The organism is Paraburkholderia nodosa (assembly GCF_001718195.1).
Classification (GTDB): Bacteria; Pseudomonadota; Gammaproteobacteria; order Burkholderiales; family Burkholderiaceae; genus Paraburkholderia; species Paraburkholderia nodosa_A.
This window is the reverse complement of sequence record NZ_MCNV01000004.1, coordinates 226,425-415,103: the sequence shown is the minus strand read 5'-3', so window position 1 is coordinate 415,103 and position 188,679 is coordinate 226,425. Positions and strand designations below refer to the sequence as shown.

The following is a 188,679-nucleotide window of genomic DNA, read 5'->3' as shown; positions in this document are numbered from 1 at the left end:
ATCAAGCGCGCTCGAGCGCGAGCGCCACGCCCATGCCGCCGCCGATGCACAGCGAGGCCAGGCCGCGCTTCGCGTCGCGGCGCTGCATTTCGTGCAGCAGCGTCACGAGAATCCGGCAGCCCGACGCGCCGATCGGGTGACCGATTGCAATCGCCCCGCCGTTCACGTTGATCTTCGACGTGTCCCAGCCCATCTGCTTGTTCACGGCCAGCGCCTGCGCCGCGAACGCCTCGTTGATCTCCATGAGATCGAGGTCGTTCACCGACCAGCCCGCGCGCTCCAGCGCCCGCTTCGACGCCGGCACCGGGCCCATGCCCATCACCTTCGGATCGACGCCGCCGCTGGCGTACGCCTTGATGCGCGCGAGCGGCGTGAGGCCCAGCGCCTCGGCCTTCTTCGCCGACATCACCACGACCGCGGCTGCGCCGTCGTTGATGCCCGACGCGTTCGCCGCCGTCACCGTGCCTTCCTTGTTGAACGCCGGCTTCAGGCCCGCGAGCGATTCGGCCGTCACGCCGTGGCGCACGAACTCGTCGGTCCTGAACTGCAGCGGCTCACCCTTGCGCTGCGGAATTTCCACCGAGACGATCTCTTCGTCGAAACGGCCCGCCTTCTGCGCGGCTTCCGCCTTGTTCTGCGACAGGGCCGCAAACGCGTCCTGCTCTTCGCGCGTGATGCCGTATTCCTTCGCGACGTTCTCCGCCGTCACGCCCATGTGGTACTGGTTGTACACGTCCCACAGGCCGTCGACGATCATGCTGTCGATGAGCTTCGCGTCGCCCATACGGAAGCCGTCGCGCGAGCCCGGCAGCACGTGCGGCGCGGCGCTCATGTTCTCCTGGCCGCCGGCCACGACGATGTCCGAATCGCCCGCGATGATCGCGTTGGCCGCGAGCATCACCGCCTTCAGGCCCGAGCCGCACACCTTGTTGATCGTCATGGCGGGAACGGCCGCGGGCAGGCCCGCCTTGATCGATGCCTGGCGCGCCACGTTCTGGCCCGAACCGGCCGTCAGCACCTGACCCATGATCACGTCGCTCACCTGCTCGGGCTTCACACCCGCGCGCTCGAGCGCGGCCGTGATGACGATCGCGCCCAGGTCGGGCGCCGCCACCTTCGCGAGCGAGCCGCCGAATTTGCCTACTGCCGTACGTGCGGCCGAAACGATCACAATGTCAGTCATGTTGAGCTCCTGCTCTGCAAATGCGCTGAAAAATCGATGTCTGGAAAGCTGAGCCGGCAAACGCCGCGCCTTCGTCGTTCATTCACGACGAAGACGCGTGTTCGACGCGCAGTGGCGTATTGCCGGGGGGCAGGAACGCGAATCAGGCCTTGGCCGGGCTGGCCTTGGCGGCAGCCGGCTGGACTGCGACCGGCGCGGCTTCCTGGGCGGAAGCCACGACGTTCTGGAAACCGCTCTGGGCCGTTTCGATGGCCTGGCGGGTCACGCCGCGCAGCGTTTCGGCGGCGTTGTTGACGGCGGCGAAGGTCGAGTTCATGGCCGCGACGAACGGCTCCACGCCCACGGGCGCGTTTTGCGTCAGGCCTTCGGAGAAGGCCTTGAAACGCTGCTCGTTTTCGCCCGATTGCGCCTGGGCGGCTTGAATCAACTCGTTTTGGGTCGTCGTCGCGATGTCGACGAGATGGCGGCCGTACGACAGGGCCTTGGCGGCGGCTTGCTGCGACGCACCAATTTGCTGCGTCAGGAACTCGGCGGGATTGCCGCTTTCGAGGGCGCCCTTGAGCGTCGCTTCGCTTTCTGCAATGGCAGCCTTGCTGGCCTGGACGTTGAGGTCGATCACGGCCTGCACGCCCTCGACAACGGGCTTCGTGAGCGCAAAGAACGCTGCGACGCCAGCCTGGTAGTTCGCGCGGAATTGTTCGGGTGCGGAAACGGACATCAGCTCATACTCCTTGGTTAGTCTTACTAATTAAAGCGCCAACCCCCGATGGCCTGACTTGCGGCTGTATTCCTATGGTTTGAAAACTAATGTTGCATCGCCGCAGTCGATCTCGAGTGTCCATTCTAAGACAGAAATTTAACAATTTTGTGGCGATTCATATTAGGTAGAAACCCTTAATGTAAGTCTTTCGGGTTCGGAAATTGCAGTTGTCAAGCAACCCCTCTCGAGACCGGTAAATTCGCCGCTGAGCGCGGAAATTGCATGGTGAATAAATGGTCCGCGACGGATTTTCCCCGCGGCGCCGTTTAAGTCCTTATAGGGGCTGTTGGCCCCTCTGCATCAAGGGAGAGAAATCATGACCCGCAAACCACTGCGTTCGTCACTTGCCGCCGCTCTGCTCGCCTCCACCGCAACGGCCGCGCTCGCACAGCCCGTGGTCGTCGAGCCGAATGAGGCGCCACGGCAGCCCATGGTCGTCGAGCCCAATGAGCCGCCGCAGCAGCCCGTGATGGTCGCGCCGACGTCGCCGCCGCCTCCGCCGCGGGAAGAAGCGGCTCCCCCGCCGCGCCAGGGTTACGTGTGGCAGTCCGGCCACTGGCGCTGGGACCGGGGCGTGTACGTCTGGGAACCGGGCCACTGGGAAGAAGCCCGCTCGGGGTACAACTGGGTGCCGGGGCACTGGGTCGAGGACGGCCCGAACTGGCGATGGATTCCGGGCCACTGGGCATAATGCCGCTCGAGCGGCATCAGGCCTGAGTGCCCGACTTCAAACTGGGAAACGACTATGACGGCGCGGCAGCGGGTTCGCCTGCGGTTCCATCGTTGCAGACCGACAAGGCCGGGAAGGCCTTGAACGAACGCGATCCGGACGCGGAACTCGTCGCGCGTGTCGGCGCGCGTGATCCGCTTGCCGTGCGTGCGCTCGTCGCGAGCAAGCTGCCGCGCCTCATCGCACTCGCCACACGCATGCTCGGCGACCACAGCGAAGCCGAAGACGTCGCTCAGGAAGCGTTCGTGCGGATCTGGAAACAGGCGCCCACCTGGCGCACGGGCGAAGCGAAATTCGATACATGGCTGCATCGCGTGGCGCTCAACCTCTGCTACGACCGCTTGCGCGGACGGCGCGAAGAGACCGTGGAAGACGTGCACGCCGTGAGCGAGCCGGCATCCGATCCCGCGGGCTCGCCCGACCAGCAGATCGAAGCGCGCACGCGCGACGAGCGCGTGCGCACCGCACTCGCGGCGTTGCCCGTGCGCCAGCGCGAAGCGCTCGTACTCACTTACTATCAGGAGCTTTCGAACCTCGAAGCAGCCAGCCTGATGGAGATTTCGGTGGACGCGCTCGAAAGCCTGCTGGCGCGCGCCCGGCGCACCCTGCGCGCACAACTGGCCGGCGAAGCCGCCGGTAAGGACTCCGTATGACACCCGAACGATTCCACATGCTCGTCGCGGCTTATGGCGCCGACCCGCAACGCTGGCCGCAGCACGAGCGAGAAGACGCGCTCGAATGGGCCCGCGCGCATCGCACCGAAGCCAACGCGGCGCTCGACGAGGCCATGGCGCTCGACACCTGGCTCTCCCGCGACATGGTGGCGCCGCCGGGGCGCGCGCTCTTCGAGCAGATCGTTGCGGGCGCACCGCTGAAGCCCGTTGCCGCCGCGAAGCGCCGCAGCTTCTGGTGGTCCGGCGCGGCGTTCGCGGGCGTGGGCCTCGCGGGCGCGCTTGCAGGCGCGCTGACGATATCGTTCGTCGTGCTCGGCGGCACGGCGCCCGCCGCCCCCCACGAGACGTATCTCGGCACGAGCTTCGGGGGGACCAGTTCGGACTGGAGCGAATCGAACCTCAACCCTGGCGCCGAAGGGAGTGACGAATGAACGGCTGCTCATGGAAAACGCTGCTCGTCGGCTCGGTCGTCCTGAACGTTTTTCTGCTCGGCGCAATTGCGGGCGGTGCGTGGCGCTGGTTCGCCGTACGCAGTGAGCCGCAGGCGCAGGCGACGCAGCGCGTGGCGTTGCGCTTCGCCGCCGAAGCGCTTTCGCCGGAACGCCAGCAGCAGTTCGCCCAGGCGCTCAAGTCCTCGCGCCGCGAAGGCAGCCAGTACGCGCGCGACGGACGCGACGGTCGGCGCGAGGTGCTCGACCTGCTCGCCGCGCCGCAACTCGACCGCAACGCCATCGACGCCGCGCTCACGCGCACGCGCACCGCCGACAGCGCGTTGCGCGCGCAAATCGAACGCGGCGTGGTCGATTTCGCGGCGACGCTCACGCCCGAAGAACGCGTGAAGTTCGTCGAAGGGCTCGAAAAGCGCGGCCAGTGGCGGCTACCGGCGCAGCAGCAAAAGCAGCCGCAGAAGGCGGTAAGCGAGGCGAGCGGCGCCCAGTAAAGTATTTGGCGGACCAGCGACGGATACCGCGTGCGATGAGCGTTTAACGGGAATACGCAACGCTCCATCGAGCACAAGGACCGCGCATGGAAAGCCTTTCGAATGCCCGCGCCGGCGCGATCGCCATGAACCGCTTCGGCCTCGGCGCGCGCGCCGACGAGACGCCGCCCGCCAACCCTCGAGGCTGGCTGCTCGGCCAGTTCCAGGCATACGAACCGCTGCCCGCGGCATGGCGCAACGAGCCCGGCGCGCTGGCGCTCGCTGCGCGCTTCGGGGAAGAACGCCAGCAAGGTATGGCGGGCAATGCGGCAGCAAGCGCGGCTTCGGAGACGAACGCACAAGGGAACGCGCAACAAGCTGCACGCCGCGCAGTCAATCAGGCGATCCGCCGCGAGAGCGTGGGCATCTACCGCAGCGCGGTCAACGCGCGCCTCACGAGCGCCTTGCAGAGCGACACGCCGTTCGTCGAACGGCTCGTGTACTTCTGGTCGAACCACTTCGCCGTGTCGGTGGACAAGGCATTGATTGCAGGCATTGCGGGCGCATTCGAAATGGAAGCGATCCGGCCGCACGTGCTCGGCAATTTCGCGGACATGCTGGTCGCCGTCGAGCAGCACCCTGCCATGCAGCTCTTTCTCGATCAGACGCGCTCCGTTGGGCCCGACAGCCGCGCCGCGCTGCGCGCCGATCAACGCGACCCCGCGCACAAGCGCGGCCTCAACGAGAACCTCGCACGCGAGATCATGGAGCTGCACACGCTCGGCGTGCGCACCGGCTACACGCAGGACGACGTGACCGAATTCGCACGTGCGCTGACGGGCTGGAGCGTGGCGGGTTTACGCGGGCCGCAGCCCGGCAATGCCGCGCCCGGCAGCTTCGTGTTTCGCCCCGCGCTGCACGAGCCGGGCACGCGCACCGTGATGGGCAAGCGCTACGATCAACTGGGCGAGCAGCAGGCGCTTGCCATCCTCAACGACCTCGCGCACGCGAGCGCCACGAGCCGCCATATTGCGTTCCAGCTCGCCCGCCACTTCGTCGCCGACAATCCGCCGCCCGCACTTACCGAGCGTCTCGCACTCGCCTTCGAGCAAAGCGGCGGCGATCTGCCCACCGTGTATCGCGCGCTCGTTGAAGCGCCGCAGGCGTGGGCACCCGTCGACGCGAAGTTCAAGACACCGTGGGAGTGGACCGTTTCGTCGATGCGCGGTCTCGGCTGGCGCGAACCCGGCGACGCCGGCGAGATCAACGCCGCGCCGCTGCTCACGCAACTCGGCCAGCCGGTGTGGCGGCCAGGCTCGCCGGCCGGCTACGACGACATCGCGGCAAGCTGGGCCGCGCCCGATGCGCTCGTGCGCCGCGTGGAAGTCGCGCAGCGCTTCTCGGCACGCGTGGGCGACCGGCTCGACCCGCGCACGCTCGGCAACACGCTCATGGGCGCCACGCTCAGCGCGCCCACCGCCACCGCGGTCGCGCATGCCGAAAGCGCGTCGACTGCGATCGCCTTGCTGCTCGTCTCGCCCGATTTCCTGAGGAGATAACCGCCATGGTTTCCCGCCGCCATTTCCTGCGCGTCGCCGCCGCCGGCGCGGGCACGATGCTCGTCGCACCGCAGATCGTGTTCGCCAGCGTCGAGACCGAGCGCCGCTTCGTGTTCGTGATCCAGCGCGGCGCGGCCGACGGGCTGAACATTGTCGTGCCCTACGCGGAGCCGGCCTACGCCACGCTGCGCGGCCCGCTCGCCATCGACATCGACAAGGCAGCGAAACTCGACGGCACGTTCGCGCTGCATCCGTCGCTCGGCCAGATGGCGCAGATGTATGGCGAGAAGCAGGCGCTCTTCGTGCATGCGATCGCTTCGCCGTATCGCGACCGCTCCCACTTCGACGGACAGAACGTGCTGGAAACCGGCGGCCGCGCGCCCTACCAGGTCAAGGACGGCTGGCTCAACCGGCTCGCCGCCATGCTGCCTGCCTCGCGCGAAAATGCCATTGCGTTCGCGCCTACCGTGCCGCTCGCGCTGCGCGGCACGGTGCAGGTGAGTTCGTACGCGCCCTCGGCGCTGCCCAGCGCATCCGACGATCTGCTCACGCGCGTTTCCGCGCTTTACGACGGCGATCCGCAGTTGCGCGCGCTCTGGCTTTCGGCGATGAACGCACGCGGGCTCGCGGGCGACGTAAGCGCCCGCCAGGACCCCGCGAGCGTCGGCAAGCTTGCGGCGAGCTTCCTCGCGCGCCCCGATGGCCCGCGCATCGCCATGATCGAAACCGGCGGATGGGACACGCACAGCGCGCAGAACGCGCGGCTCGCGAATCAGCTAAAAGCGCTCGACACGATGCTCGCCTCGCTGCGCGACGGACTCGGCCCCGCGTGGGACAAGACCACGGTGCTCGTCGCGACCGAGTTCGGCCGCACGGCCGCGGCGAACGGCACGGGCGGCACCGACCACGGTCAGGCTTCGGTGGCGATGCTGGTGGGCGGCGCCGTGGCGGGCGGACGCGTACAGGCCGACTGGCCGGGGCTGCGCAGCGCGGATCTCTATGAGGCGCGCGACCTCAAGCCCACCGCCTCACTCGATGCATTGATCGCGGGCGCGGCCGCGGAGAGCCTCGGGCTCGATCCACAGCGCACGGCGTCGATGTTATTCGGAGATTCGGGCACAAAAAATGCGACTACGGGTTTGATAAGGGCATGAACGGTTGGAACAGACAAACACGACGGCGCACCGCTTTACGTGGACCCGGATGCCGCTACGCGGCGAGCCTGGCCAGCCGTTCGGATAACCAAACAATTTCAGTCAGTGGAGGACTCCCGCCATGAAGATAAGACTACTGCACCCCGTGACCCTGGTCGCCTGCGCCGCCCTGCTTTGCGCATGTATCGTGGAGCCGGCCCACCCACCGGAGCCGGTGCCGCGCGTCGAGACGCCGCCACCCGCACCCGCCGAGGGCTATGCCTGGTCCAAGGGACACTACCGCTGGGAAGGCAATCAGTGGGTGTGGATTCCGGGGCATTGGGTGCAGGGCTACTAACAAGGAGATTTAACAGGGATTACTGAGTATTCGTATTGCGGCGGTCAAATTGCATCCAACGGATAAATCGGCCGCCGCACCTCGTTGAATTCGAGCTTGCCGCAAACAGGATCTGTCAACGACGCGCCCGCATTCGATCACTTCGCGCGCGCTGATCGCAGCGGACGCCAGGGAGGAGGAAGCCATCAAGCAGATCAAGCAGGCGATCCTGCAACCCGACGCCGACTACTACATTTGCGGCCCCATTCCCTTCATGCGCATGCAGCACGATGCGCTCAAGAATCTCGGCGTTCACGAAGCCCGGATTCACTACGAAGATTCGCCGATGGAATGGCCAACGCTTCGCCATCCTTATCGTATAGAGCCCGCGCGCCCTCACCTGCGCAGCGCCTCGCCGGAACATTCGATCATCCCGCGAATCAAGCGGCTGCGTGCGGAAGCGCGCGACCACAGAATGCCGAAGCGTCGCGGCTCGGTTGCCTCGGCCAACGGCAGACGCGCGAGCCGCAAGCCCTTCGTAAGCGGCGTGCCGATATCGGGCACAAGCGAGACGCCAAGACCGCGATCCACCATCAGCGCTATCGCCATCAGCGAGTTCAGTTCGAACAGTTCACGCGGCGCGATCTTCGCACGGCGCAAATATTGGTCGGCCTGCTTGCCGCCGCCCAGCGCGCGATCGTAGCGAATGAACGGCTCGCGGCGCAGCAGGTCGTGCGGATCGGCGCGCGCGAACTTCGCCGGCGCGAGCACGACGATGGGCTCCTCGCGCAGCAGATGCCAGTCGTACGTCTTCGGCAGCGCGAAGGCGGGATGCAGGCAAATCGCCACGTCCACCTCGCCGCGCTGCAAGGCCTCGAAGAGTTCCATCGAGGTGCCCGCGCGTATCAGCAGCTTGACCTGCGGGAAAGCCGCGGCGAAGCGCGCCAGCACGTCGGGCAGCACGCTCAGCAGCGCCGACGTGATGGTCCCCACGCGCAGCTCGCCGCCCATTTCCTGCTCCTGCGCCAGCGCTTTCAACTCGTCGAAACCCCGCACGAGCGAGCGGGCGCGCTCCACCACGCGCTGGCCCGCCTCCGTGGGAATGACCGTGCGGCCCGCGCGCATGACGAGCGCCACGCCCAGTTCGCGCTCCAGCGCCTGGATTTGCTGCGCGATCGCGGCGGGCGTCACGCCCACGCGCCGCGCGGCCTCCGCCATCGACCCGCTCTCCACCACCAGCAGCAGGTTACTCAGGAAACCGGTGTCCATAAACGTAGCTTCTCTATGGTTTAAAGATAGATTCGCATAGTTTATCTAAATCGTTGCCGATCGTAGACTGCCCTTCACTGGTGATCTATACGGAACGCATGGAGATGAGAAGCAAGTTGTTCGTGCCGGCATCGCGCCCGGAGCTGTTCGAAAAGGCGCTCGGCAGCGCCGCGGACGCGTTGTCGTTCGACCTGGAAGACTCGGTTGCCCCTGCGCGTAAACCCGAAGCGCGTGAGGCGCTGCGCACGCTACTCGTGTCGCCCGCCGTACGCGAGCGCGGCAAGGTGCTGATCGTGCGCGTGAACGCGCTCGACACGCCGTGGTTCGCCGACGATATCGTCGCCGTGGTTCAACCGGGCCTCGATTACGTGAATCTGCCGAAACCCGAATCCGCCGACGACGTGTGCGCCGCCGCTGCCGCGATCGAGCGCGCGGAGCGCGCCAATGGCGTGAGCCGCCCCGTGAAGCTGTTGCTCAACGTCGAATCGCCGCGCGCGCTGCGTGAAGCGGCGACGCTCGCCTCCGCGCATGCACGCGTGGCGGGCCTTCAACTGGGTCTTGGCGACCTGTTCGAGCCGCTCGGCATCGCGCGGCGCGACCCGGCGGCCATTCAGCAAGCCATGTTCAGTCTGCGGCTAGCCGCGGGCGAAGCAGGCGTATTCGCCTACGACTCGGTTTTCGCGAATATCAAGGATGCCGAAGGGTTTCGCGCCGAAGCCGAACTGGCCCGCTCGCTAGGCTTTCTCGGCAAGAGCTGCATCCACCCGAGCCAGATCGCGCTCGCCAACGACGTATTCCGCCCTTCCGAAGAAGAAATCGCCCACGCGCTGCGCGTGGTGGAAGCGGCGCGCAACGCCGAACGCGACGGCGTGGGCGCTTATGTCGTGGACGGCAAGATGATCGACGCGCCTTTCGTCGAGCGCGCCCGTGCCCTCGTGCAGAGCGCCGAACGGCTTGGACTCATTGCATCCGCAACGTCGAGCGAGGTGCGCCAATGAGCCAGCCAGCCGAATCGAATGCAGCGCCGCGCGGCCCGCTCGCGGGCGTGCGCGTGCTCGACCTGAGCGCCTATATCGCGGGCCCGTATGGCTGCACCCTGCTCGCCGACCAGGGCGCGGACGTCATCAAGATCGAGCCGCCCACGGGCGACAATCTGCGCAAGTATCCGTCCACGCTCCAGGCCGAAAGCCGCGCCTTTCTCGGCGTCAATCGCGGCAAGCGCGGGCTCGTGCTCGACCTGAAACAATCCCGCGCGCAGGAGGTGCTGTTACGCCTCGTCGAACAGGCCGACGTGCTCGTGCACAACTTTCGACCCGGCGTGCCGGCACGGCTCGGCATTGCCTGGGAACAGCTGCGCGAAGTGAACCCGCGGCTCATTTACTGCGCGGTCACCGGCTACGGCGACCAGGGTCCGAACAAGGACAAGGCCGGTTACGACCAGGTGCTGCAGACCATGACGGGCATGTGCGCGCTACAGGGCAAGAGCGATGGCCCGCCCGAGATTCTCTACGGCTCGGTGGTCGACTACTACGCCGCCGCGCTCGTCGCAGCGGGCGTATCCTCCGCGCTGTTCGAGCGCGAGCGCAGCGGCGCGGGCCAGTACGTTGGCGTTTCGCTGCTGCGCAGCGCGCTCACCATGCAGTCCGCGCGCATGATCTGGGCCGACGACGAGCCGAAGGACGTTGGCCGCGACATGCGTTCGGGCGGCATCACCGGTATTCATCCGACGCGCGAAGGCTGGCTCTACATCTCCGCGAACACGCCGCATTTCTGGCAGGCGCTCTGCGAAAAAACCGGGCTCGCTGCACTCGCGCAGAACGAGCGTTACGATTCAGTGCGCAAACGTGCCGAGCATCGCGACGAGATCGTGCCGCAATTGCACGCCGCGTTGCAGGCGCGCAGCGCGCTCGAATGGGAAGCGCATTTTGGCGAGGCGGTGCCCTGCGCGGCGGCGCGCACCGTCGAAGACATGTTCGACGATCCCCAGGTGCTCGCAGAGCAGATGGTCACGCGCTACGACTATCCCGGCGTGGGCGCGTATCGCGGCTTTCGCGAGCCGATTCGCTTCGGCGCGACGCCTGCGCCGGACCCGATCGCCGCGCCCGCCTTCGGCGAGCACTCCGATGTGGTGCTGCGCGAGGGCGGCTGGAGCGATGCCGATATCGAACGATTGAGAAACGAGCACGCCGTGCTCTGAACACACAAAGCTGCATCCGCGCGCATCCATGCCTTTGGGTGCGCGCGGCAAACAAGGAGACAACGCGATGGAGCGTGAGCAGCATGTCCATACCATCGACGCCCCCAGGGCGCGCATAGCGGCGCCCGCCTTCGCGTGCGATTCGCACATCCACATCTACGATCGCCGCTTTGCGGCCTCACCCGGCAACGGTGCGCATATCGTCGATCGCGCAACGGTCGAGGACTATCGACGCGTACAGGCACGCACCGGCACGCAGCGCACCGTCATCGTCACGCCGCGCCCCTACGGCACCGACAACTGCGTGACGCTCGACGCGATCCGCCAACTGGGCATCGACAATGCCCGCGGCGTAGCGGTCCTGCGCCCCGAGGTGAGCGACGCCGAACTCGACATGCTCGACCGCGGCGGCATACGCGGCATCCGCTTCACGTTGTACACGCCGCATCAGGCGGTCGTGACCTTCGACATGGTCGAGCCGCTTGCGCAGCGCATTGCCGAACTCGGCTGGCATGTGCAGTTGCACTGGACCGCCGACCAGATTGTCGAGCACGAAGCCTTGCTCACTCGCCTGCCCTGCAAGATGGTGTTCGACCACCGCGCGCGCCTGCCCCTGCCCGCGGGCACCGCGCACCGCGCGTATGGTGTGGTGCGCCGTCTGGCCGCTTCGGGGCGCGTATGGGTCAAGCTCTCGGGCGCCTACCTCGATTCGCAAGTGGGCCTCGCAGGCGGCTACGCCGACCTCGCCGACACAGCACGCGCATGGTCCGCGCTGCTGCCGGAGCGCACCGTGTGGGGCAGCGACTGGCCGCACGTGACGGAGGCGCACAAGCCCGACACCGCCGCGATCTTCGATCTGCTCGGCGCGTGGGTCGACGACGAAGCGGCGCGCAAGCGCATTCTCGTCGACAACCCCGCCGAACTCTACGGCTTCGCCCGATGAACTAGCGCCACTGCGCCCCCGATACAAACAGCCGCGCGCCAGGTACGTGCGGCCCCTTTCAGCACCAGGAGACGATACGTGAAGTCCACCGCTACCGCCGCACCCGTACGCAAGACACGCTTTACCGACGCGACGATCAGCCTGTTCGAGCGCACCATACCCGGACCCGTTCGTGCTCGCGATTCTCATCACCGCGGTCGTGGCCGCGCTCTCGGCGATGTTCGCTCCGCATGCGACGCTCAACACGCTCGTGGTCGGGTGGTACAAGGGCTTCTTCAATATCCTCACGTTCGCCTTCCAGATCACGCTCGTCCTCGTCACGGGCCACGCGTTCGCGCACGCTGCGCCCGTGCAGCGCGTGTTCAAGGCGCTCGTGGGCATTGCCCGCACGCCGGTGCAGGCAGCGGCGCTCACCTTCCTGCTAGTAGCCGTGGCCTCGTTCTTCAACTGGGGCCTCGGTCTCGTGGTGAGCGCGCTGCTCGCGCGCGAAGTGGCCAAGCGTATGCACGTGGACTTCGCGTGGATCGTCGCCGCGGGCTTTTCGGGCTGGGTGGTGTGGGCGAGCGGCATTTCCAGCTCCATCGCGCTCGCGCAGTCCACGCCGGGCAGCGCGATGAACGTCGTGCAAAAGCTCACGGGCGAAGTGCTGCCGTTCAACGACACCGTGTTCACGGCGTTCAACCTCGTGCCCGTGCTCGTGATGCTGGTCGCCACGCCCATCGTGCTCGCGCTCCTCAAGCCGCGCGATGAAGACGCCGTCGTGCTCGACATCGAGAATAACCCCGACCCGGAACCGCGCAAGCGCCCCGAAGGCAAGCTGAGCTTCGCAAAGTGGCTCGAATACTCCTGGATCGGCAGCGCGTTCATCGGCCTCGTGGGCATGACGTTCCTCGTGCTCGCGCACATCGAGCACATCGAAGCGTTCTCCGGCGTGAACGCCGTGATCTTCGTGATGTTCATCGCGGGCGTGATCCTGCATGGCTATCCACTCGCTTACGCGGATGCGGTCAAGAACGCCGCCAAACAGACCGGCTCGATGATGCTGCAATACCCGCTATACGGCGGCGTGATGGGCATGATGGACGCCACGGGCCTGCCCAACGTAATCTCGCACTTCTTCATCGCGATCTCGAACACGCACACGCTGCCGTTCTGGAGCTATGTGTGCTCGCTCATCGTCACGTTCTTCATTCCGAGCGGCGGCGGCCACTGGGCCGTGCAGGGCCCGTTCGTCGTGCCCGCGGCGATCGCGCTGCATGCTTCGATGCCCGCAACCACCATGGCCGTCGCCATGGGCGAGCAGGTCTCGAACATGATGCAGCCCTTCTGGGCCGCGCCCGTGGTCGCGATGGCGGGCATCGGCGTGCAGCGCGTGCTGGGCTTCACGGTCATGACGTTCCTGCTCGGCACCGTGGTGTTCGGCGCGGCGCTGCTGCTGCTCGTTTGATGCGCATTCTTCCCTGAAACGAACAAAGAACAAGGAGACACCGCATGCAACGGCGTGCATTCATGGCGTCGCTCACGGCGCTCGCCGCGGGCGCGGGCACATTCGGCGGCATCGGCGCGGCGCGCGCTCAGAAGGTCGCTTCCGCATCGGCTTCGGCCACGATCGCGCAGCGGCTTGCGGCTTACGCCGCCGCGCTTGACTACGACGATCTCGATGCCGGTACGATCGAGGCGGTCAAGACCCACTCCGCCGACGCGCTGGGCTGCGGCATCGCCGCGCTCGGCGAGAAACCCGTGGGCATCGCGCGCCAGGTTGCGCTCAACTACGCGAGCGGCGACGGCCGGGGCGCAACCGTGCTCGGCACGCAGCGGCGCACGTCGCCCGACCTCGCGACCTTCGCGAACGGTGCGGCCATCCGCTATTACGACCTCAACGACGTCTATGCGGGCAAGGAAATCGGCCACCCGAGCGACAACATCGCCGCATGTCTCGCCCAGGCCGAGGCCGAAAGTGCGAATGGCCGCGATCTGATCGTCGCCATCGCCCTCGCCTACGAGATCGATTGCCGCCTCATGGACGCCGCTTCGATCAGTTCGCGCGGCTGGGATCACCCCGTCTTCAGCCTGCCCGCGGCCGCGCTCGCGGCGGGCAAGCTCATGAAGCTCGACGAGCGGCAACTGGCCGAAGCGGTCAACCTCGCGCTCAACGGCCACCTCGCGCTGAACCAGACGCGTGTGCAGACCATGTCGAACTGGAAGGGTCTCGCCGATGCCGACGCCGCACGCAACGCGGTGTTCTCGGCCGCCCTCGCGCGCGACGGACTCACGGGCCCCGCGCCGATCTTCGAGGGCAACGCAGGGCTGTTCAAGCAGGTATCCGGCCCATTCAGCATCGACACGGCGAGCTTCGGCGGCAAAGGCCGGCCGTTTCGCATCAACGACTGTGCCGTGAAGTTCTACCCTGCGCAGGCGCTCACGCAAACGGCGATTGCTGCCGGCATCGACGTGGCGAAACAGGTGGGCGACCTCGATCGTATCGTCAGCATGGAGATTCGCACCTCGCACGAAGGCTACTTCTCGGCAGGCATGGACCCGCAGAAATGGGCCCCCGAAACGAGCGAGACTGCCGATCACAGCCTGCCCTACGTGACCGCGCGCGCCATGTTCGACGGCGATATCAGCCTGGCGAGCTATCGCACCGAAGCGCTCCATGACCCGAAGATCCGCGCCTTCATGCAGAAGATCAAGGTTGTAGAGGATCCCGAACTGACCCGGCTCTATCCGAAATATTACGCGACCATCGTAAGCGCCACGCTCACGGACGGACAAACCGTGTCGAAACGCGTGGACGACATTCCGGGCTTCGCCACGCGGCCGATGCAGCGCGGCGACTTCGAGGTGAAGTTCCGCAAGAACGCGGCGCCAGTGATCGGCAAGGCGCGCGCCGACGATGCGCTAGGTTTTCTCTGGAGTCTCGACGAGCAGCGCGACCTCTCGCACCTGTTTGCGCCACTCGTCGTGCACGCCTGAAGAACGCGAGGGGAAGCATCACCCCCTCCCATGCCGCGCCGAAAGCTCCTCCAGATCGAGATCGCGTTCGAGCACGCGCAGTAGTTCGTCGTGGATCAGGCCGGCACGGTGCAGCTTCAACAGCTCCGCGCGTCCAGCCTCCACGGCGGCCAGCACGACATCGTAGTGCGAGGTGCGCATTTCCTGCGGATAGCTCTCGGCGTTTGCAAAATTGCGCGTGAGGTTCGCACGATACGTGTACTGCTCCAGCAGCCGCGGGTGGATCACGCTGCCGTCCGGACCATGGACGAGCGGCGTGATTGCCGCTAGCTGGGCGGCTTCGAGGCGCGCCCATGCCTGCGGCTCGTTGAGGTAGGGTTCCTCCCCTTCCATATCGTTCGCAGGCCTGATCAGCTTGATGAGCGGCCCGATGGTCGTGCCTTGCAACAGCACCGTGAACAGAATGACGGCGAATGCGGCGAAGAGAATGAGATCGCGGCCCGGCATCGCTTCCGGCAGCGCAAGCGCAATGGCCAGCGTGACCACGCCGCGCATGCCGGCCCAGCTCACCACCGTTGCGCCTCGAAAGTCCGCCGCTTTCACGCGGGTCGGTAACATCCGGTGCAGCGCGGTCCTGACGATCTCGATGCCATACGTCCACACGCAGCGCGAGACGACAACGGCGAGCACGACGGCCATTGCAGCGGGACCGAGCAGCGCGACAGCATTGCCCGTCCCGCCGAGGCGCAGCATGACCCCACGCAGCGAGAGGCCGATCAGCACGAATACCAGCGCCTCGAGCACGAAGACCATGACCTGCCAGAACGCCGTGCCGCGGCTGCGCACCGTGGCCGAAAAGATTTCGTGCTGATGCCAGCCTAGCTGCATGCCGCACGTGACCGTGGCGATCACACTCGAAACGCCCAGCATGTCCCCCGCGATATAGGCGATCCAGCCTGCCAGCACGGAGGCGGTGATGATCAGATACTCGTCCTGGAGCTGACGCAGCAGGCACACGACGACATAGCCCACGACAGCGCCGACCACAATGCCGCCCAGCGCGAGCCCGACGAAACTGAGCGCCGCATTCGGCTCGCTGAATACGCCCGTCAATGCCGCCGCGACGGCGAAGCGAAACAGCACGAGACCGGCGGCGTCGTTGAGCAGGCTCTCGCCTTCGAGCAGCACCATCAGCCGGCGCGGCAGCGCGAGCCGCTCGAGCACGGCTTTCGCGGCGACCGCATCGGGCGGCGAGACCACCGCGCCCAGTGCGAAACATGCGGCCCAAGGCAGTGACGGAACGGCCCAATGCGCGACCACGCCAACGGCCCACGTCGTGAATGCCACCGCGCCGATGGCGAAGAGCAGGATGGGCGCGAGGTGACGCTTGAAGTCGGACCAGACGAAGAAGTAAGCGCCGTCCATGAGCAAGGGCGGCAGAAACACGATGAGGACGAGGTCCGGGTCTATCACCACGGGCGGCAGGCCGGGCGCGAAGGCCATGGCGGCGCCGCCGACCAGCAGCGCGGCAGCGGGCGGCAGGCGCAGGCGTTTGGCGAGCAACTCGAGCGCGATGATGGCGATGAGCGAAAGGAGCACGAGCTTGAACGCCGACACAGCCGACATGACGCTTCCTTGTTTTTACCCAGGTACGGTGAGTGCAGGAGCGCGGCCGCCCCCTTCAATTCCCGCAAGCGTGAATCAAAAACTGCTGCATCGCTCGCGCCGGATCGCTGAGCACGGCACCAGGATGCCACAACATGCCCGCTTCCATCTGCGGAATGGCATCCTCGATGGCGCAAGCGTCGATGCGCTTGCCCTCCAGCGACCACGGCCTGAACACCATGTCCGAGAGTATCGTCACGCCGAAGCCATGCGCCACGAGCCCGCGCAGCGCCTCCATCGAACTCGTGCGAAACGCGATATTCGGCGCAACGCGCCTCTTTTTCCAGTAGCGCAGCGTCGAGGCCTCGCCCTCGTCCACCGTGAGCTGGATATAGGGGTAACGCGCGATGTCGCGCAGCGTGACGGTGCCCATCTGCGCGAGCGGATGCGTCGGCGCGGCCCACAACTGGCGGCGCGAACGCATCAGCAAGTGGTGACCGAAGCGCGCGCGCCGCTCCACATTGGAGAGCAACGCCACGCCAAGGTCGACTTTGCCCGCGAGCACCGCCTCCTCGATGGCCGGCCGGTCCAGATCGTGCAGATCGATCTCGATCTCGGGATAGGTCGCCCGAAACCGCGCGAGCAGTTCTGGCAGGAAGTAGCCGAGCAGCGTATAGGAGGCGGCCATGCGCACCGTGCCGCGCAAGCTGTGCGCGCGAAACGGCGCCTTATGCAGTGCGTCGCGCACCGACTCCAGCACGTGGCGCGCGTGATTGAGGAAGTCCTGCCCGTCTGGCGTCAGTTCCACGCCCTGGGGCAAGCGCACGAAGAGCCGCGTGCCGAGCGCCTCCTCGAGCGCGAGCACCGCGTTGGTGATCGCCGACTGCGAGACATGCTCGGACGCCGCCGCCATCGAAAACTGCCCGTTCTGCGCCGCCGCCACGAAGTAGCGGAACTGCCGCAAGGTCACGTCCTTGGCCATGTGCTTTTCGAATATCGTGAGTCGATGGTTCCGATTCTACGATACGTGGTCTTAAACGTGCCCGCAGCGGCCGGCCCCACACAAACCGGGTATCAGCGCGGCGCCATGCGCAACGCGCCATCGAGCCGGATCACCTCGCCGTTCAGATAGCGGTTGCCGACGATATGCTCGACGAGCGCCGCGAACTCCGCGGGCTGGCCAAGACGCTGCGGAAACGGCACGCCCGCGCCCAGCGCCTGCTGCACTTCGGCGGGCATGGCGAGCAGCATCGGCGTTTCGAAGATGCCGGGGGCGACGGTCACCACGCGAATACCGTTGCGCGCCAGTTCGCGCGCCGCCGGCAACGTGAGTGAAACGACACCACCCTTCGAAGCCGCATAGGCCGACTGCCCGATCTGGCCATCGTACGCGGCTACCGAAGCCGTATTGACGATCACGCCGCGCTCGCCGCCGGCATCCGGCGTATTGTTCGCCATCGCCACGGCGGCGAGGCGCATCACGTTGAAGGTGCCGATGAGGTTGACGCTCACGATCTTCGCGAACAGATCGAGCGAATGCGCGCCTTCTTTTCCGACGATGCGCTGCGCCGGCGCGATTCCCGCGCAGTTGACCACGCCATGCAGCGCACCGAAGCGCTGGGTGGCAAGCGCGATCGCCGCCTCGACGCTTGCCGCCAGCGTCACATCTACCTCGACGGCCAGTGCATGCTCGCCGCCGAGCGCCGCCGCGTCACGCGCACGGGCTACGTCGATATCGCCGAACACAATATTCGCGCCGCGTTCGAGCAGATGTCGGCCCACCGCCGCGCCGAGTCCGGAACCACCGCCCGTGATGAAAAACGTCTTGTCCTGCACAACCATTTGCGTCTTCTCCGTTGGTTATCGATTCGTTATCCGATCTTTCAAACCGTCTCGCCAGCCAGTTCCGCGCGATACTTTTCGCGCACGCCGCGCGAACGCTCGTAATTGCGCTCCTTGACGATACCGAAGCCTCGCACCGCACCCGGCACGCCAAGCAGGCCGACGGCTGCCGCCAGCGTCTGCTGCGTCAGTTTGCCGAGCACGAGGCGCACGTCTTCCTCGAATTCGGCGATCATCGCGCGCTCGATCACGCGGTCGCGCTGCCGTGCGAACGGATCGAGCGCCGTGCCGCGCAGCGCCTTGCCGTGCTTGAGTACGCGCAGCAGCGGCTCGGCCCACACGCCGCGCAGCGCGATCTTGTTGCGGCGCCCGGTTTGCGCATCGCAGCGCGTGAGGAGCGGCGGCGCCATGTGGAACGTCTTCCTGGCCGCCGTGCCATCGAACAACGCGGACAGGTACGCGCCGAAGCCGCCATCGGTGTGCAGGCGCGCAACCTCGTACTCGTCCTTGTAGGCGAGCACCTTGAAGTATTGGCGTGCCGCCGCTTGCGCAAGCGCACCGCTCGCCCCTTCGATCGCGCGCTCTGCCTGCGCGACGGCATCGACCAGCGCGCGATAGCGCTTCGCATAGGCGGCGTTCTGGTACAGCGTGAGATCGTGCTCGCGCTCGGCCACGAAGCGAGCGAGATCGAACGGCGTGTCAGCGACCGCTATGTCCGCTCCCGTCACGCGTTCGAGCGCGCGAGCGTCCTGTGCGATCAAACGACCCCAAAGGAACGCGCGTTCATTCATCTTCACGGCCGCGCCATTGAGCCCGATTGCCTGCAGGATCGATGCTTCGCTAAGCGGCACGAGCCCCGACTGGTACGCGTAGCCCACCATCATCATGTTCGAAGCGATGGCGTCGCCGAAAATCGCTTCTGCCGCCGCCGTGCAGTCCCAGAACACCGTGCCGTCCGCGCCCATCGCGCTCTCGATCGCCGCCTGATGCACGGCTTTGCTCACGGGCAGGTCGCCATCGCGCACGAAGTCGGCGGTCGCGTTGATGCGCTCGTTCACGATCGCGCGCGCGCCGCTGCCCGGCAGGCGCGAGAGCGCGCCCGACGATGCCGCCACCACGGCGTCGCAGCCCAGCAGCACGTTGGCCGCATGCGCGCCGATACGCGAGGTGGTGATGAGCCCGCGGCTCTGCGCGATCTGCACGTGGCTCAACACCGCGCCGTTCTTTTGCGCGAGGCCCGTGAAGTCGAGCGTCGAGGCGCCGCGCCCTTCGAGGTGCGCGGCCATGGCGAGGATCGCACCGATCGTCACGACGCCCGTGCCGCCCACACCCGTCACAACCATGCGCAGGTGTTGCTCCAGCGCCTGCGGCACGTGCGCGGGCGGTGCGAGCGTGGCGCGCAGTTCCGCTTCGATGCGCTGAATGCGCGCGGCGTCCGGGCGCTTCGGCTCCATGCCCTCCACCGTCACGAAGCTCGGGCAAAAGCCCTTCACGCACGAGGTGTCCTTGTTGCAGCTCGATTGATTGATGGCCCGCTTGCGGCCCAGCTCCGTTTCGAGCGGCTCGATCGCGATGCAGTTCGACTGCACGGAACAGTCGCCGCAGCCTTCGCAAACGGCCGGATTGATCACCACACGCGTGGGCGGATCGATCAGCTTGCCGCGCTTGCGGCGGCGGCGCTTTTCGGCGGCGCAGGTCTGGTCGTAGACGATCACCGAAACGCCCTTCTGCTCGCGCAGGCGGCGTTGCAGCGTATCGAGCGCGTCGCGGTGCAAGAGCGTCACGCCCGCAGGCAACGCCTGCGAGCCCGCGTACTGCTCGGGCCGGTCGGTCACCACGGCGACTTCGTTCACGCCTTCGGCCCGGACCTGCGCCACCACGCGATGCACGGTGAGGCCGCCCTCGGCGGGCTGGCCGCCGGTCATCGCCACCGCATCGTTGAAGAGGATCTTGTAAGTGACGTTCGCGCGCGCCGCCACGGCCTGGCGGATCGCCAGGCTGCCCGAGTGCTGATAGGTGCCGTCGCCGAGATTCACGAACAGATGCGGCATGTCCGTGAAGGTCGACATCCCGACCCACTGCACGCCTTCGCCGCCCATCTGGCAAAACGTCGCCGTGTTGCCCGCCTCGCCGAGCGCCATGATGTGGCAGCCGATACCGGCCGCGGCATGCGAGCCGTCGGGTAGACGCGTCGACGTATTGTGCGGGCAGCCCGCGCAGAAGAACGGCTTGCGGGTGAGCGGTTCGCCTTGCGGCGCTTGCGCGAGCGCGATCACGCGCTGCGCGCCCGAACGCGCATGGGTTGCGCCGGTAGCGACGAACGGCACATCGACTTCGACGTGCCGGAAAAACCGCTGCAGTGCGTGCGCGAGCTGCTCGGGTGCGAACTCCATCGCGGCGGGCAGCAGCGGCTCGCGCTCGCCGAGCGTCTTGCCGTGCACGGACGGCCGCTCGTCGGCCCGCACGTTGAAGAGTGCTTCCTTGATCTGCCGCTCCACGAACGAGCGCTTTTCCTCTACGACGAAAAGCGCCTGCATGCCGCGCGCAAATGCCTTGAGCCCTTCCGTTTCGAGCGGCCAGATCATGCCGACCTTATAAAGCCCGATACCGAGTTGTTCGAGGCGCTCGGCCGTGAGCCCCAGCGCCTCGAACGCGGCCAGCACGTCCGCATGCGCCTTGCCCACCGTCACGATGCCCACGCGCGCCTGCGCGGGGCGCAGCAACGCGCGGTCGAGCGGATTCGCCCGCATGAAGGCGAGCGCGGCGGGCAGGCGCTCTTCGAGCACGCGGCGCTCCAGTTCGGCGCGCTCCGCCGGCCAGCGCAATTGCGGGTCGTAGTTGAAGCCGCGCTGCGGCGGCACGGCGATGTCCGCGGGCAAACGCAACGGCACGTCGCGGCCCACGCGCATCGAGCGGCCGCTTTCCACCGTCTCCGTAATCGCCTTGAAACCGACCCACAGTCCGCTGAAACGCGACAGCGCATAGCCGGTGAGCCCGTACTCGATGTATTCCTCTACCGACGCCGGAAAGAGAATCGGCATCATCGCGCCTTCGAAGACGTGGTCCGTCTGGTGCGGAAACATCGACGACTGCGCCGCGTGGTCGTCGCCGGCCACCGCCAGCACGCCGCCGTGCCGCGCGGTGCCGAGCATGTTGGCATTGCGGAACACGTCGCCGGTGCGGTCTACGCCCGGCCCCTTGCCGTACCACATCGAGTACACGCCTTCCACACGTTTGCCGGGAAACGCGTCGAGTTGCTGCGCGCCCCACAGCATGGTCGCGCCGAGGTCTTCGTTCAGGCCCGGCTCGAAGCGCACGTCGAAGTCCGCGAGCAGTGCCTTCTGGCGCCACAGTTCCTGATCGAATCCGCCGAGCGGCGAGCCGCGATAGCCGGAGACGAGACTCGCGGTTTTCAGCCCGGCAAGGCGGTCCGCGCGCGCCTGTTCGATCAGGATGCGCACGAGCGCCTGGGTGCCGGTGAGAAAGACCGCGCCGTCCTCGCGCAGGTAGCGGTCTTCGAGTCGATAGTCCGTATCGATCTGGCGATCGGTCTCGACGGCTCGCATGTTCATGGTGTCTCCGCTGTTCGACTTGTGGGTATTAGCGGATTCTAGGTAGCCAATAGCGGCGATTCGTGCCAAACTGAGCCACATTTTGGTCATCAATTAGCAACACTCGCCCCAAATTCAACTTTTTCAGGGAAAGCTGGCCAATGAAATTCGACCGCGTGGATGTGGCCATCCTGCACGCCCTGCAGCGCGACGCGCACGTGAAGTCCGCCGACCTCGCGGAATCGCTCGGGCTTTCGCTTTCACCGTTCTACCGGCGCATCCGTATGCTCGAAGAGCGCGGCGTCATCACGCAGTACGTCACGCTGCTCGATCAGGAGAAAGCGGGCTTTCCCGTCAACGCCTATGTGTCGGTGGCAATCGAGAAGAAGAACGAGACACGGCTAGCCGCGTTCGAGCGCGCGATCTCGAACTACGACGAGGTGATGGAGTGTTATTTGATGACGGGCGCGTTCGACTACATGCTGCGCGTGGTGGCGAGCGATATTGCGGGCATCGAGCGTTTCGTCATGACGCGCCTCACCAAGATCGAGGGCGTGCGTGACATTCACACTTCCGTGGCGCTGCGCCGCGTGGAGTACAAAACCGAGCTGCCGGTGCGCGTGCGCGACGAGTGACGCGCGGTGCAATGCTGCGGTTCAGGATGTCGAAGGAATCACTGCGTAGCGAGGGCGTTCACGCCTTTTGTCCCGTCTTGCGGCGCGCGCCTGCGCCGTGAGCAGCGCGGCGGTGCGCTGTTCGAGCGCCACGTTGCGGCGCTGCGTTTTCTCGTGCGCCTCGGGGGCAGGCGCACCGGCCGGCACATTGCATGCCGGGCCGGTTTCTCGTCATGAACGTGGCGATATTTCGGGCGGCGAGCCCTCATGAAAGAGCTGGCTGAGTTGCGCGCGCAGTTCGGGCGAATCGGCGTGACGATGCACGCTCACCGCGTGTTGCACGGCAGCTTCCAGAAGCTCCGAATCCGAATCCGCCGAGATAGCAACCGTGCAGTTCATCTCACTGGGAAACTCCCTGCAGTCAATGTACTTTCGCGTCATGGTGGAACCTCTCGCTGGGCGGGTAAAAAACAGGCACGCATGCAGGCCGCGCGCGTGAAAATTATAGAATCCATGCATTGCGCTTGCTAAACTATTAAAGCGAATCCAGACGCGACAATAATCTGAATTAATTGCACGTTTTTTATCAAGCTGCATAATTTAGGTTATCTAATGAATCGACGAGGCTCGGTGGCTGCCTGGGTGCAATCCAGATTGTCACAAAGCGCTCGCCGCCCGGCCCCTCGCGGTCCGGCCAGAGGCGGCCCCCGCCGCCCTTTGCGAAAGCCCATCCTTCCCGCTTTCCCGACCGGACGCACGCCGCGTCACGCGCGTGCGTCAGCCGCATTGATTCGACAATTGAAGCGGTCGCCTGCAGTTCCGTTCAGTCCATGAAAACGCACGTCCGGCTATTGGCGCGCGTTTGTCCGATCCGTTGAATTGAGAGGTGTGCCATGTCGAGCCTGTCGAGCGAATCCATCGCCACATTGAAAAGCGCGCTGCGCGGCGAAGCCCTGCAACCCGGCGACGCGGCCTATGAAGAAGCCCGGCAAATCTGGAACGCGATGATCGAGCGCCGCCCCGCGCTCATCGTGCGCTGCCGGGGTTGCGCCGACGTGCGCCAGACCGTGGCGCTCGCGCGTGAAAGCGGCCTACCGCTCGCCGTGCGCGGCGGCGGCCACAATATCGCAGGCAGTGCGCTATGCGACGGCGGCATCGTGATCGATCTCTCGCTGATGAAGTCGGTCAGAGTCGAGCCCGCCACACGCCGCGCGTATGTGGAGCCCGGCGCCACGCTGCACGATTTCGACCACGAAGCGCAGGCATTCGGCCTCGCTACGCCGCTCGGCATCAATTCGACGACGGGCGTCGCGGGTCTCACGCTGGGCGGCGGCTTCGGCTGGCTAAGCCGGCGCTTCGGCATGTCGGTCGACAACCTCGTCGCCGCCGACGTCGTGACCGCCGACGGCAACCTGCTGCGCGCGAGCGCCGAAGAAAACGCCGACCTCTTCTGGGCGCTGCGCGGCGGCGGCGGCAACTTCGGCGTGGTGACGATGTTCGAGTTCGCGCTACACCCCGTCGGTCCCGAGATCTACGGCGGACTGGTCGTGCTGCCGTTCGACGCCGCGAAAGAAGCGCTGACACACTACCGCGAAGCGGCCGAAGCGATGCCCGAAGACCTGACCGTGTGGAGCGTGTCGCGTCTCGCGCCGCCGCTGCCGTTCCTGCCGCCCGAGGTGCACGGCAAGCCCGTCATCGTGTTCGCGATCTGCTATTCGGGGCCGCCGGAAAACGGGCCGAACGCGGTGGAGGCCGTGCGGCGCTTCGGACCACCGTGTGGCGAACATCTCGGGCCGATGCCCTATGCCGCGTGGCAGCAGGCGTTCGATCCGCTGCTCACGCCGGGCGCCCGCAACTACTGGAAATCGCACAATCTCGACGCGCTGCCCGACGGCCTCATCGACACGCTGATCGACGCCATCGCCGCGCTGCCCTCGCCGGAGTGCGAAATATTCTTCGGGCAAATTGGCGGCGCGACCCTGCGCGTCGCGCCCGATGCGATGGCCTACCCGAATCGCGACGCGCTCTACGTCATGAACGTGCACGGCCGCTGGAGCGATCCCGCCGACGACGCCCGCTGCGTCGCCTGGGCGCGCGGCTTCTTCGAAGCTTCCGCACCTTATGCGCTCGGTAGCGTCTACGTGAACTTCCTCACCGACGACGAACGCTCGCGCGTCGAGGCCGCCTATGGTCCGAACATGAGCCGTCTCGTCGCCGTCAAGACGAAATACGACCCGCACAATCTTTTCCGCCATAACCAGAACATCCGGCCCGAAGGGTCGGCCGAGGGAAGCCAGTAATCCGCGTTTCGATGTCATCGAAGGGGAATCGTCATGTCGACTTATGTGGTGCTTGCGCAGTTCACCGACCAGGGTATCCGCGCCGTCAAGAACAGCGCGCAACGGGCCGGTCAGGCAGCGGAACTCGCCAAAACTTTCGGCTGTGAAATGAAGCAGATCTACTGGACGCTCGGGAAGTACGACATCGTCACGGTCATCGAAGCGCCCGACGAGGAAAGCTTCATGGCGTTCGGCCTCGCACTCGGGTCGCTCGGCAATATCCGCACGCAAACGCTGCGCGCCTTGAGCAAGGATGAGTTCACGGCGGTTCTCGGCAAGCTCAATTAATGAGCGCCGGCGCGCGGCACCCGGGCCGGTGCCGCGCCGCCATTCATCATTCTTCATACCTATTCGCCGCACGCGCGGCGCATTCCTCCCGCCAGATGGGGAGGCAGTTCCCTGCCCGAACACACCATGGCGCGCGAGCAACCTTCCGGGAAGCCGCATTGCGCGAGCGAAGTCTTTCTTTTTGGCAAACGTTTGCCGCTCGGGTATCAAGTCCGCGCGCGCGAGGCCGACAACGCGTACATCGCCACGAATTTTTGGAGACCCGGACGTGACGCGCGTTTTGCTTTTACTTACCGTAATGGTTATGACAGGCTGCGCGCAACTGCAGCCGCCCACTACGGCGCAAACCGGGAAACCCGCCGAGTCGAACGTCATCATGAAGTTCGACATTCCCGCCGATGCACTCGGCGCGCACGACCCGCAACTGAGCGCCGTGCTCGCCAAGGCCGGCGCGCTCGCCGCCGCGCAAAAGCAGCCCACCGTGATCCGCGTGACGGCGCTGGGCGAGGACTTCAAGTACATCAATCAGGCCATCTGGCGGGGCGTGCCCGCACGAGGGCCCAAACCCACGCTCGAAAACCTGACGGCTGGCGCGAACCAGACGTACAGCGTCTCGATCGAACCGATGCATGCTGGGAGCTGACACGATGCGTCCGATCGTTCTCGCCGCTGCACTCGGCCTTGGTAGCGCGGCCTGGGCGGGCCAACCCGCCGCCAGCGCGCCCGCCGCCACCGTCGTTGCCGCTGCCGCCATGCCTGCCGCCGACAAGGTCTATCCGCCGCTGCCCTCGCTCGCCATGCTGCCGCCCGCAACCGGCGACGACGACGAGGCTCCCGCGCCGCATTCGTCGTCGCACAACAAGAAGAAGACGCGTCAGCGCGATTGCCACTGCGCCATGCCCACGCCGCGTCTCGTTGTCTCCGACACCTCGCGCGCCTATCTCAAGGACATCGAGCAGAAACTCGATTCCGCTCTCGCGCAGTGACGTCGCGCATTGACGCCCAACCCGGAGCTTCGACCCATGCAGCAGAAGACCAACGCCCTGCGCCAGCTACGATCGCGAGTCATGCGCGCGTGGGTCGCGATCATGAGCCTGGCGGCGCTCGGCGCGACGCTCGCGCATGCCGCGCCGCCTGCCGACGAATGCTTCGAAAAGGCCGGCGCCTACCAGGGCGTGAATCCGCTCGTGCTGCGCGCCGTAGCGTGGCGTGAATCGAAAGGCGACGCGGCGGCCATCAATCACAATGCGAACGGCTCGATCGACGTCGGCCAAGCGCAGATCAACTCGATCCACTTTTCGGAGCTTTCGCGCGAGGGCATTCCGCACGGCGCCCTCACGGACCCGTGCGTGAATATTTTCGTGGCCGCCTGGCTGCTCAAGCAAAAGATGGTGCGATACGGCAACACATGGCGCGCGATTGGCGCATACCACTCGGAGTCGCCGCACGAGCGCGATGCCTACGCGCGCAGCATTCAGGCCATTCTCGTGAGCTGGGGCCACCTGCAGCCGGGGCGATGAACGAAGCGCCCGGCGTCGCTTCCTATTCGTTGCAGGCGCAACGATCGCTTTAGCCGCGCAGCTTGTTCAATAGCTTGAGCCCGCGGCGCGCCATGGCCGAATAAAGCTCGGCGCCCTTGAGCGCAGGGTCGACATGGCGCTCGTAAGGCTGCAGCGTGATCGGGAAATACGGCGCAAGCTTCTCCACCACGCGCTGTGGCGAGATGTGCGTGTTGCTCTGGACCACGGCGAACATGCCGTCGCTTTCCGGCGCAAGGTGGCGGGCCTCGCTCCAGCCTTCCATCTTGTCGGCAAACCAGACGCTTTCGTCGGCGTGCAGCGCGCGCTGGCCCGGTTTCGGGCCCGTGTGGTACTGCTCAAGCAGCCCTTCGTGTTCCGCGTTGAGCCAGTAAAGCGTGTATTCGGTCCAGTCGAGTGCGTAATTGGCGAGCAGCACGCGCCGCCAGTCGGTGCCGTGCAATGCCGCCAGGCGCTGTTGCAGGCTCAGACACAACGTGCGCGACAGGATGGCCGGCGTCCACCAGATGCCGTCGCGCGCGAGTTGCGGATCGAGATTCAACAGCTTCGCCGAAGCCTCCCAGTAATACGGCTCGACCGTGCGCGGCTGAACATGCGTAAGCGCCCGACCGTCGAGAATCAGCGTATCCGCGCTGAAACGATGCGTGGCGAAGCAGTCGGGGTCGAGCACGAGGAAATACTCGGTCTCGATCCATTCGGGTGCATTCAGCTTGATGATCTGCTGCCGGTGCCAGTTGCGGATCTGATGACGCTGCGAGAACTCCGCAAAAATGCCCATGTACAGCGATTCGTCGACCACTTCGATGGGGAAATCGGACCACGCTTTCGCGTAGCCCTTGACCTCTTCGAGTTCGTCGTGCGGCACGACGATGACGAAACGGTGAAAGGTCCTGGGCGTCGTGAAGTGACGCAGCGACGAGAAGAGGATGTCGCAACGGCCGATATTGTCGGCGTAATGCCGTCCCCGCGTCTTCACCGGCAGGATCGCGCTGATCTGGTGCATGGCAGTCAGGTCCCGAATGTTAGAAGAATCGGTAAATGAAGTTCGGGATATAGCCGCGCCGATGCGTCAGCGCAATGCCGATCAGCCTGCCGCCCGCGTCGAGCAGCTGCGTTTTCAGGCCGAGGACCACGGGCTTGCGCGACACCTCTGCGCGCACCGCCATGACCGTGGCGTCCGCCAGCGCCGCGTTTTCGATGCCGGCGAACGACTGGCTCGCGGGCGGCGCATGCACGACGATATAGTCGTGCGCCTCGCGCAGCGTATTGAACAGTGCCGTGGTCTGCTGCCACGAACTCGGGAACGTGCCGCTCTCCGGCCGCGCGACGACGATGTTGTGCCGCTCGACGCTTTCGAACACGAGGCCGCTCGAAGCCGCAATCTCCGTGGGCGCCGCGCTCGCCGCACGGCTTTGCCCGCCGTGTCCCGACCACGTCAGCAGGCCCTGCGCGTTCGGCGGGCCATAGAGCGGCGAGTCGGCGCCGGAAGCCATGTCGAGAATGAGGACCGGCTTGGTCGTGCGATGCTCGAGTTCGACGGCGAGACCGCGAATCACCGAAAGCAGCCCATCGTTCTTGCCGAACGAGAGCGCCATGACCACCTTGGCGGGCGAGTCCGTGCTCGCGTTGATGGCCGCGATCATGCGGCCATACGCCATGTGCGCGGGCCGGCTGGCCGCTTTGGCCGCGTCGGCCGACGCCCCCGCGGCGCCGGGCCGGCGTGCGCCGCCGCCGAGCATCACCGGCGCGTTCAGCACCGGCAGCAGCAGAGAGCGCTCGGCCTGCTCCGGACTCAGGAAGGTCTCGCGCAGGCTCGCCATGACGAGCACGACGAGCGCCGAAATCAGCAGACCCGCCGCCACGCTCGCCGCAATGATGAGGCTGGCCGACACGCTGCGCTGCGAAGGCGGGAACGGCGCCTGGATCACGCGCACGTTCGTGCTGTTCACCTGGCTCACCTGCCCCTGCTGGATCTTCGCCAGTTCGACCTGGCGCGAACGGTCCTTGAAGCTGTCGGCCAGAATGTCGCGCGTTGCCTGCAGCTGGCGCATCTGGCTGGAGATGTCGCTCAGGCTGCGCAGCTTCGCGCGCGTGTCCTTGATCTGCTCTTCGAACGCCTGCTGGCGCGCGGTTTCGCCCGCGATGCTCGCGTTCAGTGCGGCCAGCCGCCCTTGCACCACGTCGTAGTAATCGTTGTGGCCGTAGCGCGTGGCCGTGGCCATTTGAGCCTTGCGTCGCGCGATGCTCGCGTGCATGTCGGCGATCTGCTGATCGAGCTGCTGCACGAACGGCGAGCTGTCCATGTAGCGCGAGGCGAAATCGGCGCGGCGCGCTTCGAGCTGCATCAGCGAAAGCTGCATCGTGTCGAGCGCATGGGCGGCCTCGGAGTCGTCGGTGAAGATCGGGATCGTGGCCTTGACCCCCTTCGAGGACGCCTGCTCCGACTTCAGTTCGCCGCGATGCTGCGCGAGCGACGTGTCGTTCTCGAGCTTTTGCTGAACCAGTTGGCTTTCGAGCAGCACGGCGCGCGAGGTCTGGTCGTCGATATTGACGATGCCGTGCGTTTTCTGGAACGCGAGCAGGTCGGCATCGGCTTTTTTCAATTGCCTTGCGACTTCGTCGCGCTGACCAGTCAGGAAATCGACGCGGCCGGACGTGAAAATCGTCGCGCGCCGGCGGAAGTACGTGTCGAGCAGACGCGAAAGCGCATCGGCTGCTTCCTTGGGATCGGCGTCGTAATACGTGAGGTTGATGGTGCTCGCGAGATCGTTTTGCTCGATATGCAGCCGATGCTCGAATTCCTGCAAATGGCTGTCGATTTCTTGTTCGCTTGCGTTCGGCCCCAGTTTCGCGATCACCACGTCGCGATGCAGTTCCGGGCTGCTGAGGATCTGCGCTTCGACGCCGTCGAGCTGGCCAATGGCGGGCTGCACCGCGGCGCCGCCATTCGGGTTGTTCGACTGGTCGTAATATCCTGCAAGGAGTACGAGCAAAGTCGACTGCGCCCGGTAAGGCATGGGCACCAGAAGCGCAACCACCACGCCGATCGCCACAACGGAAAGAAATACCGCTGTTGCAACCTTGCGATAATAAAAAAAGGTGTTGAGATAGTCCCGGACCGTCAGTTCGACAACAGCCGCCTTCCTTTCAGGCCTTGTTCTAGTAGTAATAACCATACAGGTGCGGTTCCAGGCCAGCGGTGAAGATTCGACGGCGCATATAATACGTAAGAAAACATCCAGGATGTCGCGTTAAACTGACATCCGCGAAAAAATCGTGCGAGTTCCACCCTTCATTAACGGCAATTCCTGCCGTTACTTGACAAGAGATCAGGAACCGCAAGCCACCGCTTCACCCACGCGCCCGATGAACATACTCCGACCAGCCTGCGTCCTCGGGCTGATAACGCTTACCGCCTGCACCCAGACCTGGGTGGAGCCGCAATTCCAGCAGCGGGCGCAATTCGCCGCGTGGTCGCAAGCCTCGCCGGGCGTCTATCGCATCGAACCCGGCGACGACCTCTCGGTCGTCATGCCTTTCAATGCCGAGCTGAACTTCCGCGGTTCGGTCGCGCCGGACGGCGGCCTGACCATGCCGTTCGCGGGCACGATCCCGGCGGCAGGGCTCACGGTCGCCCAGCTCGGCGACGCCATCGACAAGGCGCTTGCTGCCAACGGCATGGCGAAGAACGCGCACGCTTCGGTTGCCATCGTGCAGTCGGCCGCTAAGATCTATGTGGCCGGCCAGGTCGCGCGCCCCGGCGAAATCGCGCTGCACACGGGCATGAGCGTGCTGCAGGCCATCGCCGCCGCGCAGGGCTTGCTCGACACGGCGCGCACCAACGAAGTCGTGCTGATTCGCCGCAGCCCCGATGGCCGCCCGATGCTGCGCACGATCGACCTCGACGCGCTCACGCATCGCGGCGACCCGGCGCAGGACGTCATCCTGCAGGCCACCGACACGATCTTCGTGCCGAAGTCCTCGATCGCCGAAGTCGACCAGTGGGTCGATCAGTACATCGACAAGGTCATTCCGTTCCAGCGGGGCTTCGACTACACGATCTCGAACAATCCCACGACGTACTAAGCCTGCTCTGCGAGCCTCGACCGCCCGACGGCTCTCCACGGCCGCGCAAACGAATCACACGCGATGGAAACCGCCACCACGACCACCGGGCTTGCCCCCGTCTTTTCGAGCGAGCCCGCTAGGTGGCGGGTCACGTGGTGGCTGCTCGCGCTCCTGCCGCTCTTTGGCCAGACCTTCCATTACCTGAGCACGCTCGTGCCGCTCTGGGCGCTCTCGAAAGCGCTGCCGGTCATTTCGCTGCCCGCCGTGCTGCGTCTGGGCGGCGAACCGCGTTTTCCCATGACGCGGCAAATCCTCATCAGCTTCGCGTGGCTGTTGCTGGTGCCGAGCTTCGCCGCCATGTTCTATTTCCACGAAGGTTTTTTCACGAGCATCACGGCGCAGGTGAAACTGCTGCCCGTGCTGTACTTCTTCTCGTTTCTCGCGCTGCTCCTCACGCTCAAGCCCACGCTCGGCGAGCTGGAGCGCGGCTTCCTCGTGCTCGGCGTCGTCATTCTCGCCGTGCTGATCGTGCTCTGGGCCGTGGTGCCCTCGGACTGGTACCAGGAGTCGTATGTGATCGGCCAGTCGCCTTTTTTCAGCAGCGACAACCGCGGGCATCGCATCCGCATGTCGATGTATTTCCCGCTCATCCTGCTGTTCTTCTGCTACCGGCGCGCCTTTTTTGAAAAGCATGCGGGCTATCTGCTGGGCGTGGTCGTCGCGTTCGCGGTCACGCTGCTGATCGTCAAGACGCGCGCCATGGTCATCGGCATCATGGGCGTGCTCGTCATCAACACCTTCGCCTGGTCGCGCATGCGCACGCGCGTTCTGCTGCTGCTCGCCGCGCCCGTCGCACTCGCCACCCTGTTCTCGGCGGGCTATCTCGCCACGACCTTCAGCACCGACGCGAGCACGGGCTTCGACACGCGCCGCATCACCATCATGCTCGCCACGAAGTTCCTCGGCAGCGAGCCGATGCGCTGGCTCTTCGGGGTGGGCACGATCAGTTCGACCAGCAAGGACAACCTGATCGACTACTTTCACCACTTCTTCTTCCTCGCCGACATCACGTGGCTCGGCATCGTGTTCGAGTACGGCCTGATCGGCGCGCTCATCATCCTGTTCTTCCAGCTGCGCGGCATCGTGTTCTACCGGCGCTTGCGCAAGAAGGTCGACGACGATTTTCTCGGCGCGCTGTTCGACTATCTCGTCTACGTCCTGCTCATTTCATTCTTTTATCCGCCTACCCTCACTCCGGGCGAGACTGCGGTCATTCTCGCGATCTTCGCGTACGTCTGGCGCGTGGGCGAACTGGACGGCGATCACGACGACCATGCCGATCTGCAGGTTCACCATGCCACGCTTTAAGCGCAATAAGCGTATCGAGCGCCCCAACCTGCACGCGCTGGTGGTCGGCGCGCTGCTCATGTCGGGCGCGGCGGCCTGCACCGACGCGACTTCGGGCACGCCCTTGCCGGTGGCCATCTCGGTGGATGCCGCCGCCGGCCGGCACCCCATCAGCCCGCTGATTTACGGCATCAACTTCGGCACGACGGCGGTTTTGCAGGACCTGCGCGCGCCCATCAACCGCTCGGGCGGCAACAGCGCCTCGGCCTATAACTGGCGCCTCGACGCACGCAACGCGGGCAAGGACTGGTATTTCGAGAGCCTCGCCGTCAATCCCGCCGATATCAACGATCAGTTCGGCGAGCGCTTCGTCGCACTCTCCCAGGCGGCGGGCGCCACGCCCATCGTGACCATTCCGATGCTCGGCCGCGTGGCGAAACTCGGGCCCGCGCGCGAGACGCTCGCGAGCTTCTCGATCGCCAAATACGGCCCGCAGCCGAATCACGACGTGAACGGCCACGCCGACGCCGGCAACGGCGTGGCAGCCGGCGGCAAGCCGATTGCCGGCAACGACGCGAACGACGCCTCGATACCCGACGACCCGCAAAACGAACAGGCGCGCGTCGCGGATCTGGTCAAGCAATTCGGCGGCGCGAGCGGCGGCGGCGTGCGCTACTACGCGCTCGACAACGAGCCGAGCCTCTGGCAGCTCATTCACCGCGATGTGCACCCCACGGGCGCCCATGCGAGCGAAATCGCCAGCAAGGTGATCGTCTATTCGCGCGCCGTGAAGGCGGCGGACCCGCACGCGCAGATCGTCGCGCCGGAAGAATGGGGCTGGCAGGGCTATTTCTACAGCGGCTTCGACCAGCAGTACGCCGCGGACCACGGCCTCGATCACACGCCCGACCGCACAGGCGAAACCCAAGGCATGCCGTACGTGCCCTGGCTGCTCGCGCAATGGAAAGCGGCGGGCCATCCGGTCGACGTGTTCAGCCTGCACTTCTACCCGCAGGGCGGCGAATACGCCGAGACGGGCGTGACGAGCTCGCAGGCCGTCGCGCTCATGCGCAACCGCTCCACGCGCGACCTGTGGGACCCGAACTACAAGGACCCCACGTGGATCAACAGCGTCGTCGCGCTGATCCCGCTGATGCGCCATTGGGTCGATACGTACTACTACCCGGGCACGCCCATCGGCATTACGGAATACAACTGGGGCGGCGACACGCTGATGAACGGCGCGACAGCCCAGGCCGACGTGCTCGGCATTTTCGGCCGCGAGGGGCTGGATATGGCAACGCGCTGGGGCACGCTCGATCCTTCGATGCCGGTGTACAAGGCATTCAAGCTCTACCGCAACTACGACGGCAACGGCGCGGCATTCGGCGCAACCAGCATTGCCGCGAACGCGCCCGACCCGGACGCCGTTTCCGCGTTTGCCGCCTTGCGCGAGCGCGACCACGCGTTGACGCTCGTGGTCATCAACAAGCAACTGGACCGCCCCGCCGATGCCGCCGTCACGCTCGATCATTTTGCGGCGAGCGGCGTGGCCGAAACCTGGCGGCTCGCAAACAACCAGCTGTTCCGCATGCCCGACGCGCACTACCAGGACAGCACGCTGCGCGCGAGCCTGCCCGCGCAGAGCGTGACGCTGTTCATACTGCGCGGCGCACAGGCGCAGCATGAGTGAAGCCGGCGAAGCGCAGATGCCCGCGAGCCAAACCGGCGGCTCGATGATCCGGGGCTCGCTCGTGAGCCTCGGCGTGCGTCTGCTCGACCTGCCGAGCCGCTACGGTTTCCATCTGCTGATCGCCGCCATGCTGGGCGTGGTGCAGACAGGCGACTTCTATATCGTGTTCAGCACGATGGTGGCGCTCGCGGGGTTCGGGCGCCTCGGCATCGATCAGGCGCTCACGCGGCAGATCGCGATGGACCTCGCGGCGGGCGAGGCGCGCGCCGTGCGGCCGGCCATCCGTCGCGCGCTGTGGCTGGTGCTGCTCGCCTCCACGGCCATGTCGATCGCGCTTGGCGCGGGCGCATTCGCCTTCGCGTACGACGTACTGAAGAAGCCCGAGCTTGCCTGGCCGCTCGCGCTCGGCGCGCTCTCCTTCATCCCGCAAAATCTCGGCGCGGCCATGGCGGGGGCGCTTGCGGGACTCCAACGCGTGGGCTGCAGCCAGATGATCTATTCCTGGCTCTGGCCGGCGATCTTCTGCGCCGTCGCCATCCCGCTTGGACTGACGCACGGCATGAGCGTCGCGAGCACGCTCATGCTGATCGCCGCCAGCTTCACGCTCACCGCGCTGACCGGCGCGTTTCTGCTCAGGCGTTTTCTTGCCGGCGTGCCCGCCGGCGCGCAAGCGCCAGCCGAACCGCCGCGCTTGCTCAAGGCGGGTTTGCCGCTTTTCACGCTGGAATTCACGAAGCTCCTGATCACCTCGGCGCCTGCCATCGTGCTCGGCATCGTCGCCTCGTCGCGCGAGACCGGGCTCTTCGCGCTGGCGTGGCGTCTCGCGCTCGTCATCAATCTGCTGATCAGCGGCGTGACCGGTATGGCCGCGCCGAAGTTCGCGAGCCTTTTCGCGCGCAACGACCGGCATGGGCTCGACAAAAGCGCGGCCCAGGCGGCCGGCCTCGTGCTGTGCCTCGCGTTGCCTGCCGCGCTGTGCATGCTGCTCTTTCCCGAACACTTGCTGCGCCTGTTCGGGCCTGGCTTCGGCGGCGGCGCGGCGGCGCTGCGCGTGCTCGCGCTCGGCCAGATCGCCGCGGCCTGCTTTACCGCCATGCCCGAACTGCTGGGCATGACCGCCCACACTTCCGTCCTGTACCGAATCAACCTCTACTCGGTCGCCGTGCTGCTCGTGGGCCTCGCCGCATTCGCGCCGCTCGGCGGCAGCGTGGGGGCCGCGGCGGCGGCATCGCTGGCCATCGCCGTGAACGGCGCGCTCGCAGCGTGGGCGGCGCACCGGCTGCTGGGCGTGTTGCCACTTGCGTTGCTCGGGCAATGGGTGCTCGGGCGCGTGCCGGGACGCAGCGCGGCGCGAGACCCAAACCAGGACGCCTAGATCGTGGGGCAGTGCCGGCCTCAACTGCTTGAGCTTTCAACGACAATTCGCTCGCGCCCCCGAGTGTGATTTCCCCGACCGACCAGCAGTAACGGCACACCAGGGCGACAGTCGGTCGCAAAAAAGCGCCGCGGCCCGCGATATGCTGCGCGCCCATGAGGCGCGCAGCTTTGCTGATATCATGAAAAAAACTCGCACCCCGGTGCGAAATAAACCGCTTTACGCCGATGGCGGGACGGCGCGCACCGTGCGCCACGTTGCTCGGCAATACCGTGAAGTACACCCATCCTGACCGTGCGATCCGCGAGTGCGCTTGCTCTCGACGGGATTGACGAGGCGATCGTCGAAGCCGGCCGCTCGCTTCAGCGAGTTGTGGCAGCGCTGCGTCATAATTTGGAAAACTAAGCGTTTCACCCGTCGCGAGGAGAAGAAACGTCATGAAACGACGCTGCCTGCTAAAGGGGGTTGTCGCTTTGCCGTGCCTTAGCGCTACCTCGAGTTTCGCCGGCGTGCAGCCCGCTGCGGCCCGTGCGGGCCGCATCCGGCCCAGCGACCCCGCGTGGCCGAAAGCGCCGGAATGGGAGGCGTTGAGCCAGGCAGTCGGCGGAAATTTGCTGCAACCGACCACGATCTGGCAGACCTGCGCGCAAGCGCCCCACGCACCAGCATGTCTGGCAAGAATCGAGGAAGCGCGCAATCCGTTCGCGCTCGGCGACGATCCCGGCGCCACCCAGGTCTCCGGCTGGCTCGATGCATGGACGGCGCACGCAAGCGCCTACGCGGTGGCAGCCCGCTCGACCGCGGACGTCGTCGCGGGCGTCGATTTCGCGCGCCGACACAACTTGCGCCTGGTGGTGAAAGGCGGCGGTCACAGCTACCTTGGCGGCTCGAACGCGCCCGATTCCCTGTTGGTCTGGACGCGCGGGATGAACCGCATCGCACTCCATGACGCGTTCGTGCCGGCCGGCTGCCAGTCACCGCCACAGCAGGCCGTGACGGTAGAGGCTGGCTGCATGTGGATCGACGTCTACACCGCCGTCACGACGCACGCGGGACGCTACGTTCAGGGCGGCGGATGTACGACCGTGGGCGTTGCCGGCCTCGTTCTCGGCGGCGGTTTCGGGTCCCACTCGAAGCGCTACGGACTCGCGGCCGCGAGTCTGCTCCAGGCGGAGATCGTCACCGCCGACGGCGCTGTCCGCACGGTCAACGCATGCCAGCAGCCCGATCTTTTCTGGGCACTCAAAGGGGGCGGCGGCGGCAGTTTCGGTGTGGTGACGAAGCTCACGCTGCAGACCCATGAGTTGCCCGAGAACTTCGGCTGGGCCAGGTTCAAGGTCAAGACTTCATCGCCTGAGGCTTACCGGCGGCTCGCTGCGCGACTGGTCGATCACTATGCGGAGCATCTGTTCAACCCTGCATGGGGCGAGCGCTTCGTCTTTCACAGCGACGAGATCGAAGTGGCGATGGTGTGCCAGGGTCTCGACGACCATCAGGTCAAGTCAGCCTGGGCGCCTGTCATCGATTGGGTGCGCGCCTCACCGGCAGATTTCACCTTCAACCAGGGACCTCGCGTCGGCGCCGGTCCATCGCGCCGCTGGTGGGACGTCGAAGCCAACCCGGGACTCGTGCCCGACCCACGCGCGGGCGCTGCGCACAACCATGGCTGGTGGCAAGGCGATGGCGAGCAGGCTTCCGCCTTCCTGCACGGCTACGAGTCGCAATGGCTGCCCGCGGCCCTTCTCGAACCGGCGCAACGCGGCCGGCTGGTCGACGCCTTCGTGGCGGCGGCCCAGTTTCAGGCCGTCGAGTTGCATTTCAACAAGGGACTCGCGGGCGCGCCGCCGGAGGTGAACGAGCAGGCGCGCCAGTGTGCGACCAACCCAAAAGTCGCCGACGCCTTCGGCCTGATGATCGTCGCCACAGGCGGCCCGCCACCCTTTCCGGGCCTGCCCATCCCCGCGCCTGACATGGCGCAGGCACATCGCAACGCCGCGAACATAGCCAAGGCCGCGGCCATTCTCAAAGCGCTATCGCCAGAAAGCGGCTCCTATATTTCGGAGACCGATTTTTTTCGCAGCGATTGGCGTGAAGCGTTTTGGGGCGTCAACTACGCGCGGCTGAAAGCGATCAAGGATCGCTACGATCCGGAAGGCTTCTTCTACGTCCATCACGGCGTGGGCAGCGAGGACTGGAGTCCCGACGGCTTTACGCCCGTGCAGTCGTGAACGTTTCGGTGATGGGCGCGCATTTCTTGCCTGGCTTGACTCACTAAGAACTCGCATTCTTGCGACTCATCGTGCAGATGGGGAGGGTCCCTTATTTCTCCGCATCTCCCACATCAGCACCCACCTCATCAGGACTCCTGTCATCTTGCGCAGCCCGGGTCCTGCATCAATCGAAAGATCCGCGAAGGTAAATCGTAGGCACGGTCACGTGACCTGCACAGAACCGACTTACTGCCGCCCTCGGAACGTCATGTGGAAGGTCTAGCTTTCCAGCCTGTAACACGCCGTAATGAAGTGACGCAATCGCCGCCCCACCGTCATGCAAAGAAGTGCAACGCTTCAATGGAGAGACACATGCGCCAGACATCGAGATCCAGACACCAACGGCCTGCTGTTCCTGCCTTGCTTGCGGCAGTTTCGCTAGCGGCGACGGCACTCTATTGTTCTGCTGCCGATAGCCAGTCCACCGCGAATACATCTTCGATCACGGCAACGCCGATCAAGCATGTCATCATCATCGTGGGCGAAAACCGAACGTTCGATCACGTGTTTGGCGCTTATCAGCCGCGCTCGGGCCAAACCATATGGAATCTTCTGTCGAGAGGCATCATCCGGGCTGACGGGGGACCCGGACCCAACTACAAGGTCGCCGAGCAATACATGGCCAAGGCCACGAATCCCTCGCAGTTCGACGCCAGCCCGACGTCGAAACAGCCTTACCCGACGCTGCCGGCGCCGAATACCGGCTCGGCGCCGACCGCCGCGAGCGACGCGAATCCTCCGCCGTTCGCGACACTGGCGGCTGCGCAGGCAGCCGAAGGCTATGCCCTCGAATCGAACGATGTCGTTCATTTGACGACGGGCGCAACGGGCCTCCCCAACGACGAGCCTGACGCGCGCTTTGGATCGAACCTGTACAACCTGCAGAGCGGCCCCTATCAGATTTCGCGGGTGGGTCCGAACTACGACCAGTACATGAACAGTCCGGTGCATCGGTTCTACCAGAACTGGCAGCAGTCGGATTGCAATATCGCGCACGCGACCCTCGATAATCCGAGCGGCTGCAAGATGGATCTGTTTGCGTGGGTCGAAGTGTCGGTAGGCGCCGGATCGAATGGTAAAGCGCAGACGGCCAACTTCACCGATCAGTCGACCCACGAAGGCGCGACCGCGCTCGGGTTCTATAACGTGAATACCGGCGATATGCCCTATTTCACGGATCTCGCGCGTCATTACACGATCAGCGACAACTATCACCAGCCGGTGATGGGCGGCACGGGCGCGAACAGCATCATGATCGGAACGGCCGACGCGCTCTATTACACGGACGGCAAAGGCAATCCGGCGACGCCGCCCCAGAACGAGATCGAAAACCCGCGGCCGCAGCCAGGCACCAACAACTGGTACGCGCAGGACGGCTACTCTGGCGGGACCTATAGCAATTGCTCAGATCCGAAGCAGCCTGGCGTCGGCGCGATACGAAAATATCTCGACAGCTTGCCGTATCACCCCAATGCCAACTGCGCGCCCAGCACGTACTATCTGCTGAACAACTACAACCCTGGCTACAACGGTGACGGCACCGTCAACACGAGTACGTTCACCATTCCACCTTCGCCGGTGCGCACGATCGCCGATACGCTCCTCGAGAACAATGTTTCGTGGAAATACTACGGCGAAGGCTGGAAGACGTTCATCACCCGTCCGTCAACGAGTGTCTACTGCAATATCTGCAATCCGTTTCTCTATGAAACGGCGATCATGACCAATCCGTCGCTGGTGGCCGCGCATCTTCAGGACACGCCGAACCTGTATGCCGACATCGCAAACGGCACGCTACCCGCGGTGTCGTTCGTGAAACCCGGCGGACTGCTCGATGGGCATCCGTCCTCTTCGAAGTTCGGTCTTTACGAAGGGTTCGTGCACAAAATCATCGATTCCGTTCAGGCGAACCCCGCGCTGTGGGCCTCCACTGCGATCTTCATCACGACGGACGAAGGTGGCGGCTATTACGACTCAGGGTACATTCAACCCGTGGACTTCTTCGGGGACGGCCCGCGCATTCCTCTCATCGTCGTTTCACCGTACTCGCGCGGCGGCCGTGTCGTTCACGACTATTCGGATCACGTGTCGCTCGTGAAATTCATCGAACGCAACTGGTCGCTGGGACCGATCACGGCGCGCAGTCGCGACAATCTCCCCAACCCGGTCCAGCTGCCCGCGAGCCCGTACGTGCCGACGAACGCGCCGGCAATCGGCGACCTGTTCGGTGCCTTCCAGTTCCAGCCCGCCAGGCAGGCGGCAGCGGGCAATGGCAACGAGGGCGCGGCTGGCATGTTCCCGTTCTGATCGCAGTCCAGAAGCGCACTGAAGACGCCGAAGGTCCCAACCCCAAAGGGACCGTCGGCGCGCTTGCTCCTACTGCTCCGATTGATCGCCCGAGTCGTCGTCTCCCGTGGTCTGGAGGCCTGGTAGGACATGGGTGCCTTCACGCTGAACGGCTACGAGCTTGTGCGGGTCGAGACCGAGCGCCTTCAGGATGGTCGGCGCCACCTGCATGTTGGTCACCGGCGAATCGACGACGTTCTTCTGCAACTTCGGATTGGAAACCACCAGCAGTGTGTTCGTATCGTCCGTATACATTCCGCCGTGCTCTGCCAGCTTCGCCGCACTCTTGCTGTAGATCGTCCCAGGTATCGGCTGAATGATGAGGTCAGGCACACGGCCCTGGGCAGGGTCGCCCCAGATCGCCTTCAGCGCTGTGTCGTGGTAGAGCGTCTGGATGCGAGTGGAATTGCCGCTCGCCTCGTCAGCGTCGAGGAGTGATACCGCCTTTGCGGTATCGCCGTGGTTCTTGAGCCAGATGAGCGACACGTCGTCGGCCGTCTCCTGGGCGACCGGCACGCCGCCATTGCCGAGCACGGTGGCGACATCGCTCACGTCGGCGGTGGCATAGGCGTTCTTCGAACCGCTCAGCATGTGAAGCTTCTTGAGGTCGATCGGCGACTGGCCGTGTTTGCCGCCGACGATGAACAGCGTCGAATGCAGAAGATGGCCCGCTTTGAGCGCATCGTACATCTGGCCCAGCGAGGCATCGACGAAGTCGAGCGACTGTTCGAGCGGCACGGTCGGCGTGCCGGCTGCGTCGAGATAGCCGCCACGCGTCGTGGTCGTGCCTTCCATCGCGGACGTGACCTTCTGCCCGACGCTCACCGCCTGAAAGTTCATGCCGAAGATCGCCGGTACGCCCACCTGCTTCGCCCCGGTCTGATCGAGCCCATGAATCCAGTTCAAGACGACCTTGACTTTGAAGCCGTCATAAGCCCGGGTATATATCGGGTCGGCGGTCCAGTCGACGGTCGCGGGCGCGCTCGGGAAGCCATTGGCTTGCAGCGAGGTCGAGTTGATCTCGGGCGCGTAGAGTTCGTCGAGCCCCAGCCCCGAAGGCCCATTCACGATCTCGTAGGCCGGGTGCTTGTCCGACCATGCGGTGCGCATGCCGGCCTGATGAATGACCTCGAAGATCGTGTTCGTCCCGTTCTTCATGTACAGATGCGGCCAGACCTGCACGCAGGCGCCGCCGGCCGTCTTGCGCAGTGGAAGCTTTGCGGGATTGATGTGCGGATTGCGCTTGTCGTACGTGGCCCCCGCAGGCGGCGAACCGCCGTCGAGCTGGGAGAGATCCCAGTCGAGCGCTTCGAAATTGGTGACCTCCGTGCCAGGCGTGCCCGTGCAATTGCTGCCCGGCGGATACAGCGTCGCATCGTAGGTGTCGTCATAGAAGACACCATGGCTCAGCGGGCTGCCGCCGGTTGCGAATGCGAGGAGGCCGGGATACGAGTCGGAAGGCCGGGATGTCGAAGCGTGGGTGTACTCGACACCGTGTTTGACGAGCTTCGCGAAGGTGGATTGCGGGTGCGTCTTGATGTAGTTTTCCAGGTCGGCCTCGTGCATCCCGTCCACACTGATCAGCAAAACGTGCGTGTATTGCTGGTTGTGATCGCCATCCTGATCCTGCGCTGCCGCGGCCATGCTCGCAAATGCCAGCACGCTCGCAGTGAAGACTGCCCTGACTCCGAACCGCTTTCCGATCTCGTTCATTCTTCACCTCTTGATATGAATTATGAATTGGGCGCGAATGCGCCCTAGAGGAGATAAGTCGCGGAATGAGTAAATGCCGTGAAAGAATACTTTCGGATGTCTTCCACTGGAGCGCGGGAGGCTTGATGGGCGTGCGTTTGATTCAATGTAACAGGTTGTATCAGGACGGTGCGGCGATTCCACGACGTTGTGAATGCACCGATCCTGCCGGTCGATTCCTCTATTTCCGGTGTAAATCTGGAATCCTGATAACGTTTATCATTTGATATGGCTAATTGTCTAACCAGTCGAATCCGCTCCGTTCACATCGCTGTCATTGTTCTTTTCATGTTCGAGCATATCGAGCGCAAGCACACGTCCGACATCACGCACGAACGCTTCCATGACCGCGAAAGATTCCGGGCTGCCCGGCACACAGTCTTCAGGATTGCGCTTTCCCTGTGCCCGTCTGATCGCGCGGATGCTGCCTTCCAGCGCCCGTGCTTCTGCCCGGATCGGATCCTCTTGAGGTGGTTTGGGTTGTTCGTGCGCCATGCTGGGATTTTCGGCGGCCGGCACACAAACTTTAGCGTCTGGGCGTGACCGCCCTCCTTCCGACCCAAAATCCGCCCCAAATCGGCCCTGGCGAAATAGCGATTGGCCGCCCTCAAGTTGCCCGGATCTTTGTCGATATGTCAATTGCAGAGATTGTGGGCGCAGGGTGACGAGCATGCAGCGTGAGGACAGCAAGATGGGAGATAGCGCAGGAAATCCGGCCGCAAAGCCGGCGCTCATCGGCCTATGGCGTGTGTTGCACGTATGGAGCGCACAAAAAACCCGGCTGGTCGCGCCGCTGGCCCTCATTGCGATCCTGTCGGCCATCGCGCTCAATACCGCCATTGCCCTGCGGCAGTCTCATGAGCAGCGCTATGCGCTTTCGCAGCAGCGTGCGGTCGAATCGGCCAAGCGGGATCTCGACGAACTGCAGAATGCACTTCTCGACGAGCATGAGCAGCTCTACACGGTAATCGGCACGCGGCCGTTCTATCGGCGCGCCGCCTACATCTATCCGCTTCCGGCACTGATCGACAACGCCAACGCGGCGCAGCGGACCTGCGAAGGCCGCGAGCGCTGCATCGCCCTGCTCGACGAGTTGAAGGACATGATTCGCCATCTGGGCGCCCTGAGCAACCGGCTCGCGATGCTTTCCATGCTCAAGCCGGGCAGCGTGACGATGGATACGCCGTCGCTGGGCGAACTCGACGCGCGCTTTTTCCAGACGATGCAAAAGATCGGCGAGATCCGCATGGACGAAGACGCGCATCTCGACCAGTCGGTCACGAGGGCGTCGCGAGATTCGCAAATGGCTTCGGCGCTCCTGCTCGGGTCGGGACTGGCCGCGGCGTGCCTGCTGCTGGCATTCCTTCGCCGCAACGCGCGCATCACGAAATCGTTGCGCAAGGCGCTCCAGGCGGCGGACGTCAACCGCAAGAAGTACAAGCGCCTCTTTCAGCTCAATCCGCTGCCGATCTGGATCGTCGACGACGCGTCCATGCGGCTCGTCGCCGTCAACGACATGGCGGCGAAAGCCCTGGGCTACCGCGCGAGCGAGATGCTCGAGCTGAGGCTTGGCGATCTGCGCATGAACAAGACCGCGCTGCATGGGGCCCCGTTCGCGCACGCGCGCGGGCACGACGACGGCACAGCCATCTGGGAACACCGAACGAAGAGCGGCGAGTTGCGCTCGATGAACGTATTCCAGCTGCAAACGGATTTCGACGGCCGAAGCGCGACCCTTTGCGTGATGGAAGACGTCACGACGCAGCTCGCAGCACAGGCTGAACTGAGACATCGGGCCGAATACGACGCGCTCACCGGCCTCACGAACCGCAAGTATTTCGACGAGCGCGTGAACCGGGAACTGCAGCAGGCTAGCCGTGCGGGCAAGACGCTCGCGATGATCTTCCTCGATCTCGACAATTTCAAGGAGGTCAACGACTCGCTCGGCCACCGCATCGGCGACGCGCTGCTCGCCCAGATCGCGCGGCGCATCGAGCGCGTCGTCGGCGAGCGTGGCACGGTGGCGCGCTATGGCGGCGACGAATTCATGGTCATCGCCGACGGCGCCGCTCCGTTGCTCGAACCGCTGCTCGACTCACTGCTCGCCGCGATGACGGAACCGATACAGGTAGCGGGCCACGAACTCTTCATCGAGGCCAGCATCGGCATCAGCCTCTACCCCGCCGACGGCGACGATGCCGACGCGCTGGTGCGCAATGCCGACGCCGCGATGTATCTGGCCAAGCAGAACGGCCGCAATCAGTACCAGTTCTATCGCCCGGAATTGAGCGAAGCCGCGACCTCGCGCTTGCGCATTTCGACGCGCCTGCGCCAGGCGTTCCGCAACGGCGCATTGACCGTGCTGTATCAGCCGCAATTCGATATGGCAACGGGCACGATGATCGGCGCCGAGGCGCTGCTGCGATGGACCGACGCGGAGCTCGGCAGCGTGTCGCCGGCCGTGTTCATCCCGGTCGCCGAGGAAACCGGCCTGATTCGCGGCATAGGCGAATGGGTGCTGCGCGAGGCATGCCGGGAAGCAGCGCGCTGGAATCGGGACCCGGCGCAGCCGATACGCGTCTCCGTCAACGTCTCGCCCTTGCAGTTCGAGCATGGCGACCTGATGGGCCAGGTGCGGGAGGCACTGCGCGATTCGGGTCTGCCGCCGGCGCTGCTGGAACTCGAGGTGACCGAGGGCGCGCTCATGCGCACGCCCGATCTCGCCGCGCGCACGCTGGCCGGTCTGCGGGAGATGGGCGTGCGCGTCGCCATCGACGATTTCGGCACGGGTTATTCGAGCCTCGGGTATCTCAAGCGCTTTCGCGTCGATCGCCTCAAGATCGACCGCGAATTCGTGCGCGAGATTGGCCAGGACACGGAAACGGAAGCGATCACGCTCGCCGTCATCGCCGTGGCGAAGGCGCTCAATTTCGAACTGATCGCGGAGGGCGTCGAAACCAGCGGTCACCGCGATTTCCTGCTGCAAAACGGCTGCACGCATGCCCAGGGTTTCCTGTACAGCCACGCCGTGAGCGCCGGCGCGATCGCCGACATCGCGGCGAATGCGGCGGCACGTCCGGCGCCGCTGCCCGCGTGAACCGTGCTACGGCGCGCTCGGGCGGCGCGACGAAAGCCGCGTCACAAAAAATTCACTCAACGCGGCATGAAATGTCCATGGCCGCTGCAAAACCCGGATGTTGAACGCTCTGGCTCATCCGTCTTCTCCCTCGCAACGGGCAGTGTCACGCAACGCCCGTTACTTCACGCGTGTGGCGCGCAATCATGAGTTCTTCGTTGGTCGGTATCACCCAGACCGAGACCTTGCTCGACGCCGTGCTGATACAGGGGCCGCCCGCTTCGTTCGCCCTGCTGTCGATTTCCACTCCGCACCAGCGAGCCTGTTCGCAGGCCCGCCGCCGGATCTCCGGCGAGTGCTCGCCGATGCCCGCGGTGAAGACCAGCGCGTCGAGCCCCTGCAGCGCGGCGGCGAGCGATCCCAGTTCGCGTCCGATGCGATACGCGTACAACTCGACGGCGAAGGCGGCGCGCGCGTCGTGGCTCGCCAGCAGCGTACGCATGTCGCCCGAAATACCCGATACCCCAAGCAGACCCGAACGGCGGTACAGCAGGTCCTCGACGCCGCGCGTATCCATTTTCAGTTCGTCTAGCAGGTAAAGAATCGCGCCGGGATCGAGATTGCCGCTGCGCGTGCCCATGGGCAGCCCATCGAGCGCGGTGAAGCCCATCGTGCTCGCCACACTCCTGCCCGCGTCCATCGCACACATGCTCGCGCCATTGCCGAGATGCGCGACGACGGTGCGGCCTTTCGCTGCGTCAGGAGCGACATGGGGCAGCGTGCTGGCGATGTACTCATAGGACAGCCCGTGGAAGCCGTAGCGCCGCACGCCTTGCTCCGTCAACGCTGCCGGCAGCGCAAACGTCGAGGCAAGCGCAGGCTGTGTCGCATGAAACGCCGTGTCGAAACAGGCGACTTGCGGCAGCTCAGGATCGCGTCCGGCGATGACACGAATCGGCTTCAGGTTATGTGGCTGATGGAGCGGCGCGAGGGGCGCGAGCTTGTCGAGTGCGTCCAGCACAGCGGGTGTGACGGCCACGGGCTTCGAAAACTCGCGGCCGCCATGCACCACGCGATGCCCGACGGCGACCACGCGGTTGCCGTCGCGATGGCTGCGCAGGAACTGGGCGATGTGAGCAACGGCCTCATCATGCCCGAGGGGTTGATTGCCCCAATCGTGACTCCCTGTCAGCACGCTTTTCCCATCGAACGCGACGAAACGCGGCGCCGACAGCAGGCCTTCGATCTGGCCGTGCATGACAAGCGGCAGATCGTCCGGCTGCGCATTGAACGCGCTGAACTTGATGCTCGACGAACCGGCATTGAGAACGAGGATGACGTCGGCCATCGTTCTACCCTATCGCCCGCGCGCCGGCGAGCAACGACGGACCGCGGACAAGCCGCTCATACTCTTCGTATTCGCGATTCACGACGCCTCCTTGAGATCGGGCGCCACGCGAGTGGGCGGCGCCTCGGGAACCTCATGCATGGCTCCGACTGTGCTTACCGCCGGTGTGCGTTCCAGCGGCAGCGACGAACGGATCTTGTCGAGCATGCTGAGCTGGGCAGCGGTCGGCCCGGCTTCCTGCACGCGCTTGTCGTCCAGCAGCTTCTCGGCCAGTTCAAGCAGCTTCTCCCGGTCTTGCGGGTCGGCCAGCAGATGCGGCAGCGTGGCGAGCGCCTGTTCCGGCTCGTAACGCACGATGATTTCCTGCTCGCCGCGCACGCGCCGCCATTGGTCGCCCGGCAGCTGAGGCAAATAAGCGGCGTAATCCTTCGCGAGTTCGTGGCGCAGCGCGAGCCGCGCGAGCGGGAGCGGCTCGCCCCGGCGCGCGAGCAGGCAGGCGGCGCGAGCCAGCGCCTCCGTGTAGCCGCCTTCGGTCATCGACGCCAACGCGTCCCTCACGTACGGCAGATCGCGGGGGTCTCCGGCAGCCGCGGCGGGCCTGGCTTGCGCCTCTTCACCGCGTTCGACGGTGTACAGGTTCCCGTAGAAGGAAAAGAACGCGCTCTCCGTCATGGCGTCGCGCATCGCGCGATAGAAGTCGAGCGATGCACTGAACATCTCCGAACCGTAGTGCTCGAACTCCCTCAACCGCGTCTCTTCGTGGACTTCGGCATGCCGCTTTGCCCTGACTGCCTCGGCAGCAGGCCCAAGCCAGGCGAGCCACGGATTCAGATCCGAAAGCGCCCAGCGCTGCGCGCGAAGCGGATGAAACTGCCGCTGCAGATTCGCTGTCGTTTCGTTCGACCACATCCGTACCCACGGTTGCAGGAACAGCTCGTACGCACGCTGGTTCAACTCCGATACGCGCTTGACGGCCTCGAACGGCTGTTCGTCGCTACGCTCGAAGCGGTTCAGGCGCGCGGCAATCTCTTCGAGCCGATACTCGCGGAATGACACGTCGTATGCCGTTTCTCCGTCTTCGCCCCGACGCTCGGCAATCTCCATGCCGTAAAGACCAGGCGGGAACGCTTCGATCGCTTCGAGCACGGAGGCGATCTGCCGATGCTCCTTCTTCGCGACCTTGCCCGAAACGAAAATGCCGAGGTGGCCGATGCTCTGGTGCACGAGTCCTACGATCACCTGACCGCGCGCCTTGATTTCTTCCGTGCTGCCGTAAATGTCGGCGACCCAGTTGAATGCCTGTTGAGGCGGCGTGATGTTGTCGCCCAGCGAAGCGAACAGAATGATCGGCGACTTGATTTCCCGCAGATCGAACGCCGTCCCGTTGAGACCTCGAACTTCGCCCGACCAGAGCGTGTTACCGACGAACAGGTTGCGCGTGATCCACTCGATCTCCTCGCGGTTCATCAGGTAATAGCCGCCCCACCAGCGCTCGAAGTCGAGGAAGCGCGGCGGCTCGGTATCGGCGTTGTCGAACAGGTGGTAGTACTTGTCCCATAGGCTGTTGGCGGGATTGAGATTCTCGAAATTCTGCACGAGATGGGCGCCGTCGAACTTGCCGTTGCCGAGATCGGCCGTCAGCGACGCGAGCCAGGTACCGCCCAGCATGCCGCCGCAATAGCGCATGGGGTTGTCGCCCTCGCCTTCGCTCCACGCGCCGCTCCAGTAGGACATCGGCGCGCCGTTGATGACGAGCGGCCCCGTATGGTCCGGGTCGGAACTCGCGAGCATCATGGCGGCCCAGCCGCCCTGGCAGTTGCCGACGATCGCCGGCTTCGGGCTGTCCGGGTGCAGTTCGCACACCTTCTTGACGAATTGCGCTTCCGCCGCACAGACATCGAGCAGGGTCTGGCCAGGCTCCGGATCGCGAAAGAAGATGACGAAATACACGGAGTGGCCCGCCTTGAGCGCAACACCGGCCTGTGAATCGTCCTTGAAGCCGCCGATGCCCGGACCGTGGCCCGCACGCGGGTCGATGATCACATAAGGACGCTTGCTAACGTCGATGACCACACCGTCGGGCGGCAGCAGGCGCACCAGCGCGTAGTTGACCGGCCGCGCCAGCTTCCGGCCGTCGATCACGAGTTCGTGGCCGAAATGGAGGACTGGCCGAAGACCGTTGCGGGCCTGCTCGACGAAGCCATTGCCGCGCTGGCGCAAGGTGTCCCAGAAGAGCACGGACCGCTCGGCGACATCCACCGCGTAGCGGTAGCCGGCCCAGGGGTCCAGCGCGGTTGCCCATGCTGGGCTCGCCGAAGCGGGTTTATCGCTTTCGACCAGCCGCCCAGTCGCATCCGCTAAACGCTGACTGAATTGGGTTTGCGCTAGTTCCGATCGCCTGGCGAGGAGCCGGGCAACTTTGCCGCCGATCTCCTGGCAACGCGCATATTGATTGGCTAGGTCGGTCATGGCATCACCTTCTGGTCCGCGAAGGGGTGGCAAAAGCCACCTCCGCCGCCTCGATTGAATGAAAGGAATGCTTACGAATATGCTGGGCAGTCGCGCGCGTAGCCGTAAAGGCCGGCATGGCTGCTATCTCTCCAGACACTGGCAGACGCACGTGACAGGTTCGTTACGGCGCCGCGCCGGGCCGGCGACGATTCCGTCTGCACGAACTGAATCGTGCAGCCGCTCGCGTGCTTTCTCTATAGGACCATCGGCCCATACCCCGCCGTAACGATTGCCCTTGCAGCAGTAGGACCAAAGTCCGATTGACGCTTGATCAACAACATGGGATTCGTCAAATTTCCGCTTCAGCATGTTGAATGCAGTAGCCCACGGGGAAGTAACGGTGAGACATTCGACGTAGATGTGCGTCGGTCGTGTTTCTGCCCCTGGAGGCCACAGCATCATGCGCGATCAGCCCGCGTCGCACCGCAAATCCGGCTTTCGTCTTCCCGTTCTCGAATGGGTACGCGACTACCGGACATCGTGGATCAAACCCGACATCGTTGCGGGCGTCACGGCGGCGGCTGTCGTGTTGCCGAAAGCGATGGCTTACGCGAGCGTTGCCGGACTGCCCGTCGAGACCGGGCTCTACACGGCGTTCGTGCCGATGGTGATCTACGCGCTCTTCGGTACGTCAAGGCCACTGAGCGTCAGCACCAGCGCGACGCTGGCCATTCTTAGCGCGGCCGCGCTCGGTCAGGTTGCGCCCGATGGCAACACCGCCCAACTGGTCATCGCGACCGCCACACTCACGCTGCTCGTCGGCCTCTTCCTCGTTCTCGCGGCCTTGCTCAGGCTGGGGTTTGTCGCGAACTTCATTTCCGAGCCCGTGTTGACGGGCTTCAAGGCCGGCATCGCCATCGTCATCGTGCTCGATCAACTGCCGAAACTGATTGGCATTCACGTCGTGAAAGGATCGTTCTTTCATAACGTATATGCGCTCGCTGCCGGGCTTCCCCATGCGTCGATGGCGACAGTTGCCATGGGCGCACTGACGATCGCCGTGCTGGTCGCGCTCGAACACTGGTATCCGAAGTCCCCCGCCCCGCTCATTGCCGTGGCGCTCGGCATAGCGTGTGTCGCTTTCGCCGGCGTGCAGCGGTACGGCGTGGAGATCGTCGGCGAGATCCCGACCGGATTGCCTTCGTTCGTGATGCCCGATCTTTCCCTGATCGACGCGCTCTGGCCGGCGGCGGTGGGCATTGCCCTGATGAGTTTTACCGAAACGATTGCTTCAGGGCGCGCATTCGCGCTCAGCGGGGAACCCGTTCCGCTGCCGAACCGCGAACTGCTGGCGACGGGCCTGGGCAATGCGTTGGGCGCGCTGTTCGGCTCGATGCCCGCGGGCGGCGGGACGACCCAGACGGCCGTCAACCGGCTGGCCGGTGCGCACTCGCAACTGGCCGAACTCGCCACCGCGGCCGTGACGCTCGGCACCATGGTGCTGCTCGCGCCCGTCATCGGACTCATGCCGCATGCCACGCTCGCTGCCGTGGTGATCGTCTATTCGATCGGCCTGCTCAATCCGGAGGACTTCCGCGCGATCCTCGCCATCCGGCGCACCGAGTTTGTCTGGGCGGTCGTGGCGCTGGTGGGCGTCGTGCTGCTCGGCACGCTGCAAGGCATCCTGATCGCCATCGTCGTATCGCTGGTGGCACTCGCCCATCAGGTGTCCGATCCCCCTGTGTACGTGCTGCGGCGCAAACGCGGCACGAACGTATTCCGTCCGGTATCGGACGAGCATCCGGACGACGAGGACTTTCCCGGACTGCTGCTCCTGCGGCCCGAGGGACGAATTTTCTTTCTCAACGCCTCCAACATCGTGCACAAGATCATGCCGCTCCTCGCCCAGACGCGCCCCAGGGTCATGGCGCTCGATATGCGGGCCGTATTCGATGTGGAGTACACAGCATTGAAGATGCTGACCGAGGCCGAGAAGAAGTGTCGCGAGAGTGGAATCGAAGTCTGGGTCGTGGGCCTCAATCCCGATGTCTTTGCCGTGCTCGAGAAGGCGCCGCTCGGCAGCGTGCTTGGACACGAGCGCATGTTTCTCAATCTCGAACAGGCGCTAGCCGCGTGGTGGGAGGCGCAGCATGCCATTGCGCGCGATGACGTATCGTCTGCCAGTAGGCACCCTGGACAGAGAACGCCCTGAGCGCTTATCTACTTTTTGCAAGAGGCCATATGAATACCACTACCCCGACACAGCAAAACGCGGCCGAAAAGCGCGAGCCCGTACTCAACACCGTCGAGCGCGTGACCGAACTGTGCTTTGGCCTGTTCATGGCGTTGACTTTCGTCGGCGCCGTCAAGGCGGTCACAGCGGGCGAGGACGCCGGCCGCAAACTGTTCCTGGCCGCCCTCGGATGCAATCTCGCCTGGGGCCTCGCAGACGCCGTGATGTATCTCGTCCGCACGCTCGCGGATCGCGGACAGCGCCTGACACTCGCCCTGACCGTGAAACGCGAACCAGACCGCGCCGCGGCCGTGCGGGCGTTGCGCGACGCATTGCCGACGGCGCTGGAACCGCTCGTCGACGACGAAGAACTCGAGCTGATTCGCGCGCGCCTCGCCGCGGCGCCTACGCTGCCACCTCGCGCGCATTTCAAGCGCGATGACTTTCTTGGGGCAGTGAGCGTTTTTCTGCTCGTGGTCGTATCGACGTTCCCGGTTGCCCTGCCCTTTATCCTCGTGAGGGATCACGTAGCGGCGCTCGTCATCTCACGCATACTCACGCTCGCGATGCTCTTCGCCGCCGGATTCGCGCTCGGACGCTACACCGGCGCGGGCGCGATGAAAGCGGGCTTCGCGATGATGCTGCTTGGGATCGTGCTGACGATGGCGATCATTGCGCTCGGCGGCTAGCCGTCAGGCGACACGGCTTCGTTATCCGCGGTCATCGGCAGCCCGCACTGCGGCTGGCGATGACCGTCACCGCTGCCTGGAAGTGGATTTCGGCCACGAACATCGGCACGGATGTCTGCGTCGTGCCCGGTTGTTCGGAAGCCGGCGTGCCATACACGTTGTGCCAGTATTCGTAGCCAGGACCCAGGTACGCCGTACGCGGATGGCCGGCGAACGATCCCCGTCCGGATGGATCTCGTAGACGATCGACCCATCAGGACGAACGACCACCCCCGCTGTGCGGCTAGCCCACTGTCCCTCGTCATGCGTGGGCGCTAGCCCTGCGAACCTTGGCCGGCCGGTCGCGCAGCAGCAACGGCATCAAGCGCCGGTTGGCTGTCTGCGCCGCCCATTCGCAATAGGCGGCGCTGCCGAGCACCCAGCCCTCGAGCGTCGCCCGCATCAGGTTATTGACCTCGGCTTCGTCGAGAGGCTGTGCGCCCAGGTCGCGGTAAGACTCGTGCCGTTCGAACGGCGTATCGCCGAGCGCGCGATAGAGCGGATGATCCTTGACGAACCTGTCGACACGCAGCCCGACGTGGTGCGTGTAGCTCGACCACGGATAGTTGCCCGGCTCTGCCACGAGGCGGTTGCGCGCCGGCGCATGATCGATGACCTGGCTCGCGAGCAGGAAATAGCGGTCGGGTTCGATCACGGTTGCCCGGTACTCGCCACGCCACATCGCACCGCGGCGTCCATGGCGGCGGTTGAATGTCTCGACATAGCGACGGCAAACCGCCTGCATCGCCATGGCTACGCTCGACTCGTATGAAGGCGTGACGAGGAACTGCACCGCGTCGGGCATCAGCACCCACGCGTGGACTGCCAGATCGGCGACGCGCGCGGCGTCCGCGAGGCAGGCGAGGAAGTAAAGGTAGTCTCCTTCGTCGAGGAATGCGGGCCCTTTGAGCCCCTGCAAGATAACGTGCTGCGGTTGTTCTGGGACGTAGTGCCGTGCAAGCCGTGTCATGCTGAATTAACCGGAAATCCGATGTGGGGGAGCGATCCGACAGGCATCGATCGCCTGACGCTGCGTGAGTGGATCTACGATCAAATTCTATGGGCCGTGCGCGCACGTCTGCGACGCGAACAGGCCTTTTTTATGGCCTCAATTCGCTGATTTGACGAGCGCAACGCGCGCATTTTTACGCCGCCGCTGAATAGCCGTCGAAGCGCGATCCGGCACCACTAAAGCGTAGCGATGAGGGTACGATGGTAAAAGTGACTGAAGTCGCAAAATTTATCCGCAGGACTCCGAATTATAGTGATGGGTCGAAGCCGAAGCCTTCGACGCGCCGAAACCCCGCCTAACCCGACCGGTTCAGTCGGCGCGCGACGACGCCGCCATGAACGCTTCGGCCTGCAGCGCGACGCGCCACGGCGTCCACGTCATCCCAAATGCCTGTTCCGCGCGGCGCGCGTCGAGCCGGATGTCCTGTTGCCACAGCCGCGCGAGCGAAGGCGGCAGCGGCGGCGGCACCTTCACGCCACCCAGTTTGCGCCCCGCGATCCCGGCAATCTTCAGCGCAGGCGCCCACAGCTTCGTTTCGAGTGCAAGACGCCGCGCACCGATCCGCTCCACGGGCGTCGCCCCCAAAATTCGCGCGTAGGCGACGAAGTATTCATTCCAGCGCGGCGCCTCGGCCATCGCCAGGTTGTAGGCCTGAGCGCCCGAAGCCGGCGTGCGCAGCGCAGCCAGCGCCGCCTGCACGACGTCGTCGATGTGGACGAGATTACTGCAACCGTCGCCGGCGGCGCCGAGGTCACCCAGGCGCCGCGCGCACAGCAGCTGCGCAATGCGCGCCGACCACTGCGGACTGCCGCCTCCGTAGATGCAACCCGGGCGCAGTATCGTGAGCGCGGGCAGCGCAGCGAGCAGTCGTTCCGACTCGACCTTCGCATGGCCATAGGGGCTCACGGCGTCGAGCGCCGCCGCTTCGTCGATACGGCCTTCGGCGGCGCCGTACACCGCCATCGAACTGAAGTGGACCACGGGCAGCGGCGCACCGCGTGCCGCCAGCGCGCGCGCATTCGCGACGATCGTCGCCGGCGCACCCGCCACGCAGTTGACCACGCCGTGCACGTCGGCCAGCGCGGCGGCGAGCGACGCGGGGTTCGCGGCATCGACACGGCGCAAGCCGCTTCCTTCCCTGCGCGAGGCGGCCACCGGCTCGGCCCATTCGGTACGGCTCAACGCTTTCACCAGATGGCGGCCGACGAAGCCGGTCGCGCCAAGAACGAGAATACGGGCTTTCATTACGCGGGTTCGGAAGGGTTTGCGATTGGAACGGGCAGCGCGGCAAGATCGGCGGCGCCCTTGAGGTGTTCGGCGAGCCGCAGTGCGAGCGCGACGATGGTCAAGGTCGGATTCGCCTGGCCCGAAGTCGGGAAGACCGCGGCGCCCGTCACATAGACGTTGTCCGCTTCGTGCAGCCGGCAGTCGGCATCGACCACGCTCGTGCGCGCATCGCGCCCCATGCGCGCCGTGCCGATGTGATGGCCGCCATAGGCTCCGTAGCGCGTCATTTCGGCCTCGACCTGCGCGGGGTCGTAGGTGAAACGGCCCACGCCCGCGCGCTCGACCTCGTGCGCAAGCGCGGCGAGCGCGCGGCTCACGGTCGCGACGTCCTGCTGCGTGTAGCGCCAGTCCACATGGATGCGGCGCAAGCCGAGTGCATCGGTTTCATCGCCGAGCGTGACGCGGCTCGCCGGATTGGGCTCCTGCTCCGCATGGAAGTCGAGCGAGAAACGCAGATTCGCAGGCCGCACGATCACCGAGGGGAACTTGCGCGCGGCCAGCGTGCGCCGCCGCAGCCAGTGCCACAGGAAACGCGCCGTGTTCGGCGCGTCCGCAACGACGTTTTTCGCGTGCGCGAGCGTGGAGCCCGCATAGCCTTCGGGTGTGCCGTCGTAGAGGCGCTTCGCGTATTCGTAGGGCACGATGCCGCGCGCGAGATACAGCGCGGAGAGGATGCCATTGCCGTGCCCGGCGTCCGGAATGCGCGGATGATGCAGGCGCGCAATGAAGTTGCCCGCGCGCAGCGCGTCTTGCTGTTCCGGGCGCAGCGCGAGGCGGCGACGGCAATAGATGCCCTCTTCCGTCACCTCGTAGCCGTGCCACACGGACTGCGCCGCCGCGAGATCGAGCGTGCCGATCGTGCCCGCGAGATGGCTCATGTAATAGCGGCCCACCGCGTCGTGGGCGTTGCCGAGCCCCCCGCCGCTCGGCCCGGGGCTGTTGAGCAACAGGCGTGGCACTTCGAGACCGCCGGCCGCGAGCACGTAGGCGCGTGCGGCCACCGCGAACGTCGCGCCGCCCGTCGCGTCTTTCGTATTGAGCACGCGTACCTGAGCTGCGCCGACAAGCCGCGTCGAACCCGCCAGCATCGGCAGGCGGCACAGGTTCGCATGCTGGAGCACACGCACGCCGCCTTTCGCCAGGCGCGCCCGGTAACGCTGACCGAAATCGGTCGGGCAGCTGAAGCGCTCGAGCGTGTGCGTCGAAAACACGTCGCTGGCAAAGCCGCCGATCATCGGGCGCGGGGGCGCCGCGAACGCGCCTTCGGCCGTATAGGCGAATTCGCCCGCTTCGCACAGTGCGTTGGCTTGCGGGTAGTGGCGCAGCACATCGGCGAACGCGATCGGCCAGCCGCTGTGCGCGACGTAATCGCGCGCCTCGAAGTCGTGCGCGTCGAGCGGCATGCAGCGGCCGCCCCACAGCGTGGTCGAGCCGCCGAAGCGCCGCACGCGGTAGTTGTCCGGCGGCGGATGAAGCGCCGCATTCGCCACCGTGCCCGCGTACAGCTGCTGGGTGGCAGGCTCGGGCGCCTCGCCGCCGCTTTCCAGCACGATTACGTCGAGCCCGCTCTTCTCCAGCGCGAGCGCGAGCGCAATGCCGGCGGCGCCGGCGCCCACGATGCACAGGTCCGCGTGCAGCGTCGTGCCGGCGGGAATCTCACGGGCGTCGGTGATCATCGTCTGTTATGTATGGGAAAGGGAAGACGGGCCGCGGCGATCGTAGCCGATCGCTCGCGTGCAACCAACGGCGCCACCAGAGAAATTTCAGACGCATCCCGATTTTTGTCTCTAAAAAAACACTGTTGTATTACCCGCAGCACCGACACAGCAGTAAGATTCCGTCTGAAGTCCAAAACGCCTTGGCAAAAGCCAGGAGACCAGAAAAAAACATAACGTACGTCGCATGACGGGGTGGCACGACGCCGGTTCAACGGGCGCCGTGCGTGGCTCACGTCGTGTACGCACGTCGGGGTCACAAAAACAAGATGAGTACGCCTTACATAACAGCGGCGCCGCAGGCGGCCGCACGGGGTGTCTTCAAGCCGAGCATTCCCTTGTTCGGTCTCAACATCGCCGCCGTGTCGTTCGACACCGCGCTCGACGTGCTTTGCACCGCCGCCTTGCAGCGCGACGGCCGGGCGCGTGTCGCGGTCACGCCGAACGTCGACCACGTGGTGCGTCTCGACACGCAGCCCGATCTTCATCGTCTCTACCGCACCGCCGACTTCCTGTTCGCGGACGGCATGCCCGTGGTCTGGGCGAGCCGCCTGTTCGGCGCGCCGCTGCCGGAACGCGTGACCGGCGCGGACCTGTTGCCCGCCCTGTGCGAGCGCGCCCACGCAGCCGGCTGGAAAGTGGTGGTAGTCGGCGGCCGCCCGGGTCACGAAGCCACGCTCCTGAATGGCTTCGCGCAGCACTATCCGGGCCTCGACGTCGAGGTGATCGCACCTTCCATGACGTTCGATCCGACCGGCCCCGAGGGTGATGCGGTGGCCGGGCGCGTGCGCGCGGCCGCGCCCGATATCGTGTTCGTGTGCCTCGGCATGCCCAAGCAGGAACGCTGGGCCCTGCATCACGCGAGCAAGCTGCCGGGCGGCCTCATGCTGTGCGCCGGGGCGGCCGTCGAGTTTGCCGTCGGCCTGCAGCAACGCGCCCCCGTGTGGATGCAGCGCTGCGGTCTCGAATGGTGCTGGCGCATCAAACAGGACCCCGCGCGCCTGTGGCGCCGCTACCTCGTGGACGACCGCCGCTTCTTCGCCATCCTGTGGCGTCACTGGCGCATGGCGCGCACGCAGCAGCGCGCGGCGTGAGGCCGCCGATGCGGACGCGGCCGGCTCATGTCCGGCCACGTCTCGCGCGGCGCACGCTTCAAACCGCATTGCGGCCCGAGACGATCGACGGGATCGTCTTCAGCAGGATCTGCAGGTCGAGCCACAGCGACCAGTGCGTGATGTAGTAACGGTCGTACTCCACGCGGCGCTGCATCTTGTCGGGCGTATCGGTCAAGCCGCGCAACCCGTTGATCTGCGCCCAGCCGGTAATGCCCGGCTTCACGCTATGGCGCAGCATGTAGCCGGGAATCAGCTGCCGGTACTCTTCGTTGTGCTCGGCCGCGTGCGGACGCGGACCCACGAGACTCATCGAACCGCCCAGCACGTTGAAGAGCTGCGGCAACTCGTCGAGCGAAGTCCGGCGCAGATAGCGCCCCACGGCCGTGATCCGGTCGTCGCCGCTGCGGGCCTGGCGCACGCCCTGCTCTTGTGCATCGCCCTCGTTCTCCGCCGCGACGCGCATCGAGCGGAATTTGTGCACGACGATCGCCCGGCCGTGCTCGCCGTTGCGGCGCTGCCTGAACATCACCGGGCCCGGCGAATCGAGCCGGATCACCAGCGCGATCGCGAGCATGACGGGCCACAGCAGCGCGAGCAGCAACGCCGCGCCGGCAATGTCCACCGCGCGCTTGAGCATGCGCGAGAGCCCCAGAATCGGCACGTCGTGCAGTGCCAGCAGCGGCACGCCGGCCAGGTCCGCTCCGGTCGTCGCGACGTCCTCCAGGTAATGCAGCTCGGGCACGAGATAGATCGCAGCCGTCGAATCGTAGAGGCGCGTCACGATGTCGGCCGTGATGTCCTTCACTTGCGTTGCGTCGGCTCGCGCCATCGCGGCCTGCCCCATCGCGAGGAACACGATCTCATAGTCGTTCGCGTGGATGCGCGTGGCGGCGTCTTCATAGCGGCCGAGATACGGCGGCAGCGTTTCCCCGTCACGCGGCGTGGCAGGCGCATCGTTGTAATAGCCCACCACGTGAATACCGAGAATCGGCGAACGCTGCAGGCGCAGGTTCAGCTTGCGCGCCTCGCGGCCCATCCCGAAGAACACCGCTCGGCGCAGGTTGCCGGGCGCGTTGTTGACGCTGTGGGCCACGCCGCGCAATACAGCCAGGCCGACGAGTTGCAGCGGCAGCGCAATGGCGGCCCACTGGACGACCAGCGTACGCAGGGCCGTCGTGCCGCTATCGCCATGCGTCGCGAACAGCAGCACCATGAGCGCGACCGGCAGCCGGCACCAGCGCCATGCGCCGCGGCCCAGCATCCACCAGAGATGACGCGCGCTGGCTACCAGGTGAAAGCGCGCAAACACGACGAACGCGGCCACGGCGAACGCCCCGGTCAACGCCCGCGTGTACGGCGTATCGCCGGTCTGTCCGCGCAGCAACAACAGCGCCACGAGCGCGCCCGTATTGAGCGCCGCGCTGATGACACCGACCAGCGCCATAAAGAGGCGGTGATGGTGGGTCGACTGGGTGGACATGACGGGTTCGGCCAGTATGTGCGACTGTTTTATACGCCTGATTGGCATGACGGCGGGATTAGACCGCGAGGGGAATGACCGTCTGCGCAAGGCGCAACAGCAGCAAGCGGCGGACGACGATTCGCTAGAAAGGCGAAACGCGAGTCTCAAACGCTTGCGATTAAACACACGAACCGAACGTACGCGCTTTTTTAAACATGGAGCGCTATTCGTAGTGCAAGACGGCCGCTCCCCGTCGGCCTGACGGCGCAGACTCCTGTTCCGGCAGCGCGAGTGGTCTAGATTCGCGCCAATAGCCCGGAATGGAGAACGGCCATCCCAATTCGCGCGTATCTTACCAGCGCATTATGAATTTGCGTGATCCGGAAAGATAGCGCCGTGAAAACGCGCGGTATCGTGGGGAATTTGCCGATGCGGCTGATTTAACGCCGCCGTAATTAGTAGGGTAGGTTCGGGGCTTCAATAAAAATGAATAGCGATTTCTTGCGCGCGAATGGGGCGAATTACGTTCGCGCAAACGTTTGTTCAAGCGAATCGAAATGCGCGGGAGCGCCCGGCGTTATCGCCGGGGCTGCTGCGCCGCGTTCGAGCAGCCAGTGGCTCGCTCAGTGGCCCGCATAAATCGACCGCTCGCCGACGCTGGCCACGACCGGCGCACCCGCGTCCGAGCTGCCCGTCATCGCCACGCCGCCGACCGCCGTGCTGCCCGGCGCGGCCTGCTGGTTCTTTTGCGCCTGCTCCTGGGCCACGATCGCCTCCGCGTGCTGGATGTCATCCGGGTAGTTGACGTCCTTGGCCACCGGACGATACCCCGCCTGCTCCAACCGCACGAGATCGGCGATCACCTGGGCGCGCGTGACCGGCGCGTTGGCCGGGTCGGCGGGGGTGGCGGTCTGTGCGAAAGCGGCAGCGGGAGCGGCCAGGGCGCAGGCAACGAGCAATGTGGAAACGAGTGCTTTCATGGTGTTCACCTCTCAATGAATGGCCGCTGCATCGGGAAGGGATGCCGCCTCAGCCACCCTCGGCAATGTCGCGAAGGTTGAACGCATTCTGGTCGCGCGGCGCTGACCCAAAGCTGACCTGCTGATTACGAGTTCGTTATCTGGGCGCAGCGCGCCCCCGGCGGCTAGCGTCCTTGCGCGGCAAAGATGACAAATCCGTAATGTCGAGGTCAGGACCGGGTAAGCGCGCCCTCCCGATACTTTCGCCACTCCCGCCTCAACCCGGACCCCGTCATGTGGATCGTCAAACTGGCTCTCAGACGGCCTTACACGTTCATCGTGCTGGCCGTACTGCTCTTTATCCTCGGGCCGCTCGCCATCATGCGCACGCCCACGGACATTTTTCCGAACATCAATATCCCGGTGGTCAGCATCGTCTGGACCTACAACGGCTTCTCCGCCGAGGACATGGCGCACCGCATCACCTCGAACTACGAGCGCGCGCTGACTTCGGACGTGGACGACATCGAGCACATCGAATCCCAGTCGCTCAACGGCGTGTCGGTCGTGAAGGTGTTCTTCCATCCTGGCGCCGACATCAACCGCGCGATTGCCGAGGCGGCGTCCAACTCCGCGTCGATCCTGCGTGTGCTGCCGCCCGGCACGCTGCCGCCGAACATCATCACGTACAACGCCTCCACGGTGCCGGTGCTGCAACTGGGCCTGTCCAGCGCGACGTTGCCCGAGCAGTCGCTTTACGACCTCGGCAACAGCTTCATCCGCACGCAGCTCGCGACCGTCCAGGGCGCGGCCGTGCCGCTGCCCTACGGCGGCAAGATCCGCCAGATCATGGTGCAGCTCGATCCGAAAGCGTTGCAGGCCAAAGGTCTTGCACCCGCGGACGTCGTCAACGCCGTGAACGCGCAGAACCTCATCCTGCCCGGCGGCACGGCGAAGATCGGCTCGCGCGAATACAACGTGGAGATGAACCGCAGCACGCAAACCGTCGCGGCGCTCAACGACCTGCCCATCAAGACCGTGAACGGCAGCGTGGTGTATGTGCGCGACGTCGCGCACGTGATCGACGGCTACGCGCCGCAAACGAACATCGTGCGCGCGGACGGAAAACGCGCTGCACTCCTTACGGTCGAAAAGACCGGCAGCGCCTCGACGCTCACGATCATCCAGCAGGTGAAGGCCATGCTGCCGAAGATCGCCGCGGGCCTGCCGAGCGCGCTCAAGATCACGCCGCTCTCCGATCAGTCCGTGTTCGTGAAGTCGGCGATCTCGGGCGTGGTGCGCGAGGCGCTCATTGCGGCTTGCCTCACCGCCGCGATGATTCTGCTCTTTCTCGGCAGCTGGCGCGCCACGCTCATCATCGCCGTGACGATTCCGCTCGCCGTGCTCACGTCGCTCATCGCGCTCGCGGCGCTCGGCGAGACCATCAACATCATGACGCTCGGCGGCCTCGCGCTTGCGGTCGGCATCCTCGTTGACGACGCCACCGTCGCTATCGAAAACATCACGCATCATCTTGAGCGCGGCGCGCCGCTGCACGACGCCATTCTCAACGGCTCCGGCGAGATCGCCGTGCCGACGTTCGTCTCGACGCTCTCCATCTGCATCGTGTTCGTGCCGATGTTCCTGCTTTCGGGCGTGGCGCGGTATCTGTTCGTGCCGCTCGCCGAGGCCGTGGTGTTCGCGATGTGCGCGTCGTACTTCTTCTCGCGCACGCTGATTCCCACGCTCGCCATGTATCTGCTGCGTGCGCGCAAGCCTGACGCTGCGCCCAGGCGCGGCATCGCCGGTGTGTTGACGCGCTTTCAGGCGGGCTTCGAACGGCGCTTCGAAGCGGTGCGCAACCGCTATCGCGCGCTGCTTCAGGCGGCGATTGCGCAGCGCCGCCGTTTCGTGGTGCTGTCGGTCGCGCTGTGCCTCGGCTCGCTCGTGCTCGTGCCGTTCACCGGCCGCGACTTCTTCCCCGCTGTCGATACCGGCGAAATCCGCCTGCACCTGCGCGCGCCTACCGGCACGCGCATCGAGGAAACGGCCCGCATTACCGACGAAGTCGAAGCGAAAATCCGCAGCGTGATTCCGCCCGCCGAACAAGCCGCGGTGCTCGACAACATCGGTGTGCCGGTGAGCGGCATCAACCTCACATATGACTCGTCGGACCCCATCGGTCCCGAAGACGCGGACATCCTCGTTACGCTCGCGCCGAAGCACAAACCCACCGCGCAATATGTCGCGAAGCTGCGCAACGCGCTCAACGCCTCGTTTCCGGGCGTGACCTTCGCGTTCCTGCCCGCCGACATCGTGAGCCAGATCCTGAACTTCGGCCTGCCTGCGCCCATCGACGTGCAGATCGTCGGCAGCAAGCTCGCGCAAAACCGCGTCGTGGCGAATCATCTGCTCGACCAGATGCGTGGCGTGCGCGGCCTCGTCGACGCCCGCATCCAGCAGCCTGGGGACGAGCCCACCATCAACGTCGACGTAGATCGCACGAAGGCCCTGCAAGCGGGCCTCACGCAGCACGACGTGGCGCAGAACCTGCTCATCGCGCTGTCGGGCAGCTCGCAAACCACGCCCAATTTCTGGCTCGATCCGAAGAACGGCGTGAGCTATCCGCTCGTGACCGAGGTGCCGCAATACGATATCCATTCGCTGCAAACACTCGCCAATATTCCGCTGACGACGTCGCAATCCGTCACGTTCTCGCCGCAAAACCAGCTTGGCACGCTCGGCACGGTCTCGCGCAGCTCGCAGGAAGCCGTGGTGTCGCACTACAACGTGCAGCCCGTGCTCGACATCTTTGCGTCGACACAGGGACGCGACCTGGGCGGCGTCGCCTCCGATGTGAACCGCCTCGTGAACGCCGCACGCGCGCAACTGCCGCCTGGCTCGTCGATCGTGATGCGCGGCCAGGTGCAGTCGATGAACGCCTCGTTCAGTGGCCTTGCGGCGGGCCTCGTGTTCGCCATCGCGCTCGTGTACCTGCTGATGGTCGTGAACTTCCAGTCGTGGCTCGATCCGCTCATCATCGTGAGCGGCCTGCCGGCGTCACTCGCCGGGATCGCGTGGATGCTGTTCGTCACGCAGACCACGCTCAGCGTGCCGGCGCTCACGGGCACGATCCTCTGCATGGGAATCGCCACGGCCAACAGCATTCTCGTCATCAACACGGCGCGCGAGTCGCTCGCCGCGGGCATGGAGCCGCTCGCCGCCGCGCTCGATGCGGGTTTCAACCGCTTTCGCCCAGTGCTCATGACGGCGCTCGCGATGCTGATCGGCATGTTGCCGATGGCGCTGGGTCTCGGTGATGGCGGCGAACAGAACGCGCCGCTCGGGCGCGCCGTGATCGGCGGCCTCGCGATCGGCACGCTTTCCACGCTCGTGTTCGTGCCGGTCGTGTTCGGCATGGTGCATGGCTGGCTCGCGCAACGCCGCGCCGCGCGCGATGCCAGCAACGATGCGCAAGCCGATACAACCACTCACGTTGAATAAGGATTCCATAATGAAATCGCAGACACCGCACGAAGAACGCGATGCCGCGGCGCGAACCGCAACGCGAGGTCGCTCGGCTGTCGTCGTCGGCCTGACTTGCCTCGCCATCGCCGCGGCGCTCCTCACGGCGGGCATCGTACCGCGCCTCCAGGCGCGCACGGCGCAAGCGCAGCAGGTCGCGGCGCAGCGCGAGCTGATCGTCTCCACCCTCACGCCCACGCGCGCACCCGTCACGCAGGACCTGTTGCTGCCCGGCTCCGTGATGTCCTGGGCCGACGCCTCGATCTACGCTCGCACGAGCGGGTACGTGCAGCACTGGTACGCGGATATCGGCGCGCACGTGAAGGCAGGCCAGACGCTCGCGCAGATCGACACGCCCGAGCTCGATGCGCAACTCCAGCAGGCGCGCGCCGACGAAGCCACCGCACAGGCCAACTATCGCTTCGCCAGCAGCACGGCGCAGCGCTGGCAAACGATGCTGCAGACGCAATCGGTCTCCGAGCAGGACGCCCAGGCGAAAACAAGCGACGCCGCCGCGAAACTGGCCACGCTCCAGGCGGCGCAGGCCAACGTGGCGCGGCTGCAGGAGCTGGTTTCCTACCAGAAGGTGACCGCGCCTTTCGATGGCGTCATTACGGCGCGCAACGTGCAAGTGGGCGCGCTCGTCACCGCGGGCGGCACGCCCGGCCTCGCCACGATGCCAGGCGAGCTGTTCCATCTCTCGCAGACCGACCGGCTGCGCGTGTACGTGGACGTGCCTCAGGACGACGCGAGCCTCGTCACGCCAGGCACGGCAGTCTGGTTGACGACGCAGCAATATCCAAGCCGCCGCTTCGAAGCCAGCGTGGCGCGCAGTTCGAACGTGATCGATCCCGTGAGCCGCACGTTGCATGTGGAAGTCGATGTGGACAATCACGACGGCGCGCTGATGCCCGGCGCCTACGCGCAGGTGCACCTCGCGCTCACGGCGGCCGCGCCGGCGCTCGAACTGCCCGTGAGTGCGCTGCTGTTCCGCCCGGACGGCGTGACCGTCGCGGTGGTGGATGCAAAGAGCATGGTGCAATTGCGCAAGGTGACCATCGGCCGCGACTTCGGCACCTATGTGGAAATCGCCACCGGACTCGCGCCGACCGATCGCGTCATCAACAATCCCGGCGACGCCATTGCGAGCGGCCAGAGCGTGCGCGTGGCGGCAGCCTCGACGGCTGCGCAAGCGAAAGCGTAAGCGAGGCTCATCATGTTCGAACGCCCTCTCCCTGCGCTGCGCCGGATCGTCGTCGCCTTCACCGCAGCATCGCTCGCGGCGTGCACCACGTTGCCCCATTACAGCGTACCCTCGACGGACGTGCCTGCGCACTTCGCGACACAAACGACGCAACCCGCAGCGGCACCCGGCTGGACCGTCGCCGCGCCCGCCGACGCCCAAACGCGCGGCCCATGGTGGACGCTCTTCGGCGACAACGACCTCGACCAGCTCGAAGCCCGCGTGGACGTGTCGAACCAGAGCGTGCGCCAGGCCGTCGCCAATCTCGAAGCCGCGCGCGCGATGATCGACTATCAGCGCGCGGGCTATGCGCCGACCGTCACGGCAGGCGTGGCGGCGCAGCGTTACCGGACCTCGCAGAATCTCGTGGACCATTCGCTTGCGGGCAAGACGATTCCCGATTACTCGACGGGCCTCACGGCAAGCTGGGAACCCGACCTGTTCGGGCGCGTGAAGGACGCGACCACCCAGGCCCACGCCAACGCCCAGGCCACGCAAGCCGACCTCGAATCGGTGCGCCTTTCGGTTGCGAGCCAGCTGGCGACGGATTACTTCGATTTGCGTTCGCTCGATCGCCAGAAGAAGCTGCTCGATGACACCGTGAGCGCCTACGCGGCCGCGCTGCGCATCGTGCAGCAGCAACTCGCCGACGGCGCGATCGACGCCTCCGCCGTCGCCCAGGCACAAACCCAGCTCGAGAGCGCGCGCACGGCGGATAGCGACATCGACGTGCAACGCGCGCAGCTTCAGCACGCCATCGCCACGCTGATCGGCGTGCCCGCTTCGACGTTCAGTCTGCCGCCGCGTGTCGATCCCGCCGTCGTGCCGTCGATTCCCGCGGGGGTGCCCTCCGCGCTGCTCGAACGGCGTCCCGACATCGCGGCGGCCGAGCGGCGTGTGGCGGCGGCCAATGCAGGAATCGGCGCAGCGCGCGCGGCCTTTTATCCCGATCTCACGCTCTCCGCGACGGCGGGCCTCGAAAGCACGTTCTTCGCGCCGTGGCTGAGCGCGCCCAGCCTCTTCTGGTCGCTCGGCTCGCAACTGGCGGGCACACTCTTCGACGGTGGCCGGCGCGACGCCACGCTCAAAGGCGCGAACGCACAATACGATGCGGCAGTAGCCGGCTACCGGCAAACCGTGCTGACGGCGTTCCAGCAAGTCGAAGACAACCTGAGCGCGCTCGACACGCTGGCGAGCGAAGCGCAAAGCCAGCAGCGCGCCACCGCCGCCGCGCAACTCTCGCTCAAGCTCACCACCAACCGCTACCAGGCGGGCGCGGTGAACTATCTCGATGTCGTGACGGCGCAGACCATCGCGCTCTCGAACGAACGCAACGAGGAGCAGATCGCAGGAAGAAGGCTCGATGCGAGCGTGCATCTGCTGGAGGCGCTCGGCGGCGGCTGGGACCGCGCGGCGCTGAGCGACCTGAGCGCTAGGAACGGGCGAACGTCAGGATGAACCGCGTGCTTGCCGCGTCGCTTTCGGCGCGCGCCGAGCCGCCGTGCAGCGCCATGATCGTGCGCACGATCGCGAGCCCCAGACCCGCCGAAGCACCCGCACGCGCCTCGCGATGGCGCGACGCATCCGCGCGATAGAAGCGGTCGAAAATGCGTTCCATCAGCGCGGCTTCGATCGGCGTGCCCGGATTGGCCACCGTGACCTCGACGGCCCGTGGCGTCTGCTCGACGCTCAGCGTGATCGCCGCGCCGCGCGGCGTATAGCGCAGCGCATTGGCGAGCAGGTTGCCCACGGCGCGCCGGAACAGCTCCTTGTCCGCGCGCAGGCGGCCCTCGCCCTCCACGCGGATTTGCACGCCCGCTTCGTCGGCGAGACCTTCGAAGTAGTCGGCAATCTGCGTGAGCGCATCGTGCACGTCGAACTCCGCGAGCGTCGTCATGAACTGCGGGTGCTCCGCACGCGCGAGAAAGATCACGCTTTCGATCATGCGCGAAAGCCGTTCGCATTCCTCCAGATTCGATTCGAGCAACGCCTCGTATTCGGCCGTGGTGCGCTCGCGTGCGAGCGCCACTTCGTTCGCGCCGCGCAGGTTGCCGAGCGGCGTACGCATGTCATGCGCGAGATCCGCCGTGTATTGCGACATCCGCTCGAAGCCCCCGTGCAAACGGTCGAGCATGGCGTTGAGCGATTTCGTGAGCGCTTCGAGCTCGCTCGGCGCGCGTTCGACTTCGATGGGCGTATCGAGCCGGTCGACCGTGACCGTGGCCGCGCGCGCCGCCATCTCGCGCAGCGGACGCAGCGACTCGCGCACGAGCAGCCAGCTCATGAGGAACGCGAGCAGCATGCCCGCCAGGCCGAAACCGTAGAGCCGCTCGCGATAGTGATCGAGCAGCTGCCAGCGATCGGTCATGTCGCGTGCGATGACGATGGTGACGGGCGTGCCGTCCGCCAGCGCGGCGTCGGTAGCGAGTCCGCGCACGGGTACGCCGCGCGCGTTGCGCCATGCCACCACGTCGCCTTCGGTAATGCGTTGCGTCGGCGGGAGACGCCGCGCGAGCGCCGCTTCTGGAAACGCCGCGTCTGCAATGCCCGCCGTGTTGTGCTCGACCAGTTGCGCACCGCCGGTACCGAGTATTTCCATGGAAAGCGCGGGATTGCCGAGCACCTGGCTCGTGAGCCGCTCCGCATGTTCGCGCACGTCGTGCTCGTTGTGCAGTTCCTGCGCGAGGCGGCGCGTGTGGCGCGAAATCAGCACAATATCGAGGTCGTCCTGCTGCTTCACCTCGCGGTCCAGCGTGAAATAAAGCGTGCTGCCCACAAGCGCGAATACCGCGAGCGTGGTACCCGCGAAACTCAGCGCGAGGCCTGTGGCGAGCGAGCGCACAGCCATGCGCGGCATCAGGCGTTCCCTTTGATTTCGGCGACGTAGCCCACGCCGCGCACCGTGTGGATCAGCTTGACGTCGAACGCGTCGTCCACCTTCGCGCGCAGGCGGCGGATGGCGACTTCCACGACGTTCGTGTCGCTGTCGAAGTTCATGTCCCACACGTATGAGGCGATCTGCGTGCGTGTGAGCACTTCGCCCTGGCGGCGCACGAGCAGCTGCAGCAGCGAGAACTCCTTCGGCGTGAGGTCGATGCGCGTGGCCCCGCGTTTCACGCGCCGGCGCGTGACGTCCACTTCGAGGTCGCCGAGCAGCAGCACGTCGCTCTCGCGCGGGGGGCCGCGGCGGGCCAGCGTGCGCACGCGCGCGAGCAGTTCGACGAAGGCGAACGGCTTGACGAGGTAGTCGTCCGCGCCCAGCTCGAGGCCCTTCACGCGGTCGCTGATGTCGTCGCGCGCGGTGAGGAACAGCACCGGCGTGGTGTGCGTGGCGCGCAGCGTCTTGAGCACCGTCCAGCCGTCCATTGCGGGCAGCATGACGTCGAGCACGATCACGTCGTACGCCGCCTCTTTCGCGAGAATCAGGCCTTCCGCGCCGTCCGCCGCGACATCCACGGCATAGCCAGATTCCTCGAAGCCCTTCTTCAGATACGCGCCGGTCTTCGGCTCGTCTTCGATTACGAGAATGCGCATCGCCGTTCAATTTTGAGTGTGTCCGGCTCAATTGTATGCGCTCCCTGGCCCGCTGCGCCTATCGCTGTGCATCCTGCATACGGTAACGCTGCGTGGCTTCGTCGAGCGCCGCGCGGGTCACGCGCACGAGCGAGGCGTCGACAGCCGCCAGCAGGTGCTTGCGCGAGCCGCCGCGATCCCATGCGGCGGGGCCCGTGCGGCCGCCGCCCTTCGTCGCGATGACGAAGCGCTCGCGCCGGCCCTTGAGCCAGCGCCCGACGATTGCTTCTGCGAGTCCAACCTGCTCGGACGATGGGTAGATATCGGCCGTATCGATGAAGTCCACGCCTTTGTCGGCCGCGCCATCGAGAATCGCGCGGGAGGTTGCCTCGTCGGTCTGCGCGCCGAACGTCATAGTGCCGAGGCACAGACGCGCCACGGTCAAGCCGGTCGCGCCGAGCTTGCGATATTGCATGAGCGGAAAGCGTGAAAAGACTGGAGGGAACGGGGCGCCCGCAGGCTGCCCCGTCAATGCCACCTAAAGGCGCCTGGACCGCGCCAGTCAGAACTTGTGCATGATCCCCGTCTCGACGAGCGTCTGGTTCCTTCCCGACGAAGGCGAAGCCGTATAGATCTGCGCGTACGTGCCCGGACCGCTTGCTCGCTGGTAGATGCCGATGAGATACAGCTCGGTGCGCTTCGAGAGCAGGTAGTGGCCCGCGAGATCGAGCTGGTTATAGTGCGTGGAGCGCCCGATCGAATAGTTGCCGAGCGTGTAGACATACGAGAGCCCGACTTCCACGAACGGCGTGAAGAGCTTGTACGCCGATGCCTCGAAGTTCTGCAGGCGCAATCCCGTCGAATCGGAATAGTTGAACAGCACGTTCGTATAGTTGCCGAGCACGTGGAACGAACCGAAGTCGTAGCTGCCGCCCACGCCCATGATGCGCTGCTGATTGGTGCCCGCGCCCGTCGGGCTCGTGACGAACGGCGAGCTGAAGCCCCAGCCCGTGCTGTCGACCGCGCCGCTCGTGGTGTTCGAGGGCACCGCGTTGCTGCGCCGGTTGAACTGCGTGAACGCCGCACCGACCTTGAGCGGGCCGCGCGCGTAGGTCATCGCACCGCTGAACCCGTTGTTGTTCGAGAACTGTGTCGAGTTCGAGAACGCATAGCTGCCCGCGAACGAGAAGCCCGAGTAGGTGGGCGAGGCATAACGCACCGCGTTGTTGAAGCGGTTCGTGAAGAACATGTTGTCGTTGTCGCCAATGTGCGCGCCGTACCCTGCGAAGACGTTCGAGGCCGTGGCGAACCACATGGTGTTCGTCATTTCCTCGTACTGGCGACCCATCGTGACCGTGCCCGCCCGGTCGTTGCTCAGGCCCACATACGCCTGGCGACCGAAGATGCCGCCGTTGAGCATCGCGCCGTTCGTGATGTTGAAGCCGTTTTCCAGCGTGAAAATGGCCTTGGTGCCCCCGCCGAGATCTTCCACGCCGCGCAGGCCGAAACGCGGCGGCATCATGCCCGCATTGGAAAGCGCAAAAAGATGATTGCCCTTCGCGTTGCTCACGTATTCCAGCGACGTCGAAATCACGCCATAGAGCGTCACGCTGCTCTGTGCGTGTGCCACGTCCACGCCCACTGCGCCCAGCAGCAATCCCGCAACCGCGCTGGATACCAGGATCGCTACGCGCGTGCGTTTGACTGCCAATTCTCCTTGCTTCATTTCGTCTCCTTAGTCATGCTGATTGTTATGTTTAGTACCTGGATCGCCCGGCCCCCTTGCACCGGGGGCCGCCTTCCCCGACTCAGTTTCCCCCGGCCGCGGAAGCTGGCGCCGAACCGGACGCCTGAGCGCCGCTCTCCTCGCTGCGTGGCGCTGCGCGCCCCCAGATCGGCAACGGTACGAGCTGCAGCAAGGTTGCGATCACAACGAGTCCGATACGCACGGTCCAGCCGCTCTCGTAGAAGCTTGCGAAAATCGCGGGCGGCCCGAGCAGCACGCCGAGATAGGTCGCCTGCGCAACGAGGCCGCTCGTCGCGCCCATCGTCGCGAGGCTCGGCGCGGCCGCCGGCACCATCGTCCAGATGAGGCCGTTCAGCAGGCCGATGCCCACCGAGAACACGCACACCGCCGCGACCGCGCCGCTCAGGCCCGTCACCGGCAAATAGAGGCCCACCCCGCCGGCGAGCGCGACCACGCCGCCGACCGACGCGATCAGGCGCGCACTCGTGCCCCCCTTGAGCAGATGCCCGACCGACAGGCAGCCGACGCACACGAAAACTTCCGCCACCGTGCCCACGCCGGCCGCCGTGCGAATCGCCACGCCAAAGGTTTTCGCGAGATACACGGTGAGCGCGGCCATGATGCCGGTCTGGATGAACGCCGAAGCCCCCGAAGCCAGCGCCACGCGGTAGGGCCGCGGGCTCTTCACCACGGTCCAGATGTCGGCAAGCCGGCGCGCGGCCATCTGCTGCGTCTTGGCCGGCAGCAGGAAGCCGGCGAGCGCGAGCGCCGCCATCAGGATGGCATGCCCGCCGAAGGCCCAGCGCCACATTTCGCCGCGTTGCGCGAGCGGTGCCACAACGCTGAGCGTGAGCCCGATACCGACCGCCGTATGCGAGGTCCAGAGGCCGAGCGCGATGCCGCGGCGCGCACCGCTCGTGGTGCGCATGATGAGCGTGACGGCGCCCACCGTGAGCGAAAGATAGCCCACGCCTTCGAGCAAGCGGCTCGCGAACAGCATGTTCACGTCGTGCGCCGCCACCACGCCGAGGTTGCCCGCGAGTGCGAAGAGCGAACCGCCCACGATCACGCGCTTGTCGCCGATACGGTCGACGAGCCAGCCGCCGAACAGGGCCAGCACGGCCGTGATGAGCGAGGGGATGGAAATCACCCAGCCAGCCGCCGCATGCGAAAGACCGAACTGGTGCGCGATGTCGCCGATCACGGGCACCGACTGCGTGACGAGCGAGGTCGCCACGGTCCCGTAGAGATAGAGCAGGATGATGCAAGGCCAGCCGCCAGGGGTCAGCATGTTGTGTCTCCGATATCGTTATGTGTGTTCTGTGTTGCTAGTGCGCGCCGGCGAACCGCACATTATGGGGCACCGCCGCGCGCATCACTCGTGCCCCGATTGCCTAATTCCAGCCCAGCAACCGGCACAGGTTGCCGCCCATCACGGCCGCACGATCGGCAGCGGACAGCCAGGCGAGCGTCTCGCTGAAGTGCGTCACGCACTGGCGGTACGGGTGATGCAGACGCGAAAGGTCGCTGCCCCAGACGATGCGCTCGGCGCCGAACGCGTCGAAAACCTGCCGCAATGGCGCCTCGATCGAGCGGAACGGCCAGGGATCGAGCGCATAGTCGCCCACGCCCGCCGCTTTCACGTGCAGGTTGGGGTGTTGCGCGAGCGCCAGCAATTCGGGCAGATGGTCGAACGCAGCCGGGCCGCTCGCGCCGCGCGGCACGCCCAGGTGATCGACGATCAGGCGCAGGCGCGGAAAGCGCCGTGCAATGGCGTGGGCCTCGCCTAGCGCGCCCGGTACGTGCAGCGCGACCACGAGCCCGCTTTCCTGCGCCACCGGCCACACGCGCTCGTAACGGCCTTCGAGCAGCGGCGCCAGGCGCTCAGGCGTGTTGAACAGGAAGCGTACGCCGAGCATGCCCGGCTCGTCGCGCCAGCGCTCGATGGCGGCGGCCGGGTCCGTCACATCCGCGCCCAGCAAGCCCATGACCGCGAAACGCTCCGGCTCGGCCTGCGCGAGCGCGAGCGAATAGGCGTTGCCCTGCGGGTCCCACAGCGGCGGCACGAGCAGGACGCGGTTCACGTCCGCGCGCGCCATCTCGTCCACGAGCACGTCGCGCGTGATCGGCGTGCGGCGGTGATGACCCGTCGAATCTCCGCTCACCCATGCGTGCACCTGGGCATCGACAATTTGCATGCTATTTCTCTTTTATTTCGTAGTGGATTACCGGATTGACGACCGTTGCGCGTGCATGGATCAGTCGCCGAACAGGCTGCCCGCGCCCGCAATGCGGCCTTGCCAGCCCGCCAGACGCAGCACCGCCCACAACGTCGCCTGATTACTCGTGACGACCGGCATGCCAAGCGCGGCCTCCAGCTCGTGCGCGGCCTCGAATGCGCGCACGTTCGCGCACGAGAGCAGCACCGCACCGATGTCCGCATCGATCTGCTCGCGCACGATTGCCGCAATGCGCGCCGGCGTCATGAGCGCGGCCTCTTTCGCGTCGGTGAAGCCGAGCGATACCGTGCGCGCCACCGCATGTCCCGAGGCTTCGAGCGACTCGCGCTCGATGCGCGAGAACTCGTCGGCGAACGGGCACACGTGCAGCAGGCGGTCGGCGCGCAGCGCCGTGAGCGCTTGCTTGATCGCGACCATCGTGTTCGTGGCGGGCAGGCCGAGACGCTCGCCCACGCGCGTGGCGAGCAATGCGTCGCCTTGCGCGCCGTGCGCCACGCTCGCGCCCGTGCAGTTGAACACCACGGCGTCGGGCGAAAGGTCCTTCAGGTATTCCGCTTCCTCGGCGGCTTCGAGCCAGGCCCCCTGCAGACTTTCCATCGTCACGCGTCCCCCCTCCTTCCTCAGGCGGATGCGATGCACGTGATACGAAACGTCCTCGGGGCAGAACAGACGGAAATCGTCTTCGGCGATCGTGTTCAGTGAAGGCACCACCATGCCCACGCGTAATCTTTTCATTTCAGTCCTCTGTTGCACGGCGCTAAAGGCGCGCCGCGAGTCTGAACCAGTGTATTTTTTGTGACTTTGCGTCACCAATCGGAAAGCGGCCGCCGCAATCGGTTTTTGCTGAACCCGGAACGTCAAGTCCCGCTGCGATCGTTGGCCGACGGCATGACGTGGGCCGCCTCGCGCTGCTGCGCAAAGCCTTCGTCGAGCGACTCGAGCGTCTTGCCGCGCGCCTCGATGCCGACGAACAGATAGGTCACGCCACAGAGCAGCAGGCACAGCGCGAGAAACTGGAACGCCGGCACGATCACGCCGAGCGTGGCCGATGGCATCACCATGTTGCTCGACCCCGCGACCCATGCGAGTCCCACCGGGCCGATCATCTTGCCCACCGACCCCGCGAGGCCCGCGTAGCCCGAACCGCTGCCGCGCAGCCGGGTGGGCCAGATCTCGGTGGAATAGACCGCGCACACCGAAAAGCTGCCGTCGGCGAACACGAATGCGAGCAGCAGCGGCAGCCAGAACCACGCGGGTGTGAGCAGGTCGCCGTGACCCACGTAGCCCGCCAGCAGCGCGGCAATGGCGGCGGCAATGGCGAAGTAGCCGCCGGTGCGCCGTCTGCCGATACGGTCGGCCAGGCTCGCGGCGGCAAGCCGCGAGACGATGCCGCACACGCTGAAACCGATCATGAAGCGCGAGGCGCCAGCGGGCGTCACTGACTGCACCTGGGCGAGCAGCGTGGGCGCCCACAGCACGATGCCGTAGTAACCCGAGATCAGCCCGATGTTGATGAGCGTGGCCGTCACGACGCTGCGCGGGTATGAAAAGATCTCGGACCAGCGCGCAGCGGGCGCGCGGCGCACCGCACTCTCCGCGTTCGCGCTTTCTTCTTCGCGCCATTCGGCCGCGGTGCCGAGCGCCCACTGCACGGCGCGACGCGCTTCTTCGCGGCGGCCCTGCAGGCTCAGCCAGCGCGGCGACTCCGGCACATAGAACGCGCCGATCAGCGCCACGAGTGCGGGCGCCGCACCGACCGCGAAGGTGAAGCGCCAGCCGATCGCCGGAATCACGAAGGCGCCGCTGAACGCGCCGAGCAACAGACCGCAGGTCGTGATGGCGGAAACCACGCCCGTGAGCGCGGCACGCCGGCGCGGCGGAATGAATTCGTTGACGAGCGCGATCTGGATGAAATAGCCGCCGGTGCAAAAGCCGATCACCGTGCGCAGCACCGCCATGTAGATCCAGCCGCCCGCGGGCGTGAATGCGAGGCCGAGGCTCATGGCTGCGAGCAGCAGCAGCGAGATGACGAACACGGGCTTGCGGCCGAAGCGGTCGGCCATCATGCCCCAGACCACGCCGCCGACGATCGCGCCCACGCCCGAAGCGAGCAGCACGGTGCCCATCATCCCGTAGGTCATGCCCCACGGCTTGACGAGAAACGCCATGATAAAGCCGATCAGATAGGCATCCCAGAACTCCAGCATGCTGCCTACGCCGATCAGCGCGAGCAGCATGCGCTGGTTTTTGCTCAGGACGCGCTGGTCCTGGAATGGGCTTTGCCCGCTCTGTATGAGTTGCATGAAACCTCCGTCTCCTTAGAGGCGCGCCGTCTTGTGCGGCACCGATATCATTGTCAGGAGACCTGATTCTAGTGAGCCGCCGACTTTCAGCGGCATAGAAAAAGAGCGGGCCGTCATCAGTTATTGCTGTGCGGCTCGCGAGAGCCACGCTCAGCTATCGAGCGTCTTGCGCGCGGCGAGCTGCGGAAAGCGCCACGCCCACGTCAGCGCCACGAGGCAGGTCAGCGCGCCGCCCAGCACGACCGCACCCACGGGCCCCATCACGCTGGCGAGCGACCCCGATTCGAATTCGCCGAGCTGATTGCTCGCGCCCACGAAAATCGCGTTCACGGCGCTGACGCGGCCGCGCATCTCATCGGGTGTTTCGAGCTGCACGAGCGTCTGGCGAATCACCACGCTCACCATGTCCGCCGCGCCCGTCACGATCAGCGCGAGCATGGAGAGCCAGAGACTCGTCGATACGCCGAACACGACGGTCGCAACGCCAAACACGCCGATCGAAGCAAGCAGCGTCACGCCCACGCGGCGCCGGGGCGGGTAGCGCACGAGCCACAGCGACATCGCGAACGCGCCGATCGCGGGCGCCGCGCGCAGCCAGCCGAGCATGGCGGGGCCGCCGTGCAGGATCGTGTCGGCGTAGATGGGGAGCAGCGCCACGGCGCCGCCGAACAGCACGGCGAAGAGATCGAGGCTGATCGCCGCGAAAATGATCGGCTTGCGCCAGACGAAGCGCAGGCCGCCCATCAGCGCGTCGAGCGATGCGGCGCGGCGCTCGCGTTGAACTTCACGCACCTTGAGGCCGAGCGTGAGCAGGGCTGCCGCGAGAAATAGCAGCGCCGCGACCGCGGAGACCGCGCCGATGCCGAAGCTCACGAGCGCCCCGCCCAACGCCGGCCCGAGTATCACGCTCGTTTGCGAGCCAGTCGAGACGGCGGCCATCGCGCGGCTCAGGAGCGGCGCCGGCACCGTGGAAGGCACGAGCGCCTGCAACGCCGGCATCTGAAACGCGCGCGCCGTGCCGAGCAACAGCGAGGCCAGCAGCAGCGCGTCGCGCGTGAGGCCGTTGCGGTGCGTGGCGAACGCCATCGCCGCGGCGACGACACCCTGCACTGCAAGGCAGCCGAGCACGATGCGCGGGCGCCGCCACGAGTCGGCTGCGTGTCCCGCCGGCAGCGTGAGCAGCAGCACCGGGAAGAACTGATAGAGCCCGACCAGTGCGAGCGCCCACGCGTCGTGCGTGAGCGCGTACATTTGCCAGCCGATCGCGACGAAGAGCATCTGGATGCTCACCGTCCACGCCACGCGCACGGCCAGCAGGCTGCGAAAGGAAGAAAAGGACAACAACGCGTCATGCGCGCGCGCAGGCGCGAACGCGACGGTAGGTTCGTTCGACATCTCGGTGAAAACCCGGGGAAGCGCAAGCCTGCGCGGCCTGCGAAAAAGAAGGAAAAGCGCTGACGCCTTACGCGCCCTGGCCGCCCGTCATCGCCTGCGCGTTGCGGCGCACGCTGCGCAGAAACGTTTCCTGCACGTCGTTGGGCTTCCAGTCGCGCCGCGCCGTGATGCCGACGAGCGGGCCGTCCCACGGCACGTCGATCGTGAGCGGCGCGAGCAGTCCGAAACGCCGTTCGCTCAACACCTCGGTCCAGCTCAGCACGGTCAGCATGTCGCTGTCGAAGAGCGTGATGCGAATGGTGGAAAGCGAATAGGTCTCGATGCTCGCGAGCGGCGGCGCGCCATCGGAAAACACGTATTCGTAGGCTTCGCGGCGCGGCGAGCTGCGCGGCGGCAAGATCCACTGGAAGTCGCGCAATGCATCCACTGTCACGGCGGGCTCGCGCGTGAGCGGATGATCGCGCCGCGCGACCACGCAGTAGCGCTCGTGATAAAGCGGCTCTTCGACGAAATCGAACGACTGATCGGGATTCTTCAGCACGCCCAGCATGAAATCGATCTCGCCACGCAGCAGCTTGTTGAGCAGTTGATCGTAGGTGCCGTTGATGATCACCACGTGCGCGTCGGGGAAGTGCGCGTTGAGTTCGCGAATCGCGCTCACGATCAGGATGGACGGGTCGAGCAGCAACACGCCCACCGTTACGCTGCGCTCCACCGGAAACTGGTACGCACGCAGTGCGTCGGCCATCGCGGCGATCTGGTTCGAGATCGTCTGCAACTGGCGCGCGAAGGTCTGACCCACCTCCGTTGTCGTCACGCCGGAGGCCGAGTGCCGGTAGAGCGGCGCGCCCAGATTCTGCTCGAGCGTGCGCGCCGCGCGCTGCAGCGAAGCCTCCGTGATGCCCAGCAGCCGCGCGGCCGCGCGAAACGAACCGCACTCCGCAATGGCAATGAGGCAGCGCATCTGCGTGCGCGTGATGCCGCCCGCGAGTACGGCCGGCGACACGTTGCGCGTACTGCCCACCTGCGCCACCGCATCCTGCGCGGCCTGCAGGATCTTGCGCGTGCGCACGAGCGCCGCGACGCCCGCAGGCGCGAGCCAGGTGCCCGTGGTGGAACGCTCGAAGAGGCTCACGCCCATCAGCATTTCGAACGCCGCGAGGCACGACGTGGTGGCCGGTTGCGAGCGCAACAGCTCCTGCGAGGCCTGCGTGACGTTCTCGTGACGCGCCACCGTCTCGAACACGCGCAGCTGCCAGAGGCTGGGCAGCTCCGCGGGGGCTTCCTTCTCTTCGACAGGTGACGCGACGACCGAGGCCATAGTGCAGCTTAATCCCTGCGTGACTAGCGCAATGAACGTGATGAGCGAGACATACGATCGATATACCACAGCGCAGCGCGCGACCAGGTCTGCTACCCGGTCACCTTGTTGCGCAGCGTGCCGATGCGGTCGATGATGATCTCGCACTCGTCGCCGGGCTTCATGAACACCGGCGGCGTGCGCGAAAAACCCACGCCGCTCGGCGTGCCCGTGGCGAGAATGTCGCCGGGGCACAGCGGCGCGATCGCCGAAACATACTCGATGAAGCGCGGAATCTTGTGCACCATGCTGGCCACGGTGTCGTCCTGCATGACCTGACCGTTGAGCCTGGTCTGGATGCGCAGCGTATCCACGTCGCCCACTTCGCCGCGCGGCACGATCCAGGGGCCGATCGCGCCGCTCTGGTAGAAGTTCTTGCCCGGCGTGATCTGGCGCGTGTGGAACTGCCAGTCGCGCACGCTGCCCTCGTTCATAATCGTGTAGCCCGCCACGTGCTCGAAGGCATCTTCCGCTTTCACGCGATAGCCCGGCTTGCCGATCACCACGACCAGTTCGCCTTCGTAGTCGAACTGTTCCGAAACCCCCGGATGGCGCAACGGCTGTCCGTGCGCTGCCAGCGAATCGCTTGCGCGCGCAAACAGCGCCGGCTGCTTCGGCAGTTCCTGCACGCGGCCCGCGCTCTGCACTTCGTTGTGGTGCTCGACGTAATTGAGCGCGAGACACCAGATATGCGTCGGGTCGGCAATGGGCGGCAAGAACGTGATGTCCGCCAGTGCGTAATCGGCCTGACCGGCCACCGCCCGTGCAACTTCGTGCGGCAGGGCGGCGGCGCAAAGCGCCTTGAGCGTGGGGTAGTCGGCGCCGATGCGCTTGCCGAGATCGATCACCTTGTCGCCATCGACGATGCCGTAGGTATCGCGCCCTTCTACCGAAAAGCTCGCGTATTTCATCGAAAATCTCCTCTGAATGGGTGACGTGTGCGTTGCATGCGCGTTAGACGAGCCCGGCATAAGAGCCGCCGTCGAGCTGCAGGTTCTGTCCCGAGATATAGCCCGCCTGTGCGCTGCACAGGAAAGCACAGGCGTCGCCGAACTCCATGGGGTCGCCCAGGCGCTTCGCGGCAATCGTCGCGGCAATGCGCTGTTTGGCTTCCGCCACCGTGATGCCGTCCTTTTTCGACATGCGCTCGGCCATATAGCGCTGACGGTCGGTGTCGAAACGCTCGGGCAGCATGTTGTTGATCGTGACGTTGTCCACCACGGAGTCGCGCTGCACCGATTTGCTGAGGGCAGTCAGGCCGGCGCGCACGGCGGCGGAAAGGCCCATCATTGCGCTCGGCGACTTCACCATCGCGGAGGTGATATTGACGATGCGGCCGAACTTGCGGCTGCGCATTCCGGGCACGTACTGCTTGATGAGGAAGATCGGCGCGAGCATGTTGCCTTCCACGGCGCCCAGCCAGTCCTCGCGGGTCCAGTCGGCGATCTTACCCGGCTCCGGTCCGGCGTTGTTGTTCACCAGAATGTCCGGCGCCGGACACGCGGCGACGAGCGCTTCGCGCCCCGCTTCCGTATTCAGGTCCGCGACGACGATGTGCGCACGGTTGCCCGTTGCCGCCTCGATTTGCTGCGCGGCGGTTTCGAGCCCGTCGGCATGACGGCCGTTGATGTACACACGGCAGCCCTCGCGCGCCAGCGCGGTGGCGCATGCGAGGCCGAGGCCGCGCGACGACGCGCAGACGAGCGCCGTCTTTCCTGCGATTCCAAGATCCATGGGTTATCTCTCGCGTTATTGTTGCTTCAGTCCTGGCAGCGATACTTCAGGCCGGGATAGACATTGAGTGCGTTGTTGCAGAACACGTCGTGACGATGTTCGCTGCACAGATGCGGCGTGGCGCTGACGTAGCGCTTCGTGTCGTCGTAGTGGTGGCCCGTGCGCGGGTCGATGCCTTTCACCGCGCCAATCATCTCCGAGCCGAACAGGATGTTCTTGTGCGGCACGACTTCGGTGAGCAGGTTCACGCCCGCCTGGTGATACACGCAGGTGTCGAAGAAGAGATTGCTCATCAGACCTTCTTCGAGCGCCTGGAAGCCCATGTCCTGCGCCAGCCCGCGATAACGCCCCCAGTGATACGGCACCGCGCCGCCGCCATGCGGAATCACGAAGCGCAGCATGGGGAAGTCCTTGAACAGCTGCGGCGCGAGCAGGAACTGCATGAATGCCGTGGTGTCGCCGTTCAGATAATGTGCGCCCACGTGGTGAAAGCACGGGTTGCACGAACTGCTCACGTGGATCATGGCCGGCACGTCGAGTTCGACCATCTTCTCGTAGAGCGGATAGTAGTGACGGTCCGTGAGCGGCGGATCGGTCCAGTAGCCGCCCGAAGGATCGGGATTCAGATTGCAGCCGACGAACCCCAGCTCCTTCACGCAGCGTTCCAGTTCGGCCACGCAGGCGCTCACGTCCTTGCCCGTCGACTGCGGCAGCTGGCACACGCCGGCGAAGTTCTCCGGATACAGCTGTACCACGCGATGAATGAGGTCGTTGCACACGCGCGCCCATTCGATGCCCTGCTCCAGCGTGCCGAGGTGGTGGCCCATCTGGCCCGCGATCGGCGAAAACAGCGTGAGATCGAGGCCGCGCTCGCGCTGGACCTTGAGCTGGCCGCCTTCCAGCGCCTCGCGCAATTCGTCGTCGCTGATCTGCAGCGGCGCGCCGTACACGGGGCCCGCGTGTTCGAGCTGCCTGCGCCGCCATTCGTGCAGCGTCTTGGGAACGGTCGTGAAGTGACCGTGACAATCGATGATCATGGAACGCTACCTGGTTCGTTGATAAAGGAACGAGCGACTAGTCCTGCCACACCACGAGGGGCGTCGCCTGCTTGACGAAGCGCTCAGGCGGCTTTTCGCCGGTGTCGTAGCTCATGCCGTCGCCGATGCGGATAGAGTTGAAGCGGCTTTTCGCCGTCATGCGCTCCTGCGAGATCCAGTGCTCGTGCATCTGGCCGAAGGGGCTCATCCAGTAGTCGAAAATCTGGCTGCCCAGCGCATGGCGGCCAATGCCGCGCACGTGGTCGTATTCGCGCTGATGAAGGTGGTCGTAGCCGAAGAAGATGTCGTCCACGCCCTCCACCTGGTACGACACGTGATGCAGACCGGCACGCGGCCCCCGCAGCAGGAAGACGATGTGATGGTCGACGGGCGTGTCGCCGAGATCGATGCGATTGAACTGGCCGATCACGTTCTCGGGTTCGCCCACGAACAGTTCGTCGGTGGGCATCACGCCGAGCGTACGTTGATACCACTCGATCGAACCGGGCAGGTTCGGCGTGGCGAACGCCGTATGCGCGATGCGCTCCACGCGTGCCGGGCCCAGCACGCGGCTCTCGCCTTGCGCGTCGCGCACGAGCGCGCGCGGTGCAAGCCGCGCAACCGGTTCGCGCTCCGTGACGAACTCCAGCCACAAGCCGTTGGGGTCCTGTAGCCGCACGCGACGGCCGCCACCGGGTTCGTCGATATGCTCGATGCCGCGCGCGCCGGGCAGCTTCGCGAGATCCGCGAGCAGCGCGGCGTCGCGCAATTCATACGCACAACTTATGACGCCGGGCTCGCCCAGTTCGGTTACGTGCAGAAAAGGCGCTTCGCCCACGCCGCGCATGTAGAGGCGCTGGTCGTCGCGATGGACTTTCACCATGCCGAAGTCATCGAGAAAGGCTTCCATGCGCCCGAGATCGGGGGCGCTCAGCCGGACGTGGGCCATGCCTGAAATGGTCGAAGCCAAGTGTGTCTCCGTATCGTGTGCTGTGGTGCTGTGTGATGCGTGTGCGCCCTTAGCCGAGAATATCGGCCACGGGGCCATACAACTCTTCGAGCGTATAACGGCGCGAAATGAGCCGCTGCTCGAAGGCGTAGCGAATGGCCAGTTCTACGGCCGGGGCCAGCTTGTCGAATCCTGTGGGTTGCAGATCGATCGCGCCCTGCGGTTTGCCCTGCTGCGCGCGTTCCTTCGCCTCGCCCAGCAGGCGATAAACCTCGCGCACGGCTTCCGGGTGGGACTGCGCAAGCGAGCGCTTGACCGTCACCACGTGGTTGATCGGCACCGCGTGGTTGCGCGCCTGCCACGCGGCGGCGGCCTCGGCCGGCGCGGGAATCAGCGGACGAATGCCCGGCTCGCCCGAAAGCCCGCCGCCCGCGATGATGGCGTCCACCTCGCCCGCGCGCAGCATGTCTTCGAGGCTCGCGGTCGATTCGAGCCGCGCAACCCACGCGGGTTCCTCGTAGTCCGCCACGTGCGCGCCCTCCTGGCTCAACCACCGCACGTCGGGAAGACGCACGCCGAAGTCATCGGTGAGGATGCCACGTACCCACGTCGGCGTGGTCTGCGTGTAAGCGCGCATCGCCACCTTGCGCCCGGCCAGCTCGCTTGCGGTGAAGGTCGCGTCGTCACGCACCACGATGCTCTTGTGGTGAAAGCCCCCGTTCATCACGAACGGCAGCATCACATATGGCTTGCCTGCCTCGAACGCCTGCAGGAAGGTGATGATCGCCAGCTCGGCCACATCGTACTTCTCATGGCGCACGACGTCCTTGAAGGCCTTTTGTGCGGTGTCCACCGCGGCGAAATCCAGATGCACGAGCGGCGAAGCGAGCGTGCCGTCCTTCAGAGGCTGCGTCTTGGGGTAGGTCCCCAGCATCGTCGGGATGGAGAGGGTTTGAACGGTTGTCATCGTCTGCCTCCTGATTAATATGGAACCCTATGCATCGGCAGCCGGGTCGAGAAACACCGAAGCGATTGGCGCTAGCTCCGGAATCAGCCGCTGCGTGTGGGCGTAGCGCACCAGCGCGTCGAACGATCTTGCGTTCTGCGCGAGGCCGTAGGGCAGCGGATCGCCAACGAGTTCCGCGAGGCGGCGGTAGCGCTTGTCTTCCGCGCCGTCCGCCGCACCGCTTTGCACGCGGGCGAGGTAGTTTTCCTTCGCCGAGACGAAGGCCGCGAATAGACGACGCGGCAAACCCGGCATTCGCGCCAGCACGTCGTTGCGCACCACGATCACGCCGTGCAGCGGGTAAATGCCCGTGCGGCGATACCAGTCGGCCTCTTGCGCCGCGGCGTTCTCGACGAGGTCCACGAGGCGGTCGTCCAGATCCGCGCCCACCCCGGCGAGACCGCCGAATGCCGCTTCGATTTCGCCCGCTTCCATCATGGCGGCAAGCGACGTATCGTTCGCCACGCGCCGCACATTGGCGGGCGGCACGAAGGACTCGACGTTTTCTTCTTCTTCGGTGAGCCACGTCACCTTGCCAAAATCGACGCCGTATTCCTCGGCGAGGATGCCGCGCGTCCACACGGCCGCCGTAACCGAATACGCGCGTACGCCAACGGCCCGCCCCTCCAGATCCCTGGGATGGCGAATCGACGATTCGCGCAGCCGCTGCAGGCCCGCGTGGCGAAACCGCCGTGTCATCGGAAGCGCGAGCGCCGTGATCGGCGCGCCGGCCGCCACCGCCATGAGATAGGACGTCGGCGCCATTTCGCAGATGTCGTAAGGCTGGCTGCGTGCCATGCTGCGATAGGCGTCGGGCATGCGCTTGATCTCGATGAAGTCGAGTTCGACGCCTTCCGCCTGCACCGCGCCGCTGCGCAAATCCTCGACCTGGCCGTGACGGCCAAGCACGATCGACAGTTTTTCAGTCATGTTGACGTTCCCGTGTTGCTTCGTCAGGTTGCACGGCGTTCACACGCGGCCCACGAGTTGACGGCCCTTGTCCAGCGCGCCGAAATCGCGCTTCGGGAACGTCGTGAGGAAGCGGTAGCCCTCCTCGATCACGCGCGACACGTTGCCCTCGTTCACGTGCGGATGGCCAACCGGAATGTTGTAGGCGCGGCCAATCTCGCGCACGTGCGCCATCAGGCGCAGCAACTCGGGGTTGTCGTAGTCGCGCGGGCAGCCCAGTTCCTGGGTGAGATCGCCCTCGCCGATCAGCAGCACGCCGATGCCCGGCACGCGCTTGACCATCTCCTCGAGGTTCTCGATGGCGGCGACGTCTTCGATCATCAGCGTGACGAGAATCTCGCCTTCGGGCGCGAGCGGCCAGACGTCGGCCTTGCGGTAATACTCCTGCTGCGACAGACCCCAGTAGCGCGCCGCCGGCATGGGCGCGTCGCCGCGCAGGCCGGCCGGTTCGTAAAGCGGCTGGTTCGGCAGGCGCGGATAACGGCACGCCGCCACCGCGTTGTACGCCTGCTCGGGCGTGCTGATGCGCGGCCAGACGATGCCGTATGCGCCGAGGTCCAGGGCCTGCTTCGCGAACCACTGGTTCATCTCGCTGCCGCTGGGCGGAATGCGCACGATGGGTGTCATCTGGCAGGCAACCGTGCCCGCTCGCACGATGCGCTCGCGCAGCAGCAAAAACTGCATGGCGTTGCGCAATGCGGCGATGTCCCAGGGCGTGTGCTCCATTTCGAACACAACGCCGTCGTTCGACGACTGCGCAAAGCTGACCGCGTTTTCGATTTCGGCCTGAATAAAGGAAGTAAAAGCAATGCCGCGTCCGGTTTCGAGAGCGCGGATCACACCGTTGAGTCGTTCAGCCATGTCGTTCACTCCTCCGCGCTCAGAGCATCGCGCCGCAGAATGCGTCACCCGCATTCGCCGGCAACTGTTTTTCGGTCCAGGTCTTGCTGCCGTCGGTCGTGAAGAACACCTGGCCGCCGCGCGTCACGGTAATCACGCCGTCAGCGTCGCTCACGTGGGTGCCGAAGCCCATCATCGTGCTGCGCGGTTCGACCTGGGCATCGGCGCGCGCCCACGTGGCGCCCAGGTCCTCGCTCACATAGAGCGCGCCCGCGGCGCTGCGCGACGAGATGCTGAAGCACGCATACATCTTCTTCGGCTGACCGTGCACGAAGCGGCAGTCGCGGGCGTACTGGAACGGCGCGAACTTGCCGACTTCCAGATCGCGGAAGGTCTTGCCCAGGTCATGGCTTTCGAACACGCCGAGCCGGCAGACGTAGAACAGCGAATCCGGCGAGGCGGTGGTCGTGCAAACCGAATGCGCGTCGAACATGCCTTCGGTATCGTCGTCGGTTTCGATCTTGCTCTTCAGGTGCGGCTTGTCCGCGAGCGCCACGAGGCCATCAGCCACACCGCGCCAGTTTTCGCCGCCGTCTTCGCTCACGAGAAAGCCGTTGATTTCGGCCACCGCGTACATGATCTGCGCATTGGTGGGATGAAACGCAATGCGCATGACGCGCGAATTGCCGAAGCGGATTTCGAAGCGCTCCGGGTGGTGCGCATTGCACTTGCGCCACGTGTCGCCGCCATCGTCGCTCCGGTACACGCCGACCGGCCCCGTCCCCGCGAACAGCACATCGGGTTTTTGCGGATGCACGACGACGGTCCAGAACTGCACGTTCTCGCCGGTCACGTTCAGTTGCTGCCACGTGTCGCCGCCGTCGGTCGAGCGGTACACGCCCTTGCGCGCAGCCACGTAGACCACGTTCTCGCGGCTCGGATGCGGCGTGATGGCCTGCACCGACGCATCGGCGGGAATATCGCTCACCTGCTGCCACTCACCGCCGGGTTCGAGCTTGAACAGCGTTCCAATGGCTTCGGGCCGCGTCGTCGCCGTCCCGACCAACATTACCTTGCGCATAAAGCCTCCATCGTTATCGTGCCGGCGCGCCGCTCACCGTGTTCGGCTGCACTTTGCACCGGCCATGCGTCGATTCATCCGGACTCGTGTCACGTCTGTTCTCAACTGACGGAAGGCAGTGTAGGGCGACGCGGCTACGCGTTGTCATTCGAAATGCGCCGCCGTCATAGATTTTTGCTGAGCCCTTTTCGAACGGTCGTATCGAACCTGCTTTGGGAGACTTGCGAAGAACTTATCGGGTGCGATGCCTGCCAACCCGCGTGCAAGCTCGTTGCGCACACCACCTTTTCCAGTGCGAGCCTTATGCCATGGGCCTTTCAGCCCGCGCGCACCGGCCCACGCACAGGCGCTTCGCTTCGTTTATCCCCCTCCTTCGCCGCGGCGACGATTTTTGGCCTCGAACCGCCCTATTCATGATCGAAAACAACGGCCGATAAGCAGCGGACAGCGGGACAACCCAATCAAAAAACGACGGAGACCACGAGTGCACACCGAAACATCGACCCGACCCAACCAGCAGGGAGAAGCCGCTCTCCCGCCCGGAAAACTGCTCGTTTCCACCACCGACACGCGCGGCGTGATCACCTACTGTAACGACGCATTTATCGAAGCCAGCGGCCTTTCCCGCGAAGCCCTGATCGGGCAGCCTCATAACGTCGTGCGCCACCCCGAGATGCCCGCCGAGGTGTATCGCGACATGTGGGCCACGCTGAAAAAGCGTGAACCGTGGGTCGGCGTGCTGAAGAACCGCTTCAGCCATGGACGGCATTGCTGGGTGCAGACCGGCGTCACGCCCATCGTCGAAGGGCAGCACGTCGTCGCGTACCGGGCCGTCCACACCGCCGCTTCGCGCGATCAGATTCGCGCGGCCGAGGCGCTGTATGCGACTTTGCTCGCGGAGCAAAGAGCTGGCCGGCAGGCGCACCATCTGCAGGCAGGCGCAATCGTGCGCAAGGACATGGCGGGCCGGCTTGCGCGCTTCGTGCATCCCACCATGAAGACGCAGACCTACCTGCTCACGAGCGGTCTCGCGGCGGCCGGCATGGTCGCGGGCGTCCTGATCGACGGCGGCGCTGCGATCACCCCCGTACGCACGGCGATCGGCCTCGCCGCATGCGTGGCGTTCGGCGTGCTGGCCGAATATCGCATGCGCTTCATGTTCATCTATCCGCTGCGCCGGCTGCTGGGCGCGGCCACGCGGCTCGCCATGGGCGATCTCACACAGAAGGTCGAGAACACGTGGAAGCCCACCGGCGTGGTCGGCAAGCTCGAACAGTCGGTCAACCAGGTCAGCCTGAACATGCGCGCCATCGTCGGCGACGCGCGCGACCAGATGGCGAGAATGAGCGCCGCCACGGCGACGGTGTCCGAAGGCAGCCAGACGCTCTCGGCGCGAGCCGAATCGCAGGCGGCGAGCCTCGAGCAGTCGGCGGCCTCGATGCAGCATATTGCGGCCAACGTGCGGCAGACCGCCGATGCGGCGCGTCAGGCCGCCACCAGTGCGGGCCAGGCGCGCGCAATTACCGAAGACAGCGGCCGCGCCGTGGAAGCCATGACGGTGACGATGCAGGGCATTACAGAGGCCTCCCGCAAGATCGGCGAGATCATTCAGGTAATCGAAGGAATTTCCTTCCAGACCAATATTCTCGCGCTCAACGCGGCCGTGGAAGCGGCGCGCGCGGGCGAGCACGGACGCGGTTTCGCCGTGGTGGCGAGCGAGGTGCGCAATCTCGCCGGCCGCGCGGCGATGGCCGCCAAGGAAATCGCGGGTCTGATCGTCGACTCGACGCAGAAGGTTCAGGAAGGCTGCCAGCTCACCGAAACCGCCCGGGGAAAAATGCAGCAGGCGGTTCAGGCCGTGCGCGACGTGAACGTGCTGATCGACGAAATCAATACCGCGAGCGGCGAACAAAGCGCCCGCATCGCCGAGATCAATCAGGCTCTGGATCATATCGAAGCGCTCACGCAACAAGACAGCGCACTCGTGAATCATTTTTCGATTTCGGCGCATACGCTGGGCAGGAATGCGCAGACCGTGATCGAAACGGTGGGTGCGTTCAGGATTTGACTAGCCGAACGGCACTAAAGCGGAGGCGCTGCCTCCGCTCTCACACCAAATAAAAAAACGGCGCGGCAGTGCAATTCGCACCGCCGCGCCGATCAGTCCAGCGCTGTTGCTAAATCCAGCTCAGTGTGCCGCGCTCACCTGCGTAGCCGGTTCCGAATGACGCGCACGCTGCGAAAGCAGGATCGCAAGCGCCGCGAGCACCGCCGGTACGGCGAGCATGGCGAGAATCGCAGCGAATTCCCAGCCGAGACCCAGCAGCGCACCGCCGATGGCCGAGCCGAAGATGCTGCCAAAGCGGCCCATGCCCAACATCCAGCTCACACCCGTTGCACGCGCAACCGTCGGATAACGGCCCGGTGCGTAGGCGTTCAGGCCCGTTTGCGCACCGCTCATGCAGAAGCCCGCGGCAAACACCAGCAGCGCGAGCGACGAGGAAAGCGCCCCCACACCGGCCAGCGCCAGCACGCAGATGCCGCCGCCGACATACGCCGCGCTGATCACGCGCGCCGGGCGCACCTTGTCCATGATCCAGCCCACCAGCACGGCGCCGATCGTGCCGCCGATCTGGAACATGGCCGTGACGTTCGCCGCCACCGTGATGGAGAGGCCCGCGTCCTTGATCAGCGTGGGCAGCCAGCCGGTCAGCAGATAGATGACGAGCAGACCCATGAAATACGTGACCCACAGCGCGATGGTCATCACGCCATAGCCTTCCGAGAACAGCACGCCGATCGGCTTGCGCGTGGGCAGCGGCGGCTCCGTCGAAACGAAGTTCTCGTCGCCTGCGAAGTTCGCGCCGGTCACGCGGTTCAGCGTCGCGGCAATGCGCTTGCTCGTGGCGCCCCGCACGGCGAGCAGACGCGCCGATTCCGGCAGCAGCCAGGCCTGCAGCGGCACGAGTGCGAGCGGAATGGCGCCGCCGAAAATCAGCACCGCGCGCCAGCCGTGGTTCGGCACGAGCCAGCCAGCTGCGAAGCCGATCAACGCCGAGCCGAGGTTGAAGCCCGTGAACATGATCGTGATGAGCAGCGCGCGGCGGCGTTGCGGCGAGTACTCCGAGAGCAGCGTCGTGGAGTTCGGCATGGCCGCGCCAAGACCGATGCCGGTCAGCACGCGCAGCGCCGCCATCGAAACCGGCGACTGCGTGAACGCCGTGAGGATCGTGAACACGCCGAAGAGGAACACGGAGGTGATCAGCACCCACTTGCGGCCAACGCGGTCAGAAGCCGGGCCGGCGGCCAGCGCGCCGATCACGAGGCCGATGGGCGCCGCGCTCATGACGAGACCGAACTCGGGACGCGAAATGCCCCACTCGTGAATGATGGAGGGCGCGACGAAGCCCATGATGGCCACGTCCATGCCATCGGCGGTCACCGCGAGGAAGCACAGCGCCACCAGTAGCCACTGATAGGCCGAAATGTGGCGTTCGTCGATGAACGCCTTGATATCGATTATTTTGCTGCCAGGCATTTCTAGTCTCCTGTCCGTTCTGTGGTCTGCCGCTCGCTCGTGCCCGAGTCGAATATCTACGAACTGCTATCCGTCGGGGGCACGATAGATGGCCAACCCCGCGTCTAAAAGTACGGGTTAACCACATATTGGATACGTCCTTGCCCGTCCGCATGGGCGATTCCCGCACGCTCGCACCCGCGATACCGCCCGGGAAGCCGCGCCGCGTAAAGGCCGTGCGCATTCGGCCCGCGCTTTGCCCGACGCGGGCCGGGGCTGGAATCGAATCCAGCGTGATAAACAAAATCGATGTTCTCCGAAAGGATTCGCAAACGCGCTGGACGATCGTGCGGAATTCAGTTGCCGCTACATCGCCGGGGGCCGCTTCCCTACGCGCCGCTTTTCGAGGCGGCGGCGCCGTTCGAGCCGCTGCCCATGCCCCGCATGTGCCATGCGATTCAGTTATCGCTTCCAAAACAAAACCAGCCCCGAAGGGCTGGCCGGTTCAACGTCGAATCAAACGAGTGTGCCGGAAATTCACCCGTTAAGGCGCGGCAACACCCTGCGTAGTCGGCGTGTACGTCGCATAGAAGCTCGAGCCTGTCCAGGTATGCGTCGGCTGGTTGTACAGCGGTGCGCCCTGCGTCCAGTTCGCACCGAGGTGCCAGTCGCCGGTGCCCGTGAACTGCGCGACGGCCGGGTACGGATAAACCGGGCGGCTGGCCGTCACGTTGTTCGACGAATCGGTCTGGTACGTCATGACCGTATTCGGCGCCGTGCCCTGCTCGGCCCACGCCGTGATCTGCGAGACGAGGTCGATGTTCGGGAAGCCTTCGCCGCCGCCGCAGTGGGCCACGCCGGGCACGAGGTACAGGCGCGCGAAATCGCTCACGTTCGAAGCGCCCATCGTGTTCTGCATCGCTTCGTAGTACTGGATCGTGAAGAGCGGCGAAATGTGTTGATCCGCCCAGCCGTGCCACAGGATCAGCTTGCCGCCCGCCTTCTTGAACGCCGATAGATCGGGGTTCGTCGCGTCCATCAGCGGATGGTTGACCTGCAGGTAGGTCGGGTAGAAGTTCGCATCCGTGTAGCCGAAGGTGTCGATGGTCGGCATGGTGGGCGAGCCCGTGAAGATCAGGTTATAAGCACCCGTCACGATCATGTAGCTGAACAGGCTCTTCACCGATACCGGCGTGGCCGTCGAATTCGTCGTGGGCACTTCCACGCCGACCCAGTTCTCCTCCGAGCCCATCTGCGGGGAGCCGGCCAGCATGCGCTCACCCGTTGTCGCGTCGACCGGTCCGCCATAGATCTTGCTCGCGGTGGCGACTTCGGCTGCGGTCAGACAGTTGCTCGTGTTCGTCGCGCCCTGCGCACACTGGATCGATGCGGGATCGAAATTGCAGGTGCGCGGATCGGCGATCAGACCATCGGGCACACCCGCCTGGCCGCCGCATGCCGCGATGACTGCCTTGTGCAGCACGAGCGCCTTGTCGGCGTACAGAACGGCGTTGCCGGTGCTGTCGCCGGTCGTGCTTTGCGACTCCACGCTCCAGCCGTGATACAGCGAGTTCTGGATCTGGAAGTGCGCAGCCGGCGCGCCCGCAATGATGCCGTTATAGTCGTTCGGATAGCGTTGGGCGGCCATCAGCGCTTCGCGGCCGCCGTCCGAGCAGCCGATGAAGTACGCGTACTTCTGCGTCTGGCCGTAGTACGCCTTGATGAGCTTCTCCGCCGTGAGCGTCGTGATGTGCTGCCCGCGATAGGCGAAATCGGCCTGTTTTTGCGGGTCCGTAGTCCACGTCGTGTCGTTGCCCGAGTGGCCCATGTCGGTCGCCGCCGTCACGAAGCCGCCTTCCTGCACGAGCGGGCACGTGTAGCTGAAGCTGAACGACGACTGCTGGGTCGGGTCGCTCAGGTTGCCGCACAGGCCTCCACAGCCCAGCGCCGCAAAGCGCTGCGTCCACGTGCTCACCGGCAGTGCCACTTCGAACGTATTCGAAGGCGCGAGCGTGCCCTTTACGGTACAGAAGTTGACAGAAGCACCGTTGATGGTCGCCGTGGTCACGCTAGCCGAAGTAATCGCGCTGCCCGCGCCGCCAATATCGGTGATATCGACCGACGCAAGCTTCGAGCAATCCACCACGGGCGCCACGACTGCAAGCGGCGCTTTCGATGCATCGGCGCTACTGCTGCCACTACCGCCACTGCCGCACGCGGCCACGAGCGTGGCCGCCGCGAAGAGCGCGAACAGCGAGAGCAGCGAGGCGGCACGAGCGCGCACGCTCGTGAAAAGCCATCGGGTATGCAGGTTTCTCATGCTTGCCTCCTGGTGTCGTACGTCCTGTTTTTTTTCTGATTCACTTTCACGCCTCCGATTCTGTTTTTTCTGATTAGTAAGCCTAATTACTTTGGATACGTAGACCATGCGACATGAAATGTCCAATCCAATCGCGTTATTGCCCCTTCTATATTGCCCCTTCTATTTCCCTTATTGCCGTCTTGCTCGTGCCCTGCTACGGCCCGTACGCCGCGCTGCCGGCCGGCTCCATGCCGAACGCCCGCTTGGTCGCCTCGGCGCGCGCCGAACCGAGGAACGCGAGGAAATCCGCTGCCGCCTGCCGCTGCTGCGACACCGCACAGATCGCCGCGGAAAAGACCGTGACGAGTTGCGCCCCGGCCGGGAGCGGCCCGATCACTTCCACGCCCGGCACATCCTTTAGCTCGCTCAATTGCTGAAAGCCGATCTCGACCTCACCGGCCGCGATCAGGCTCGCCACCGGCACGCCCGGCCGCGCCATCACGAGGCGCGGCCTGAGCGTTTCGGCCACGCCCCAGCGCTCGACCAGCCGCAACAGATGGTCGCCGCTAGGCCCCGTCGAATAGCCGATGCGCGCCGCGCGCAGCATCGTCTCGCGCAGTGCGTCCTCGGTGCCGATATCCGGGTGCGCCGCGCCGGCGGCGACGGCCGCCGCCATGCCGGAGCGCACGACGTCCATGCGCGCACCGACGAGGTGCCCGCCCGCCGCCAGGCGGTCGATCGCCGCCGAGGCCAGCACGGCGAAATCGAATGCCGCGCCGGCCTGCACGCGGCGCGCGGCTTCCACGCCGCCTATCGCCGCAACGGTCAGCCGCTGCCCCGTTTCACGCTCGTATTGCTCGGCGAGGTCCGCGAGCAGGAGACGCGTCGCCATCGACCCAACCCCCGCCAGTGCGGCGTTGCTTTTCACATCGTCCTTTGTCATTGACTTCCGTTTCAGTCCAGAGTGAGCGAGGCCGCCTTGTCTTGCGCTTCGCTGGTGTCGCATGGACTGCGAGCCGCTACGCGCGCGCTCACAACCCCTTTGCCTTGAGCCGCGCGTCGAGGCGCGGATACACGCGGCGCGCGTTGCCTTCGTAAATCTTGTAGCGATCCGCGGCATCGACATGCGCGGCTTCGATATAGCGCTTCGTGTCGTCGTAGTTGTGGCCCGTTTCCGGGTCGATGCCGCGCACCGCACCGATCATTTCGCTCGCGAACAGAATGTTGTCCACGGGAATCACGCGCGTGAGCAAGTCGATGCCGGGTTGGTGATAGACGCAGGTGTCGAAGAACACGTTATTCAGCAGATGCTCGCTGAACGGCGGTTTCTTCAGCTCCTGCGCGAGACCGCGGAAGCGTCCCCAGTGATAGGGCACCGCGCCGCCGCCGTGCGGAATCACGAAACGCAGCGTGGGGAAATCGCGGAACAGGTCCGACGTCAGGCACTGCACGAACGCAGTCGTGTCCGCGTTCAGGTAGTGCGCGCCCGTGGTGTGGAAGCACGCGTTGCAGCTCGTGCTTACGTGGATCATCGCGGGAATGTCGTATTCGACGAGCTTCTCGTAGATCGGGTACCAGTGGCGATCGGAAAGCGGCGGGCTCGTCCAGTGGCCGCCCGAGGGATCGGGGTTCAGGTTGACCGCTACATTGCCGTACTGCTCCACGCACTTGACGAGTTCCGGCACGCACGTGGCGGGATCGACACCCGGGCTTTGCGGCAGCATCGCGGCCGGCACGAAATGCTCCGGAAAAAGCTCGCTCACGCGGTGGCACAGCTCATTGCAGATCGCGGCCCAGGTGCTCGACACCTCGAAGTCGCCAATGTGATGGGCCATGAAACTCGCGCGCGGGCTGAAAATCGTCAGATCGAGACCGCGCTCGCGCATCAGCTTGAGCTGATTGAGTTCGATCGATTCGCGCAATTCGTCGTCGCTGATCTTCAGCTCCGATACCTTCGGCATCCCGGACGGATGGGCGATGCCCGCTATCTGGCGTTTGCGCCACGCCTCCAGCGCTGCGGGCGCCGTAGTGTAGTGGCCGTGAATGTCGATGATCATTGGGACCTCTGCTGCTGATTCGAAGCGTGGCGCTACGGTACGAATTGGCCCCACCGCGCTAGTAGCCAGGGCTATTACCTAGACTGCGCAAATAATACCGCTGGCGCCAATAAGCGAGTGCGGGAGCCGACGGCGGAAAATACCGGCAACCATGGACGCCGTGGGGTTTGCGCCGCGCCGCCTCGCCCGGATGAGGCGGCGCACCGCCCTGCCGCGCCGGCCAAATGCCGATAAATTAAATTGATGGCTCGATAAACATCTGGTAAGCGATCGATGGAATTCGAAGGGTCCCTGGGGGCGGCCGGTGCGCTGCGGCGAATTCGCTCATAATCGTCAGTTCCTCGGCCTGCCAGCGTACGGATGAACCACCATGCATATCGACCGATTCGAAATTCGCGTTCCCGAAGAGGCACTCGACGACCTGCGCCGGCGTTTGCGCGCCACGCGCTGGGCCAACGCCACGCCCTCGCCGGCGTGGCAACAAGGGGCCGACACTGCGTGGCTGCGCGAGCTCGTCGCGTATTGGGCAGACGAATACGACTGGCGCGGCGCCGAACGCGCGCTGAACCAGTTGCCGCAGTTCATGGCCGAAGTAGGCGGTGCGGGTGGCGCAGGTGGCCAGCGCGTGCACTTCGTGCATCGGCGCGGCGCGGGCCCGAAGCCCTATCCGCTCGTCATCACGCACGGCTGGCCGGGGTCGTTCGTCGAATTCCATGCGCTGCTCGACCGGCTCTGCGACCCCGCCGCATTCGGCGCGGACCCGGCCGAAGCGTTCGACGTCGTCGTCCCGTCGCTGCCGGGCTTTGCCTTTTCACCCGCGCCGGAAGCGCCCGGCACCTCCGCGTTCCAGATCGCAGACGTGTGGGCCGCGCTGATGCGCGGTCTCGGCTACGAGCGTTTCGGTGCGCAGGGCGGCGACCTCGGCGCGGGCGTGTCCATTGCGCTCGCCGCGCGGCACAGCCAGGCCGTCGAGGGCATCCACCTGAACTTCCTGCCCAGCTCCTACGAACCGGCAATCGACGCCGCGCAAGCCCCGCTCACCCCGGCGGAACAGGCCTATCTGCGCGAAAAGACCGACTGGGCGGCGCTGGAGGGCGGCTACGCGCATATGCACAGCACGAAGCCGCAGACGGCGGCAGCGGCGCTCAACGACTCTCCCGCGGGACTGGCCGCGTGGATCGGCGAGAAGTTTCGCGCATGGAGCGACTGCGACGGTGACATCGAGCGCCGGTTCTCGAAGGACAGCTTGCTCACGGATCTTTCACTGTACTGGTTCACCGGCAGCATCGGCACATCCATGCAGATGTACTGGGAGAACCGTCTTCAGCCGTTTCGCTTCGCGGCCGGGCAACGCGTGGCGCCGCCCGTCGCCTTCGCGCGCTTTCCCAAGGAGATCAATCATCCGCCGCGGTCGTGGCTCGGGCGCGTGTTCGATGTCGCGCAATGGACCGACATGCCGCGCGGCGGCCATTTCGCCGCCATGGAAGAGCCCGATCTTCTCGCGGCCGACATTCGCCGCTTCTTTAAACGGTTTCGGGAATGAAGGTCACTGCGCGGCGTTGTCGCCGAACGGATGCGCGGGGGCATCCGTCGCGCGCCACGCGTAACGCCTGAGCAGCGCGGCGTAGCCTTCGATCACGAATCCGCCGCATTTGTGCCGATAGTCGTCGCGCCGCATGCGATAGGCGCGCGCCAGTTGAAACCACGGCAAGCGCGGCAGATCGTGGTGCACGAGATGGTAGTTGTTGTTCAGATACAGAAAGCGCATGACGAGCCCGGCCTCGTTGATGGCGATGCGCGCCTTCGGATGCGACACCGCACGATGCTCGTACAGCGAGCGGACCATCGCGAGCCCGAGCGCGGGCCAGGTGACGGCGGCGAGATACCACCACCACGGCACGCCCGCGTAACGCTGCACCCACGCGAGCAGCACCACGACGGCCGCGCAGTGCGCGAGCCACATCGGCACGTCTCGCCAGTCACCGCTTCGCAGCGCTTTCGCCGCGCCGGCGAGCATGGCGGCCACGCTCATGGGCGGCCCGATCACCACCCGGCCCACGAAACTCTTGCGTGCGTGCCACAGCACGCGATGCCAGCGCGGCAGGCGGGCCCACTGCTCGTGCTGCACGTAGTTCGTTTCGGGGTCGATGCCGGGCACGGTCAACGCTTCGTCGCGATGATGCGCCATATGGCTCTCGCGGTAGACCGCATAGGGAAACCAGACGGCGAGCGGCGGCCAGCCCAGCGCCATGTTCAGCCATGCGAACCGGGTGGGATGACCGTGCAGCAGTTCGTGCTGGAGCGACATGTGCCATGCGCACAGCACGATGAGGCATGGCGTGGCGGCCACGAGCGTGAGCAGACCTGAGCGCACGAAGGCCAGCACCGCAAACCAGCCGCCGTAGATCACGGCAATCAGTAGCCACGTGGGCCATTCCGTGCGGGCCGTGAACCCGGTGGCGAGCGCGGCGACTTCCCGCGCGTGGTCTGCGTCGAAATATTCGGCCATGTTCGCCAGTTCCCGCGATGAAGGATGGTGCCGCTCCATACGGAGAGCAAAGCAACGCAGGTCCTCACCATACCGAACGCGCGGCGCCTCACCAACCAACGAATTGCCATTTGCTTATCTCACCGCGCTGCGCGACGCGCCACCTGCGTGCGGCGTAGAATGCGCCCATGACCCGCTGGATCGCCTCCCTGCCGATGTACAACGTGACGCCGCAACATGCGGCGGCGTGGCGCTCGCTGTTGAGCGACAGTCTGGGCATCGTGGCGCGCTCGTTCGACATAGGCGACGTCACGATCGAGAACACGCCGGAGGGCGAACTCATGCCGCACTGGCGCCGCGAGGACTTGCTGCTCTCGCAGACCTGCGGGTTTCCGTACCGCGTGCTCGGACTCACCAACGAAGTCCGCCTGATCGCGACCCCGATATTCGACGCACCCGGTTGCGAAGGCCCGCGCTATCGAAGCGTGCTTGCCGTTTCATCCCAGGCGTGGGAACGCGGCGCGAAAACGCTCGAAGCGTGCCGCGGCTTGTGCGCCGCATGCAACAGCGCGGATTCGCATAGCGGCATGAACGCGTTGCGCCACGCGGTCGCGCCGCTCGCCCGCGAGGGCCGCTTCTTCGCCTCGGTGCTCTGGACAGGCTCGCACGCGGCCACGTTAGATGCGCTGGCAAGCGGCGCCGCCGACGTGGGCGCGATCGACTGCGTCACGTTCGCATTGCTGCACGATTCGCATCCCGAACGGTTCGACGGCGTGCAAACCATCGGCATGACAGCCTCAGCCCCAGGCCTTCCGCTTATCGCCTCACGTGCGCTCGGCGAGGATCAGACGCAGGCGCTGCGAGACGCGCTAGATGCCGCTCATGCAGCCGACGCCGAGCGCGCACGCACGTTGCGCCTGCGCGGATTCGCGCGACTCAGGGGAGAGACGTACGCCGAGATCGAAGCAATCGCGAATGCCGCCGCGCAGCGGGGCTATCCCGAGCTTCGTTGAATGCCTCACGCGATGCGCGCAACAAATGCCGCGCAGCGGTCCTCCGGTTGAGTCAAACGGTCGTGCCGCAGACATAACCGGCTCTCCCCGACACTCGCCCCATAAGCCGAGCCGAACGAAGCCAACCCGGGGATGCGTGCCTCCAGCAACGCGCGGTCTTCGGCCCAGTGCGCACACTGCCCGCACAGTGGGCGCTTCCCGGATTGCGCCGCGCCATTCAAGTTCATTTTCCGAGCGCAAGCCAGTACGGCGCGAACAGGTGCGCCGAAAGCAGATACCCGAGCACCACATTCACGGCCACACCGACCGTGAACGCGACGAGCGGCCTGATGCCCGTTGACGAAAGCGCGGCGAAGCGTGTCGTGAGGCCGATGCTGAGAAAGCAGAACGTGAACGCCCACGTGCGCAACGCGACAATCGGCGCGACGAAGCCTGGCGTTACGGCGCCGCGGTATTCGGCCAGCGTGTAGTGCGAAGCGACCCACGTGACAAACGCCGAAGCAATCACGAACCCGACCACGAACTTGGGAAACCGCGTCCAGATTTCGCGGGCGCGCGTCGTGGTCTGCACTTCGTCACCGGCCTCGCGGTCCCAGCGCGTGGTCGCCACGATCGCCAGCACGAAGGCCCAGATGCCGATCCAGATGTCGCGGCCCACCACCTTCATCAACACGAATGCTTGCAGCGATGCATCGGGCGCACCCGCCACTGCGCCGCTCGCGTGTCGCGCAAAGTCCCCGTAGGCCTGGGCGGCAGCAATGCCCGCCGCGTCCGCGAACTCCGAAGTGCCGATCCACGCCCCAGCCACACCGGTCGGCAGGCCGAACGCACGCGAAAGCGCCGGTAGCGCGAACACCATCACGATCGCCCACACCACGACCAGCGTGATCGCAACCGAAGCCTGCTCGCGCCGCGCGCGCACCGCGCCCGCAATCGCGATCGCGGCCGAAACGCCGCACACCGCACCGCCCACGCCGAGCACTGCGGCGAAGCGTTGGTCGATCTTTAGCGCCCGCGCCGTGCCATAGATCACGAAAAACGTGACGAGCGAAACGATGGTAGCCTGCCCCACGGCAACCGGCCCCGCCCACACAATCAACGTGAGCGGCAGCGTCGCGCCGAGCAGCACGATCCCGACCTTGATGTAGAACTCCACGCGCAGCGCCGGCGCAAGCCAGGCGGGCACAGTGAAAATATTCGACACGATGAGCCCGAGCGCCAGTGCGATGAGCGGCGGCTCAAGGTTGTAGCGCGCGGCCTGCGCCCAGGCGCCGACGATGAAGATGGCCGCCGACACCACGAAGAGGACGAAGAATCCCCGAATGAATTGCGCGACCGGCAAGCCGAGCGCCGCAATGGCCACCGAGAACACGGCCGCAAACCCCACGAAAAGCGCGACATAGGCTCCCGCATGCGCGGCGAGGTTGCGAGCGAGCTCGTCAAAGTCGTTCCAGCGCCCGGGCGCCACGGCAAGGCTCTTGATACTGCCGCCCGAAGCAAACAGCCCATACGCGATCGCAATCACGAACAGCCCGATTGCAACCGCCCACCAGTCTTCCGTCCCGAACGGCCTGCGTTGCGCGGTGACGGTCTCACCCGCGCGCTTGCCACTCTCATCCGCAAGAGTCGTATGGCTCATAGTTAGTTTTCCCCTGTTCAAACCTCGATTGCGGCAATCGCCATGTCGCCGTTAAACAGGCGCTACACATCCCGAAGCACGCGCCCCGCACTCAGTATGGAATGCGCATGTTCGAAACGAAAATGACTTATTCCTCTTTGCTTATGCTGCAATTGCAGCTTCTTCGCGTTCATCCGCATAATCCTCGCTATCGATGTCGTAGCCCGAGGGCTCCCACCGGATCGCGAGCAGCACGAGCAGCGAAGCGAGCGGCGCGATGGCGATCACCCAGAAGACCTTCGTGCCGAGCGCCGCGGCGAGCACGGGAAACAGGAATAGCGACACCGTGGAAGCGGAGCGCACGAGCGTCTGATTGAAACCCACGCCAATGCCGCGCAGCGAGGTCGGATAACTGAGCGATGCATAGGTCATGCAATGCGAACCGGGGCCGAAGCCCTGCCCGAACAGATAGCCGCCCAGCAGCAGAATGGCGACCACAACGAAAAAGGCGCTGCCCGGATGGCCGATCAGCGCAAGACCGATGAGCGAGACGAACTGCAGCGTGTGACCGAGCACGGTCATTTTCCACGCGCCGACGGTGGGCGCGGTACGCACGCCGATCAACCCGCCAACGAAAGCGAACAACAGGTTCAGCGTGAGCGAAGCAACGATGGTCGTGAGCGGACCCTGCTGGAAAAAGCTCGCGATAATCACGGGCAGGCCGAAAATGATCGCGTTGTAACCGAAAGAAGACGCCGCGCCGATCGTTGCGGCAAGAATCGTGCGGCGACGATACGTGGCGTTGAAAAGCACGCCGTAGTTGCGCCATGAAGCGGCACGCGGCGCTCGCGTGGGCGCTTCGCCGCGCTCGACCACGGCATCCACGCCATACGAGCGCTTGAGAATGCGCGCCGCGCCTTCCAGATCGCCCTGATTCGCGGCCCACACGGGCGACTCGCTGATATAGCGGCTACGCACGGCAATGATGACGAGCGCCGGCACCGCGCCGAACGCGAGCGTGATACGCCAGAGCCAGCCGAGCTGATGCTCGGGCAGGATCGCATAGAGGCCGAGAATGAGCAGATAGCAGGTGCTCGTGGCCGCGTACCACGCGGGGCACCACGCCGCCACGCTGGCCGCCTTGTTGCCCTTGCCCGCCACGCGCGAGAACTCGGCGAGAAACGCCATGGCGACCGGCAGATCGAGCCCCACCCCGAAGCCCATGAGAAAGCGTGCGCCGCCCAGCACCCAGGCGTTGGGCGCGAGCCCGGCCGCGATTGCGGCCACCACGAAGAACAGCATGTCGGCCATGAATACGCGGTAGCGCCCGATGCGGTCCGTGAGATAGCCGCCGAAACGAAGCCGACTTGCACTGGCGATAGCGAGAATTCGCGCGCGATATCCTTGATGCCATAGGCGAGCGAGGTGAGATCGTAGGCATCGAGAAACACACCGCCCAGTGCGATCGCGATCACGATACGCGCGTTGCTGCCCTGCGCTGCGCCGGCGTTGACGATACGGGAGACGTCCTGAGCGGAGCGGATCACGGCATGTTGCGGGGCTTGCGCTTGCCCGGTGGCTTCGACGAGTTCCGAAGCGGGAACGGCGAGAGTGGACATGGAACGAGACTCGCGTGAGGAATGGAATCGCTGCATCCTAGCCACGTCGCTGCGTGCCGCAAAACGACGAATATAGCTAAGCAATCCTCCCAAAATTGGTTGTCCGCTTGCCGCGCGCTCTCTAGCATCGCCCTATCCACAACTCTTCGAATAATGGATTCTATGAAGAAAAGAACCTTGCTGGGCGCGATGCTGGCTTCGCTCGCGCTGGGCGTAAGTATTGGGGGCGCGACGCTCGCGCACGCGGCAGACCAGACGTTGCGCGTTGGCATCATGTCGGGTGAAGACGAGGACGTATGGCGCGTGGTGGCCGCCAACGCCGCGAAGCGCGGCCTCACGATCAAGGTGACCACGTTCTCCGAATACACGCAGCCCAACGAAGCGCTTTCCAGCCACGACCTCGACGCCAATTCGTTCCAGCACAAGCCGTATCTGGACGCGCAGATCAAGGCGCGCGGCTACAAGATCGTGCCGGTCGGCTTTACCTACGTGCAGCCTATCGGGCTGTATTCGCGCAAGGTGAAGTCAGTGGCAGACCTGCCGCAGGGCGCGACCATTGGCGTGCCGAACGATCCGAGCAACGAAGGCCGCTCGCTGCTGCTGCTCCAGGCACAGGGACTCATTACGTTGCGCGAGGACGTCGGCCTGCTGCCGACCGCACGCGACATCGCGAAGAACCCGAAGAATATCCATATCAAGGAACTTGATTCGGGTATCGTCGGGCGCGCGATTGGCGATCTGGATGCGGCCGTTGTCAATACAGACTGGGCCGTCAAATCCGGCATCAAGATTCCGCAGGAGCGGATTGCTCAGGAGAAGGTGACTGGCAATCCTTATCGCAACTTCATTGCCGTGAATGAGAAGGACGCTAACGCGGGTTGGGTGCGTGCGCTTGTGGAGAGCTATCAGCAGCCTAATGTGGCGTCGGAGATTATTGCTGTGTATCACGGGGCTACGTTGCCTGCCTGGCAGGGGGCGCCGCAGCAGTAAGGGAGTGGGTGGGGTTTGCCGCGGGGCGCCGTGATGCTTTTTATTCGCGGCTCCCCGGCGCTTTGGCCTCTCCCATTAAATCCCATTCAAACCACTTCAGTCCCCCACCGATACCCCGCCCCAGCATGCCGCTGCGGCAAGGTAGCCTCCCCCCCAAACAACTTCTCCCGCAACGTCCCCGGCGCATACGCCGTCTTATACCGCCCACGCGCCTGCAACTCCGGCACGACGAGATCCACGAAATCCTCGTAGCTCTCGGGCACGACAGTGCGGCTCAGGTTGAACCCATCCACATCCGCCTCGTCAATCCACGCCTGCAGTTCATCCGCCACCTGCGAAGCGCTGCCGACAATCGCCGGATAGCGCCCACCCAGCTCGAACATCTCCAGCAGCTTGCGCCGCGTCCAGCCGTGTTGCTTCGCCGTCCGCGTGGCGGATTCGATCGCATTGCCCGGCGCATAATCCACGGGCGCGTCCAGATCGTATTGCGAATAATCGACACCCGTGCTCGACGCGAAATGCGCCAACCCCGCTTCACGGCTCGCATATTGCCGGTAGTCGGCATACTTCTCGCGCGCTTCGCGCTCAGTGGAGCCCGGCACCACCGCCACGCCGACGAAGACCTTCACATCGTCGGGCCGGCGCCCCGCTTGCACCAATTGTTCGCGCAACGCGCGCACTGTCTCGCGCGCGGCGGCGCGGCTTGGCGGCGAAATGAACACGCATTCCGCGTGACGCGCCGCAAAGCGCTGCCCGCGCCCCGAACTGCCCGCCTGGAACAGCACCGGCGTGCGCTGCGGCGAAGGTTCCGCCAGGTGATAACCGTCCACGCGGTAGTAACGTCCCGCATGCTCCACGCGATGCAGCTTCGCGGGATCGGCGAAAACACGCGCGGCCTTGTCGCGCCGCACGGCGTCCGCTTCCCAGCTGCCCTCCCAGAGTTTGTAGAGGACTTCCAGGTATTCGTCCGCCCGGTCGTAGCGCTCGTCGTGCGGCAGTTGCTGCTCGAGTCCCATGGCGCGCGCCGCGCTGTCCAGATAGCCCGTCACGATGTTCCAGCCGATGCGGCCCTGCGTGAGGTGATCGAGCGTCGAAAAGCGCCGCGCCAGCAAATAAGGCTGCTCGTATGTGAGGTTCACCGTCACGCCAAAGCCGAGATGCTCGGTCACGGCGGCCATGGCCGGCACGACGAGCGTGGGGTCGTTCACCGGCAACTGGATCGACTCGCGCAGCGTCACGTCCACGTTGCGCTGATAGACGTCGTAGACACCCACGATATCGGCGAGAAAAAGCCCGTCGAAGAGCCCGCGCTCCAGCGTACGCGCGAGATTCGTCCAGTACGCGAGCGTGCGGTAGTCGGTCGAGCGGTCGCGCGGGTGCGTCCACAGCCCGTGATTGATGTGTCCCACGCAATTCATGTTGAACGCGTTGAGCAAAATGGGTTTGTTCGTTTTCGCCATCGTAAGGCTCGCTCCTGCGGCATCGAAGGTCCAAACGCCCATTGGAACAGCCTGCGTCCCGATCCCCTACCAGTTAATTCGCAATTGCATATCAGCTTTGCGGATGTGGGCGCGGCCTACGCTTTCACGGCGTCCTGCGCTTCTATCTGCGCTTCGGCCTGCGGTTCCCGCTTGAGCGCGAAAAGCGAAGCGGCAACGATCAGCATGCCGCCGATCCACGCGGCCAAAGTAAGCCGCTCGCCAAGCCACACGCATGCAAAGAGCGCGCCGAAGACCGGCTCGCTGCCCATGAGCAACGCCACGCGCGTGGGGCTGCTGCGGCTCACGGCGTAGTTCTGCACAAAGAAGGCGAACAGCGTGCAGCCCGCCACGAGATAGATCACGCTGCCCCAGAACACGCCGTGCCCCTGCCAGGGCGGCAACGGCCGCCACTGTTCGGGCGCAACAGTCAACGCGAGCGCGGCGCAGCCGATCGAAACGACGGCGGACTGGACCGCCGTCACCGTGAGCGGCGGCACGGCACCCGACTTCATCACGCGCTTGACCGCGCAGGTCGTCAATGCGCGCAGCAGCGCGGCCAGCACGACCAGCAGATCGCCGGGGCTCGCCGCCACATGGCCGCCCGTCAGGAGCAGCGCGCCAAACAGCGACACGCCAGCCGCCGCCCATTCCACCGGCCGCGGCGCGCGCTTGAGCCACGCCCACTCCACGAGCGGCGTGAGGACCACGCACAGGCTGATGAGAAACGCGGCGTTCGAGGCGTTCGTGAGCGACACGCCAAACGTCTCGGCCAGAAAGATGCCGAGCAGCAGGAGTCCTGCGCCGATCACGCCGATCTGCTCGCGCCACGTCACATGACGCAGACCGCGTAACGCGGGCGACAGCAGCACGAAGGTGATGCCAAAGCGCAGCGCGAGCAGACCCAGCACCGGATAGACAAGCAGCGCATCTTTCACCACGCCATAGCTCGTGCCCCAGATAAGCGCGACAGCAACAAGCAATAGATCGACGGTGCGGGACGAACGGGTCAGGGCATTCATGGGGAACGAGCGTGCAGATTGGCCGGGAACGGGCACATTGTCCGGCAATGACTCCCCGGCGATAATCCACTTCGACGGAACATCATTTATGCTCTGGATGCACAGATGACTTAACCCTGACTGCCATGAATCCCGCTGACCTCCTGCCCCTGCTCCCCGATCTGGCCACCTTCGCCCGCGTGGTCGACGCCGGTAATTTCTCGGTCGCGGCCCGCCAGCTCGGCAGCACGCCTTCCACGGTGAGCCGCCAGATGCAGCGGCTCGAACGCGCGCTCGGCACGCGCCTGCTGGAGCGCTCCACGCGCAGCCTGCGGCTCACGGAATCCGGCGCCGAAGTCTACCGTCACTGTACGGACATGGTCGAAGCCGCCGCCAGCGCGGCGCAAGCCGCCAGCCGCCTCACCGACCGCCCGCATGGCCGCGTCAGCATCAGCGCGCCGATTTCGTTTGCGCAAAGCGTCATTCATCCGCTGATTTCCGGCTTCCTGCGCGCGTATGAGGAGGTCGCGGTGCAGCTCATCTTTACCGACCGCGACGTCGATCCGGTACGAGACAGCGTCGACATCGTGATTCGCCCGACGCCCACACCGCCGCCGGGGCTCGCGGCGCGCCGGCTCGGCACGCTGCAGTGGATGCCGTGCGCTTCCATCGGCTATCTGCGCGCGCACGGCACGCCGAAGCACCCGAAGGACCTCGCCCGCCACGACTGCCTCTATCTCGGCGAAACGCCCGACGACAACCGCTGGACCTTCCGGCGCGGCACACAGACGCATACCGTCGAGGTGAAGGGCCGCTATATCGCCAACGACGTGGGCGCGCGGCGCGATGCGGCACTCGCGGACTGGGGCATTGCGAGCCTGCCCGAATTCGCCGCGGCGGATGCTCTGCGCGACGGTCTGCTCGTTCGTGTGCTACCTGAGTGGTCGCTGGAGCCGCGCGCTTACAGCGGACCGGTGTGGATGCTCTATCCGCCCAACCGGTTTTTACCGCCGAAGGTGCGCGTGTTGATCGACTGGCTCGCGCAGCACATGCCCGGTTGACCGGCGGCCCGCGCGCCGCCGCCCGTGAGACGATCGGGCATGAACTTGAGCAGCGCCGACATTCACCCGCGTGTGTGGACCTCCTAGACTGGGTCATGGAAACGAATGCATGAACCCCTCGAGGAAACACGATGCAAACACTGCGAACGGATGTCGCCATCATCGGCGCCGGCACGGCCGGACTCTCCGCTTACCGCGCCGCGAAGGCGGAAGGTGCAAGCGCGATCATCATTGAAGGCGGCGCTTACGGCACGACGTGCGCGCGCGTGGGCTGTATGCCCTCGAAGCTGCTGATCGCGGCGGCCGAGGCGGCGCACGCGGTAACGATGGCGCCGCGTTTCGGCGTGAATCCGCTCGGTATGGAGATCGACGGCCGGGCTGTGATGGAGCGCGTGCGCACCGAGCGGGACCGGTTCGTTGGGTTCGTCGTTGACAGCACGCTCGCCCTGCCCGAAGCGGACCGCCTGGTCGGGCACGCCCGCTTCATCGACGACAGGCTCCTCCAGGTTGGCGAGCATATACAGGTGCGCGCAAAGAGCGTCGTGATCGCCACGGGCTCGACGCCCACGGTCCCCGAGTCGCTCGCCGGACTAGGCGAGCGGCTGATCGTCAACGACGACGTGTTCGCGTGGGAGGACTTGCCGCGCAGCGTGGCGGTGGTCGGTGCGGGCGTAATCGGTCTGGAACTCGGCCAGGCGCTTGCGCGGCTCGGCGTGCGCGTGACGTTGTACGGCGGCTCGCACGGCAGCGTGGGACCGCTCACGGACCCGCGTCTGATCAGCGAAGCACACCGCGTGTTCGGCGCAGAAATGCAGTTCGAGACGCAGGGACGTGTGGTATCGGCTACGCGCAGCGACGCGGGCGTGACGCTGCGCTATGCCCGTGCGGATGGCACGCAGTCCGAAGCAACGTTTGATTACGTCCTGGCAGCAACGGGCCGGAACCCCAACGTGGCGAAGCTGGGCCTCGCAAACACCTCGCTCGAACTCGACGCGCACGGCGTGCCGCGTTTCGACGCGGCTACGCTGCAGATCGGCACCGCGCCGGTGTTTTTGGCCGGCGACGCGAACGACGTGCTGCCGCTGCTGCACGAAGCCGCCGACGAGGGCCGCGCCGCGGGCCGCAATGCGGCTCGCTTTCCCGAAGTCGAACCCGTTGCGCGCCGCGCACCGCTTGCAGTCGTGTTTTCCGATCCGCAGATCGCCATGGTTGGCAAGTCACATCGGGAACTGGTGGAAGGCCGCTTCGTGACGGGCGCCGTGAGCTTCGAAGATCAGGGGCGCAGCCGCGTGATGCTCAAGAACCACGGCTTGGGCCACGTGTACGTGGAGCGTGCGACGCGGCGCTTCGTGGGTGCGGAATGGCTCGGGCCGGCAGCGGAACATATCGGGCACCTGCTCGCGTGGAGCGTGCAGATGGGATTGAGCGTGGACGACATGCTGGCGATGCCGTTCTATCACCCGGTGGTCGAAGAAGGCTTGCGCACAGCATTGCGAGACGCTGCCTCGCAGCTGAATCACAAGGGCTGAGCGAATCTCGCGTGGCTAACCATTTCAATTCGCAACGGCACACACGCTGACAATGAAAGCACTCGTCCTCAGCCAATACGATGGTCCGCTCGAACTGACCACGCTCGATCGACCGGAACCGCAAACGGGCCAGGTGCTCGTGCGCGTTCATGCTGCGGGCCTCAATCCGCTCGACGTCAAGATTCGTGCGGGGAAGGCCGATCATGCGAAGCATCCGCTGCCGCTCGTGCCCGGCATCGACATGGCAGGCGTGGTGGAAGCGGCCGGCGCGGGCGTCACGCGTTTCGCGCCCGGCGACGAGGTGTACGGCATGACGGGCGGCGTGGGCGGCATCCAAGGTTCGCTGGCCGAGTACGCTGCCGTCGACGCGGACCTCCTCGCGCGCAAGCCCGCGAATCTTTCGATGCGCGAAGCCGCCGCGTTGCCGCTTGCGTTCATCACGTCGTGGTCGGGCATCGTCGATCGCGCACACCTGGCGGTGGGTCAGAGCGTGCTGGTTCAGGGCGGCGCGGGTGGCGTCGGCCACGTGGCCGTGCAGATTGCGCGCGCGCTTGATGCGACTGTCTTCGCGACGGGGAGCACGCGCAATGCCGATGTGATTTCGCAACTGGGTGCGACGCCTATCGATTACGGCGCGCTGAGCGTCGAGCAGTACGTTCAAGCTCATACGGCAGGTGCCGGGTTTGATCTCGTGGTGGACACGGTGGGTGGCAAGACGCTCGATGCTTCGTTTGCCGCGGTCAAGCATTTTGGGCACGTGGTGAGCGCGCTTGGGTGGGGCACGCATGCGCTCGCGCCGCTGTCGTTTCGTGAGGCGACTTATTCGGGGGTGTTTACGCTTTATCCCCTTTTGAGTGGGAAGAACCGTGGGCATCACGGTGAGATGCTTGGTGAGGCTACGCGGCTTGTCGAGGCGGGGCAGCTTAAGCCGCGGGTGGATTCGCGGCGCTTCTCGCTGAACGACACCGAGCGGGCTTATGAGGCTGTCGCCGACGGGAGTGCGGCTAGCAAGGTTGTGGTTGAGATTGGTTGAGGGTAGGTTGTGCTGCGTCGCGGCGCTATACATCCGGCGACCTTGATCGCATATGGATTTTAAAGACTGCTTCGACTCATAGAACTAAGCGGTTGCTGAGTGGCCTTATTTAACGGCTTTTGCTGAAAGGTAACAGCTTTGCTCAAAGCGAGAAACGTGGAGCCGCTCGATAGCTGCCTTGGCGACGCCATGGAAATCGTTCAGAATGTCGACGACCGAATGAGAGATTACATCTACGTGGACCGCTCGGAATACACCCCGCCAGCATTTGCCGAGAGATTAAGCGAACGCATGGTCGCAATATAGCCCACCGATCGAGCAAATCGAAGAACTGCCCGACAATTTCATGGGATTGGACGACGTACTGGCGTTCGCCGGTGCTGCCCGCCCCGTATCTCGAACGGTAAATCGCTACCGCAAGGAAATGACTTCATAACTCGGTAGCGCGTGCCCCGGATAAAGCTTCCAGTCCTTACGTATCTCACGAACGTGGGACTGCACCGGTGGTGTGCGGTCACCCCACATGCTGCATCCCCTCCGCCGGATAATGTCTGGGAAAACAGAAAATGCTCGCTCCTTTGCTTGCTGCATTCTACGAAACGGTTCGACAGGGCAGCGTCACGGCTGCCGCGCGACGGTTGGGGATAAGTCAGCCTACCGTCACAGCGCGCATCCAGCAGCTCGAGCTACGGTACAGCGTGCAACTCTTTCACCGGCGCGGCAGCCGCCTTGACGTGACGAAGACCGGCGCGGCGCTCATGCCGTTCATTGACCGGATGACGCAGGCGGAGAGCGACATCGACTTCGTACTGCGCAACGAGTGCGAGTTGTTCGCGGGCAGCTTCCGGCTCGGGACCACCGGCCCCTACTACGTCCTGCCGACCATCGCCGCATTTCGTCGCCGCTATCCTCACGTCCAGATCGGCATCGAGATCGGCAACTCACAAGCCGTGCTCGACGCGCTCGCGGAGCATCGCGTCGATATCGCGGTCTCATCCCATTACGTGGACGACGCGAGCCTCGAGTTGCATCGCATCGCGAGTGATCGGCTCGTACTCGTCGTCGAACCTCGCCATCCGCTTGCGGGGCAGCGCAACGTCGACTTGAACGTGCTCGCGGCCGAAACGCTGCTGCTGCGCGAACAGGGCTCGTGCACGCGCGCCGCAACGGAGGCCGCGCTTGGGCAGCGCCGCGTGGAGCCTCGCGCGCTCATCGAGATCGGCAGCCGCGAAGCGATCTGTGAAGCGATCCGCCTCGGCCTCGGCTGCGCCCTGATGCCCGCGGGCGAGGTGCCCCTTGGCTCAGCGCTCGTTTCCGTGTCCATCGAGCCGGAATGCCCTGCCGTATACGAATATCTTTACCACCTGCGCAGCCGTTCGGGCGCGCGTCTCATCACCACATTCATGGCGACGTTGGCCGAGACGATCGGCCTCCCCATAAAAAAAACCGATACGTGTATCGGGGATCTTTCGCAGAACGCAATATAGGCGTCTTGCCTGCTGCCTAATATCGCCCTCAATCGCTGGATACACCGGCGAATCTTTGCAGGGGGATAACCATGACAAGACAGGCATTCGTATACGCCGCATGTGGTCTCGCACTCGTCACCGCGCTCGGCGGTTGCGGTGGGGGCACGCAATCGGCGGCAAACCGGACCTTCTCAGGCGACGCGGCGATCGGATCATCGGGCACAGCCAGCAGCACTCTCAACAAGATGCTCGTGATCGAGCTCGACGGCGTAACCTATAGCGCCCTCACTGCAGGCATCGCGGGCGGCACTCTGCCGAACCTCGCGAAGCTGAACATTGCGCCTGCCTATAGTGGCGGCGTGAACAGCACGCTCAGCCAGCAACCGAATCTCGATATGCCCGGCTGGGCCACGATCGTGACCGGCTCCTGGGCCGACCGCCATCAGATCGAATCCGACGCGCCAAAACAGGCGCTGCACGCGCCTACCGTATTCTCGATATTGAAGTCCGCGGGTGCGGGCAAGTTGGGTGTAGCTCTCGATTCGCCCGGTTTCGCCTCGATCCTGACGCCCGACCAGAACGCCGGCTACATCGACACCGTGGTCAACTGCGCCTCAGTCGACAGCTGCGTGACGACTCAAGGCAAGAGCATGATCGACAACGGCTACTCGCTCGTCGTCGCCCAGTATCACTCCGCCGAAGACGCCGCTCTCAACTGGGGCCTCAACTCGTCGAATTATTCAGCCACGCTCGCGCAACTCGACAGTGCCGTCGGCACGCTCGTCGGCGACGTGTCGCAACGCAGCGGGGAGAATTGGCTCGTGCTCGTGACAACCAGCCACGGCCTCAATGCCGCGGGTGGCACCGACGCCCTCCCCCTCGCGCCGGAGTCGACGAGCTTCATCGGCATCAACCAGCAACCCAACGGGCGCCTCACCAATCCGGCCGCCCCCACCTCGCTCGCGGACCTATATACCCGCGCCAGCATTGCAGACATCACGCCCACGCTGCTCGCCTATTGGGGTGCGCTGCCGAGCGCGGTGACGTATGCACTCGATGGCGGCGAACTGGTCGGCCAGCAGCCGGTGTCGCAGCTCATCGGTGTCACCGGCAGCGACAATGCGAGTACGGTGCTCAGTTGGACCCCGCCTTCGAGCGGCGCGATCTCGGTGCTACGCAACGGCCAGCAGATCGCCACGCTCCCTGCAGGCACGACGACGTACACAGACAGCCAGCTCGGCGTCAGCACGACCGGCGCCTATACGTTCAACTACGTGGTGGCCGCGGGCAATGCGCCGCTCGCGTCGCTGATCCAGATCGAGTATGTGGCACCCCCTCCGCCCCCGCCCCCGCCGCCCGCTCTCGCGACGACGCTGACCAACGGCCTCTCGACATACTATGCATTCGGCGCGCTGCCAGCCGCCGACAAGATGGCGGCCAGCACGCTCGGCCCCTGGGCGGCGGATGCGAACGGCGGCTCGCTTACGCCAGATCCGTTTGGCGGCCAGGGTCTCAAGGTGGATACGAACGTTGTCGACACGAATGGGTACGACGGCTACAAGCTCGTGCAGAACAACGACGTGACGAAACAGCCGCAGTTCACAATGGGCTTCTGGGTCATGACGTCTTGCCAGAATCTCACGGGCAACGGCACGCCAATCTTCTCGAACAAAAACTACTACTCGGGGGGCAACCCCGGTATCACGATCGCGCTGTTCCCGGGTTCGGGCACGAGTTGTAACGTGCGCTTCAATATCGGCGACGGGACAACGCGCAACGACATGAACGCTGCGACCATCACCGCGAACAAGTGGGCCTACGTAGCATTCGCAATCGACACGGTCGGCAAGACCATGACGGGCTACGTGTTTGATCCCGTGCTCGGCGAAGAGAAGTACATGGCCTCGGTCACGGTGACCGCGTCGAAGCTGCCGGGCCTCGGCGCTTTCGGCCTCAACGAGGACGGCACAGGCCAGTACTACATGAACGCGTGCAAGGACACCCCGCCCTACACGCCTGGCAAGTGCGCGGCTACGCCCCCGGATGTGCAGTCGTTCAGCGACCTCGCGCTCTGGAACCGCACCGTCACTGAGGCTGAACTGAAGACGGTCTTCGCTTCGGGCAAGCCGCTCTCCACCCTTCTCCCGTAAGAGACTCCTCGATGAATGCGAATAGCTTTCCCGCAATGCACGGCGCACAGCACCTGCACCGCAGCGCAGGTGCGCTGCTCACCGGGCTGCTGTGCACGCTGCTCGCGGCCTGCGGCCCCGGTTCGAACGGCGGGTCTTCCGCGCGAGCGGCTGCGGCTGCGGGTGCGGGTGGCGCAAGCGCGCCGGTCGCGATCGTGGCGGCGCCCGCCTCGGGCAGCTACGCGGCCCTTGGCGTGGCCGCCTCGCAGCCGCTGCTCAACACGCAGTTGAACTGCGCGCCATGAACGTCACGCGAACCGCGCGCAAGGCGTGCCCAGCGCAGGCCCGACGCACGGTTCGCGCTGCACGCAAAGCGCCTGTGCGTGCCCCTCGGTTCGGCCCTCGTAGCGCGCGGCTGCGCGCGAAAACAACGTAGAAGAAAACCCACCACATCATGACTTCATTGGATCGCCGTCAATTCCTGCGCGCCGCGGCGGCCGGCGCGACGTTCAGCGTGTTCCCGCCCGCCATCCGGCGCGCGCTCGCCATTCCCGCGAATAACACGACCGGCACGATCAACGACGTGCAGCACGTCGTGATCTTCATGCAGGAGAACCGCTCTTTCGATCATTATTTCGGCACGCTACCTGGCGTGCGCGGCTTCGCCGACCGCTTCACGATCCCACAGCCGGGCGGCTCCACTGTCTGGCAGCAGAACGACGGCAGCCGCACCGTGCTACCGTTCTATCTGGACAGCACCAAAGGCAATGCGCTGCTTGCGGGTGGCGCGCATTCGTGGACCGACACGCACAGCGCCTGGGATAACGGCCGCATGACGCAATGGCCGAAATCGAAGGGCGACGTATCGATGGGCTATCTGCAGTCCGCCGACCTCCCCTTTCACTTCGCCCTCGCGAACGCCTTCACGATCTGCGACGCGTACCACTGCTCGCTGCACGGCGGCACCAACTCGAACCGCATCTTCATGTGGACCGGCACGAACGGTCCCACCGGCTCTAACTATGCGGTCGTCAACAACAATGGATGGGACGGCCTCGGCCCGTCGGCGACGGGCCTGACCTGGACCACCTACGCTGAGCGTCTGCAAGCCGCGGGGGTGAGCTGGAAGGTCTACGAGAACCAGCCCGATAACTATGGTGACAACCCGCTCGCTGGCTTCGCAGCGTTTCGCAAGGTCAACGAAACCATTTCCGGTTCGCCGAACGCACCCTACACACCGGCAATGGAGGCGCTTTCGCCGCTCTATAAAGGCATCGGCAACACGATGCCCGATGGCGGATTCCTGCAGGGCCTCGCCAACGACATCGCTGCGGGACAAATGCCGCAGGTGAGTTGGATCGTTTCGCCGGGGGCGTATAGCGAGCACCCTGGATCGTCTACCCCAGGCCAGGGCGCTTACTACCTCCAGTTACTGCTCGACACGCTCACGGCAAATCCCGATGTCTGGAGCAAGACCGTGCTCTTCGTGAACTACGACGAGAACGACTGCTTCTTCGACCATATGCCTGCGCCCAACCCGCCTTCCCCGAATGGCAACGGCACTTATGCCGGCAAGTCGACGGTCACGACGCAATACGAATATTTCACCCTTCCCAATCCGCCGGGCGACTCTTCACCGCTCGCACCGGACGGCCAGCCATACGGACCCGGCCCGCGGGTGCCGATGTTCGTCGTGTCGCCGTGGAGCACGGGCGGCTTCGTCAACTCTCAGGTCTTCGACCATACCTCGGTGCTGCGCTTCCTCGAACAGCGATTCGGCGTGCGCGAAACGAACATCAGCCCGTGGCGTCGCGCAGTATTCGGCGACCTGACCTCCTGCTTCAACTTCAGTAATCCAAACGATACGGCCGTCGCGCCGCTCCCCGCACCGACCAAATCCGCCGCCGATGCCCAGAGTGCGCAGCAAAGCGCGCTCGGCGCGGTGCCGGTGCCTTCGGTCGCGAGCCAGACGATGCCAAAGCAGTCGCTAATGGCGCGTCCGTCGCGTGCCCTGCCGTATCAGCTGCACACCAGCGCCAATGTCGACACGAAGAACGGCAACGTGTGGCTCATCTTCAGCAACACTGGCAGCGCGGGCGCTGTCTTTCACGTCTACGACAAGCTGCATCTCGACAAACCACCTCACCGCTACACGGTGGAAGCCGGCAAGGAGCTTTCGGATGTCTGGACGCCAGCCGCTGCGGATGCGGGCGCCTATGATCTTTGGGTGCTCGGCCCGAACGGCCTGCACCGCCAGTTCACCGGCAACGTTACCAAAGCGAAAAGCGGGCCCAATCCTGAGGTTCGCGTATGCTATGACACGGGCAACAACGCCGTTTATCTGACCATCATGAACACAGGCAGCGTCGCCACCAATACGACTGTCACATCGAACGCGTACCGGAGCGATGGTCCGTGGACCTACGCGGTTCCGCCAGGCATGCAGGTCGAGCCGTACTGGTCGGTGACGTCATCGAATGGCTGGTATGACTTCACGCTCGCCGCCGAGAACGGCGTAACCCGCCGATTTGCAGGGCGGGTCGAAACGGGGGCGGACAGTGTCAGCGATCCCGCAATGGGGAGCTAAATGTGCCGCGCGGTTCGTGCAGAGGCGGGCCGCTGCGCATAGCGCGGCCGTTCGAGCGAGCCCGGCACCCACGACATACGATGGATTCGCTATTCTTCTGTGCTGTATCTGGCGCGTCAAAACGGCGTGTCGCCTTCGATAGTGGTGCGATAGAGCTTACGGCGCAGATGATCGGGCGTGCCCGCCGCGAGGTGCATGAGCGAGCGGTTGTCCCAGAACACGAGATCGTGCTCGCGCCATTCGTGCCGGTAGCAATGCTCCGCACGCACGCTGTGTGCGAACAGCGCGTCGAGTAGCGCGCGGCTTTCGTCTTCCGGTAGATCGACGATGCGCGTCGTGAAGTGCTCGCTCACGAACAGCGCCTTGCGGCCCGTTTCCGGGTGCGTACGCACGACGGGATGGACAACGGGCTTGACCTGCGCGATCTGTTCCGCTGTCAGGTTCGGCCGCCACGGGCTGCGCGCCTGGAGTTCCGCATAGCGCGCGAGATAGGTATGCTCGGCGCGCCGCCCCTCGACGGCGCTGCGCAAATGCGCAGGCAGCGTGTCCCATGCGAGATGCATGTTGGCGAACAGCGTGTCGCCGCCCTCTGCCGGCAGCTCCTGTGCATGCAGCAGCGAGCCGAGGCTCGGCTTCTCCTTGTACGAAAGATCGGAATGCCAGAAGTGTCCCGCGTCGCCAAGGCCGATGGGCTTGCCGTTCTCCACGATGTTCGAGACGATCAGCACCTCCGGGTGGCCCGCCAGCGCGAACTGATGCAGCACGTGGATCTGCAACGGCCCGAAGCGGCGGCTGAATTCGACCTGCTGCTCCGGCGTGATGCGTTGGTCGCGAAACACCAACACATGGTGATCGAGGTGCGCGCGATGAATGCGCGCGAAATCTTCGCGCGACAGCGGCTCTGCGAGATCGAGGCCGACCACTTCCGCGCCGAGCGGTGCACTCAAGGGAAGAATGTCGAAGCGGTGGGACGCGTTCGACGCCGCAGAAGCGGTAAATGTCGCGGTGGTAGTCACGCAGCATGCCTTTCAGGTAAGCAACAGCTTCAATCTACGTGATCCGGCCACCGGCTGACAACGAAGCAAATCCGATACGTTAATCCGTTCGAGTCATAAAGGCGCTGTTAAGACATACGGCTGCACAAGTCGCAGACCGGCGCTCAGGGCCCGAATACTTATGTCCAAATCTGGCCAGAATCCGCTACGCGCTCGAAGTCACCTTGCCGATGTCGCTGATGTCGGTCGTGGCGCAGCTTCTGCCGCGCGTCAGGCGTCTGTTCGATCTGGACTCGCGCCCCGATCGGATCGATCCGCAAGAAGACGACTGCCTGACTGGTCTCTTCTTCGTGGGCAAAAAGCACCTTCCGCAGATGTCGCTCACGCGCATTGGAACCGCAGCGCCGGCGCTCGCACTTTACGCACAGCGGCAAATCACGCAGTTCTCTGCCGGCGAAAGACAGGACTTCGGACTTCCGATCGCATTGCCTGGAACGAAACTAAAACGGACCGCAACGTAGCCGCGCCGGAAGCGGTCCGCTCTCATACTTACTGACCGCCCCCGTACATATCGAGCAGCATCAGCGTCACGCCGTTGGTCCAGCCAAAGCCGTCCTGCAACGGGTATTCGCCGCCCCCGCCGCCGCCTTCACCTGCGCCCTCGACGATATATTTCTCGACGAGCTTTTGCTGCGTGTTATAGACGTTCTCGACGTCGGCAAGAAAACGCGTGCCGACTGGCTGCGCGAGATCGCTGCGCCCGTATTGCTTGAGGCCCTGGATGGCGATCCAGTGCAGCGGCGCCCAGCCGTTCGGCGCATCCCATTGCTGGCCGGTGTTGTAGGTCGACGTGGCGAGGCCGCCCTGCTGGAGCAGCACGTTCTGCATCGTCTGCGCCGTCTTCTTCGCGCGCTCGGGCCACGCCACCCCTGCCATCAGCGGATACATCATCGCCGGTGTCTGGTTGTCGCGCGATTTGCCGAGTTGCCAGTCGTAGTCGCCGTAGTAGCCCTTGTTGTTCCAGAGGTACCGGTTGATGCCTTCGGCGCGGCGCGCGGCGTAGCCGGCGAACTGCCCCACACAGCCGAAATCGCGCGCGACTGTGCAGGCGCGCACGATCGTCGTTTCCAGATGGAACAGGAGGCTGTTCAGGTCGACCGGAATGATCGACGTGGTGCGCACCGTCCAGAGGTTCTGGTTGTCGCCGAACCAGCGAGAGCTGAAGTCCCAGCCGCTTTCGGCGGTGGCGCGCAGGTCGCGGTAGACCGCGTTGGCGGGGCGGCCCGTGGCCTGCTGCGCGGTCTGGACGTCTTCGATATACGACTCGTCGCGCGGCGTGTCGAGTTCGTCCCAGTAACGGTTGAGCACCATGCCGTCGCGCAGCACGACCACATTGCGCGTGGCTTGCCCACGCGGCGTGCTGCTCGCACCCTGCATCCAGTACGCGTACTCCTTACGCAGCGCGGGCAGGTACTTCTGGTACACGCTGTTGCCTTCCTTTTGCGCCGCGAGTTCCACCATGTACGAATAGAACGGCGGTTGCGAGCGGCTCAGATAATAGGTGCGATTGCCGTTCGGGATATGGCCGAAGGTGTTGATCATGTACGCGAAGTTGTCGAGCATGTCGTCGACGAGATCTTCATGGCCCGACTCCTGAAGCCCGAGCATCGTGAAGTACGTGTCCCAATAATAGCCCTCCCGGAAGCGCCCGCCCGGCACGACATAGGGCTTCGGCAGCGGCACGAGCGAGCTGTTGTCGGGCGCCGACGTGGTCGTGCGCGTGAGCCCGGTCCAGAGCCAGTCGATATGCTGGCGCAGGGTCTGCCCCGCAGGCGGCGTGATGCTCTGGTCCGGCGGCGGCGTGAAGTATTGATTTACGAAATTCTGCAACGAGAAGCCGGGTTGGTTCTTCTGCGTTTCGTAGAGCTGAACGATGGTTGCGGGGTCCGTGTTCGGCGTCGAATCGACGAAGGTCTTCTGGTCGGGGAAGATCTGAGCGGTCTGCACCGCCACGAACAGATCGCCGTACAGAATATCGGGCGCAGGCGGCAGCGGCGCGCCTACCTGGGTGTCGGCAAAACAGTTTGCACAGGCGAGCAAAAGCGTCGCGATACTGGCCGCGCTGATCGCAGTGCGGGAACGCTGCGGCGACTTTCGGGGCGGGAGTGACTGTAAGCTGGCTTGAATGCGATGCGCATCGTTTGGCGATGCGGCGTGGATGCGAGACTGCAGCTGCGTGCTCATGTTGCCTCCTTGGTGTTGGGGCACTTCGCTGGTCTCTTCGCACCGGCCCGTTCACGCCGTTTGTTTGCGGCGTGCGGGTCCGGCTGGATGCGCAATGGCATCGCTGGGTCCCGGGCAACGAGAGCATCGCATGACTTCGCACACCGAATCAACTGCGGCGTGATAGTGAGTGAAAGTGCGGAAATTTATGCCGCCGATCTGGCGGAAAGGACACGGCGCATCGGTAACAGTGGCCGTGCTGCGGCGACACATGTGGTAGAAGTGCGGGCGCCTGGCACGACAGCAATATCGCGGGCGCCCACCTGTTTAAACATCGCCCAGATCGTCGATGCGATCCGGATGCACGTCGCCGTCGGGCTCCAGCGATTCGTCGCCGTCTGCCGCGGCGCGTTCGCCCGTGCCCGCCCTATCGGTGTCGCTCTGCGCTTCGTCTTCGCCCGCTTCGAGCGCATGATTGTCGAGTTCCGTGTCGCGGTCGAATTCGTGGCGCTTCGCGCCCTGGGTGTCGCTGCCGGAATCGGATGAATCGCCCGGGCCCAGCGAGCCCGTGTCGTGCCCCGGCGGCATGGAGTCGGGAAGATCGTTGTCGGGGTCCAGCGTGCTGTTCATGGCAGGCTCCTTGTATTGTCGATGCGACTACGAAGCGCGCAGAACGCGTGCCTTGCAAAGCGCGCCCTCGCGCCTGCCGCGGCTGCCCGTTCGAAGCGCTCGACCCGCCATCCACGGGAATATTCGCACCGGTGATGAAGCGCGCGTCTTCGCTCGCGAGAAACACGATTACGCCCGCGATATAGCACGTCGAAGCGCCCGAAACGCGCGACCGTAGCGTCGATGAGCACTTGCACCGATGCGCCGTCGCGTACGTCGGTGAGGTGCACCAGCGCGCATGCGCATCCTGCGTGCCGAACGTGAGCGGCAAGCGTGCGCCAGCGAAACGATTACCTGCGTGAGCGCGCCTGCCTGCGCAAACGTGCGAATGCCATCGCCACGCCAAAGACACCCATCGCCACACCGCCCATCAACGCATGCACATGGCGTTCGGTGAAGAGCGGCGCGCCGCCATTGCGCGCTTCGCGATCGAAGCGGCCGTGCGCGCCGATCTCGCCCGGCACGGGTGCATGCAGGTTGTCGGGCACGTCGGGCGCGCGCGGGTGGCCCGTCAATTGTCCGCGATACCCTGCATGCGCGAGATAGCGGTCGAGCAGTCCCGGCGCAATCAGGTCGGCAATGATCGCGCGCACCGTGGACCAGCCCAGCCAGAGCGTGCGCCGCCGATGTTGCGCAGCAAACAGAATGGCGCGCGCGGCGACTTCGGGCTCATACACGGGCGCAACGGGCCGCGCCTCCTGCCCGGTACGGTTGGCTGCCCAGTCGAACTGCGGGGTGTTGATGGCGGGCAGATCGACCAGCGAGATGTGCACGTCGAGGCCATCGTGAATCAGCTCCGATCGCACGGCGTCGGTAAAGCCGCGCACCGCGAACTTCGCGCCGCAATACGCAGATTGCAGCGGGATTGCGCGCGAGGCGAGCGCCGACCCCACGTTGACGATCGCGCCGCGATTGCGCGTGCGCATGCGCGCGAGCGCCGCCATCGTGCCGTACACCTGGCCGAGATACGTCACCTGGGTCGCACGCTCGAAGTCGTGCGGCGAGATCGACGAGAGCGGCGCAAAAATGGTCGCCATGGCGACGTTCACCCAGACGTCGATGTCGCCCAGTTCGCGCTCGACCCGCGCCGCGGCTGCTTCGACGGCTTGTGCGTCGGCGACGTCGGTGGGCACCGCGAGCGCGCGCACACTGTAGGCTGCCTGTAATTGCGCAGCGGCCCGCGCGAGCCGTTCGGGTTCGCGCGACAGCAGCGCGACGTCGTAGCCCGCTCGCGCGAACGCTTGCGCAGCGGCGCGGCCCACGCCCGCGCCCGCACCGGTGATGAGAGCAATTTTGCGTTGTGATGTGGTGCGCATCGGGGCCGGTAATCGGAAAGAGGAGTAGTCTCAATCCGCAAAGGCTATGCCCATCGGTTCCTGACGCGATCCAGAGTACGGTGCAAACCGCCATGCGTTGGCTGGCACCGCGTTTGCGCGTCCATCCCTTCGCGCGCTGCCGCCCGGTTGCAGTGCGCCCCTGCCGAGGAGTCTCCGCTCATGTCATCGAACTCATCGTCGAATGCCAGGCCCACGAAAGCCGACCCATCCGATCTCGACCGCCTCGTCATCGACACGATCCGAACCCTGTCGATGGACGCCGTGCAAAAGGCCAATTCCGGCCACCCCGGCACGCCCATGGCGCTCGCGCCGCTTGCGTACCAGATCTGGCAGCATCATCTGCGTTACGACCCTGCCGCGCCGCTATGGCCCAATCGCGACCGCTTCGTGCTCTCGAACGGCCACGCTTCAATGCTGCTGTACTCGCTGCTGCACCTCGCGGGCGTGCAGGCCATCGATGAAAATGGCAAGCTCACGGACAAGCCCGCGGTTTCGCTCGACGATATCAAACACTTCCGCCAGATCGACAGCGTGACGCCGGGGCACCCGGAATATCGCATGACGACAGGTATCGAGACGACCACCGGGCCGCTCGGCCAGGGGCTCGGCAACAGCGTGGGCATGGCCATGGCCGGGCGCTGGCTCGAGCAGCACTTCAATCGCCCGGACGCCAGGATCTTCGACTACCGCGTCTACACGGTGTGCGGCGACGGCGACATGATGGAAGGCGTCTCGCATGAAGCGGCTTCGCTCGCGGGCCATCTGGGTCTGTCGAATTTGATCTGGTTCTACGATAGCAACCGCATCACGATCGAGGGCCATACCGACCTCGCCTATAGCGACGATGTCGAAGCGCGCTTTCGCGGCTACCACTGGAACACGCTGCACGTGGACGACGCGAACGACACGAATGCCATCGAAGCCGCCATCGAAAAAGCGCAGGCCGTGACCGACAAGCCGACGCTCATCGTGGTGAAGAGCATCATCGGCTGGGGCGCGCCGAACCGGCAGGACACGGCGGCGGCGCACGGCGAGGCGCTGGGCGAGGACGAGGTGCGCCTCGCCAAGCGCGCGTACGGCTGGCCCGAGGACGCGCATTTCCTCGTACCCGATGGCGTGTACGAACGTTTCGCGCAAGGCATGGGCGCGCGTGGCAAGGCAGAGCACGAAGGATGGAAGCAACGCTACGACGACTACGCGAAGCGCTACCCGGAGCTAGCGAAGGAACTGAGCTTGATGCTCGACGGCAAGCTGCCCGACGGCTGGGACGCCGATATTCCCACCTTCGAGGCCGACGAAAAGGGCATGGCCACGCGCGAGTCGTCGGGCAAGGTGCTCAACGCCATTGCGCAACGCGTGCCGTGGATGATCGGCGGCGCCGCCGACCTCGCGCCCTCGACCAAAACCAATCTCAAGTTCGAAGGTGCGGGCAGCTTCGAGCGCGATCACTACGACGGCCGCAACCTGCACTTCGGCATTCGCGAACATGGCATGGGCGCGGTCTCCAATGGCCTCGCGCTTTCGGGCTTACGGCCGTTCGCGTCGACGTTCCTGATTTTCAGCGACTACATGAAGCCACCGATCCGGCTCGCCGCAATCATGGAGCTGCCCGTCGTTTTCGTGTTCACGCACGATTCGATCGGCCTCGGCGAAGACGGACCCACGCACCAGCCGATCGAACAGCTCGCCTCGCTGCGCGCTGTGCCGGGCCTGCTCACGCTGCGCCCCGCCGACGCCAACGAAGTCGCCGAGTCCTGGCGCGTAGCGCTCGCACGTTCGCGCGAACCGGCCTGCCTGGTCTTGTCGCGCCAGCCGCTGCCCACCGTCGACCGCAAAAAATATGCGAGCGCGGAAGGCGTGCGGCGCGGCGCATACGTGCTAGCCGACGCACCCGACGGCAAGCAGCCCGAAGTCCTGCTGCTCGCCACGGGCAGCGAAGTTTCGCTTTGCATTGCCGCCTATGAGACGCTGAAACAGGAGGGCATCGCAGCGCGCGTGGTCTCAATGCCGTCATGGGACGTGTTCGAACTGGAGGACGAGGCGTACCGCGAGTCGGTGCTGCCTCCGCACATCCATGCACGCGTGGCCGTGGAGCAGGCGGCGACGCTCGGCTGGGACCGCTACGTCGGCCGCTTCGGCTCGCAGATCGTGATGCACACGTTCGGCGCCTCCGCGCCGCTCAAGGCGCTGAAGACCAAATTCGGCTTCACGCCGGAGCGCGTGGTCGAAGAGGCGAAGAAGCAGATTGCGCGCTGCAAGGCTGGCGCGAGCGAGTAGTACGAGTAGTCAGTGCCTGCCGGTGCCGTACATGCGCAAATAGCCGCTGTGCAGCATCACGGGCTTGCCGTCCGTCTCTTCGATGAGGCGGGCGGCCGCCGCTTCGATTGCGTCGCGGTTGCGGTGAAATGCCTGGCGCAGATCGGGCTCGCGCAGCGATCTCGCGCCGAAGCGGTCTTCCAGCGCTTCGGCCGTAATGGCACAGTCCACAGGGACGGAATCCGCCACGGCAACAAAGGTTAGCGCGAGCTCCTCCGTGTCGTACTCGACCGGTCCTTCGGGAAAGGTGATTTTCATGATCGATGGACTCCTGAATTGCCTGCCGACCAATCTGCTCGACGCGTCCTAGCCGCTCACGCCGGATGTACGCGCCACCGCGCGTAGCGCTTCAAGCATGATGGCTTCGAGTTCCTGCGCCCTCGCCACGCGCGCGCTTTCGACTACGAGGAAGTCGCTGTCGCCGGAACGCTGAGCCCAGTCCTTGCGTTCGCGGGCGTACACCAGGTGCTCCCTGACGGAGCGCGCCGCGGTCCACAGTGCGCGCTCCACCTGACTGACGATGCCCTCCTCCAGCGACATCTCCGAAAACGCGTGACCCGTATGGCAACGGTAACGGCGTGGACGCGCGTTCTTTATCTGCCAGAGCGTACCGCCGCACTCGGGGCATGTGAGGGCTGTGCGTTCGCCGACGTTGTCGAGTTCTTCGGGCGAAACGAACCCGCGCGCGGCCACACGCGCCTCCTCTTCAGTTTGCGAGCCCGCTTTCATGGCACGCTCCTTAGCCAGGGTAGCCAATGGCGCCGCACGCACGGCGTCGCCGATCGCGGCAGCCATGTCCTGAATGCCGGCCACCGTCGCCGCGCCGTCTACCGCGCGCAGGGCCGCTGCAGGCATGGACGACGCTTCGCATTCCTGCGGATCCTGCACGAGACACGCGCCGCCACACGCGCGAATCGCTGCGAGGCCCGCTGAGCCATCGTCGAGATCGCCGCTCAGCACGACGCCGACCACCTTGCTGCCGTACGCCATGGCGGCGCTGCGAAACAAGGGATCGGCGGCGGGCCGCGAGAAGTTCTCGGCTGCGCCATCGGAGAGCCGAAGGCGCCCTTTCTCGACGATCAGATGCCGGTCGGGCGGCGCCACGTAAATCCGGCCCGCCTGTATCACTTCGCCATCGGCGGCGTGGGCGGCTGGCAGTGGACCGCTGCGCGACATCAGTTCGGGCAGCGTACTTTTGTGGCGGCCAATATGCAAAACCACGCACACGGCGGCCGGCAAATCGCCAGGGAGCCCGGCCGCGAGCGTACGCAGCGCAGAAAAACCGTCGCGCGAAGCGGCTATGACCACGATTTTCAACGGTTCCATGCCGCTTTCTCCCCGGCGCGCGCATCATGCATGCCCAGGCGAAGTGGCGCCTTGACCGCCGCCGGGGAATGTTTATCGCCTCGTGATGCCAAATAGCAAGCTCGCCAGAAAGAGAATCACGAAGATGACGAACAGAATCTTGGCGATGCTCGCGGCGCCCGCCGCAATCCCGCCAAACCCGAACACAGCCGCGATGATGGCTATCACGAAGAAAACGATCGCGTAGTAAAGCATTGCCGGCTCCTTTGAAAAGGTCTCCCCGCCTATGCGCACCGGCTGTGCCCGAACCGGCTTTTGCGAGAGCGATGCGTGCCTCGGGACGCACTGAGTGCTGCGGCACGCCTGTTGCGGCAGGCAAGTTGTGGCTCTCAAAGTGAAGGAGGCTGCCATGTACCCGTTGCAATGCGCCTTGCGCGCGGGCCTCGTCGGCCTCTGTGCCGTGCTCGGCACGCAGTTAGCGCTTTCCCAGAGTAGCCCACAGGCTGACAGCGGCGAGTCTCGGGCCGCCGCGCGGCCCAATCAGTTGCCGCCGCACAATCTCGCGGGGGGCAATCCGGGTTACGGCGGCGAGGCAAGCGATACGTTCATCACCGCCCACGCAAAGGCCGCGCTGATGGCCGCAGACGGCGTGAACTCCAGCGACGTGCACGTCACCACCCAGCGCGGCGCCGTCACGCTCACGGGCACCGTCCCCGACGAGGCGCAGCGCGACAAGGCCGAAAGCGTGGTCCACGGCCTCGACGGCGTGGTCTACGTAACGAACGAGCTGAAAGTGTCCAAACCGCAGTAGCACGCAAGTGTCTCACCTCCAACCGCCATGGCCTCTCCACAGGAGTTATTCATGCCGATGCCGTACGCCTGCATGACGTCGTTTCATTTGCCGCCGCCCGATCCGCTGGACGACCCGCAACGCCCGCCGCTGCCGCCGCAACCGGACGACCGCCCGCCGCCCACGCTGCCCGAAGGCGATCCGCCGCCGCACGTGCCGCCCGAGCGGTTCGAGCGCGCGGCGCAATTTGCATGAGAAAAGACACGACAACCACGAAAGGAGAAGACAATGACCCAGGTTCGCGAAGTGATGTCACGCGAGGTCGTCCATATCGCGCCAGATACGACAATCCGGCACGCCGCAGAGCTCATGCGCGACCATGACATCGGCGCGCTGCCGGTATGCGAAGGCGAGCAGATCGTCGGCATGGTGACCGACCGCGACCTCGCCATGCGCGGGCTTGCCCAGGGTTGCACGGGCGAGGAAACGGTCTCGCACGTGGCCACCTCGGGCGTCCAGTGGTGCTACGAGGACGAAGACGTGAACGTCGTTCAGCGCCGCATGGCGGAGGCGCAGGTGCGCAGGCTGCCGGTGGTGAACCACGAACGCGAACTGGTCGGCACGCTCTCGCTCGGCGACATCGCCACGCGCTGCGACGGCGCGCAGCGCGAGCGCATCGCCAATACGCTCGAAGACATTTCCCAGCGGCGCGTGCCGTAACCATTGGGCTGGATGCGGCACGACCCGGGTCTACATCGATGCGTGCCGCTCCAGCCGCCGGCTAGTCGTACGCTTGCCTCGCGCGCACGCCGCGCTCCGCTGCTGCGAGCGCTTCCTGGCGCCGGTAATAGCGTTCGAGCACGTAGCCCGCCGTCGCGCCGTGCAGCACGACGGACAGCACGATCGCGTCGAGTGCCGCGGGCAGCACGGGCCGCAACACGTCGCCGGCCTCGTCGATACCCCACACCGCGTAGTAGAACGCACCCACGCCGCGTATACCCATCCACGCCATCAGCACGCGCTGCGGCGCGTCCGCGTGCGAACCCGCCATTGCCGCGAACACGGCCAGGGGCCGCGCAACGAACACCAGCACGAGTGCGCACAGCACGGGGCGCAGATCGAGCATCTCGCGCCAATGCGCGGAAATCACACAGCCAATGATCAGCAGTACCGAGAACTCGGCCAGCCGCTCGATTTCCAGTGTGAAGCCCGTCATGCCTTCGGCGAGCCAGGCATGCGCGCGCCGCGGGTCTTTCGCGACCTCGGTGCGCTCGCCGAGTTGCACGCTTTCGAGCGCTTCTGCCGGGCGGCGCTCGCCCGTTGCGCGCAGTTCCTCGTGACGCAGCGCCACGCCCGCGGCGAATACGGCCACGAACGCGTACGCATGCAGCAGCAGCGCCACGCCGTAGGTCACTGACATCAACCCGATCGCGATGAAGCCGTCGAGGCCCACCGCTTCGCCATATCGAGTCCGCAGATGGAACACGATGCGCACGCACAGCGTAGCGAGCACGGCACCCACGAGGAGCGCACCCGCGATGCCCCACGCCACCCACCCGGCGAATGCCGCCGCGTTCTGCGTGCCGACACCATGCACGCCGCACAACGCGAGGCCGAGCAGCGCAAACGGCATCGCCGCGCCGTCGTTGAGGCCGCCCTCGCCCGAGAGCGCGAATCGCACGGGCTCGGCGTCGCCGGCCTCATGAACGCGCAGCTCGTTGGCGAGCACCGGGTCGGTCGGCGCGAGCGCCGCGGCAAGGAACAGGGCCACGCCGGTGGCCGCACCCGACGCCACGCCGAACGCGTATATCAGCGCGACACTGAGCGCCATAGCCAGCACGCCCAGGCGCAGCGGCAAACGCCAGAGGCGGTCGCGTAGCCGCACGCGCAGGTGCATGCCCACCGAAAACAGCGAAATCACGAGCCCTGCTTCTGCCACGACGGTGAGCGTGCGCACGTTCTGCGCAAGGTCGGCATGCACGAGCCCGAGCACACCGGGTCCGACGACCACGCCCACGGCCAGATAGATCATCGCGCCCGTGAGCGGTAGACGCGCGATCGGGCCGCGCGCGAGCGCCACGAACATCAGCAGCACGCCGATCAGCAAAAACCACAGTGCTTCCTCCGGCATCGAAAGACGTCCCTCCTCGTCGATAGTTGCGGCGGTGCGCGGGCCGCAGCCCGCGCCCCAACCCCTCGTTCCCGCAATCTCTGTGCCTCCCGTCGCGGGCGGCGCGGCAGCGTCATTCGTCCGCGCGGAGCGGGGAGCGCCTTCGCGAAGCACCGCACGTCGCTCAAACCGGCACAATCCGCGAACGGCTCAGCCCGCTCGTAACCGTGCCGTTGATAAAACGCGATCGCGCGCCGGTTGGCTTCGCGCGCCTGAAGAATGACGCGCCGATAGCCCGCCCCGGCCGCCACCGTCTCGAGAAAACGAAGAATCGCCGTGCCGGTTCCAGGCCATTCGGGCCGACGGTAGAGGCACTGGAATTCGGCCACCTCGAACGAGAAGCGGCACAGCGCGCCGCAGCCGATCGCGAGGCCATCCATGGTGCGCGCCATGACAAAGGCGCTGCGCGCCGAACCCAGGTCGCCCAGGTAGAACTGCGACTGCACGCTGTCCCCACGGTAGAGCGCCAGCATGGCGCTCATCTCGTCGAGCAGAATGCGTGCATCGAGCGTGCACGCGTTCTCTCTTCGCACCACTGCGAGTGCCGATATGTCTTTCATTGCTCATGCCCTCCCGATCTCGTCGCATCCAGGATGCGCAAGGAGGGTGCCAGGGCGCGGGAGACCGGGCGCGCACGGTTCGCATGCCCATACGGCGCGTTCGAGGCCCCTCATGCCGCTTTCGTCTACCATCGCGTATGCTTCGTCATCCGATCAGGAGACCGTATTGGACGCACAGCAACTGAGCACCCTTTACCGGCGCTACATCGACTGCCTGAACCGGCGCGATTGGGCTTCTCTCGGGGAATTCGTCGCTCAGGACGCGATTCACAACGAACGCCCGCTTGGCCTCGCGGGATATCGCGCCATGCTGGAACGGGACGTTCACGACATTCCCGATTTGCGCTTCGAAATCGAACTGCTTGCCGTCGAGCCGCCGCTCGTTGCCACCCGCTTACGTTTTGATTGCACGCCTCGACAAGTCTTTCTGGGCTTGCCTGTCGACGGGCGGCGCATCGTGTTTTCGGAAAATGTCTTCTACGCCTGGCGCGACGGGAAAATCGCACAGGTCTGGTCGGTCATCGACAAGGCTGCAATCGAGGCGCAACTGTCATGAGAAACCGGCTTGCAGTGACGATTGCCGTGGTTTTCGGCAGCGTGACCAGTTGCGCAGCCGCGCACGCGGCAGGAAATCAGGATGACTCACCTTGCAGTGCGGAAAGTGCTGCACATTCGGACTCCTCGTATCCGCAGTTCTTTCTTCCCCATGACCTGGGCGAAGTGCTCGCCGATGCGGGCTTCGTTGTGGCCGCAATCAACCTTCCCGGCGCTGGCTCTCACGCTGCCCGGTAGCCCGGCCGGCATAACCGCTTTGTCACCCTGGCCATCGCGGCGTCAGTTTCGCGCCAGCGTCGGCAGGTAAGATCGGTGCAAACGAAGCCATGGCGCAGGACGCAACAGAGGTGAGGGCAGAATGCATTCTTTTCCGCTATTCATTGTCGGCGCACCCCGCTCGGGAACGACGTTCCTCTGCTCGGTTCTCAATGCGCACCCGCACATCCAGCTCACCAACGAATGCCGTATTTTCGCGCTGGTCAAGGAAATGCTGGATGTGGACAGCCAGCGCCCCGATCTTCTTGGCGCGGCCTGCCGCGACCGCTTCAACGCTTATAGCCGGCGCACGCTCGGCGCCTGGGTCGAGCGCTTCTATCGTGAAGACCTCGACATGTCGGCACCGATCTGGGGCGACAAGCATCCCCCTTACGCCGATCCGACGATTCTTTCCGGGCGCACCGGCGCAATCGAGCGCTTGCCGCGCTCCGGATCGTGCCTGAGGCTCATCCACGAGTTGCTGCCCAACGCTCGCTTCATCCATCTTCATCGCGATCCTGGCTGGGTTGCCAATTCTCTGGTACGCAAGCACTGGATCGGGTCCGTCAACGACGGCGTGCGCGTCTGGGGCCAGTACGTGAGCGAGATCATCGACTTTTTCGCCGAAATCCCGAAGGAGCAGGCGCTGACGATCGGCTATCGCAATCTCATCGAGGATGCGGATACGACGATCGCCAGCATCAGCCGTTTTCTGGGCCTCGCGGACCCTGCGCCGATGCGCGATTTTCTGCACGCCCAGCGCAGCGCCCCAACGCCGTTCAGCGATCCGGTGACCGATATCGCCGATCTCTACGTCGTGCCGCCCACGCCAACGACGGACAACGCGCTCCTCGCGCTCGCTGAAAAGGCGGCGACGCAGCTCGGCTATTGCGCATCGGCAACTCTTTCGGAATCCCGATAACTTGCGCGCAAGCAGCGCCTGGCATGCGCGGTTTCGCCTGGCATCCCGAGGCGAGTGCAAGCGGCGGTTCTGGCCGCCGCTTGCACCAAACGTGACGCAATTGTTTTGGACTACGCGCGATTCGTGATGGCAGGCCTGGAAGCGATTTCCCAAGCCCACCGTTCAGAAGAGTCGGGGCCCCATGCGCAAAATCCCGAATTTTGTGCTGCGGCGCGCCTTTGAAGCCGCGGCACGGCTCCAGAGCTTCGCGCTCGCGGCACGCGAACTCCATCTCACGCCGTCGGCGATCAGCCATCAGGTCAAGGAGCTCGAGGCGTATTTCGGGCCGCCGCTCTTCATCCGGCGTAATCGCCGCATCGATCCGACCCCGGAGGCGCTGCGCCTGCTCGACAGCCTGAGCCGCGTGCCGATGTGCTCGCCCGCGTTGCTGGCGAGCGCAGGCTCGGTGGAAGCGTTGATGCAGGAGGCCACGCTGATCGACAGCCCACGGAGCCGCGCGACCTGGCGCGACCGCTTCGCCGCGAACGGTCTGCCGTTGACCGACCGGCCGCGCCCCTCGTTCGATCGCGCGGCGCTGGCGATTTCGGCGGCGGCCGACGGCATGGGCATCGTGCTCGAAAGCACGCGCCTCGCCGAGCGCGAGCTTGCGCGCGGCGATCTGGTGGAGTTCGGCGCCGACCGCTTCACGCGCTTTTGACGCGAAACGCATTTCCTTTCGTGCCGCACGACCGACATCAAGCAGAGCCGCCTGGCCGCATTCCGGCAGTGATTGCTGGCGCAAGCGTCGGCGGGGCGAGCGCTTGCGTTCGTCTGCATACCCAGGGGGTTTTCCGCCGCTTGAATGTCATCAGCCGCGTAGTACGATGAGATCATCAAAGAACAGAATTAGAGGTCCCTCCATGGACACGACCGCACGGCACGCGACGGCCATCGCATTGCTTGCAACGGGCTGCGCAATATCGGCAGCGTCTCACGCCTATAACAAGGAGGAAGACGCCGCGGCGCAGGACCGCGAAGTCCAGGCAGCCTATGACAGGGGTTACAAGGCAGCCAGGGAGGAGATGGCGCAGGCGGCGGCTCCCGCTGCGGCGCCCGCGAAGAAGGCCGCCGGCGCGGCGGCGCAGAAACCTATCCTCGACATCAAGCATACGTATAGCGACGCGGGCGAGGTCTCGACGGTCATGACCGTACCGGTCGTGGTCAAGCCGCTCGCGGATGGGCAAGGCGCGCAAAGCGAACACAGCGCGGGAGAGACTCAAGAGGCGCAAGACGTCCAGGACTCCACCGCCGCGGCTCCGGCCGCAGCGGCGGCGCCGGCGCCCGAGCAGACGAACGCACGCGCCACCGTCGCGCACGCAGCCAACGCAGCGCCGGCTGCGGCCGCCCGGCAACCGCAGCCGCAAGCGCACGCCTACGCGCAGGCGAGTGCGAACCATCGCCCCGTTGCGGCCACGCCGCCCGCGCAGGACGACGTCGCGCCGCCGGAGTCGCTGGCGAGCGACGAAACCGTCGACGAACCGGAGCCGCCGCGCTCTGCGCAGATCTACTCGACGCAAGGCCAGGGTTACGCCCAGCCCTACTACCAACCGGCGCAGCCACGGGTCCAGCAACAAGTCCCGCCGCAGGCCCAGCAATACGCGCCGCCGCCCCAGCCGTATGGCTATGCCCAGCAGCCGGCGTATGCGCAGCAGCGGCCGGCCTACGCGCAGCCGCCCGCCTACGCGCAGCAGCAACCGGTATATGCGCAGCAATACGCCCAGCAGCAATACCCGCAGCAGCAGCCCGTGTACGCTCAACCCCGGCCCGCTTATTACCCGCCACCCGCACCGTGGGGCGCGCAGTACCAGCAACCGCCGGCACGCTGGGTGTACTGGTCGCCGCAGTATGGGCGCTGGATGTATTACTGAGCGCCGGCTACCAGCGCGCGTCGTTCATCTGGCAGGCGAGCAGGCAACCCAGGGCGGAGATCGTACCGACCGAGCCGAGACCAAAACCCAGGGCAATATTTTCCGCGGTCGTCGCGCAGCCCTGCAGCATCAGCGTCGAGCTGAGCAGCACGGGGAGCAGGAACTGACCCAGAATGCGCGAACAGGTTGGGCGTCGTTGTGACATGGGGCGAGGGTCCGGGAGGATTTTTTTGCGGAAGTTGAGGTTGTCAGCTTACTGACTCGCCTCATTCGCATTCCCGGGAGCAACGTGTCACAACGGCTATGCCTTACCAATTACCTCGCGGCGGTAAGGAAGCGGGTGGCGGGGGATGTTCGGCCCGCGCGTTAGAACCCATGCCTGGCGCTGATCGCCGCCCCCGTGTCATGCGAGCGCGACAGCGGAAGATGCGCATCGGCGGAGAGATCCCAGTCGCCGACCGTGACGAGCGGCGGCGTTTGCGGATGGAGCGCCTGGTTGGGGATCCCGTTGCCGTCAACCTGGGCTCCGGGCGTGCGCGCCCCGTTGCCTGCCGCATCGACCGCGCCGCCGGTCTCATCCGGAGTGCCAGGCGTTGCAGCGGTGGTCTTCGCCAGATGCGCGTCGTACTGCCGTTCAAACGGCGACTGGTACTCGAAGCGCTTCGCAATGGCGGGCAAAGAGACGGATGGCGCCGCCGGCGCCGGTGCGGCCGCAACGGCGTGTTTCGGGGCGTGGCCGCTCGCGTCCTTCTGGACGTGCTTTTGGACGTGCTTCTGGACAGGCTTCTGGGTGTGCGCCGACTTGGCGGGTTCGGCCGCCGAGACGCTGGCAAGCGCCAGCAGAGAGACACCCAAAAGCCATCCCTGGATCGGATGCTTCATGGAACGAAATCTGCGTCTGGAAACTGGTGCCGCATCGAATAGCTGCGCAGCACTTGCCCCTGGAGTCTAGATCAATCGCAAGTACGACCAATCGGGGTCTTCCCTCGTCTTTCGTCCATATTTTCGGGCAGACCACGCAACGCCTCGTCATCCTGCATGCTCCTGCCGCCGCCAAGCCAGCGGCAGGAGCGGCGTTTTCCAATCAGAACGCGACTGTCGTACGCACGCCGAACACCGCCTCGTCGCCAATACGTCGCGACGCGTTCTGCGGGTCCGGAATACCGCCGGCCGGGCGGAAGAAGTACTGAAAATCCGCCTGCAATTGCCACCATGGCGCGATCTGATACTGGTAAGTCGCTTCCAGAACTGTCTCCGCGCTGCGCGACGGGTAGCCGGGCGTCGAGACCGCCTGGGCGCTCGCGTAGTCCTGCGCATGCGAGCCGATGTGCGCGTAGCCAACGGCCAGGCCGGCCACGTCGTTGTCGCGTCCCTTGAACGGCGCCTTGAGCGTCACGCCCGCGTTGATCCCGAGGTCCACCAGGTTGCGGTCGCCGGGCGCGCCCATCACGCGCGCGAACACGCCCACCGACTGCGGACTATCGGCGCTCGGACGCCACACCATCTGGTCCGCCACGGCATAAATGCTGTAGTTGCCACGATGGCTGACCGGGCCGCCCACGCCCGTCGCGCCCGTTGCCGGATCGGCGAAGCGGTTGCTGTTGTACCAGAAGCCAAGCTTGTAGGTACCGGGCATGCCACCTGGTTTGGGATCCGAATTATTGGCGGGTGGCTGATTGATTGCGTATTGAATTTCGCCGATCACCAGCGCGCCATTGCCCAGGTTGAAATTCGTGCCGCTCGCGTTGAGCTTTTGCGGGTCGCCATCGCCCGGCGCCGGGTTGCCGTCGAATACGCCGCCGAGCACGGTGATCGCGTCCGTAGGCGTAGCACGCACGCGCACGCCGAGCGACGAAAGCGGATACGCAGGGCCGCCCGCTGGCAGATCGACGGACGGCACCACCGACCAGCCGAACGTCGCGTTCATGAACGTATTCGCATACTGGCTGACCATGAACTCCTGGTCGAGGCTTTGCTGACCGACCTTCACGTCGACCTTGCCGCCGGGCAACGTCTGCTGGTACCACAATTCCCACAGGCGGGTCGAGGCATCGGCCTCGATGCCGCTCGCGTTCTGCAGCGTTTGCAGATTGCGCGAAGTCAGGCTCGTGCCGTGAATCTGGAAGCCGGACACATTGAAGATGCCGCCAGGCAAACCGAACGCCTTCTGCGTGTCCATGCCGAGGCTGAACTCAGTCACACCTTGATAGGCGCCGCCGCGACTCGTTCCGCCGCTCACGTTACCCATGTACTCGCTGGTTTCCTGCAGGCCGAACGACAAGCCGTACTGGGCGAACCAAGGCCGCAAGCCGCCCATGTCGCCGAAGAGATTCGAGCGTTCCCAAAGGCCCGTGGGCGCGGCAGCGTTCTGATCGGCAGCGGGCGCTTGTTGCTGATCCGCTGCACCCGATGACGAAGCAGCTGCAGGCGGAGCCGGTTGAGCGGACGCATTATCGCTGCTGGTCTGCGCAAAGGCGGCGGGCACGACGCCCAGCGAGAGAACCGCGCTCAGTGTAATAGGTGCGCCAGAACCGAGCAGCCTGCTCTTGAGGACGTTTTTCATAGTATTTGTGGGGCTGTAGTAAGTTGCGGACGAGGCCGCTATTCAACGCAGAGCGTGCCTGCGAAGCTTGATGAAACTGTGTCCGGCGCGCAGGTTTTCTACGCGAAGCCCGAATGCCGCCATAAAGGACGCTCCGGCTCGGAGGTGCAGGCGCAAGCGGACGCGCACAGCAGCGAAACCAGTGCGGCTGCGGCTACGGTCGCGCCGAGAAGCACGTAACCCGTGGGCGTGAGCGGATGCCCCGCGTGAACGGTGCGCAGCGCGCCGCGCGCCGCCACATGCGCGACGCGGCGTGCGAGGTGCAGCGAACGGCGGCGCACGCCGGCGGGCGTGGCGCGAACCGCAGCCGCGAAAGCGAAGCCGTGCAGGCAGGCGAGCGCCGCTGCGGCCATCAGCGCCCGTGCGCGACGGCAGACAGCCCGCAACGCGCGCAGCTGAAAAACAGGAAAGAGAAAGACGAACATCATCCCCCCGCGTTGACCGCTTCAAAAGCGGACAAAATGCGAAAGCGCAGCCATTCCTGCAAGCAAGCTTGCAAATGGCAATCGACAAGAGGGAGCGTGCTGCTGGCAGACTGGTCGCGAAGGCGACTGAGACCAGTCAGTAACGAAGCGCGCTAACCCGGCGTAAGCGAGTTAGCGGCGAAGGAGTGAACCTGCGGCGACTATCTCGCGGTGGTGCTGCCGGCGCTGGCCGGCATCGGACTTCCACTACTAGAACATGCGTCCACGGAGGACTCCTTTGCTATGACGGGGCGGATTGTATTGGGCACGCAGGCCAAAAAGCAAGTAAAAAAAGCATAAACACGAGGCCGGCCAGCAACAGCCCCGCAGACTCCCATTTCTTTCAATCGCGTTGCTTCAACCTTCAGAATCGAATCTCTGCTCTGCTTGGCATTGGCGCGACCTCGCGAGCGCTTGCGCCCGCGTCTGCGGGCTTCGCACTCGCCCATACACGCCAGACGTCCGGAGAAACATCATGATTTTCGGTCTGCTTTTGTCGCATCTGCCTCACGTCAACGAGGCGCGCGCGCACTACGAAGCGCTGCTGTCGCTCGAACCCGTCCGCCGTCACCCCTGGAAGAATCTGTGGCGCCGCATCAAGTCCCGGCTTTCCTAAGTTCTGCCAAACTCCGGTCACGAAGTTTCGCCATCGTTAAAAGAGCGAAGCGCTCCCTGATCGTGGCCGTGAGTTGAATATTCCCTTTCGCGCGCTTTTCGTTTCGCCATGAATCGGCTGTTGTACGCGTATGCCGAGTCCTGTCTTCGCCTTGATTGAGTATCAATCTCATGCAAAACCTCAAAACGATCGCTCCCGACATGCCGCAGACGCGGCCCCGCATCGGCCAGGACGTGATGTGCGTCCAGCATGTGTGCCGCGGCTTCGGCAAGAACCCGAGCGAGCAATTGGTGCTCGACGACGTGGACGTCACGCTGCGTGAAGGCGAGATCGTCGGCTTGCTGGGCCGCTCGGGCTCCGGCAAGTCCACGCTGCTGCGCATCATCGCGGGCCTGATTCCGCCTACCAGCGGCGACGTGAACTACCTCGGCAAACCGCTGCGCGGTCCGGCCGAAGGCGTCGCGATGGTGTTCCAGACCTTCGCGCTGTTCCCGTGGCTCACGGTGCTGGAAAACGTCGAGGCCGGACTGGAGGCGATCGGCGTCGGCCCGCACGAGCGGCGCAAGCGCGCGCTCGCGGCGATCGACCTGATCGGTCTGGACGGCTTCGAAAACGCTTATCCGCGCGAGCTGTCGGGCGGCATGCGCCAGCGTGTGGGCTTTGCACGCGCGCTCGTGGTCGATCCCACACTGATGCTGATGGACGAGCCCTTCTCCGCGCTCGACGTGCTCACTGCCGAAACGCTGCGCACCGACCTGCTCGACCTGTGGACGCAAGGCCGCCTGCCGATCAAGTCGGTGCTGATCGTCACACACAACATCGAGGAAGCGGTATTCATGTGCGACCGCATTCTCGTGTTGTCGTCGAACCCCGGCCGCGTGGTGGCCGAAATTCCGGTGGCGTTCAAGCACCCGCGCAATCGCCTCGACCCGGCGTTCCGCGCGCTCGTCGACGAGATCTACGCGAAAATGACCGCGCGCCAGCCGGGCGGCCCGGCGAAACCCGAACTCGAACCGGGCAGCTGGCTGCCGGGCATGTCGGTGAACCTGATGGCGGGCCTGATCGAAACATTGGCCGCCGCGCCTTACAACGGCCGCGCAGACATGCCGGAAATCGCGCGAGCGCTGCAACTGGAGGTCGACGAGCTCTTCCCGGTCGCGGAAATGCTGCAGTATCTCGGCTTTGCGGAGGTCAGCGAAGGCGACGTGGTTCTCACGCACGCGGGCAAGACCTTCAACGAATTCAGTACGCAGGAGCGCAAGCTGATGTTCGCCGAACATTTGCTGCGCAACGTGCCGCTGGCCGCGCGGATCAACACGGTGCTCAACGAGCGCCCTGGACATCGCGCCCCGCGCGTGCGCTTCGAGCAGGAACTGGAGGATCTGCTTGCCGACGACGCCGCAGAGGAAACGCTCGACACCGTGATTGCCTGGGGCCGCTACGCCGAAATCTTTTCGTATAACGACAAGACCGGAATCTTCAGCCTGGCCGACGTGGAAGCCTGACATCTAAAGCTCCCACGGTTTCCCGGCGGCCTCGCACGGCTGATCCGATGATTGTAAACAGTGGTAATATCCGGGACACGCAAAAATCGTCAGAGGGCTGACGGTGACAGGCCGGTCACCGCTGCTCCGTTTTGCCGTTCCTGTCGAATTCCTTGCACTGCTCACAACTAAGGCGTCAGCGATTGCCCATGCGCAATACGCGCGCGACGGCCCGTCACGCGGCGGGCGACCCGGGAAACCATGAAAGTCCGTAACGCCCGCCTCTGGGCGCCAAGAGGCCCGCGCCGGTGGTGCATTGCCGCTGGCGCGCTCGTGCTCGCGAGCGCCATCCGCTTCGCACTCCATCCCCTGCTCGGCCCGATGATGCCGGGCACGACGTTCTGTATTGCCGCTTCGCTGGTCGAATACTTCCTCGGCCTCGCGCCTGCGCTGACCGTGATGGTGCTGGGTCTCGCCATTGCGGACTATATGTTCGTGCCTCCCTACAATTACATTACATTCCTCGACACCCGCGATGTGATCCTGATGGTGTCCTATCCGCTCGTCACGATCATCGTGATTACGCTGATCGAGCGTCTGCGGCGCGAGCAGTTTCGCGCGCAGTTGATCACCTCCGTCGCGCAGTCCCGCTACGAAATGCTGCTGCGCCACGACAACGAGCGCGCGCTGGCGCGCCGCGCCGTCGACGAAACGCATCGCCTGCTGCGGCATCTCGCGCAGCATCATGAAGGCTTCATCCTCATCAAGGGGCTCGAGCGCAATGCCGCCCAGCGCGCGAGCGTGGGACAGAGCATGTCGCAAGCGCTACCGGCCGCCGCCGAAGTCGCGCCCGGTCCGCTCTTCGACGCGCTGCATCCCGACGACGTGCAGCGCCTCACGCACGCACTGTCGCCGGGCCATCATCGCGTGCGTCTGCGCAACGAGCAGCCCAGGCGCGAGTACCGGCACGTCAATTGCAACTGCGAACGCTTCACCACTCACGCAGGCGATTTTCTCGTGCTGCGCACGGAGAGCTGACATGGCGACGCTCGACTTGGAGCTGGCCGCTGCCGAAGCGCCAGCCGTGCAATCCACGCGCTTTTTCTGCGAAGGCGACGGCCACGCCGTGCTCATGCTTCATGGACTCTCCAGCTCGCCGATCGAGCTGCGCTACCTTGCGCGCTATCTGCAGGGCGAAGGGTTCACGGTATGCGCCCCCGTCATCGACGGTTATAGCGCCGGCACCGACCAGCTGCCGATGGAACAATGGGTCGAAAACGCCGCGCGCGAGTTCGACGCCCTGGCGGCGCGCTACGAGCGCGTCTCGATCTGCGGGCTGTCGATCGGCGGCGCGCTTGCGCTGCGTCTGATTCGCAAGCGCCCCGCAGCCCAGTCGCTGGTCCTGCTCTCGCTCACGCTCGCCTACGACGGCTGGGCAATCCCGTGGTATCGCTTCCTGCTCGACTGGGCATACTTCACGCCGCTGCGCCACCGCTACCGCTATCGCGAGGCCGAACCGTTCGGCGTGCGTAACGAAGCGCTGCGCAAGAAAATCGCGCGCGCCATGCAGCGCAGCGACTTCAGCGAGGTCGGCCCCTCGACGATCGCGCTGCCCGCACTGCATCAGGCGCTGCGCCTCGCGCGCGCGGCGCGCAAGGATGTCCCCGCGATCGAGAACGACACGCTCGTGATCCACGCGATCGACGACGAAACGTCGAGCCCGCGCAATCCGCGCCACGTGATCGATCGCATCGGCTCGAACTTCCTGCGCACGCTGTGGCTCGACGATTCGTATCACATGATCACCTCGGACAACGAACGCGAGATCGTTGCGCGCGAAACGGCCCTGTTCCTGCGCGAGAGCGAAGTCGCGCGCGGCGCGAAAGACGCGCCGGTCGTCTCCAAGGCGCTCGCCCGGCGTCTGCGCCAACTGGCGGCAGTGGGAAGGAAAAACACGTGAAGCAATCCGTAGCAACGAAAGGGCTGGCGTGCGTCGCCGCGCTGACCCTGGCCTCGCACGCGTGGGCCGATACCGATACGTCCAGTACCGCAACAACCGACTCGCCGTGGAAAATCTCGATCGGTCCGGGCGCCTATTTCGCGCCCGAGTATCCGGGCGCGCGCCACATGAAGTTCTATCCGTTCCCATCGCTCGATATCTCGTACCGCGACCGCTTCTTCTCGCAGGGGCCGGACGTGCTGGGCGTGAACGTGATTTCCGCGGAGAACTACCATGTGGGCGCTTCGCTGAGCTTCGACTTCCAGTCGCGCACCGTGTCGGACGACCCGCATCTGCACGGCTTGAGCAATGTCGATGACGGCCCCAAGCTGCGCCTCTTCGCCGATTACACGGCGTGGGCGTTCACGGGCGCGGTTGCGATGTACCAGGACATCAGCGGCCACGGGCAAGGTACGACGGCAACGGCGGACCTCTATGTGTCGCTGCCGCTAACGGGTTGGCTGTTCTCCGTGGGACCGGGGCTCACGTGGGCCAACGGCGTCTACACGCGCACGCTGTTCGGTGTGACGCCGGATGAGAGTGCGGCATCCGGCTTGCCGGCCTATTCGCCGGGCGCGGGCATTCGCGATCTGCACATGACGTTCTACATGACGCACGACTTCTCGAAGCACTGGGTCGGTTCGGTGAACGCGACGTTCGGACGCCTTCAACATTACGCCGCCGACAGCCCGATCACCGAGAGCCGCCGCGAGATCACGGCGTTCGCGGGGCTCAACTACCGGTTCTAAACACGTGCGCCGGTGCGCGCCGCGTCAGAACCGCTCGGCGCGGAAGGGCCGTGGGTCCACCACCGTCGGCGCGCCCGTCATCATTTCCGCGATCAGGCGCCCCGTGACCGGGCCGAGCGTGAGGCCGTGGTGCGCGTGGCCGAACGCGAACCAGAGGTCGTCGTGCTTCGGCGCGGGCCCGATGATCGGCATCATGTCGGGCGTGCAGGGGCGGCGGCCCAGCCACGGCTCGGCATCGAGCCGCGCGCCGAGCGGGAAGATATCGCGCGCGAGCGGCTCCACGGCTTCGAGTTGAACCGGCGTCCTGGGCGAATCGCGAAAGCCGAGTTCGACGCCGGTCGTGAGGCGCGTGCCGCGCACCATGGGCGTGATCAGGAAACCCGCTTCGGCGTCGAGCACCGGCTGGTTCAGCTTCGCGCCGTTCGTGAGCGCGTAATGCATGTGATAGCCGCGTTTCACGGCGAGCGGCAACGCGTAGCCCAGCCGCGCCGTGAGATCGCCCGACCACGGCCCCATGGCGATGACCGCCGACTTCGCCAGCACGGGGCCATCATGTGTCATCACACGCCACGACGGTTCGAGCGTCGCGGCGTCGCCAATCATCACGCGGCCGCCTAGCTGTTCGAATAGCTTCGCGTAGGCCGTCACCACTCCATTCGGATCGCTAACCGAATCGGAATCGGTGTAGCGCACGCCGCCCACCAGCGTGTGGCTGAGCGCGGGCTCGGCGGCGCGCAGCGCAGCGTTATCCAGCGCCTCGTGGCCCACGCCGTACTCGCGCTGCCAGCGCTGTGCTTCGGCCACCGTGGCGTCCATGGCCGCCGCGCTGCGAAACACCTTCATCCAGCCGTTGGTGCGCAACAGCGCCTGTGCGCCCGCCGCTTCGATCAGCGCGCGATGCTCGATCACGCAATGCTCGATGAGCGTGGCATACGCGCGCGCGATCTCGGCGTGCCGGTCGGCGCGCGAATGGTGCCAGTAGCGATAGAGAAACGGCAGCAACTTCGGCATCGCCCCCGGGTGATAGCGCACGTCCGTCGAGCGGTTGCGCGCGTAGCGCAGCAGCGTGGAAAGCTCGCGCGGAAATGCATAGGGGTAGACGCCCTCGCGCTGGATCAATCCCGCGTTGCCGTGCGATGTTTCATTGCCCGGCGCCCTGCGGTCCACGAGCGCGACCGAGAGGCCGCGCCGCTGCAATTGCAATGCCACCGAGACGCCGACGATACCGCCGCCAAGCACGACCGAATCGAAATTCATCACGTAAAGTTCCTGGCTCGAAGGCACTCAGGCGAGTGCGGTGACGGCCACTTCGACATCGAGGCCCGGTCGCATCAGCAAGGCCTGCACGCAGGCGCGCGTGGGCGCGTGCCCTTGCGCAACCCAGGCGTCCCATACGGCATTGAATGCGTCGAAATGCTTCGGGTCGCTCAGCCACACGTTCGCGGTCAGCACGCGCGTTTTGTCCACGCCCGCCGATGCGAGCAGCTTGTCGATACGCGTGAGGATTTCGGTTGCCTGAACGTCGATCGGCGCGCCTGCGGTATCGGGCACCTGGCCCGAGAGATACACCACGCCATTGGCGATCACCACCTGGCTCATGCGTGCGTTGGTTTGCAGTCTTTGGATGTCGTTGCTCATGTTCATACCGCCGAAAGACCGGCAGCGTCGCTACCGGCCGGGTTGTAAACGGGAGGCGCCGTGACAATGGACGTCAGTGCCGGATTGGCTCGCGTCAGGCGCGCGAGATCGGGACGCGGGCGACGCAGATGAGGATACGCTGAAAACGCCGTCTCCAGCGCCTGCGAGACCGCGAGCGCCTTCATGTCGCCGCGGAACGGGCCCACGATCTGGAGTCCGAACGGCATGCCCGCATGATCGACGCCGCACGGCAGGATCGCGAAAAAGTTGTAGACCGTGAAGTCGTAGTACTCGAGCGCCGTGCCCAGCGTTGTCGCAGCAATGACCTGGCCCTTCGAAAGACCCGTTTTTCCCAGTGCGATTGAGGCCACGACGCTGCTCCTTCAAAGGGGAGTCGAGTTGCGAGTTATCATATACGAGAAAAAATTATTTCTCGTATACGACAAAACCCGTAACCGGGAACCGTCCCTTCCATGGCAAAGAGCGCAGCACGAAATCACGCAACTGAGCACGCAACCGGGAAAGCAACCGGACAGGCGGCAACAGAAATCGACCACGCGGCCGTCGGCACGCGTCTGCGCGAGGCGCGCAAGGCGCGCGACTTGACGTTGATGCAGCTATCGGAGTTGTCGGGTATCGCCGTCTCGACGATTTCGAAGGCCGAGCGCGGCGACATTGCGCTCACCTATGACAAGTTCGCGGCGCTCGCGCACGCGCTGAACGTGGACTTCGACACGATTTTCGGGCGCAGGAAGCGCAAGGCGGCCGGCCCGATGAAGCCGTCGCTCACGCGCGCGGGCAAGCAGATGATCTACGACACGCCGAACTACGAGTACGGCATGATCGCCAACGACCTCACCGGCAAGCGCATGGTGCCGATGCGCGGACGCATCCACGCCCGCACGATGGACGCGTTTCCCGATTACATCCGTCACAGCGGCGAGGAGTTTCTGTTCCTGCTGCGCGGTGAGCTGGAACTGCATTTTGAAAACGGCACCGTCTTCAGGCTGTCGCCCGGCGACAGCCTCTACTTCGACAGCGCCGTGGGGCACGTGTATCTCAGCACGGGTGCCGGGGATGCCGAAGTGCTAGTCTGTTGCGTCGACAACGACTCACACCGGCTGCCCGAAACGCTCTGAGCGAGCACTCGCAAGTGTGACGCCGCCGCGTTTGAACGGCGGCGTCACATTGCTCAGCGGCCGAGCATCGGCAGCTTGAGACCCGCCTCGCGCGCGGTCTGCTGCGCGAGTTCGTAGCCGGCATCTGCGTGACGCATCACGCCCGTGGCCGGATCGTTGAGCAGCACGCGGCCCAGACGCTCGTGCGCCGCCTGCGTGCCGTCCGCCACGATCACCACCCCCGAGTGCTGCGAAAAGCCCATGCCGACGCCGCCGCCGTGGTGCAGCGAGACCCACGACGCACCGCCCGCCGTGTTCAGCAGCGCATTGAGCAGCGGCCAGTCGCTCACCGCGTCCGAGCCGTCCTTCATCGATTCCGTTTCGCGGTTCGGGCTCGCCACCGAGCCGGTGTCGAGGTGGTCGCGGCCGATGACGACCGGCGCCTTCAGCTCGCCGTTCTTGACCATTTCGTTGAACGCCTGGCCGAGACGATAGCGATCCTTCACGCCCACCCAGCAGATACGCGCCGGCAGGCCCTGGAACGCGATGCGCTCGCGCGCCATGTCGAGCCAGTTGTGCAGGTGCGGATCGTCGGGGATCAGCTCCTTGACCTTGGCGTCCGTCTTGTAGATGTCCTCAGGATCGCCCGAAAGCGCCACCCAGCGGAAGGGGCCCTTGCCCTCGCAGAACAGCGGACGGATATATGCCGGCACGAAGCCCGGGAAATCGAACGCGTTGTCCACGCCCATTTCGAGTGCCATCTGGCGGATGTTGTTGCCGTAGTCGAGCGTGGCCGCGCCGCGCTCCTGCAGCGTAAGCATCGCGCGCACCTGGTGGGCCATCGATTCCTTCGCGACCTTCACGATGCTTTCCGGCGCGACCTTCTGCGCTTCACGCCACTGCTCCACGGTCCAGCCCTGCGGCAGGTAACCGTTGATCGGGTCGTGCGCGCTCGTCTGGTCGGTCACGCAGTCGGGCGTGATGCCGCGCTTCACGAACTCGGCGAAGACATCGGCGGCATTGCCGAGCAGGCCCACCGAAACCGGCTTGCCCGTGCGCTTCGCTTCCTCGATGATGGCCAGCGCCTCGTCGATGGTCTTGGCCTTGCGGTCCACGTAGCGCGTCTTCAGGCGGAAGTCGATGCGCGTCTCGTCGCATTCCACCGCGATCATCGAGAAGCCCGCCATCGTCGCCGCGAGCGGCTGCGCGCCGCCCATGCCGCCGAGGCCGCCCGTGAGAATCCAGCGGCCCTTCGGGTCGCCGTTGAAGTGCTGGTTCGCGACCGAATAGAACGTCTCGTAGGTGCCCTGCACGATGCCCTGCGAGCCGATATAGATCCAGCTGCCCGCGGTCATCTGGCCGTACATCATCAGGCCCTTGCGGTCCAGTTCATGGAAATGCTCCCACGTGGCCCAGTGCGGCACGAGGTTCGAGTTCGCGAGCAGCACGCGCGGGGCGTCGGCATGGGTGCGGAACACGCCCACGGGCTTGCCTGACTGGATCAGCAGCGTCTCGTCCTCGTTCAGGTCCTTGAGCGACGCGAGGATCTGGTCGAAACACTCCCAGTTGCGCGCAGCGCGGCCGATGCCGCCGTACACCACGAGCGCATGCGGATGCTCGGCGACTTCGGGGTCCAGATTATTCTGGAGCATCCGGTAGGCGGCTTCCGCCAGCCAGGTCTTGCAGACCTTCTCGCTGCCGCGCGGCGCGCGGATCGTGCGGGTCGGGTCGAGGCGCGGGTCGGTGAAGTTCGGTTGGTTCATAACGTCTTCGTCTCGGATGTTATTCAGGATGACTGCTTTTTATTTGGCTTCTAGCGCTTATTGCTCGGACTCGAATGCCAGCGGGCTGTGCCTGGCGATCGCACCGTTCTGCACGAGCTTCGTCATCGCTTCGATATCCGGCGCGAAATAGCGGTCGAGGTCGTAATGCGGCACCTCGGCGCGCACCGACTGCATCACGTGCGCGAGCGCCGGGCTCGTGTGATGCGGCGCGCGCAGGTCCACGCCCTGGGCCGCGGCGAGCAGTTCGATCGCGAGGATGTTGGCCGTGTTGTCGGCGATGTCGGCGAGCTTGCGCGCGGCGAACGTCGCCATCGACACGTGGTCTTCCTGGTTTGCCGAGGTCGGCAGCGAATCGACCGAAGCGGGATGCGCGAGCGTCTTGTTTTCCGACGCCAGTGCGGCCGCCGTGACGTGCGCGATCATGAAGCCCGAATTCACCCCGCCGTCCTTCACGAGGAAAGGCGGCAGGCCCGAGAGCGTGGCGTCGATGAGCAGCGCGATGCGGCGCTCGGCCAGCGCGCCGATTTCGGCGGCGGCCAGCGCGAGATTGTCGGCGGCGAAGGCCACCGGTTCCGCGTGGAAGTTGCCGCCCGAGAGCACTTCGTTCGTTTCCGGGAAGATCAGCGGATTGTCCGACACCGCGTTCGCTTCGATGAGCAGCACTTGCGCCGCGTGACGCATCTGGTCGAGACATGCGCCCATCACCTGCGGCTGGCAGCGCAGCGAGTACGGGTCCTGGACCTTGCCGCAGTCGCGGTGCGAGAGGTTGATCGCCGAGCCTTCGAGCAGCGTGCGATAAGCCGCGGCCGCCTCGATCTGGCCGCGATGGCCGCGCAGTTCGTGAATGCGCGCGTCGAACGGCTTCACCGAACCTGCCGCCGCGTCCACGCAGAGCGCGCCCGAGACGAGCGCCGTGCGGTACAGGTCCTCGATCGCGAACATGTTGTAGATCGCGAGCGCGGCCGAAGCCTGCGTGCCGTTGAGCAGCGCGAGACCTTCCTTGGCCTGCAGCGCGAGCGGCTTGAGGCCGACGAGACGCAGGCCCTCGACCGCGCTCATGCGCTCGCCCTTCGCGAACACGTCGCCGACACCCAGCAGCACGCAGGACATATGTGCGAGCGGCGCGAGGTCGCCTGAAGCGCCCACGGAACCCTTCACCGGGATCACGGGCAGCACGTCGGCATTGAACAGCGTGATGAGCGTGTCCATCACTTCGCGGCGAATGCCCGAATGGCCGCGGCCCAGGCTCGACAGCTTCAGCGCCATCAAGAGGCGCACGACCGGACGCGACATCGGCTCGCCCACGCCCACGGCGTGCGAGAGCACCAGGTTGCGCTGCAGGAGTTCGAGCTGCTCACGCGGAATATGCGTACTCGCCAGACGCCCGAAGCCCGTATTGATGCCGTAGGCGGGCTCGCCCTTCGCCGTGATCTCGGCAACGGCACGCGCGCCTGCGTCGATGGCCGCGAAGCTGGCCGGATCGAGTTCGAGCTTCACGCCGCCGTTTTCATCGGCACGCGCGATCTGGCGCAGTTGGGACAGGGTCAGATTGCCGGGAGTGAGTTTGAGGTTCATTGCGGTGTCAAAGTTGTCTGGACAAGGTGGAATCAGATTACCGAAACGAGCTTGTCTATACAAGTTCAATCCGCTCCACGTATACCCGAATTCCGGCTTTCTGACGCCTGAATTACGCCGTCTTTCGATTGCAGCACAGTGAAATCCCCAGGTGATAACACCGATTGCCGGTCTCTTCGCCACATCGATAATTGTATAGACAACTTGCCGGGCCGGACCTCCAGTCCATGACCGGGCACACGCCAACCATTCCTATCGGAGACTTCATGAAGAAACTTGCCTTCTGTGTCGCCCTCGCCCTTGCCGCCGGTGGCGCGTATGCGAAAGACTGGTCCACGATCCGCTTCGGCACCGACGCGAGCTACGCGCCGTTCGAGTCGAAGGCGACCGATGGCAAGCTGGTCGGTTTCGACATCGACCTCGGCAACGAAATCTGCCGGCGCCTGAACGCCAGGTGCGTGTGGGTCGAGGAGGATTTCGACGGCATGATCCCAGGCCTCAAGGCCAGGAAGTTCGACGGCGCGCTCTCCGCGCTCACGATCACCCCCCAGCGCGAGCAGCAGATCGCCTTCTCGGCCAAGCTCTTCAACACGCCGACGCGCCTCGTCGCGAAGCAGGGCTCGCCGCTGCAGCCGACCATCGCTTCGCTGCAAGGCAAGACGGTGGGTGTCGAGCAGGGCTCGATTCAGGAGACCTACGCGAAGCAGAACTGGGCGCCCAAGGGCGTCAACGTGATTCCCTACCAGAACCAGGACCAGGTCTATCTGGATCTGCAGTCGGGGCGCCTCGACGCCGCGCTGCAAGACGAAGTGCAGGCCAATCTCGGCTTCCTGAAGACGCCGCGCGGCGCGGGCTTTGCGTTCGCGGGCACGGAAATCCCCACAGGCGCCGCCGCGATTGGCCTGCGCAAGGAAGATGCCGACCTCAAGGCGAAGATCGACAAGACGATCGCCGACATGATCAAGGACGGCACGTACAAGAAGATCGAGTCGAAGTATTTCGACTTCGACGTGTACGGCGGTTAAGCGCCGCCGTCTTCATCTGCAACAACCAGGGGGAGCGCTGCTGCCCTGAACAAGGACATCCTTCCATGGTCTTTCAAGGCTTCGGCCCGCTGCTCCTTGCGGGCACGTGGGAAACCATCAAGCTCGCGGTGCTCTCGCTCGGCGCCGCGTTTCTGCTCGGGCTTGCGGGCGCTGCCGCGAAGCTCTCGCCCAACCGCATGCTTGCGCGCATCGGCACGGCATATACCACGCTGATTCGCGCGGTGCCCGATCTCGTGCTCATGCTGCTGCTGTTCTACAGCATCCAGATCTGGCTCAACGACGTAACCGACATGATGGGCATGGACCAGATCGACATCGACCCGTTCGTGGCTGGCGTCATCACGCTCGGCTTCATTTACGGCGCGTATTTCACGGAGACCTTCCGCGGCGCGTTTCTCGCCGTGCCGCGCGGGCAGATCGAAGCCGGTTTCGCCTACGGCATGAGTTCCACGCGCGTGTTCACGCGCATCCTGTTCCCGCAGATGATGCGTTTCGCGCTGCCGGGTATCGGCAACAACTGGCAGGTGCTCGTGAAGGCCACGGCGCTCGTCTCGATCATCGGTCTCGCCGATGTGGTGAAGGCCGCTCAGGACGCGGGCAAGGCCACCCAGGCGTTCTTCTTCTTCACGCTCGTGACCGGCGCGATTTATCTCGCCATCACGACGGTTTCCAACCTGGCATTGCACCGCCTCGAAAAGCGCTATTCGACCGGTGTGCGGAGGGCAGCGCTGTGATCGAACTGCTTCGTCAATACTGGCCCAACTATCTGTACAGCGACGGCTTCAACACGAGCGGCCTCGCCATCACGCTCTGGCTGCTGGTCGTCTCGATCGTGGCGGGCTTCCTGCTTGCCGTGCCGCTCGCCATTGCACGCGCGTCGCGCAACCGGTGGCTTTCGCGGCCGGTCTGGGTCTATACGTACGTGTTCCGCGGCACACCGCTCTATGTGCAGCTACTGCTCTTCTACACCGGCCTCTACAGCCTGCACTTCGTGCAGGCGAATCCGGTTCTTGGCGACTTCTTTCGCAGTGCCATGAATTGCACGCTGCTGGCCTTTGCCTTGAACGAGTGCGCTTACGCCACCGAGATTTTCGCGGGCGCGATTCGCGAGACCGCGTATGGCGAGATCGAAGCGGCCCAGGCGTACGGCATGTCGAAGACCAAGATCTACACGCGCATCATCCTGCCTTCGGCATTTCGACGCGCGCTGCCTTCGTACAGCAACGAGGTGATCCTCATGCTGCACGCGACGACGCTGGCGTTCACCGCGACCGTGCCCGACATCCTGAAAGTGGCGCGCGATGCGAATTCCGCCACCTATATGACGTTCCAGGCGTACGGCATCGCGGCGGCGCTCTATGCGTCCATCGTCTTCGCCCTGATCTGGGGTTTCCGCCGCCTCGAAACACGTGTGCTGGCCTATTTGAAGCCGCAAGGCCATTAAGAATTTCAGTCCCGATGGAGTGAACCGAGTATGTACAAGCTGATAGTCGACGACCTGCACAAGAAGTTCGGCGAGAACGAGGTTTTGAAGGGCGTATCGCTCAAGGCAAAGGCTGGCGACGTGATCAGCCTGATCGGATCGAGCGGTTCGGGAAAGAGCACGTTCCTGCGTTGCATTAACTTTCTCGAATCGCCCTGCTCGGGACGCATCACGCTCAACGGCGAGGAGATCCGCACGAGCGCCGACCGTGGCGGCGCGCTGCGCGTGAGCGATCCGAAGCAGCTTCAAAAAATGCGTACGCGCCTTTCGATGGTCTTTCAGCACTTCAATCTCTGGGCGCACATGACTGTGCTCGAGAACATCATCGAGGCGCCGGTCAGCGTGCTTGGCCTCTCCCGCAGCGAGGCCGAGGCCCGCGCGCGCAAGTACCTCGACAAGGTGGGGCTGGCCGCGGGTGTCGAGCACAAGTACCCCTCGCACCTTTCCGGCGGCCAGCAGCAACGCGTGGCGATCGCCCGCGCGCTGGCGATGGAGCCCGAAGTGATGCTGTTCGACGAGCCCACCTCCGCGCTCGACCCCGAACTCGTGGGCGAAGTGCTCAAGGTCATGCAGAAGCTCGCGGAGGAAGGCCGCACCATGATCGTCGTCACGCACGAAATGGGCTTCGCGCGCAACGTGTCGAATCACGTCGTGTTTCTGCACAAGGGTAAGATCGAAGAGCAAGGCGACCCCAAGGAAGTGCTCAATGCGCCGCGCAGCGAGCGGCTCCAGCAGTTCCTCGCGGGACGGTTGAAGTAAGGTCGTGGCGGGCAGTCGTTTCACGGCCCGCCAACGCACCTCGGGGGCATGCGCAACGATGCGCGGGCATCGACGTGCAGCCCCGGTTACACGCCTTGTGTGCGCCAGACCACATTGGCGCAAGCGCCCGGCGCTATAGTGAAAACGTCAACGGGAGCGACGTCCAACGCCCGCCTCCACGCCTCGCGTCGGGCTATCCGCCGGACGAGCGCGCCGCTCCATCGTGTCGAAGCAAGGCAGTAATCCGGCTTTTCAGGAGACCCCCCATGAAAAAGCTGCTTGCCCTCCTGCTCATCGTTCCCGCTACGGCTTTTGCGGACTCGGCGGCATTCCCGGACGGTTCCGCGAGCCCCAGCGCGGCCGACATCCAGCAACGCCTCTCGGGCAAGGCGTTCGACATCAAGATCGCCGACGGCAGCACGTGGCATGTGCAGTACGGCAACAACGGCGACTACGACTTCAAGTCGAGCAAGGGCTTTGCCGATCACGGCGACTGGAAAGCCGAGGACGGCAAGATCTGCAGCAAAGGCAGCAAGATGCCGTATTCGTGCAACGAAGTGCGCATGAAAGGCGCCGACCTGTATCTCAAGCGCGACAACGGCGAGATCATCCAGTTCGTCGACTCGCAGTGAGCGACGCCTGGCAGGCCCAACCAATCGAAAGCCAATCGTCGGCCATCGATCGCCGTTGGGCCTAAACTACCGGCATGCCGCCCACTCCAGACGAGTGCATGCCAGCTAGCGCAGCTCTGCACGCCGATGCGCCCACGCTCACCCATGCGCATCCTGAACCGCCCGACGCCGAGCCCCTGCTCGACCCGGCACTCCTGCGCCGTCTATTGCGCGCGAAGGACCGCATGGACGCCGCCTCTCTCGAGGCCTGGCCCGTCAAGCGCCTGGCCGAGGTCAGCGGCGTATCCGAAGCGCATTTCGCGCGTTCCTTCAAGCGCGCCTTCGGCCTCCCGCCGCATCGCTACCTTCTCACGCGGCGCATCGAGCAGGCCACCACCCTGCTGCGCGACACCGATCTCGACATCACGGATATCGCCTTCGCCACCGGCTGGGAGAGTTTGGGCACCTTTGGCCGCACGTTCCGCGACGTGACCGGCTCGAGCCCCAGCGCCGTGCGCGTTCAGGCGCGGGCCAGCCTGCCCGGGATCGACCGCGTGCCTGCCTGCGTGCTGAAAGCCGCACAGCGCCCCGACCTCACGACAGCAGTTTTGGAGAAGCGGCGGCGTGCGGGCAACGCTAAAGTGCGGCCCTGAAGTGCGGTCACTAACCAGGGAGGTGTTATGAATCAGGGTATCAATGTGGTGGGCCTATACGTCGACGACCAGGACGCGGCACTCAAGTTCTACGTCGACAAACTCGGATTCAGTGTGCATACCGACGTGCGCAATGGCGCGTACCGCTGGCTCACGGTCCAGCACCCGGAGCAGTCGTCCTTCCAGCTCGGGCTTTTCCTGCCCGGGCCGCCCGTTCACGACGAGGCCACCGCGCAAACGCTGCGCGCCATGGTCGCAAAGGGCGCCATGCCGCCCCTCGTACTCGCCGTGGCCGACTGCCGCGCGAGTTACGAGCGCCTGAAGGGCCTGGGCGTGGAATTCACCCAGGAGCCGGTCGACCGCTACGGCAGCGTCGACGCGGGTTTCCGCGATCCCGCCGGCAACGGCTGGAAGATGATCCAGGCGCCGAAGCAGTCATAGCGGCCAGGCATGCGCGGCTTCGAAGGCGATGACTCGCACGCGCGCGCGATCGCCCACCCGGTCCAGATACGTTTCGCCAATGCTCATGAATCCATTGAAGCGCTTTTCGCTTCATTGCCATACTTTTATGCTTGGGTGCCACTGAGCGTTAACGCCTGGCGCACCACCAGGCGGCACTGCACTTCGTGGCGGCAATTTGATGACAATTCAATGACTGATCGCGTACCGGAAAATCATGCACGGATCAGGAGGCGGTCAGGGCGTGGCGTCCCAGCCGTGTGACGCGAGGATCTTGTCGAGCAGGAAGCGCAGCGCAACGCGCTCGGCCTCGTTCAGCCCGTGGTAAAGGTCGCTGTCGCGCTTGTCCAGGGTCGGGCCGATCTTCTTGAAGATCTTGCGGCCTTCGGCGGTGAGCGAAATGATGACGCTGCGCCCATCCTTGTCGTTGCCCGTGCGCGCGAGGATCTCCTTCGAGAGCATGGCCTCCACCGTGCGGCTCGCCTGACTCTTGTCGAGGTTGGCGCGCCGCGAGATATCCATCACAGTTTGCGGACCGAACGTGCCGATCGCGGCGATGATGCTTGCCTCCGGATACGGCACACCCAGCTTGTCGCGCGACATCTCACTGCTCATGCGGTCGGCGATCTTGGTCAATGCCTTCAGCCGATAGGTCAGCGAGGCGTCTGCGCCTGGCTCATTCGTGCTTGCCATATGCCCACTCGAGAATTGGATCCGCAAACCCGCGAAAGAAACCCGGGTATGTTGCCCTGATCCTGCCCGCGAGGTCAACTGTGGGGCGCACACTTGTCAGGAGCGAAGAGTGGGCGCCGTCCGCTTCAATACGGTGCATGCAGTGTGCGAAGACGCAATACGCAGCGTCGATGGCCATATCCATTTTCATCACTCGCATTCATCGTAGCCGCTTATACTGCACGCGTTCAACGCGCGAAGATGGCCATGAGCAAACGAATGACTGTCCGGCAGTCGCCGGTGCACGGAAAAGGCGTCTATGCGTTGCGTCCCCTGCGGGCCGGCGAGCGCATCTTCGAATACAAAGGCAAGATCATGAGCTGGCGTAGCGCGGCCCGGCGTTATCGTCTGCGTGAAGACGGCGCGCATACGTTTCTCTTCGGCCTTTCCGATGGCCGCGTAATCGACGGCGGCCAGGGCGGCAACTGGGCGCGCTGGCTCAATCACGCGTGCCAGGCGAACTGCGAAACCATCGAAATCAACGGCCACGTGTTCATCGACGCGTGCCGCGACATCCTGCCAGGCGAAGAGCTGTTCATCGACTACGCGCTCGAATTGCCCGACGACGCCTGCGAAGACAACGTGCGCGAATACACCTGCCGCTGCGGCGCGCCGGTGTGCCGCGGGACGATGCTCGCCGGCGCCAGTGTTGGCGTTGGTGTCAGCGCCGGTGTTGTCGCCGACACCGGCGTGAGCAGCATCGTCAGCGTAGTCAGCCTGTTTTAGGCGATGCGGAACTGACTTTGCCGAGGGGCGATTGAGCCGGCTGTCCCTCAATTCGAAGCCGTTTTGCGTGCGGCGGCGTCGGTGGACGGTCCGGTTCCGCGCAGGTTCGTCACGTTTTGCAGCAGGTCGAACCAGAACGGCGCGCCGAACAACGTTGCACTCGCCGTGAGCAGCCAGCCGACGATCATCCAGGCCACGCCGTCTGCATAGGCACCATCCCTTTGCCAGCCGATCGGCAACTGGTTCATCAGGGAAACCGCGCCGGAAGACGCGTTTGCGTGCAACGCACCCGCGAGCGAGGGATGCAACCATAGAATCCTGAACAGAAACACCGTATCGATGTTCAGTGCGATCACGATGACGAGCGCCACGGCAAATGAAATGAACTGCGACCAGCGCTTGTAGGTGCCGGAGAGCCTGTCCATGCCGTTGTCGAACCACTTGCCGAGCGCGTCCGAAAACTGGCCGACATCCTGGTTGGCGTGGCGGTACATTGCCTGCAATACCTCCCTCAACTGCTGGTTCTGTATGGTGGCAATCGACTGACCGATGTCCTGGTCCGCACCGGGCGCGCGCCGAAGGATATCGATCATCGCGAGGGCAAAGTCATTCGACGGAATATAAGAGGGCTTGTACTTCAGGTCGCTCGCATTCGTCGCGTCCCCAGAGTCGCGCGGGCTCACGAGCGCGTGGTTGTAGAGGTCGCGCGCCATGCCGTTGAACTGCGGGTCGTTCAGGATCTGCTTGATGCCAGATAGCAGACATTTCGCGCGCAACTGCAAGAGCGACGCAAAAAGCTCGGTCACGGTGCTGACGGCAAGGCTCACCGCGAAATAGCAGAACACTAAACCAATGCCGACTTCGAGTACGGTGCTGTTGAACATGTGCGGCTCCGCGTGCTTGCGCTTCAAAGAGATGAGAGACTGCGCAGCCGGCTGCTCTTCAAAGCCTGTTCGTGACATTCGCGTGGCGGGAGCCCTCTCTTCAACAATCAGCTGTTTTGGCACGACGCTCAAGACCGTAAATGCGGGTTGTGTGGGCAATCTCACACAGAGAAAGCAACGGAGGAACTGCTCGCCTTAACTGCCGATACAAGAATTCAAACCTTCGCAGTTCGAATCATCCGTGGATCGAAACGATGATTCGAAACCTGTCGCACTCGGCACTTCGCTCCACGTCCAGCCGACATAGAGGGCCGGAGCCGCGCGGTCTTCATGCGCGTGCGGCAGCACCGGCACTTTGCGGCCTGCTACGGCACGCTATGCCTGCAGCACCGCGGGGTCGATATATCCCGGCACCGCAGCCGAAAGCGATTGCTTCAGTTCACGGCTGCCCGCATCCGCGAGCACTTCGCTCTCTCCCGTTTCGAGCGCATCGTAGGCCTGGCGAACGACATCGACGGGACTCGCTTTCGGCACGTCGAAATCCTTCGTGAGATCGGTATCCACGAAGCCGACATGCACGCCGACCACGCCGATCTTGCGTTCCCTGAAGTGCAGACGGATGTTGTTGGTATAGCTCCAGGCCGCCGCCTTCGAAGCGGAATACGGCGCGAGGAACGGCACGGCTCGCCACGAAATATCGGAGAGCACGTTAATTACGCCACCGTTGCCATCGCTGGGCAGCACGGCTTCGAACGCGCGCGTCGTGCGAATGACGCCATAAAAGTTCGTTTCGAAGATGCGCCGCGCCTGGTCTTCCGCCTCTGCCGCAAGCGGGGACGCGAGAATTTCCGCAATGCCCGCGTTGTTCACGAGCACGGTCACGTCCGAGGCGATCTTGGCGGCCGCCGTAACGGAGTCCGGATCCGTCACGTCGATCTTGACCGGAATGATGCCGGGTTCGCTAAAGCCTTCCGGATTGCGCACCCCGGCGTAGACTTTCGCGGCACCGCGGACCAACGCCTCGCGTGCAAAAGCCAGACCGAGGCCACGGCTTGCGCCGGTTACAAACACAACGGAATTCCTGATCTTCATTTCGAATCTCCAAAAGAATGAGTCATGGACAGTGATAGTTTGAAATCAGGCCGGGAAGCGCTCGCGGTGGGCGCGAATGAACGTCTCGACCGTCTGCGGCGCTTTTCCGGTCACTTGCTCGATGATGCTGTCGGTACCCTTGAACACGCCGTTCTGGTAATCGACGGCGACTTCGATGAAATGCTGGATCGCAAACTCGGGAAGGTCGTACTTCTGCAAATGTGCGCGATATTCGTCGAGCGTGCCCGGGCGATAAACGATCTTCCGGTCGATGACCTTGCCGATCTCGTCGGCAATGCCATGGTGGTCGAGTTCGACCGGCCCGCAAAGCTCGTAGCGCTTGCCAATATGGCCCGACGGCTGCGCGAGCACCGTGGCGATGAAGCGGGCCTGATCAACGGCGGCGATCGGCGCATGGCGTCCCGCTCCGTAAGGCAGCGTGATCTGTCCTTCGTTGACGATGGTGTCGCGCACCCACGGGAAAATCAGCCATTCGGAAAAGAAGGTCGGGCGAACATGAATGGTCGGCACCCCTGACCAGTCGAGCACGCGCTCGGCGATCCAGTGATCGCGCGCGGCGTGGCTCTTCGCGTTCTCGCGCGCGGAGATCTGCGACATTTCCACGACGACTTCGAGACCGGCGCGGCGCGCGGCGTCCGCGAAATACGCGGTGCCCTGAATGAACCCGGGACTGACGGGATAGCACAGGTAAGCGCCCGTCACGCCCGAGGTGGCGCGAATCAGGTCGTCGTGATCGAGCAGATCGCCCACCACGACTTCGGCGCCGGCGGCGCGCAGCGAGGCACTGCGCGCGTCTTCCGCACGGACCATTGCGCGAACCGCGTGTCCGGCTTCGAGCAGGTTATTGACCACGTGCACGCCGGTTTTGCCCGTGGCGCCGGTAATCAGAAATTTACGCTGTTGCATGATGAGTTCTCCGCCGAAAGTGCATATGCACATAGGTAAGCAAATAAAATCGCCAGTCTCTGGCGACAGCTTTCGTTCAGATCGATTCGATGTGTTGCCTGACGTCTTCCAGCAGCGACGCAGAAGCGTCCGGATCGGGGATGATGCGCGCCATGGTCAGCGCGCCGATCATGGCCGCGAGTGCGAAAACGGCCTGCGAGCGGTCTGCCTCTTCCTCCGGTGTCGCCATGCGCGCCGCCAGCATGTCCACCAGCGCGTCGAACCCGCGCGACGCCGCCGCGCGCGTCGCGTCGTCCGCGCGCGCCAGCTCGCTGCCCATGCCGGCAAGCGGGCAACCGTTCGCTCGCGCGTCGCGATGACCGGTGGACATGTACGCGTCCACGACAGCGCGGAACGCGTCCTCGCCCGTGGCCCCATCCGCAGCGGCGACGAGGTTCTCGACGATGCCGGCCAGCCCCACTTCGCACGCCTCGGCAACCAGTTGGTCCTTCGACTCGAAATGGCGGTAAAAGCCGCCATGCGAAAGTCCGGCGGCGGCCATTACGTCGGCGAGTCCCGTTGCATGGATGCCATTCGCCCTGAATGCCCCAGCGGCGACTTCCACGATGCGCTCCCGCGTCTGCGCCGTTTCTACCTTCGACTTCCTCATGATGACCCGCGCTCCGTGCTTCGATGTTGTTTAGATGGTAGTCATCATCTAAATGGAAGTCAAGGCGCGTTTTGGCGACGCGAACATCGCAGGGCAGCCACACGGACCGATTTCTGCACGTATTTAACGGCGGCGCTACACTCGTGCGGTTGTCGAAAGGCCGCGCCCACTGGCCATCGCTTTGGCTGGCTCATTAGGCAGCAGAGGCGAAACAGCCAGCGCGCGGACGCTTCGATTGCACGATCAAGAACGACAAATCCCCACTCTCGGAGAGCCCCCTCCATGACGACGTTGACAATCAACGGAGAAACTCATACGGTCGACGCGCCGCCCGACATGCCGCTGCTCTGGGTCCTGCGCGACATCGTCGGCCTCACCGGCACGAAGTTCGGCTGCGGTATTGCGCAGTGCGGCGCATGCACGGTGCATCTCGACGGTGAGGCCGCGCGCTCGTGCGTGCTGCCCGTCGCGGCCGTTGCGGGCCGCAAGATCACCACCATCGAGGCGATCGGCGCCACCCCCGTCGGACAGAAGGTGCAGAAGGCCTGGCGCGAGATCGACGTCGTGCAGTGCGGCTACTGTCAATCGGGGCAGGTGATGTCGGCGACAGCGCTCATCGCCGCGAATCCGAACCCGAGCGACGCGGATATCGACGCCGCCATGGCGGGCAACATCTGCCGCTGTGGCACCTATGCGCGCATTCGCGCCGCCATCAAGCAAGCCGCGAAGGAGGCCTGAGATGTCACAAGGTCTCCTCGATGCGCAAAACGGCGCGCCGGAACGCAAGCTTCATGTCACCGCAAGCGGCTCACTCTCGCGACGCACGTTTCTCAAGCTCGGCGCGGCGGCGGGCGGCGGCCTGCTGCTCGGCATCAGCTTTTCTGCCGGCGCGCAGGGCGACAGCCAGACGCGTCGATCGGTCGTAGGCGGCGACGGCAACGAAGCCCCGCAAGACGGCGTGTTCGAGCCGAACGCCTTCGTGCAGATCGACCGCTCGGGCAAGGTCACGCTCATCGTCCCGAAGGTGGAGATGGGGCAAGGCGTGTACACCTCGATTCCGATGCTGATCGCGGAAGAACTCGAAGTGCCGCTCGATAGCGTCACGATCGATCACGCGCCGCCCAACGCGAAGCTCTTCACCGATCCGCTGCTGGGCGGCCAGCTCACGGGCGGCTCGACGTCGATTCGCTTTGCCTGGCAGCCCATGCGCGAAGCGGGCGCCGCCGCGCGCACCGCTCTGATCCAGGCGGCGGCGCAGCAGTGGCAAGTCGATCCGGCCACCTGCCACGCCAAAGCGGGCGAGGTGCTGCACGACGCGAGCGGGCGGCGCATCGCCTATGGCCAGCTCGTCGATGCGGCCGCTCATCTGCCCGTACCGCAGAAGGTCGCGCTCAAGGAGCCGAAAGACTTCACGCTGGTCGGCAAGCCCACAAAGCGCCTCGACTCGCCGGAGAAGGTGGACGGCTCGGCGCTTTTCGGCCTCGACGTGCGCCTGCCCGACATGGTCTACGCCGCCATCGTGAACTGTCCTGTGTTCGGCGGCACGCTCGCGAAGGTCGACGACACGCACGCGAAGCAGGTTCCCGGCGTCAAGCAGGTCGTGAAGATCGACAACGCCGTGGCCGTGATCGGCGCGCACACCTGGGCCGCGAAACGAGGCGCTGCTGCGCTCGTCGTCGAGTGGAACGAAGGCGCGGGCGCGACGGTTTCGATGCAGCAGATCGTCGCCGATCTCGCGAGCGCCTCGCAACGCGAAGGCGCCGTCGCGCGCAAGGACGGCGACGTGCAGCAGGGGTTCGGCACCGCAAAAACGCGCATCGACGCCGTCTATCAGCAGCCCTTCCTTGCACACGCAACGATGGAGCCGGTCAACTGCACGGTCCACGTACAACCCGATAGCTGCGAAATCTGGGTGGGCAGCCAGGTGCCCACGCGCGCCGTGGATGCGGCCGTGGCCGTCACGGGTCTGAAGCCCGAGCAGGTCACGCTGCACAATCACCTGCTTGGCGGCGGCTTCGGGCGGCGACTCGAAACCGATTTCATTACCCAGGCCGTCAAGATCGCCAAACAGGTCGGCGTGCCGGTCAAGGTCTTCTATACGCGCGAAGAAGATATCCAGCACGACATGTACCGGCCGTATTACTACGACCGTCTCTCGGCCGGACTCGACGCGAACGGCAAGCCCGTGGCCTGGCAGCATCGCATCGCGGGCTCCTCGATCATGGCGCGCTTTGCGCCCCCCGCGTTCCAGCACGGCGTCGACCCCGACGCCGTCGAAGTCGCCGCCGACCTGCCCTACGACCTGCCGAACCAGCTGATCGAATACGTGCGCCAGGAACCGCACGCGGTGCCCACCGCGTTCTGGCGCGGCGTGGGGCCCACGCGTGGCACGTTCGTGGTGGAGAGCTTCGTCGACGAACTGGCCGTGGCCGCGAAAACCGATCCGGTCACCTACCGCCGCAATCTGCTCGGCAAGTCGCCACGCGCACTCAATGTGCTCGACGTAGCCACGCGCGCCGCGAACTGGGGACCACCCATGCCGAAGGGCCAGGGACGCGGCGTTTCGGTGATGCACGCGTTCGGCAGTTTCCTCAGCATGGTGGCGGACGTCACGGTGGACGACGGTGAGGTGCGTGTAAACCGCGTGGTCTGCGCCGTGGATTGCGGCATGGCCGTGAACCCGGAGACCATCGAGGCGCAGATCCAGGGCGGCATCGTGTTCGGTATCACGGCGGCGCTGTGGGGCGAGATCACGATCGAGCGCGGACGCGTCACGCAAACCAATTTCACCGACTACCGGATCATGCGCATCGACCAGATGCCGGTGATCGAAGTGCATCTCGTGAAGAGCGCCGAAGCGCCCGGCGGGATCGGCGAGCCCGGGACCTCGGCGGTCATACCGGCCGTGGCGAATGCGATCTACGCGGCGACCGGAAAGCGTCTGCGCCACTTGCCAGTGGGCCGCCAGCTCGTGAACGCGGGCGCGTCCGCGCACTCGGCTTGAGGGAGCGAACCATGACGAAAACGATCGACGCATCCCAACGAGCCCGCGGCCTACGCCGCTTTGCCGGCGCAGCGCTCGCACTCGCTGCATTCGCCGGCGTGACTGCGCGCCCCGCCCTCGCGGCGGGCGCTGCGGACGCCGCCACGATCCAGCGCGGCGCCTACCTCGCCGCCGTGGGCGACTGCGCAGCGTGCCACACGGCGCCGCACGGCAAGCCGTTTGCAGGCGGCCTGCCGATGAACACGCCGCTTGGGCGCATCTACTCGACCAACATCACGCCCGACCCGGACACCGGAATCGGCGGCTACACGCAAGCGGACTTCGCGCGCGCCATGCGCGAGGGCGTTGCCAAGGACGGCCACAACCTCTATCCGGCGATGCCTTATCCCTCGTATGCGAAGGTGCGCGACGAGGACGTCGCCGCGCTCTACGCATACTTCATGCAAGGCGTGCAACCGGTCAAGCAGAGCAACCGAGACGCCGACATCAAGTGGCCGATGAACATGCGCTGGCCGCTCAAGATCTGGAACGCCGTCTTCCTCGAGAAGGGCGCGTACCAGGACAAAGCGGGCAAGGACATGGCATGGAACCGCGGCGCGTATCTCGTGCAGGGCCTCGGCCATTGCGGCTCGTGCCACACGCCGCGCGGCATCGGTTTCAACGAGAAGGCGCTCGACGAAAGCGGCGACGCCTGGCTCACGGGCGCCCTGCTCGACGGCTGGTTCGCCTCGAACCTGACCGGCGCGCACAACACGGGCCTCGGGCGCTGGAGCGCAGCGGACCTCGCGCAGTTCCTGAAGACGGGCGCGAACCAGCACGCCTCGGCGTTCGGCTCGATGACCGACGTGATCAACAAGAGCACCCAGAGCATGAACGACGCGGACGTCAACGCGATCGCCGTCTACCTGAAGTCGCTGCCGGCGAAGGGCGACGACGGCGGAACGGCCTACGCCTATGACGCGCAGGCGACGAAAGTCTCGCTCTCGCGTCCGGCGAACGATGCGGGCGCGCGCGTCTACACGGCGTATTGCATGCATTGCCACGGCGCCGACGGGCGCGGCTTCGCGCCGATGTTCGCGCCGCTCGCGGGCAATCCGAACGTGCTGGAGAAGGACGCGTCGTCGCTCATCAACGTCACGCTCAACGGCACCGGGGATCTCGTGATCCAGGGCATGCCCGCGCCGTACCCCATGCCCGCTTATGCAGATGTCCTAAGCGACAAGCAGATCGCCGATGTGCTCACGTTCGTTCGTGCGGGCTGGAACAACAAGGCAGGCGCGGTGGGCGCGGCAGAGGTCGCGAAGATGCGCACGAGGACGCAGGCGGCGCGGTAGGAGGGAGTGTTGAAGCGATCGCGCCGGCCATGATTGCGGCCGGCGCGAATGTCGTGAAACGACTGTAGCGTTAGTGAGCGAGCGGTTGCGTCACGTCCTGGCCGAACCACTGCATGGAGATTTTCTTGAGCGTGCCGTCCTGCTTGAGCGAGGTGAGCGCATCGTTGATCGCCTTCTCGAACTTCGGATTGCCCTTGCGGAACGGAATGGCCATTTGCTGATCGGCGCCCGGCAAGACGGCGCCCGGACGCAGCGGCAGGTTCGACGTCTTGATGATGTACGGCAGCATCAGGCGATCGTCCATCGTCGCGTCGATGCGCTTCGCGGCCAGGTCGCGCAGCTTCTCGGGCGCGCCGGGATACGTCTGCACGTTGATGCCCTGCACGGCGCGCGCCATCTGGTCATAGTTGGTGCCGAGCGTCACGCCGAGCTTCTTGTCGCCCTTGAATTCGTCGAGCGTCTTGAATTCGCGTTTGTCGTCGGAGCGCTGGATCAGCTGCGCGGCCGAGTACGTGTAGGGCTGGCTGAAGTCGAGCGCCTGCTGACGTTGCGGCGTAATGGTCACCTGATTGACGATCACGTCGAACTTGCCGGCCTGCAGCGCGGCGATAATGCCGCTCCACTCGGTGGGAATGAACTCGGGCTTGACCCCGAGCTTGGCCGCCACGGCCTTCGCGACGTCCACGTCGAAGCCGACGAGGTCGCCCTTGCTGTCACGGGAATCGAACGGGGGATAGGTGCCTTCCAGACCGATCTTGAGCACCCCGGCCTGTTTGACCGAATCCAGCAGGTCTTCCGCATGGGCGGAAACGGCGGTAAATCCGAGTGCCGATACAGCTAGCGCGCTTGTGAACAGGAGCTTCTTCAACTTCATTCAACCTCTCCTCTTTATGTGGATGTCTGGACTGCTTCGCGATGGCACATCAGCGCCCCCCGAGGCCGCGTCGCTAGAGAATACTACGATCGGCAGCGCGTTCGTAGCCCGCACAACTGAGTACTTTCCCGCGCTGGGCGGGGTGCGGAACGGGGCACATCGCCTTTGAGATCCGCGGCTTTCTGAAATGTAGGGATTCGCTTAATAGCGCGCTCACGCGCGGCGCAATCAGCCTGCAGCAGCGTTCATCGCCTTCACGGCCTCGAACGCGCCGCTCACCATCGCGCTCACCACCGGCTCGACCTTCTGCGCTAGCGACGGCACGTAGTCGAACGGCGCAGCCTCGCTCATGTACGTCGACTGGCACATTTCGAGTTGCACCGCATGCACGCCGTCCTGCGGCGCGCCGTAGTGACGCGTGTTGTAGCCGCCCTTGAAGCGGCCATTCGCGATCCACGTGAAGTCGCTCGCAGCCGCCGCGCGCTCGACCGCCGCCTGCACCGGCGCTGCCGCCGTGCGCCCGTCCTGCGTGCCGATGTTCAGATCGGGCAGCTTGCCGTCGAATAGCCGCGGCAGCACGCTCGCAATCGAGTGCGCCTCCCACAGCAGCACGTTGGCGTGCTGCGCGCGCAGGCGCTGCAGCTCGGCGCGCAGCGCGTCGTGATACGGCTGCCAGTAGGTGCCGACGCGGCGTTGCCGCTCGTGCGCATCAGGCGCGCGGCCCTCGCGATAGAGCGCCTCGCCGCGGAACGTTTCGGTCGGGCACAGCGAAGTCGTCGTCTGCCCTGGATACAGGCTTTCGTCGTTGGGCGGCCGGTTCAGGTCGATCACATAGCGCGACACCCGCGCACCGAGTATCGTCGCGCCCAGCGTCTTCGCAAACGCATAGAGCCGGTCGAGATGCCAGTCGGTATCGGCGACCGTGAGCGCGACGTCCGTATACGCGTCGCGCAGCGTCTCGGGAACCTGGGTGCCGAGGTGGGGAATCGAGATCAGCAGCGGCGCCGTGCCGCGTTCGAGCGTAAAGAGGTCGGTCATGGGAGCTCCGTTCGGTTGGCCGCGCACTTACGCGCCGGCAAGGAGATGGTTCAACGCCCTACGATAATCGGCGTACAGGCGCGCTTCGTCTCGGTGGCGGCGCTGCGCGACGACCTGCTCGCCGCCCACATAGACGTCGCGCACCGGCGTCTCGCCGTGCTCGCAGAACACCACTGAGGATAGCCAGCTTTGCGACGTCTGCTGCGCGAGGTTCGGATGCTGCGCGTCGAGCACGAGCCAGTCCGCGCGAGCGCCCTCCTGCAGCGCGCCCACCGCGCGCCCCGTCGCGCGCGCGCCGCCCGCGAGCGCCGCGTCGACAAGACGGTCGGCCACCTGCGCGGTCTCTGGCGACGCGAGCACGTTGCGTTCGCGCCGCGTGAGCCGCTGACCGTATTCGAGCAAGCGCAATTCGGCGCGCCAGTCTACGCCGATATGGCTGTCCGAGCCGATGCCGAACGCGCCGCCCGCATCGAGATACTCGCGCGCAGGGAAAATACCGTCGCCGAGATTCGCTTCGGTCGTGAGGCACAGGCCCGCAATCGCGCCGCTTTGTGCGAGCGCGGCGGTCTCCCGCGCATCGATATGCGTCGCATGGACAAGGCACCAGCGCGCGTTCACATCGAAGCGATCGAGCAGCCATTGCACGGGCCGCGTGCCCTCGGTCGCCATGCAAGCCTCGACTTCGGCCGTCTGCTCGGCGATGTGGATGTGGACGGGCGCACCGGGAAGCACTTGATCCAGACCTTCCAGCAGCACGCGCAACGAATCATGCGAAACCGCGCGCAGCGAATGCGGCGCGACGCCATAGCGCAACGCGCCGTGCTCGGGCCGCCATGCACGCAGTGCATCGACAATGCCGAGCAACCGGTCGGGCGTGTTGATGAAGCGCCGCTGATCGTCGCGTGGCGCTTGCGCGCCGAAGCCACTGTACTGATAGAGCACGGGCAGCATGGTCATGCCGATGCCGGTCACGCTCGCTGCGTCCACCACACGCTGCGCCAGTTCGGCGGGGCTCGCATAGTGCTGGCCGTCCTGCGCGTGATGCACATAGTGAAACTCGCAGACGGACGTGTAGCCCGCCTTGAGCATTTCCACGTAGAGCCAGCTAGCGACCGCGGCAAGATCGTCGGGCGTGATGCGCGCCGCAAAGCGGTACATCAGCTCGCGCCAGCTCCAGAAGCTGTCGGTGGGATTCGCGCGATATTCGGTGAGGCCGGCCATCGCGCGCTGGAACGCATGCGAATGAAGATTAGGCATGCCAGGCATGATCGGGCCCGACGCACGCGCGACGCCTCGAGGCGCTTGCGCGTGGTCGGGCGTCACGCCGCGCAGCGTGCCCGTGGCGTCCCATTCGAGCAGCACATTGCGGCGCCAACCGCCGGGCAAATACGCATGTTCCGCGAAAAGCGCGTTCGTCATGGAAAGCGGAGGGATCAGGGTGCTCATGAAATCAGGCTTGCGCGAAATCAAGTATGACAACCAGCAGCGCGCCTTCGCCGCACGTTTCGAGCTCCACGGCTTGCTCCGCATCCACGCGCAACGTGTCGCCGGGCGCGAGCGCGATGAAGCCCTCGCCCGCCACGCTCACCTCGGCCTGACGTTGCACGGCATGCAGCAACACGGTCTGCGCATGCACGCTGCGCCGCGTTGCCTCGCGCCACACTTCGAGCGCGCCGCGCGCGGCCTCGCGGCGCACCATCAGGTTGAACACGCGCACGGGGCCGGCGGCGATCCGTGCATCGATTGCGGCTTCACCTGCAAAGCGGGCGATATCCAGCGCGCGTTCCAGCGTATGCGTGGCATGAGGCTCTTGTTCTCCTGCGCGCGCCTCGTTCAAGTGCAAGGCCGCACCGTCGATCAACACGAGCGTGCGGTCTATGCCCTCGAAGCACGAAAACGGCCCGGCTTGAGCGATATCCGCGAGACTCGCGCGCCAAGCGAACCCATCGGGCAGCGCGCCCGTTGCGCAACCCGTCGCGATTTCGCGCGTCACGCCACCGCCGTTTTTCCACGGCGCGGGCACGAGATCGACACCGCGCAGCAGCATCACGCTCGCGCCTGCCCTGCCTTCGCGTACGGACGACCGGTTCATGTGCGCGACAACACCGCTTGCAGAAAACTGCGCGTGCGCGGCTGTGCCGGCGCGGTGAAGATCGTCGAAGGCGGCCCCGCCTCGACGATCTCGCCGCCGTCCATCACCACCACGACGTCGGCCACTTCCTTCGCGAAGCCCATTTCGTGCGTGACCACCACCATCGTCATGCCCTCGGAAGCCAGCAGCTTCATGACCTGCAGCACCTCGCCAACCAGCTCAGGGTCGAGCGCGGAAGTCGGCTCGTCGAACAACATCACGCGGGGCTGCATGGCGAGCGCCCGCGCAATGGCGACACGCTGCTTCTGCCCACCGGAAAGGCTCGCCGGCATCACATGCGCCTTATGCGCGAGCCCGACTTTCTCGAGCAGCGCAAGCGCGGCGGATTCGGCCTGCGCCTTCGATGCCCCGCGCAACATGCGCGGCCCAACCGTGATGTTGTGCAGCACCGAGAGGTGCGGAAACAGATTGAACGACTGGAACACCATGCCGACTTCGGTACGCAGCGCATTGAGCGCGCGGTCCTTGAGCATCGCGCCGTTTTCCACGAGTCGATGACCGCAGATATCGACGGTGCCGCCCTCGGGCTGCTCGAGGCCATTACAGCAGCGCAGAAACGTGCTCTTGCCCGAACCGCTCGGGCCGATCACCACGACGACCTGTTGCGGCTGAATATCGAAGTCGATGCCGTTGAGCACGAGGTGCGAACCAAACGACTTCTTGAGTCCGCGAATGCTGACGATCGGATTCAGTTGCGCGCTCATTGCACCATCCCTCCCGCGCGCAGGCGGCGCTCGACGCGATGCAGCGCATAGTTGGTCGTCTGTGTCAGCACGAGATAAACGAGCGCGATCACGAGATACACCTCCAGCGAGCGATACGAAACGCTGATGATCTTCTGGCCTTCATGCATCAGGTCGTCGATCGTCAGCAGCGAGACCAGCGCGGAATTCTTGATGAGCGCGATGAATTCGTTGCCGAGCGGCGGAATCATGCGCACCACGGCCTGCGGCAGGATGATCGCGCGCATGGCCTGCGCCGACGACATGCCGATCGACCGTGCGGCTTCCATCTGCCCGCGATCGACGGACTGGATCGCGCCGCGCACGATCTCCGAGACATACGCGGCCGAATAGAGCCCGAGCCCGAGCATGCCGCAGACGAACGCCGGAAGCAGGATGTTGAATTGCGGCAGTCCGAAGAACAGCAGGAACAGCTGCACGAGCAGCGGCGTACCGCGAAAGAACACGAGGTAGCCCGTGCAGAAGCCGTACACGAGCCGCCGTTGCGGCGCGAGCCGGCCGATGCCGATCAGGAGGCCGAGCATGCAGCTGAGCACGAGCGCCGCGGCGGTCACTTCCACCGTGACCAGCGCGCCGTGTGCGATGTCGGCCCAACCGGCGATAGCCGGAGAGAAGTCGAGTTGCATGGATCAGATCCGCCGGTTCACTTCGAACCCGTGCCGAACCACTTGTTCACGATCTGGGCGTAGGTGCCGTCCGCCTTGATCTTGGCCAGCGCAGCGTTCAGCGCATCGCGCAGCTGCGGTTCGTCCTTGCGCACGGCAATGCCATAGGCTTCCTTCGTCAGCTCGGTGTCGAGCACGCGAAATCCTGCGCGCGTGCGGGCGAACTGATACGCGGCGGGCTTGCCCGTCACGGCGGCATCCGCGCGGCCAATGCCGACCAGATCGAACATTTCCTGGTTCTTCTCGACCTCGACGCGCGTGACCTTCGGGTAGTTGTCGCGCAGGAAGTTCACCGACTTCGTGCCGACCTGAACCGAGACCTTCTTGCCCTCGAGATCGGCGAGCGTCTTGATGGGCGAGTCGGCCTTCACGAGCGCGACGAGGCCGCCCGCGAAATACGGCTGCGTGAAGTCCACCACCTGGCTGCGTTCAGGCGTGATGTAGATGCCGGAAATCGCGGCGTCGAAGCGGTGCGCGATCAGACCCGGAATCAGCCCCTTGAAGTCGATGTCGGTCCACTGGACCTGCTTGCCCATTGCCTTGGCGAGCGCGTTCATCAGGTCGACGTCGAACCCGGTGCGCTGACCGTTTTCCGTGAACTCCATCGGCGGGAACGTCGCATCGGTCGCGACCTGGAGGACGTTCTGCGCTTGCGCGCTCGCGGTGCCGGGAGCGGCGGCCGCGAACATGGCGAGGGCGACGCACGTGGCGGACAGCAGTTTATGCAGTTTCATGTTGGACTCCTGTGTGGTTTCTCGGGACGCTGCGGTTTTGGGCTTCGTTCTTTGGCTTCGTTCGTTGCGGTCAATCGGTTTGCAGACGGGCGGAAATGGTGTGCGCGGTGCGCAAGGTCCAGTCGGCGGGCTGCAGCTCGCGGCCCGCCACGCGCGACGACGGCGCCATCAAGGTGATCGACGCGTTGGCGCCCGCGCCGCGTGCAACGCGCCGGAACACAGGCGCACTCACGCCCCATACGCCAGGGTCGACTTCGCTTTCGCTCACCGCGTAGCCGCGCGCGCGAATCTGCTCCAGTTCCGCTTCCATGGCGGCGCGGCCCGGCGCGTCGCCGGCGAAGAGACGGTCGAGCGTCTCGCCGCGCGCCTTTTCGTGCATGAAGGCGAGCAATGACCTGGCCGACGCCCCGGCCTTGAGCGGCACTGCGCGCCCCTTCTCGAACGAGCAGCGCAGCGAATGCGTGCTTTCGACCATTTCGAGGCAGACCACCTGGTCGTTCACGGCGACGACGAGGCCGACACTCTCCTGCGAGGTCCGCGCGAGTTGCAGCATGCCTTCGCGGCTCGATTCGACGAGCAGGGAATTGACGTCGAAGCCGAGCGCAAGCTGCAGACTGATGGGGCCCGGCGCGTAGTAGCCGGCGTCTTCGGTCACGAAGCCCCAGCGCTTGAGCACCGCGACCTGGCGGTAGAGTGTGCTTTGCGCGAGCCCCGTGGCCGCGAGCATGTCCTTCGCGGACATCGCCTTGCCGCGGCTCGCGAGTGCCGAAAGCACCAGTAGCAGGCGCTCTGCGCCGGTAACACCGGGTTCCTGTTTCACCTGAATGACGAAGGCTGAAGTGATGCACTCAGCATGCCACGTCACTCCCGGAAATCAAAAATACGATTCCCAACGAATGGGAATGACATGCGAGGGTTTTCCCTGGCGATGTCCGATGTCCCGCGTGGGTCCGCGCGGTGTCTTTTACCGGCTTCTGGTAATGTCACGCACATGCAAACGATCCTCTCCATCGAGAATCTCTCGAAAGTCTATGCATCGGGACTCCGGGCGCTCACGAACATCAATCTCGACATTGCACGGGGCGAAATCTTCGCGCTGCTGGGGCCGAATGGCGCCGGCAAGACGACGCTGATCAGCATCGTCTGCGGCATCGTCAATGCGAGCGAAGGCAGTGTGCGCGTGGCCGGTCACGATATCCTCACCGACTACCGCGCCGCACGCTCGCTGATCGGCCTCGTGCCGCAGGAGTTGACGACCGACGCGTTCGAAACGGTCTGGGCCACCGTATCGTTCAGCCGCGGCCTGTTCGGCAAGCCGCCCAATCCCGCGTATGTCGAGCGCGTGCTGCGCGACCTCTCGCTGTGGGAGAAGCGGAACAACAAGATCATGACGCTCTCGGGCGGCATGAAGCGGCGCGTGCTGATCGCGAAGGCGCTCGCGCACGAGCCGCAAGTGCTGTTTCTGGACGAGCCGACGGCGGGTGTGGACGTCGAGCTGCGCCGCGACATGTGGGAACTCGTGCGCGGGCTCAAGGCGAATGGCGTAACGATCATCCTGACGACGCACTACATCGACGAGGCGGAGGAGATGGCCGACCGCATCGGCGTGATCAACGCTGGGAAGATCATGCTCGTCGAGCGCAAGGACGTGCTCATGCGCAAGCTCGGCCGCAAACAGCTGACGCTGCAGCTCGATGCCCCGCTGAGCGCGATTCCGGACGGCCTCGCCGCGTGGGGACTGGAGCTGGCCGACGGCGGCGCCGAACTCACCTACACCTACGACAGCGAAAACGAACGCAACGACATCATCACAACGCTGCTCAGGAACCTGAACGAGGCCGGCATCGGATTCACGGACCTGAAAACGAGCCAGAGTTCGCTGGAGGACATCTTCGTGAGTCTCGTCCATAAGGACCCGGCGGCCGCTTCACGGCCCACGCCAGATTCGGTCGCAGAAGACGGCAAAGGACAGGTAACTTCCCGATGAACCATTACGCAATTCGCGCCATTTACCGGTTCGAAATGGCGCGCACGCGGCGCACGCTGATGCAGAGCATTGTCGCGCCGGTCATTTCGACTTCGCTCTACTTCATCGTATTCGGCTCTGCAATCGGTTCGCGCATCAAGGAAGTGAACGGTGTCAGCTACGGCGCGTTCATCGTGCCGGGCCTGATCATGCTGTCGCTGCTCTCGCAGAGCATCTCGAACGCGTCGTTCGGAATCTACTTCCCGCGCTTCACGGGCACGATCTACGAGCTGCTCTCGGCGCCCGTGTCCTACCTCGAAATCGTGGTCAGCTATGTCGGCGCGGCGGCGACCAAGTCGGTCGTGCTCGGGCTCATCATCCTCGCGACCGCGGCGCTCTTCGTGCCGATCCAGATCCAGCATCCCGTGTGGATGGCGCTGTTCCTGCTGCTCACCGCGGTCACGTTCAGCCTGCTCGGTTTCATCATCGGCATCTGGGCGGACAACTTCGAGAAACTGCAGATCGTCCCACTGTTGGTCATCACGCCGCTCACGTTCCTCGGCGGCGCCTTCTACTCGGTCGACATGCTGCCGACGGCGTGGAAGGTGATCACGCTCTTCAACCCGATCGTCTATCTCATCAGCGGTTTCCGCTGGAGCTTCTACGGGCTCGCGGACGTCGACGTCGGCGTGAGTCTCGGCATGACAGCCGCCTTTCTCGCGCTGTTCCTCGCGATCACCGCGTGGATCTTCAAGACGGGCTACCGGCTGAAAACCTGACGTTAGCGAATCGACCGGGTGCCCGCCTCTAGCCTCAGGCCGGCACCTCTCCCGGCGCGCCGTCGAGCGGCCGTTCGTGCTGGCCGTTCAGCGGAGCGTCGAACGTGCCGTCCAGAATGCGCAGCTTGTCGGTCATATCGGGAAAGTTGTGACCTGCCGCGCGCAGCTCGTTCACGAGCCGATGCGCAACGGCCCGGCAGTGGGCCAACGTTTCGTGCAGACGTGGATCCGACTGCAGGCCGGTCACCGCCTTCTCCAACTCCGCGGGAGATTCGCTCAGCAAAGCGGGAACGACTTCGTCCGGCGGGATTAGCGAGCCGTGACTGAGCAATTGCGCGGTCCAGTCGCAGCCGTACAGCAGTGAGCGCCGTTCGGCCCTGCGCGCTTCGTCCTGCTCGAGCGTGGCGAGGCTGTGGCGATTCTTCTGAATCTCGGCGCGCCACGGCGCCAGAACGTCGGCACGCAGCGCCGCGATCGCTTCGCCGAGCGCCGCGTTCTGCCCACCCGCGACCAGGCGCCGCTCATCGAGCCGGTCCACCTCGTCCCGGTAGCTTTCGAGGTACGCGAGCCAGTTCAACGGCAGTTCCGGCTTTTCGAAGAATGCGCGGCGCACGTCATTGAGTTCGTTGCGAATATCCTGCAGCGCCAGGTTGTCGGCGAGACGCGCCTCGTGCACGTCGTGGGCCGTCACCATCTGCCGGTGCAGCGGAAAGAGCGGATTGCTGTAGCGCCGCTGCAGATGCCGCTCGGCCGCACCCGGCCGGGCGCTCCATTTCCAGTTGGGCAGCGTTTTCGCGTCGAATTCGACCGCCTGGATCATCGGGCGGAAAACGGACAGCGCTTCAGCGGTCGCGTGGCGAAAGCAGTCCGCCAGCTTGTAGTCGTTGCCTTGCAGGGAGGCGGACTCATCCCCGGCATACGGCGAGTCGGGCCTGAGCCTCAACGTGCCGGTGGCCAGAAAGAACTCCATCGGCAATTCGACGCTCAGGCCTTCCAGCCTGAACGCGCGCTGCTCGGCGGAAACCGTCTCGACGGCATGTGCGAGGCGGTTTTCCTGATCGAGGAGCGCATCGATCGCGTCTCCCGACGACGGCTGCGCCGCGTCGGCAAGCAGGCAGAACGTTTCGCGCGCCATTCTCGCCGCGATGGTGCCGTGCTTCTCGGCAAAGAGCCAGAACCAGAGAGCGAGCTGATAGCCCTTGACCCCATTTTGGGCGATCGCTTCGACTTCGGGTGCGAATGCGATGCCGGGCGCGGCCCAGTTCGCAAACGGCGGCGTGCCGACGCCCTGGTACATGCTCAGGAGTTGGCGTATCGATTCATGCGTATTGGTGGGCCAGTTGCGCGCCTCTTCCTGGCGCTTCTCTGCCTTCCAGAACCTCCAGTCCATTCTGAACCTCGCAAGAGAGCAAGAGTCTCGGTGCGACTCGCTGCGAGGGATACTTGCACACTCCGCCGAGGGCGTAAACCGGTGATGTCCGCGCTTGCCTTTCAAGCCCCGCTCAATTCCTGATGGAGCGCGACGAATTCGCGCGTGAGTTTGTGCGCCGGATCGAGGTGGACGACGGGCTTGGCCTGCTGATGCGATTCGCGAATCTTCACCGAAGAAGACAGCCGCGACGACAGCACCGGCAGCCCTTCATCGACGAGTTCGTCCACGAGTTTCTGCGGCAGGCTCGCGCGCGGCTGGAACTGGTTGATGACGATGCCTTCGACCGTGAGCGCCGCATTGTGGTCCTGCTGAATTTCTTTCACGTTCTCGAGCAGCGTATAGAGTGCGCGGCGCGAGAAGTCGTCGCAGTCGAATGGAATGAGGCAGCGCTCGACCGCGATCAGCGCAGAGCGCGTGTAGAAGTTCAGCGCAGGCGGCGTGTCGATGTAGATCGCATCGTACATGTCGAGTTCTTTGAGCGCGTCGCGCAGCTTGTAGATCTTGTAGCGCGACTCGAGCTTCCCATGCAGCGTGTCGAGATCGGGATGCGCGGGCATCACGTCGAGATTCTCGAAGGGTGACGAATGAATGAACGACGTGACCTCGACCGGCCGGAAGCTGAAGGTCAGCGCGGTTTCGAAGAAGTCGGCGACGTTGGGCTTCGCGTCGGCGCAAGCCGCGCCGAGCAGGTACTGGCTCGAATTTGACTGCGCGTCGAGGTCGATGACGAGCGTACGCCGACCCTCAATCGCGCTGATCGCAGCGAGATTACAAACGATCGTTGACTTGCCTACGCCACCCTTCTGGTTGAACACCACGCGCCGCATGTCTTCGCTCCCCTCTTTCTCTCTCATTCAATGAGATGGATGGGATGAGCATACCCGATGCGGCGGTGCAAAAAAGATTTTTGGTGGCGGTTTTCCAGGCAAGCACAGTCACGCGGCTAATTACATAACCGCTTCATTTTCCAGAGCCTGGCTGGTTATAACCCGTACCGTCGCATGCGTAACTTGCGGTGGCTGGCAGCGCCAGCACTAGCGATAGAGCCAACAGGGCTGCAAAGATGCGCCGAGCTTTCATTTGCGTTTCTCCTGTTCAAATGGACGCCGGTAGGTTAAGGATAGGTCAGGTGACTTAAAGAGCAATTTCGCGTGATTACGACCGGAAATTCTGGCTCAAGCGTGTTCCCAAAACCTGCGCTGCACCTGCATCACTTCCTCTTCGACCTCCGCTACGGGCCCGATCAGGTCAACACGCTTCTGGCAATGATCGAAAACATAGCGCGACGACACGTTCATTGTCGGATTCTCCGCGTGATCGCCCGTGGCCTGCAGCAACCGCTCTTCCGTCATGCCGAACACCACGCGCCCGATGTTCGCCCAATAGGCCGTGCCCGCGCACATGCAGCACGGCTCGACCGTCGTATAGAGCGTGCAACTCCACAAGTATTGGGGCGTAAAGTTGAGGGCGGCGACGCGCGAGAGCACGGCTTCCGCATGATTGACGGTATCGACATTGCCCTGTTCGATGAGAACCGATTCCTGATCGGGTCCGACGAGAATGGCGCCAAACGGGTGATGGCCCAACTGCGTCGCGCGTTCCGCGACTACGCTTGCGTGCCGCAAATGGCGGACGATCTGTTCGCGCGTCGGCGCGAGCCCTTGCTCGGGGAATTCAGAAGCGTTCTGTTGTGGGGACATGGTCAAGCTCAAAGCTTGTCTCCTCCTTGCGGGCAATTTCATTTCGGCAACGCGCCGTCCACGCCCTGCACGAACCAGTTCAGCCGCAGCAACTCGGCGTCGGGCAGCGACGTGCCCGCTGCCACCTTGATCGCACCGCTCTGATCCTTGATCGGGCCGGCGAACGGATCGAATTTGCCGGCGATGATGTCGTCGCGCTTTTGCGCAAGCGCCTTTTGCGCGGCAGGCGAGACGGTTGCGGTGTTGATGTCGGCGAGGTCGATGGCTTTTTCCTTGAGGCCCCACCACGTCGGCGTGTTGCTCCACGTGCCGGCTTGCACCTGGTCGATCAGGTGAGAGTAATAGACGCCCCAGTAACTCACGCAAGCCCCCAACTGGGCATTCGGCCCGAACTTCTTCATGTCGGAGTCCCATCCGAACGCGTGCACTTTCTTCTGCTCTGCCGTCTGCATCGTCGCCGTCGAATCGGTGTTCTGGATCAGCACGTCCGCGCCCTGGCCGATCAACGTTTCGGCGGCCTGTTTCTCCTTACCCGGATCGAACCAGCTATTGATCCAGATGACCTTGACCTTCGCATTCGGATTGACCGAACGCGCGCCCATCGTGAAGGCGTTGATGTTGCGCACTACTTCGGGCACCGGCACCGAGGCGACGAAGCCGAGCGTATTCGTCTTCGTCGTATAGCCGCCAACGAGGCCGGCCAGATATGCGCTCTGGTACGTGCGCACGTCATAGGTCGCGAAGTTCGCGGCCTTCTTGTACCCCGTCGCATGCTCGAAGACGACGTCGGGATAATCCTTTGCGGTCTTCAGTTCGAAGTCCTGAAAGCCAAAACTCGAGCCTACGATAATCTTGTTGCCCTTGTTCGCGAGATCGCGAAACACGCGCTCCGAGTCGGCCGATTCGGGCACGTTCTCCACACGCGTGACCTTGATCTTGTCGCCGAACTTCGCTTCGATCGCCTTCACGCCCTGTTCATGCGCGTAGGTCCAGCCTGCGTCGCCGGGGTTGCCGAGATAGACGAACGCGACGCCCATCGGGGCCGCTGCGGCGGCGGTGGGGCCGAACGCGACCCAGGCGCCGAGCGTGGCGAACAGCGTAGCCACGAGACGCAGTGAGCGCACTGACGTGCGAGCGAATCTTGTTGCCATGTGGTCTCCGGAACAGGGAATGGAAAAGTCAAATAGTGGTCAGTCAAAATCGAGGCCGAAATGTCGATTCATTATGTGATGGATAACGGAATCGATATAACGCTCCACGTGCCGTTGGCGCACGCTATCGCCAATGGCTTCACGATGGAACGCGTCGTGCTTGCCGAACCCGTTGCCCCTTCAACCGCTGCGCTCCGGAGACCTGCCATGCAAACCGCACTCGCTACTGACTTTTCGCACGTCAAGCCGCAGGACACTTCATTCACGGGCGGCGGGCTGCGCGACTTCTTTGTCTATCGCGACCTGGGCATCGCCAGGGCCACGCATGGCAAGGTGGTTGCGCAACTCGTCCGGGCAAATCTTGCGCCGGAACGGGGCACGGGCTGGCACCGGCATGAGGCAGAGTTTCATATCGTCATCATGCTCAAGGGCTGGGCGCGCTTCATGTACGGCGACAAGGAAACGCTCGTCGAAGCGGGCGACTGCGTGCATCAGGCGCCGGGCATCGCCCACTACCTCTTCGACTACTCGCCCGACATGGAGTACCTCGAAATCGTGAGCCCCGCCGACTTCAAGTCGATCGATGTGGAAGCGCCCTGCGCCGTGCCCGCGCCGACACCCTGGCAGGCGAGCCCCGCAGTCTAAGGCGCTCGACCTGGTCGGGCTACGTTGCGGCGGCGCGGCTGATTGCCGTTGCCGCATGCGCGTCGGCATCGAGCAGCGCGCGCAGGGTCACCCGATCGTCGCTCATCGCCTCCGGCGCCGCGACGCGCCGCGCGCGCGGCTCGTGGTCGTGAATGGTCGAACGCACCAGCGGATAGATCTGCGTGTCCCAGCGACGGCCGTTGAATACGCCGTAGTGACCCACGCCCGTCTGCACATGATGCGTCTTCATATAGGGGCGCAGCCCCCGGCACAGGTCATGGGCGGCCACAGTCTGGCCAACCGCGCAGATATCGTCCTTCTCGCCTTCGATCGTGAGCAGCGCGGTGCGGCGGATCGCGTGCGGTTCCACGAGACGCTCGCCCACCTTGAGCTTGCCTAACGGCAGGGCGTATTCCTGAAACACCGAGCTGACCGTTTCCAGGTAGAACTCGGCCGTGAGATCGGACGTGGCGAAATACTCGCGATAGAACACGTTGAGCGCATCCGCTCTCGTGGGGTCGCCCTTCGCCCGCTCGTGGCGCATCTCCTCGAACGAAGCGAGATGGCGCTGGAGGTTCATCGACATGAACGCGCTGAGCTGCACGAAGCCCGGATATACACGCCGCTGCGCGCCCGGAAAACCGCCTGGCACCGCGCTGATGAGATTGCGCTCGAACCACTTGATCGGCTTGCTGTTGGCGAGTTCGTTGACCTTGGTGGGATTCACGCGGCAATCGATCGGTCCCGCCATCAGCGTCATGCTCGCGGGCTGCGCGGGATCGTTGTCGGCGGCCATCAGCGAGACGGCCGCGAGCGCCGCGACCGTCGGCTGGCAGATCGCCACCAGATGCGCATCGGGGCCGACTCTCCGAATGAAGGACATGACGTGCTCGACGTATTCGTCAAAACCGAAGCGCCCCGCCGACAAGGGCACGTCGCGCGGGTTGTGCCAGTCGGTGATATAGACGTCGTGGTCGGCGAGCATGGTGCGCACGGTCCCGCGCAGCAGCGTCGCGAAGTGCCCCGACATCGGCGCGACGAGCAGCACGCGCGGCTGTGGCGTGGCGACGTCCTTGCGAAAGTGCAGCAGCGAGGCGAACGGCGTGCGCTTGACGACGGCTTCCGTCACCGGCGTGCGCACGCCATCCACCTCCACCCCATCGATTTCGAACGGCGGCCGTGCGTGCGAGAGCCCGGCAAGCTCGATCTGCTCCCACCAGGCGTCGAGATAGCGCGCGTCGAATCCGCACGCGAGCGCAGGCCACGCCGCGAGCGCCGCGCGCGAAAACGACGCGCCGGCGCGCCCGAACCTCGTCAAGTCCGCGATCGTCTGGTAGGCCAGATAGGCAAGCAGGTTCATGGGCGCAGCTCTCGCTTGTTTTTGAACGCGAAGCGAAGCAGGCAATACGTATGCCAGAAGCGTTCATTGGCACAGTGCTTGCACCTGCACGGCCAGGCGCGCGGGCGCTTCGCACAAAGCGGCGGTTGCGCCTTCCTGCATGCTGCAATGTAGTGCGTCGAATCGGCGCGAGCGGTGCATGCAGGTGCGATGCGCGCATTCGGTGCATGCGGGTTCCTGCGCGTCGCACTGTTGGCCGCCATGTCCTCACCGTTCAGGAGCACTCGATGAGTCAGACGAATACGACCCTGACGATCAGCAGCCGGAACTATTCGTCGTGGTCCATGCGCGGCTGGCTGCTTGCCAGACTCGCCGGACTCGAATTCGACACGGTGACGGTGCCGCTCGACGACGCGGCCACGCGCGCCGAACTGCTGCTGCTTTCGCCTTCGATCCTCGTTCCCTGCCTGCGCCACGACGGCATCACGGTCTGGGACACGCTTGCGATTTGCGAGTACCTCAACGAGATCCAGCCGCAGGCGCAGCTGTTGCCCGCGGACCGCACGGCGCGCGCGCACTGCCGCTCGGTGTGCGGGGAAATGCATTCGGGCTTCAGCGCATTGCGCTCCGCCCTGCCGATGAACCTGCGCGGCCACTTTCCGAACTTTCGCGTCTGGTCGCGTGCGCAGGACGACATCGCGCGCATCGTGACTATCTGGCGCGAATGCCTGCAGAAGTACGGCGGCCCCTGGCTCTTCGGCGAGATCGGCGCGGCGGATGCGATGTATGCGCCCGTCGTCACGCGCCTGCTCACCTATGACGTGCCGATCGACCCCGACATCGGCGACTACTGCATGCGCGTGCTCAAGCAGCCATACGTCGCCGAATGGATCGCGGCGGCCCAGTCGGAAACGGAGGACATCGACGAACTCGATATGGAGTTCTGAGCGTCGCCGCGCACCAACATCGAGCATGTCGTGCCGCTGGATTCGGCATGGAAGTTGCATTGCCCCTACGCAGCCCGGCACGAATAAACACGACCAATCGCGCGCAAAAAGGCAGCGAACGGAAAAAACGCACATGAAGCCAACAGCCTTCAACGAGATGTTCGAGTACGGGGATTTCGACGTTCGCGGCCTCGCCGCCACGGCGTTCGCGCAGGCCGGCGAGCCGCGCGCCCACTACCGCGAATTCTTCGCCTGGATGCGCAGGCAGAGCGAGCAGCAGATGCTCAAGAAGCGCGCCGAAGCCGATGCCATCTTCCGGCGTGTGGGCATCACCTTCGCCGTTTATGGCGAAAAGGACATAACGGGTGCGGGCACCGAGCGCACGATTCCGTTCGACGTGATCCCGCGCATCTTCCAGCGCCAGGAGTGGAACACGCTCGAGCGCGGCCTGCGCCAGCGCGTGAACGCGCTCAACCGCTTCATCCACGACATCTATCACGAGCAGGAGATCGTCAAGCGCGGCATCGTGCCAGCCGACCAGATCCTGCGCAACGCGCAATACCGCCCCGAGATGCAGGGCGTGCACGTCGCGCACGACATCTATGCGCATATCGCGGGCATCGACATCGTGCGCGCCGGCGAGGGCGAGTTCTACGTGCTCGAGGACAACCTGCGCGTGCCCTCCGGCGTCTCGTACATGCTGGAAAACCGCAAGATGATGATGCGGCTCTTTCCCGATCTGTTCGTGCGCAATCGCGTGGCGCCCGTTGCGCACTACCCCGACCTGCTGCTCGACACGCTGCGCGCCGCCGCGCCGCCCGGCACCGACAATCCGACGGTCGTACTGCTCACGCCCGGCATGTACAACTCGGCCTACTTCGAGCACGCGTTCCTCGCGCAGCAAATGGGCATCGAGCTCGTGGAAGGCCAGGACCTGTTCGTCGAGAACGATCACCTCTATATGCGCACCACGAAGGGCCCGCAGCGCGTGGACGTGATCTACCGGCGCGTGGACGACGACTTTCTCGATCCGCACGTTTTCCGGTCCGATTCGGCGCTCGGCGCGGCGGGCCTCATGAACGTCTACCGCAAGGGCAACGTGACGCTGTGCAACGCGGTGGGCACGGGCGTCGCCGACGACAAGTCGATCTACCCCTACGTGCCGGACATGGTGCGCTTCTATCTGGGCGAGGAGCCGCTGCTCAAGAACGTGCCCACGTGGATGTGCCGCAAGGCCGACGACCTGCGCTACGTGCTCGACCATCTGCCGGAGCTGGTCGTGAAGGAAACGCACGGCGCGGGCGGCTACGGCATGCTGATCGGTCCCGCTGCCACGCGCGCCGAGATCGAGGCGTTTCGCGCGGCGCTGGTCGCGAACCCGGACAAGTACATCGCGCAGCCCACGCTCTCGCTTTCCACCTGCCCGACGTGGGTCGAAACGGGCGTCGCGCCGCGCCACATCGACCTGCGTCCGTTCGTGCTCTCGGGCAAGGAAGTGCGCATGGTGCCGGGCGGGCTCACGCGGGTCGCGCTGCGCGAGGGCTCGCTCGTGGTCAATTCCTCGCAGGGCGGCGGCACGAAGGACACCTGGGTGCTGGAGCGCTGAGCCGGCGCCTCAACGAACTCGCGCGGCGCGTGGACGTTCACGACCGCGAAGACGAAGCCGAGATCACGCGATGAACGAAGCGCAATTTGTCGATGACGGGCGAAGCCAGCGCGAACGGGTAGCCGTCGGGCATGCCGAGGCTGCGGTTCAGGCTGTTCAGCGCGTAGGTGAGCGGAAACCAGCGCGCCAGCAGGCTGTCGAAGCTCGCCTCGTCCACCGGCGTCTGGTCGACCAGCGTGGGCTCGTCGGGGCTTTCGGGCAGCAGCGCGAGGCCGCAGGCCGTGGCCGTATCGAGCGTATCGACGATATGCAGGTAATGCGCCCACGTCTCGGCCCAGTCCTCCCACGGATGCACCGACGCATACGCGCTCACGTGGCGCTCGGCCCAGTCGGGCGCGGGGCCGTCGGCGTAGTGCGCGGCGAGCGCTGCGGCATAGTCGGCGCGCTCGTCGCCGAAGCGGCGGCGAAACGGTTCGAGCCAACGCCCCGTCGGCTCCTGCGCGATGAGACGATCGAAATAGTAGTGGCCGACCTCGTGGCGAAAATGCCCCAACAAGGTGCGATACGGCTCGTGCAGCGAAATGCGCGTGCGCTCGCGATGCGCGTCGTCGGCCTCGGCGATGTTCATCGTGATGAGCCCGTGATCGTGGCCCGTCATGATGCGCTGGCCGTCGCCCGTCTCTTCGAGAAATTCGAATTGCAGGCCGTGTTCCGGGTCTTCGGCGCGCGTGACGAGCGGCAGGCCGAGCGCCCCCAGCGTGTAGAGCAGGCGCCGCTTGGCCGTCTCGAGGCGATACCAGTAAAGACGGTTCTCGGGCCGCGAGAGGTCGGGAATCGTGCGCGTGAACTGGCAGGCGCGGCAAAGCGTGTCGTCGCAATCGGCCGGAATCATGCCGTTGCAGACCTTTTCGACTGCGTAGTTGTGGCACTGACGAAAGAGCGCACCGTTTGCCTGCGCACTCAGACTGCGCCAGCGCCCCCCGCCCGCATCCTCGAACGCGTGCATCTCCCCCGTCTGCGGCACATAGCCGAGGCGGGCCTCGCATCGCTCGCAGCGCTCGTTTTCGAAAAACACCAGCTGATTGCAGTGATCGCAGTGAAAGGTCTTCATTGCCGCATTCCCGTGATGGCCGCGCGTTCCGCTGTGCCTCGCGCAGCACGCCGCGTGCCTCGCACTCGCGTGGCCGCCGCTGTCACATCCTGCACTCGCGCCGTGCGCATCATAGGCGCGCTGCGCCGTGCGCCTTTTCAGCCGTTCCATCCACGTCGATCGAGGAGTCGGGTGTGTCCATCCGTGTCGCGTTAAACCATGTCACGCAGTATCGCTATGACCGGCTCGTGCGCCTCGCGCCACACGTGGTGCGCCTGCGCCCCGCGCCGCACTGCCGCACGCCTATCCTTTCGTACTCGATGCGCGTGGAACCCGCCGGTCATTTCGTCAACTGGCAGCAGGACCCTTTCGCCAACTATCAGGCGCGGCTCGCGTTTCCCGAGCCGACGCGCGAATTCCGCGTCACGATCGATCTGGTTGCGGAAATGGCGGTCTACAACCCGTTCGACTTCTTTCTCGAACCGAGCGCCGAGCACTTTCCGTTCACGTACGCGCCCGAGCTGGCCGCGGAGCTGGCGCCGTATCTCGCGCACAGCGAGCCGACGCCGCGCTTCGCCGCGTTCGTCGAGACGATCGATCGCACGCCGCGCGTGACCATCGACTTCCTCGTCGATCTGAACCAGCGCCTGCAACGCGAGATCGGCTACCTGATCCGCATGGAGCCGGGTGTGCAGACGCCCGAGGAAACGCTGGAGAAAGGCTCCGGCTCGTGCCGCGACACGGGCTGGCTGCTCGTGCAGACGCTGCGTCAGCTCGGGCTCGCGGCGCGCTTCGTGTCGGGCTATCTGCTGCAACTCACGCCCGACGTCAAGGCGATCGACGGCCCGCGCGGCGCCGAGGCCGACTTCACCGATCTGCACGCCTGGTGCGAAGTCTATCTGCCGGGCGCGGGCTGGATAGGGCTCGATCCGACCTCGGGCCTGCTCGCGGGCGAAGGCCATATTCCGGTGGCGTGCACGCCGGAGCCCGGCAGCGCGGCGCCGATCTCCGGCGCGCTCGACGAATGCGAAGTCGAGTTTTCGCATTCGATGTCGATCTCGCGCGTGCTCGAAACGCCGCGTGTGACGAAGCCCTACACCGAAGCGCAATGGGCCGACATGCACGCCATGGGTGTCCAGGTGGACGCCGCGCTCGCCAACCAGGACGTGCGCCTCACGATGGGCGGCGAGCCGACCTTCGTGGCGGCGGGCGACCGCGACGCGCCCGAATGGAACACCGATGCGCTCGGCCCGACCAAGCGCCGCTACGCCATCGCGCTGATGGACAAGCTGCGCGCACACTATGGCGCGCTGGGCTTTCTGCATATCGGCCAGGGCAAGTGGTATCCGGGCGAGCAGTTGCCGCGCTGGGCGCTTTCGCTCTTCTGGCGCGCGGACGGCGAACCGTGCTGGCGCGATCCCGCGCTCTTCGCCGACGAGCGCTCGCCGACCCACCACACGGCCCAGGACGCCCAGCGCTTCATCGAACACCTCGCGGCGAAGCTCGCGGTCGATCCACAACACGTGCAACCCGGCTACGAGGACACCTGGTATTACCTGTGGCGCGAGCGCCGGCTGCCCGTGAACGTCGATCCGTTCGACTCGCGCCTCGACGACGAGCTGGAACGCATGCGGCTGCGCCGCGTGTTCGACGCGGGCCTCGATACCGTCACCGGCTACGTGCTGCCGCTCGCGTGCGAGCGCGGCGAGCTGCCTGCGGCCCAACCCGCCCTGCAGGGCCCGCGCTGGGTGAGCGGCCCGTGGTTCTTCCGCGACGCGCGCATGTACCTCCTCCCCGGCGACTCGCCGATGGGCTACCGTCTGCCGCTCGATTCGCTGCCGTGGGTCGCTGAGGGCGACTACCCGTGGCAGCATTCCCGCGATCCGTTCGCCGCCCCGGCGCCGCTGCGCAGTGCCGCCGAGCTTCGCATGCAGTACGAGACAGGCTTCGATGCCAGCGCGCGATCGCGTCAGGTGGAGGGCACGGGAAGCGCGAACGGACCTGAAACAAACCGCTATCCGGAGCGCGGCGAATCCGCCGCCTGGATCCACCGCACCGCGTTGTGCGTCGAAGCACGCGACCCCGCGCGCGCCGCCGGGCCAAAAGCCGAAGCCGCCTCCTTTGGCCGCGCGCAAGGCCAGCTTCACGTGTTCATGCCGCCGCTCGCCGAACTCGACGATTACCTCGATCTGCTGGCCGCCGTCGAAACCACCGCCGCCGAGCTGGCGCTGCCCGTCGTGATCGAAGGCTATCCGCCGCCGCGCGACGCGCGCCTGAAGATGCTCCAGGTCACGCCCGACCCCGGCGTGATCGAGGTGAACATCCACCCGTCGTCGAACTGGGACGAACTGGTCGAGCGCACCGAATTCCTTTATCAGGCCGCGCACGAAACGCTGCTTTCCACCGAGAAGTTCATGCTCGACGGCCGGCACACCGGCACCGGCGGGGGCAATCACCTCGTGCTCGGCGGCGCCACGCCCGCCGACAGCCCGTTCCTGCGCCGCCCCGACCTGCTTGCGAGCCTCGTGGCCTACTGGCACAACCATCCCTCGCTGTCGTACCTGTTTTCGGGCCTCTTCATCGGGCCGACGAGCCAGGCGCCGCGCGTGGACGAAGCGCGCAACGATCAGGTCTACGAACTGGAAGTCGCGTTCGCCGAGATCCAGCGCCAGGTCGATCTGCTGCGCGGCTTCGGGAGCCCCTTCGACGATGGCCCGCGCGTGCCGCCCTGGCTCATCGACCGCACGCTGCGCAACATCCTCATCGACGTGACCGGCAACACGCATCGCGCCGAGTTCTGCATCGACAAGCTCTACTCGCCCGACGGCCCGACCGGCCGCCTCGGCCTGCTCGAGCTGCGCGGCTTCGAAATGCCGCCGCACGCGCGCATGAGCCTCGCACAGCAACTGCTGCTGCGTGCGCTCGTCGCGCGCTTCTGGAAGACGCCGTACACGCAGCGCCTCACGCGCTGGGGCACCGAGCTGCACGACCGCTTCATGCTCTCGACCTTCGTGCAGATGGATTTCGACGACGTGCTCGCCGAAACGTCCGCAGCGGGATTCGCGCTCGATCCCGCCTGGTTCGCGCCGCACTTCGAATTCCGCTTCCCGCTGGTCGGCGAACTGCAGACGAGCGGCATTGCGCTCTCGGTGCGCCATGCGCTCGAACCGTGGCACGTGATGGGCGAAGAAGGCGGAGCCGGCACGACGGTGCGCTATGTCGATTCGTCGGTCGAGCGGCTCGAAGTGCGGGTGCTCGGCATCAACGAGAGCCGCCACGTCGTGAGCGTGAACGGCCGCGCGCTGCCGCTTCAGCCGACCGGGCGCGTGAGCGAGAGCGTGGCGGGGGTGCGGTTTCGCGCGTGGCAACAGGCGGCGTCGCTGCATCCGACCATCGGCGTGCACGCGCCGCTCACGATCGATATCGTCGACACCTGGAGTGCGCGCGCGATCGGCGGATGCCAGTATCATGTTGCGCATCCGGGCGGCCGCAGTTATCAGACGTTTCCGGTCAACGCCTACGAGGCCGAGAGCCGGCGGCGCGCGCGCTTCTTCACGACCGGCCACACGCCGGGGCCCGTGGAAGTGGCGCCCCCCGAGCGCAGCCTCGAGTTTCCGTTCACACTGGATCTACGCTGCGGCTGATTGCGGCCGATAACCCGTCAAGCGCCCTAACCGAAGGCGTGCCTCGCGAGCGAGGCGCGCTGCCCCGACCCACGATCTTGCCGACCCAATCCACCCTGCCGTTCGATTCCTCCGCCAGCGACGAACCGGCGGGCGCGCCGCTGCGCACGCTGCCGGTGCGCGCCGGGCACTGGGACGAACTGCAGACGGCGCAAGGCGAGCTGCGCGAGCCGTGGCGGCAGTTCTTCGGGCAGCTCGGCAAGCCGGGCGTGGCGGGTTTCGACGGCGCCGCGGCGTCGGTCGCGCGCCAGGTGCGAGAGAACGACATCACCTATAACGTCTATGCGGACGCGGGCGGCCCGCGCCCGTGGGCGCTCGACGTGCTGCCGTTCATCATCGACGAAGCCGAATGGGCGCAGATCGAGCGCGGCGCCGCGCAGCGCGCCCGCCTGCTCAACGAGATCGTCGCCGATATCTACGGGCCGCAAACGCTGCTCGCGCGCGGCCTGCTGCCGCCCGCGCTGGTGTTCGGCCACCCGGGCTATCTGCGTGCGGTGAAAGGCTTCGTGCCGGCCGACCGCCAGTACTTGCAGATCGTCGCGCTCGACCTCGCGCGCTCGCCCGAAGGTCAGTGGACCGTCGTCTCGCACCGCACGGAAGCGCCCTCGGGGCTCGGCTATCTGCTGGAAAACCGGCTCATCGTCTCGAGCCTCTTCGCCGAGCCGTTTCGCACCATGCGGGTGCATCGTCTCGCACCGTCCTATTCGCAGCTCATCGCCACGCTCGCGGCGGCCGCACGCGCGATCATGAGCGCCGACGAGCGCAGCGTGAGCGGCGCGTCCGCGCATATCGTGCTGCTCACGCCGGGGCCGTTCAGCGAGACTTACTTCGAGCACGTGTTCCTCGCGCGCTACCTCGGCCTCACGCTCGTCGAGGGCAAGGACCTCACGGTGCGCGACGACATGCTGTACCTGAAGACGCTGGACGGGCTGGAGCGTGTGCACGCCGTGCTGCGCCGCCTCGACGATACGTTTTGCGACCCGGTCGAGCTTCGCGCCGACTCGACCATCGGCGTACCGGGACTGCTGCAGGTCATGCGCGCGGGCAACGTGATGGTCTCGAACGTGCCCGGCGCGGGCTTCGTCGAATCGCCCGCGCTGCACGGCTTCATGCCCGGCATCGCCCGGGCGCAGCTTGGCGAGGAGCTTGCGCTGCCCGGCATCGCGACCTGGTGGTGCGGCGAAGACGCGGCCTGGCGCGACGCGCTCGCGCAGGTGCCCGAGGCGCTGCTCGTGCCGACGTGGCCCGGCGCGGCGAAGGGGTCGTCCGCGCCGCCCGGACTGGCCGCCGGCGTGCAAACGCTCGCCGACTGGCGCGAGCGCATCGAGCAGTTGCCCGACGCCTTCACGGTCCAGCAGCCGCTGCGCTACAGCTATACGCCGCGCTACGAGACCGGCGCGGGCATGCTCGGCGCGCGGCCCGCCGGGCTGCGCGTCTACGCGATTGCCGATCAGGAATGCGGCTGGCGCGTGCTGCCTGGCGGCTTCACGCGCCTCGCGGCCGAACATCAGGAATCCGTATCGATGCAGATGGGCGGCAGCAGCGTGGATACCTGGGTGCTGTCGAGCCAGCCCGGTTCGACCTTCACGCTCCTGCCGAGCCCCATCAAGCCCGGCGAGTTGCGCCGCGAGCGCCGCCGCGTGCCGAGCCGCTCGGCGGAGAACCTGTTCTGGGCGGGGCGTTACGGCGAGCGCGCCGAAAACGGCGTGCGCCTGTGCCGGCTGATTCTCGGCTCGCTCGAAGGCAGCGACGCCGAAGAGTTGTTCGGCACCTTCGTCGAACTGGCCGCCGCCAACGGACTCGTGCCCGCCACAGTCAGCGAAGCCCGGCGCAGCCTCGACGACTTCGAGCGCTCACTCGTGGCCAATCTGCACGAAAATGCCGGCGCAACGGGCATCGGCCGCACGCTCGCGAGCCAGGCGTATGCGTGCGGTGAGATTCGCGGCCGGCTGTCGAACGATCACTGGCGTACCGTGCTTGCCTCGCGCAACGACTTCCGCGATGCGCTTCAGGCGCTTTCACTCGTGCCTGCGGCCGCGCGTCAGGGTGCGGCGATCGAATTCCGACGTCCCACGCCGTACGACCGCATGGCGCTGATGGGCGCGCTCGATGCGCTCGCAACACAGTTGAGCGCCATCAGCGGCTGCCAGGGCGACCGCATGACCCGCGACGAAGCCTGGCGCCTGCTGTTCGCGGGGCGCCATATCGAGCGCGTGGCCGCGTTGGCCACCATGCTTCGCATCGCCGCGCACGAACGCACGCTCGCCACGCCCGCGGGCTTCGACGTGCTGCTGCAACTGTTCGACAGCACGCTCACGTATCGCTCGCTGTATCCGGGGCGACTCGAAGTGCCGGCCCTGCTCGACGTGATCGTGACCGACCCGACCAATCCGCGCGGCCTCTATGGCGTCTACGCGCGGCTGCGCGCGCGACTCGACGAAATCGCCCAGGCGGCGCGCGGCCCGAAGCGCGAGCCGTTCGCCTCGCAGCTCGCGCCCATCGAGGCACTGCCGACGCTGGAGGCGCTCTGCGAACCCGGCGAGGACGGCCGTTACCCCGCGCTCACCGCACTGTGCGACAGTCTCGCCGAGCGTATGGCCGCGATGTCGAACGAGATCAGCGCGCGCTGGTTCAGCCACGCCGTGCCGCTCGCCGCGCAGGTCTGGTCATGAGCGGCACCCGCCTCGCGGTCACGCACCGCACGACCTACCGCTATTCGACGCTCGTCGAGACCGCCCAGCATCTCGCGACCATCCGCCCGCTCGACCTTCCCTGGCAGCGCGTGCTCGCGCACCGCGAGCGTATCGAACCCGCACCGTCGTATCAGACGAGCCGCCGCGACGCCTTCGGCAACGAGGTGCTCTACTTCTCGTTCGACGCGCCGCACGACTATCTGCAGATGACGAGCGAAACGAGCGTGCTGCTCTCGCCGCGCTACGCGACGCTCGACGCAGACGGCACGCCGGCCTGGGAAGACGTCGCGCACATGCTGCGTTACACGGCGGGGGACGCCTTCCATGCGGAGTCCGAATTTTGTTTCGCCTCGCCGAATATCGCGTTGCTGCCGGAATTTCGCGCCTACGCGCTGGAGAGTTTTGGGCCCGACGCCCCGGTTCTGACCGGCGCGATCGACCTGATGCATCGCATCCACGCCGATTTCGCGTACCGCCCCTCGGCAACGTCGTTCGACACGCCCGCCGCGCGCGCCTTCGAACTGCGCCATGGCGTGTGTCAGGATTTCGCCCAGGTGATGATCGGCTGCTTGCGCTCGATCGGGCTAGCCGTGCGCTACGTGAGCGGCTATCTGCGCAATGACCCGCCTGAAGGCGCCCAACCGATGATCGGCGCGGACGCCTCGCATGCGTGGGTGTCGCTCTACGTGCCTTCGGTGCCGTCTGCGCCCTCTGCCGGCTGGATCGACCTCGATCCGACCAATGACGTGCTCGCCGACCAGGGCCACGTCACGCTCGCCATCGGCCGCGATTACACCGACGTGTCGCTCTTGCGCGGCGTCATTCTCGGCGGGGGCGCGCATCAGGTGGATGTCGCGGTCAATGTCAGCGCGGATTGACTGCCGCGCTTACGCTGGCAGCGAGGTCCAGATCGGCAAGCGCGTCGTCAGGGCAAAAAACATAACCATCCCTGTAACGCGTTTGAATATATTGGCGGCCGCAAGGCGACAGGCCAAGCAGCTTGCGCAGACGAAAGACGACAACGTCGACGCTGCGCGCGTGGAGCGACGAATTGCGATCGATCATGCTCACGATGCGCTCGCGCGAAAGCGGCCGCAGGCGGTTCGCAGCGAACACCGCGAGCACGGCGAGCACCAGCGGCGGGGCAGGAATCTTGAGGCCGTCCCTGAACAGTTGATTATCGATGGCGTCGAGTTCGAATCCGTCGAAGACGTACTTCGTCTCCCTGCGCGGCGACGCGGGGTAATCGATCTTGCAACGCAATGCATGGTGCAGACGTGCGAGCAGTTCGCGCGGGTCGAACGGATCGACCATGTAGTCGTGGGCGCCGAATTCGAAGGCGAGCACCTTGTCGGCCACGTCGGCGGACTGGCTCACGATGATGGCGGGCGTCAGCCATCCGCGTTCACGCAGCGTGCGCAGCGCTGCAATGCCGTCGATCTTGAGCGCATCGTGCCGCAGAATGATGAGCGAGGGCGTTTCTCGCGCGAGACGCTGCTCCAGCCGCTCGACACCATACAGCACCGACACCGCGATCTGCTGCCGCTGCAAATAAGTACGCAGGTCGTCCCGATACGCCTGATCGGGCTCGACAAGCAGCACGTGAATGTCCATCGACCTGTCCCTTCCTCTGAGATGCGCGTCTTCCATTCCGATCCCGCGCACGAACGCAGGGATGCGCTTCGATCTGCAGCGGATCATACGGAACAACGGTGCAGGAAAAAGAAGGGAAATCTGGAGAAAGTGTGGATTCGGACGGGCCACGTACACCTTACGGTACGCTTCGGGCGAAAATAGTGCCGAATAAATTCGCACTCGCCTTTATCGCTCCCTGCTGAACCCGTCATGAAAGTCAGCGTCACCTCCAAGCTCTTCCTCGCGATTCTTTCGGCCTGCGTGCTCGCCGCCGTGGCCATGGGCGTCGCGATCCGGACGAGTTTCGAATTCGGTTTCGTGGATTTTCTGCAGGAACAAAGTGCAAGCGAACTGGCGGCGCTCCAGCAGGAACTCGAAGCCTCATACGCCCAGCATGGCAATTGGGATTTCGCTCGCGAGACCGCGCAAGACCGGCCTCCATTCGACGGCGGGACGCCGCCAGGCGCGCCGCCGGACGACGGCCGCCCGCCCGATGCGCCGGGCGGCTTCCACGGCAGCGACGGCAACGGTGGCCCCTTCGGCCCCGGCGCTACCGGGCACTCGCGGCCGTTTCGCCCGCCTTACACGCTTTACGACGCGAACATGAAACTCGTCACGAGCGCGGGCCCGCCCCCGCCGCCCGACGCCGTGCGCCATCCGCTGCGCGTCGAGGGTCAAACGGTCGGCTGGATCGCGGTGGGGGGACCCACCTCGCTCATCAATCAGGCGGAGCAGCGCTTCAAGGACCGCCAGCTGCAGGCGACGTGGATCATCGTGGGCTTTACGGCGTTGCTCTCCGCCGCCATGTCGATCATCCTCGCGCGCACGCTGCTCACACCGATCAAGCGGATCGTCACGGCCACGCATCGCCTCGCGGGCGGCGACTACGCCACGCGCGTGCCGGCCAAAGGCAGCGATGAGTTGCAGATGCTCGCGAGCGATTTCAACCGGCTTGCGGCGTCGCTCGAAAAAGCCGAAAGCGACCGGCGCGACTTTATCGCCGACATTTCGCATGAGTTGCGTACGCCCCTCTCGGTGCTGCGCGGCGAACTCGAGGCGATCGAGGACGGCGTGCGCCGGCCCGACGTGGCGACCATCACTTCTCTGCAGTCCGAAGTAGCGATGCTCAGCCAGTTGATCGACGATCTCTATGAACTTTCGCTGGCCGACATCGGCCAGCTTTCGTTCGAAAAAGTGCCGCTCGACCTCGTACCCATCGTGGAGGCCGCATGCGACGTATTTCGCGAGCGCCTCGCCGCCAAGGACATCACGCTGGATTTCGATCCCGACGACGCTCACGCCACGCTCTCGGGCGATCCCTATCGCCTCACGCAGCTGTGGAAAAACCTGCTGGAAAATGCCCTGCGCTACACCAACGCCGGCGGCTGCGTGAGGCTCTCGGTCACGTCGAACGACAACGACATCCATGTCGACGTTCAAGATTCGTTTCCGCCAGTTCCTGCTCCGCTACTGCCGCATCTGTTCGACCGGTTTTTCCGCGTCGATCCATCGCGCAGCCGTCAAAGCGGCGGCGCGGGTCTCGGGCTCGCATTGTGCAAGCGCATCGTGGAGCAACACGGCGGCACGATCGAGGCATCGCGCTCGCCGCTCGGCGGGCTGCGGATCCTGGTCCAACTTCCTCGCCTGCACACGCATCATGATTGATCCGACCATGCGGCCGTCCATCCTCGTCGTCGAAGACGAGCCGAAGCTCGCGGCCCTGCTCGCCGACTATCTCGCGAAAGAGGATTTCGCCACGACGATCCTGGCGGACGGCCGCGAGGTCGTGCCGTACGTGCGCGAACACCAACCGTCGATGGTGCTGCTCGACCTGATGCTGCCCGGGCGCAGCGGTCTCGACGTGTGCCGCGAACTGCGCACGTTCTCCGCCATTCCCGTGATGATCATCACGGCGCGCGTGGACGAAATCGACCGTTTGCTCGGGCTCGAACTGGGTGCCGACGACTACGTGTGCAAGCCGTTCAGTCCGCGTGAAGTCGTCGCGCGCGTCAAGGCGATCCTGCGCCGGGCCGAACTGCTTGCGCGGGCGCACCAGGAAGCGGAAGGCACCGTGGCCTCGCCGTTTTCGATCGATGTCGCGCAACACGCCGCGCGCCTGGATGGTCGGGATCTGCACCTCACACCTATCGAATTTCGTTTGCTCGCGTTGCTGCATTCGGGCCCGGGCCGCATTTACGCGCGCGACTTTCTTCTGCGTGCGCTATACGACGATCACCGCGTCGTGGCCGACCGCACGATCGATTCGCACGTCAAGAACCTGCGGCGCAAAATCCAGTCGATCCGGCCCGAGCAGGACATGATCCGCTCGATTTACGGTGTGGGTTATCGCCTGGAGATCGCGCCTGCCGGCGAATGAATTCGACACCCTGTACCCGAAACCTGGGCGGCATTCAGCGACGGCGCGCGCATCATGGATTACGTGAGCGTGCTGGTCGCGCGGCGCGTGCGCGAAAATCTTCGGAGTTTGCGCAGCGACGCACACTAGGCTCGTGAAGCCCCGAACGCTCTGAGTGGCAGGAGAGGCAAGCGCGCGCAATGCATGCGCGCGCCTGGATTGCGTTTCCGATCAAGGTACGATCGGCTTGCCGCTCGCGTCCTTGACCTTCTCCTTCCACTGCGACTTGATTTCGCTGACGACCGACTCGGGCAGCGAGATGTAGTCGAGGCTATCGGCGGCGGACGAGCCGTTCTTGAAAGCCCAGTCGAAGAACTTGAGCGTTTCCTTGCCCTGCTCAGGCTTGTCCTGTGCCGTATGCAGCAGCACGAAGGTCGCGCCGACCACCGGCCACGCGTCCTTGCCCGGCTCGTTCGTGAGGATCTGGTAGAACGACTTCTTCCAGTCCGCGCCAGCGGCCGCTGCCTTGAACGTTTCGGTACTCGGCTGAACGACCGTGCCCGCTTCGTTCTTCATCGCGGCGTAGACCATGTGGTTCTGCTTGGCGTACGCCCATTCGACGTAGCCGATCGCGCCCGGCAGACGCTGCACGAAAGCGGCCACGCCGTCGTTGCCCTTGCCGCCCGTACCCGTCGGCCAGTTCACGGTCGTGCCTTCGCCGACCTTGCTCTTCCAGTCGGGGCTGACCTTCGAGAGGTAGTTCGTCCAGATGAAGCTGGTGCCCGAACCGTCGGCGCGGCGCACCACGGCGATGTCGAGATCAGGCAGCTTGACCTTCGGGTTCAGGGCAACGATGGCCGGGTCGTTCCACTTCTTGATCTTGCCGAGGTAGATGTCGGCGAGCACCGGGCCCGACAGGGTGATCTCGCCCGGCTTCACGCCCGGCACGTTGATCGCCGGCACGACGCCGCCGACCACGGTCGGGAACTGGAACAGGCCGTCCTTGGCCAGCTGGTCATCCTTTAGCGGAGCGTCCGAACCCGCGAAATCGACGGTCTTGGCCTGAATCTGCTTGATTCCGCCCGACGAGCCAATGCCCTGGTAATTCACCTTGCCGCCGCCCGACTTCTGATACGCGTCCGCCCATTTCGTGTAGATCGGCGCAGCGAAGGTGCTGCCGGCGCCCGTGATATCCGCAGCCTGGGCGATGCCCGAGCCCAGCGCGAGAATGACAATCGCAAAGAGACTGACTCTCATCCCGTACTCCTTCAAATCGTTCTTGATGCGCTGGACGTTACGTTCGCAATGTGACGATTGGGTGACACTGGAATCGATCGCAAAAGAGAGCTTATGGATGCCGGCGTCACCATTCAGAAGACGTGTTAGCAAGGACTCACTGAGCAGGTTCGAAGGTGGCTCGCGGCAGAGTGGAATGTCGCAATAAACCGGATATACTGTTTATACCGTTTTCAGACCGGAGATCGACATGACTGTAGCGACCACACGCAAACCCACCAGAAAGGCGTTCCACTTCCCGAAGTCCGCGGCAACCGAGGCAGCCGCGGATGCCCAAAGCGAAACGGCAAAGCCCGCTGCGGCAGCGCCAGCGGAAGCGGCGGTTAAGTCCAGGCGCAAGAAGGCCGTGCCCAAAGCGCCTGCGAAGCCCGCTAACGGCGCCGCACAGGCACCGGCGCCTGCACCTGCAGCCGCACCCGCGGAGAAGGTCAAGGCCAAGCGCGTGAAGAAAGATAAGGTCGTGCGCGACAGCTTCACGATGCCCAAGACGGACTACCAGCGCATCGCGCTCCTCAAACGCAAGTGCCTGGAGGCCGGCGTTGCGGTGAGAAAGAGCGAACTATTGCGCGCCGGCCTTCAATTGCTCGAAGCGGCGCCGCAGAAGCGACTGCTGGCTGCGATCGAAGCACTTGAAACCGTCAAGACGGGGCGTCCGGCCAAAGGCGACGAAAACGCGTGATGGGCGCGAAGCGTTGAAGATGTGGGGCTTGGGATAGCTGCCTGAGGAAGGCAGATGCATCGGGATTGAACGCCGTGGGCGTTCAATCCGTCACCACGAGGGCCGTGGTGTTACTTCCTGCGCCGCTGGTTGATCAGCCGCACGATATCGTTCGTCGGGCCGCTGGTGAGCAGGCGCGGGATGTCGTCGAGGTGGACCCATCGACACCTGGCTATCTCGCTGCTCGGCCGTGCCTTGGCCTGCCTGGGTATTTCACAGGAGAACACGTGATGGTGTTTCTGCTTGCCGCGAATGTCGAACAGGTACCTGGCCGACTTGCCCAGGAGCCGCGTCTCCTCCTTGAGTTCTCGAAGCGCGGCCTGCGTAAGATGCTCACCGCGCTTCAACATGCCACCCGGTAGTGCCCACTTCGACTGACTGCGTGCTACCAGGAGAATTCGCTTACCTCTACGGCAGATCACGGTGGCCCGTTTCTTCAACTCGAACTCCCACTTCGTTCCCGGGAGGCGCTTCTCGATGCATCCGCACAGCAACGCCTGACGTAGGTAAGCATCGTAATACAGAAAATCAGAAGGTCAACCTGCTGGCGACGCAAAGGCTGTCAACTTGTCAGAATTTGCACACTTCATCAAATCGTCACGAAGATCAGGTTGCCAACCGGCCGTATGGTATGGTTTGGGGCAACCTGTTTTCGTCAGACTCGAGGCTCGAATGGATATGGACGGTGACTGGCCTTTACCACGGCCGCGCACTCGCTTCAGAATCGATCGGCGACGCTCCGATGCGTCACTCACCAGCAAGACCTCCATCGCCAGCACCTTCTCATCATTGGCCATGCCAGTGGTCATCGAAGCGGTGCAAAGGACGAAAGCCCTGTCTTCAGGCGTCGACCCCGAAGCATTTCATCAGCTTCGGGTGGCCTTCAGAAAGCTTCGTGCATTGTATTGGGCGTACTCGCCCTGGCTCGGCGAGGAAGCCACCGCGCAGGCCAGCGAAGAATTCAAGCGTCTGGCCGCCGTAGCGGGCGGAACGCGCGACTGGGACATCGCCGGCGACCTCCTGGAAACCGCGCAGAAGTCAGACGCATCCATCGAACTGCTGGTGACCGCCGCGCGCGAGAAACGCGCGCAAGCGGTGGCGCATAGCCAGGCCATGATCAAGAGCGAAGCCGTCGAAGCATTTCTGAACGACGCGGTGCTTCGCGCGCAAACCACGCTGCAGTCGCGTTGCAGTGATCTTCCAATCCGCGCGTTTGCCAGGCAACGGGTCCGTATGGCGCAGCGCACGCTTCGAAAACGCAGCAGACGCGCCGCGCGAAGCGAGGCTGGCCACGAGGAAAGTCTGCATGACGTGCGCAAGGCCGGCAAAAAGCTGCGCTATCTGCTCGAGTTTTTTCAACCCGTCATCAAAGGCGACCACGATCGCACCATCAAGGAACTGACCTCCGTGCAAAAGACGCTGGGGGAATTCAACGACATTGCCGCGAGCGAAACCTTGATCCGCAACACCACATTCGACGAGGTGCCTGCCGACGTCGTCGAGAAGTCGTTGCAGTGGCTGGAAGAAAGGAAGTGCCAG

General features: G+C 65.1%; 163 protein-coding genes and 7 pseudogenes (1 of these 170 cut by a window edge). 83 read left to right on the top strand and 87 right to left on the bottom strand.

All coding sequences use genetic code 11. The annotated features are described in order from the left end of the window. Position 1: 1 nt before the first annotated feature. Both BFD71_RS11100 and phaP read right to left on the bottom strand, forming a co-directional pair. Positions 2 to 1,183 (bottom strand): acetyl-CoA C-acetyltransferase, encoded by a 1,182-nt coding sequence (locus BFD71_RS11100; protein ID WP_069263473.1) that lies wholly within the window; start codon positions 1,181 to 1,183, stop codon positions 2 to 4. A gap of 142 nt (positions 1,184 to 1,325) precedes the next feature. Further along, entirely contained in the window at positions 1,326 to 1,901 is a 576-nt protein-coding gene (phaP, locus tag BFD71_RS11095; RefSeq protein WP_069263472.1) for a TIGR01841 family phasin, read from the bottom strand. Positions 1,902 to 2,373: 472 nt separating this feature from the next. On the opposite strand from phaP, the gene BFD71_RS11090 reads away from it, so the two are divergent. The 8 genes and pseudogenes from BFD71_RS11090 to BFD71_RS42100 all read left to right on the top strand — a co-directional run. Then, the gene (locus BFD71_RS11090) at positions 2,374 to 2,634 is read left to right on the top strand and encodes a YXWGXW repeat-containing protein (protein ID WP_176732864.1); all 261 of its coding nucleotides are present in this window, start codon (positions 2,374 to 2,376) and stop codon (positions 2,632 to 2,634) included. 119 nt (positions 2,635 to 2,753) lie between these two features. Beyond that, on the top strand, positions 2,754 to 3,326 hold the full coding sequence (locus BFD71_RS11085) for an RNA polymerase sigma factor (protein WP_069263588.1): 573 nt from the start codon (positions 2,754 to 2,756) through the stop codon (positions 3,324 to 3,326). Beyond that, positions 3,323 to 3,778 (top strand): hypothetical protein, encoded by a 456-nt coding sequence (locus tag BFD71_RS11080; protein ID WP_069263468.1) that lies wholly within the window; start codon positions 3,323 to 3,325, stop codon positions 3,776 to 3,778. Before BFD71_RS11085 ends, BFD71_RS11080 begins: the two co-directional genes overlap by 4 nt. Next, positions 3,775 to 4,287 carry a periplasmic heavy metal sensor gene (locus BFD71_RS11075; protein ID WP_069263466.1) on the top strand — a complete coding sequence of 171 codons (513 nt, stop codon included), beginning with the start codon at positions 3,775 to 3,777 and terminating at the stop codon, positions 4,285 to 4,287. The genes BFD71_RS11080 and BFD71_RS11075 overlap by 4 nt, the downstream gene beginning before the upstream one ends. A gap of 86 nt (positions 4,288 to 4,373) precedes the next feature. Then, on the top strand, positions 4,374 to 5,825 hold the full coding sequence (locus tag BFD71_RS11070; protein WP_069263463.1) for a DUF1800 domain-containing protein: 1,452 nt from the start codon (positions 4,374 to 4,376) through the stop codon (positions 5,823 to 5,825). 5 nt (positions 5,826 to 5,830) lie between these two features. Then, complete coding sequence (locus BFD71_RS11065) at positions 5,831 to 6,979, top strand: DUF1501 domain-containing protein (protein ID WP_069263460.1); 1,149 nt, start codon at positions 5,831 to 5,833, stop codon at positions 6,977 to 6,979. 121 nt (positions 6,980 to 7,100) lie between these two features. After that, a complete protein-coding gene (locus BFD71_RS39035; protein ID WP_083245185.1) occupies positions 7,101 to 7,316 on the top strand; it encodes a YXWGXW repeat-containing protein in 216 nt (71 codons plus the stop codon). A 193-nt stretch (positions 7,317 to 7,509) separates the two neighbouring features. After that, positions 7,510 to 7,632, top strand: a pseudogene (locus tag BFD71_RS42100) (nitric oxide dioxygenase); the annotation flags it as partial. Between the two features lie 59 nt (positions 7,633 to 7,691). Here BFD71_RS42100 and BFD71_RS11055 read toward each other — a convergent pair. Beyond that, positions 7,692 to 8,564 (bottom strand): LysR family transcriptional regulator, encoded by an 873-nt coding sequence (locus BFD71_RS11055; protein WP_069263452.1) that lies wholly within the window; start codon positions 8,562 to 8,564, stop codon positions 7,692 to 7,694. Between the two features lie 104 nt (positions 8,565 to 8,668). Between BFD71_RS11055 and BFD71_RS11050 the strand changes: the two genes are divergently transcribed. The 5 genes from BFD71_RS11050 to BFD71_RS11030 all read left to right on the top strand — a co-directional run bounded on the left by BFD71_RS11050 (position 8,669) and on the right by BFD71_RS11030 (position 14,680). Next, positions 8,669 to 9,562, top strand: coding sequence for an HpcH/HpaI aldolase/citrate lyase family protein (locus BFD71_RS11050; protein WP_069263586.1), 894 nt, complete (start codon positions 8,669 to 8,671; stop codon positions 9,560 to 9,562). Continuing rightward, a complete protein-coding gene (locus tag BFD71_RS11045; RefSeq protein WP_069263449.1) occupies positions 9,559 to 10,761 on the top strand; it encodes a CaiB/BaiF CoA transferase family protein in 1,203 nt (400 codons plus the stop codon). Before BFD71_RS11050 ends, BFD71_RS11045 begins: the two co-directional genes overlap by 4 nt. 67 nt (positions 10,762 to 10,828) lie before the next feature. Further along, positions 10,829 to 11,704, top strand: a complete 876-nt coding sequence (locus BFD71_RS11040) for an amidohydrolase family protein (RefSeq protein WP_069263447.1) — start codon at positions 10,829 to 10,831, stop codon at positions 11,702 to 11,704. 172 nt (positions 11,705 to 11,876) lie between these two features. Continuing rightward, complete coding sequence (locus tag BFD71_RS11035) at positions 11,877 to 13,151, top strand: TIGR00366 family protein (protein ID WP_256094607.1); 1,275 nt, start codon at positions 11,877 to 11,879, stop codon at positions 13,149 to 13,151. Positions 13,152 to 13,195: 44 nt separating this feature from the next. Beyond that, positions 13,196 to 14,680, top strand: a complete 1,485-nt coding sequence (locus BFD71_RS11030) for an MmgE/PrpD family protein (RefSeq protein WP_069263445.1) — start codon at positions 13,196 to 13,198, stop codon at positions 14,678 to 14,680. Between the two features lie 18 nt (positions 14,681 to 14,698). On the opposite strand, the gene BFD71_RS11025 is transcribed toward BFD71_RS11030, so the two are convergent. From BFD71_RS11025 to BFD71_RS11010, 4 genes are all read right to left on the bottom strand, one after another. Beyond that, a complete protein-coding gene (locus BFD71_RS11025) occupies positions 14,699 to 16,285 on the bottom strand; it encodes a Na+/H+ antiporter (protein WP_069263442.1) in 1,587 nt (528 codons plus the stop codon). Positions 16,286 to 16,340: 55 nt separating this feature from the next. Next, positions 16,341 to 17,246: a LysR family transcriptional regulator gene (locus BFD71_RS11020; RefSeq protein ID WP_069263440.1), complete on the bottom strand. Its 906-nt coding sequence runs from the start codon at positions 17,244 to 17,246 to the stop codon at positions 16,341 to 16,343. A gap of 92 nt (positions 17,247 to 17,338) precedes the next feature. After that, positions 17,339 to 18,106 carry an SDR family NAD(P)-dependent oxidoreductase gene (locus tag BFD71_RS11015; RefSeq protein ID WP_069263437.1) on the bottom strand — a complete coding sequence of 256 codons (768 nt, stop codon included), beginning with the start codon at positions 18,104 to 18,106 and terminating at the stop codon, positions 17,339 to 17,341. 41 nt (positions 18,107 to 18,147) lie between these two features. Then, entirely contained in the window at positions 18,148 to 21,678 is a 3,531-nt protein-coding gene (locus BFD71_RS11010) for an indolepyruvate ferredoxin oxidoreductase family protein (RefSeq protein ID WP_256094606.1), read from the bottom strand. Positions 21,679 to 21,818: 140 nt separating this feature from the next. On the opposite strand from BFD71_RS11010, the gene BFD71_RS11005 reads away from it, so the two are divergent. After that, positions 21,819 to 22,292: an Lrp/AsnC family transcriptional regulator gene (locus tag BFD71_RS11005; protein WP_069263434.1), complete on the top strand. Its 474-nt coding sequence runs from the start codon at positions 21,819 to 21,821 to the stop codon at positions 22,290 to 22,292. A gap of 210 nt (positions 22,293 to 22,502) precedes the next feature. On the opposite strand, the gene BFD71_RS11000 is transcribed toward BFD71_RS11005, so the two are convergent. Further along, a complete protein-coding gene (locus BFD71_RS11000) occupies positions 22,503 to 22,712 on the bottom strand; it encodes a DUF1059 domain-containing protein (protein ID WP_069263432.1) in 210 nt (69 codons plus the stop codon). Positions 22,713 to 23,164: 452 nt separating this feature from the next. Here BFD71_RS11000 and BFD71_RS10995 point away from each other — a divergent pair, with 452 nt between their 5' ends. The 5 genes from BFD71_RS10995 (at position 23,165) to BFD71_RS10975 (ending at position 26,418) form a co-directional block, all read left to right on the top strand. Further along, entirely contained in the window at positions 23,165 to 24,571 is a 1,407-nt protein-coding gene (locus tag BFD71_RS10995) for an FAD-binding oxidoreductase (RefSeq protein ID WP_069263429.1), read from the top strand. Positions 24,572 to 24,604: 33 nt separating this feature from the next. Further along, the gene (locus BFD71_RS10990) at positions 24,605 to 24,898 is read left to right on the top strand and encodes a GYD domain-containing protein (protein WP_069263426.1); all 294 of its coding nucleotides are present in this window, start codon (positions 24,605 to 24,607) and stop codon (positions 24,896 to 24,898) included. A 298-nt stretch (positions 24,899 to 25,196) separates the two neighbouring features. After that, the gene (locus BFD71_RS10985; protein ID WP_256094614.1) at positions 25,197 to 25,541 is read left to right on the top strand and encodes a hypothetical protein; all 345 of its coding nucleotides are present in this window, start codon (positions 25,197 to 25,199) and stop codon (positions 25,539 to 25,541) included. 4 nt (positions 25,542 to 25,545) lie between these two features. Further along, complete coding sequence (locus BFD71_RS10980; protein ID WP_069263581.1) at positions 25,546 to 25,884, top strand: hypothetical protein; 339 nt, start codon at positions 25,546 to 25,548, stop codon at positions 25,882 to 25,884. 81 nt (positions 25,885 to 25,965) lie between these two features. After that, the gene (locus BFD71_RS10975; RefSeq protein ID WP_069263579.1) at positions 25,966 to 26,418 is read left to right on the top strand and encodes a lytic transglycosylase domain-containing protein; all 453 of its coding nucleotides are present in this window, start codon (positions 25,966 to 25,968) and stop codon (positions 26,416 to 26,418) included. Positions 26,419 to 26,467: 49 nt separating this feature from the next. On the opposite strand, the gene BFD71_RS10970 is transcribed toward BFD71_RS10975, so the two are convergent. After that, the gene (locus tag BFD71_RS10970) at positions 26,468 to 27,439 is read right to left on the bottom strand and encodes a DUF6492 family protein (protein WP_069263421.1); all 972 of its coding nucleotides are present in this window, start codon (positions 27,437 to 27,439) and stop codon (positions 26,468 to 26,470) included. A 19-nt stretch (positions 27,440 to 27,458) separates the two neighbouring features. After that, entirely contained in the window at positions 27,459 to 29,477 is a 2,019-nt protein-coding gene (locus BFD71_RS10965) for a GumC family protein (protein WP_141710630.1), read from the bottom strand. A gap of 325 nt (positions 29,478 to 29,802) precedes the next feature. Here BFD71_RS10965 and BFD71_RS10960 point away from each other — a divergent pair, with 325 nt between their 5' ends. The 6 genes from BFD71_RS10960 to BFD71_RS10935 all read left to right on the top strand — a co-directional run bounded on the left by BFD71_RS10960 (position 29,803) and on the right by BFD71_RS10935 (position 39,496). Continuing rightward, entirely contained in the window at positions 29,803 to 30,522 is a 720-nt protein-coding gene (locus BFD71_RS10960; RefSeq protein WP_069263417.1) for a polysaccharide biosynthesis/export family protein, read from the top strand. Positions 30,523 to 30,585: 63 nt separating this feature from the next. Next, positions 30,586 to 31,872 carry a hypothetical protein gene (locus tag BFD71_RS10955; protein ID WP_069263416.1) on the top strand — a complete coding sequence of 429 codons (1,287 nt, stop codon included), beginning with the start codon at positions 30,586 to 30,588 and terminating at the stop codon, positions 31,870 to 31,872. After that, positions 31,859 to 33,544: a glycoside hydrolase family 44 protein gene (locus tag BFD71_RS10950; protein ID WP_069263414.1), complete on the top strand. Its 1,686-nt coding sequence runs from the start codon at positions 31,859 to 31,861 to the stop codon at positions 33,542 to 33,544. The genes BFD71_RS10955 and BFD71_RS10950 overlap by 14 nt, the downstream gene beginning before the upstream one ends. Then, on the top strand, positions 33,537 to 34,919 hold the full coding sequence (locus BFD71_RS10945; RefSeq protein ID WP_256094604.1) for a lipopolysaccharide biosynthesis protein: 1,383 nt from the start codon (positions 33,537 to 33,539) through the stop codon (positions 34,917 to 34,919). The genes BFD71_RS10950 and BFD71_RS10945 overlap by 8 nt, the downstream gene beginning before the upstream one ends. Positions 34,920 to 35,356: 437 nt before the next feature. Then, complete coding sequence (locus BFD71_RS10940) at positions 35,357 to 37,147, top strand: FAD-dependent oxidoreductase (protein WP_069263412.1); 1,791 nt, start codon at positions 35,357 to 35,359, stop codon at positions 37,145 to 37,147. A 354-nt stretch (positions 37,148 to 37,501) separates the two neighbouring features. Then, complete coding sequence (locus BFD71_RS10935; RefSeq protein WP_083245183.1) at positions 37,502 to 39,496, top strand: alkaline phosphatase family protein; 1,995 nt, start codon at positions 37,502 to 37,504, stop codon at positions 39,494 to 39,496. A gap of 69 nt (positions 39,497 to 39,565) precedes the next feature. Here the strand turns inward: BFD71_RS10935 and BFD71_RS10930 are convergent, their stop codons facing one another. Next, positions 39,566 to 41,248, bottom strand: a complete 1,683-nt coding sequence (locus tag BFD71_RS10930; protein ID WP_069263409.1) for an alkaline phosphatase family protein — start codon at positions 41,246 to 41,248, stop codon at positions 39,566 to 39,568. Between the two features lie 279 nt (positions 41,249 to 41,527). Continuing rightward, a complete protein-coding gene (locus BFD71_RS39030) occupies positions 41,528 to 41,782 on the bottom strand; it encodes a hypothetical protein (RefSeq protein ID WP_176732859.1) in 255 nt (84 codons plus the stop codon). Positions 41,783 to 41,957: 175 nt separating this feature from the next. Here BFD71_RS39030 and BFD71_RS10920 point away from each other — a divergent pair, with 175 nt between their 5' ends. Next, complete coding sequence (locus BFD71_RS10920; RefSeq protein WP_069263402.1) at positions 41,958 to 44,384, top strand: putative bifunctional diguanylate cyclase/phosphodiesterase; 2,427 nt, start codon at positions 41,958 to 41,960, stop codon at positions 44,382 to 44,384. A 145-nt stretch (positions 44,385 to 44,529) separates the two neighbouring features. On the opposite strand, the gene BFD71_RS10915 is transcribed toward BFD71_RS10920, so the two are convergent. Both BFD71_RS10915 and BFD71_RS10910 read right to left on the bottom strand, forming a co-directional pair. After that, positions 44,530 to 45,711 carry an acetate/propionate family kinase gene (locus tag BFD71_RS10915; protein ID WP_069263399.1) on the bottom strand — a complete coding sequence of 394 codons (1,182 nt, stop codon included), beginning with the start codon at positions 45,709 to 45,711 and terminating at the stop codon, positions 44,530 to 44,532. A gap of 78 nt (positions 45,712 to 45,789) precedes the next feature. Next, positions 45,790 to 48,180 (bottom strand): DUF3141 domain-containing protein, encoded by a 2,391-nt coding sequence (locus BFD71_RS10910; RefSeq protein WP_069263396.1) that lies wholly within the window; start codon positions 48,178 to 48,180, stop codon positions 45,790 to 45,792. 442 nt (positions 48,181 to 48,622) lie between these two features. Here BFD71_RS10910 and BFD71_RS10905 point away from each other — a divergent pair, with 442 nt between their 5' ends. Both BFD71_RS10905 and BFD71_RS10900 read left to right on the top strand, forming a co-directional pair. After that, complete coding sequence (locus BFD71_RS10905) at positions 48,623 to 50,374, top strand: SulP family inorganic anion transporter (protein WP_069263393.1); 1,752 nt, start codon at positions 48,623 to 48,625, stop codon at positions 50,372 to 50,374. A 29-nt stretch (positions 50,375 to 50,403) separates the two neighbouring features. Next, positions 50,404 to 51,084, top strand: coding sequence for a VIT1/CCC1 transporter family protein (locus tag BFD71_RS10900; protein WP_069263387.1), 681 nt, complete (start codon positions 50,404 to 50,406; stop codon positions 51,082 to 51,084). Between the two features lie 301 nt (positions 51,085 to 51,385). On the opposite strand, the gene BFD71_RS10895 is transcribed toward BFD71_RS10900, so the two are convergent. The 3 genes from BFD71_RS10895 to BFD71_RS10885 all read right to left on the bottom strand — a co-directional run bounded on the left by BFD71_RS10895 (position 51,386) and on the right by BFD71_RS10885 (position 55,098). After that, positions 51,386 to 52,093: a transposase gene (locus tag BFD71_RS10895; protein WP_069263384.1), complete on the bottom strand. Its 708-nt coding sequence runs from the start codon at positions 52,091 to 52,093 to the stop codon at positions 51,386 to 51,388. 351 nt (positions 52,094 to 52,444) lie between these two features. Next, the gene (locus BFD71_RS10890; RefSeq protein ID WP_069263381.1) at positions 52,445 to 53,380 is read right to left on the bottom strand and encodes an NAD-dependent epimerase/dehydratase family protein; all 936 of its coding nucleotides are present in this window, start codon (positions 53,378 to 53,380) and stop codon (positions 52,445 to 52,447) included. Further along, positions 53,380 to 55,098, bottom strand: a complete 1,719-nt coding sequence (locus BFD71_RS10885) for an FAD-dependent oxidoreductase (protein ID WP_069263378.1) — start codon at positions 55,096 to 55,098, stop codon at positions 53,380 to 53,382. The genes BFD71_RS10890 and BFD71_RS10885 overlap by 1 nt, the downstream gene beginning before the upstream one ends. Before the next feature lie 308 nt (positions 55,099 to 55,406). Here BFD71_RS10885 and BFD71_RS10880 point away from each other — a divergent pair, with 308 nt between their 5' ends. Continuing rightward, complete coding sequence (locus tag BFD71_RS10880; RefSeq protein ID WP_069263374.1) at positions 55,407 to 56,231, top strand: WecB/TagA/CpsF family glycosyltransferase; 825 nt, start codon at positions 55,407 to 55,409, stop codon at positions 56,229 to 56,231. 58 nt (positions 56,232 to 56,289) lie between these two features. Here the strand turns inward: BFD71_RS10880 and BFD71_RS10875 are convergent, their stop codons facing one another. Both BFD71_RS10875 and BFD71_RS10870 read right to left on the bottom strand, forming a co-directional pair. Beyond that, positions 56,290 to 57,732: an undecaprenyl-phosphate glucose phosphotransferase gene (locus BFD71_RS10875; RefSeq protein WP_069263372.1), complete on the bottom strand. Its 1,443-nt coding sequence runs from the start codon at positions 57,730 to 57,732 to the stop codon at positions 56,290 to 56,292. A 605-nt stretch (positions 57,733 to 58,337) separates the two neighbouring features. Continuing rightward, complete coding sequence (locus tag BFD71_RS10870; protein ID WP_069263369.1) at positions 58,338 to 58,694, bottom strand: DUF4148 domain-containing protein; 357 nt, start codon at positions 58,692 to 58,694, stop codon at positions 58,338 to 58,340. A 273-nt stretch (positions 58,695 to 58,967) separates the two neighbouring features. Between BFD71_RS10870 and BFD71_RS10865 the strand changes: the two genes are divergently transcribed. From BFD71_RS10865 to BFD71_RS10855, 3 genes are read left to right on the top strand one after another with little or no spacing between them, the layout of a single operon-like run. Next, positions 58,968 to 62,177 (top strand): efflux RND transporter permease subunit, encoded by a 3,210-nt coding sequence (locus BFD71_RS10865; RefSeq protein ID WP_069263367.1) that lies wholly within the window; start codon positions 58,968 to 58,970, stop codon positions 62,175 to 62,177. A 10-nt stretch (positions 62,178 to 62,187) separates the two neighbouring features. Then, a complete protein-coding gene (locus BFD71_RS10860) occupies positions 62,188 to 63,402 on the top strand; it encodes an efflux RND transporter periplasmic adaptor subunit (RefSeq protein ID WP_069263365.1) in 1,215 nt (404 codons plus the stop codon). Positions 63,403 to 63,414: 12 nt separating this feature from the next. After that, entirely contained in the window at positions 63,415 to 64,899 is a 1,485-nt protein-coding gene (locus BFD71_RS10855; protein WP_069263363.1) for an efflux transporter outer membrane subunit, read from the top strand. Here BFD71_RS10855 and BFD71_RS10850 read toward each other — a convergent pair. From BFD71_RS10850 to BFD71_RS10765, 18 genes and pseudogenes are all read right to left on the bottom strand, one after another. Continuing rightward, positions 64,874 to 66,289 carry a heavy metal sensor histidine kinase gene (locus BFD71_RS10850; protein WP_069263573.1) on the bottom strand — a complete coding sequence of 472 codons (1,416 nt, stop codon included), beginning with the start codon at positions 66,287 to 66,289 and terminating at the stop codon, positions 64,874 to 64,876. The two genes, BFD71_RS10855 and BFD71_RS10850, sit on opposite strands and share 26 nt — an antisense overlap. 8 nt (positions 66,290 to 66,297) lie before the next feature. Beyond that, positions 66,298 to 66,975 (bottom strand): heavy metal response regulator transcription factor, encoded by a 678-nt coding sequence (locus BFD71_RS10845; protein ID WP_069263361.1) that lies wholly within the window; start codon positions 66,973 to 66,975, stop codon positions 66,298 to 66,300. 100 nt (positions 66,976 to 67,075) lie between these two features. After that, positions 67,076 to 67,429 (bottom strand): annotated as a pseudogene (locus tag BFD71_RS10840) (aldo/keto reductase); the annotation flags it as partial. Between the two features lie 87 nt (positions 67,430 to 67,516). Beyond that, positions 67,517 to 68,680, bottom strand: a complete 1,164-nt coding sequence (locus BFD71_RS10835; RefSeq protein ID WP_083245180.1) for a porin — start codon at positions 68,678 to 68,680, stop codon at positions 67,517 to 67,519. Between the two features lie 82 nt (positions 68,681 to 68,762). Next, complete coding sequence (locus BFD71_RS10830) at positions 68,763 to 69,992, bottom strand: MFS transporter (protein WP_069263357.1); 1,230 nt, start codon at positions 69,990 to 69,992, stop codon at positions 68,763 to 68,765. Positions 69,993 to 70,095: 103 nt separating this feature from the next. Then, a complete protein-coding gene (locus BFD71_RS10825; RefSeq protein WP_069263355.1) occupies positions 70,096 to 70,899 on the bottom strand; it encodes an amidohydrolase family protein in 804 nt (267 codons plus the stop codon). A 60-nt stretch (positions 70,900 to 70,959) separates the two neighbouring features. Next, positions 70,960 to 71,676 carry a maleate cis-trans isomerase family protein gene (locus BFD71_RS10820; protein ID WP_069263352.1) on the bottom strand — a complete coding sequence of 239 codons (717 nt, stop codon included), beginning with the start codon at positions 71,674 to 71,676 and terminating at the stop codon, positions 70,960 to 70,962. A gap of 122 nt (positions 71,677 to 71,798) precedes the next feature. Continuing rightward, positions 71,799 to 73,244: an MFS transporter gene (locus BFD71_RS10815; RefSeq protein ID WP_069263350.1), complete on the bottom strand. Its 1,446-nt coding sequence runs from the start codon at positions 73,242 to 73,244 to the stop codon at positions 71,799 to 71,801. Positions 73,245 to 73,394: 150 nt separating this feature from the next. Continuing rightward, on the bottom strand, positions 73,395 to 74,639 hold the full coding sequence (locus tag BFD71_RS10810) for an MFS transporter (protein ID WP_083245178.1): 1,245 nt from the start codon (positions 74,637 to 74,639) through the stop codon (positions 73,395 to 73,397). A 67-nt stretch (positions 74,640 to 74,706) separates the two neighbouring features. Next, positions 74,707 to 75,960, bottom strand: coding sequence for a LysR family transcriptional regulator (locus tag BFD71_RS10805; RefSeq protein ID WP_069263346.1), 1,254 nt, complete (start codon positions 75,958 to 75,960; stop codon positions 74,707 to 74,709). 92 nt (positions 75,961 to 76,052) lie between these two features. Next, positions 76,053 to 76,910, bottom strand: a complete 858-nt coding sequence (locus BFD71_RS10800) for a fumarylacetoacetate hydrolase family protein (RefSeq protein ID WP_069263339.1) — start codon at positions 76,908 to 76,910, stop codon at positions 76,053 to 76,055. A gap of 43 nt (positions 76,911 to 76,953) precedes the next feature. Beyond that, on the bottom strand, positions 76,954 to 77,733 hold the full coding sequence (locus BFD71_RS10795; RefSeq protein WP_069263336.1) for an SDR family oxidoreductase: 780 nt from the start codon (positions 77,731 to 77,733) through the stop codon (positions 76,954 to 76,956). 26 nt (positions 77,734 to 77,759) lie between these two features. Beyond that, a complete protein-coding gene (locus BFD71_RS10790) occupies positions 77,760 to 78,770 on the bottom strand; it encodes an amidohydrolase family protein (RefSeq protein ID WP_069263334.1) in 1,011 nt (336 codons plus the stop codon). Between the two features lie 37 nt (positions 78,771 to 78,807). Further along, positions 78,808 to 79,740: a VOC family protein gene (locus BFD71_RS10785; protein ID WP_176732858.1), complete on the bottom strand. Its 933-nt coding sequence runs from the start codon at positions 79,738 to 79,740 to the stop codon at positions 78,808 to 78,810. A 49-nt stretch (positions 79,741 to 79,789) separates the two neighbouring features. Next, entirely contained in the window at positions 79,790 to 80,686 is an 897-nt protein-coding gene (locus BFD71_RS10780; protein WP_069263331.1) for a hypothetical protein, read from the bottom strand. Positions 80,687 to 80,713: 27 nt separating this feature from the next. Next, positions 80,714 to 81,655, bottom strand: coding sequence for an ABC transporter substrate-binding protein (locus tag BFD71_RS10775; RefSeq protein WP_069263326.1), 942 nt, complete (start codon positions 81,653 to 81,655; stop codon positions 80,714 to 80,716). A 39-nt stretch (positions 81,656 to 81,694) separates the two neighbouring features. Next, complete coding sequence (locus BFD71_RS10770; RefSeq protein WP_069263324.1) at positions 81,695 to 82,555, bottom strand: HpcH/HpaI aldolase family protein; 861 nt, start codon at positions 82,553 to 82,555, stop codon at positions 81,695 to 81,697. Positions 82,556 to 82,574: 19 nt separating this feature from the next. Next, positions 82,575 to 83,615, bottom strand: coding sequence for a sialidase family protein (locus tag BFD71_RS10765; RefSeq protein ID WP_069263322.1), 1,041 nt, complete (start codon positions 83,613 to 83,615; stop codon positions 82,575 to 82,577). A 484-nt stretch (positions 83,616 to 84,099) separates the two neighbouring features. Between BFD71_RS10765 and BFD71_RS10760 the strand changes: the two genes are divergently transcribed. Beyond that, on the top strand, positions 84,100 to 85,683 hold the full coding sequence (locus BFD71_RS10760; protein ID WP_069263320.1) for a methyl-accepting chemotaxis protein: 1,584 nt from the start codon (positions 84,100 to 84,102) through the stop codon (positions 85,681 to 85,683). Positions 85,684 to 85,803: 120 nt separating this feature from the next. Here the strand turns inward: BFD71_RS10760 and BFD71_RS10755 are convergent, their stop codons facing one another. The 4 genes from BFD71_RS10755 to BFD71_RS10740 all read right to left on the bottom strand — a co-directional run bounded on the left by BFD71_RS10755 (position 85,804) and on the right by BFD71_RS10740 (position 91,491). Then, positions 85,804 to 87,153: an MFS transporter gene (locus BFD71_RS10755; protein WP_069263317.1), complete on the bottom strand. Its 1,350-nt coding sequence runs from the start codon at positions 87,151 to 87,153 to the stop codon at positions 85,804 to 85,806. A gap of 523 nt (positions 87,154 to 87,676) precedes the next feature. Continuing rightward, positions 87,677 to 89,452, bottom strand: a complete 1,776-nt coding sequence (locus BFD71_RS10750) for a tannase/feruloyl esterase family alpha/beta hydrolase (RefSeq protein WP_069263311.1) — start codon at positions 89,450 to 89,452, stop codon at positions 87,677 to 87,679. A 196-nt stretch (positions 89,453 to 89,648) separates the two neighbouring features. Then, positions 89,649 to 90,377 carry a substrate-binding domain-containing protein gene (locus tag BFD71_RS10745; protein ID WP_069263310.1) on the bottom strand — a complete coding sequence of 243 codons (729 nt, stop codon included), beginning with the start codon at positions 90,375 to 90,377 and terminating at the stop codon, positions 89,649 to 89,651. A gap of 88 nt (positions 90,378 to 90,465) precedes the next feature. Next, positions 90,466 to 91,491: an amidohydrolase family protein gene (locus tag BFD71_RS10740; protein ID WP_069263309.1), complete on the bottom strand. Its 1,026-nt coding sequence runs from the start codon at positions 91,489 to 91,491 to the stop codon at positions 90,466 to 90,468. Between the two features lie 370 nt (positions 91,492 to 91,861). On the opposite strand from BFD71_RS10740, the gene BFD71_RS10735 reads away from it, so the two are divergent. Beyond that, entirely contained in the window at positions 91,862 to 93,034 is a 1,173-nt protein-coding gene (locus tag BFD71_RS10735) for an epoxide hydrolase family protein (RefSeq protein ID WP_069263308.1), read from the top strand. 3 nt (positions 93,035 to 93,037) lie between these two features. On the opposite strand, the gene BFD71_RS10730 is transcribed toward BFD71_RS10735, so the two are convergent. Beyond that, positions 93,038 to 94,039, bottom strand: coding sequence for a fatty acid desaturase (locus tag BFD71_RS10730; RefSeq protein ID WP_083245175.1), 1,002 nt, complete (start codon positions 94,037 to 94,039; stop codon positions 93,038 to 93,040). A gap of 128 nt (positions 94,040 to 94,167) precedes the next feature. Here BFD71_RS10730 and BFD71_RS10725 point away from each other — a divergent pair, with 128 nt between their 5' ends. Then, complete coding sequence (locus tag BFD71_RS10725) at positions 94,168 to 94,992, top strand: phosphate/phosphite/phosphonate ABC transporter substrate-binding protein (protein WP_069263305.1); 825 nt, start codon at positions 94,168 to 94,170, stop codon at positions 94,990 to 94,992. 223 nt (positions 94,993 to 95,215) lie between these two features. Here the strand turns inward: BFD71_RS10725 and BFD71_RS10720 are convergent, their stop codons facing one another. Both BFD71_RS10720 and BFD71_RS10715 read right to left on the bottom strand, forming a co-directional pair. Beyond that, positions 95,216 to 96,631 carry a YeiH family protein gene (locus tag BFD71_RS10720; RefSeq protein ID WP_069263303.1) on the bottom strand — a complete coding sequence of 472 codons (1,416 nt, stop codon included), beginning with the start codon at positions 96,629 to 96,631 and terminating at the stop codon, positions 95,216 to 95,218. A 141-nt stretch (positions 96,632 to 96,772) separates the two neighbouring features. Continuing rightward, positions 96,773 to 98,229, bottom strand: a pseudogene (locus tag BFD71_RS10715) (MFS transporter). Positions 98,230 to 98,418: 189 nt separating this feature from the next. Between BFD71_RS10715 and BFD71_RS10710 the strand changes: the two are divergent. After that, positions 98,419 to 99,219 carry a MetQ/NlpA family lipoprotein gene (locus BFD71_RS10710; RefSeq protein WP_254318700.1) on the top strand — a complete coding sequence of 267 codons (801 nt, stop codon included), beginning with the start codon at positions 98,419 to 98,421 and terminating at the stop codon, positions 99,217 to 99,219. A gap of 86 nt (positions 99,220 to 99,305) precedes the next feature. On the opposite strand, the gene BFD71_RS10705 is transcribed toward BFD71_RS10710, so the two are convergent. Further along, positions 99,306 to 100,679 (bottom strand): LLM class flavin-dependent oxidoreductase, encoded by a 1,374-nt coding sequence (locus BFD71_RS10705; protein ID WP_069263300.1) that lies wholly within the window; start codon positions 100,677 to 100,679, stop codon positions 99,306 to 99,308. Between the two features lie 116 nt (positions 100,680 to 100,795). Continuing rightward, positions 100,796 to 101,719 carry a DMT family transporter gene (locus tag BFD71_RS10700; RefSeq protein ID WP_069263299.1) on the bottom strand — a complete coding sequence of 308 codons (924 nt, stop codon included), beginning with the start codon at positions 101,717 to 101,719 and terminating at the stop codon, positions 100,796 to 100,798. Positions 101,720 to 101,844: 125 nt separating this feature from the next. Between BFD71_RS10700 and BFD71_RS10695 the strand changes: the two genes are divergently transcribed. The 7 genes from BFD71_RS10695 (at position 101,845) to BFD71_RS10665 (ending at position 111,506) form a co-directional block, all read left to right on the top strand. Next, complete coding sequence (locus tag BFD71_RS10695; protein WP_069263296.1) at positions 101,845 to 102,759, top strand: LysR family transcriptional regulator; 915 nt, start codon at positions 101,845 to 101,847, stop codon at positions 102,757 to 102,759. 131 nt (positions 102,760 to 102,890) lie between these two features. Then, the gene (locus BFD71_RS10690; protein WP_069263295.1) at positions 102,891 to 104,288 is read left to right on the top strand and encodes a dihydrolipoyl dehydrogenase; all 1,398 of its coding nucleotides are present in this window, start codon (positions 102,891 to 102,893) and stop codon (positions 104,286 to 104,288) included. 46 nt (positions 104,289 to 104,334) lie between these two features. Then, positions 104,335 to 105,321: a zinc-dependent alcohol dehydrogenase family protein gene (locus tag BFD71_RS10685; protein WP_069263293.1), complete on the top strand. Its 987-nt coding sequence runs from the start codon at positions 104,335 to 104,337 to the stop codon at positions 105,319 to 105,321. 566 nt (positions 105,322 to 105,887) lie between these two features. Continuing rightward, the gene (locus BFD71_RS10680; protein ID WP_083245173.1) at positions 105,888 to 106,808 is read left to right on the top strand and encodes a LysR substrate-binding domain-containing protein; all 921 of its coding nucleotides are present in this window, start codon (positions 105,888 to 105,890) and stop codon (positions 106,806 to 106,808) included. 71 nt (positions 106,809 to 106,879) lie between these two features. Next, complete coding sequence (locus BFD71_RS10675; RefSeq protein ID WP_069263288.1) at positions 106,880 to 108,940, top strand: LamG-like jellyroll fold domain-containing protein; 2,061 nt, start codon at positions 106,880 to 106,882, stop codon at positions 108,938 to 108,940. A gap of 11 nt (positions 108,941 to 108,951) precedes the next feature. Beyond that, entirely contained in the window at positions 108,952 to 109,224 is a 273-nt protein-coding gene (locus BFD71_RS10670; RefSeq protein WP_256094600.1) for a hypothetical protein, read from the top strand. 149 nt (positions 109,225 to 109,373) lie between these two features. After that, positions 109,374 to 111,506, top strand: coding sequence for a phosphocholine-specific phospholipase C (locus BFD71_RS10665; protein WP_069263282.1), 2,133 nt, complete (start codon positions 109,374 to 109,376; stop codon positions 111,504 to 111,506). 116 nt (positions 111,507 to 111,622) lie between these two features. Here BFD71_RS10665 and BFD71_RS10660 read toward each other — a convergent pair whose 3' ends face one another. After that, positions 111,623 to 112,522, bottom strand: coding sequence for a TauD/TfdA dioxygenase family protein (locus BFD71_RS10660; protein ID WP_069263279.1), 900 nt, complete (start codon positions 112,520 to 112,522; stop codon positions 111,623 to 111,625). Between the two features lie 95 nt (positions 112,523 to 112,617). On the opposite strand from BFD71_RS10660, the gene BFD71_RS42810 reads away from it, so the two are divergent. After that, positions 112,618 to 113,022: an AlkA N-terminal domain-containing protein gene (locus BFD71_RS42810; RefSeq protein ID WP_370684267.1), complete on the top strand. Its 405-nt coding sequence runs from the start codon at positions 112,618 to 112,620 to the stop codon at positions 113,020 to 113,022. A gap of 28 nt (positions 113,023 to 113,050) precedes the next feature. Here the strand turns inward: BFD71_RS42810 and treA are convergent, their stop codons facing one another. The 4 genes and pseudogenes from treA to BFD71_RS10640 all read right to left on the bottom strand — a co-directional run bounded on the left by treA (position 113,051) and on the right by BFD71_RS10640 (position 116,709). Then, complete coding sequence (treA, locus tag BFD71_RS10650; RefSeq protein WP_069263276.1) at positions 113,051 to 114,745, bottom strand: alpha,alpha-trehalase TreA; 1,695 nt, start codon at positions 114,743 to 114,745, stop codon at positions 113,051 to 113,053. Positions 114,746 to 115,051: 306 nt separating this feature from the next. Beyond that, positions 115,052 to 115,354 carry a chemotaxis protein gene (locus BFD71_RS10645; RefSeq protein WP_069263274.1) on the bottom strand — a complete coding sequence of 101 codons (303 nt, stop codon included), beginning with the start codon at positions 115,352 to 115,354 and terminating at the stop codon, positions 115,052 to 115,054. A 112-nt stretch (positions 115,355 to 115,466) separates the two neighbouring features. Then, positions 115,467 to 115,745: pseudogene (locus BFD71_RS42805) on the bottom strand (hypothetical protein); the annotation flags it as partial. Further along, a complete protein-coding gene (locus tag BFD71_RS10640; protein WP_069263269.1) occupies positions 115,684 to 116,709 on the bottom strand; it encodes an SDR family oxidoreductase in 1,026 nt (341 codons plus the stop codon). The pseudogene BFD71_RS42805 and the gene BFD71_RS10640, both read right to left, overlap by 62 nt. A 180-nt stretch (positions 116,710 to 116,889) precedes the next feature. On the opposite strand from BFD71_RS10640, the gene tkt reads away from it, so the two are divergent. Continuing rightward, positions 116,890 to 119,007, top strand: coding sequence for a transketolase (gene tkt / locus BFD71_RS10635; protein WP_069263267.1), 2,118 nt, complete (start codon positions 116,890 to 116,892; stop codon positions 119,005 to 119,007). 9 nt (positions 119,008 to 119,016) lie between these two features. Here the strand turns inward: tkt and BFD71_RS10630 are convergent, their stop codons facing one another. The 3 genes from BFD71_RS10630 to BFD71_RS10620 all read right to left on the bottom strand — a co-directional run bounded on the left by BFD71_RS10630 (position 119,017) and on the right by BFD71_RS10620 (position 120,606). Beyond that, a complete protein-coding gene (locus BFD71_RS10630) occupies positions 119,017 to 119,304 on the bottom strand; it encodes a DUF1488 domain-containing protein (RefSeq protein ID WP_069263263.1) in 288 nt (95 codons plus the stop codon). Between the two features lie 48 nt (positions 119,305 to 119,352). After that, positions 119,353 to 120,372, bottom strand: a complete 1,020-nt coding sequence (locus tag BFD71_RS10625) for a chemotaxis protein CheB (protein ID WP_069263261.1) — start codon at positions 120,370 to 120,372, stop codon at positions 119,353 to 119,355. A gap of 72 nt (positions 120,373 to 120,444) precedes the next feature. After that, on the bottom strand, positions 120,445 to 120,606 hold the full coding sequence (locus BFD71_RS10620) for a DUF1328 domain-containing protein (protein ID WP_042267338.1): 162 nt from the start codon (positions 120,604 to 120,606) through the stop codon (positions 120,445 to 120,447). A gap of 154 nt (positions 120,607 to 120,760) precedes the next feature. Between BFD71_RS10620 and BFD71_RS10615 the strand changes: the two genes are divergently transcribed. The 3 genes from BFD71_RS10615 to BFD71_RS10605 are packed head-to-tail and all read left to right on the top strand — an operon-like array spanning position 120,761 to position 121,861. Next, positions 120,761 to 121,162 carry a BON domain-containing protein gene (locus BFD71_RS10615; RefSeq protein WP_069263256.1) on the top strand — a complete coding sequence of 134 codons (402 nt, stop codon included), beginning with the start codon at positions 120,761 to 120,763 and terminating at the stop codon, positions 121,160 to 121,162. A 51-nt stretch (positions 121,163 to 121,213) separates the two neighbouring features. Then, complete coding sequence (locus BFD71_RS41390; protein WP_069263253.1) at positions 121,214 to 121,396, top strand: hypothetical protein; 183 nt, start codon at positions 121,214 to 121,216, stop codon at positions 121,394 to 121,396. Between the two features lie 33 nt (positions 121,397 to 121,429). Continuing rightward, a complete protein-coding gene (locus tag BFD71_RS10605) occupies positions 121,430 to 121,861 on the top strand; it encodes a CBS domain-containing protein (protein ID WP_069263251.1) in 432 nt (143 codons plus the stop codon). A gap of 61 nt (positions 121,862 to 121,922) precedes the next feature. Here the strand turns inward: BFD71_RS10605 and BFD71_RS10600 are convergent, their stop codons facing one another. Beyond that, positions 121,923 to 123,272 carry a cation:proton antiporter domain-containing protein gene (locus tag BFD71_RS10600; RefSeq protein ID WP_069263249.1) on the bottom strand — a complete coding sequence of 450 codons (1,350 nt, stop codon included), beginning with the start codon at positions 123,270 to 123,272 and terminating at the stop codon, positions 121,923 to 121,925. Continuing rightward, positions 123,242 to 123,871, bottom strand: coding sequence for a GNAT family N-acetyltransferase (locus BFD71_RS10595; RefSeq protein WP_069263247.1), 630 nt, complete (start codon positions 123,869 to 123,871; stop codon positions 123,242 to 123,244). Before BFD71_RS10595 ends, BFD71_RS10600 begins: the two co-directional genes overlap by 31 nt. 166 nt (positions 123,872 to 124,037) lie before the next feature. Here BFD71_RS10595 and BFD71_RS10590 point away from each other — a divergent pair, with 166 nt between their 5' ends. From BFD71_RS10590 to BFD71_RS10575, 5 genes and pseudogenes are all read left to right on the top strand, one after another. Continuing rightward, entirely contained in the window at positions 124,038 to 124,427 is a 390-nt protein-coding gene (locus BFD71_RS10590) for an ester cyclase (protein WP_069263565.1), read from the top strand. Continuing rightward, positions 124,424 to 124,663 (top strand): hypothetical protein, encoded by a 240-nt coding sequence (locus tag BFD71_RS40415; RefSeq protein WP_141710628.1) that lies wholly within the window; start codon positions 124,424 to 124,426, stop codon positions 124,661 to 124,663. The genes BFD71_RS10590 and BFD71_RS40415 overlap by 4 nt, the downstream gene beginning before the upstream one ends. A 121-nt stretch (positions 124,664 to 124,784) precedes the next feature. Next, positions 124,785 to 125,603 (top strand): sulfotransferase family protein, encoded by an 819-nt coding sequence (locus tag BFD71_RS10585; RefSeq protein ID WP_069263244.1) that lies wholly within the window; start codon positions 124,785 to 124,787, stop codon positions 125,601 to 125,603. 181 nt (positions 125,604 to 125,784) lie between these two features. Then, positions 125,785 to 126,372, top strand: a pseudogene (locus BFD71_RS10580) (LysR family transcriptional regulator). A gap of 130 nt (positions 126,373 to 126,502) precedes the next feature. Further along, positions 126,503 to 127,510 (top strand): hypothetical protein, encoded by a 1,008-nt coding sequence (locus BFD71_RS10575; protein WP_069263242.1) that lies wholly within the window; start codon positions 126,503 to 126,505, stop codon positions 127,508 to 127,510. Positions 127,511 to 127,517: 7 nt separating this feature from the next. Here BFD71_RS10575 and BFD71_RS40410 read toward each other — a convergent pair whose 3' ends face one another. The 4 genes from BFD71_RS40410 to BFD71_RS10560 form a co-directional block, all read right to left on the bottom strand. Then, positions 127,518 to 127,715 carry a hypothetical protein gene (locus BFD71_RS40410; RefSeq protein WP_141710627.1) on the bottom strand — a complete coding sequence of 66 codons (198 nt, stop codon included), beginning with the start codon at positions 127,713 to 127,715 and terminating at the stop codon, positions 127,518 to 127,520. A gap of 161 nt (positions 127,716 to 127,876) precedes the next feature. Next, positions 127,877 to 128,392, bottom strand: coding sequence for a hypothetical protein (locus BFD71_RS10570; protein WP_069263240.1), 516 nt, complete (start codon positions 128,390 to 128,392; stop codon positions 127,877 to 127,879). A gap of 202 nt (positions 128,393 to 128,594) precedes the next feature. After that, entirely contained in the window at positions 128,595 to 130,073 is a 1,479-nt protein-coding gene (locus BFD71_RS10565) for a carbohydrate porin (RefSeq protein ID WP_069263238.1), read from the bottom strand. Positions 130,074 to 130,171: 98 nt separating this feature from the next. Continuing rightward, a complete protein-coding gene (locus tag BFD71_RS10560) occupies positions 130,172 to 130,540 on the bottom strand; it encodes a hypothetical protein (protein ID WP_069263236.1) in 369 nt (122 codons plus the stop codon). 511 nt (positions 130,541 to 131,051) lie between these two features. Here BFD71_RS10560 and BFD71_RS41385 point away from each other — a divergent pair. The 5 genes from BFD71_RS41385 (at position 131,052) to BFD71_RS10540 (ending at position 135,424) form a co-directional block, all read left to right on the top strand. Then, a complete protein-coding gene (locus BFD71_RS41385; RefSeq protein ID WP_176732856.1) occupies positions 131,052 to 131,192 on the top strand; it encodes a hypothetical protein in 141 nt (46 codons plus the stop codon). 170 nt (positions 131,193 to 131,362) lie between these two features. Further along, complete coding sequence (locus BFD71_RS10555) at positions 131,363 to 132,697, top strand: ABC transporter ATP-binding protein (protein ID WP_069263234.1); 1,335 nt, start codon at positions 131,363 to 131,365, stop codon at positions 132,695 to 132,697. A 240-nt stretch (positions 132,698 to 132,937) separates the two neighbouring features. Continuing rightward, a complete protein-coding gene (locus BFD71_RS10550) occupies positions 132,938 to 133,714 on the top strand; it encodes a DUF4118 domain-containing protein (protein ID WP_069263232.1) in 777 nt (258 codons plus the stop codon). Positions 133,715 to 133,808: 94 nt separating this feature from the next. Further along, entirely contained in the window at positions 133,809 to 134,636 is an 828-nt protein-coding gene (locus BFD71_RS10545; RefSeq protein ID WP_256094613.1) for an alpha/beta hydrolase, read from the top strand. Then, entirely contained in the window at positions 134,633 to 135,424 is a 792-nt protein-coding gene (locus tag BFD71_RS10540; RefSeq protein ID WP_069263230.1) for a MipA/OmpV family protein, read from the top strand. The genes BFD71_RS10545 and BFD71_RS10540 overlap by 4 nt, the downstream gene beginning before the upstream one ends. 24 nt (positions 135,425 to 135,448) lie before the next feature. Here BFD71_RS10540 and BFD71_RS10535 read toward each other — a convergent pair whose 3' ends face one another. The 3 genes and pseudogenes from BFD71_RS10535 to BFD71_RS10525 form a co-directional block, all read right to left on the bottom strand. Continuing rightward, the gene (locus BFD71_RS10535; protein WP_069263229.1) at positions 135,449 to 136,681 is read right to left on the bottom strand and encodes an NAD(P)/FAD-dependent oxidoreductase; all 1,233 of its coding nucleotides are present in this window, start codon (positions 136,679 to 136,681) and stop codon (positions 135,449 to 135,451) included. A gap of 27 nt (positions 136,682 to 136,708) precedes the next feature. Next, positions 136,709 to 137,062: a RidA family protein gene (locus BFD71_RS10530; protein WP_069263227.1), complete on the bottom strand. Its 354-nt coding sequence runs from the start codon at positions 137,060 to 137,062 to the stop codon at positions 136,709 to 136,711. A gap of 2 nt (positions 137,063 to 137,064) precedes the next feature. Continuing rightward, positions 137,065 to 137,316: pseudogene (locus BFD71_RS10525) on the bottom strand (amidase); the annotation flags it as partial. Between the two features lie 219 nt (positions 137,317 to 137,535). On the opposite strand from BFD71_RS10525, the gene BFD71_RS10520 reads away from it, so the two are divergent. Next, the gene (locus tag BFD71_RS10520; protein ID WP_083245171.1) at positions 137,536 to 138,201 is read left to right on the top strand and encodes a helix-turn-helix domain-containing protein; all 666 of its coding nucleotides are present in this window, start codon (positions 137,536 to 137,538) and stop codon (positions 138,199 to 138,201) included. Positions 138,202 to 138,254: 53 nt separating this feature from the next. On the opposite strand, the gene hutU is transcribed toward BFD71_RS10520, so the two are convergent. Together hutU and hutH are read right to left on the bottom strand one after the other, a co-directional pair. After that, positions 138,255 to 139,943 (bottom strand): urocanate hydratase, encoded by a 1,689-nt coding sequence (hutU, locus tag BFD71_RS10515; protein WP_069263223.1) that lies wholly within the window; start codon positions 139,941 to 139,943, stop codon positions 138,255 to 138,257. Between the two features lie 57 nt (positions 139,944 to 140,000). Beyond that, a complete protein-coding gene (gene hutH, locus BFD71_RS10510) occupies positions 140,001 to 141,539 on the bottom strand; it encodes a histidine ammonia-lyase (RefSeq protein ID WP_069263221.1) in 1,539 nt (512 codons plus the stop codon). 266 nt (positions 141,540 to 141,805) lie between these two features. Between hutH and BFD71_RS10505 the strand changes: the two genes are divergently transcribed. The 7 genes from BFD71_RS10505 to BFD71_RS10475 all read left to right on the top strand — a co-directional run bounded on the left by BFD71_RS10505 (position 141,806) and on the right by BFD71_RS10475 (position 146,532). Next, positions 141,806 to 142,564: an ABC transporter substrate-binding protein gene (locus BFD71_RS10505; RefSeq protein WP_069263218.1), complete on the top strand. Its 759-nt coding sequence runs from the start codon at positions 141,806 to 141,808 to the stop codon at positions 142,562 to 142,564. A gap of 65 nt (positions 142,565 to 142,629) precedes the next feature. After that, complete coding sequence (locus BFD71_RS10500; RefSeq protein WP_069263215.1) at positions 142,630 to 143,319, top strand: ABC transporter permease; 690 nt, start codon at positions 142,630 to 142,632, stop codon at positions 143,317 to 143,319. After that, a complete protein-coding gene (locus BFD71_RS10495) occupies positions 143,316 to 144,029 on the top strand; it encodes an ABC transporter permease (RefSeq protein WP_069263212.1) in 714 nt (237 codons plus the stop codon). Before BFD71_RS10500 ends, BFD71_RS10495 begins: the two co-directional genes overlap by 4 nt. 30 nt (positions 144,030 to 144,059) lie before the next feature. Continuing rightward, a complete protein-coding gene (locus tag BFD71_RS10490) occupies positions 144,060 to 144,827 on the top strand; it encodes an ABC transporter ATP-binding protein (RefSeq protein WP_069263211.1) in 768 nt (255 codons plus the stop codon). Positions 144,828 to 145,093: 266 nt separating this feature from the next. Further along, positions 145,094 to 145,459: a hypothetical protein gene (locus tag BFD71_RS10485; RefSeq protein ID WP_069263210.1), complete on the top strand. Its 366-nt coding sequence runs from the start codon at positions 145,094 to 145,096 to the stop codon at positions 145,457 to 145,459. Between the two features lie 98 nt (positions 145,460 to 145,557). Then, positions 145,558 to 146,091 (top strand): helix-turn-helix transcriptional regulator, encoded by a 534-nt coding sequence (locus BFD71_RS10480; RefSeq protein ID WP_069263207.1) that lies wholly within the window; start codon positions 145,558 to 145,560, stop codon positions 146,089 to 146,091. Positions 146,092 to 146,118: 27 nt separating this feature from the next. Next, positions 146,119 to 146,532 carry a VOC family protein gene (locus BFD71_RS10475; RefSeq protein WP_069263204.1) on the top strand — a complete coding sequence of 138 codons (414 nt, stop codon included), beginning with the start codon at positions 146,119 to 146,121 and terminating at the stop codon, positions 146,530 to 146,532. 255 nt (positions 146,533 to 146,787) lie between these two features. Here BFD71_RS10475 and BFD71_RS10470 read toward each other — a convergent pair whose 3' ends face one another. Next, positions 146,788 to 147,243 carry a MarR family winged helix-turn-helix transcriptional regulator gene (locus tag BFD71_RS10470; protein WP_069263201.1) on the bottom strand — a complete coding sequence of 152 codons (456 nt, stop codon included), beginning with the start codon at positions 147,241 to 147,243 and terminating at the stop codon, positions 146,788 to 146,790. 246 nt (positions 147,244 to 147,489) lie between these two features. On the opposite strand from BFD71_RS10470, the gene BFD71_RS10460 reads away from it, so the two are divergent. Further along, on the top strand, positions 147,490 to 148,008 hold the full coding sequence (locus BFD71_RS10460) for an SET domain-containing protein (RefSeq protein ID WP_083245191.1): 519 nt from the start codon (positions 147,490 to 147,492) through the stop codon (positions 148,006 to 148,008). A 47-nt stretch (positions 148,009 to 148,055) separates the two neighbouring features. Here BFD71_RS10460 and BFD71_RS10455 read toward each other — a convergent pair whose 3' ends face one another. From BFD71_RS10455 to BFD71_RS10440, 4 genes are all read right to left on the bottom strand, one after another. Next, positions 148,056 to 148,892 (bottom strand): hypothetical protein, encoded by an 837-nt coding sequence (locus tag BFD71_RS10455; RefSeq protein ID WP_069263561.1) that lies wholly within the window; start codon positions 148,890 to 148,892, stop codon positions 148,056 to 148,058. A 375-nt stretch (positions 148,893 to 149,267) separates the two neighbouring features. Beyond that, on the bottom strand, positions 149,268 to 149,984 hold the full coding sequence (locus tag BFD71_RS10450) for an SDR family oxidoreductase (RefSeq protein ID WP_069263193.1): 717 nt from the start codon (positions 149,982 to 149,984) through the stop codon (positions 149,268 to 149,270). A 45-nt stretch (positions 149,985 to 150,029) separates the two neighbouring features. Further along, complete coding sequence (locus BFD71_RS10445) at positions 150,030 to 150,911, bottom strand: NAD(P)H-binding protein (RefSeq protein WP_069263558.1); 882 nt, start codon at positions 150,909 to 150,911, stop codon at positions 150,030 to 150,032. Between the two features lie 76 nt (positions 150,912 to 150,987). Then, a complete protein-coding gene (locus BFD71_RS10440) occupies positions 150,988 to 151,560 on the bottom strand; it encodes a TetR/AcrR family transcriptional regulator (RefSeq protein WP_069263191.1) in 573 nt (190 codons plus the stop codon). Between the two features lie 282 nt (positions 151,561 to 151,842). Between BFD71_RS10440 and BFD71_RS10435 the strand changes: the two genes are divergently transcribed. From BFD71_RS10435 to BFD71_RS10425, 3 genes are read left to right on the top strand one after another with little or no spacing between them, the layout of a single operon-like run. Beyond that, positions 151,843 to 152,298, top strand: a complete 456-nt coding sequence (locus BFD71_RS10435; protein ID WP_069263188.1) for a (2Fe-2S)-binding protein — start codon at positions 151,843 to 151,845, stop codon at positions 152,296 to 152,298. 1 nt (position 152,299) lies between these two features. After that, the gene (locus tag BFD71_RS10430; RefSeq protein ID WP_069263185.1) at positions 152,300 to 154,564 is read left to right on the top strand and encodes a xanthine dehydrogenase family protein molybdopterin-binding subunit; all 2,265 of its coding nucleotides are present in this window, start codon (positions 152,300 to 152,302) and stop codon (positions 154,562 to 154,564) included. 11 nt (positions 154,565 to 154,575) lie between these two features. Then, positions 154,576 to 155,898 (top strand): c-type cytochrome, encoded by a 1,323-nt coding sequence (locus BFD71_RS10425; protein WP_083245169.1) that lies wholly within the window; start codon positions 154,576 to 154,578, stop codon positions 155,896 to 155,898. 70 nt (positions 155,899 to 155,968) lie between these two features. Here the strand turns inward: BFD71_RS10425 and BFD71_RS10420 are convergent, their stop codons facing one another. The 8 genes from BFD71_RS10420 to BFD71_RS10385 all read right to left on the bottom strand — a co-directional run bounded on the left by BFD71_RS10420 (position 155,969) and on the right by BFD71_RS10385 (position 162,924). Next, positions 155,969 to 156,772, bottom strand: coding sequence for a transporter substrate-binding domain-containing protein (locus BFD71_RS10420; protein WP_069263183.1), 804 nt, complete (start codon positions 156,770 to 156,772; stop codon positions 155,969 to 155,971). A 228-nt stretch (positions 156,773 to 157,000) separates the two neighbouring features. Beyond that, on the bottom strand, positions 157,001 to 157,810 hold the full coding sequence (gene hutG / locus BFD71_RS10415) for an N-formylglutamate deformylase (protein WP_069263181.1): 810 nt from the start codon (positions 157,808 to 157,810) through the stop codon (positions 157,001 to 157,003). 27 nt (positions 157,811 to 157,837) lie between these two features. Continuing rightward, positions 157,838 to 159,256, bottom strand: a complete 1,419-nt coding sequence (locus BFD71_RS10410) for a formimidoylglutamate deiminase (RefSeq protein ID WP_370684265.1) — start codon at positions 159,254 to 159,256, stop codon at positions 157,838 to 157,840. A 4-nt stretch (positions 159,257 to 159,260) separates the two neighbouring features. Then, entirely contained in the window at positions 159,261 to 159,902 is a 642-nt protein-coding gene (locus tag BFD71_RS10405) for a HutD/Ves family protein (protein ID WP_069263176.1), read from the bottom strand. After that, positions 159,899 to 160,666, bottom strand: coding sequence for an amino acid ABC transporter ATP-binding protein (locus BFD71_RS10400; protein ID WP_069263174.1), 768 nt, complete (start codon positions 160,664 to 160,666; stop codon positions 159,899 to 159,901). The genes BFD71_RS10405 and BFD71_RS10400 overlap by 4 nt, the downstream gene beginning before the upstream one ends. After that, positions 160,663 to 161,331, bottom strand: a complete 669-nt coding sequence (locus BFD71_RS10395; RefSeq protein ID WP_069263172.1) for an amino acid ABC transporter permease — start codon at positions 161,329 to 161,331, stop codon at positions 160,663 to 160,665. The genes BFD71_RS10400 and BFD71_RS10395 overlap by 4 nt, the downstream gene beginning before the upstream one ends. Positions 161,332 to 161,348: 17 nt before the next feature. Continuing rightward, entirely contained in the window at positions 161,349 to 162,104 is a 756-nt protein-coding gene (locus BFD71_RS10390) for a transporter substrate-binding domain-containing protein (protein WP_069263170.1), read from the bottom strand. A gap of 70 nt (positions 162,105 to 162,174) precedes the next feature. Beyond that, positions 162,175 to 162,924: an IclR family transcriptional regulator gene (locus tag BFD71_RS10385; protein ID WP_069263554.1), complete on the bottom strand. Its 750-nt coding sequence runs from the start codon at positions 162,922 to 162,924 to the stop codon at positions 162,175 to 162,177. Between the two features lie 171 nt (positions 162,925 to 163,095). Between BFD71_RS10385 and BFD71_RS10380 the strand changes: the two genes are divergently transcribed. Then, positions 163,096 to 164,091 carry an ABC transporter ATP-binding protein gene (locus BFD71_RS10380; RefSeq protein ID WP_083245168.1) on the top strand — a complete coding sequence of 332 codons (996 nt, stop codon included), beginning with the start codon at positions 163,096 to 163,098 and terminating at the stop codon, positions 164,089 to 164,091. Next, positions 164,088 to 164,849, top strand: a complete 762-nt coding sequence (locus BFD71_RS10375) for an ABC transporter permease (protein WP_042270119.1) — start codon at positions 164,088 to 164,090, stop codon at positions 164,847 to 164,849. The genes BFD71_RS10380 and BFD71_RS10375 overlap by 4 nt, the downstream gene beginning before the upstream one ends. Before the next feature lie 34 nt (positions 164,850 to 164,883). Here the strand turns inward: BFD71_RS10375 and BFD71_RS10370 are convergent, their stop codons facing one another. The 4 genes from BFD71_RS10370 to BFD71_RS10355 form a co-directional block, all read right to left on the bottom strand. Beyond that, positions 164,884 to 166,239, bottom strand: a complete 1,356-nt coding sequence (locus tag BFD71_RS10370) for a tryptophan leader peptide (RefSeq protein ID WP_256094595.1) — start codon at positions 166,237 to 166,239, stop codon at positions 164,884 to 164,886. 101 nt (positions 166,240 to 166,340) lie between these two features. Then, the gene (locus BFD71_RS10365; RefSeq protein ID WP_069263168.1) at positions 166,341 to 167,108 is read right to left on the bottom strand and encodes a ParA family protein; all 768 of its coding nucleotides are present in this window, start codon (positions 167,106 to 167,108) and stop codon (positions 166,341 to 166,343) included. Between the two features lie 348 nt (positions 167,109 to 167,456). Then, the gene (locus BFD71_RS10360; RefSeq protein ID WP_069263167.1) at positions 167,457 to 167,993 is read right to left on the bottom strand and encodes a nucleoside deaminase; all 537 of its coding nucleotides are present in this window, start codon (positions 167,991 to 167,993) and stop codon (positions 167,457 to 167,459) included. A gap of 26 nt (positions 167,994 to 168,019) precedes the next feature. Further along, the gene (locus tag BFD71_RS10355; RefSeq protein ID WP_069263165.1) at positions 168,020 to 169,132 is read right to left on the bottom strand and encodes a BMP family ABC transporter substrate-binding protein; all 1,113 of its coding nucleotides are present in this window, start codon (positions 169,130 to 169,132) and stop codon (positions 168,020 to 168,022) included. A gap of 207 nt (positions 169,133 to 169,339) precedes the next feature. Between BFD71_RS10355 and BFD71_RS10350 the strand changes: the two genes are divergently transcribed. Next, complete coding sequence (locus BFD71_RS10350; RefSeq protein WP_069263551.1) at positions 169,340 to 169,777, top strand: cupin domain-containing protein; 438 nt, start codon at positions 169,340 to 169,342, stop codon at positions 169,775 to 169,777. Positions 169,778 to 169,796: 19 nt separating this feature from the next. On the opposite strand, the gene BFD71_RS10345 is transcribed toward BFD71_RS10350, so the two are convergent. Further along, positions 169,797 to 171,137: a polyhydroxyalkanoate depolymerase gene (locus tag BFD71_RS10345; RefSeq protein ID WP_069263163.1), complete on the bottom strand. Its 1,341-nt coding sequence runs from the start codon at positions 171,135 to 171,137 to the stop codon at positions 169,797 to 169,799. Between the two features lie 266 nt (positions 171,138 to 171,403). Between BFD71_RS10345 and BFD71_RS10340 the strand changes: the two genes are divergently transcribed. Together BFD71_RS10340 and BFD71_RS10335 are read left to right on the top strand one after the other, a co-directional pair. Continuing rightward, on the top strand, positions 171,404 to 172,063 hold the full coding sequence (locus BFD71_RS10340) for a glutathione S-transferase family protein (RefSeq protein ID WP_069263162.1): 660 nt from the start codon (positions 171,404 to 171,406) through the stop codon (positions 172,061 to 172,063). 157 nt (positions 172,064 to 172,220) lie between these two features. Continuing rightward, a complete protein-coding gene (locus BFD71_RS10335; RefSeq protein WP_256094612.1) occupies positions 172,221 to 173,669 on the top strand; it encodes a circularly permuted type 2 ATP-grasp protein in 1,449 nt (482 codons plus the stop codon). 37 nt (positions 173,670 to 173,706) lie between these two features. Here the strand turns inward: BFD71_RS10335 and BFD71_RS10330 are convergent, their stop codons facing one another. Next, on the bottom strand, positions 173,707 to 174,780 hold the full coding sequence (locus BFD71_RS10330) for a zinc-binding metallopeptidase family protein (RefSeq protein WP_069263159.1): 1,074 nt from the start codon (positions 174,778 to 174,780) through the stop codon (positions 173,707 to 173,709). Positions 174,781 to 174,953: 173 nt separating this feature from the next. Between BFD71_RS10330 and BFD71_RS10325 the strand changes: the two genes are divergently transcribed. The 3 genes from BFD71_RS10325 (at position 174,954) to BFD71_RS10315 (ending at position 182,013) form a co-directional block, all read left to right on the top strand. Then, the gene (locus BFD71_RS10325; protein ID WP_069263158.1) at positions 174,954 to 178,403 is read left to right on the top strand and encodes a transglutaminase family protein; all 3,450 of its coding nucleotides are present in this window, start codon (positions 174,954 to 174,956) and stop codon (positions 178,401 to 178,403) included. A 77-nt stretch (positions 178,404 to 178,480) separates the two neighbouring features. Then, the gene (locus BFD71_RS10320) at positions 178,481 to 181,114 is read left to right on the top strand and encodes a circularly permuted type 2 ATP-grasp protein (RefSeq protein ID WP_069263157.1); all 2,634 of its coding nucleotides are present in this window, start codon (positions 178,481 to 178,483) and stop codon (positions 181,112 to 181,114) included. After that, on the top strand, positions 181,111 to 182,013 hold the full coding sequence (locus BFD71_RS10315) for a transglutaminase family protein (RefSeq protein ID WP_069263156.1): 903 nt from the start codon (positions 181,111 to 181,113) through the stop codon (positions 182,011 to 182,013). The genes BFD71_RS10320 and BFD71_RS10315 overlap by 4 nt, the downstream gene beginning before the upstream one ends. Here the strand turns inward: BFD71_RS10315 and BFD71_RS10310 are convergent. Next, the gene (locus BFD71_RS10310) at positions 182,000 to 182,749 is read right to left on the bottom strand and encodes a response regulator (RefSeq protein ID WP_069263155.1); all 750 of its coding nucleotides are present in this window, start codon (positions 182,747 to 182,749) and stop codon (positions 182,000 to 182,002) included. The two genes, BFD71_RS10315 and BFD71_RS10310, sit on opposite strands and share 14 nt — an antisense overlap. 231 nt (positions 182,750 to 182,980) lie before the next feature. Here BFD71_RS10310 and BFD71_RS10305 point away from each other — a divergent pair, with 231 nt between their 5' ends. The 3 genes and pseudogenes from BFD71_RS10305 (at position 182,981) to BFD71_RS42800 (ending at position 185,276) form a co-directional block, all read left to right on the top strand. Continuing rightward, entirely contained in the window at positions 182,981 to 184,435 is a 1,455-nt protein-coding gene (locus BFD71_RS10305; RefSeq protein WP_069263154.1) for an ATP-binding protein, read from the top strand. Then, entirely contained in the window at positions 184,428 to 185,147 is a 720-nt protein-coding gene (locus BFD71_RS10300) for a response regulator (protein WP_069263153.1), read from the top strand. The genes BFD71_RS10305 and BFD71_RS10300 overlap by 8 nt, the downstream gene beginning before the upstream one ends. Next, positions 185,116 to 185,276: pseudogene (locus BFD71_RS42800) on the top strand (DUF3562 domain-containing protein). The gene BFD71_RS10300 and the pseudogene BFD71_RS42800 overlap by 32 nt, the downstream one beginning before the upstream one ends. Before the next feature lie 81 nt (positions 185,277 to 185,357). Here the strand turns inward: BFD71_RS42800 and pstS are convergent. Next, the gene (gene pstS, locus BFD71_RS10295; protein WP_069263152.1) at positions 185,358 to 186,383 is read right to left on the bottom strand and encodes a phosphate ABC transporter substrate-binding protein PstS; all 1,026 of its coding nucleotides are present in this window, start codon (positions 186,381 to 186,383) and stop codon (positions 185,358 to 185,360) included. A 229-nt stretch (positions 186,384 to 186,612) separates the two neighbouring features. Here pstS and BFD71_RS10290 point away from each other — a divergent pair, with 229 nt between their 5' ends. After that, the gene (locus BFD71_RS10290; protein ID WP_069263151.1) at positions 186,613 to 187,101 is read left to right on the top strand and encodes a hypothetical protein; all 489 of its coding nucleotides are present in this window, start codon (positions 186,613 to 186,615) and stop codon (positions 187,099 to 187,101) included. A gap of 110 nt (positions 187,102 to 187,211) precedes the next feature. Here BFD71_RS10290 and BFD71_RS10285 read toward each other — a convergent pair whose 3' ends face one another. After that, on the bottom strand, positions 187,212 to 187,580 hold the full coding sequence (locus tag BFD71_RS10285) for an NUDIX hydrolase (RefSeq protein ID WP_069263547.1): 369 nt from the start codon (positions 187,578 to 187,580) through the stop codon (positions 187,212 to 187,214). Between the two features lie 232 nt (positions 187,581 to 187,812). Between BFD71_RS10285 and BFD71_RS10280 the strand changes: the two genes are divergently transcribed. Further along, on the top strand, positions 187,813 to 188,679 hold the 5' portion of the coding sequence (locus tag BFD71_RS10280; protein WP_069263150.1) for a CHAD domain-containing protein. It continues 45 nt past the right edge of the window; 867 of the gene's 912 nt are visible here — the first part of the coding sequence; it begins with the start codon at positions 187,813 to 187,815; the stop codon falls past the right edge of the window.

Coding starts and splice junctions, on each gene's coding strand:
- BFD71_RS11010 (WP_256094606.1), bottom strand. CDS start 21,678: ATGAACATGCGAGCCGTCGAGACCGATCGCCAGATCGATACGGACTAT.
- BFD71_RS10340 (WP_069263162.1), top strand. CDS start 171,404: ATGAGTCAGACGAATACGACCCTGACGATCAGCAGCCGGAACTATTCG.
- BFD71_RS10955 (WP_069263416.1), top strand. CDS start 30,586: ATGGAAACCGCCACCACGACCACCGGGCTTGCCCCCGTCTTTTCGAGC.
- BFD71_RS10575 (WP_069263242.1), top strand. CDS start 126,503: ATGGACACGACCGCACGGCACGCGACGGCCATCGCATTGCTTGCAACG.
- BFD71_RS10605 (WP_069263251.1), top strand. CDS start 121,430: ATGACCCAGGTTCGCGAAGTGATGTCACGCGAGGTCGTCCATATCGCG.
- pstS (WP_069263152.1), bottom strand. CDS start 186,383: ATGAGAGTCAGTCTCTTTGCGATTGTCATTCTCGCGCTGGGCTCGGGC.
- BFD71_RS11030 (WP_069263445.1), top strand. CDS start 13,196: ATGCAACGGCGTGCATTCATGGCGTCGCTCACGGCGCTCGCCGCGGGC.
- BFD71_RS10820 (WP_069263352.1), bottom strand. CDS start 71,676: ATGAAAAGATTACGCGTGGGCATGGTGGTGCCTTCACTGAACACGATC.
- BFD71_RS10600 (WP_069263249.1), bottom strand. CDS start 123,272: ATGCCGGAGGAAGCACTGTGGTTTTTGCTGATCGGCGTGCTGCTGATG.
- BFD71_RS10690 (WP_069263295.1), top strand. CDS start 102,891: ATGCAAACACTGCGAACGGATGTCGCCATCATCGGCGCCGGCACGGCC.
- BFD71_RS10740 (WP_069263309.1), bottom strand. CDS start 91,491: ATGATCATCGACATTCACGGCCACTACACTACGGCGCCCGCAGCGCTG.
- BFD71_RS10535 (WP_069263229.1), bottom strand. CDS start 136,681: ATGAATTTCGATTCGGTCGTGCTTGGCGGCGGTATCGTCGGCGTCTCG.
- BFD71_RS10310 (WP_069263155.1), bottom strand. CDS start 182,749: ATGGACATTCACGTGCTGCTTGTCGAGCCCGATCAGGCGTATCGGGAC.
- BFD71_RS10900 (WP_069263387.1), top strand. CDS start 50,404: ATGAATACCACTACCCCGACACAGCAAAACGCGGCCGAAAAGCGCGAG.
- BFD71_RS10305 (WP_069263154.1), top strand. CDS start 182,981: ATGAAAGTCAGCGTCACCTCCAAGCTCTTCCTCGCGATTCTTTCGGCC.
- BFD71_RS10865 (WP_069263367.1), top strand. CDS start 58,968: ATGTGGATCGTCAAACTGGCTCTCAGACGGCCTTACACGTTCATCGTG.
- BFD71_RS10410 (WP_370684265.1), bottom strand. CDS start 159,256: ATGAGCACCCTGATCCCTCCGCTTTCCATGACGAACGCGCTTTTCGCG.
- phaP (WP_069263472.1), bottom strand. CDS start 1,901: ATGTCCGTTTCCGCACCCGAACAATTCCGCGCGAACTACCAGGCTGGC.
- hutH (WP_069263221.1), bottom strand. CDS start 141,539: ATGAACCTCAAACTCACTCCCGGCAATCTGACCCTGTCCCAACTGCGC.
- BFD71_RS10735 (WP_069263308.1), top strand. CDS start 91,862: ATGCATATCGACCGATTCGAAATTCGCGTTCCCGAAGAGGCACTCGAC.
- BFD71_RS11040 (WP_069263447.1), top strand. CDS start 10,829: ATGGAGCGTGAGCAGCATGTCCATACCATCGACGCCCCCAGGGCGCGC.
- BFD71_RS10675 (WP_069263288.1), top strand. CDS start 106,880: ATGACAAGACAGGCATTCGTATACGCCGCATGTGGTCTCGCACTCGTC.
- BFD71_RS10665 (WP_069263282.1), top strand. CDS start 109,374: ATGACTTCATTGGATCGCCGTCAATTCCTGCGCGCCGCGGCGGCCGGC.
- BFD71_RS10805 (WP_069263346.1), bottom strand. CDS start 75,960: ATGGCCTCGGTCGTCGCGTCACCTGTCGAAGAGAAGGAAGCCCCCGCG.
- BFD71_RS10825 (WP_069263355.1), bottom strand. CDS start 70,899: ATGCAAATTGTCGATGCCCAGGTGCACGCATGGGTGAGCGGAGATTCG.
- BFD71_RS10720 (WP_069263303.1), bottom strand. CDS start 96,631: ATGAGCCATACGACTCTTGCGGATGAGAGTGGCAAGCGCGCGGGTGAG.
- BFD71_RS11000 (WP_069263432.1), bottom strand. CDS start 22,712: ATGACGCGAAAGTACATTGACTGCAGGGAGTTTCCCAGTGAGATGAAC.
- treA (WP_069263276.1), bottom strand. CDS start 114,745: ATGAGCACGCAGCTGCAGTCTCGCATCCACGCCGCATCGCCAAACGAT.
- BFD71_RS11065 (WP_069263460.1), top strand. CDS start 5,831: ATGGTTTCCCGCCGCCATTTCCTGCGCGTCGCCGCCGCCGGCGCGGGC.
- BFD71_RS10470 (WP_069263201.1), bottom strand. CDS start 147,243: ATGGCAAGCACGAATGAGCCAGGCGCAGACGCCTCGCTGACCTATCGG.
- BFD71_RS10725 (WP_069263305.1), top strand. CDS start 94,168: ATGACCCGCTGGATCGCCTCCCTGCCGATGTACAACGTGACGCCGCAA.
- BFD71_RS10440 (WP_069263191.1), bottom strand. CDS start 151,560: ATGAGGAAGTCGAAGGTAGAAACGGCGCAGACGCGGGAGCGCATCGTG.
- BFD71_RS11070 (WP_069263463.1), top strand. CDS start 4,374: ATGGAAAGCCTTTCGAATGCCCGCGCCGGCGCGATCGCCATGAACCGC.
- BFD71_RS10345 (WP_069263163.1), bottom strand. CDS start 171,137: ATGAACCTGCTTGCCTATCTGGCCTACCAGACGATCGCGGACTTGACG.
- tkt (WP_069263267.1), top strand. CDS start 116,890: ATGTCATCGAACTCATCGTCGAATGCCAGGCCCACGAAAGCCGACCCA.
- BFD71_RS10860 (WP_069263365.1), top strand. CDS start 62,188: ATGAAATCGCAGACACCGCACGAAGAACGCGATGCCGCGGCGCGAACC.
- BFD71_RS10750 (WP_069263311.1), bottom strand. CDS start 89,452: ATGAGAAACCTGCATACCCGATGGCTTTTCACGAGCGTGCGCGCTCGT.
- BFD71_RS10335 (WP_256094612.1), top strand. CDS start 172,221: ATGTTCGAGTACGGGGATTTCGACGTTCGCGGCCTCGCCGCCACGGCG.
- BFD71_RS10630 (WP_069263263.1), bottom strand. CDS start 119,304: ATGAAAATCACCTTTCCCGAAGGACCGGTCGAGTACGACACGGAGGAG.
- BFD71_RS10640 (WP_069263269.1), bottom strand. CDS start 116,709: ATGCGCACCACATCACAACGCAAAATTGCTCTCATCACCGGTGCGGGC.
- hutG (WP_069263181.1), bottom strand. CDS start 157,810: ATGACCGACCTCTTTACGCTCGAACGCGGCACGGCGCCGCTGCTGATC.
- BFD71_RS10775 (WP_069263326.1), bottom strand. CDS start 81,655: ATGACTGAAAAACTGTCGATCGTGCTTGGCCGTCACGGCCAGGTCGAG.
- BFD71_RS10835 (WP_083245180.1), bottom strand. CDS start 68,680: ATGAAGCAAGGAGAATTGGCAGTCAAACGCACGCGCGTAGCGATCCTG.
- BFD71_RS10390 (WP_069263170.1), bottom strand. CDS start 162,104: ATGAAACTGCATAAACTGCTGTCCGCCACGTGCGTCGCCCTCGCCATG.
- BFD71_RS10290 (WP_069263151.1), top strand. CDS start 186,613: ATGACTGTAGCGACCACACGCAAACCCACCAGAAAGGCGTTCCACTTC.
- BFD71_RS10930 (WP_069263409.1), bottom strand. CDS start 41,248: ATGAACGAGATCGGAAAGCGGTTCGGAGTCAGGGCAGTCTTCACTGCG.
- hutU (WP_069263223.1), bottom strand. CDS start 139,943: ATGAACCAACCGAACTTCACCGACCCGCGCCTCGACCCGACCCGCACG.
- BFD71_RS10710 (WP_254318700.1), top strand. CDS start 98,419: ATGCTGGCTTCGCTCGCGCTGGGCGTAAGTATTGGGGGCGCGACGCTC.
- BFD71_RS10430 (WP_069263185.1), top strand. CDS start 152,300: ATGTCACAAGGTCTCCTCGATGCGCAAAACGGCGCGCCGGAACGCAAG.
- BFD71_RS10940 (WP_069263412.1), top strand. CDS start 35,357: ATGAAACGACGCTGCCTGCTAAAGGGGGTTGTCGCTTTGCCGTGCCTT.
- BFD71_RS10620 (WP_042267338.1), bottom strand. CDS start 120,606: ATGCTTTACTACGCGATCGTTTTCTTCGTGATAGCCATCATCGCGGCT.
- BFD71_RS11090 (WP_176732864.1), top strand. CDS start 2,374: ATGGTCGTCGAGCCCAATGAGCCGCCGCAGCAGCCCGTGATGGTCGCG.
- BFD71_RS11100 (WP_069263473.1), bottom strand. CDS start 1,183: ATGACTGACATTGTGATCGTTTCGGCCGCACGTACGGCAGTAGGCAAA.
- BFD71_RS10895 (WP_069263384.1), bottom strand. CDS start 52,093: ATGACACGGCTTGCACGGCACTACGTCCCAGAACAACCGCAGCACGTT.
- BFD71_RS10355 (WP_069263165.1), bottom strand. CDS start 169,132: ATGGCAACAAGATTCGCTCGCACGTCAGTGCGCTCACTGCGTCTCGTG.
- BFD71_RS10560 (WP_069263236.1), bottom strand. CDS start 130,540: ATGATGTTCGTCTTTCTCTTTCCTGTTTTTCAGCTGCGCGCGTTGCGG.
- BFD71_RS10995 (WP_069263429.1), top strand. CDS start 23,165: ATGTCGAGCCTGTCGAGCGAATCCATCGCCACATTGAAAAGCGCGCTG.
- BFD71_RS39030 (WP_176732859.1), bottom strand. CDS start 41,782: ATGGCGCACGAACAACCCAAACCACCTCAAGAGGATCCGATCCGGGCA.
- BFD71_RS10945 (WP_256094604.1), top strand. CDS start 33,537: ATGAGTGAAGCCGGCGAAGCGCAGATGCCCGCGAGCCAAACCGGCGGC.
- BFD71_RS10700 (WP_069263299.1), bottom strand. CDS start 101,719: ATGAATGCCCTGACCCGTTCGTCCCGCACCGTCGATCTATTGCTTGTT.
- BFD71_RS10365 (WP_069263168.1), bottom strand. CDS start 167,108: ATGCGGCGCGTGGTGTTCAACCAGAAGGGTGGCGTAGGCAAGTCAACG.
- BFD71_RS10395 (WP_069263172.1), bottom strand. CDS start 161,331: ATGCAACTCGACTTCTCTCCGGCTATCGCCGGTTGGGCCGACATCGCA.
- BFD71_RS10615 (WP_069263256.1), top strand. CDS start 120,761: ATGTACCCGTTGCAATGCGCCTTGCGCGCGGGCCTCGTCGGCCTCTGT.
- BFD71_RS10555 (WP_069263234.1), top strand. CDS start 131,363: ATGCAAAACCTCAAAACGATCGCTCCCGACATGCCGCAGACGCGGCCC.
- BFD71_RS11075 (WP_069263466.1), top strand. CDS start 3,775: ATGAACGGCTGCTCATGGAAAACGCTGCTCGTCGGCTCGGTCGTCCTG.
- BFD71_RS10975 (WP_069263579.1), top strand. CDS start 25,966: ATGCGCGCGTGGGTCGCGATCATGAGCCTGGCGGCGCTCGGCGCGACG.
- BFD71_RS10890 (WP_069263381.1), bottom strand. CDS start 53,380: ATGAAAGCCCGTATTCTCGTTCTTGGCGCGACCGGCTTCGTCGGCCGC.
- BFD71_RS10830 (WP_069263357.1), bottom strand. CDS start 69,992: ATGCTGACCCCTGGCGGCTGGCCTTGCATCATCCTGCTCTATCTCTAC.
- BFD71_RS10460 (WP_083245191.1), top strand. CDS start 147,490: ATGAGCAAACGAATGACTGTCCGGCAGTCGCCGGTGCACGGAAAAGGC.
- BFD71_RS10745 (WP_069263310.1), bottom strand. CDS start 90,377: ATGACAAAGGACGATGTGAAAAGCAACGCCGCACTGGCGGGGGTTGGG.
- BFD71_RS10370 (WP_256094595.1), bottom strand. CDS start 166,239: ATGGACTGGAGGTTCTGGAAGGCAGAGAAGCGCCAGGAAGAGGCGCGC.
- BFD71_RS10570 (WP_069263240.1), bottom strand. CDS start 128,392: ATGAAGCATCCGATCCAGGGATGGCTTTTGGGTGTCTCTCTGCTGGCG.
- BFD71_RS10435 (WP_069263188.1), top strand. CDS start 151,843: ATGACGACGTTGACAATCAACGGAGAAACTCATACGGTCGACGCGCCG.
- BFD71_RS10935 (WP_083245183.1), top strand. CDS start 37,502: ATGCGCCAGACATCGAGATCCAGACACCAACGGCCTGCTGTTCCTGCC.
- BFD71_RS10565 (WP_069263238.1), bottom strand. CDS start 130,073: ATGAAAAACGTCCTCAAGAGCAGGCTGCTCGGTTCTGGCGCACCTATT.
- BFD71_RS10755 (WP_069263317.1), bottom strand. CDS start 87,153: ATGCCTGGCAGCAAAATAATCGATATCAAGGCGTTCATCGACGAACGC.
- BFD71_RS10315 (WP_069263156.1), top strand. CDS start 181,111: ATGAGCGGCACCCGCCTCGCGGTCACGCACCGCACGACCTACCGCTAT.
- BFD71_RS10490 (WP_069263211.1), top strand. CDS start 144,060: ATGTACAAGCTGATAGTCGACGACCTGCACAAGAAGTTCGGCGAGAAC.
- BFD71_RS10670 (WP_256094600.1), top strand. CDS start 108,952: ATGAATGCGAATAGCTTTCCCGCAATGCACGGCGCACAGCACCTGCAC.
- BFD71_RS11080 (WP_069263468.1), top strand. CDS start 3,323: ATGACACCCGAACGATTCCACATGCTCGTCGCGGCTTATGGCGCCGAC.
- BFD71_RS10680 (WP_083245173.1), top strand. CDS start 105,888: ATGCTCGCTCCTTTGCTTGCTGCATTCTACGAAACGGTTCGACAGGGC.
- BFD71_RS11055 (WP_069263452.1), bottom strand. CDS start 8,564: ATGGACACCGGTTTCCTGAGTAACCTGCTGCTGGTGGTGGAGAGCGGG.
- BFD71_RS11020 (WP_069263440.1), bottom strand. CDS start 17,246: ATGGCCAAGGACGTGACCTTGCGGCAGTTCCGCTACTTCGTGGCGGCG.
- BFD71_RS10705 (WP_069263300.1), bottom strand. CDS start 100,679: ATGGCGAAAACGAACAAACCCATTTTGCTCAACGCGTTCAACATGAAT.
- BFD71_RS10475 (WP_069263204.1), top strand. CDS start 146,119: ATGAATCAGGGTATCAATGTGGTGGGCCTATACGTCGACGACCAGGAC.
- BFD71_RS10850 (WP_069263573.1), bottom strand. CDS start 66,289: ATGGCTGTGCGCTCGCTCGCCACAGGCCTCGCGCTGAGTTTCGCGGGT.
- BFD71_RS10730 (WP_083245175.1), bottom strand. CDS start 94,039: ATGGAGCGGCACCATCCTTCATCGCGGGAACTGGCGAACATGGCCGAA.
- BFD71_RS10880 (WP_069263374.1), top strand. CDS start 55,407: ATGAGTACGCCTTACATAACAGCGGCGCCGCAGGCGGCCGCACGGGGT.
- BFD71_RS10350 (WP_069263551.1), top strand. CDS start 169,340: ATGCAAACCGCACTCGCTACTGACTTTTCGCACGTCAAGCCGCAGGAC.
- BFD71_RS10505 (WP_069263218.1), top strand. CDS start 141,806: ATGAAGAAACTTGCCTTCTGTGTCGCCCTCGCCCTTGCCGCCGGTGGC.
- BFD71_RS10445 (WP_069263558.1), bottom strand. CDS start 150,911: ATGCAACAGCGTAAATTTCTGATTACCGGCGCCACGGGCAAAACCGGC.
- BFD71_RS11005 (WP_069263434.1), top strand. CDS start 21,819: ATGAAATTCGACCGCGTGGATGTGGCCATCCTGCACGCCCTGCAGCGC.
- BFD71_RS39035 (WP_083245185.1), top strand. CDS start 7,101: ATGAAGATAAGACTACTGCACCCCGTGACCCTGGTCGCCTGCGCCGCC.
- BFD71_RS10405 (WP_069263176.1), bottom strand. CDS start 159,902: ATGAACCGGTCGTCCGTACGCGAAGGCAGGGCAGGCGCGAGCGTGATG.
- BFD71_RS10815 (WP_069263350.1), bottom strand. CDS start 73,244: ATGCAACTCATACAGAGCGGGCAAAGCCCATTCCAGGACCAGCGCGTC.
- BFD71_RS10420 (WP_069263183.1), bottom strand. CDS start 156,772: ATGAAGTTGAAGAAGCTCCTGTTCACAAGCGCGCTAGCTGTATCGGCA.
- BFD71_RS10855 (WP_069263363.1), top strand. CDS start 63,415: ATGTTCGAACGCCCTCTCCCTGCGCTGCGCCGGATCGTCGTCGCCTTC.
- BFD71_RS10500 (WP_069263215.1), top strand. CDS start 142,630: ATGGTCTTTCAAGGCTTCGGCCCGCTGCTCCTTGCGGGCACGTGGGAA.
- BFD71_RS10920 (WP_069263402.1), top strand. CDS start 41,958: ATGCAGCGTGAGGACAGCAAGATGGGAGATAGCGCAGGAAATCCGGCC.
- BFD71_RS10875 (WP_069263372.1), bottom strand. CDS start 57,732: ATGTCCACCCAGTCGACCCACCATCACCGCCTCTTTATGGCGCTGGTC.
- BFD71_RS10380 (WP_083245168.1), top strand. CDS start 163,096: ATGCAAACGATCCTCTCCATCGAGAATCTCTCGAAAGTCTATGCATCG.
- BFD71_RS41385 (WP_176732856.1), top strand. CDS start 131,052: ATGATTTTCGGTCTGCTTTTGTCGCATCTGCCTCACGTCAACGAGGCG.
- BFD71_RS10330 (WP_069263159.1), bottom strand. CDS start 174,780: ATGAAGACCTTTCACTGCGATCACTGCAATCAGCTGGTGTTTTTCGAA.
- BFD71_RS10885 (WP_069263378.1), bottom strand. CDS start 55,098: ATGATCACCGACGCCCGTGAGATTCCCGCCGGCACGACGCTGCACGCG.
- BFD71_RS10800 (WP_069263339.1), bottom strand. CDS start 76,910: ATGAAATACGCGAGCTTTTCGGTAGAAGGGCGCGATACCTACGGCATC.
- BFD71_RS10985 (WP_256094614.1), top strand. CDS start 25,197: ATGGTTATGACAGGCTGCGCGCAACTGCAGCCGCCCACTACGGCGCAA.
- BFD71_RS40415 (WP_141710628.1), top strand. CDS start 124,424: ATGAGAAACCGGCTTGCAGTGACGATTGCCGTGGTTTTCGGCAGCGTG.
- BFD71_RS10810 (WP_083245178.1), bottom strand. CDS start 74,639: ATGTCGAACGAACCTACCGTCGCGTTCGCGCCTGCGCGCGCGCATGAC.
- BFD71_RS10970 (WP_069263421.1), bottom strand. CDS start 27,439: ATGCACCAGATCAGCGCGATCCTGCCGGTGAAGACGCGGGGACGGCAT.
- BFD71_RS10770 (WP_069263324.1), bottom strand. CDS start 82,555: ATGGCTGAACGACTCAACGGTGTGATCCGCGCTCTCGAAACCGGACGC.
- BFD71_RS10545 (WP_256094613.1), top strand. CDS start 133,809: ATGCTTCATGGACTCTCCAGCTCGCCGATCGAGCTGCGCTACCTTGCG.
- BFD71_RS40410 (WP_141710627.1), bottom strand. CDS start 127,715: ATGTCACAACGACGCCCAACCTGTTCGCGCATTCTGGGTCAGTTCCTG.
- BFD71_RS11050 (WP_069263586.1), top strand. CDS start 8,669: ATGAGAAGCAAGTTGTTCGTGCCGGCATCGCGCCCGGAGCTGTTCGAA.
- BFD71_RS10905 (WP_069263393.1), top strand. CDS start 48,623: ATGCGCGATCAGCCCGCGTCGCACCGCAAATCCGGCTTTCGTCTTCCC.
- BFD71_RS10595 (WP_069263247.1), bottom strand. CDS start 123,871: ATGAAAGACATATCGGCACTCGCAGTGGTGCGAAGAGAGAACGCGTGC.
- BFD71_RS10765 (WP_069263322.1), bottom strand. CDS start 83,615: ATGCGCAAGGTAATGTTGGTCGGGACGGCGACGACGCGGCCCGAAGCC.
- BFD71_RS10485 (WP_069263210.1), top strand. CDS start 145,094: ATGAAAAAGCTGCTTGCCCTCCTGCTCATCGTTCCCGCTACGGCTTTT.
- BFD71_RS41390 (WP_069263253.1), top strand. CDS start 121,214: ATGCCGATGCCGTACGCCTGCATGACGTCGTTTCATTTGCCGCCGCCC.
- BFD71_RS10300 (WP_069263153.1), top strand. CDS start 184,428: ATGATTGATCCGACCATGCGGCCGTCCATCCTCGTCGTCGAAGACGAG.
- BFD71_RS10625 (WP_069263261.1), bottom strand. CDS start 120,372: ATGGAACCGTTGAAAATCGTGGTCATAGCCGCTTCGCGCGACGGTTTT.
- BFD71_RS10780 (WP_069263331.1), bottom strand. CDS start 80,686: ATGACAACCGTTCAAACCCTCTCCATCCCGACGATGCTGGGGACCTAC.
- BFD71_RS11015 (WP_069263437.1), bottom strand. CDS start 18,106: ATGGTTGTGCAGGACAAGACGTTTTTCATCACGGGCGGTGGTTCCGGA.
- BFD71_RS10990 (WP_069263426.1), top strand. CDS start 24,605: ATGTCGACTTATGTGGTGCTTGCGCAGTTCACCGACCAGGGTATCCGC.
- BFD71_RS10950 (WP_069263414.1), top strand. CDS start 31,859: ATGCCACGCTTTAAGCGCAATAAGCGTATCGAGCGCCCCAACCTGCAC.
- BFD71_RS10425 (WP_083245169.1), top strand. CDS start 154,576: ATGACGAAAACGATCGACGCATCCCAACGAGCCCGCGGCCTACGCCGC.
- BFD71_RS10795 (WP_069263336.1), bottom strand. CDS start 77,733: ATGGATCTTGGAATCGCAGGAAAGACGGCGCTCGTCTGCGCGTCGTCG.
- BFD71_RS10915 (WP_069263399.1), bottom strand. CDS start 45,711: ATGGCCGACGTCATCCTCGTTCTCAATGCCGGTTCGTCGAGCATCAAG.
- BFD71_RS10645 (WP_069263274.1), bottom strand. CDS start 115,354: ATGAACAGCACGCTGGACCCCGACAACGATCTTCCCGACTCCATGCCG.
- BFD71_RS10400 (WP_069263174.1), bottom strand. CDS start 160,666: ATGAGCGCGCAACTGAATCCGATCGTCAGCATTCGCGGACTCAAGAAG.
- BFD71_RS11025 (WP_069263442.1), bottom strand. CDS start 16,285: ATGTCGGCTGTGTCGGCGTTCAAGCTCGTGCTCCTTTCGCTCATCGCC.
- BFD71_RS10550 (WP_069263232.1), top strand. CDS start 132,938: ATGAAAGTCCGTAACGCCCGCCTCTGGGCGCCAAGAGGCCCGCGCCGG.
- BFD71_RS10480 (WP_069263207.1), top strand. CDS start 145,558: ATGCCAGCTAGCGCAGCTCTGCACGCCGATGCGCCCACGCTCACCCAT.
- BFD71_RS10695 (WP_069263296.1), top strand. CDS start 101,845: ATGAATCCCGCTGACCTCCTGCCCCTGCTCCCCGATCTGGCCACCTTC.
- BFD71_RS10585 (WP_069263244.1), top strand. CDS start 124,785: ATGCATTCTTTTCCGCTATTCATTGTCGGCGCACCCCGCTCGGGAACG.
- BFD71_RS10375 (WP_042270119.1), top strand. CDS start 164,088: ATGAACCATTACGCAATTCGCGCCATTTACCGGTTCGAAATGGCGCGC.
- BFD71_RS10520 (WP_083245171.1), top strand. CDS start 137,536: ATGGCAAAGAGCGCAGCACGAAATCACGCAACTGAGCACGCAACCGGG.
- BFD71_RS10980 (WP_069263581.1), top strand. CDS start 25,546: ATGCGTCCGATCGTTCTCGCCGCTGCACTCGGCCTTGGTAGCGCGGCC.
- BFD71_RS10530 (WP_069263227.1), bottom strand. CDS start 137,062: ATGAGCAACGACATCCAAAGACTGCAAACCAACGCACGCATGAGCCAG.
- BFD71_RS10845 (WP_069263361.1), bottom strand. CDS start 66,975: ATGCGCATTCTCGTAATCGAAGACGAGCCGAAGACCGGCGCGTATCTG.
- BFD71_RS11045 (WP_069263449.1), top strand. CDS start 9,559: ATGAGCCAGCCAGCCGAATCGAATGCAGCGCCGCGCGGCCCGCTCGCG.
- BFD71_RS10450 (WP_069263193.1), bottom strand. CDS start 149,984: ATGAAGATCAGGAATTCCGTTGTGTTTGTAACCGGCGCAAGCCGTGGC.
- BFD71_RS10790 (WP_069263334.1), bottom strand. CDS start 78,770: ATGATCATCGATTGTCACGGTCACTTCACGACCGTTCCCAAGACGCTG.
- BFD71_RS10870 (WP_069263369.1), bottom strand. CDS start 58,694: ATGAAAGCACTCGTTTCCACATTGCTCGTTGCCTGCGCCCTGGCCGCT.
- BFD71_RS10910 (WP_069263396.1), bottom strand. CDS start 48,180: ATGACCGACCTAGCCAATCAATATGCGCGTTGCCAGGAGATCGGCGGC.
- BFD71_RS10455 (WP_069263561.1), bottom strand. CDS start 148,892: ATGTTCAACAGCACCGTACTCGAAGTCGGCATTGGTTTAGTGTTCTGC.
- BFD71_RS10960 (WP_069263417.1), top strand. CDS start 29,803: ATGAACATACTCCGACCAGCCTGCGTCCTCGGGCTGATAACGCTTACC.